Below are 174,302 nucleotides of genomic sequence, written 5' to 3' on the forward strand. Positions count from 1 at the left end.
AAACGCCCGGTTACATTCCGAACCCGGAAGCTAAGCCTTACAGCGCCGATGGTACTGCAGGGGGGACCCTGTGGGAGAGTAGGACACCGCCGAACTCCTTTTAGAGCTCCGGCTCTTGGGCAGACAGCCCAAGAGCCGGAGCTTTTTTGCGTTGGGGTAAGGTCAGGGGGCATCGTTGGCTCATTTCCTACTGGAGGCTCCCGGGTGGAGGTCCAAGAGACCCGTGTCCAGACAAACCGGGTCTTCACCATCCCGAACATCCTGAGCATGGCTCGCCTCGTCGGCGTGCCCCTGTTCCTGTGGCTGATCCTCAGGCCGGAGTTCGGGGGCCCGAAGAGCGATGGCTGGGCTTTTCTGGTGCTGGCGTTGAGCGGAGTCAGCGACTACCTGGACGGCAAGCTGGCACGGCGCTGGAATCAGGTCAGCAGCCTCGGCCGGCTCCTGGACCCGGCCGCTGACCGCCTCTACATTGTCGCCACTCTGACCGGCCTCACATGGCGCGAGATTCTCCCCATCTGGTTGACGGCTGTACTTGTAGCGCGGGAACTTGTCCTGCTGGTGATGGTGCTCATCCTCCGGCGACACGGCTATCCGCCGCCGCAAGTGAACTTCCTCGGGAAGGCCGCGACCTTCAACCTGATGTACGCCTTCCCGTTGCTTCTTCTCAGTGACGGAAGTGGATGGTTGGCGTCACTCGCTGCTATTTTCGGATGGGCGTTCGCAGGATGGGGTACAACGCTCTACTGGTGGGCAGGAGTCCTCTACGTGGTACAGGTCCGCCGTCTCGTTCGTGCGGACGCCATGGCCGGCTGACCTCGCCGATCGGCGGTAGCAGTGGCTCGATGGCCCGCGGCGGAAAAGTGCGGGACAATCTGGACGGGTGAAGTCGGCTAGACCGTCGTCTCTTTAGGAGGACGCTTCCGACATGAAGGCCGTCGTGATGGCAGGAGGCGAAGGCACACGCCTTCGCCCGATGACCTCGAGCATGCCCAAGCCGCTCCTGCCGGTGGTCAACCGGCCGATCATGGAGCACGTTCTGAGGCTGCTCAAAAGGCATGGGCTCAATGAGACCGTCGTTACTGTTCAGTTCCTGGCGTCGCTGGTCAAGAACTACTTCGGTGACGGCGAAGAGCTCGGAATGGAGCTCAGCTATGCCAACGAGGAGAAGCCACTCGGTACCGCCGGAAGCGTCAAGAACGCAGAGGAGGCGTTGAAGGACGACGCCTTCCTCGTCATCTCCGGCGATGCGCTCACCGACTTCGACCTCACCGAGTTGATCAGCTTCCACAAGGAGAAGGGTGCGCTCGTCACCGTCTGTCTGACGCGTGTGCCCAATCCATTGGAGTTCGGCATCACCATCGTCGACGAAGAGGGCAAGGTCGAGCGTTTCCTCGAGAAACCGACCTGGGGCCAGGTCTTCTCGGACACCGTGAACACGGGTATCTACGTCATGGAGCCCGAGGTCTTCGACTATGTCGAGGCCGATGTGCCCGTCGACTGGTCCGGTGACGTCTTCCCGCAACTGATGAAGGAGGGCAAGCCGGTCTACGGCTTCGTCGCCGAGGGGTACTGGGAGGACGTGGGCACGCACGAGAGCTACGTGAAGGCCCAGGCAGACGTGCTGGAAGGCAAGGTCGACGTCGATATCGACGGGTTCGAGATCTCGCCGGGCGTGTGGGTGGCCGAAGGGGCCGAAGTGCATCCCGATGCCGTGCTGCGGGGGCCCCTGTACATCGGGGACTACGCGAAGGTCGAGGCGGGCGCCGAAATCCGTGAGCACACGGTCATCGGATCCAACGTCGTCGTCAAGAGCGGTGCCTTCCTGCACAAGGCCGTGGTGCACGACAACGTGTACATCGGGCAGCACAGCAATCTGCGCGGCTGTGTCGTCGGTAAGAACACGGACATCATGCGAGCGGCCCGGATCGAGGACGGCGCCGTCATCGGTGATGAATGCCTGATCGGTGAAGAATCGATCGTGCAGGGCAATGTGCGGGTCTATCCCTTCAAGACCATCGAAGCCGGCGCGTTCGTCAATACGTCGGTGATCTGGGAGTCCCGAGGACAGGCGCATCTTTTCGGCGCCCGCGGGGTCTCCGGGATCCTGAACGTCGAGATCACGCCCGAGCTGGCCGTGCGTCTCGCGGGCGCCTATGCCACGACGCTGAAGAAGGGTTCCACCGTCACGACGGCCCGGGACCACTCCCGTGGAGCCCGTGCGCTGAAGCGGGCGGTGATCTCCGCGCTCCAGGCCAGTGCCATCGACGTACGGGACCTGGAGAACGTGCCGCTGCCCGTGGCGCGGCAGCAGACCGCGCGGGGGAGTGCCGGCGGGATCATGATCCGGACGTCGCCCGGGGTGCCGGACTCCGTGGACATCATGTTCTTCGACGGACAGGGCTCGGACCTGTCGCAGGGCAGTCAGCGGAAGCTGGACCGGGTGTTCGCGCGGCAGGAGTACCGGCGGGCGTTCCCGGGGGAGATCGGGGACCTGTATTTCCCGGCGAGCGTCTTCGACTCGTACACCGGGTCCTTGCTGCGGAACGTGGACACGACAGGGATCTCCGAGTCCGGGCTGAAGGTCGTGGTGGACGCCTCGAACGGCAGTGCCGGGCTGGTGCTGCCGAGTCTCCTCGGGAAGCTCGGGGTGGACTCGCTGACCATCAATCCCGGCCTGAACGAGGCCCGGCCGACGGAGACGGGCGATCAGCGGCGGTCCGGGCTCGTACGGCTCGGGGAGATCGTGGCTTCGTCGCGGGCCGCGTTCGGCGTGCGGTTCGACCCGGTGGGTGAGCGGCTCTCCCTCGTTGACGAGAAGGGCCGGATCATCGAGGACGACCGGGCGCTGCTCGTGCTGCTCGATCTGGTGGCCGCCGAGCGGCGCAGCGGACGGGTCGCTCTCCCGGTGACCACGACCCGGATCGCCGAGCAGGTCGCGGCGTATCACGGGACGCAGGTCGAGTGGACGACGACCTCGCCCGACGACCTCACCCGGGTCGGGCAGGACGAGACGACGATCTTCGGCGGCGACGGCAAGGGAGGGTTCATCGTCCCGGAGTTCAGCAGTGTCTTCGACGGTACGGCGGCCTTCGTGCGGCTGATCGGGCTGGTGGCTCGGACGCAGCTCACCCTCAGCCAGATCGATGCGCGGATTCCGCGGGCGCACGTCCTGAAGCGGGATCTGGCGACTCCGTGGGCCGTCAAGGGACTCGTGATGCGGCGGGTCGTCGAGGCGGCCGGAGACCGCTTCGTGGACACCACCGACGGTGTACGGGTGGTGGAGACGGACGGTCGTTGGGTGATGGTGCTGCCCGACCCGGCCGAGGCCGTCACCCATCTGTGGGCCGAGGGGCCGGACGACGCGTCCGCGCAGGCCCTGCTCGACGAATGGTCGGCGGTCGTGGACAGCGCCGGGCGCTGAGCCACGCGCACGCTCACGCGCGCGTGCCGGACAAGTGTCCCCAAGGGGGCCTGTCCGGCACGCCGGTGGGGCCATTCGGAGGTATGCGGCGCGACGTGCGACGATGTGCGGCATGCCGCAGCAGCCCCCCGTTCGGAGCACACCCGCGCGCGTGTCGCGCCCGGACGCCTCCATGTCGCTGCTCACCAACGTCATGGACCACAGCCTCGACGACGGCTATGCAGAGGCCGCCGCCCGTAAGCGGGCCGATGGCTCCGGTGGTCTGCCCAAGACGGTGCGGGCAAAGCTCGGTCTCGCGGCGGGGTTGGTGCTCGCGGCCCTCGTGGTCACCGTCGGGGCGGCTCAGGCGCGGGTCGCGGCTCCGGTCGTCGCCAAGGAGCGCGAGGAGCTGATCGACCGCATCGACCGTGAGACGGATGCTGCCGACAAGCTCGAGAGCACTGTCGACAAGCTCCGCGACGATGTGAGCGCGCGGCAGCAGGAGGCGCTCAAGCAGAGCGGCGGCAGTGACGGGTCGGACCTGGTGGGTGTTCTGTCGGGCGCCGTCGAGGTGCACGGGCCGGGAGTCAAGCTGGTCGTGGACGATGCCGAGGAAGCCACCACGGGCGGTGACGGCGATCCGCGCGAGACCTCCGGTTTCTCCGACACCGGACGGGTGCGCGACCGTGACATGCAGCGCGTGGTCAACGGGTTGTGGGCGTCGGGTGCCGAGGCCGTCTCCATCAACGGACAGCGGCTGACGGCGCTGTCGGCGATCAGGGCCGCGGGTGACGCGATACTGGTCGACAACAAGCCGCTGGTGCCGCCGTACACGGTGCTCGCGGTGGGGGACGGGAAAAACCTGAGCACCAGGTTCCAGAACAGCGCGGACGGGCTGTATCTGAACGCCCTGCAGGAGAACTACGGCATCCGGACGGCCATTTCCGTGGCGGACGACGTCCGGCTGCCCGCCGCACCGAGTGTGATCGTTCGTACAGCTCAGCCGAGAAGTGAGAAGGGCACATCGTGATCGCCGTACTGGGCCTCGTCGTGGGAGTCGTGGCCGGCCTGTTGGTTCAGCCTGAGGTGCCGGCAGCAGTCGTGCCTTATCTGCCGATCGCCGTGGTGGCGGCGCTCGACGCCGTGTTCGGCGGGCTGCGGGCCATGCTGGACGGCATCTTCGACGACAAGGTGTTCGTGGTCTCGTTCCTGTCGAACGTGGTCGTCGCCGCGTTGATCGTGTTCCTGGGAGACGAGTTGGGCGTGGGGTCGCAGTTGTCCACCGGCGTCGTGGTCGTCCTCGGCATCCGGATCTTCTCCAACGCCGCGGCGATCCGTCGGCACGTCTTCAGGGCGTGAGCCGGATGAGCAACCAGGACGAGGCGCCCGAGAACAGGCTGCGCAAGGAGTTGCCCGCCGAGGTCCCGGTGACGTCGTCCGTCGGCGAAGAGGCCGAGCAGCCGGCCGATCCCGTGCTCACCGGCCGGCAGCGGCTGGTGCAGGGGCTCTGGCCGCCGCGGGTCTCCCGGGCGCAACTCATCGTCGCCCTGCTGCTGTTCGGCCTCGGCTTCGGCCTGGCCGTCCAGGTCGCGTCCAACAGCGACAGCGGAAACGCCCTGCGCGGGGCGCGTCAGGAAGATCTTGTGCGCATCCTTGATGAACTCGACGACCGCAGTCAGCGTCTTGAGGACGAGAAGCAGGGCCTCGAGAAGCAGCAGCAGGAGCTGGAGAACAGCTCCGACCAGGCCGAGGAGGCCCGCAAGCAGACGGTCGAGAAGGAGAAGCAACTCGGCATTCTGGCGGGCACGGTGGCTGCTCAGGGGCCCGGCATCACGATGACCATCGAGGACACGAAGGGGACGGTCGAGGCGGACATGTTGCTCGACGCGATCCAGGAACTGCGCGCGGCCGGGGCCGAAGCGATCCAGGTGAACGGTGTACGGGTCGTCGCCGGCACCTTCCTGACGGATTCCGGCGACAGCGTGAGCGTCGACGGGAACAAGATCAACACACCGTTTCGTTTCAAGGTCATCGGCAATCCGCAGGACCTCGAGCCGGCGCTGAACATCCCTGGAGGCGTGGTGCAGACTCTTGAGAAGGAGCAGGCCACCGTGACCGTCGAGCGGTCGGACAAGATCGTTGTGGACGCCTTGCGAGCGGCGAAGCAGCCTGACTACGCTCGGTCGTCGGCCCAGTGAACCGGGGGTGCATGCGGGGCGTCCGGCAGGGGCATGAGGTTGCGGGGGGTCGACGCACCGATCGGGTGGTGCGTGGTGGAAACTGTCAGGTGGACACGGACGTTGTGAAGGTGTCCGGGTCGGCCGGTGTATTCAGTCAGGGTTCGTCCTGCCCCACGGGCGGGTCTGTTTCGGTCAAGGGGAATCGCCCGTGAAGTTGTTTGCGAAGTTGTTCGGCAAGAGCGCGCGAGAGGGCAGCGACAACGCGACCGCTCGTCATCGCGCACAGCCCGACGCGGAGGGTCAGCGGCCGCTGTTCAGGGACCAGGTGGGTGGTCCGGGCGGTGACATTTCCGGAGGTCAGGGTGCGGCGTCGGTTGACCCTGCGCAGTCCGGCGGCATAGGTTTCGGCCAACCGTCAACCTCAAGTACGGGTGGAGGGTTTTCCCCTATGTCGGCCCTTGTGTGTACGAGGTGCGGTAACCGCAATGCGGAGAACAGCCGCTTCTGCTCCAACTGCGGAGCTCCGCTGCGTCCCGGGCTGACGCCCGAGCGTCCGTCGGAGACGACCTCCACCATCTCCATCTCCGGTCTCGAGGCCTACGACGCCGAGGTCACCGGCCAGACGCAGTTGCCCGCGCTCTCTCCCGAGGCGCAGGCCGCGGTCGACGCGCTGCCGTTGGGCTCCGCGCTGCTGGTCGTGCGCCGCGGTCCGAACTCGGGCAGCCGCTTCCTGCTGGACGGCGATCTGACGACGGCCGGCCGTCACCCGCAGAGCGACATCTTCCTCGACGACGTAACGGTCTCGCGCCGTCACGTGGAGTTCCGGCGCAACCCGGACGGCACGTTCAGGGTGGCGGACGTCGGCAGTCTGAACGGCACGTACGTCAACCGGGAGCGGATCGACGAGGTCGCTCTGTCGAACGGTGACGAGGTGCAGATCGGCAAGTACCGGCTGGTCTTCTACGCGAGCCAGCGGGGCTACTGACCCTCCCCCGGAGTCCATCCGGGGGGAACCCAGGGAAGGTCCATGCTTCAAACACCGAGGGGCGGTGCCGGACCGGGCACCGCCGCCGCGGACGGCGGTCCGATGAGCATCGGCACCGTGTTGAACGCGCTGCGCGACGAGTTTCCCGAAGTCACCATCTCCAAGATCCGTTTCCTGGAGTCGGAGGGGCTCATCGATCCGCAGCGGACCCCTTCGGGGTACCGCAAGTTCAGCGCGCAGGACGTCGAGCGCCTCGGTCACGTACTGAGGATGCAGCGGGACCACTATCTGCCGCTCAAGGTCATCCGTGAGCACCTGGACGCCATGGAGCGGGGCGAGGCCGCGCCGCTGCCGACCGTGGGTCGCCAGCGCGACGGCGAGGCCTTTCTGGAGCCGTCGGACGCGCCCACGGTCGCCCGGATCGGGCGGGCCGAGCTGCTGGCGGCCGCGGGGATCGGTGAGCCGGAGCTCGAGGAGTGGGAGGCGTACGGGCTCGTCGTGCCCTTGGAGGACGGCGTCTACGACGCCGAGGCCGCCACGGTGGCCGCGCTCGTGGCCGAGCTGGGGCGGTTCGGGATCGAGCCCCGGCATCTGCGGGTGATGAAGGCCGCGGCCGACCGTGAGGCCGGGCTCGTGGACCAGGTGGTGGCACCGCTCAAGCGTCATCGCAATCCGCAGACGAGGGTGCTCGCGGAGGCCCGTACGAAGGAGCTGGCGGGGCTCACGGTGCGGCTGCATGCGGCGCTCGTGCAGACCGCGCTCGGGGTGCGGCTGCCCTGAGCGGGCGGTTTCGCCGTGGGCGGATCGGTCACCCGTTCCCGGCCCGACTACCCAAACGTCCCGGGCACGGCCTAGGGTTGCTGTGTGAACGAGCTCGATGTCGTAGGTGTCCGGGTCGAGATGCCCTCCAACCAACCGATCGTGCTGCTGCGTGAAGTGGGAGGCGACCGTTACCTTCCCATCTGGATCGGACCGGGGGAGGCGACGGCGATCGCCTTCGCCCAGCAGGGCATGGCTCCCGCGCGACCGCTGACCCACGACCTGTTCAAGGACGTGCTCGAAGCCGTCGGCCAGGAGCTCACCGAAGTGCGCATCACGGATCTGCGGGAGGGCGTCTTCTACGCGGAGCTGGTCTTCGCCAGCGGGGTCGAGGTGAGCGCGCGCCCGTCCGACGCCATAGCGCTGGCGCTGCGCACCGGAACGCCGATCTACGGCAGCGACACGGTGCTCGACGACGCGGGGATCGCCATCCCGGACGAGCAGGAGGACGAGGTGGAGAAGTTCCGCGAGTTCCTCGACCAGATCTCGCCCGAGGACTTCGGCACCAGCAACCAGTAGCCGGCACATACGCGACATGTGGGCGTCCTGCACGGGGACGCCCGTCTCGTTTCCGGCAAATGCCAGCGGCGACTGAGAGCGTCCTACGGCTACTTCTCAGCGCATTCGGCTAGCCTTTCCCCGCGGTGGGGTGCGGGAAACCACTCCTAGGGTGATTATCACTCGGCGTGCCGAGTGTGGCGATCGTTGACGCACCCCTGGTGACTGCCTACCGTCGAGAAGGCAGGTCAAGGACGGAGGTCGGCGTGAGAAGCAGCGGCGACGGTACGGCTGGGGGTGCCCCCGGACTCGGTGTCGGGGGAAGCGGTCCGTACCCTCCCCCGAGCTCTCAGCTGAGTTCGAGCAGGGGGTACCCCCAGCAGAGCGGCGTTGCCGACCAGGCTCCGCAACGGCCGGCGGCCGTGCCGAGCAGCGGAGGGGCGACGTCCATGGCGTCCGAGCAGATCGGCTATCGCGGTCCGACGGCCTGTGCGGCCGCGGGCATCACCTATCGGCAACTGGACTACTGGGCGCGCACCGGGCTTGTCGAGCCGAGTGTGCGGCCCGCGCACGGGTCCGGCACACAACGTCTGTACAGCTTCCGGGACGTCGTCGTTCTGAAGATCGTCAAGCGGTTCCTCGACACCGGGGTGTCGCTGCAGAACATCCGCTCCGCCGTGCAGCATCTGCGGGAGCGCGGGTTCAGCGACCTGGAGCGCATGACGTTGATGAGCGACGGCGCGACGGTCTACGAGTGCACCTCGCCCGACGAGGTCCACGCGCTGCTCCAGGGCGGTCAGGGCGTTTTCGGGATCGCTGTGGGCGTGGTGTGGCGGGACGTCGAGAACGCGCTTTCCCAGTTGCACGGGGAGCGCGTCGACACCGGTGAGACGCTCGTCGGGCACAACCCGGCGGACGAGCTGGCGCGTCGGCGCAACCGGGCGGTCTGAGGCTCCTTGCGGAGCTCGGGGCGGCGGTACGACGCCGTTGTCAGTGGTGTGGTGCAGCATCGGACATGTGAGAAACGCGCCCACCATCCTGCATCTCGACATGGATGCCTTCTTCGCGCAGGCGGAGCAGGCGTCCAAGCCGAGTCTGCGCGGGAAAGCCGTGGTCGTGGGCGGTCTGGGGCCCCGTGGAGTGGTCGCGACCGCTTCCTACGAGGCGCGCGTCTTCGGGGTGCACTCGGCGATGCCCATGGCCCAGGCGCGCCGACTGGCTCCGAACGCCGCCTATCTCGTTCCGCGCTTCGCGTTCTACCGGTCGATCAGCGAGCAGGTCATGGCGCTGCTGGGAGCGCTTTCGCCGTTGGTGGAGCCGCTGAGCCTGGACGAGGCCTTCGTGGACCTGGAGGCCGGGGAAGCGGCCTGGGACAGTGAGTCGGCCGAGCTGGCCGGCGTTCGACTGCGTGCTGACATACGGGCTGTCACGGGTCTCACCGGCTCGGTGGGGCTGGCCTCCTGCAAGATGCTCGCGAAGATCGCCTCGGAGCAGGCGAAGCCCGACGGCCTGGTGCTGATCGAGCCGGGCACCGAGCGGGCGCTCCTCGGGCCCATGTCGGCGCGGATCCTGCCGGGGGTCGGCCCGGCGACGGGGGACCATCTGAGGCGGGCCGGGATCACCACGGTCGACGAGATCGCCGAGGCCGGTGAGGACGAGCTGGTTCGGCTGCTGGGCAAGGCTCACGGGCATGCCCTGTACGCGATGGCGCTGGCGCGTGACGACCGGCCCGTGGTGGCCGAGCGGGAGACCAAGTCGGTGTCGGTCGAGGACACGTACGACGTGGACATCCACGACCGGGTCCGGGTCGAGCTGGAGGTGCAGCGGCTCGCGGACCGGTGTGTGCGCAGGCTGCGGGGGGCCGGTCTGTCGGGGCGGACGATCGTGCTGAAGGTGCGGCGGTACGACTTCTCGACGCTCACCCGGTCCGAGACGCTGCGTGGCCCCACCGACGATCCGACGGTGATCCGGGAAGCGGCGGCCCGGTTGCTGGACTCCGTGGACACGACGGGCGGGGTGCGGCTCCTCGGGGTGGGCGTCAGCGGTCTGGCGGACTTCACTCAGGAGGACCTGTTCGCGCAGGCCGCGGAGGAGCGGTCGGAGGGGATCGAGGAGGAACTCGCGGAGGAGCCCGTCCGCGAGGAGCCGTTGGGGACCGAGCATCAGTGGCGTCCTGGACACGATGTGCGGCATGCCGAGCTCGGGCACGGGTGGGTGCAGGGCAGCGGGCTCGGCCGGGTCACCGTGCGGTTCGAGACCCCGCAGTCGGAGCCGGGACGGGTGCGGACGTTCCGTACCGACGACCCGGGGCTGGAGCCGGCGGATCCGCTGCCGCTGGTGCGGCGAAGACCTGAGGTCGGCTCCGGGAACTCTCGGTGAGGTCGATCAGTTACACAGAGTGAAGCGGTTCGAAGTACGGGGTGAGTCGGAGCGATGACGGTGTCCGGAGAGGCGGCGCCGACGGCGGATGGGGAGCTGCATGAAACTGCACGGAGGTCGGTTCGCGGACTCGGCCGGGGTGTCGCCGGAGCGTGAGGCCGAGATGCGGCAGGTGGCGGATCGGGTCACCCGGTGGTGCGCGAACCGGAGCGACGTGGTCGGGTTGCTCCTCGTCGGGTCCTGCGCGCGTGGGACCGCGCGTCCCGACTCGGACGTCGATCTCCTGCTGCTGTCGACGGTGCCGGATCGCTACGCCGCCGACGAGGCGTGGGGACGTGAACTGTCCCTGGGGGAGGTGATCCGGGTCCAGGAATGGGGGCCTGTCACCGAATGGCGGTATGCCACCGCTTCCGGCCTGGAGGTCGAGGTGGGCGTCGGATCTCCCCGCTGGGCGCGGACCGATCCGGTCGACGCCGGTACGCGAAGAGTCGTCACGGATGGCGCCCGGCCGCTGTACGACCCTGCCGGGATACTCGGGGCGCTGATACGGGCCTGTGCCGCCTGAGGGGGTTCAGCTCTCGTCCGTGCCCGCGAGCCGGCCGAAGTCGTGGTCGGGGAGCGGGGGAGGGGCGCCCACGTCGAGGCCGTAGTGGTGGTAGAGCTGGAGTTCCTGCTCCGGGGAGAGGTGGCGGCCCACGCCGAAGTCGGGGGCGTCCTTGATCAGGGCCCGTTCGAAGGGGATGTGCAGGGCGCCCTCGACCAGCTCGCTGGGCTCCAGGGGGACGAAGGCGTCGCGGGAGAACAGGCCGGTTCGTATGGCCGCCCACTCGGGCACGCCGGTCGCGTCGTCGAGGTAGACCTCGTCGACAGTGCCGATCTTGGTGCCGTTGCGGTCGAACGCCTTGCGGCCGATCAGGTGGCGCGGATCGATGTCGGTCTGCACGGGCCCTCCATTTGGTCGCAACCCATCCGTAAGCACTACAAAAGAGCACATCGGGACGGGCGGCCACTCGAAGGGGGTCGCGTTGACCTCGCTGGTAGTCTGACAACGGCTGCTGACCCCGTGCGGGAGAGTCCTCCGGACACCATCGGAGGCGCCGAAGGAGCAACTCCTCCCCGGAATCTCTCAGGCCCACGTACCGCACGGACGAGGTCACTCTGGAAAGCAGGGCGGGTGCCGACGGCGTCGACGGCTTCCGCTCTCACCGACGGTGAAAGCCGGGTGCCCTCGGGCGGCCGGTGAAGCTCTCAGGTCAGATGACAGAGGGGGAGGTCGTCCGGGTACCCGCGCCGTGGTGACCCTCGAAGGTCGTGTCAGACCAGGAGGCCTCCGTAATGACAGCCCATCGCATTCCGCTCTCCGAGCTCGAGCAGGGAATTCCCTTCGAGCAGCGTCACATCGGGCCCGATCACGAGGCACGGGCCAAGATGCTCGCGCAGGTCGGCTACGGCTCGCTCGACGAGCTCACCGCCGCCGCGGTCCCGGCCGTGATCCAGAACGCCGACGCGCTGGACCTGCCGGGCGCGCGCACCGAGGCCGAGGTGCTTGCCGAGCTGCGTTCACTGGCCGACCGCAACCAGGTCCTCGACTCGATGATCGGGCTCGGCTACTACGGGACGTTCACCCCGCCCGTCATCCTGCGCAACGTCATGGAGAACCCGGCCTGGTACACGGCGTACACCCCGTACCAGCCGGAGATCTCCCAGGGCCGGCTCGAGGCGCTGCTGAACTTCCAGACCATGGTCGCCGACCTGACCGGTCTGCCCACCTCGGGTGCGTCGCTGCTCGACGAGGGCACGGCCGCCGCCGAGGCGATGGCGCTGTCCCGGCGCATGGGGAAGAACAAGAAGGGCCTCTTCCTCATCGACGCGGACGTGCTGCCGCAGACCATCGCCGTGATCGAGACCCGGGCCGAGCCGACGGGCGTGGAAGTCGTCGTCGCCGACCTGAGCGAGGGCATTCCGGCGGCGATCGCCGAGCGTGAGATCAACGGCGTGCTCGTGCAGTACCCCGGCGCCTCCGGTGCCGTACGCGATCTCGGGGCGATCGTCGAGCAGGCGCACGGGCTCGGCGCGCTCGTCACCGTCGCCGCGGATCTGCTCGCGCTGACGCTGCTGAAGTCGCCGGGTGAGCTGGGGGCGGACATCGCGGTCGGCACCACGCAGCGGTTCGGCGTGCCGATGGGGTTCGGCGGGCCGCACGCCGGCTATATGGCGGTCCACGAGAAGTTCGCGCGCAGCCTGCCCGGGCGGCTGGTGGGCGTGTCCGTGGACGCGGACGGGAACAAGGCCTACCGGCTGGCGCTGCAGACGCGTGAGCAGCACATCCGGCGGGAGAAGGCGACGAGCAACATCTGCACGGCGCAGGTGCTGCTGGCCGTGATGGCGGGGATGTACGCGGTCTACCACGGGCCCGACGGGCTGCGGGCGATCGCCCGACGTACGCACCGGTACGCGTCGGTCCTGGCCGCCGGGCTCGAGGCCGGCGGGGTCGAGGTCGTGCACGGGTCGTACTTCGACACGCTGACCGTGCGGGTGCCCGCCAAGGCCGCTGAGGTCGTCGCCGCCGCTCGGGAGCGTGGGGTGAACCTGCACCTCGTCGACGCCGACCAGGTGTCGATCTCCTGTGACGAGACCACCGCGCGGGCCCAGGTCGCCGCGGTCTGGGCGGCCTTCGGGGTGGACGGTGACATCGAGTCGCTCGACGCGTCCACCGAGGAGGCGCTGCCCGCCGCTCTGCTGCGCTCCGACGAGATACTGGCGCACCCGGTCTTCCACCAGCACCGCTCCGAGACCGCGATGCTGCGCTACCTGCGCAGGCTCGCCGACCGGGACTACGCCCTCGACCGGGGCATGATCCCGCTGGGCTCCTGCACCATGAAGCTCAACGCGACCACCGAGATGGAGCCGGTCACCTGGCCCGAGTTCGGGCAGCTGCACCCCTTCGCACCGGTCGAGCAGGTGCAGGGCTACCTCACGCTCATCCGTGAGCTGGAGGAGCGGCTCGCCGAGGTCACCGGGTACGACAAGGTGTCCCTGCAGCCGAACGCCGGGTCGCAGGGGGAGCTGGCCGGGCTGCTCGCCGTCCGCGGCTACCACCGGGGCAACGGGGACGAGCAGCGGACCGTGTGCCTCATCCCGTCCTCCGCGCACGGCACCAACGCGGCCAGTGCGGTGATGGCGGGGATGAAGGTCGTCGTCGTGAAGACCGCCGAGGACGGCGAGATCGACGTCGACGACCTGCGGGCGAAGATCGAGCGGCACCGGGACGAGCTGTCGGTGCTGATGATCACGTACCCGTCCACGCACGGGGTGTTCGAGGAGCACGTCGCCGACATCTGCGCCCAGGTGCACGAGGCCGGCGGGCAGGTGTACGTCGACGGCGCCAACCTCAACGCGCTCGTCGGGCTCGCCAAGCCCGGCCACTTCGGCGGGGACGTCTCGCACCTGAACCTGCACAAGACGTTCTGCATCCCGCACGGCGGCGGCGGCCCGGGTGTCGGGCCGGTGGCCGTGCGGTCGCACCTGGCGCCGTATCTGCCGAACCACCCGCTGCAGCCCGCCGCCGGGCCGGAGACCGGTGTGGGGCCGATCTCGGCGGCTCCCTGGGGCTCTGCCGGGATCCTGCCGATCTCCTGGGCCTATGTGCGGCTCATGGGCGGCGAGGGGCTCAAGCGGGCCACGCAGGTGGCCGTGCTGAGCGCCAACTACATCGCCAAGCGGCTGGAGCCGCACTACCCGGTGCTCTACAACGGGCCCGGCGGGCTGGTCGCGCACGAGTGCATCATCGACCTGCGGCCGCTGACGAAGGCGACCGGCGTGAGCGTCGACGACGTCGCCAAGCGGCTCATCGACTACGGGTTCCACGCCCCGACGATGTCGTTCCCGGTGGCCGGGACGCTGATGATCGAGCCGACCGAGTCCGAGGACCTCATCGAGCTGGACCGGTTCTGCGAGGCGATGATCGCCATCCGCGCGGAGATCGAGAAGGTCGGGGAGGGCGCGTGGCCGGCCGAGGACAATCCGCTGCACCACGCCCCGCACACCGCGGCCGTGCTCGGCGGCGAGTGGGAGCACGCGTACACGCGTGACGAGGCCGTCTTCCCGGCCGGAGTGTCCGTCGCCGACAAGTACTGGCCGCCGGTGCGCCGCATCGACCAGGCCTTCGGCGACCGGAACCTGGTCTGCTCGTGCCCGCCGCTGGACGCGTACGAGGACTGAGGACCGAGGACTGAGGACCGAGCAGGAGGACTGAGGTTCGAGGACTCAGGCTCACGGGCTGAAGTTCGAGGGCCGAGGTTCGAGGGCTGAGACCGAGTGAGCGCGTAGGGCCCTGTCCGTCGTGGGCAGGGCCCCTGCGCGTGCTACGCCGTCGCCAGGGACACCTCGGTCGACTTGATCAGGGCGACGACGTCGGAGCCCACGAAGAGGCCTAGGTCGGTGGCCGCCTCCTTGGTGATCGCGGCGGTGAGCTCGCCGCCCGCCACGGTGATCTTGACCGAGGCCATGACCCCGCCGACGGTGAGGCCGGTGATCGTGCCGGGGAGCTGGTTGCGGATCGAGAGGCCGTCGACGGCGCCTGTGGCCAGGGAGACCTCCGTCGACTTCACCAGTGCGCGGACGGCGGCCCCCTCGGCGAGGGCGAGCTCCTGGACGGCCTCCAGGGTGATGGCGGCGGTGAGGTTCTGGCCACCGGCCAGGTGGATCTTGACGGTGGCCATGACCTCGCCGGGATGGACGGCGGTCACGGTGCCGGGGAGTTGGTTGCGGATGCTCAGGGTCATGAGCGTCAACGGTAGGGCTCAGGGCGTCTTATGTCGGGTATGCCGGGTTCTGTGCCGCCCTTGCCGTCCTCCGGACGTGGCGCTCCTCGCCGTTCGGCTGTCTCGGTGTCGGGCCGTCTCGACGTCTCGCTGATCAGACTCGGTCGATGTGTACGTTTGTCGACTTCACTCGGGCCGTGGCCTCCATGCCGACCTCGAGGCCCAGTTCTTCGACGGCTTCCCGGGTCAGCAGGGAGACCAGGCGGTGCGGGCCGGCCTGGATCTCGACCTGTGCGGCCACGTCGCCGAGTTTGACCGCGGTGACGATGCCGGGGAAGGCGTTGCGGACCGAGGTGTACGGGGTGTCGTCCTCCGCGCTGTCCGAGCGGGCGAGTTCCACGGAGAAGGCGGCGAGGTCCTTGCCGTCGATGAGGCGTCGTCCGGCGTCGTCGCGATGGGTCGACACGCGGCCGGCGTCCGCCCAGCGGCGCGCGGTGTCGGGGCTCACGCCGAGCAGCCGTGCCGCCTGGCCGATTGTGTAGCTCTGCATGCGGGTCACGATAGGGCCGGGGCGGGCGGTGGTGGACGCGGGGGCGCGTGTTGGGTATAACGCGATATGACGTCAGTTCGTGCAGGGGTGGACGGGGTGAAGGACATGTCGGCTGAGGTGCGGGCCTCGCATGCGGACCGGGACCGGGTCGTGGACGCGTTGAGCGTGGCCGCGGGGGACGGTCGGCTGACCGCGGCCGAGCTCGACGAGCGGGTGGAGGCGGCCCTGACGGCCCGGACCGTGGGGGAGTTGGCCGTGCTCACGGCCGATCTGCCGGCGGAGGCGGGGACCAGGGCCAAGGACCTCGTCCGGATCGAACAGCAGGGCGGTTCGGCCGAGCGCGGTGACGGATGGGTGGTGCCGCGACACCTGGTGATCGAGTCGGCCTGGGGGAAGGTGACGCTCGACTTCACCCGGGCGGTGATCGGGCACGGCACCCTCCGCATCGACCTGGACATGCAGGGCGGCACGCTGCGCCTGGTGACCCGGCCGGGGATCGTGGTGGACACCGACTCCCTCGCCCTGGACTACGTCAAGATCAAGAGCCGTCCTTCCGGTCCGGCGGACGCTCCGGTGGTGCTGCGGGTGGAGCTTGCCGGGCGCAAGAGCTTCGGGCGGATCGTGGCGGGGCCGCGGCGGCGGGGGCTGTTCGGGGGGAGCCGGGAGCAGGGCTGAGGCGCCGGGCGTCTCTCAGGGCATCCCCGATGCCCTGAGAGACGCCCGGGCGATCGTGTGGTCGATATCTCGTGGCTCGGGCGCTCCCGTACGTCGGCGCCTTCGCTCGGGGTGCCGCGCTCCCAGGAGTGGCGGATGCCCGTCCAGGCCTCGGCGTACTGCCGTACGGCGACCAGTGCGTCGGTGGGCACCAGGGGGCGGAGCGGGCCGCCGACCGCCGGCCGGTCGGGGCCCGCGGTGATCCGCCCGGGGAGGAGCATGGCGAGGACGCCGGCGGAGCGGGTGAGCCACAGCGGGGCGCGGGGAGGGCGAGGGTCCCCGCGTCCGGTCGACCAGAAGATCGCAGCGCAGGAGCCCATCGGGCGGCCCACAGCCGGTCGGGCGTCGGTGCGCCGGTAGGTGGCGGTCGGTCGGCGGCGGGCGGACTGCTGAGGGGGTGCGGGCGGTTCCCTGCGGGGTTCCTGACGCCTCCGGTTTCCTGACGACTCCGGGGTCGTGGTCCCGGAGCGGGTGTCAGCCGGTGTGGACGCGGGGGCGGCGGGTGCGGTCCGGTTCGGCTTCGCGCAGGACCTCCCGGGTGACCGGGGCGACCTCGCCCTGGCCGAAGAGGAAGAAGCGCAGGAAGTTGGCGAAGGGGTTGCCCTCGGTCCACTCGAAGTAGATGTGCGGGATGCAGCCGGTGGAGTCGCGGGTGTGCAGGAGCAGCGCGGCCAGGGCGTTGGAGATGGAGGAGGACTCCAGGGTCAGGACGCGGTAGCGGTTGTGCAGGACCTCGCCGCGCACCGTCAGGCCCGACTCGAACTCGGACGGGTCCACGACGGTGACCTCGACGAAGACGAAGTCCTCGCCGGGGATGTCGTTGTCCTGGCGGATCTGTTCGATCTTGTCGCGGTACTCGGCCTTGTCGCGCTGGTCGGGCTCGTTGGCGATGAACCGTATCTTGCGGCTGGACATGTCACGGATGAAACGTTCCGCCATGTCGTCCATGGTCACGCTGGTCACGCGGAGCTCGAAAGCGCGGGCCAGTCGGGAGAGCAGGGAGACCAGGATGATGCCGGCGATGAAGCAGGCGCCGATCTTCACGCCGTCCGGGCGCTCGAAGACGTTCACGACGGTGACGTAGAGGAACACCGCAGAGATGACGGCGAAGCCGATCGTCCAGTTGCGCTGGCCGGCCTTGCGGGCGGCGATGGTCACGGCGATCGCCGCCGAGGAGATCAGGACCAGCACGCCGGTGGCGTACGCGCCGCCCTGGGCGTCGACGTCGGCGTCGAAGATCCAGGTGACCAGGAAGGCGATCAGGGTGAAGACGATGACCATCGGGCGGACGGCGCGGGCCCAGTGCGGGGCCATGCCGTAGCGGGGGAGGTAGCGGGGCATCAGGTTGAGCAGGCCGGCCATCGCGGAGGCGCCGGCGAACCACAGGATGGCGATCGTCGAGACGTCGTAGACCGTGCCGAAGGCGTTGCCCAGGTACTCGTGGGCCAGGAACGCCAGCGCGCGGCCGTTGGCCTGGCCGCCGGACTCGAACTCCTTCTCCGGGATCAGCACGGTGGTGATGAAGCTGGTGGCGATCAGGAAGACGCTCATGATGAGGGCGGCGGTCGTCAGCAGCTTCTTCGTGTCCCGGATGCGGCCCTTGGGGTTCTCCTCGGTGTCGTCCGGGTCGCCCTGGACATGCGGCATGACCGCGACGCCGGTCTCGAAGCCGGACAGGCCCAGCGCCAGCTTGGGGAAGACCAGCAGGGAGACGCCGATCATCGCGAACACGTTGCCGTGCTCGGCGGTCAGGGCGTTCGACCAGTCGGTGACCACATGGCCCTCGGTGAGCACGTGCCACAGGCCGACGGTCACCACGACCACGTTCAGGCCGAGGTAGGCGACCACCAGGGCGACCGCGACGCCGATGGCCTCCAGGAAGCCCTTGAGGAACACCGCGCCGAGCAGGGCGACGAGCACCAGGGTGATGATCATCTGCTTGTCGTGCAGGGCGTCGGCCAGGTGCGGGTTCTCCACCAGGTGGGTCGAGGCGTCCGCCGCGGACAGGGTGATGGTGATCAGGAAGTCGGTGGCGGCGAAGCCCAGCAGGGTCAGGACGAACAGCTTGCCCTTCCAGAACGACAGCAGCCGCTCCAGCATCGCGATCGAGCCCTCGCCGTGCGGGCTCTCCTCGGCCACCCGCCGGTAGACCGGCAGGGCGCCGGCCAGGGTGACGATCACCAGCACGATGGTCGCGATCGGCGACAGGAGACCGGCCGCGAGGGCGGCGATGCCCGGTTGGTAGCCGAGGGTGGAGAAGTAGTCGACGCCGGTCAGGCACATGACCCGGTACCAGCGCTGCCCCTTGTGCTCGGGGTGCTCGGGCTCCGGTTCGGCGGCGGCGGGCGTCTGTCGGCCATGACCCTTGCCCATGTCGGACAGGCCCTCCAGCATCCAGGCGCGCAGGCGACTGGGGGGAGGGTGCTCGGTGGTGGCCATCGGAGCGCTCCTGATGTGCGGCATCTCTGCATGTGCGGCTTGTACGGCGTGTGTGGCATGTGCTGCGGCTGTGGCGCATGCCTTGTGCCGTGTGCGGCACAGCGTGCGGATTCGGCCATCCGGTGGACGGCCGACGGCGGAATCAGCGTAAGCGGAGAGTGACGCCTGGGCCCACGGATGACGGGCTGGAAGGCGTCAAGTTTGCGTTAAGACTGACCACGGGCCGGACACTCAGCGTCACGTAGCCAGGGGACTGTTCCGGCCATCGGCTCTTGGCCGCCGCCCGCTCCGTAATGTTCGCCTTCGGATTCGAATGTTTCGATGTCATCCGAGGTCTCGGCGGGGCCCCTTTCTTGAACTGCCCCCTGGATTCCCTGTGTTCAAGGGGTTGCCACCCGTCGGAGGGTGTCTCTAGGGTGCGGCAGCAGCGAAGCTTTCTGGAATTGGACCGAAACTTTCGATCTACCAAGGAGCGCATGATGGGCGACCCGGCACTCTCCCGCCGCGGCTTCCTCGCGGCCTCCGCCGCGGCCGGTCTGAGCATGACGGCACTGAGCGCGTGCGGCGGCGACTCGGACGGAGGGTCGTCGGGGACGACCACCATCGAGTGGTGGAACATCTCCACCACCCAGCCGACCAAAGACGTCTGGGCCGGACTGGCCAAACAGTTCGAGGCCCAGAACCCCAAGGTGAAAATCAAGATCGTCCAGCTGGAGAACGACGCCTACAAGTCGAAGATGACGGCGCTGACCGCCTCCGGGAAGCTCCCCGACATCTTCCACACCTGGGGCGGCGGCGTCCTGAAGCAGCAGGTCGACGCGGGTCTCGTCGAGGACCTCACGGAGAAGACGAAGGAGTGGGGGGACGGGCTGCTGTCGGTCGCCCGGGAGCCCTATCTGCTCGACGAGAAGGTGTACGGCGTCCCGTTCGACATCGGCATGATCGGGTTCTGGTACAACAAGGCTCTCTTCGAGCGGGCCGGGATCAGCGCTCCGCCCACCACGTGGAGCGGCTTCCTCGACGCCGTGCGCAAGCTGAAGGCCGCCGGTGTCACCCCGCTGGCCCTGGCCGGCAAGGAGAAGTGGCCCGGCATGTACTACTGGGCGTATCTCGCGATGCGCACCGCCGGGATCGACGCGCTGGGGAAGGCGGGGGACGACAAGGACTTCACCGGGGACGGGTTCGTCCAGGCCGGTCAGCACCTTCAGGACCTGGTCGACCTGCAGCCGTTCCAGAAGGGCTTCCTCGGCGCCGCCTACTCCAGCCCGACCGGCCAGGCCGCCGCCGTCGGCAACGGCAAGGCGGCGATGGAGCTCATGGGCCAGTGGGCGCCGGTGGTGGAGGCCGACGCGGGCAAGGGGCTCGGCGCGGACCTCGGCTTCTTCCCGTTCCCGGCGGTCGAGGGCGGCAAGGGCGTGATCACCGAGGTGTTCGGCGGGGGCGGCGGACACGCCCTGCGCAAGGGCGCCCCACAGGCGGCCGCCGACTTCCTGAAGTTCTTCGCCTCGGCCGCCACGGACACCGAACTGGTCAAGAAGACCGGGGTGCTGCCGGTCGTGCCGGCCGCCGAGAGCGCGATCACCGACCCCAACATCAAGGCCGTGCAGGCCCAGCTGAAGGCCGCCACCGGGTTCCAGCTCTACCTCGACCAGGCGTACGCGCCCGCCCTCGGCCAGGAGGTCAACGACAGCGTCGCCGCCCTCATCGCCGGTTCCAAGTCGCCCCAGCAGGTCACCGAGTCGATCACCAAGGTCGCGAAGGAAGAGCAGTAGCCGGCGATGACCTCCACCTTTCTCCCGGACAAGCGCAGCGGTCCGGACGTCGACCTGCCGCCCCCGGCCGTGGACCGGGGCCGGGGGCGGGCGCGGCGCCGGGCGCTGCACTGGCTCACCGCCGTCGGCTTCCAGGCGCCCGCGCTGGTGCTGTTCGGCACGCTCGTGCTGTTGCCGATGCTGTTCGCGCTGTACGCCTCGTTCTTCCGCTGGGGCGGCTTCGGCATGCCCGAGGACTACATCGGCGGCGACAACTTCACCCGGCTCTTCCAAGACCCGGTGTTCCTCGGCGACCTGTGGCGCTGCCTGGTCCTGGTCGGGCTCTCGCTGGTCCTGCAACTGCCGTTCGCGCTCGCCCTCGCGGTCGCGCTCAACCAGCGCATCCGCGGCCGGGCGGTCTACCGGATGCTGTTCTTCGCGCCGTACATCCTCTCCGAGGCGATCACCGGCGTGTTGTTCAGCATGATCTTCGCCCCGGACGACGGCCTCGCCGACCAGGTCCTGGGCGCGGTCGGTCTGGGCGGGGTGGGCGGGGAGTGGTTCGCGGATCCCTCCACCGTCATGGCCACCCTGTTCCTGGTCATGACGTGGAAGTACTTCGGCTTCCACATGATGCTCTACCTGGCCGGACTCCAGTCCATACCGGCCGAGTTGACCGAGGCGGCGCTGATCGACGGCGCCGGACCCTGGCAGCGGTTCCGCAACATCACCCTGCCGCTGCTCGCGCCGACCCTGCGGATCAGCGTGTTCCTGTCGGTCATCGGCTCGATCCAGCTCTTCGACCTGGTGTGGGTCGTCACCGCGGGCGGGCCCGACCACCACTCCGAGACGATGGCCGTGACCATGTTCCAGTACGGCTTCAAGCGCTACCAGGTCGGCTACGCCAGCGCGATCAGCGTGGCCATGTTCGGCATCAGCCTCGTCTTCGCCCTCGCCTACCAGCGGTTCGTGCTCCGCCGCGACCTGCAGGGCGCCACCACGACCATGCGAGGAGGCGGCGCGTGAAAACCCGCGAGACCGACCGGAGCGCCGCCCGCGAGACCGCCCGCAGGACCGGCCGAAAGTCCGGCCGGACCCTGCCGCTGCACCTCGTCCTCGCCGTCGTCGGCGCGGTGATGGCCGTGCCGCTCGGCTACGCCGTGCTGTCCGGCTTCAAGTCCACCGACCAGCTCTCCCGCAATCCCGTCGGGCTGCCCGACCCCTGGGTCACCTCCAACTACACCGACATCCTCGGCTCCGGTTCGTTCTGGCGGCTGGTCGGCAGCAGCACCCTCATCGCCGTCGGGACGACCGTGGTGGTCGTCGCGGTGTCCGCGCTCGCCGCGTTCTCCTTCGCCCGGTTCGCGTTCCGCGGGCGGGAGGTGCTGTTCACCCTGTTCACCATGGGGCTGATGTTCCCCTTCGCGGTGGCGGCGCTGCCCCTGTTCCTGCTGCTGCGTTCCCTGGGCCTGCTGGACAACCCGCTCGGCGTGATCCTGCCGCAGGCCGCGTTCGGGCTGCCGGTGACCATCGTCATCCTGCGCGGTTTCTTCCGGGAGATCCCGGCCGAGCTGGAGGAGGCGGCCACGCTCGACGGGTGCGGTCCCCTCGGCTTCTTCTGGCGGATCCTGCTGCCCATGGCCCGGCCCGCCCTCGGCACGGTCTCCGTGCTCGCCGTGGTCGGCAGCTGGAACAACTTCTTCCTGCCGCTGCTGGTCTTCAACGAGCCCACCTGGTGGACGATCCCGATCGGCGTCCAGCAGTTCCAGGGGCAGTACTCGGCGGAGTACGCGCGCGTGTTCGCCTATCTGGTCCTCGCCATGGTTCCCGCCCTGGCCTTCTACTCCGTCGCCGAGCGCCAGCTCGTCGGCGGTCTCGCCGCCGGCGCCACGAAGGGATGACGCGCGCCCGCGGACCCGTACGACACGGCTCACCCACACCCACCCGCACGTGAGGAGTCGCACCATGCCCATCAGCTCCCGCACCCGGCTCAGACTCGCCGGGGTCCTCGCCGCCGTCCTCGTCGCCGCCGGGGTCGCCGGCGGACCGGCCGCGCAGGCGCACGAGGAACCGTCGCACGGAAAGCCGCGGACGACCCTCGCCGACCTCGCGCAGCGCCACGGCCGCTACTTCGGCAGCGCCACCGACAACCCCGAACTCACCGACACCGCCTACACCAGGATCCTCGGCGACGAGTTCGACATGATCACCCCCGGCAACGGCATGAAGTGGTACGCCACCGAGCCGCAGCAGGGCGTGTTCGACTGGACGGCCGGCGACGAGATCGTGAACCTCGCACGGGCCAACCACCAGAAGGTCCGCGCCCACACCCTCGTCTGGCACAGCCAGCTGCCCGGGTGGCTGACCGGCAGGGAGTGGACGGCGGACGAGCTGCGGGCCGTCCTGAAGAATCACGTCCAGACCGAGGCGCGCCACTACCGGGGCAAGGTCTACGCCTGGGACGTCGTCAACGAGGCGTTCAACGAGGACGGCACCTACCGCGAGACGATCTTCTACAGGACGCTCGGCCCCGGCTACATCGCCGACGCCCTGCGCTGGGCCCACCAGGCCGACCCGAAGGCCAAGCTCTACCTCAACGACTACAACATCGAGGCCGTGGGCCCGAAGAGCGACGCCTACTACGCCCTCGCCAAGGAACTGAGGGCGCAGGGCGTCCCGCTCGACGGCATCGGCCTGCAGGCCCATCTCGCCCTGCAGTACGGCTATCCGACGACCCTGGAGGACAACCTCCGCCGCTTCGCCCGGCTCGGCCTGGACACGGCGCTCACCGAGGTCGACGTACGGATGCTGCTGCCCGCGACCGACGAGAAGCTGGCCCAACAGGCCGACTGGTACCGGGACATGACGAGGGCGTGCCTCGCGGTGCGGCGGTGCGTGGGCATCACCGTCTGGGACTACACCGACAAGTACTCGTGGATCCCGGCGTTCTTCCCCGGCCAGGGCGCCGCGCTGCCCTGGGACGAGCAGCTCGTGCCGAAGCCGGCCTACTACGCGATCCGGGAGGCGCTCAGCTAGCGGCGCGTGGCGGCGCGGTGCTCGACCGCACCACCAACTCCGTGCCCAGTTCGACCCGTGGCGAGTCGGGGCGCTCGCCGCGGGCCAGGCTCAGGACCGTGCGGACGGCGAGTTTGCCCATGTCGGCCAGGGGCTGGCGGACGGTGGTCAGGGGCGGGGCCGACCAGCGGACTTCCGGAAGGTCGTCGAAACCGACCACGCTCATGTCCTCCGGCGTCCGCAGGCCGCGCCGGCGCAGTGCCTCGATCGCGCCGAGCGCCATCTGGTCGCTGGCGGCGAACACCGCGGTCGGGGGTTCGGGCAGGTCGAGGAGGGCGGTGCAGCCGGTGAAGCCCGACTCGGGGTGGAAGTCGCCGGGGACGACGAGGGTCTCGTCGACGCCGAGGCCGGCCGCCTCCAGAGCGGCCCGGTAGCCGTCGAAGCGGGCGCGGGAGCAGAGCAGCCGGGGCGGGCCGGCGATCAGGCCGATCCTGCGGTGGCCCAGCGCCAGCAGATGCTCGGTGGCCGCGAGGCCGCCCGCCCAGTTGGCGGCGCCGATGGTCGGGGTGTCGGCGGCGGGGGAGCCCATCGGGTCGACGACGACCAGCGGGACGCCCAGGATGCGCAACTGCTCGTGCAGGGTGGGTTCCAGGGCCGAGGTGACCAGGATGACGCCGTCGGAGGCGCGGGAGCGCAGGTTGCGCATCCATTCGCGGGCGTCGCCGGAGCGGCCGTGGATCGCCGACACCACCGTGCCCACGCCGGCCGCGTGGGCGACCTCCTCGACACCTCGGATGATCTCGACCGCCCAGGGGCTGTCCAGGTCGTTGAAGACCAGGTCGAGGAGGGAGGCGCGGGCGGGGGAGGCGGCGGGGCGCTTGCGGTAGCCGTGCAGTCGCAGCAGGTCCTCGACCCGGGCCCGGGTCGACGGGGAGACGTCGGAGCGGCCGTTGACCACCCGGGACACGGTCGGCACCGAGACGCCGGCCTGGCGGGCGATCTCCGTGATCGTGACCCTGCCCCGTGACACAGGCGCCGCATCCTCCGCTGTCACTTCCCCACCTCCGTCGCCGCGTTCCGGACGCCGCGCCGAAACTTCCAGGAGTCTTCCGGAAGACACGCTGCCCTGGGAAGGCATTGCCGGCGGGCGCATCGCGCAGAGACCGCGGGACTACGGGGAGTGACCGGCCCCGGACACGCGTCGGGGCCGGTTCGCAGTGGGATGTCTGCGGCCGGCCCCTCATGTCTCCGGACGGCGGTCCCGCGCCGTCCGGGTGGTGCTCAGGCGGCGCTCACGACCCGGTGAGGGGCGATGACCTGGCCGTCCGGCAGGAGCTCACCGGTGTCCTCGAAGAGCAGGACGCCGTTGCACAGCAGGCTCCAGCCCTGCTCCGGGTGGTGCGCCGTGAGGCGGGCGGACTCCCGGTCGGCCGAGGTCGCTGTCGGGCACGGTGGCTGGTGTTGGCACATGGATGGGAACTTCCGCTCTTGCGTGTCGTGTGAGGTGGTCGTGGTGTCTGTCCCGCGGCGTGAAACGTCGTTCATGGCCGCCCCCCGTTGTGATAAGTCGTTCGGAACCAGTGTTGCCCCACGGAGGTCGATCCGCAGCCATTTCGCGGCACCGCCTCTCACAGGTTCATGACGCGTCACCCGGGCGGGCGGTTCATCTCAACCGCACTGTCACTTCGGGTGGTTCCTGGTGGTCGGATAGGGCTAGTCCGGGCCGGACGCGGGCGGAAGTCGCGGCGGCGGACAGCGCCGTACCCCGTCGCCGGGGCCGCGGTGACGGGGTACGGGGTCGGGTGGATCAGGCGGGCGAGCCGAGCAGCGGAGGCGGCGCGGGTGTCGTCCGGAGGGTGAGCACCGGGAGCAACTCGGCCACCCGGTGCGCGCGATGGGCGGCGATCCCGGGCGGCGCCGGGGCCAGCGGCACCAGCAGGTCGGTCGGGGCGGGATGGCCCGCGGTGCCGTCCGAGGCGCTGTCGCCGTGCAGCCAGAGCGTGAGCATGTAGAGACCGGGCACCGACAGCAGGCGCGCCTGGTACGGCTGGGTGGCCGACTCGGCCTGGCGCAGGGCGCGTTCGGTGGAGGCGATGTAGGGGCCCTCGAAGAAGTGCGAGAACGCCCAGCCGTCCGGGGTGAGCCGGGTCTCGGCCGCGGCCACGGCGCGGTCGCCGCAGCGGATCAGGAAGCGCCAGCCGGCCAGCCGGGTCTCGGCCGCGCCTTCCGGGGTGATTCCGTCCAGGACGTGCAGGGGCAGCGGGAGTTCGGGGGTGGCGTCTCCCTGGGCGGTGCGCAGAGACGGAGTACGAGCCTCGCGGACGGCCGTGGGGGAACCGAGTGCCGTGAGGACGGAGCGAAGTGCGGGCGCGGGAGCCGGGGGGACCAGCAAAGGCATGGTGGGTCGCCTCTCATTCGACAGGCACGGTGGCGCGAGGGCGTGGGCGGACGGCGCTGTCAGCCAACTCTCGGGGGTCGGAGAGGTAGCGGCCGGTCTGGGGATGCCCGGGTGCGCGAGCGGCCTGCCGTCATCTCGACGACAGGCTCCTTCGACTGTGGGCGCCAACCTTCTCTGCCTTGTTCGCGGAGTTTATACGACACGTGTTCAGACTGTGTTTCGTCTAGTCGATCGCGGGACACTCGGCAAGGGTTCATTCGGTCGGCGATACGTGTGAATCATCCCGATTCAGCGTGGGCCGCGCGGCGGTGACCTCGGGTTATGCGCGCGTAGCGGTCGGCCCATTCTCGTCGGAGTTTTTCACGAGTTGCCGAGTTCCGGAAAAGGCGCCCGGCCGCATGCCCGGTGAATGTGCCAACGGACACCTCCGACGGCTTTCGGTCAGCGTAGCGGGCGCCGTGCCCGACGGGGGACGTTATCGATCGGCCGGGTTGGGCATCATTCCCCCTGACCCGGACCTGACCCGGACGTCCGGCGGCCGAGATCGCCGGTCCGCCCATGCGAGGAGGGACGCTTCGATGGGGGAGAAGGTCGTGGCAGGCGCGTTCGACCTGTCCGATCGTCAGCACTACCGGGAAAAGCTCCGGCGGTGTCTGACGGGGCTCGAGCGACTCCTGGCCCAGAAGCGCTTCGACCGCCCCAAGAACCTCATGGGGCTCGAGATCGAGCTGAATCTCGCGGGCGCCGACGGTCTGCCGAAAATGCTGAACGGTCAAGTTCTGGAAAGAATCGCGAGTCGCGATTTCCAAACAGAACTCGCCATGTTCAACCTGGAAGTCAACATAGCCCCACACCGATTGGGCGGTCGGGTTTTCGATCGGCTCGCGGAGGAACTCCGTACGTCACTGGCATATGCCCATCGAAAGGCGGGCGAGGTCGATGCCGGAATCGTGATGATCGGTATTCTGCCGACTCTCGACCGGGACGACCTGGTGACGTCCAACCTTTCCGACGTCGACCGCTACACCCTGCTCAACGATCAGATCGTGGCCGCCCGGGGAGAGGACTTCGTCCTCGAGATCGAAGGGGTGGAGCGACTGTCGTGCACCTCGAAGTCGATCGTGCCCGAGGCGGCCTGCACCTCCGTGCAGCTGCATCTGCAGGTCACGCCCGACCGGTTCGCCGGGGTGTGGAACGCGGCGCAGGCCGTCACCGCCGCGCAGATCGCCGTCGGCGCCAACTCGCCCTTCCTGTTCGGCCATGAGCTGTGGCGGGAGTCGCGGCCCCCGCTGTTCCAGCAGGCCACCGACACCCGGCCGCCGGAGCTCCAGGCGCAGGGCGTGCGGCCGCGGACCTGGTTCGGGGAGCGCTGGATCAGCTCGGCGTTCGAGCTGTTCGAGGAGAACCTGCGCTTCTTCCCGCCGCTGCTGCCGATCTGCGATGCGGAGGAGCCGCTGGAGGTGCTGGACGCGGGCGGGGTGCCCTCGCTCGCCGAGCTGGTCCTGCACAACGGTACGGTCTACCGCTGGAACCGGCCCGTCTACGGCATCGCCGACGGCGTTCCGCACCTGCGCGTGGAGAACCGCGTCCTGCCCGCCGGGCCGACCGTGACCGATGTGATCGCCAACGCGGCCTTCTACTACGGCGTCGTCCGCTCCCTGGCCGCGGAGCCCCGGCCGGTGTGGTCCCGGCTGCCGTTCGAGGCGGCCGCCGCCAACTTCGACGCGGCGTGCCGGTACGGCATCGACGCGCGGCTGCAGTGGCCGCGCCGGGGGCGGCTCGGGGGCGTGGTCGAGGTGGACGCGGTGAGTCTCGTCCGGGACGAGCTGCTGCCGCTGGCCGAGGCCGGGCTCGACGGGTGGGGGGTGGAGCCCGCCGACCGCGATCTGTATCTCGGGGTCATCGAGGAGCGCTGCCGACGACGGGCCAACGGGGCGACCTGGCAGGTCGAGACGTTCCACCGGGCCGTGGACGCCGGGCTGTCCCGGGACGCCGCGCTGGCGGCCACCACGCGGCGCTACGCGGAGCTGATGCATCTGGGGGAGCCGGTGCACACCTGGCCGGTGGGGCTGCCCGAGCCGGTGCCCATGGGGTGAGGGCGTCGGGTTCACGAGCCCTGTGTCGCCGCCGCCACGATGGCTTTGAGGATCACCGTGTGGATCTGGGAGGGGTCGGTGACCGACTGGCCCGAGCCGCCTGTCGCCTTGGCTATCTGGTCGGCCTCGGCACGGTCCGCGCCCGGGCCGACCGCGATCATGATGAGGGGGACGGGACGCCGGGGGCTCGCGAGTTTCTGGAGTTCGGCGAGAAGGGTGGTCCGCGAGATGCTGCCCGGGTCCTGGTTGACGCCGTCGGTGAGGATGACCAGCGCGTTGAACTTGCCCTGGACGTAGGAGGCGGTGGCCTCCCGGTACGCGGCGAGAGCGGTGTCGTACAGGCCGGTCGCGCCGTTCGGGACCGGTGCGAGACCGCCGAAGGCGGACGACAGCCGGTCGCGCTGTGTGCTGCCGCCGCTCGCGGCCGCGCCGAGCGGCTCGGTGGGCACCAGGACGCGGTAGTCCTTGTCCCCGTCCAGCTTGGTGGAGAACTCCCACAGCCCGATCTCGTCCTGCGGCGTGAAGGTGGCAAGGGCCTGGAGCAGCGAGGCCTTGGTGACGTCCATCCGTGAGCGTCCCGTGCCGGGGACCGGCTCCGACATGGACGAGGAGGCGTCGACGACCGTGGTGAGGCGGGCGCTCTGCACCGTGATCGTCCACGCCCCCAGGGTCTCCTCGACCGCCGTGTCCGTGGCGGGCCGGGCGGCCGGCTCGGAGAACGGCTGCGGGCTGCTGCCGCCGGCCGCGGTCACGACCGTCTGCGGGACGTCGTAGTCGGACGTCCGGAAGCCGTGTCGCTGGAGGATCTTCTGCTGCTCGGGGCGGCGCAGATAGGTCATGAACCGGATCGCCGCCCGGCTCTCGTCGGTGCTCAGCCGGGTCTTGTCGACCAGCGTGTACGGGTAGTCGAGGCGGGGCGAGCCGTCCTTCGGGTAGAACAGGTCGAGGCCGGTGCCCGCGTCCGCCGAGGCGTTGTACGTGAACGAGGCCTGCTCGGTGACCACGACCGCCTGGTTGCGCTTCGGGTTGCCCCGCTCGGCGCCCGAGGTGTCGCGCGGCAGCGTGTCGAGGACCTGGGCGTCGGTGTCCGAGGTGCGCTGGGACAGCGTCTTCATCAGGGCCGCGGTCTGCGTGGCGCCGTCCTGGGAGCCGGCCGTGGCGGCGCCGACCTGGGTCAGTGCGAGCAGACCGGTCGCGCTGCGCGCCGGGTCGGCCGCGCCCAGCCGCAGGGGGCTGCCCTCGAGGGTGGCGGCGGCCAGCTCCGGCCACGAGTACGTCTTCTTCGGCCAGCCCAGCGACTTCGCCGCCGTCGGGACCATCGCCACCGTGACGGGGGTGGAGGCCACGTTGCCCACCGGGGTCACCTGGGTCGCCTTGCGGTCGGCGGTGATCCGCTGCACCCACAGGTCGGAGTCCGCCACCCACACCTGTGCCGCCGCGTCCTTGCCCGCCGCCAGTGTGTCGGCGACCTTGGCCGACTCGCGTGCCGTGACGGTGATCGCGAGGCACAGTCCGTCGGACGTGAGGCCGCTGTCCTCGGCCTGCTTCGCCGCGACCGTGAGCGCCGGGGCCAGATCGGGGGACGCGGCCACGGTCAGCCGCACCGGGTGGTCCCGGCAGGACGAGCCGAAGGAGAGCAGACCGCTGCGCACGGCCGCCGTGGCGCCCCCGGCGACCGTGAGGACCAGGGCGGTCGCGAGGGCCACCGTGCGACGGCGTATGCGAGGACGGGGGTCGCTGCCGCCCGCCCCGCGTTCATCGGGCAAGCTGTGACGTCCCATGACGGTGGTGCCCCTCCCGGTCGACTCCCGTGGCGGATTTCCGCCGTGCGGCATGCGAAGGGGAGGTACGCCCCGTACGGCGCCCGTCCCCCCGACGGTCTGTCACGCACGATCTTCGTAACTTCTTTCGAGACCCTAGCGAGACCGGGGTGGGTATGCGGCGGTTTTATGCAACTGGAGGCAAGTGTGCAGGTGGAGGCGGGGTCGGTGGCTGATTCGTTTCCGCAGGATCGGCCCCCGCGGCGGATCCTCCGGGACGAGACGCTGCTCGTTCTGGGGCTTTCGCTCGGTGCGAGCGGTGTGTCCGCCCTGATCAGTTTTGTCGGATCGGTGACCAAACCAGGAGGCTTGAAGGACCAGGCGGCGACCCTCAACGCCTCGGCCGCGCCGGGCCGTCCATGGCTCGATCTCGCCTGGCAGCTCTTCGGCATCGCCACGGCGCTCGTCCCCGTCGCCCTCGTCGCGCACTTCCTGATGCGTGAGGGGAAGGGGCTGCGGACCCTCGGCTTCGACCGCACCCGCCCGTGGCCGGACCTCGGCCGCGGGGCGGCGATCGCGGCGGTGATCGGCAGCAGCGGCATCGCCTTCTACCTGGCGGCACGCGGCCTCGGCTTCAACCTCACGGTGGTGCCCGAGGCGCTGCCGGACGTGTGGTGGAAGTACCCGGTGCTGATCATGTCCGCGATGCAGAACGCGATCCTCGAAGAGGTCATCGTCGTCGGCTATCTGCTGCGCAGGCTGGGCCAGTTGGGCTGGTCGCCGGGCAGCGCGCTCGTCGCCAGTTCCGTGCTGCGCGGCTCGTACCATCTGTACCAGGGCATCGGCGGCTTCATCGGCAACATGGTGATGGGCGTGGTGTTCGTCTACCTCTACCGGCGCTGGGGCCGGGTGGGCCCGCTGGTGGTGGCGCACTCCCTGCTCGACATCGGGGCCTTCGTCGGGTACGCGCTGCTGGCGGGGAAGGTGGGGTGGCTGCCCACGCCGTGACCACCCCGGTTCCGCTCCTTCCCGTTCTTCCCGTCCTTCCTGTGCTGCCTCTGTTTCCCGTCTTTCCTAGACGAGCAGTTCGCCCTCGATGACGGTGACCGCGCGGCCGCTCAGCAGGGTGCGGTCGCCGCGGAACTCGGTGCGGACGCGGCCGCCGCGGGGTGAGGCCTGCAGGCCGGTCAGGGCGGTGCGGCCGAGCCGCTCGGACCAGTAGGGGGCCAGGGCGGTGTGGGCGCTGCCCGTCACCGGGTCCTCGTCGATGCCGATGTTCGGGAAGAAGCAGCGGGAGACGAAGTCATGGCCCAGGTCCGGGTTCTCGGCGCGGGCGGTGGCGATGACACCGCGGCTGGAGCAGGCGGCCAGGGCCTTGTGGTCCGGCCGCAGGGCGTGGACGGCCTTCTCGTCGGCGAGCTCCACCAGCAGGTCCCCGACCTGGGGGCCGGTGTCGAGGCAGGCGAGCGGCTCGGCGCCCAGCGCCTCGGCGACGCCGGCCGGGATCTCGACCTTCGTCAGCGGGGCGGTCGGGAAGTCCAGGGTGATCGAGCCGTCCGCGGCGGGCGTGGCGACCAGGACACCGCTGCGGGTGGCGAAGCGCACCGGGCCCGTGTGGGCGCCGGTCGTGTGCAGGACGTGGGCCGTGGCGAGCGTGGCGTGGCCGCACATGTCGACCTCGGCGACCGGCGTGAACCAGCGCAGGGCCCAGTCCGCCTCGCCGCCCGGCGGGAGCGGGTGGGCGAACGCCGTCTCGGCGTGGTTGACCTCCAGGGCCACGCTCTGGAGCCGGTCGTCGTCCGGGAAGGCGTCCAGGAGCAGGACCCCGGCCGGGTTGCCGGCGAAGGGGCGGTCGGTGAAGGCGTCGACGATACGAATCTGCATGCCGGTGACGCTAGGCGGCCGGTGGCACCGTCGGCCAAGGCCAATCCGGGAGTCCTGGCCTGCTTTCCGTGGCAGGCCGTTGCGGGCTCGCAGCGCGCCCGGAGCGGATCACTGGGATCCTGGAAGGGTGTGCTGCGCATGATCTGACGACCAGGGCGGTGAGCGCCATGGCTGGTCTCGGAGACCCTCAGGGGGATCCGTTTCTGCGTACGCGGTTCGTCGTGCCGGCCCGGCCGGTGACGTTCCTGCGGCGTGAGCGCCTGGTGAGACACCTCGACCAGGCGCTGGGGACTCCGTTGACCATGGTCAACGGAGCCGCGGGCGCCGGCAAGACACTGCTCGTCGCCGACTGGGCCGCGGCGCGCGAGCGGCCCGTCGCCTGGCTCACCACCGACGCGGCGGGCCAGGGGCCGGGCATGCTCTGGGCGTATCTGCTCCAGGCCCTGCGCTCCGCCGGCGTGTCCCTGTCCGACGGGATCGGCTGCCCGGCGGACGCGTCCCGGGTACCGCCCACGCTGCCCGCGCGGCTCGCCGCCGAGCTGAGCGCCCGGGACCGGCCGGTGATCGTGGTGCTGGACGAGTACGACCGGGTGACCGACCCCGAGATCGCGGAGCAGTTGGAGTTCGTCGTGCACCACGCGGGCGACGGCCTGCGCCTGGTCCTCGTCACCCGCACCGAGCCGCTGCTGCCGTTGCACCGGTACCGGGCGGCCGGCGGACTGACGGAGATCCGGGGCGCGGAGCTCGCCTTCACCCCCGAGGAGGCGACCGAGCTGCTGGAGCTGCACGGGCTGCGGCTGCCGGCGCACGCGACGCAGGGGCTGGTGGAACGCACCCGGGGCTGGGCCGCCGGCCTGCGGCTGTGTGCCCTCGCCGCGCGGGAGAGCCCGGACCCGGAGCGGTATCTCAAGGAGTTCGAGGCCGACCGCAGCACGGTCGCCGACTTTCTGCTGGCCGAGGTGCTCAGACGGCAGCCCCCCGAGACACAGGACCTGCTGCTGCGGGTCAGCGTCCTCGACCGGTTCTGTCCCGAGCTGGTGAACGCGCTGACGGGGCGCGCCGACGCCGAGCCCATCCTCGTCGGACTGTGTCGCGAGAACGCGTTCGTCGAGCACCTCGGGCAGGACCGGTACCGTCTCCACCCGCTGTTCGGGGAGATCCTCCGGGCCCATCTGCGGGTGCGGTCGCCGGGCCTGGAGCCCGCGCTGCACCAGCGGGCGGCGCACTGGCTGCGGGGCTCGGGGTCCCTCGCCGAGACGCTGGGCCATGGCGCGGCCGCGGGCGACTGGGAGTTCACCGCGGGCGCCCTGGTCGACGACCTCGCCATCGGCCGGCTCTTCACCGGCCTGCGCTCCGACGAACTCGCCGAACTGTTCTCCCGGATGGGACCGGAGGCCACAGGTCCGGCCACGGATCTGGTCCGTGCGGCCCGTGAGCTGTCCCGGCGCGACCTCGACCACGGTCTGGTCCATCTGCGGCACGCGGAACAGGGTCTGACGGCCGAACCGGGTCTGACGGCGGGACGGACCCGGGCGGCCGAGTGGAGCCCGGAGGGCGAGGAGTCCGGCCTGGTCGCCGCCCGGTTGAGCTGCGCCCTGCTCGAGGCGCTGGCCGCCCGGCTCACCGGTGCGCCGGGCCGGGCGGAGACGGCCGCGGCGACGGCCGAGTCGCTGCGCGACCAGGTCCCCGCCCACCTGCTGGACAGGCATCCCGAACTCATCGCCCTCCTGCTGGCCCATCTGGGCTCGGCGCGGCTGTGGGCCGGACGGTTCGAGGACGCGTGCGCCGCCCTGACGAAGGTGACCGGCGCCCCGGAAGGGGCCTCGACGGCGCTCGCCCGCGAGGACTCGCTGGGCCGGCTGGCGCTGATCGACTACCTGAACGGCTGGCCCGGCAGGGCGGAACGCAAGGCGCGGGCCGCGCTGACCGGGACGGAGCGGTACGGCCTGACCCAGCCGTCCGCCTCCGGCATGGGACGGCTGGTCCTGGCCGCCGTCGCCGTCGACCGCAACGACCTGGGGCGGGCTCAGACCCTCCTCGACGAGGCCGACGAGGCCGTGGAGTCGCACCCCGCCTGGCGGGACCCGGTCCTGGACGCGGGCCGGGCCATCGCCACCGCCCGGCTGCGGCTGGCCCGCGGCGACACCAGGGCCGCGCTCGCGGTAGCGGAACAGGCCGTTCCGGCCGCCGTGGTCTCTCCCTGGGCGGAGGAACAGACGGCGCTCGTCGTGTCCGCCGCGCATCTGGCCGAAGGACGACCGGAGACGGCCGTCGAGGTGCTGCGGGCGCTGTCCGACGAGCAGCCCGCCTGGGTGGTGGGCGCCGCGCGCGCCGAACTCGCCGCGGGCCGGCCCCGGGCGGCGGTCGACCTGCTCGACGGTGTGCGCGCCGAGGGCCGCTACGGCCCCGCCGTGACCGTCCGGGCCACGCTGCTGAGGGCACAGGCGGCGCACGAGGCGGGGGACGCGGCCGCCGCGTGCAGGCTCGTCGCCCGGGCGCTGCGCGAGGCACAGCGCGACGGGCTGCGCCGTCCCTTCATCGAGGCCGGACCGTGGATCCGCCCCTTCCTCGGCGCCGCCGCACCGCGGGGACCGGCCGCGGACCGGCCGACCCCCGGCGCACCGCCGCCCGACGGCCCGCCGGCGCCCGTCGTGGAGGAGCTGAGCGGACGCGAACGCGACGTGCTGCGCAGGCTGGCCCTGATGATGTCGACGGAGGAGATCGCCGCCGATCTCTATGTCTCCGTCAACACCGTCAAGACCCATCTCAAGAGCGCCTACCGCAAGCTCGCGGTCAACCGTCGGGGCGACGCCGTGCGCCGGGCCCGAGAGCTGAAGCTGCTGTGACCGAGCGGGTCCGGCTCCCGCGGCTCGCCCGTGGTGGGTGAGGCGGCGACCGGACATCTCCGCTGCCATGGAGGTGTGGACACCGTGACCCGCTGGCGGGCTCTGATGGTCCTGGGCACCGCCCAGTTCCTGATGGTGCTGGACACCTCCGTCATGAACGTCTCGATCAGCCAACTGGTCGAGGACTTCGACACCGAGGTGACCGCCATCCAGGCGGTCATCACGCTGTACGCCCTGGTCATGGCCGCCTTCATGATCATCGGCGGCCGGTTCGGGGACATCTTCGGACGCCGCCGGCTCTTCCTGCTCGGCCTCGTCGTCTACGCCACGGGATCGGCCCTCACCGCCGCCGCTCCCACCCTCTGGGTCCTCGCGCTCGGCTGGTCGGTCATCGAGGGACTGGGCGCCGCGATGGTCCTGCCGGCCATGGCGGCGCTGGTCGCCGAGTCCTACCGGGGGCGGGACCGGGCCGTCGCCTACGGGGTCATCGGAGGCCTGGCCGGCGCGGGCATCGCGGTCGGCCCGCTGCTGGGCGGCTGGGTCACGACGTATCTGACCTGGCGGCTCGTCTTCGCCGGCGAGGTCGTGGTGGTCCTGGTGATGCTGTGCTTCCGCCGGGTGATCCCGGAGTCCCCCCGAACCGGGGCGCGACACCACCTCGACGGCGTGGGCGCCGCGCTCTCGGCGGCCGGTCTGGCGCTCGGCGTGCTCGGGGTGCTGCAGAGCGGGACCTGGGGCTGGGTCCAGCCCCGCAACCCGCCCTTCACCGTCTTCGGGTTCTCGCCCACGCTGTTCGTCATCGGCGCCGGAGTGGCCGTGCTGGCCGTCTTCGTGCACTGGGAGCGGCGCCGCGAGGCCCGGCGCGCCGAGCCCCTGGTGCATCTGGCGCTGCTGCACCGGCCCGCGCTGCGATCCGGCCTGATGTGCCTGCTCAGCCAGAACCTCATCCTGTTGGGGCTGTTCTTCACCATCCCGCTGTACCTCCAGGTCGTGCAGGGCTTCGACGCCTTCGAGACGGGCCTGCGACTGCTCCCGGTGTCGATCACCATGCTGGCCGCCTCCATGGGCGCCTCCAGGCTGGGCCGGGTGGCCGGGCCGCGCCGGATCGTGCGGCTCGCCCTGGTGACCCTGGTCGGGGCCGTCGTGTGGTTGCTGGCCACGATCGACCCCGAGATCGACGACGCGCAGTTCGCCGGAGCGATGGCCCTGCTCGGGGTGGGCATGGGCCTGCTCGCCTCGCAGCTGGGCAACGTCGTCCAGTCCAGCGTGGGGGAGGACGAGCGCAGCGAGGTCGGCGGGCTGCAGTTCACGGCCCAGAACCTGGGCTCCGCGCTGGGCACCGCGCTCATCGGATCGCTGCTCGTGGGCGCGCTGGCCCAGGCCTTCACCACACAGGTGGCGGACGACCCCCGGCTGTCGGAGGAGACCCGTCAGCAGACCGGCGTGGCTCTCGAGGCGGGGATCAGCTTCGTCCCGACCGAAGAGGTGCGCGCGGCGGCCGAGGACGCCGGTCTGCCGCCCTCCGAGGTCGACGCCCTCGTGGACTCGTACGCCTCGGCGCAGCTCGACGGTCTGAAGGCGGCGATCCTCGCCGCCGGCGGGATCACTCTGGCCAGTTTCCTGGTCACCTCGCATCTGCCGGCCCGCAAGGCCGAACGCCCGGGGCGGCCCGACACCGGCGCGCCGGCCGACGCGACGGGATCGCGCCGCTGAGCCGTCCGGCTCTTCCGGTGCTTTCGTTGCTTTTGTTGCTTTCGGTTTCTCCGGCTCTTGAGGCTCGTCCGGCTCGTCCGACTCGTCGAGGGAGGTCACGATGGCGGGGACGGGACACGGCTCGGCGGTCCGGGCGGACATCGCCGAGCGCCGGGCCGAGACCGACTACACCGGCGGCGTCTACGGATCCATGCTGGCCGCCTCGGTGGTCGTCGGCGCCGGCTCCCTGGACTCGTTCCCGCGCCTTGAGCTCATGCTGCTGCTGTTGCTCACCGGCGTCGTGTTCTGGGTCGCGCATGTGCACGCCCAGCTGTTCGGGGCGCGGCTGGCCCAGCAGGGCCTGGGTCGTCGGGTCGTGCTGCGGGTGTGCCGGGAGGAGTGGCCGATCGTCAACGCCGCGGTGCCGCCGGCCGTCGCCGTGGCCGTCAGTCCGCTGCTCGGCCTCGACCTGGAGGGCACTCTCTGGCTCGCCCTCACGGTCGCCGTCGCGGGCCAGGTGGGCTGGTCCGCGGCGGCGGCACGGCGCGCCGGAGCCTCGTGGCACCTGGTGTCCCTGACCGCCGCGGTGAACCTCGTGCTCGGCCTGCTGATCATCGCGTTCAAGCTCTTCGTGACGCACTAGAGGCACGTACCGGACGTGCGACGTGGGCGGACATCACCTGCATGGGGTGAGGCCGGACGGGCGACAGGGGCGGACGATCGTGGGAACAGAGCGCGGTCCGCCGTCCCAGGCCATCCCGGGGGAGCAGCACATGCGCTATGAGTTCCGCGTCGACGGACATCTGTCGGAGGCGCTGACCAGGGCCTTCCCGGAGCTGGAGTATGTGGTCATGTCCGGGCAGACCGTGCTGTTCGGACACGTCGTCGACGAGGCGCACCTGTACGGGCTGCTGGCCCGCTGCCAGTCCCTGGGCCTGCGGGTCCTGGAGATGCGCCAACTGCCGGAGTGACGCCGACCGCCGGCGTGACGTGGAGTCGTGCGCGAGGAGGAGCCATGAGCGTGTCGTCCGGTCCCGCACCGCACACCGGGCCCGTCGGCGTCGATCCCGCCGAGGGCCTGGCCGCGCTCGGGCGCTCCTGGCTGTGGATCCTCGGCTCGGCTCTCGCCATGCTCGTGCCGGGCATCCTGATCCTGGTCTGGCCGGACGAGACCCTGCACGTCCTCGCGGTCCTCATCGGCCTGTACCTGCTGGTCACCGGGGTGTTCCGGTTCGTCGCGTCCTTCGCCGGGGAGGACCACGGCGAGCGGGTCACCGGGCTCCTGCTGGCCGTGCTGTACGTGGTGGCCGGGGTGCTGTCGCTGCGGCACCCGCTGCAGACCATCGCCGCGCTGTCGCTGATCGTCGGCGTCCTGTGGCTGGTGTCCGGCATTCTCACGCTCTTCACGGCGCTCGCCGCCAAGGACCTGCCGCACCGGGGAGTCGTCCTCGGCGCCGCGGTGCTCGCCGTCGTCGCGGGGATCGTGGTGCTCGCCCTGCCGACCGAGTCGGCCCTGGCGCTGACCCGGCTGCTGGGCCTGTGGCTCGTCCTCCTCGGCCTGGTGGAGGCGGCGGTCGCCCTCGCCTGGCGCGCCGCGCTCCGCCGGAGGGCGCGGCCGAGCCGGCCGAGCGCCCCCGTCGGGACCGGCTGAGCGGCCTCACCCGTCTGGGGTGAGGCCGCCGGGCTCCCGCCCTGTGCAGGGTGGGAACGGCACGCACTTCGGGTTTTCGGGCGCAGGCCCGGGACGGAGGAGACAGATGAATGGGGACACGTACCTCGCGTACGACTATCCGCTGCTGAGCGCCTTCTGGACCATGCTGGTGTTCTTCCTGTGGATCATGTGGTTCGTCCTGCTGTTCCGCTGCATCGTCGACATCTTCCGCGACGACGAACTCAGCGGCTGGGCCAAGGCCGGCTGGCTGGTGTTCTGCATCGTCCTGCCCTTCCTGGGCGTGTTCGTCTACGTGATCGCGCGGGGCAAGGGCATGGGGCGCCGGGAGGTCAAGCAGGCGCGTGATCAACAGCAGGCCTTCGACAGCTACGTCCGTGAGACCGCCAAGGGCACCGGCGGCAGCTCCAGCAGCGTCGACGAACTCGCCCGACTCTCCGAGATCCGCGCCCGTGGCGACATCACGGACGAGGAGTTCACCAAGGCCAAGCAGCTCGTCCTGAGCGGCTCCGGCCGCTGAGTTCCGCAAGTCCGTGCACTCGTCGAACGACGACACCGAATCGAGGCAACGGGATGACCGCGTCACACACCACGCCGTCGGCCGGGCGGCACACGGCCAAGCAACAGTGGGCCCAGGGCCTGATGATCTTCGCAGCCGTCACGCTCATGCTCTCCGGAGTGCTCGACATCTTCCGCGGCGTGATGGGGATCGCCGAGGACGACGTCTTCGTGACGACCCGCAACTACGTCTTCGCGTTCGATCTCACCGGCTGGGGCTGGATCCACCTCGCCCTGGGCGTGGTCGCCGTGATCGTCAGCCTGGGTCTGTTCCAGGGGGCGATGTGGGCGCGGGTCGGGGGCGTGGCCGTCGCCGGGCTGATCATCATCGCCAACTTCCTCTCCCTGCCGTACTACCCGGTCTGGTCCGTCGTGCTGATCGCGTTCTCCGCGTTCGTCATCTGGGCGCTGTGCGTGGTGAAGCCGAACAGGTCCGCGGCATGACCGGCCCGGCCCGCCCGGACCGCCCGGTGTCTCCAGGAAGGCGTTAGACGATGTGCCGATGGCTTGCCTACTCGGGTACCCCGGTCCTGCTCGAAACGATTCTCTACCGACCGGCCCACTCGCTGATCGACCAGAGCCTGCACTCCCGGATGGGCGTCGAGACGACGAACGGCGACGGCTTCGGCGTCGGCTGGTACGCAGCCGACGCGGACGACGGGAGCCCCGCGGTCGTCCGGGAGATCGGCCCCGCCTGGAGCAACCGCAATCTGCGGGAGATCGCCGGTCATGTCCGCTCACCGCTGTTCTTCGCCCACATCCGGGCCTCGACCGGCACGGCGGTGCAGCAGACCAACTCCCACCCGTTCCGGCACGGCCGCTGGATGTGGATGCACAACGGTGCGATCACCGACTTCCACCTGATCCACCGGGACCTCGCCCTCGCCGTCGACCCCGCGCTCTTCCCCGACATCGAGGGGTCGACGGACTCCGAGATGATGTTCTTCCTGGCGCTCACCCTGGGCCTGGAGGAGGACCCGCCGGGCGCCGTCGCGCGGATGGCGGGCCTGGTGGAACGCGTCGGCCATGAGCACGGCGTGGAGTTCCCGCTCCAGATGACCATCGCGGTGACCGACGGACAACGGCTGTGGGCGTTCCGCTACTCCAGCCAGGGAGCCTCCCGCTCGCTGTTCTACAGCACCCGCGTGGAGACGCTCCGGGCGCTCCACCCCGACCTGGAGTTCCTGCGCGAGGTCTCCGACGAGACCCGCCTCATCGTCTCCGAGCCCCTGGGCGATCTGCCCGGCGCCTGGAACGAGGTCCCCGAGGGCACCTACGGTGTGGTCCAGTCCGACGGTGCGGACGACATCGTCCAGTTCGTCCCGCAGGCGGCGTAGAGCGCGGCGACCTGGCCACCGCCCGTTCGGCGGGCTCGGCTCAGTGGACGGAGAACCCGCCGTCGACGAAGAGCGCCTGGCCGGTGACGTAGCCGGAGGCGCGGCTCGCCAGGAACACCGCCGCTCCGGCGAAGTCCTCGGCCAGGCCGTTGCGCCCGACCATCGTGCGCGCGGCCAGCGCCGCCACCTTCTCGGGGTCGGACGACAACCGCGCGTTGAGCGGGGTCATCACGAAGCCGGGCACCAGCGTGTTGCAGGTGACCCCGTACGGCGACCACGCCTCCGCCTGCGAACGGGCCAGCGACTCAAGCGCCCCCTTGGAGACCCCGTACGCGCCGCTCCGCACGAACGCCCGGTGCGCCTGCTGCGAGGTGATGTGGATGATCCGCCCGAAGCCCCGCTCGGCCATGCCGGGCCCGAAGCGTCGGCCCAGCAGGTAGGGCGCATCCAGGTTCAGCGCCATCGTGGCGTCCCAGACGTCCTCGTCGAGCTCGTCCATCGGGGGCCGCAGGTTGATCCCGGCGCAGTTGACGAGGATGTCGGGCTCGCCGAACACCTCGACCGCCTGCTCCGCCGCCGCGCGCACCCCGTCCCGGGTGCTGAGGTCGGCGCTGACCCAGCCCGCCCGGCAGCCGTCCGCCGCCAGCTCCTCGACCGTGGCGGCCAGTTCGGCCTCCTTGCGGGCCACGATCACCGTGCTCGCGCCGGCGCGCGCCAGCGCCCCGGCGATGGCCCGGCCGATGCCGGAACTGCCGCCGGTCACGACGGCGACCCGGCCCTCCAGCGAGAACAGCTCGGCGAGGTAGGCGTCCGAGGTGCGGCCCGAGGTGCGGTGCGAGGCGTGGTGGGAGGCGTGGTGCGAGGCGTGGTGGGAGGTGGCGTCCGAAGCGTCGTCCGAAGCGGTGCGCGATGTCATGTCCGCACCCTAAAACGCGAGGGCCTTGCCAAGCGAACTGTTCACGATATATCGTTGACGCATCGCGACAGATCAACGATGGAATGAAGGAGTGGTTTGCGATGCGTACCCACGGATTCGAGCGTGGACATGGACAGGACGGCCCCCGGCGCGGCGGCCGCGGCGGCTTCGACGGACGGCGTGCGGCCTTCGGGCCCTTCGGCCCGGGCGGTCCCGGTGGTCCGGGCTTCGGCCCCGGCTTCGGGGGCCCCGGCTTCGGACCCGGCCCCTGGGGCGGGCGAGGGCGCGGCGGACCCAGGGGGAGGGCGCGGCGAGGTGACGTACGGGCCTCGATCCTGGCCCTGCTCAAGGACCGGCCGATGCACGGCTACGAGATGATCCAGGAGATCGCCGAACGCAGCGGCGGGGCATGGAAGCCCAGCCCGGGCTCGGTGTACCCGACCCTCCAGCTCCTGGAGGACGAGGGCCTGATCAGCAGTGAGAGCGACGGCGGCAAGAAGCTGTTCTCGCTCACCGACGAGGGCCGCACGGCGGCCGAAGAGGGGCCCGAGGCCCCCTGGGAAGAGGCCACGCGCGGGGTCGACTGGGAGGCTCTCACCGAGATCCGCCAGGCCGGCTTCGGTCTGATGGAGGCCTTCGGGCAGGTCTGGAAGACCGGCAGCAAGGAGCAGCGCGAGAAGGCGCTCGCGGTCATCAACGACGCCCGCAAGAAGCTGTACCTGATCCTCGCCGACGAGGACTGAGGCGGTAGCCGCCGTACGGCCGTGCAGTAGCACACGGCTGCACTGCTGCACTGCTGCACGACGAGGAAGGCGCCCCGTGGAATCGTCCACGGGGCGCCTTCACGCGCGCGTGCCTCTGTCTTGCCTCAGACCACCAGTGCGCCCAGCTTGCGCAGCGACTCGTTCAGGGCCGCCGTCCCCGAGTCCTTGAGCTTGCCCGCCATCAGCGACACGGCCGCGCCCGTGAACTCGCCGTCGATGCGGACCGTCGTGGCGTCGCCGTCGGGGGTCAGGGTGTAGCGGGTGGCCACGGCCACCGCCATCGGGCCCTTCCCGCGGATGGCGAGCACCCGGGCCGGCTCCAGTTCCGCCACGGTCCACTCGACCTCCGCCGGGAAGCCCATGAGCTTCATGTTCTCCTGGAAGGTCGCGCCCAGTTCGAGGGTCTTGGGGCCGCCCTTGGGGAAGTTGGTGTGGGTGGCGTTCCACTCCCCGTATTTCGGCCAGTCGGTGAGCTGGGCCCACACCTGCTCGGCCGGTGCCTGGATGCGTGCCTCGGCGCTGATCTCGGCCATGCGACCACCTCTTCGTGTCGGGCTCTTCATGTCGGGCGACTCGGCTGCGTCGTCGCGGAAAGTAGCCCCAAGGCCGCCAACATTCAATACTGATGAACCGTCAGTCGAGCCGTGGGCGCGGTCGTCAGTCGAACCGGCGGTCGGGCGATCCGCCCACCCGGCGGATCACCGCCGCGTCGAACACGTCCCACGCGCGCGGGAAGGGCCCCTCGTCGTGGCAGTGCCACGCCTGCCAGAAGAGGTCGGCGGGCAGCGCTTCTGCGGGGGCGTACACCCGGTAGACGTACTGTCGGCCGTCGATCGCCGGCAGGGTCACCAGCCAGCACGCGCTCTCCATGTCCGTGGGGGACGTGCGGGCGGGGCTCGACGGTTGCACGAGGGGCGCAGCGCAAGGCGGCGCGCGCCTCTGCGCGGGAAATGGTCTGATCTCATCCGTGAGGAGGAGATTGCGGCACCCCTGGTCCGCTCTGCGTGGGACGCCAAGATGCTTCCCGCCGGGGATGACCGGACCCGGTCGGGACTGATGGGGTAGGGGATGTGCAACCCCGTATTCCCCGGCAGTCGCCGCTCGACCAGGCGGCGCACGGCATGTACGACGATCCCAGGCTCGGTGCCGAGCCCGCGGCGGCGCTCGCCGCCGCCCGCCGCCGGGCGGTCAGAGACGGGGACCGCCAGATCGACACCGCCCACCTGCTGCACTCGCTCCTGGAGCACGACTCCCAGGTCCGCGCCGCCTTCGACGGCGGACCCCAGCTCGCCCGGCTGCTCGGCTATCTCGTCCAGCGCAGCATCGGCTACGGCCTGCGCTGGCAGAGCGGTGTCGAGGACTCCGGGGCCCTGCCCGTCGTGACCGTCGTCGAGGGGTTCTCGCCGCTGGCCGCGCTCGCGCTCGAGCACGCGTGCGTGCGGGCCGTCCTGCGCGACGGCGCGCCGGCCCGTGGCGTCGATCTGCTCGTGGCGATCGTCGAGGACCCGCAGGCGCGGGCCGTCGAGGTGCTCACCCGGGCCGGCGTCGACGTGTACGAACTGCGCGCCCGCATCGAGGACGGTCTGATCGAGGGCGGTCTGATCGAGGACGGTGGCCTCGACCGCTGACCGACCGCGCTGTGCCGGTCCGGCACCGTCCAGTCGATGAGACAGGTGTCAACGGGGATGACGCTCATGTCGTCGCCTGTCATCATGTGCCGGTGCATACGTCTGTGAGCAGTCAGGGCAACCGTGGAAAGGGCATCGGGCTCGGTCTGGCGGTCGGGTCGGCCATCGCCTTCGGCGGATCCGGGGTCGCGGCCAAGCCGTTGATCGAGGCGGGCCTGGACCCGCTGCACGTGGTGTGGCTGCGGGTGACCGGCGCGGCCCTGGTGATGCTGCCGCTCGCCTGGCGACATCGCGCGCTGCTGCGCACCCGCCCCGCGCTGCTCGCCGGGTTCGGTCTGCTCGGCGTGGCCGGCGTGCAGGCGTTCTACTTCGCCTCCATATCCCGCATCCCCGTCGGCGTCGCGCTGCTCGTGGAGTACCTTGCGCCCGCGCTCGTGCTGGGCTGGGTGCGGTTCGTGCAGCGCAGGCCCGTGGCGCGTGCCGCCGCGCTCGGTGTGGTCCTCGCGGTGGGCGGACTGGCCTGTGTCGTGGAGATCTGGTCGGGGCTGAGCTTCGACGCCTTCGGACTGCTGCTCGCGCTCGCGGCGGCCTGCTGCCAGGTCGGCTACTTCGTCCTGTCCGACCAGGGCAGTGGTTTGGGCGACGACGCCCCCGACCCGCTGGGCGTGATCGCCTACGGTCTCCTCGTGGGCGCCCTGGTGCTGACCGTCGTCGCCCGTCCGTGGGGCATGGACTGGTCCGTGCTCGCGCACACCGCCGGCATGAACGGCGCCGAGGTGCCCGCCTGGCTGCTGCTCGCCTGGATCGTACTGATCGCGACGGTCGTCGCCTACGTCACCGGCGTGGTCTCGGTGCGCCGGCTCTCCCCGCAGGTCGCCGGAGTGGTGGCGTGTCTGGAGGCGGTCATCGCGACCGTCCTGGCGTGGGTGCTGCTCGGCGAGCACCTCTCGGCGCCGCAGATCGTCGGCGGGGCGGTGGTGCTGCTGGGCGCGTTCATCGCACAGTCGTCCGCGCCCGCGAAGGGCTCCCCGGAGCCGGTGGCCGCCGGCCGCCCCGAAAGGGAGCCGACCGTCCGCGAAACGGCCGTCTGACCCGACGCTTGCGCCGCCGCCCCGGCAGCCTGAGGCGAGCCCTCAGATGCTGCCCGAGTGGCCGCGCGCTGCGGGGCGGTACGGCGCGCCCGTCCCACGAAGGGCGTGCCGCCCCCGCTCGCCCGGGCCACCGCGGGGGCGTCCGCGGGCGTCCGAGTGCCTGCCGCCGTTCGCCTTGGCGGCGAGCTTGCTGCCGGACGGCGTGCAGCCAATCCGGGGTCGGCGCGGCCGCGGCCGGCAGTCCCGCTGGGAGGGAGCCGGATCATCGGAAGCCCCGGCGACGAGCGGCAGCTGGGCGGCACGCCCCGGGGCGAAGAGCCCCACGCCGCCGAAGTCAGACGCCCAGGGCGAGTGTCCCCGCCCCCTGGCCAGGCGTCTCCTCCCAGCCGCGGATCCTGTCCGCGAGCCGCTTCAGGCGTGCGTCGGACGGGGGCACGTCGATCTGGAAGTGGGACTCGTTCGGGTGGCGGAAGTCTCCGCCCCAGGCCACCACGTCCTGGCATTCCTCGAGAATGTCGCGGACCGTCGCCAGTTGGTGGGGGAAGAGACCGTCCTTGGCGCCGTCCGGGTACCAGGTCGGGCGGATAGCGACCGCCGTCCCCGAGGCGTGGTTGGTCGCGTAGCCCTTCAGCGTCCGGTCCGCCGGGCGGAAGCCGATCACCTCGCCGTGAGCGAGAGTGTCGATCTCGTAGTGGTAGCGGCGGACGACATGGACGAGCACGGTGGCCGCCGCACCGATCCGCAGCGCCACGGAGACCGAGCTGCCCGGCACCTGGCGGGTCCAGATGGCTCCCGACCCGTCGGTCTTCGGTTCCATCGGCCAGCCGTTGGCACTGGTGGGCGGCGTCCGCGGGCCGTCTGCGGCGGCCCGCGCGGATGCGGATGCGGACGCGGACGCCGGGGAGGGGAGCGCGAGCGTCGCGAGACCCGCCGCCGTGGTCAGGCCGACGCCGGTGCGCAGTACGGAACGGCGCGGCGGATGTGGGGATGAGACGGATCCCGTCCTCAACCTGGCTGCCGCGTACCGCACGGCCACCTTCGTCGTGCAGAACGAGAACGGCATCCCGGCCCGTCTCCGCCCCTACACCGCCGAGGTCCGTAGACATCTGATGCGCTACGCACCCCAGAAGAAGGCCTGCCTTCCGTACCGCACGACGGAGAGCTCCTACCCGGCGCCGTGTCCCTGAGCCGCCGGCGCGGGACGCGTCGCGCGGGCAGCTGAGCGTCACAACGCCGAGAGGTAGTCGGGGAGTGCGGTGCCGGGGGTGAGGTCGGCCTCCGGGAGAGGGGCGCCGTACCCCTTGCGCAGCGGGAGGACGCCGGCCCAGTGGGGGAGGGCGAGGTCCTCCGGCTCGTCGTTCACCCCGCCCGTGCGGGTCTTGGCCGAGACCTCGTTCAGATCGAGACGGATCACCGCGGTCGCCGCCAGTTCCTTCTTGTTGGCGGGACGTGAGTCGGCGGACCGGCCCGGGACGACGTGGTCGACGAGGGCGTCGAGCGCGGTGCGCTTCTCCTGCGGGTCGGTCACGTCGTACGCGACGCCGTGCACCACGGCCGAGCGGTAGTTCATCGAGTGGTGGAAGGCGGAGCGGGCCAGGACCAGGCCGTCGACATGCGTCACCGTCAGGCACACCGGGAGCCCCGGGTCCGCCTGTCCGGTCATCCGCAGCGGACGCGAGCCCGTCGAGCCGTGCACATAGAGCGTCTCGCCGACCCGGGCGTACAGCGTCGGCAGCACGACGGGCGCGCCGTCGCGGACGAAGCCGAGGTGACAGACGTAGCCCTCGTCGAGTATCGCGTGCACCAGATCCTTGTCGTAGGACGCCCGCTGCGCGGCACGGGTGGGGATCGTGCGGTCGGTCGGGGTGTAGGCGGCGGCCCGTGTCGTCGGCTCCTGGGTCCCCTGCATGGCGTTCTCCATTGCTCTAGTGCATAATGGCCTTTGTGCTAGGAGAGTATCCGATCGAAGGTCGGCGCGCAGCAGACATTTCCGCGAGCGTGGAGGCGGCGGTGAGCGCCGGCGAGCTGCGGCCCGGGCAACTGCTGCCGCCCATGCGGGAGTTGGCCCAGACGCTGGGGGTGAACCCGAACACCGTCGCGGCCGCCTATCGCACCCTGCGCGAACGGGGGGTGATCGAGACCGACGGCCGCCGGGGCAGCCGGGTGCGGTCGAAGCCCGCCACGACCGGGCGCGAGTTCATCCGCGTCGAGGTGCCGGCGGGGGTGCGGGACGCAGCGGCCGGCAACCCGGACACGGCCCTGCTGCCACCGTTGGGGCCGGCGTTCGCGTGGGCCGCCGCGCAGGGCGACCGGGAGCCGGTCCTGTACGGACACGCTCCGGTCGAACCCGAGCTGGCGCGCCTGGCCCGGGCCGACCTGGACGCGGACGGCGTGCCGGCCGGGCCCGTGGCCGTCGCCTCCGGCTCGCTGGACGCGATCGAACGCGTCCTCGCCGCACATCTGCGGCCGGGTGACACCGTCGCCGTCGAGGATCCCGGCTGGGGCTCCCTGCTCGACCTCGTGCCGGCCCTCGGACTGCGCCCGGTTCCGGTCGGCCTCGACGACGACGGACCGCTGCCCGAGGACGTCCGCCGCGCCCTGGCGGCCGGGGCGAGCGCCCTGATCGTCACCGACCGGGCGCAGAACCCGACCGGCGCGGCGGTGACCGCCCCACGCGCGCGTGCTCTGCGCGCCGTCCTGCGGGAACACCCGCAGACGCTGCTCGTCGAGGACGACCACGGTCATCGGATCGTCGACCTCCCCCTGCATCCCCTCGCCGGCGTCACCCGGCACTGGGCCTTCGTGCGCTCGGCCGCCAAGGCGTACGGGCCCGACCTGCGGTTCGCCGTGCTCACCGGGGACGACGTCACCCTCGACCGGGTCCGCGGACGGCAGCGGCTCGGGCCCGGCTGGGTCAGCCGGATCACCCAGCGGGCGGTCCTGCGGCTGTGGGCCGACGGGGCGGTGGACGCGCGGGCGGTGGCGGCGGCGTACGGCAGTCGGCGGGACGCGTTGATCGCAGCGCTCGCCCGACGAGGGGTGGAGGCGTACGGGCGCAGCGGGATGAACGTGTGGGTCCCCGTGTCGGACGAGACGGGGGCGGTCGCCGGCCTCTTGCACGCGGGATGGGCGGTCGCGCCGGGGGCGCGGTTCCGGGTCCAGGCTCCACCCGGGATCCGGATCACGGTGTCGACGTTGACGGAAGGGGAGATCGCGGTGCTGGCGGACGCGGTCGCCGCTGCGGTGCGGTCAGTGCCCGGGCGCGGGTACGTGTAGCGCAGGCGATAATTCCCGACGCGGATCTCGTAGCATCGCTTATATGTTGAACCTGGAGCGCCTGCGCACCCTCGACGCCCTCGCCCGGCACGGATCGGTCAGCGCCGCCGCGACGGGGCTGCACATCACCACCTCGGCCGTCTCGCAGCAGCTGGCCAAGCTGGAGCGGGAGGTCGGGCAGCAGTTGCTCGCCAAGCAGGGGCGGGGCGTGCGGCTGACGGACGCCGGACGGCTGCTCGCCGACCACGCCTCCCGGATCCTGTCCCAGGTCGAGCTCGCCCAGTCCGATCTGGAGGCCCAACGCGGGCAGGTGGCGGGGGAGTTGAGACTGTCCGCGTTCCCGACCGCGGCGCGGGGGCTGTTTCCCTTCGCCTTCGCGGCGCTGCGCAAGGCGCACCCCGCGCTGCGGCTGCGCTCGTGCGAGATGGAGCCGGAGCGCGGCATCACCTGCGTTGTGCGGGGCGACCTCGATCTCGCCGTCGTCCTGGACTGGTACAACAAGCCGATGCCGGTGCCGGACGGCCTGGTCAAGGCGTCCATTCTCGAAGATCCCGCCGATGTCGCCATGCCGGCCGGGCATCCCCTCGCGGGCCGGGACGAGGTGGACCTCGGGGAGTTCGCCGAGGACGAGTGGATCACCTGGGGCGAGGGCGAGTTCTGCCACGAGTGGCTGATGTTCACGCTGCGCTCGCGCGGCATCGAGCCGATCGTCGGCCACCGGGCGGCCGAGACGCACACCCAACTCGGTCTGGTGGCCTCCGGGTTGGGTGTCTGCATCGCGCCCCTGCTCGGACGTCACCCGGTGCCCGAGGGAGTCGTGATGGTCCCGTTGCGCCAGCGTGTGCGCCGGAATGTGTACGTGGTCTGGCGGGCGGACGCCGACCGCCGCCCGTCGATCCGGGCGGCGGTCGGGGCGCTCAAGGAGGCGGGTCGGTCGGTGAGCTGAGCCGACCGGCCGGACCGGGCCTACGCGCCGCCCAGTTTGCGGAAGTCCCAGGACACGATCTTGGCCGGGTTCAGCCGCACCCACGCGTGCCGGCCGTCGTGCGGCATCGCGTCCAGGCCGAAGTTCTTGCGGGCGAACAGCGTCTCCACGGCGTCGAGTTCGGCGCACAGCTCGCCGGTGCGCGGGGCCTCGCCCACGAAGTCCACGGCGCCGGACAGCTCGACCCCGCGCAGCGCGTCGTACTCCTCACCCGTGTCGATCACGATCGCGACCCGTGGATCGCGGCGCAGGTCCGCCCAGCGCTTGCTGCGCACGACCGAGTACAGCCAGAGCGCGGTGCCGTCCCAGAGGAACCACAGGGCGCTGACGTGCGGGGCGCCGTCGGTGGACACGGTCGCGACCCGGCAGGTGCGCTGGTCGGCGAGGAACGCGTCCAGCTCGCCCGACGTCATCATGATCTTCCGGCCCCGGCGCTGAGTGACGGTCATCCGGCCCCCTCATTCTTCTTCTCTTGTCGCTGTTTCCCGTGTACTGCTTCCCTCGTACTGCTTACCAGTACGACTTTTCTGACACTGTGTCAGAAAAGCAAGTGTCCTGACATCAGGGGGAGTCGTGCCGTCGTCCGAAGAGCTCCGGGACCTCCTCGACCCCGACTCCACCGTGCTGCTCACGGTGGAGTGCCAGCAGGGCGTCGTTGGCCCCGGTGCCGCACTGCCTCAACTCGCCGCCGCCGCACGCGAGTCGGGTGCCCTTGCCAACGTGGGCCGACTGGTCGACGCCGCGCACGAACGCGGTGTCCAGGTCGTGCACGCCATCGCCGAGCGCCGTCCCGACGGCCGGGGCGCGAGCCGCAACGCCCGTCTGTTCCGTGCTGCCGAACGCTTCCCCGTCCAGCAGCTCAGCGGTACCGCCGCGACCCGTCTCGCGCCCCCGATCGAGGTCGCCGAACAGGACCTCGTCGTACGGCGGCTGCACGGACTGTCGCCCGTCCAGGGCACCGATGTCGACGCCCTGCTGCGCAACCTGGGCTGCCGCACCCTGGTGGTGAGCGGCGTCTCGGCCAACGTCGCGATCCCGAACACCGTCTTCGACGCCGTCAATCGGGGTTACACGGTCGTCGTGCCGTCGGACGCCATCGCGGGGGTGCCTGCCGACTACACCCCCGCGATGATCCGTCACACCCTCGCATTGGTCGCCACGGTCGCGACCACGGACGAGGTGCTGGACTGCCTCCGGCGGACGGCCGTCAGGCCAGAGTGATCGAGTCGCCGCTGACGGTGATCGCCACCTCCGGCAGCGCCTTCTGCGCGGGACCGCTCTTCACACTGCCGTCCGTGATCGAGAAGTTGCTGTTGTGGCACGGGCAGTTGATCACGCCGTCGGCGATGCTCTTCACCGCACAGCCCTGGTGCGTGCACACCGCGGAGAACGCCTTGTACGTGCCCGCCGTCGGCTGGGTGACGACCACCTTCTCGGAGTCGAAGACCTTGCCGCCGCCCTCGGGTATGTCGGCGGTCGTGGTGAGCGCGGCACCGGCCGCGGCGTTGTCCCCGCCGCCCGTGCCGCCGGTGCTCGCGGCCTCGGTGCTGCCGGTGGAACCGGTGGAACCCGACGTGCCGGCCGACGAGGACGAGCTCGACGAGTCGTCGTCGGAGCCGCCGCACGCGGTCAGCGCGACGGAGAGCCCCGCGGCTCCGGCGGCTGCCACGACGGTACGGCGGGCGGGCCCCGACGCGGACTTGATCGATGCGCTGGTCATGCTGGGGGGTTCCCTTCCAAAGGGGGTGCGTGGATCTGTCAAGAGGTACGAGCCGTGGACGTCGCTTGTTCAGCGCCCCCGCCAAGTCCGGACAGTGTCGAGATCTTGACCCGTTCGACATGAGCACGGCGTAAGCCAGAGCTGTCGCGGAGCTGTCGGCCGTGCATCGCTCCAGGCCCAGTAACCTGGGGCGATGCTCAAGGAAGTCACCGCGACCCGCTATGTCACCCCCTTGCGTGAGGGCGGCTCCCTGCCGGGACTCGTCGAGGCCGACGACTTCGGTGTATACGTCATGAAGTTCACCGGCGCCGGACAGGGCCGCAAGACGCTGGTCGCGGAGGTCGTCTGCGGCGAGCTGGCCCGCAGGCTGGGCCTGCGGGTGCCCCGTCTGGTGACCGTGGAGCTCGACGTCCTGCTGGGGCTCGGCGAACCCGACCAGCAGGTGCAGGAGTTGCTGAAGGCCAGCGGCGGGACCAACCTCGGCATGGACTTCCTCTCCGGAGCTCTCGGCTTCGACCCGCTCGCCTTCCCGGTGAGCCCCGAGGAGGCCGGCCGGATCGTCTGGTTCGACGCGCTGGTGAACAACGTCGACCGCTCCTGGCGCAACCCCAACCTTCTGGTGCACCGCGGCGACCTGTGGCTCATCGACCACGGCGCCACCATGATCTGGCAGCACAACTGGCCCACCGCCGAGACCTCCGCGGCCCGCCCCTACGACGCCGGCGACCACGCCCTCGCCCCCTTCGCGCCGGACGTCGCGGCCGCGACGGCCGAGCTGGCGCCGCTGGTCACCGCCGAGCTGCTCGCCGAGGTCACCGCCGAGATCCCCGACGTCTGGCTGGCGGACGAGCCCGGCTTCGACACCCCGGACGCGCTCCGGCGTGCCTACGCGGCGCCTCTCCTCGCGCGCGCAGCCGTCATCCACGACCGCATCAAGGGGACCAAGTGAACGACCGCCACATCATCCGGCCGGGTCAGGGCGGCGACCGGGACGTCTTCGAGTACGCCCTGCTGCGCGTCGTACCGCGCGTCGAACGCGGCGAATGCATCAACGCGGGCGTACTGGTGTACTGCCGCGGCCAGGACTACGTCGGCGCCCGCACCCACCTCGACGAGACGAAGCTCCTCGCGCTGGACCCCGCGGCGGACGTCGCCGGGGTGCGGGCCGCCCTGCGGGCGGTGGAGGGCGTGTGCGCGGGCGGCGCGGCGGCCGGGCAGGCGGCGCACGACGACGCCGGGCGGCGCTTCCGCTGGCTCATCGCGCCCCGCTCGACGGTCGTCCAGCCGGGCCCCGTGCACACCGGGCTCACCACCGATCCCGCGGCCGAGACCGAGCGGTTGCTTCAGCTGCTGGTGAGGTAATGGATCACACCGGCGTCGTGTGGCGTTGACACCGGGTGCCAGGGCTTCTAGCGTCACGTCTGCCGAAGGTACTAAGCGGTCGCTCACCACCCGGGCGCGGCAGACTTTCCCAGGTCGGGCTTTCGTCAGGTCAGGCATTCTCAGGTCAGGCATTCTCAAGGGCGAGGAGAACCAGCAATGTCCACCAATGAGCAGCGGGTCGCCGTGGTCACGGGCGCGGCGCGCGGCATCGGAGCCGCCACCGCCGTACGACTGGCCGCCGAGGGCCGCGCGGTCGCGGTCGTCGACCTCGACGAGGCCGCCTGCAAGGACACCGTCGAGAAGATCACCGCGGCGGGCGGCAAGGCCATCGCCGTCGGCGCCGACGTCTCCGACGAGGCCCAGGTCGAGGCCGCGATCGCCCGTGTCGTCGCGGAGCTCGGCGCGCCGACGATCCTCGTCAACAACGCGGGCGTGCTCCGCGACAACCTGCTGTTCAAGATGAGCACCGGCGACTGGGACACCGTCCTCAACGTGCACCTGCGCGGCTCGTTCCTGATGACCAAGGCCGTCCAGAAGCACATGGTCGACGCCGGCTTCGGCCGGGTCGTCAACCTGTCCTCCTCCTCGGCGCTCGGCAACCGCGGCCAGGCCAACTACTCCGCCGCCAAGGCCGGTCTGCAGGGCTTCACCAAGACCCTCGCCATCGAGCTCGGCAAGTTCGGCATCACCGCCAACGCCGTCGCCCCCGGCTTCATCGCCACCGACATGACCGCCGCGACCGCCGCCCGCGTCGGCATGGGCTTCGAGGAGTTCAAGGCCGCGGCCGCCACCCAGATCCCGGTCGCGCGCGTCGGCGAGCCCGACGACATCGCCAACGCGATCGCCTTCTTCACGAACGAGGCCGCCGGCTTCGTATCCGGCCAGGTGCTGTACGTCGCCGGCGGACCGCTCGACTAACGGCCACAAGGGACGACTGAGGATCACCGACATGACTGAACTGCCCGCACTCTCCGGCAAGGTCGCTCTCGTCACCGGCGCCAGCCGGGGCATCGGCTACGGCGTCGCCGAGGCGCTCGTCGCCCGCGGCGACCGGGTCTGCATCACCGGCCGCAACGAGGACGCCCTCAAGGAGGCCGTCGAACAGCTCGGCGCCGACCGGGTCATCGGCGTCGCCGGCAAGGCGCACGACCTCGCACACCAGGCCGCCGCCGTCGAGCGCACGATGGAGGCCTTCGGCCGCGTCGACTTCCTGGTCAACAACGCCGGTACGAACCCGGTGTTCGGGCCGATCGCCGACCTCGACCTGGACGTGGCCCGCAAGGTCTTCGAGACCAACGTGGTCTCCGCGCTCGGCTTCGCGCAGAAGACCTGGCACGCCTGGCAGAAGGACAACGGCGGCGCGATCGTCAACATCTCCTCCGTCGCGGGCCTGTCGGCCTCGCCGTTCATCGGCGCGTACGGCATCAGCAAGGCCGCGATGATCAACCTGACCCAGCAGCTGGCGCACGAGTTCGCGCCGCGCGTGCGGGTCAACGCGATCGCCCCGGCCGTGGTGAAGACCAAGTTCGCCGCCGCCCTGTACGAGGGCCGCGAGGCGGAGGCGGCCGCCGCCTACCCGCTGGCCCGGCTCGGCGTGCCCTCCGACATCGGCGGCACCGCCGCGTTCCTGACCTCGGAGCAGTCGGACTGGATCACCGGCCAGACGCTCGTCGTCGACGGCGGAATCTTCCTCAACGCCGGCGTGGCCTGAGCCCCGACGCGCACGACCGGGCGCCGTTTCCTTGACGGAAACGGCGCCCGTGTCGTCACCCTTGTGTCGCACACGGTGATGACAACGTAGTCAAACCAAAAGTGATCAATACCGCTGCACAGCCGCCGGTTCAGGCCGCGCGGGGCTGCGGTATGGTCTGCCAACCCTTGGCATGGCAGATCGAGGAGCGTGCACGTGTTCAACCGGAACCGATCCTTGCAGCAGGTGGCTGCGATCGTGTCCATATCCCTGGTGGCCGGGTGCAGCCTCTTGGGGGAGGAGAGCTCCGACGACGCCGGACCGATCGTCGTGGGCACCACCAGTGCTCCCAGCACGCTGGACCCCGCGGCCTCGTGGGACAGCTCCTGGGAGCTGTTCCGCAACGTCTATCAGACGCTCCTGAACTACAGTCCCGGTGGAACCACCCCCGAACCCGACGCCGCCGAGAGCTGCGAGTTCACGGACACGACGAGCACCGTGTACAGCTGCAAGCTGCGCGAGGGCCTGAAGTTCTCCAACGGGCACACGCTGGACGCCGAGGCCGTCAAGTACTCGTTCGACCGGATCAAGAAGATCAACGTCAACGGCGGCCCCACAGGTCTGCTGGGAACGCTCTCCCGGGTTCAGGCGAAGGGCGACCGAGAGGTCATCTTCCACCTCAGCCAACCCGACGCCACCTTCCCCCTGGTGCTCACCACGCCCGCCATGTCGATCGTGGACCCCGAGGACTACCCCGAGAACGCGCTCCGCGAGGACGGGAAGATCAGCGGCTCGGGACCCTACAACCTCGACTCCTACGAAGAGGGCGAGAAGGCCACGCTCGTCCGCAACGGCAGCTACAAGGGCATCGCGGACCTCAAGAACGACGCCGTCACCATCCGCTACTTCCCGCAGTCGAGCGAGCTGGTCAAGGCACTCAAGAACAAGGAGATCTCGGTCGTCTACCGCGGTCTCGGCGCCTCCGACACCGTGGACATCGAGACCAACCAGCAGAAGGAGGGGCTCCAGCTGGTGGAGAACCCCACCACCGAGATCAGCTACCTGGTGTTCAACCCCAGCGACCCGTGGGCCGCGAAGCCCGCGGTCCGCAAGGCCATCGCCCAGATCGTCGACCGCTCGGCACTCGTGCACAAGGTCTACAAGGACACCGTCGAGCCGCTGTACTCGATGGTCCCTGCCGGACTCACCGGTCACACCACGGGCTTCTTCGACGACTTCGGCGACCCCAGTGTGGCCAAGGCCAAGAAGCTCCTCAGGGAAGAGGGGATCACCGAACGTGTCCCGCTGACCCTCTGGTACACCAGCGACCGTTACGGCTCGACGACCAAGCCCGCCTTCGAGGAGCTGAAGCAGCAGCTGGAGGCCTCCGGTCTCTTCACGATCACCCTCAAGAGCCGTCCGTGGAAGACCTACGTCAAGGGCTACCAGAACGGCGAGTACCCGGTGTTCGGGCGCGGTTGGTTCCCCGACTTCAACGACGCCGACAACTTCATCGCGCCCTTCGTGGGCGAGCAGAACGCGCTCGGGACCCCGTACGAATCCCCCGAGATCACCGGCAAGCTGCTGCCGGAGTCGCGCGCGGAGGGCGATCGCGCGGCCGTGGCGAAGCAGATCGAGGCCGCTCAGCAGATCTTCGTGGACGACGCACGGCTGCTGCCGCTGTGGCAGGGCAAGCAGTACGTGGCCGCGGACGAGGAGATCGCCGGTCTCGAGAAGGTCATCGACCCGGCGACCATGATGACGATGTGGGAGCTGTACCGGAAGACCAGCTGGTAGCGGCGAACTGTCAGTGGTCGCCTGTAAGTTCTGTGGTCTGGAAGCGACCGCACAACAGAGGACGTCGACGTGACCGACAACGCCATGCTGCCCGAGTCCTGGCACGGGGTTCTGGGCGACGAGCTGCAGCAGCCCTACTTCAAGGAGCTGACGGAGTTCGTCGAGGAGGAGCGGGCAAAGGGGCCCGTCTACCCTCCGCGCGAGGAGGTGTTCGCCGCACTCGACGCGACGCCGTACGACCGGGTGAAGGTGCTCGTCCTCGGCCAGGACCCGTACCACGGCGAGGGTCAGGGGCACGGCCTGTGCTTCTCGGTGCGGCCCGGGGTGAAGATCCCGCCGTCGCTCCGCAACATCTACAAGGAGATGCACGAGGAGCTGGGCACCCCGATCCCGGACAGCGGCTATCTGATGCCGTGGGCCCAGCAGGGCGTCCTGCTGCTCAACGCGGTCCTCACGGTCCGCTCCGGCGAGGCGAACTCGCACAAGGGCAAGGGCTGGGAGAAGTTCACGGACGCGGTGATCCGCGCCGTGGCCGACCGGCCCGACCCGGCCGTCTTCGTGCTGTGGGGCAACTACGCGCAGAAGAAGCTGCCGCTCATCGACGAGAGCCGGCACATCGTGGTCAAGGGCGCGCACCCCTCGCCGCTGTCGGCGAAGAAGTTCTTCGGCTCCCGTCCGTTCACGCAGATCGACGCGGCGGTGGCGCAGCAGGGCCACGAGCCGATCGACTGGACGATCCCGAACCTGACCTGACCTGACCCGTCCCGACCCGTCCTGCCCTGTACGGTCCTGACCGGACTTCCCCGGCCCCGGTGCCGCCTGCCCCCGATCGCCGGTGCGTGCGGCTAGCGTCGACGCATCGGCGCAAGGGAGGCCTGGGTGGCGGAGAGACAGGGGCGGACGGCGTCGGAGACGCTGCTCACGCGGATCGGTCAGGTCGTGATGCTGCACCACGGGGGAGACCGCGAGGAGGCCCGGCACCGGCTCCTCGACCTGTGGACGGAGGTCGGGGAGGACGGCGACCCGCTGCACCGCTGCACCCTCGCCCACTACCTGGCCGACACCCACGACGACCCGTCGGACGAACTGGCCTGGGACCTGCGGGCGCTGACGGCGGCGCAGGAGCACGAGGGCTCGGTGGAGGCGCGGGCGCTCTATCCGTCCCTGCACCTCAACCTGGCGGCGGACTATGTGAAGCTCGACCACGCCGAGGCCGCCCGGACCCATGTGCGCAGGGCGCGCAGGGCGGCCGCGGCGCTGGGGGACGACAGCTACGGGGACGGCGTACGGGCGGCGATCAGCAGGATGGAGCTGAGACTGGGGGAGGGGGAGTGGCGTCGGGAGGGGTGATCCGGGAGGCGTGAAACGGGGCGGGCGAACGGGGACGGGCGGACCGGGACCGGTGAACCGGGACCGGTGAACCGGGACCGGCGAACCGGGACGGGTGTACCGGGGGGCGTGAATACTCATCGTCCGTAGGCCTGTTCGCAGATCACCGCTTCCGGGCTGTCCCGCTGCCATGCGCCGTACTTTCTGCCGAGCGCGCACACATCGGTGTTCCTGCGCACCTCCGCCTCCACGTCCGGGATCTCCACACGCGGCAGTGCGTGCCGTCGCGGTTCCGGGTGGGGAGGCCGGGCGTGCGGACGCGAACGGGGCGCGGGCGGCTGCTCGGTCGGCGCCGCCGCCGACCGCCGCCGGTCCGGGGTGGCCGGCGTCGTCGGTTCCGGTTTCCGGGACGGCGCGATCATCTCCAGCGCCTCACGGGCCGGCGCCTGCACGATCTGCGTCTCGGCCTGCCCGTCCGGCCGCGGCACGGACGGCCGGGACGGGGCCGGGGCCGGACCCGGTGCGGGCGGACGCTGGACGGTCATGCACCCGGAGAGGGCCGAGAAGGCCACGGTGACCAGGAGCGTGGCGGTGGTAGTCGTTCGATGCACCCGCGCAACTCTGGTGGTTGCGGCCGTCCGAGCAACAGCGGACCACCCGAGGTTGCCCCGCACGGGTGATCTCGTACCCCGTAGGGAGGGAGCGGACCCGGACACGCTGACGGCCGCCGCCGATTTGCTGCGTCCTGCTCGGCCGGACGGCGCCAAGCGGGTCGGGCGAAGTCGGCTGCAGTTCGGCAGCGCCCTGAAGGGGCGCGGGGCGCTGACATCTGCGGCTCCGCCGCGATGGGGGTCCCCCCGCTCGAGCGCAGCCGAGAGTGGGGGAGCGACCAGCCACGATGGCACCGCAGCGGAACGACGGCACATCGCGGCCCCGCGGCGGAGCCGCATATCGACACGGTCAGCGGAGCGCTCAGTCTCCGGTCGCGCCGTCGATGCGCTCGCGGAGCAGGTCGGCGTGGCCGTTGTGCCGGGCGTATTCCTCGATCATGTGGGTGTAGATCCAGCGCAGGCTGAACGGTTCGTCGGTGAACCTGCTCTTGCCGCGCGAGAGTTCCTCCAGGGCGAAGCCGGCCGCGTACCGCCGGGCGACCTCGATCTCGGCCTGCCAGGTGGCGTGGGCCTGCGCCCAGGTGTCCTGCTCGGTGAGGTGGAACTCGCCGTCCCGGTCCTCGTCGCTGTAGTAGATCGGCTCCGCGCCGTCGTCCACGAGCACCCTGCGGAACCAGCTGCGCTCCACCTCCGCCATGTGCCGCACCAGGCCCATCAGGGACAGTTCGGACGGCGGCACCGAGGCGGTGCGGAGCTGCTCGTCGGTGAGGCCGGCGCATTTCATGGCCAGGGTCTGCCGGTGGTAGTCCAGCCAGCCTTCCAGCATGGTGCGTTCGTCGGCGTTCTGGGCGGGTTCGGTGCGCTGCGTCGTCGTCATCTCCGCATGGTTACCCCGAGGCGCCCGCGCCCACCACGGGTTTTCCGGTGGGCCGTATGCTGCCGTGGAGACAGGCGAGCAGTGAGGGAGCACCCCGTGAAGGTCGGCTGTATCGGACTCGGCGACATCGCGCAGAAGGCGTATCTGCCGGTGCTCGGCGCGTTGCCCGGGGTCGAACTCCATCTGCAGACGCGTACCCCGGCCACCCTCGACCGGGTCGCCGACACCCTTCGGCTGCCCCGTGAGCAGCGGCACCGCGACCTCGACGCGCTGCTCGCCGTCGGCCTGGACGCGGCGTTCGTGCACGCGCCCACCGCCGCGCACCCCGAGATCGTCGCCCGGCTGCTGGAAGCGGGCGTCCCGACGTACGTCGACAAGCCCCTCGCCTACGAACTCGCCGACTCCGAACGGCTCGTGGCGCTCGCGCAGACGCGCGACACGTCCCTGGCCGTCGGTTTCAACCGGCGTTTCGCGCCCGGGTACGCGCAGTGCGCCGACCATCCGCGCGAGCTGATCATCATGCAGAAGAACCGGATCGGACTGCCCGAGGAACCGCGCAGGATGGTCCTCGACGACTTCATCCACGTCGTCGACACCCTGCGCTTCCTGGCGCCGGGCCCGGTCGACGACGTGAGGGTGCGGGCCCGCGTCGAGGAGGGGCTGCTGCACCACATAGTCCTCCAGCTCAGCGGAGACGGCTTCACCGCGCTCGGTGTGATGAACCGGCTCAGCGGCTCGAACGAGGAGATCCTGGAGGTGTCCGGGCAGGACACCAAGCGGCAGGTCGTCAACCTCGCCGAGGTCATCGACCACAAGGGGCAGCCGACCGTGCGGCGGCGCGGCGACTGGGTCCCGGTGGCCCGGCAGCGCGGCATCGAGCAGGCGGTGCTCGCCTTCCTGGACGCCGTGCGCGCGGGAAAGGTGCTCAGCGCCCGGGACGCGCTGGCGACTCATGAGCTGTGCGAGCAGGTGGTCCGAGCGGTGCGGGACGGGTCCGCCGCAGCCTGACCGCCCGGCTCCCCTCGGTGAGGCCGAGGGCCACGAGCGTCAGCAGGGCCAGGTGGACCGGCCAGTCGCCGTACCGGACGTACGGGGTGACGCCGTCGGCGAGCGGGACGTCGTAGACGGCCGTCGTGCTCGCCTCCGTGCCCAGCCATGAGCCGATGCGCCGACCGCTCGCGTCGTACACCGCGGAGACGCCGGTGAGGGTGGAGTGGACGAACGGCCGCCCGGTCTCCGCGGCGCGCAGCGCGCCCAGCGAGGCGTGCTCCGCGGGCGCCCAGCTGTGCTGGAAGGTGGAGGTCGACGACTGGGCGACCAGCACGTCGCTGCCGTCCTCGGCGAGATGCCGGCTCATGTCGGGGAAGGCCGTCTCGAAGCACACCATCGGCCCGATGCGCAGGCCCGGCGCGACGTCCATCACGACCTGCCCGGCGCCGCGCCGCCGGTCCTCGCCGGCCGCCTTGCCGACGGAGGTGGCCCAGCCGAGCAGCGAACGGGCCGGTATGTACTCGCCGAACGGCACCAGCCGCATCTTGTCGTACCGGTCGCCGGTCGGGCCGTCGGGGCCGACGAGGATCGAGCTCTTGTAGATGCCGGGCCGGTCGGAGCGGCGGGCGTCGACGTTGACGAGGATGTCGGCGCCGGTCGCGCGGGACAACCGCGCGAGGCGATCGGCCAGATCGGGCCGCTCGGCGAGGTCGTACCCGACACTGCTCTCGCCCCAGACGATCAGATCGACGTCCTGCCCGACCAGCCGTCGGGTCAACTGCTCCTCGCGGTCGAAGCGTCGGTCGGGCCCGTCGATCACACCCGGCTGGACGACGGCGATCCGGGCCTGTCCGTCGACGTCGGGGCGCGGCGCCCACACCCAGGCCGCCGAGGCCGTGGCGGCCGTGGCGACCAGCCCGGCGAGCGCCGGCAGCCGGGACGCGGGGAGCGCGATGAGGACGGCGGCGGCCACGTTGACCGCCACCACCAGCAGACTCAGCAGCCACACCCCGCCGACGGAGGCGAGCCGCAACGCCGGCTGCACCTGCCACTGACTGGCCCCGAGCATGCCCCACGGCCCGCCGAGCCCCTGCCAGGAGCGGACGAGTTCGACGGCCAGCCAGGCCGAGGGCAGGACGAGCAGCGCGGCCGCCACCCGCCCGCGGGACGGCATCGCGTCCGCGGCGAGGAACCGGCGCACCAGCCACCCCCACGGAGCCCACAGGGCGCCCAGCAGCGCGGCGATGACAAGCGTGAACACATGCAGGGACGGCAGCAGCCAGTGATGCATCGCCAGCATGAAGCCGAAGCCGCCGCTCCAGCCGTCGTACGCCGCCCGCCGCCCCGTCGGCGCGGAGCGGGCGAGCAGGATCCAGGGGACGAGCGCGAGGTAGGCCCACCACCACAGGGCCGGCGCCGGGAACGCGAGCACGGGCAGCGCGCCCGCGAGAGCCGCGACGGCCGAACGCCGCCAGGGGGAGGTGAGCCAATGTCCGAACCCCTGCGTGAACCCCTGCATCCCTCCAGTGTGCGCGCCGCGGACGATCTCCGACAGAGTGCTTTTCGGCTCGGCAGGAGCGCGTTTCGGCTCAGCCGGGCAGCCGTCGCCATTTCTCCCGTACGACCACCTCGCGCATCCGCCAGCCGTCGTGCGTCCGCAGCAGACCGAAGGTGTACCGGCCGCCGTAGACGAAGTCGGGTGCGCCGGCCGGGGAGCCGTCGGGGGCGTCGGCGGTCAACCGCATCGGGTTGACGTAGTCGGCCTGCACCCGGGCGGTGTCGCCGGTGTCCTGCTCCAGGATCCCGAAGTGCACCCGGCGGTTGACGATGAGGTGCTGCCGCATCGCGAACACCCGCATGCTCTCCGCGAGCCAGGCGGCGACGTTCCCGGCCTCCCCCTCGATACCGCCGGCGGAACGGTAGTCCGCCCGCCCGTCCGATGTGAACAGTTCCCGGTATGCCGTCCAGTCACCGTCGTCCACCGCCACGGCGTAGTCGGTGATCAACCCGTCGACGGCCAGTCGGTCCATCACGGTGGCGAGCTCCACACGCTGCGTCATGGCCCGAGTCTTCGGCATGGGAGCGGATCAGCCAAGGTCTGTGCGGGTGTCGATCCCACGTACGGCTTCCGCGCCCCCCGATCCTCGGCCTTCCATGATCGGTCGTTGCCGTTTCGTGATCGTCCGGGCCTGGTCCGGTCACATGCCGAGCCCAGCGTGAGTGACCACGGCATCGAGCCGTGACCGTGTACTCGATCAGTTGGGGAGCAGACATGCGACGACTCGGAACCGCGTTGGCGGTCTTAGCGCTGGCGGGAGCCGGCCTCGCGGGAACGGCGGTGACGGCCCAGGCCGACACCGGCGCGTCGGCGGTGTGCGAGACCGGGTGGGGGAGCCTGGAGAAGCGGGTGACTCCGGCGGAGGACTACCTGCCTCCGCTGACGAACGTGAGGACCGGTCAGCACGAGTGCTTCGACCGCATGGTCGTCGACTACAAGGGCGGCTCGGGGACCGGCGACATCGGCTACCGCGTCAAGTACGTCGACAAGCTGATCTCGGTCGGCACGGGGGAGATCCCCATCTCCGGCGGAGCGATCCTGCAGATCGCCGTGTCGCCCAACCACGACCCGGAGACCGGCACGAACTCCTACCCGGGCACGCACGGGCAGCCGCTGCCCGGAGTGGACATCACGGGCTACCAGACCTTCAAGGACACGCGATACGTCGACGGCCTCGAGGACGATGTGGTCATCGGGGTCGGCGTACGGGCGCGGCTGCCGTTCCGCGTGACGCAGTCGGGCGACCACCTGATCATCGACGTCGCACACTCCTGGAACGCCACCTCCTGAGCCACGCACGGCCCCAGGGAGGGTCCCGCACGGCCTCGAGGCAGCCGCCTCGGGGCCGTGCGGTGCGTGGACGCCGGTTCGCGCCCCGGGGTGATCCGCCCGAGTCGCGGCCGTCCACGGCCCGTGCGAGCCTGAGACTGCGGACTGGTGGCCGCCGGGTGGGGACTCTCGATCGGAGGCGCCCCATGAATCCTGTCACCGCGTCGCCCGTGCGGATCGAGGCATTCCTCGACCCCCGGCTGTCGAGATGGCTGTGGCTGGTGAAGTGGCTGCTGGCCGTCCCGCACTACATCGTGCTGTTCTTCCTCTGGATCGCGTTCGTCCTCGTGACGATCGTCGCGTTCTTCGCCATCCTCTTCACCGGCCGGTACCCGCAGTCCCTCTTCACCTTCAATGTCGGCGTCCTGCGCTGGAACTGGCGGGTCGGCTACTACGCCCACGCCGCGCTCGGCACCGACCGGTACCCGCCGTTCACCCTCGCGGACGTCCCCGACTACCCGGCGCATCTGGACGTGGCCTACCCCGAGCGGCTCTCGCGCGGACTGGTCCTGGTCAAGTGGTGGCTGCTGGTGATTCCGCAGTACATCGTCGTCGGGGTCTTCACCGGCGGGGGCTGGGGGTGGGGAGGAGACGGCGGCTGGCGCGGCGTCGGCCTGATCCCCTTCCTCTCCCTCGTCGCCGTGGTCGTCCTGGCGTTCACCGCCCGCTACCCGGTCCACCTCTTCGATCTGCTGCTCGGCCTGGTCCGCTGGTCCGCGCGGGTGATCGCGTACGCCGCGCTGATGACCGACGCGTACCCGCCGTTCCGGCTCGACATGGGCGGACAGTCCGAACCGCCGACGACGACATCGGCGACGTCGCCGGGCGGCTCCGGACGCTGACGCGGCGGCGGCCTACGGCCTACTGAGGGATCGAGGCGATCGGTGCCGTCGTAGCCGTCGGAGCCATGACGTGCCGTCCGACGAGTTCGTACGACCGCAGGCGGTCGGCCAACGAGTACACGGGCGTGACCAGCATGAGTTCGTCCGCGCGGGTCGCCGCCACCAGGTCCGTCAGGCGCTTCGCCACGGTCTCGGGCGAGCCGACCGCCTGCTGTGCACGGAAGCCCGCCAGCGCCTGTGTCTCCTCCGCGGTGAACGCGTGCGCGGCCGCCTCCGCGGGCGTGGGGAAGGGGAAGTCCCCTCGCCCCTTGAGGAGGCCGGCCTTGACGACGTCCATCGGGCCGGCGAGTCGGGCCGCCTCCTCCTGCGTCTCGGCGCACACGGTTTCCACGCAGACCAGCACGCGCGGGCGCGCGCACCAGCGGGACGGCGCGAAATGTGCGCGGTAGTGCGCGAGCGCGGCGAGGGTGTTGTCGGGACGAATGTGATGGGCGAAGGCGATCGGCAGACCGAGTTCCGCGGCGAGCGCCGCGCCCGCCGTGCTCGAGGACAGCAGCCAGGGCTCCGGGAGCGGGTCGAGGGCGACCTCGTCCACCAGGAGCCGCAGGGTCGCCGCCACATCGTCGCGGTACTCGTCGTCGGTCGTGGGTCCCGCTCCTCGCCGCAGCGCCCGCGCCGTCGACTCGTCGAAGGTGCCCGGGCCGCGGCCGATGCCGAGGTCGATCCGGTCCGGGTGCAGCGCGGCCAGCGTGCCGAACTGCTCCGCCAGCATGAGCGGAGCGTGGTTCGGAGCGAGCACGCCGCCGGATCCGAGGCGCACGGACGACGTGGACGCCGCCGCGTGAGCGATCAGGACGACGGGCGGGAACGCGCCTATCGCCGGGGAATGGTGATGCTCGGCGTACCAGAGCCGCAGGTAACCGAGGTCCTCGATGCGGCGGGCGAACTCGGCGGTGTCTCGTAACGTGTCCGCGGCCGAGGAGCCCGACTGGACCATGGCCACTTCCAACGCGCTGAACGGCAGGGTGATCATGCGGTCAGTGTAGGGAGGGCCCTGCGCCGCCCGAGCGGCTCTGCGCCAGGCTGATCGGACCGGCCGGGCCGCATGGCGGCGGCCCTGTGCGCGGGGTCGGGGCTCAGGCCGCCGTGACCACGTCACCGCGGATCGCCGCGGCCCACTCGACCACCAGCAGTTCGTACTCGGCCCGCTCCTGGGTCGACAGCGACCCGCCGGCGCGCAGCCAGAGGGCCCGGATCCGCTCGTTTAACTCGGCAGCGGACCGCACGGAACCAGGGACGACAGAATCGGGGGACATGCGGCAAAGCCTAGGCGCATCCACTGACACTGCGCTACGGGACGGCTACGGACACCGATATGGGCTTGGTCACGGTTGATCGATCATCGGCGACGGCCGCTCCCCGGTGGGTTCCGCACAGCGGAGAGCGGACCTGGCTCGGTCGGGTCAGCCGGCGGACTCCGCCGCGTGCGGACTCAGGACACCCATGCTGACCAGCACGATCAGCACGATGCCCAGGACGACGCGGTAGTAGACGAACGGCATGAAGGACTTCGTGCTGATGAACTTCATGAACCAGGCGATCACCGCGTACCCGGTGACGAAGGCGATCACCGTCGCGAACATCGTCGGCCCCCACGCCACATGGCCGCCCTCCAGCGCGTCCTTCGTCTCGAAGACGCCGGAGGCGAGGACCGCCGGAATGGCCAGCAGGAAGGAGTAGCGGGCCGCGGCCTCGCGCTTGTAGCCCATGAACAGGCCGCCGCTGATGGTGGCGCCGGAGCGCGAGACGCCGGGGATGAGGGCGCAGGCCTGGCAGAGGCCGAAGATCAGGCCGTCCTTGACGCCCAGGTTCTCCAGGCTCTTGCGCTGCTTGGGCGCGCGGTGCTTCGCGCCCGCCTCGTCCCGGGCCGCGAGCCGGTCGGCGATGCCGATCACGATGCCGACGACGACGAGCATGGTCGCGGTGATCCGCAGATCGCGGAACGGTCCCTCGATCTGGTCCTTGAGGGTGACGCCCAGCAGCCCGATCGGGATCGAGCCGACGATCACCAGCCAGCCCATCTGGGCGTCGTGGTCCTTGCGCATCGTCTTGTCGAAGAGCGACCGGCTCCAGGCCGCGATGATCCGGCCGATGTCCTTGCGGAAGTAGATCAGCACCGCTGCTTCCGTGCCGATCTGGGTGATCGCCGTGAAGGCGGCACCGGGGTCCTCCCAGCCGGAGAACGCCGCGGTCAGCCGCAGGTGCGCGCTGGAGGAGACGGGGAGGAACTCGGTCAGCCCCTGGACGAGTCCGAGGATGAGAGATTCGAACCAAGACATGAGGTGAGGAAGTCCAAGCGCCGATCGGAAGGGGCGACCGCGACAGCAGGCCGCCGCGTCCGGTGAGGTCCGGTGAGGTCCGGTGATCAAGAGTGTGCAAAGGAAGCGTAGCGGTCCCGTGTGACAGGTTCGCCACAGGGGTTTCGCGGGCGCCGTGAGCTGCGCCGTTCGACCACCCGTGAACTGCGGCATTCGTCCGTCGAAGGCTCGGACTCCCGGATGGTTGACCGGCCGCCCGACCGCCGCATACGTTGCCTCCGAGGGGAAAGCGCTTGCTGTGCGTGTGTGCCGCACGCTTCCTGCTCGGTTGCTGGATCGCCGGCCGTTCGGCCGTTCGTCGGAGGAGTGCTGATCACGTCCATGTCCCCATCCACTCCGCTGCCTGTTCCCCTCGACGGCCGCCGTATCCGGGCCGCCGTCATCGGCACCGGCGCCATCGGACGCGGCTCCCATCTGCCCGCGCTCAAGCAGCTCGCCGCCGAGGGCGAGACCGAGGTCGTGGCGGCCGTTGACATCGATGCCACCGCCGTCGAGGCGTTCTGCGCGCAGAGCGGCGTCCCGCACGCCTACACCGACCTCGAACTGATGCTCGCGGAGCAGCGCCCGGACCTGGTGACCATCTGCACCCCGCCGACCCTGCATCGCGAGCAGAGCGTGGCCGCGCTGCGAGCCGGCGCCTGGGTGTGGTGCGAGAAGCCGCCCGTGCCGACCCTCGCCGACTACGACGCCGTCGAGGCGGAGGAGGGGGAGACGGCGGGCCCGTACTCCTCGATCGTGTTCCAGCACCGCTTCGGGTCCGGGGCGCGGCACGTGCGGCGGCTGCTCGACGAGCAGGCCCTCGGGCGGCCGCTCGTCGCACACTGCCAGACCACCTGGTACCGCGACACCGCCTACTACGCCGTGCCCTGGCGCGGCCGCTGGCAGACCGAGGGCGGCGGCCCGGCGATGGGCCACGGCATCCACCAGATGGACCTGCTGCTCGACCTCCTCGGCCCGTGGAGCGAGGTGCGGGCCATGGCCGGCCGACTCGTGCACGACGTGGAGACGGAGGACGTGTCCACCGCCCTCGTCCGCTTCGAGAGCGGGGCCATGGCCACCGTCGTCAACAGCGTCCTGAGCCCCGACGAGGTCAGCCGCATCCGGATCGACTGCGAGCGCGCCACCGTCGAGCTCACCCACCTCTACGGCCACTCCAACGCCGACTGGAGCGTCACCCCCGCCCCGGACGTGCCGGGCGACGAGGCGGCGGCCTGGCAGGACTTCGGCGCGGACGTCCCGAGTTCGCACCTCGCGCAGCTGCGCGAGCTGGTCGCGAGCATGCGCGCGGGCCGGCGGCCGCGCAGCAGCGGCGCGGACGGGCGCACCAGCCTGGAGCTGATCTCCGCGCTGTACAAGTCGGCGTTCACGGACACGACGGTGCGGCGGGGCGAGATCGGGCCCGGCGACCCGTACTACACGGCCCTGCACGGGGGCGCTCCGGGCTGGGCGCCGGGCACGGCCGCGGTGGGCGCGGAGGTGCCGGCATGAGCGGGGAGCTGCGTCTCGTCCACGCCCACGGCGACCGCATCACGGTGACCGACCCGGCCACCGGCGTCGAACTGCTCGCCTACGTCTACCGGCCCGAGGCGGCCTGGGAGGCGCCGCGGCCCTACATCCACCCGCTGCGGACCCTCGCCGGCGACATCGTCACCGACTACCGGCCCAACGACCACCGCTGGCACAAGGGGCTGTCGCTGACCGCCTCGCACCTCTCGGGCGCCAACCTGTGGGGCGGGAACTCGTACGTCCACGGCGAGGGGTATCTCGAACTCCCCGAGCGGGTCGGCTCGATGGCGCACGTCGGCTTCGACGAGGTCGCGGCCGACGCGGGCCGTGTCGTCATCGCCGAGCGGCTGACCTGGCATCCGCACGGCGGCGAGCTGTGGGCCGACGAGACGCGCCGGATCGAGGTGCACGACGTCGACCCGGACGCCGGCTCCTGGGCGCTGACCTGGACCAGCGCCGTCACCAACCGCCGCGACGAGCCGCTGCGTTTCGGCAGCCCGACGACCGCCGGGCGGGAGCTGGCCGGCTACACGGGTCTGTTCTGGCGCGGTCCGCGGGCCTTCCGGGACGGCCGGATCATCGGACCGGAAGGCGAGGGCCCCGGGCTGATGGCCTCGCAGAGCCCCTGGCTGGCCCTGTCCGGCGAGCACGACGGCGCCGACGGGCACGCCACGGTCGTCTTCGCGCACGCCCCCGAGAACGACCACTCCGGCGCGGAGGGGACCCACCCCGCCCACTGGTTCGTCCGCAACGAGCCCTTCGCGGGCATCGCCCCGTCCTGGGCGTTCTTCGACGAACTGGAGCTCGCCCCCGGCGACACGCTCACCCGCCGCTACCGGGTGATCGTGGCCGACGGCGCCTGGGAGCGGGACGCGATCGAGGGGTACCTGAAGGCGCACCCGTGGTGAGCGCGTACGCGGGACTGCCCGGCGGGGTCGCCGTCTCGCACCTGTGCGTGTACGACTGGCCCGCCGCGGACGGCCTGCACGGCGGAACTCCGCACCTGCACCTGACCTGTTCGGAGGGGTACGTCGTCATCGGCGGGCGCGGCTCGGTGCAGACCCTGACGGCGTCCGGGTACGAGGTCACGCCCCTCGCGCCCGGCACGGTCGCCTGGTTCACGCCGGGCACCGTCCACCGGCTGGTCAACGACGACGACCTGCGCATCGCCGTCCTGATGCAGAACAGCGGGCTGCCGGAGGCGGGCGACGCGGTGCTCACCCTGCCCCCGGAGTACCTCGCCGACCCCGAGACGTACGCGGCCGCGACCGTGATCCCCGCCGACGCCCCGGAGGAGGAGCAGGCCCGGATCGCCCGTGCCCGGCGCGATCTCGCGCTGGAGGGCTACCGGGCGCTGCGCGAGGCCCCGGACGTTCCGGCGGCCCTGGCCGACTTCCACCGGGCCGCCGCCGCGCTCGTCCGGCCCCGGCTCGCCGAGTGGCGCGAGCGCTGGCTGCGCGGGGCGCGGGCGGCCGCGGAGGCCACGGGGGAGCAGCTCGACCGGCTCGCGGCCGGGGACGTCTCCCACCTCGCCGAGGCCGTCGTACGGGCCGAAGAGCCGTCCACGTACGGGAAGTTCGGGATGTGCGGGCGGCTGGACGTGTACCGGGGGCCCGAGTAGTTTCCCCGAATTGTCCCCGGCTCCCCCGAAGGGGTGATCCAATCGACGGATGTTCAGGACGGCGTCGAGAACGGGGAGTCGACGAATGCGGATCAGGGTCAGGACGACGGCGGCGGTCCTCTGCGCGGCGGCACTGGTCGCCGGCTGCGGGGGCGGCGGCGGTTCCGATGCGAAGCCCTCCGCGGCTGCCTCCGGGACGGCTGCCGGGGACGTGGAGGGGACGACGGCGAGCGCGTCGGCGTCCGGAGCGCGCGCCGAGACGCTGGGCGAGGCACAGCTGAAGTCCGCCGCGCTGACCGGCGGCGACGTGGACGGCTACCAGGTCACCGACTTCCCCGCGAAGCCCGACGGCGACTCCACCGCCCGCCCGGCGGCCTGTCAGCCGCTGGAGAACATGCGCACCGCCACCCCGGATCCGGGCCCTAAGGCGTTCGTCGGCCTCCTGGCCTTTGCCGGGGCCGGCCCGGCGGCGGGTTCCGCCACCACCGTCGGCCTGATGGCGTACGACCAGCCCGCGGCCGAGGGCGTCCTGGAGGGTCTGCGCACCGCCCTGAAGGAGTGCACCGCCTACGAGGGCGGTGTGCCCGCGCGGACCACCGTCACGACCGTCGTCGCCCCCGACGCGGGCGACGAGGCCGTCGCCTTCGGTCTGCGGACCGCGAGGGACAGCGCGGACGCCTTCGTGGTCGTCCGCACCGGCGCCACGGTCGTCCTGTTCTACACCGCGAGCGGTACCGGCGCTGCGGCCGAGGTGCCGGACGAGCTGATCTCCGCGCAGGTCCGGAAGCTGGAGGCCTAGGACCGGCCTGCCTACCGACGGCCCAGGGCCTGTCCCGGGGTCAGGGCTTGCGCAGGTGGTGGCGTTTGCGCCAGGCCATCACCGCGCCCGCCACCGTCGGCAGCGCGATGGCGGCCAGCGCGATCAGGAAGGCCGGCGAGGTCGGCGCCGAGGCACGGGCGCCGGCGACGACGTAGGCGGCCGTGTTGGGGATCGAGCCCAGCGCGGTCGCCACCAGGTAGGGCGTCCAGCCCATCCGGGAGACGGCCGCGCAGTAGTTCACGCCCCAGAACGGCAGCCCGGGGAACAGCCGCGCCGCCAGCATCGAGCGCATCCCGTGCCGGCTCAGCAGGCCGTCCGCCGCCGTCAGCAGCCGACCGCGCAGCAGCGGCCGCAGGGCGTCCTGGCCCAGCACGCGGCCGAGGCCGAAGGCGAGCCCGGCGCCCAGCACGGTGCCCGCCAGCGAGGTGCCCAGACCCACCGCAGAGCCGAACAGCGCGCCCGCGGCCAGGTTCAGCAGCGGTCTCGGCACGAACGCCACGGTGCACAGCCCGTACGCCACCGCGAACACCGCGGCCGCCGTGGGGCCGCCCAACTGCGGTGGCCAGCCGTCCGCGAGGAGCTTCTGCGGCTCGAAGGCCAGCACGCTCGCACCGGCCGCCGCCAGCAGCGCGACCAGCAGCGCGAACCGGGACCAGGGCGACAGCAGCACTCTGCCGCAGCGCGCGAGACGACCTGCGGGCGCTGCGGGGGTGACGACACGCACCGGAACGACGAGTTCCGTGGCGGTGGCCCGGGGAGAGACCGTGGCGGTGTCACCAGAGCGGGTGGTGGCATCGAGCATGCCCGCGACACTAACGGACGGACATGTGTGATCGCCGTATGGTTCGTCTCATGGCCGTGACAGGTGCGGAAACGATCGGCGTGCCGGACAGCGTCCTCGCCGACACCGTGCTGGAGCGGCTGACGGCCGCGTACGGCGGCGCGGCCGACCCGGAGCGGGCGGCGGCCATGCGCGCCTACATGAAGGACGTCGCCCCCTTCCTCGGCCTGCCCACCGCCGGCCGCCGCGCCCTGTCCCGCACCGTCCTGGCGGGCACGCCCCGCCCCGACGAGGCCGACTGCACGGCGATCGCCCTGCGCTGCTGGGCGCTGCCGCACCGCGAGTACCACTACTTCGCCGTCGACTACCTGCGCCGGCACGCGGGACGCCTGTCGTCGGCGTTCCTGCCCGTCGCCCGCCGGCTCGTCGCCACGACGTCCTGGTGGGACACGGTCGACCCGCTCGCCGCACACGTGGTCGGCGCCCTGGTCGAGGCCGACCCCCGCCTCGCCGCCGACATGGACGTATGGATCGTCGACGAGGACCTGTGGGTCGCCCGCACCGCCCTGCTCCACCAACTCCGCTACAAGGACCGCACGGACGCCGACCGGCTGTTCGCCTACTGCCTGCGCCAGTCCGCCCACCCGGACTTCTTCATCCGCAAGGCCATCGGCTGGTCGCTGCGCGAGTACGCCAAGACCGACCCGGAGGCCGTCCGCACCTTCGTCGCCCACGAGCGGAGCCGCCTCGCACCGCTGTCGGTACGCGAGGCCCTGAAGAACATCGGGGACGGCTAGCGCCGGCACGGCGCCGGCGCGGCGTTCGGTCGTCCGCTCAATGCGCCTCAATGCGCCGAAAACCATTCGACGTCGTACGAACCATCCGCGATGATCGGGTCCATGTTCCGGTTCGCCTTCGTTCTCGCAGCATCCGCCGTCGCGGATGCTCCGAAGGCTGCCGTTCCGCCTCTCGCGGCCGCTGTCGGCGGCGCCCGAAGCTGACCCTCTCCGGATTGTCCGGCGGACCCCGCAGGGGGAGGGTCGGCGAGTACCTCGGGGTCCCCACTTCCTACGGACACGCTTCGAGGTACAGCCATGCCCAAGACCGCTTACGTGCGGACCAAGCCGCACCTGAACATCGGCACCATGGGTCACGTCGACCACGGCAAGACCACCCTGACCGCCGCCATCACCAAGGTCCTCGCCGACCGCGGGTCCGGCGCCTTCGTGCCCTTCGACCGGATCGACCGCGCCCCGGAGGAGGCCGCGCGCGGCATCACGATCAACATCGCGCACGTCGAGTACGAGACCGACACCCGGCACTACGCGCATGTCGACATGCCGGGCCACGCCGACTACGTCAAGAACATGGTCACCGGCGCCGCGCAGCTCGACGGGGCGATCCTCGTGGTCTCCGCGCTCGACGGGATCATGCCGCAGACGGCAGAACACGTCCTGCTCGCCCGGCAGGTGGGGGTGGACCACGTCGTCGTCGCGCTGAACAAGGCCGACTCCGGGGACGAGGAGCTCATGGACCTCGTCGAGCTGGAGGTCCGCGACCTGCTCACCGAGCACGGCTACGGCGGCGACGCCGCGCCCGTGGTACGGGTGTCGGGGCTGCGGGCCCTGGCGGGCGACCCCCGCTGGACGGCTTCGATCGACGCGCTGCTCGACGCCGTGGACACCTATGTGCCCATGCCCGAGCGGTACCTCGACGCGCCGTTCCTGCTGCCCGTGGAGAACGTGCTCACCATCACCGGCCGGGGAACCGTGGTCACCGGCGCCGTGGAGCGGGGCCGGGTCCGGGTGGGCGACCGGATCGAAGTGCTCGGCGCGGGGCTGGAGACCGTCGTCACCGGCCTCGAGACCTTCGGGAAGCCGATGGACGAGGCCCAGGCCGGGGACAACGTGGCGCTGCTGCTGCGCGGGGTGCCACGGGACGCCGTCCGGCGGGGGCACGTGGTCACGGCGCCGGGGAGCGTCAGCCCGAGCTGTCGGTTCACCGCCCAGGTGTATGTGCTGTCGGCGCGGGAGGGGGGTCGTACGACGCCGGTCTCCACCGGGTACCGGCCGCAGTTCTACATCCGCACGGCGGACGTCGTGGGGGATGTGGACCTGGGGGAGGCGGCTGTGGCGCGGCCCGGCGAGCGGGTGGCCATGACCGTCGAGCTGGGGCGGGAGGTGCCGCTGGAGCCGGGACTGGGCTTCGCGATCCGGGAGGGCGGTCGCACCGTGGGGGCGGGGACCGTGACGGCCGTGCTGTGACGGCTGTGCGGTGAGGGCCTGACACCGTCCCGCGACCCTGAGGGCGTCGTCCCACGGGCACAATGAGGACGTGAACGACGAGCCCATACCCGTTACCCGAGCCGTCGACCACGGCACCGCCAAGCTGATGCCCGACATCGACCGGGAGCGGGCCTGGCTGCTGACGGTCGACGGGGCGCCGCAGTCGTACGTCGACCTCGACGAGCCCACGCACCTGGAGTTCGAGTACACACGGCGTCTGGGGTACGTCCTGGACACCGTCGCCGAGCCGGGCCGGCCCCTGGACGCGGCTCATCTCGGCGGCGGTGCGCTCACCCTGCCCCGGTACCTGGCCGCGACCCGGCCGGGTACCCGGCAGGACGTCGTCGAGTTCGACCGCGGACTGCTGGAGCTGGTCGCGGAGCACCTTCCGGTCCCGGCCCGGTCCGGCATCACACTGCACGCCGCCGACGCGCGGGCCTGGCTGGAGGCGGCTCCGGACGGCTCGGCCGATGTGCTCGTCGCCGATGTCTTCGGCGGCTCACGCGTCCCCGCCCATCTGACGTCCCTGGCCTACGCCCAGGAGGCCGGACGGGTCCTGCGTGCCGACGGCGTCTATCTCGCGAACCTCGCGGACTCGGCGCCCTTCGGCTTTCTGCGGTCCCAACTGGCCAACCTCGCGGCGGTGTTCGAGGAGCTGGCACTCATCGCCGAGCCGGGCGTGCTGCGCGGCCGCCGGTTCGGCAACGCGGTGCTCGTCGCCGCGCACCACCCGCTCGACGTGCCCGCCCTGGCCCGCCGCACCGCCTCCGACGCGTTCCCGGCCCGGGTGGAGCACGGGCCCGGCCTGCGCCGATTCATCGGCGACGCGCGACCCGTACGGGACGAGGACGCCGTACCGTCGCCCGAGCCGCCCGAGGGCGCGTTCGGCATCGGCTGAATCCGGCTGGTCGGCTGCATCGGCTGAAGGGGCTGAAGGGGCTGAAGGGGTCGGGCGTCGGCCGGCTCGGTGGCGGTCCGAGCCGGCCGGCTGCGCTCTAGCGTCCCGTCGGCGTTCCGTTCAGGCGCACGGTGCTGAGGATCTGCATGATCGTGGCCTTCGGGAGCTCGTCCTTCACGCCCTTGGCCGCGTACAGGTTCCACGACACGTAGTCGCCGTCGGAGTTCTTGAAGCCGAACGTGATCGCCTTGCCGTCGCTGTCGCACTTGCCCTTCTGGGGCGTGTTCGTCGACTGCGCCCAGGCGTAACTGCCCACGATGCCGGAGGCGGTCGTGAAGGCGGTGGCCTTCTCGTCGAAGGTGAGGCTCTTCTTGTCCGGCTCGGTGTAGCCGCCGAACACCCACCACGCGGGCGTGTTGATCGCGATCTCGTCGGTGGTCTTGGCCCCTTCGGCGCCCTTGCTGCCGACCATGGCCAGCGGGGTGTCGTCGGTCTTGCCGTCCTTGTCGGCGTCCGTGGAGCACCACTTCGACTTGAACTCGGCCGTGCCGCCCATCAGGATCCGGTCGTAGCCGTCGGTCTTCGTCTTGTCCTCCCACTCGAAGCCCTGGCTGAGCCCCGGCTTCTGGACCTCCCAGTCGGCCGGCACGTCGAAGGCGATGCCCCACTTGGGGTTCACGACGACCTTCCAGCCGGCGACGGTCGCCTTCTCGGTCTCGCTGCTGCGCGGGTTGTCGTCCGTGCCGGACGAGCCGGAAGCCGAGGCGGACGTGGACGTCGTAGGGCTCGCACTGCCCTTGGCCACGTCGGCCGGGTCGTCGTCATCGCCGCCCAGCACCAGGAACCCGGTGACTCCGGCGGCCACGACGACGGCCGAGGCGGCGATGACGGCGATCAGCTTGGTCCGGTTGCCGCCGCTGCCTCCACCGTTGCCGCCGGGCCCGACGGGCGGCGGCGTCGGTGCGCCCGGGGGCGTCTGGGCGCCCCATTGCGGTTGCTGCGCATAGGGGTTCGGCTGCTGCTGGTAACCGGGTTGCTGATACGGATTCGGCTGCTGGTATCCCGGCTGCTGGTACGGATTGTTCTGCGCCTGCGGGTTCTGCTCTCCCCCGGGCGGCTGCTGTCCTGGCCACATGGCCAGAAACCCTAGTGCCGTCCGGGACACGGTTCGGTCACCGCCCCTTGTCAGGGACGTACCGAATCCGACGATCGATCATTGCGACCGGTCTGGCCAGCCGAAGCTACTCGTAGGTAACATCGCTGTCATGAGCGCAGACCAGATGTCCATCGGCGAGATGCTCGCCGCCACCGTGCCCATGGCCCGGACCCTCAACCTCGAGTTCCTGGAGGCCGGTCCGGACAAGGCCGTGGTCGCCCTGCCGGACCAGGGCGAGTTCCACAACCATGTGGGCGGACCGCACGCGGGCGCGATGTTCACGCTCGGCGAGTCCGCCAGCGGCGCGATCGTCCTCGCCGCGTTCGGGGACCAGCTCTCCCGCGCCGTGCCGCTCGCCGTCCGCGCCGAGATCGGCTACCGGAAGCTGGCGATGGGCGCGGTCACCGCGACCGCCACGCTGGGCCGCCCGGCCGCCGAGGTCGTCGCGCAGCTCGACGCGGGGGAGCGCCCCGAGTTCCCGGTCGCGATCGAGATCCGGCGCGCCGACGGGGCCGTCACCGGCGAGATGACGGTGATCTGGACCCTGCGCCCCAACGGCTGAGCGGCGTTCGCGGCAGACGCGAGAGCTGACGGGACCCCGTGACGGGACCCCGGTCGCGGCGTGCGCCGCCGCCGGGGCCCTCGGGCCGGCACCGATGCGGCCGTGCGGTCAGGCCGCCAGCCGCCCCTGCTTCGTGCGGCCGTCCTCCAGGCCCGCCACGAACTCCTTGAGCCAGGCCACGAACTCCGGTCCCAGGTCGGGCCGGTCGCAGGCCAGGCGGACGACCGTGCGCAGGTAGTCGGCCTTGTCCCCGGTGTCGTACCGGCGGCCCGAGAAGATCACGCCGTGGACCGTGCCGCCCGCCGCGAGCTCCTGCAGCGCGTCGGTCAGCTGGATCTCGCCGCCGCGGCCGGGCTCGGTGCGCTCCAGGACGTCGAAGACGGCCGGATCCAGGACGTAGCGCCCGATGACCGCGTACCGGCTCGGCGCGTCCTCGCGCGCGGGCTTCTCCACCAGACCGGTGACGCGCACGACCCCGTCCTCGCCGGACGGCTCCACGGCCGCGCAGCCGTAGAGGTGGACCTGCTCCGGCGGCACCTCCATCAGCGCGACCACGCTGCCCTCGTAGCGCTCGCGGACGTCCAGCATCCGGCTGAGCAGGGTCTCGCGCGGGTCGATGAGGTCGTCGCCGAGAAGCACGGCGAACGGCTGGTCGCCGACGTGGTTGCGGGCGCACAGCACCGCGTGGCCGAGGCCGAGCGGGTCGCCCTGCCGGATGTGGTGGATGTCGGCGAGCCGGGCCGGGTCGCGCACCGCGTCCAGCCGCACGGTGTCGCCCTTGGCGGCGAGCGCCTGCTCCAGTTCGAAGGCGTGGTCGAAGTGGTCCTCGATGGCCCGCTTGTGCCGGCCGGTGACCATCAGGACGTCGTCCAGGCCGGCGGCGGCCGCCTCCTCGACCACGTACTGGATGGCCGGCTTGTCGACGACCGGCAGCATCTCCTTCGGGGTCGCCTTGGTGGCGGGGAGGAAACGGGTGCCGAGACCGGCGGCCGGGACGACTGCCTTGCGAACACTGGGTGCGGAGTGGGGGGCGCTCATGCGGATCATGGTGCTGCACGGGGATGGGAGTACGCAGAGAGTCCTCTCTGAGGTTCCTGTGTGCCGCCTTGCCCACCTCGTCCCGTCGCCGGGCCGGAAGTTGGAGATTCCGTGTGCCGTCCGGCTTTTCTCGTACACAAGTTGAGTCACCCAGTCCGGGCGATTTCGAATGCGGGTGCGGATACCGGCGGTAACTTATCTGAAATTTCCGCGCTTTGAACTTGCGTCACTCGAACTCCTTGTTTCCTGTGAGGCGTGTGTGCGAAGGTGAGCCTCCCCTTACGGATGGGTCGGATCAGGTCAACGTGCCTGGTCAGGCCAAAGGTACGCACCAATCAGGCACCTGCTTTCCGACGACGTGTTCCTCCGTGCCGTGCGTCGGCTTGGAAGGAAATGGTTTCGTGCAATCCCCGAACCCCCCACGCCCGCCCCACCCGCCCCGCCCCGGCCGGCCCCCCGGGGATTCCGACCCCGAACTCGTCGCCCGGCTGGCCGGCGACGACGGACGGGCCCGCGCGATCGCCCTGCTCTTCGCCCGGCACTGGCGAGCGACCCACGACTACGCGACCGTCTGTCTGGCCGGCACCGAGGACACGGCGCGGCTCGTGGCCGCCGCCGCGTTCCACGAGGTGCTCGGCCGGCTGACGGAGCGGCGCACCGGGGGCGCGCTGCGTCCCCAACTCCTCGTCGCCGTACGGGAGACGGTCCGCGAATGGGCCGGCACAGAGCGGGTTTCGGCCGTTCTCCCGGAGCTCCGGAAAACCGTCGGCGGCCGTGGACTGCGCGCCGCACGATCGGTGACCGCCGAAAGGCGGCAACTCGCCGAGCGCGCTTTCCAGTTGCTCCCGACCGCCTCCCAATGTCTGTTGTGGCACACGGAGGTGGAGGCGGAACCCATATCCGTACCGGCCGGTCTGTCCGGCGTGGACGGCAACACCGCGGCGGCCGTCCTGGAACAGGCGCGGGAACAATTCCGGGCGGGCTGTGTACGCGCCCACCGCGAACTCGCGCCGACGAGCGAATGCCGCTTCTACAACCGTCTCCTCGACATTCCCCTGCGGCGCGGCGGCACCCTGCTGCCCGATGTCCGGCAGCATCTCGCGCACTGCCGCTTCTGCCGGCACGCCGCCGAACAGCTCAGCCATTTCGACGGCGCGCTGGACGTGCTGCTCGCCGAGACCGTGCTCGGCTGGGGCGCCCGCCGCTACCTCGACTCACGCCCCGGACGCGCGGCCGCCGCCGGCGCACCGGCCCGGCCCGCGGGGGTGCGTCCGCCTGCCGGAGCGCGTCCGCCCGTCGGGGGCGGCCGTCATCGCACCACCTCGGCCGGTCTGCTCGATCTCCAGGTCAGACGGCCGAAGGCCGTGCTGGTCGGCGTGGGGCTGACCTCCCTCGCGCTGGTCGCGACCGTCTTCGTGGCCAAGGGCTGGTCCGACGACAACGCCGTCCCGGTTCCCGGGGCCACCTGGGGCGCGCCCGTCGGCGGGCCCAACGCCCCGATCGTCGGCCGGCCGGGCGTCCCCGGCGGCTCCGACGACCCGTCGCCCGCCGGATCCCCGTCGGCGGCCTCGGCCTCCCGGGAGGCCGAGGCCGCGCACGGCAGGCTGCGCAGCCCGGACACGGGTCTCTGCCTCGACGTCCCCGGCGGACGGGCCGAAGCCGGTGCGGCGATCGTCCTGGCGCCGTGCTCGCAGGTGGCGTCCCAGCAGTGGTCCTACCAGGAGGACGGTCTGCTGCGCAGCGCCGCCGCCCCCACGCTCTGTCTGGCCGCCGACCCCGACCGCCGGACGACCGCCCTGGGGTGGTGCCTCGTGCACTCCGGCGAGACGTTCTTCGACCTGACCGTCCGCGGCGAACTGCTGCTGCGCCGGGACGCAAGCCTGGTCGTCGCCCGCGGTGCGGGTGGGCCGGGGAAGGCCGTCGTCGTCGCCGAGCGGGACGGCTCCGCCGGTCAGCGGTGGGTGTTCGACGCGGCCGTCGCGTCGGCGGGCGAAACCGGCCCGGACGTACGTGAGCCGACGGAGCCGCCAGGTCCGGGCACCGCCCCTGACATCCCGGGCGCCCCGGACGGACAGGTGCCGCCGATACCGGGACCGATACCGCGCAGCGCCCCGCCCCTCGCGCCCGACACCGCTCCGGGTCCCGCCGAGACCGCCCCGTCCGCACCGGAGTTCGGGACGAGGATCGCCCAGGTGGGCTGCTGCGACACGTCGCCCGACCCGGCCGGGACACCGGATGCGCCCCATGTGTCCGCTGTGCTGAGTGAAGTCGTCGGGGACGTCATCGAGTCCCTCGGCCACCGGGCCGCGAGACCGCAGTGAGACCGCAGTGAGACCACGGTGACACCGCGGTGAGACCGAAGGAGGGGCCGCCCGAGGGGAGCGGCCCCTCCTTCTCCTCGCCGGCCGAGCTCCTTACCGGCCGAGCTCCTTGCCGGCCGAGTGCTACGACGTGCAGACGTCCCTCAGCTCGGCCGCCGCCTTGTCGATGTCGCCGGAGTCCGGTCGCTCGCCGTTGAGGATGTCCTGGTTGTAGTCCTCGATCGCCTGGTTGAGCTTGTCGACCGCCTTGTCGACCTTGCTGTCGTCCGACTTGTCGTTGATCTTGTCCAGGTTCTTCTCGATGGTGTCGATGGAGTCCTCGGTCTTCGTCGGATCCTCGATCGCGTCCGCTCCGGCCTTGTTGATCGCCGTGATGCTGTCCGTGATGTCGTCGGCGTTCGAGAGACAGTCGATCGAGTCGTCGAACTCGCAGCCGGTGAGGAGGCCGGCGGTCAGCGCGAGGGCTGCCGCGGCGGTGGCGATGACGGCAGTACGGCGTCCGCGTCGGCGGTTCACGGCCATGGAGGAGTCCTTTCGGGACGGTGCGCAGAGGGTGGCTTCTTCGTCCTCCACGATCACGTGGCCGAGCCGCCGCCACGAGGGACCGCACCCCCGGATCCGTGGTGTAGCGCGCTACACCACGGGACGGACCGGGCCGGGCCGACCCGGTAGGCTTCCCGGGAACGCAAGGCTGCCCAAGGACGTCAAACGGGAGGAACCCGCGGTGCACGTGCAGGAATGGCTCGACACGGTGCCCGCGGCCGCCGTCTATGCCGTGGTCGGCCTGGTCATCGGATTCGAGAGCCTCGGCATCCCGCTGCCGGGAGAGATCATCCTGGTCTCGGCCGCGCTGCTGTCCTCGCAGCACGGCGGGATCGACCCCGTCATCCTCGGCGCGTGCGCCACCGCGGGCGCGGTGATCGGCGACTCCATCGGCTACGCCATCGGCCGCAAGGGCGGACGCCCGCTGCTGGCCTGGCTCGGCAAGAAGTTCCCCAGGCACTTCAGCGAGGGGCACATCGCCACCGCCGAGCGGTCCTTCGAGAAGTGGGGCATGTGGGCCGTCTTCTTCGGCCGGTTCGTCGCCCTGCTCCGCATCTTCGCCGGGCCGCTCGCGGGCGTCCTGCACATGCCGTACTGGAAGTTCCTCATCGCCAACGTGCTCGGCGGCATCGCCTGGGCGGGCGGCACGACGGCGGTCATCTACTACGTGGGCGTCGTGGCCGAGTCCTGGCTGAAGAGGTTCTCGTGGCTGGGGCTGGTCCTGGCGGTGCTGATCGGTGTGGCCTCGTTCCTGATCGTCAAGCGCAAGGCCAAGAAGGCACAGGCGCAGGGCGCCTCACGCGAGACGGAGCCCGTCGCGGCCGCCGAGTAGCCCGCGCCGCTCCCGCGACCCGTGGTGACTACTCGTGGATCTTCCCGTGGGCCTTGGCCAGGTCCGCGTACAGGGTGCCGTTCAGCGTGACCCCCTGACGCTCCTCCTCCGTCAACTCCCGCTTGACCTTGGCCGGCACTCCCGCCACCAGTGACCCCGGCGGGACCTCCATCCCCTGGGGTACGAGCGCCTGCGCGGCGACCAGCGAACCCGCCCCGATCACCGCCCCGTTGAGCACGGTCGCCCCCATGCCGACCAGACAGTCGTCCCCGACCGTCGCCCCGTGCACCACGGCGTTGTGGCCGACGGAGACCCGCTCGCCGATGGTCACCGGAAAACCGGGGTCGGCGTGCAGCGTCACGTTGTCCTGGATGTTGGCGTCTCGGCGGACGGTGATCCGCTCCACGTCACCCCGCACGACGGCCCCGTACCAGACGCTCGCCCCCGCCTCCAGCGTCACGTCCCCGATCACCGAGGCGGTCGGCGCGACGAACGCCTCCGCGTCGACCTCGGGTTCCCTGCCGCCGATGCCCACGATCAGCGCCTTGTGCGTCATCACCGTCTCCTCACGTCACCTCGTGTCGGTGGTCTCCCGGCACCGTACGCCACCTCGTAGGGCGAAGATCACAGGGCTCCCGCTCCTTGGCGGCACCGCGTGCTGAGTACGGTGAGCGGGTGCCGAAGCGCAGGAACACGTTCTCATCATGGCCGCGCCGACTGGGGCAGCGGGCCGTCCACGCAGGCTGGGCCTGGGTGCAGCGCACGGGCTCCGTCACCGCCGAGCACCCCGGACGCTTCCGCTTCGGATCGATGGGCGAGGGCACCCGGCTCGCCTTCCCCCTCGGCACGGTGTTCGGGGAGCCGTGGATCCACCTCGGCGCCCACTGCATCGTCGGCGAGCAGGTCACCCTGACCGCGGGGCTGATGCCCGACCTCGACCTCGGTCCCGACCCGATCCTGCGCCTCGGCGACGGCGTGGTCCTCGGCCGGGGCAGTCATGTCATCGCCGACACGACGGTCACCATCGGCAGCGACTGCTACTTCGGTCCGTATGTGTACGTGACGTCCACGAACCACTCCTACGACGACCCGCACGAGCCCATCGGCAAACAGTGGCCCCGGATGGAGCCCGTGGAGATCGGCCCGGGGTGCTGGATCGGCACGGGGGCGGTGATCCTGCCGGGTGCGCGGATCGGCCGGAACGTCGTCGTCGCGGCCGGGGCGGTGGTGCGCGGCACGGTCCCCGACCACTCCGTGGTCGCGGGCGCGCCCGCGAAGGTCGTCCGACGCTGGACGCCCGCCGAGGGCTGGCAGCCCCCGCTGCGCACCCCGCCCCCGGTCCCGATACCGGACGGCGTCACCTCGGACCAGCTGGTCGCCCTCTCGGAGCTGGACGAGGAGACGGCGGCGCGACTGTCGGAACTCGACGACACGACCGCGGCCCACCTCGCCCAACTGAAACCGGAGAGCTGAACGGGCCCGGCGGGGCTGGACGACTCACCCGGTCCCGGGGCGGGACCAGGCGGCTGGCCCGGTTGGGCAGGGTCGGCCCGGTTGGGCAGGGTTCGGGAGTCGGTCCTTTTCGGTGGGCGGGGGCCGAGGGATCAGCCTGTCGCCAGGAGGAGCGTGCCCACCAGGGCCAGTCCCGCGCCCGCCGCCTGGATCGCGCGGATGCGCTCCCGCAGGAAACCGCGGGCCGCGACGGCCGTCACCACCGGGTAGAGCGAGGCGAGCACGGCGGCCACGGTGACCGGTCCGTGCTGGGCGGCGACGGCGTACGTGCCGTTCGCGGCGACGTCGGCCAGCCCGACGAAAACGAACGCCGGGAGCGAGGCCCACGCGAGACCGCCCTCGGGCAGCGCGGGCGCCCCGCGCCGGACGGCGACGTACAGCACCGCACCGCCCGTGGCCACACTGAGGACGCGCTGCACGAACAGCGCGAGGAACAGGCCGGTGACGGTCGTCGACGCCTCGGTGATCAGGACGAACACCGTGCCGAAGCCGAGCGCCGAGAGCAGCGTGAGCAGCACGGCCTGCCGCTGCACCGGCGCGCCCCGCAACTGCGGCCCGCCCGCCAGGACGACCCCCACGACGGCGACCGCGATGCCCGCGAACTGGACGAGCCCCGGGCGCTCGCCGAGGACCAGCCCGACGGAGACCGGCACGGCCACGCTCAGCGTGGCCAGCGGGGAGACGACCCCCATCGGCCCCAGCGCCAGCGCCTTGTAGAAGGAGAACAGGGCGACCGGACCCACCAGCCCCGCCGCGACGGCGAACCACAGGCGTGGACCGGCCTCGCTCCAGCCGCCGGTGGCGACCACGATCACACCGAGGACGGCCGCCGCGATCGACTGCGACACGACGACCACGGTGAGCGCCGGGGTCCGGCGCGTCAGCAGCCCGCCGCCGAAGTCGGCCAGGCCCCACAGGAGGCTGGTGGCCAGGGCGAAGAGTGCTGTCACGGGTTCCTCGCAGTACAGTTCGGTGCACGATCGGGTGCACCACACCATAGTTCAGGGAAGTGAACCCTGTCATCCAGAATAATGGACTCCGGTACGGGGTGGTGCTGGATGGTGCTGGGTGGTGCTGGATGGAATTGGACGGACCTTGTCAGATCTCGACCTGCTGACCCAGTCCCTGGCGCGCAACGTCAAGCACTGGCGCGCAGTACGGGGCTTCACCCTCGATGTGCTCGCCGCCCGCGCGGGCGTCAGCCGCGGCATGCTGATCCAGATCGAGCAGGCCCGCACCAACCCGAGCATCGGGACCGTCGTCAAGATCGGCGACGCGCTCGGCATCAGCATCACCACCCTGCTCGACTACGACCAGGGCCCCAAGGTCCGGATCGTCCCGGCGGAGCAGGCCGTGCGGCTGTGGCACACCGACGGCGGCAGCTACAACCGGCTGCTGGCCGGCACCGAGGCGCCGGGCCCGCTGGAGATGTGGGACTGGCGGTTGATGCCCGGCGAGAGCAGCCCGTCCGATCCGCACCCTCTCGGCACGGTCGAGCTCCTGCACGTCACGGTGGGTGAGCTGACCCTCACCGTGGACGGCGTCGAGTACCGCGTCCCGACCGGTTCGAGCGTCTCCTTCGAGGCGAACGCCCCGCACACCTACGGCAATCAGGGCGAGGTGCCGATGGAGATGGTGATGGCCGTCTCGGTCCCGCCCGTGCCCTGAGGCACCCGTACGGCGGCCGGGGCGAGGCTGTTAACGTGCGGCCATGCGCGCACCCATCGGTCACTTCGACACCGCCCTCCCCGCCCCCGACTGCCTCGACGAGCTGCCGACCCCGGTCGCCGAGGCCGTACGCGACTGGAGCGGCTCCGTGCCCGCCGATCAGCTCGTCTACGTCGACACCGATCCGCAGTGGGCCGACACGGCCGTCTTCGTGGAGCACTACGGTCGCGAGCTGCTGGAGCAGTCCGCGAACTGTGTGGTGGTGGCCGGCAAGCGGGGCGGCGAGACGACCCTCGCCGCGTGCCTCGTCCTGTCCACCACCCGGGTCGACGTCAACGGCGTCGTCCGCCGCCAACTCGGCGCGCGCAAGGCTTCGTTCGCCGCGATGGACACGGCGGTGGGGGAGACCGGCATGGAGTACGGCGGCATCACCCCGATCGGACTCCCCGCCGCCTGGCCGGTGTTGGTCGACTCCGCCGTCGTCGACCTGCCGTACGTCCTGGTGGGCAGCGGGCGCCGGCGCGGGAAGCTGCTGGTGCCGGGCAAGGCGTTCGCCGAACTGCCCGGCGCGGTGGTCCTGGAGGGGCTCGGCGTCGCCTGACCCCAGAGCCTGTGTCTCAGGCCGCCATGTGGTGGGCGAGGGTGTGGTGCGGATCCGCCTCGCCCGGCGCCGGCGTCGGATCCGCGTGCACCAGGGCGGCCGTGAGCCGCGGCACGGCGTGCAGCAGGGCGTGTTCGGCGTCCACGGCGATCGCGTGTGCCTGACGTACCGTCACCTCGCCGTCCACGACGACCGCCACCTCCGCGCGCAGCCGGTGCCCGATCCAGCGCAGCCTCAACTCGCCCACCGCGCGCACTCCTTCGACCTCCCGCAGGGCCTGCTCTGCCCGGTCCACCAGGGCCGGATCCACGGCGTCGAGCACCCGGCGGAACACCTCGCGTGCCGCGTCCCGCAGGACCAGTGCGATCGCCGCCGTGATCGCCAACCCCACGATCGGGTCGGCGAGTTGCCAGCCGAGGGCCGAGCCGCCCGCGCCCAACAGCACGGCCAGTGAGGTGAATCCGTCCGTGCGGGCGTGCAGGCCGTCCGCGACCAGTGCCGCCGAACCGATGTCCCTGCCCACCCGGATCCGGTAGCGGGCCACCCACTCATTGCCCGCGAAGCCGACGAGCGCGGCCATCGCGACCGCCGGGAGGTGCGTGACGGGACGCGGATCCAGCAGCCGGTCGATCGCCGTCCACCCCGCGAAGGCCGCGCTCGCGGCGATCGTCAGCACGATCGCGATGCCCGCCAGGTCCTCCGCCCGCCCGTAACCGTAGGTGAAGCGGCGGGTCGCCGCCCGTCGGCCCAGCACGAAGGCGATGCCCAGCGGCACGGCCGTCAGCGCGTCCGCCGCGTTGTGCACCGTGTCGCCGAGCAGGGCCACCGACCCGGACAGCACGACCACCACGGCCTGTGCGACGGCCGTCACGCCCAGCACGGCGAGCGAGACCCAGAGCGCGCGCATGCCCCGGGCCGAGGACTCCAGCGCCGGGTCCAGCTTGTCGGCGCTCTCGTGGGAGTGGGGGGTGAGGAGGTGCGCGAGGCGGTGACCGGGCGAGGAGCGGTGATGCGGGTGCTCGTGTGCGTGGGCGTGGGCCTGGTCGGGGTGGTGCGTGTGTCCGTGCTCGCGGGCGTGCCCATGTTCGCGCCCGTGTCCGTGCCCGTGTTCGTGGTCGTGCGGCTGGCTCACGTCGATCCCCTTCCGGTTCCGGCGGCTCCGGTCGTACGCCGAGGTGGACGCGCGTGTGCCCACGACGCCATTATGTGCGTATGAGCGCACGCATGCACCTGTCACCTGCACACCATGCGCATCCGCGCACCCCCGGCGAGGAGCAGTTCGCCCTGGCCGCCGAGCTTCTCGCCCTGCTCGGCGACCGCACCCGCCTCACCCTGCTGCACGCGCTGACCTCGGGCGAGGCCGACGTGACGACGTTGACGGAAGGTTGCGGGGCGGCCCGGCCGGCCGTCAGCCAGCATCTGGCGCGGCTGCGGCTGGCCGGGCTGGTGAACACCCGCAAGGAGGGGCGACGGGTGATCTACACGCTCTCCGACGGCCATCTGCGCCGGCTGCTGGACGAGGCGCTGAACGTGGCCGACCACCGGCTCGGCGACAAGCCGGTGCACGACTGACCGGGCGCGGGACTCAGTAGCGCTCGGCCGTCCCGAGGTACTGCTCCGCGAAGGCGGCAGCGGCGGCGGGCGACGTGAACAGACGGCGCAGCCGGGCGAACGTGGTGCCCGCGCGGAACGAGTCGCCGGCCGCGGTCCCGTGGTAGACCTCGGACAGCCACTGGGAGAACTCCTGGTAGTCCCACACCCGACGCAGACACGCCTGCGAGTAGCCGTCCAGCCCGCCGCCGTCGCCGCCGTCCAGGTACGCGACCAGCGCGTCGCCCAGCAGGAACGCGTCGTGCAGCGCGAGGTTCATGCCCTTGGCGGCGATGGGCGCGACGAGGTGGGCCGAGTCCCCGGCCAGGAAGAGCCGCCCGTACGCCATCGGCTCGACCACGTAGTCGTGCATGTCCAGGACGCGCTTCTCGATCAGCGGCCCCTCGGTGAGCGGCGGGGCGTCGCCGCCTCCGAGGCGCTGGTGCAGTTCGGACCAGACACGGTCGTGGGACCAGTTCTCCGGGTCGTCGCCGGGCGGACACTGGAGGTAGTACCGGGTCACCTCGGGGCTGCGGGCCATGTGTCCGGCGAACCCGTTGTGGTGGACGCCGAAGAGCACGCAGTCGGAGGACGGCGGCGCTTCGGCGAGCAGCGCCAGCCAGCCGATGCCGTAGTCGTGCCGTGCGACCCGCGCGTGCTGCGCCGGCAGCGCGGCCCGGCTCACCCCGCGCGCACCGTCCGCGCCGACGACGAAGTCGCAGCTCAGCAGCCGTCGTTCAGCCGTGTCCGGGCAGGTGTAAGACACCGAGGGCCGGGCCGTGTCGAGATCGTGCAGCTCGACGTCGCCCACCGAGAAGCGGGCGTCGCCGCCGCGCACGTCGACGTAACCGTGGACGAGGTCCGTCACCAGCAACGGCTGTGGATACACCCAGTGGTGATGTCCCGTCAGTTCGGTGTAGGAGAGGCGGTACCGCTCGCCGCCGAAGCGGAACTCGCACGCCGAGTGCCGCTGGGCGCGCTCCAACAGGTTGCCGGCCAGGCCCCGTTGCTGCAGTCCGCGGACGGCCCACTCCTCGATGACGCCGGCGCGCGGCCGTTGCTCGATGAACGCACGGCTCTCCGTCTCCAGTACGACACAGTCGACGGACGCGGCCCGCAGGATGTTGCCGACGGTGAGACCCGCGGGCCCCGCGCCCACGATGACGACCGGAGTGTGGTGGGGGGAAGGGGAGTTGGTGGTCACCCGCACATTATGGGCGCGGGGGTGGCCCGGGCGGCCGGTCGGTGCCTCAGCCCAGCCGGGGGATCTCGATCGCCGGGCAGCGGTCCATGACCATCTCCAGTCCCGCGGCCCGCGTCCGCTCGTAGGCCGCCTCGTCGACGACGCCGAGCTGGAACCACACCGCCTTCGCTCCCTTGGCCACCGCCTCGTCGGCGACGGCGCCCGCGAGGTCGCCGTTGACGAAGACGTCGACGACGTCCACCTCGAAGGGGATGTCCGCGAGAGAGGCGTACCCCTGCTCCCCGTGCACCGTCTCCGCCTTCGGGTGGACGGGCACGACCCGCTTGCCGAAGCGCCGGAGCACCTCGGCGACGCCGTAGGCCGCGCGCTCACGGTTCGTCGACAGGCCCACCACGGCCCAGGTGTCGCCGAGTCCGGTCAGAATCCTGCGGATCGTTGCCTCGTCGCCGTACACGGCGGCCTCCTTGCGTTCGGGCAGGAACGGTTCCCTCCGTCCGAACAGTCTGCGACGGCTCCCGATTCCGGCTTCTGCCACCGGCTTCTGGTACCGGCTTCTGCCTGCGAACCTGCGCCCGCTCCCCGGCTCTGACCAGGCACCGTCGCTCTTCTGCGACTTGATCGGCCCGACAGGCCCTAGGCTCGCCCTGTGCTGCGCATCATCGACGCCCGAACCGGCGAAGCCGTCGTCGCCACCCCCGTTCGGCGGGGCCTGACCCGTGTGGAGGCGCATGCCTCGGGGTACGGGGCCGGGTCGCTCCGGATCCTGCTCGTCGCCGACCTGCTCGTCCGCGCGCTGGAACTCGGCGGTACACCCGTCTGGTCCCTGCTGACCGGAGAGCGGGACCAGGCGGAGCTCCGGGCCGGGGCCACCGCCCTCGGCATGCACCCCTTCGAGGGCGGCCGCGACCTCGGCGCCGGAGCGGGCGTGGGCGAGGCGCAGGTGCTGCATGTGGTGGGCGAGGACGGAGGGGCCCCGGACGAGGTGCGGGTCGCGGTCGCCCCGGTGGAGGGGGCCGTGCCCTCGGGACCGGTGACGGGCGCCGGATCGGACGCCGACCCCGCCGCCCTGCGTCTCGCCCTCCTCTCCAGGCCCCGCACGGAGCCCCTCCGGCTCGACGCCGTCGCCCTGGGCGAGGCCCGCGACACCCTCGTACGCTGGAGGAGAGCCGTCGCCGACTGGGCGCGACGGCCGTCGCGGCCGGTTCCCGACCACCTGCGCGGGCGGCTGCGCACCGCCTGGGAGGACGACCTGGACGTGCCCGAGGTACTGCGCGTACTGCGCTGGGTGGAGGACGCCGGACCCGAGCTGCCGGACGGCGCCCGCTTCGAGACGTACGCCTACGCCGACCGGCTGCTCGGCCTCGAACTCACCCGCGACCTGGGAGCCCCGGCGTGAGGGGGCCCGGCGGCGGGACCCCGCTGCGTCGGCTGGTGGTGCTGCGGCACGCCAAGTCGGCCTGGCCGGACGGCGTCCCCGACCATGAGCGGCCGCTCGCCCCGCGCGGTCGCCGGGACGCGCCCGCCGCGGGCCGCGCGCTCGCCGAGACCGGCTGCGTCCCGGACCTCGCCCTGTGCTCCACCGCCGTCCGCGCCCGCCGGACCTGGGAGCTGGCCGCCGCAGAGTGGGACACCCCGCCCCCGGTGCGCTTCGACCCGCGGCTCTACGGGGCCGACGTGCCCGAGATCCTGGACGTCGTCCACGAGACGCCGGCCGACGTCGAGACGCTGCTGCTGGTCGGGCACAACCCCGGCCTGGAGGAACTGGTCCTCGACCTGGCCGGGGACGGCCTGGACGACGCCCTGGACGAGGTACGGCTGAAGTTCCCGACCTCGGCCGTCGCCGTCCTGGCCTGGTACGGGCCCGACTGGCGCGCCCTGACCCCCGGCACGGCCCTGCTGACGTCGATGACCGTGCCGCGAGGCGAGAAGCCGCACCCGCGCAAGAGCTGACCGACGGCGAACGGGCGTACCGGCGATCACCGCATAGGCTGGCCGGATGCAGGACGAGTACCGCACAGTCGCCCACGCGGGCGTGCACGAGACCGAGGTCAACCGCTCGCGCTTCCTGTGCGCCCTCGCCCCGGCGGCCACCGAGCAGGAGGCCCAGGACTTCGTCGCGTCCGTCCGCAAGGAGCACGCCGACGCCACCCACAACTGCTGGGCGTACGTCATCGGCGCCGACGCCTCCGTGCAGAAGGCCAGCGACGACGGGGAGCCGGGCGGCACCGCGGGCGTCCCGATGCTCCAGATGCTGCTGCGCCGCGACATGCGGTACGTCGTCGCCGTCGTCACCCGCTACTACGGCGGCGTCAAGCTCGGCGCGGGCGGGCTCATCCGGGCCTACGGCGGCGCGGTCGGCGAGGCCATCGACACCCTCGGCACCCTCACCCGCCGCCGCTTCCGGCTGGCCACGGTGACCGTCGACCACCAGCGCGCCGGCAAGGTCCACAACGACCTGCACTCGACCGGCCGCGAGGTACGGGACGTCCGCTACGGCGAGGCGGTCACCATCGAGATCGGCCTCCCGGACGCCGACGTGGACGCCTTCCGCGCCTGGCTCGCGGACGCTACGGCGGGCACTGCGGTGTTCGAGCTGGGCGGAGAGGCGTACGGCGACGCGTGACGCGCGCGGGTACGGCAGACCCATTGGCGGAAACTCATCGGCGCCGTCGCCGCGGCCATGGATTGTTCACCTCGAGTTCTCTTGTAATTCGGCATGTGCTTTCCTTTGTCGCCGGATGTAATGGCCCAGTGTGGTCATTGTGACCGGCGTCACATAGATTATTCATAGGGCTTGTCCGTCAAATCCCGGGATTTGCCTATCGATTGATCTGGACGGCCTGTTTCCCTCCCTTTAGCTTCGACTGGCGAAAGCTTGATCGTTTTATCGATTGAAAGTCCGGGGGAGGACTGGGGGATGACGGTTCCCAGACGGGGCCGCGCCGCTGCATGCGCAGTGAGCGCCGTTGCAGGTCTTACGTTGTTGGGCGGGATGGTGCCGGCCTTCACGGGGACGGCGGCCGCCGCTCCCCGGGCGCAGCAGGAGGTGACCGAGGGGGCCGCGCCGGCGAAGGGCACGGAGAACGCCGCTTTCGGTCAGGCCGCGCGCTCGGGAAAAAAGGTGGAAATCACTTCGCTGCGCGCTGAGACCAGCGAGACCTACGCCTTGCCGAACGGCAATTTCGAGGCCGTGGAACATCTGCGTCCGGTGCGGGCGCGGGTGAATGGCGGGTGGAAGGCGATCGACACCGCGCTGGAGAAGCGCGCCGACGGCAGCGTCGGGCCCAAGGCCGCGACGGTGGGCATCACGTTCTCCGGCGGCGGGAAGAAGCAACCGCTGATCACGCTGGAGCGGGCGGGCCGGACCCTGTCCCTGTCCTGGCCGACGGCGCTGCCGGAGCCGGTGATCGACGGTGACACGGCCACCTATCCGTCGGTGCTCGAGGACGTGGACCTGCAGGTGAAGGCGAGCGTCGACGGCGCCTCGGAGGTGCTGGTCGTCAAGACGCCCGAAGCGGCCGCGAACCCGAAGCTGGCCGAGCTGCGGCTGGCGATGAACGCCGACGGCATGGACGTACGCACCACGCCGGACGGCGGCCTCGCGGCGGTCGACACGGCTGCCGGCGGGCCGGTCTTCGAGGCCCCGCGGCCGATGATGTGGGACTCCGCCAAGGGCGCGTCGACCGCGGCGGCCCGCACGGCGGCCGGGAAGGCGGCCGAGGCCGCCGATCCGTCGCACGGGCCCGGCGAGTCCGCGAAGGTCGCGCCCATCGGCGTGAGCGTCGCCCCGGGCGACGACGCACTGGTGCTGAAGCCGGACCGGAAACTGCTGAAGACCGCCACGTTCCCGGTCTACATCGACCCGCAGTGGTACACGCCGAAGGCGAGCAGCTGGACCTTCGCCTCCCGCTACTGGGCCTCGTCCCCGCAGTGGAAGTTCAACGGCAACTCCGACTCGGGCATGGGCTACTGCGCGGGCGACGCGCGCTGCGCGCCCGAGGACGTCAAGCGGATCTTCTACACGATCCCGACCTCGCGGTTCGCGGGCAAGTCGATCCTGTCGGCGGAGTTCGTGGTCAACGAGACGCACTCCTACAGCTGCACCAAGACCGATGTGCAGCTGTGGCGCACCAAGGGGATCAACTCCTCGACCACATGGAACACGCAGAACGCCGACGGCTTCTGGGTCGACCTGCAGAAGACGCTGAGCGAGGCGAAGGGCTGGAGCAGCGACTGCCCGGGCGGCAGCGTGGAGTTCTGGGCGCTGCGTGCGGTGCAGCAGGCGGCGGCCAACGGCTGGTCGACCACGACGTTCGGTCTGAAGGCCCGGGACGAGAACGACGTGCTGTCGTGGAAGCGGTTCTCCGACGACGCATGGCTGCGGGTGCAGTACAACCGCCCGCCGACGCAGATCCGTATGTCGCAGCTGACGCAGGACCCCGGCGGCGCCTGCTCCTCGACCGCCAAGCGGGTCCGCATCCTGCCCAAGATCCGGGCGAACGACGTGACGGACCCGGACGGCGACAACATCTCCGTGCAGTTCCAGGCGTCCTGGGACACCGGTGACGGCAAGGGCTACACCGCACGCTGGACCTCGGCCCGGACGACCTACAAGAAGTCGGGCTCCGACTTCGCGATCTCGCTGCCGACGACCATCCCCAAGAACAAGACCATCGGCTGGCATGTGCGCTCCTACGACAGCGCGCAATGGTCGCCCTGGAGCTATACGGGCTCCGCGACCGACTGCAACATGGTCTACGACACGAGCGTGCCCGCCGGTCCCTCCATCGCCTCCACCCAGTACCCGGCCTCGGACCCCGAGGACCCGAACGACCCCTGGCTGGACGGTGTGGGCCGGTACGGCACCTTCACCATCGACTCGACGTCCGCGGACGTGTCCAAGTACTGGTTCGGCATCAACGGCGACCCGACCAGCGCACACACGCTGACCACCTCCGCCGGCGCCGCGCAGACGACGAAGTTCATGCCGACCAAGTCCGGCGTCAACTTCATCACGGCGCAGGCCTTCGACACCGCGGGCAACGGCAGCGAGATCCGCACCTATCAGTTCCGGGTCAACGCCGGCCAGCCCGACCGGCTGAACATGAAGCTCAACGAGGCGGCCGGCTCGTCCACGGTCAGCGGTGTGGGCGGGGAGTGGCCCGCCCAGCTGAACGGCGCGACCCCGGGTGGGGAGGGCGTCTCGGGCCACGGCCTGCACTTCGACGGCACCGACGACTACGCCGCCACCACCTCCCCGGTGCTCAACACGGCCAAGAGCTTCTCCGTGTCCACCTGGGCCAAGCTGCCCGCCACCCAGCCCGCCACCTCGGTCGTGGCTCTCTCGCAGGCCGGCGCCAACACCAGCGGCTTCGAGATCTACTACTCCCCGGCGCTGGGCGGCTGGCAGTTCCTGCGGCACAGCGTCGACGCCTCGCCGCCGGCCATCTCACGCGCCGCACAGCCCGCCTGCCCGACCGGCGACACCGCCTGCGCCGCCGCACGGCTGGGCACCTGGACCCACCTGGTCGGCGTCTTCGACAACCCCAACGGGGAGATGCGGCTGTACGTCAACGGCGCACTGGTCGGCAGCGCGGCGTTCACCACCCCGTGGGACTCCCGCGGCCGCACCCTCCTGGGCGTCGCCCAGCACTACGGCACCCTGGGCAACTACTTCACCGGTGATCTGGACGAGGCCCAGCTCTTCGACTACCAGCTCACCGCCGCCCAGATCAGCCGCCTCTACGCCAAGCAGCCGGTGAACACCAACCGTCCGGCGAAGGTGGTCTGGCCGCTGGACGAGGACGCCTCGGCGACCGCGGCCGTCGGCCGGTCGCAGCAGGTCACGGCGACCGTCAACGGCGGGGCCCGGCTGGGCTCGGCGGGCGTCGACGGCACGGCGGCGACCTTCGACGGCGTCGACGACGGGGTGATCACCGCGCAGCCGGTGCTGGACACGTATCAGAGCTTCGCGGTCTCCGCCTGGGCCAGACTGCCCAAGGACAAGGAGAGCCGGGCGATGATGGCGGTGACCCAGGGCAGCACCAGTGTCCCGGGCTTCGAACTGGTCCACTCCTCGGCACTGGGCGGCTGGGTCTTCCTGCGGGCCGGTTCCGACGCGACCGGCGCCACCTTGGCGCGGGCCCGGCAGAACGCCTGTGACGCGAACGTGAACTGCGCAGCCGCCCGACTCGGGGAGTGGACCCATGTCGTGGGCGTCTACGACTACGACGCCGGTCAGATCCGGCTCTACGTCGACGGAGTGCTGAAGGACACGCAGCCCTTCACCACCCCCTGGCTCGCCACCGGCCCGGTCACCCTGGGCTACAAGGCGACGGGCGGGGCCCAGGCCTTCATGAAGGGCGACCTGGACGATGTCCGGCTGTTCGACCGAGCCCTGTCCGGCGACGAGGTCAAGGAACTGAACAAGGCCCGACCGGTCGTGCAGGGCCGCTGGAAGCTGGACTCCGGCTCCGGCACTCCGCTGACCTCCGCCGACGACTCCTCGGGCAACCGGGCGCTGACGCTGGCCGGCAACGCCTCGATCGACGTCTCCGGCAGCTCCAACTACGTGGGCACCGGTGGGCTGCTGCTGGACGGCAGCGGCGACTACGCCTCCACGGCCACCTCGCCCGTCTCCACCGGGACCAGCTTCACCGCCGCCGCCTGGGTGAGCACCGCGGCCCGACCGGATCATCCGGTGACCGTGTTCTCGCAGGCGGGCTCGGTCAACAGCGGCTTCGCGGTGCGGTACGTGCCCAGTGCGACCGACCCGGCGAACGCCGGCCGATGGCAGCTGGCGATGCCGGGCTCCGACGTCAAGGGCGCGACCGTGGCGACGGCCGAGCATCCCAACTTCATGAACAACACGAGTTGGAACCATCTGGCGGTGGTCTACGACGCCTTCGCCGATCAGATGCGGCTGTACGTCGACGGCAACCTGGAACAGGTCGTCTGCGCCGACAGCGACGAGGACGGCAGCCCCGATGTCGCAGGCTGCACCGACTCGGTGTCCTGGAACTCCAACGTCCTGCCGTTCAACGCCACCGCCGGCCTTCAGCTCGGCCGGGGCAGGACCGACGGCGCCTGGGGCGAGTACTGGCCCGGCGTGATCGACGACGTGTGGACCTTCCAGGGCGTGGCCTCGGACGACCAGATCGCCCGGCTGGCCAACGGTACGGACCTGGCCACGGTCCCCGGCCCGTAACAGCCGGCACGGACCCGTGCGGGGGCGGACCCGAAGGCCCGCCCCCGCACCCATGGATGTCTTGCCTTCCGCCGCGTCGTCTTGCCGTCGTGGCGTCGAAAAAACCAGCGGGTGAAGGGGGAAACGCATGAACTTGGCTGAAGGGGTACGGGCGAGAGCACGGCGGAGAATCGCCGTGACCGTGTCCGCGGTACTGGTCGGAACCCTGCTGCAGGGGGCGTTCACGCCGTCGGCGGCACAGGCGGACGACATGCCGAAGGTCCCGGCCTCGGAGAAGGCGCTGTCCGGGCACACGGTGAAGTCGCTGCCGCGCGGGACGGACGGGCAGCGCAAGGTGCCGTCCGCGGCCCCACGGCACGCGTTGCCGAAGGCCGGATCGGCGACGGTGACCCTGCGGCCGGGCGAGAAGGCGGTCACCCGACGGGCGGGAACGCTGCCGGTGTCGCTGACGGCGCCCGCGGCGAAGAAGACGCCGACAGCGCTGTCGGGCGACGCGACCGTACGCGTGCTGGACGCGACGGCCGCCCGCAAGGCCGGCGTCGAGGGCCTGCTGTTCTCCGTGCGGCGCGGGACCGGCGCCCAGGGTGCCAAGGTCGGCGTCAGCGTCGACTACGCCGACTTCGCGCAGGCCTACGGCGGCGCCTACGCCGCCCGCCTGAAGCTGGTACGGCTGCCCGCCTGCGCCGCGACGACCCCGCAGCGCGCGGAGTGCCGCACGCAAACGCCGGTCGACGCCCGCAACGACGGGACCACACTGTCCGGCGACGTCAGCATCGCGGGCGCCGAGCCGATGATGCTGGCGGCGACCACGGCCGCCGCCGACGGCGCCTCCAGCGCCGGCGGCGACTACACCGCCAGCCAGTTGTCCCCCTCCGCGACCTGGTCGACGAGCCTGAATTCGGGCAGCTTCTCCTGGTCGTACGACATGCCCGTGCCGGGCGTGCCGGGCAAGTTCGCGCCCAGCGTGGGCCTGTCCTACTCCTCCGGCGGCATCGACGGCCGTACGTCCTCCACCAACAACCAGTCCTCCTGGGCGGGCGACGGCTTCAACCTGTGGCCCGGCTCCATCGAGCGCAGCTACAAGGGCTGCGCCGACGACGACGTGAAGAACGCCGACGGCAACAAGCCCGGCGACATGTGCTGGGCGTACGACAACGCCACGATCTCGTTCAACGGGCGCGCCGGCGAGCTGATCCCGGCCGGCACCGACACCTTCAAGATCAAGGGTGACGACGGCACCAAGGTCCAGCGCGTCTACGGCACCACCTCCGACGTCCGCTCCAACGGCGCCCGCAACGACGAGTACTGGAAGGTCACCACGACCGACGGCACCCAGTACTTCTTCGGCTACAACCGCCTGCCCGGCTGGGCGTCGGGCAAGGACACCACCGACTCCACCTGGACGACCCCCGTCTACGGCGACGACGAGGGCGAGCCCTGCCACGCCGCCGCCTTCGCCGACTCCTGGTGCCGACAGGCCTACCGCTGGAACCTCGACTACGCCGTCGACGTCCACGGCAACGCGATCTCCTACTACTACAAGAAGGAGTCCAACTACTACGCCCGCAACCTCACGGCCGCGGACGAGACGTCCTACGACCGCGGTGGCTACCTGGACCGGATCGAGTACGGGCTGCGCAAGGACACCGTCTACTCGGCCAAGGCCCTGGCCAAGGTCAGCTTCGTCTCGTCCGAGCGCTGCCTGCCGCAGACCGGTGTGACCTGCGACGCCTCGACCATCGAGGACAAGAAGTTCTACTGGTACGACACGCCGTGGGACCTGAACTGCAAGTCCGGGGAGGACTGCACCAAGTCCGCCTCCCCGAGCTTCTGGACCCGTAAGCGGCTGACGTCGGTCACCACCCAGGTGCTCAAGTCGGACGGCACGTACGCCCCGATCGACACCTGGACGCTGGGCCACCGCTGGGGCATGGCGGACATCGACTACCAGCTGCTGCTCGACTCGATCCAGCACACCGGCAAGTCGGCGACGCCCGAGATCACCCTGCCCAAGGTCACCTTCGGATACCACCAGGACGCCAACCGCCTCGACATCGCGGGCGACGACACCGCGCCCTTCATCAAGGAGCGCCTGTCCACCGTCGTCGACGAGTCCGGCGGCCAGATCGACGTCAACTACTCCGCGGCGGCCTGCGACGCGGGCAACCTGCCGACCCCGCAGACCAACACCACCCGCTGCTACCCGGTCTGGTTCACCAAGTCCGGCGACGCCGACCCGACCCTGCAGTGGTTCAACAAGTACGTGGTGGAGTCGGTCACCGAGACCGACCGCACCAACTCCTCGCCGGACATGGTCACCCGCTACGACTACCTCGACGGCGCGGCCTGGCACTACGCCGACGACGACGGCCTGACCAAGGAGAAGTACAAGACCTGGTCGCAGTGGCGCGGCTACGGCCATGTACGAGAACGCACCGGCGGCCAGGACCCGGTCGGCATGAAGTCGCAGACCGACCACTACTTCCTGCGCGGCATGGACGGCGACCGCAAGGGCCCGTCCACCGGCGACGGCACCAGGTCCGTGACCGTCTCCGACGACAACGGCGGCACCATCACCGACCACGACTCCGCGGCCGGCTTCGAGTACAAGACCGAGGACTACAGCGGCCCCGGCGGCCGGGTGCTCGAGAAGACCGTCAGCACGCCCTGGCACCACCAGACGGCCAGCCGGGTCCGGGTGTGGGGCATCACCACCGCGAACCTGACCGGCACCGCCTCCGTGCGGACCTGGACCTCCCTCGACGACGGCGCGGGCGCCAAGTGGCGGCAGACGTACCAGACCAACACCGCCGAGAACACCGCCGGCCGGGTCACCCAGCTCGAGGACTTCGGTGACACCTCCACCGCGGCCGACGACCAGTGCACCCGCACCACCTACGTCGACAACACCACCGCCTGGATCCTCACCAAGCCCTCGCGCGTGGAGACCGTGGCTGTCAAGTGCGACGCCACCCCGGACCGCTCCAAGGACGTGCTGTCCGACATTCGCACCGCCTACGACGGCCAGGCGTACAACGCCGCCCCCACCAAGGGCGACCCCACGCGCGTCGCGAGCCTGAAGTCGCACAACGGCACCACCGCGACCTACCTGGAATCCGGCGTCACCTACGACACCACCTACGGCCGCCAGCTCACCAGCACCGACATCACCGGCACGGTCACCGCGACCCTGACCGGCGCCCCGGTGCGCACCGACCGCACCGACGGCCGGACGACGACCACGGCGTACAGCCCGACCACCGGCTTCCCCGTCACGGTCACCACCACCAGCCCGCCGGCCACCGCGGGCACCGCCTCCACCGCCCAGACCAGCACCACCACGTACGACACCCTGCGCGGACTCCCCGAGACCGTGCTGGACACCAACAACAAGCGCACCGACCGGACCTACGACGCGCTCGGCCGCGGCCTCAAGATCTGGCTGCCCGACCGCTCCAAGGCCAACAACCAGACCCCGAACTACGAGTTCGAATACACCATCACCGACGGCAAGCCGGTGGCGGTCGCCACGAAGACGCTGAAGAACGACGGCGGGCAGCGCACCTCGTACACGCTGTACGACGGCTTTCTGCGGACCCGCCAGACCCAGGGCCCCGGCCCGTCCGGCGGCAGGCTGGTCAACGACGTCTTCTACGACGAACGCGGCCTGACGGCCAAGGCCTTCGCGCCGTACTACAACACCGCCGCGCCCTCCACCGAGCTGCTGAAGCTCGACGACGCCCTGGCGGTGGAGACCCAGACCTGGAACACCTACGACGGCCTCGGCCGCGTCGTCAAGTCGCAGCAGGTGGCCGGCAACGGCGACGGCGGCACGGTCCTCGCCGTCACCACCACCAGCTACGGCGGCGACCGCACCACGGTCACCCCGCCGGCCGGCGGCACGCCGAGCACCACGGTCACCGACAGCCGCGGCCGCACCACCGACCTGCTGCAGTACGACGCCGCCACGCCGACCGGCACCCCGTCCACGACCCACTACGACTACGACCCCGCCGGACGGCCGGCCGCGGTCACCGACCCCGTCGGCAACCAGTGGACGTACCGCTACGACCAGCGCGGCAACAAGATCGGGACGAAGGACCCCGACAAGGGCGAGTCCACCTACACCTACGACGACCGCAACCTGCTGCTCACCAGCACCGACGACCGCCAGCCGAAGCAGACCATCACCCACGTCTACGACGGCCTCGGCCGTGAGCTGGAGACCCACGACGGCACCGCCACCGGCCCGCTGCTGACCAAGCACGTCTGGGACCCGGCCGGCAACGAGGGCCAGCCGGCCTCCGCCACCCGCTACGTCGGCGGCGCGAGCGGCAGCGCGTACACCACCACGTACAACATCTACGACACGCTCTACCGCCCCAACCGGGTGACCACCACGATCCCGGCCTCCGAGGGCGCCCTCCAGGGGGCCTACCAGTCGAACACCAAGTACAACCCCGACGGCACCGTCCAGTCGAGCAGCTACCCGGCGGCCGGCGGCCTCGCCTCCGACGTCCTCACCCCGACCTACGACGACGTCCTGCGTCCGGTCACGCTCTCCGGCACGGGCGGTGTCACCTACATCACCGCCACCGCCTACAGCTACACCGGCAAGCCGCTGCAGTTCACGTACCAGAGCGGCGGCAAGAAGACCCAGGTCACCAACACCTACCAGTGGGGCACCCAGCTCCTGGACAACACGCGGGTCGACCGCGAGGGCGTGCCCGGCGTCGACAAGTCGTCCACCTTCGGCTACGACAAGGCCGGCAACATCACGTCGATCAGTGACGTGTCCCGCGACGGCACCGACAACCAGTGCTTCGGCTACGACCACCTCGGCCGCCTCACCGAGGCCTGGGCCCAGGGCGCCACCGGCTGCTCCGCCACGGCCGGATCCCTGCTCGGCGGCCCCGCGCCCTACTGGCAGTCGTACACCTACGACGCCACGGGCAACCGGCGCACCGAGACGCTCCACGACACGACCGGCGACGCCGCCAAGGACGTCAAGCGCACCTACGAGTACCCCGCGCCCAAGTCGCCGCGGCCGCACGGCCTGACCCAGGTCACCACCGCCGCAGCCAACGGCTCGTCCATCGACACCTACACGTACGACACGGTCGGCAACACCCGCACCCGCACCATCGGTGGTACCCAGCAGACTCTCGACTGGGACGCCGAGGGACACCTCGCCAAGGTCACCGAGGGCGCCAAGACCACCTCCTACGTCTACGGCGCCGACGGCAACCGGCTGATCCGCCGCACCGACTCCGACACCACGCTCTACCTCGGCTCCACCGAGATCACCCTCGCCAAGGGCGCCACCGCTGCCAAGGCCACCCGCTACTACGACCTCGGCGGCGGCAACCAGGCGATCCGCACCGACGACGGCAAGCTGTCGTTCCTCCTCGGCGACCACCACGGCACCTCCGAACTCGCCGTCAACGCGACCGACCTGTCCATGCAGCAGCGCCGCTCCACCCCCTTCGGCGGAGCTCGCGGGCAGGCGCCGACCTCATGGCCCGGCCAGAAGGGCTTCATCGGCGGCACCGAGGACAGCACGACGGGGCTGACCCACCTCGGCGCCCGCGAGTACGACCTGGCGACCGGCCGTTTCCTCAGCGTCGACCCGGTCATGGACTCGGGCGACCCGCAGCAGATGAACGGCTACAGCTACACGGAGAACAACCCGGTCACCTACAGCGACCCGACCGGCCGCACGAAGTGCGACGCCAACCCCGAGCTGTGCGGCAAGAAGGACAACAGCTGCGACTCGGCGTGCGTCAAGAAGAACATCGAGAAGGTCAACAAAGCCAACAAGGCGACCGAGGAATACTTCAGGAAGAAGCGCCAGAAAGAGGCGCAGAAACTCTACAACTACTTCTTCAAGCCGTCGAAGTGCTTCGGTAATCCGGTCCTTCCGCTCCCCAAGTACGACACCTGCTACACCCAGGCGGAAATCGACTCCGACAAGCAGCTCGTGAAGACCGTCATGTCCGCCTTCGGCGACATGACGATGCTCGAACCCTGGTACCAGTGCGCCTTCAACCACAACCAGGACAAGTGCGACACCCTCGGCCTGGCCATGTCCACGGGCGACGCCGGCGCCGTCGCCAGGGGCGGGGTCAGGTTCGTCAACGCGCTGAGCAAGGCCGGGCGGGTGCTGTGCAGCTTCACCTCCTCGACCCGCGTGCTCATGAAGGACGGGCGCACCAAGGAGATCGGGAAGATCAAGCCCGGTGACAAGGTGGCGGCGGCCGATCCCAGAACGGGCAAGCGCCAAGGGGCGCGCACGGTCACCGCTCAGGGCGGCCACCGCGACACGGACCTGGTCTACCTGAGCATCCGTGACGAACAGGGCCGTATCGTCACCGTCGACACCACCTACGAACACCCCTTCTGGGACGCCACGGCTCGCGCGTGGATCCAGGCCGGCGAACTCGCCGTGGGCCACGACCTCAGCACCGCCGAGGACGGCCGCGTCCGACTGGTCGGCGTCCGGCACGAGGTCGGCGCGGCCGACATGTACAACCTCACGGTCGAGGAACTGCACACGTACTACGTGCTCGCCGGTTCCACGCCGGTGCTGGTGCACAACTGCGATGTGGCACTGGGCAGGGCGGCAGAGGGAACGTACAAGTGGGCGGAGGGCAAGAACTACAAGCACTTCGGGGGCGACGAGTTCGCGGGCGTCAACTGGATGGGGCCGGTGGAGAGCGCGATCCGGGATCCCAAGGTCACGCTGCACGTGAACATGGACGACCTGGGCACGTTCGAGGCCGCCGCCAAGGAGGGACTCGCCCCGGGGGCCAGATCGACAGAGATCGAGATGGGATGGATCGCCCGAGCGGTGGCCAATGGAGAACGCGATTGGACGACGATCCACTGGTATCGCACGGACGTCACAGCGAAGAAGAAAGTGGAATTCTTTCCCGATGAGCCCGACTGGTCGAGCTTCGGTAGATTGCGACCGTTCATCAACGACACGGGACCTTCGTGCAAGTGCTAGGACCACGATCTCAAGGAGCGCCCTCCACTGTGGAGACGAACGACACCTCCCCCCGTCCGGACCTGTCCCTGTTCCTGGACTCCGCTCTGTACCCGGACCTGATCGAGAGGGGCGGTCTCGTCTCCGCTCTGGAGAGCCTGGCCCGTGAGAGCGGCTTGGATGTGGGAACCCCCTACAGCGAGTACGCCTCGGGGCCGGGGCGCTACAAGAGTGCCGTCATCGCGACGGACCGCGGCACGATGTCCATGCTGCTCGGCAAGCACGAGCGGATGATCTCCCTCGACATCCGCGGGCGCGGATTCACGTGGGCGGACGGAATGACGGACGATCTGCGGGAGCTCGTCAGGGCAGTGGCGGCCTGGCGCAGCGGACTGCCCGTGGACGAGTTCGCCGGGGCCTTCCCGTTCATGCGGCTCGGCCGGCTCGCCCGCGGGTACGAGAGCGGCGATCCGATCTCGGCTCAGTGGGAATGGCTGCGGACCGCGGAGGTCTACGACGACGAACGGCCCCTGGTGGAGGCGGCCCATGCCAACGGCCGCCTCCGCGGGCTCTTTCCCTATCTCAGCCACGGGGTCCTGCGGCTCTCCACGGAGCTGGGGAGGCAGGGGGCACGCGAAATCCAGATCTCTCCGGTCACCGGAGGCTCCTACCGGGTGGAGGACACCGGGCCGGGAGACGGGGTGAGGAACGCGGTCGCTCTCGAGGAAGCGATCGACGCCGCCGTCGATCTCCTCCTCACCTCCGGCTGACCGGGTCCTCTCGGTCGAGCGCAAACGAAGGCCCCACCGGACGTCCGCGTGACTCCGGTGGGGCCTTCGCGGGTGGCTGGAGGAGCTAGCGTGGTGGGTGTTGACGACGAGCCGTACGGGTTCGTGCCGGATCCAGAGACGCAGTAGGGGCGAAAAGTGCAGTTCAGGGGGATTTCATGAGAATACTGCACACCTCCGACTGGCATCTGGGCCGGGCGTTCCATCGGGTGAGCATGCTCGGGGCCCAGGCCGAGTTCATCGCCCACCTCGTCACGACCGCGCGCGAGCGCGAGGTGGACGCGGTGGTCGTCTCGGGAGACGTGTACGACCGCGCGGTGCCCCCGCTCGCCGCGGTCGAGCTGTTCGACGACGCCCTGCACCGCCTCGCCGACCTCGGCGTGCCCACGGTGATGATCTCCGGCAACCACGACTCGGCCCGCCGGCTCGGCGTCGGCGCCGGGCTCATCGACCGCGCGGGCATCCACCTGCGCACGGACCCGACCGCGGCCGGCACCCCCGTGGTCCTCGCCGACGCGCACGGCGACATCGCCTTCTACGGCCTGCCCTATCTCGAACCCGCCCTGGTGAAGGACGAGTTCGGCGTGGAGAAGGCCGGCCACGAGGCCGTGCTCGCCGCCGCCATGGAGCGCGTCCGAGCCGACCTCGCCGCACGCGCGCCCGGCACGCGCTCGGTCGTCCTCGCCCATGCCTTCGTCACCGGCGGCGAGCCCAGCGACAGCGAGCGCGACATCACCGTAGGCGGGGTCGCCTCCGTGCCCGCCGGGGTCTTCGAGGGCGTCGACTACACGGCGCTCGGGCATCTGCACGGCTGCCAGACCATCACCGAGCGGGTGCGCTACTCCGGCTCCCCGCTGCCGTACTCCTTCTCGGAGAGCGCCCACCGCAAGACCATGTGGCTGGTCGACCTCGGGGCCGCCGGGGAGCTCACCGCCGAGCGCATCGACTGCCCGGTCCCACGCGCGCTGGCCCGCGTCCGGGGGCCCCTGGAGGAACTGCTCGCCGACCCCGCGCTCGCGCGCCACGAGGAGGCGTGGGTCGAGGCGACGCTCACCGACGCCGTCCGCCCGGCCGACCCCATGGCCCGCCTCACCGAGCGCTTCCCGCACACGCTCAGCCTCGTCTTCGCCCCCGAGCGCGCCCCCCACGACCCGGACGTCTCCTACGCCCGCCGCCTCGCCGACCGCAGCGACCAGGAGATCGCCGAGGACTTCGTGGCCCATGTGCGCGGCGCCGGCCCCGACGCCCGCGAGCAGGGCGTGCTGCGGGACGCCTTCGACGCCGTACGCGTGGACGACGCGGTACGGGAGGTGGCGCGGTGAGGCTGCACCGGCTCGACCTGACGGCCTTCGGCCCCTTCGGCGGCTCCCAGAGCGTCGACTTCGACGAACTCTCCGCCGCCGGACTCTTCCTGCTGCACGGGCCGACGGGCGCCGGCAAGACCTCGGTCCTGGACGCCGTGTGCTACGCGCTGTACGGCTCCGTGCCCGGCGCCCGGCAGAGCGCCGGCCAGGGCATCAACCTGCGCAGCGACCACGCCGCGTCCGCCGCGCGCACCGAGGTCGTCCTCGAACTCACCGTCGCGGGGCGCCGGTTGGAGGTCACCCGGCAGCCGCCGTACGAGCGGCCCAAGAAGGGCGGCCGCACCGGAACGGTGGTCGAGAAGGCCGCGAGCGGGCTGCGTGAGTACGACTCGGTCGCCGGCGCCTGGAAGGACCTCAGCCGCTCGCACCAGGAGATCGGCGAGGAGATCACCCAGCTGCTCGGCATGAGCCGTGAGCAGTTCTGCCAGGTCGTGCTCTTGCCGCAGGGCGACTTCGCGCGTTTCCTGCGCGCCGACGCCGAGGCGCGCGGCCGGCTGCTGGGCCGGCTGTTCGACACCCAGCGGTTCGCCGACGTCGAGAAGCGGCTCGCCGAACGCCGCCGCACCACCGAGGCACGCGTGCGTGAGGGCGACTCCGCGCTGCTCGCCGACGCGCACCGGATGCAGCAGGTGGCCGGGGACGCCATGGAGCTGCCCGAACTCGCCCCGGGCGAACCGGGCCTGGCCGAGGCGGTGCTGGCCGCGGCCGCCGTCGCCCGCAGCACCTCCCGCGAGCTGCTGACGCACGCCCACTGCGGCCGCCTCGCCGCCGAGTCCGGGCAGGCCGCGGCGGAGCGCACGCTGACCGACGTCCGCGAACTCGACCGGTTGCAGGGGCGGTTCGGGCAGGCGCAGGCGCGGGCCCGGCTGCTTCAGGAGCGGGCCGGCGCGCATCAGGAGGCGCAGGCGCGGATGGAGCGCGGGCGCAAGGCGGAGGCGGTGGCGCCGGCGCTGGAACTGCGCGAGGCCGCCGACACCGAGCACACCAGGGCGTCCGCCCGTGCGGCACACGCGCGTGCCCTGCTCCCGGAGCGGTTCGCGGACTCCTCGGCCGCCGGGCTCGCCGCCGCCGCCCGCCGGGCCGCCGAGGAACTGGGCGGGCTGGAGTCGGCCCGCCGGGGCGAGCGCCGGCTGGCCGAGCTCGCCGCCGAGCGGACCGAGCTCGACCGACAGGAGCGGGACGACGAGGAGGTTCTGGCGGAGAGCGCGGGCTGGCTCGCCGGCTGGGACGCGACCCGCGCCGCGCTGCAGGCCCGTATCGAGTCCGCCCAGGAGGCCGCCACCCACGCCGAACAGCTCGACGGCCGGCGCGAGCCCGCCCGGAAGCGGCTCACGGCCGCCCGGCGGCGCGACGAACTGACTCGGGACCTGGAGGCGTCCCGGCGGCAGGCCCTCACCTCCGGCGAGCAGGCGCAGACGGCCCGCGCACACTGGCTCGACCTCAAGGAACAGCGGCTGAACGGCATCGCCGCCGAGCTGGCCGCGACGCTGAAGGACGGCGAGGCCTGTGCGGTCTGCGGAGCCGTCGAGCATCCGGCCCCGGCCCGCAAGGACGCCGGGCACATCGACCGCGAGGCCGAGGAACAGGCCCTCGCCGCGTCCCGGCGCGCCGAGGAGCGTCATGCGCAGGACGAACGCGCCCTCGGCGCCGTGCGGGAAGAGCTGGCGGCCGCCACCGCCGAGGCGGGCGACACCCCGACGGACCGGCTCGCCGCCGAGGCCCAGGAGGTCGAGCAGACCTATGCGCAGGCCCGCCGGGACGCCTCCGCGCTGCACCCCGCGCGCGAGGAGCTGCGCCAGGCCGAGCAGGAGCACGAACGCCGCACGGCGGCGCAGCGCGAAGCCGAGGTGAGGGCCGCGTCCCGGGTCGGGCACCGGGAGCGACTGGAGGCCGAACGGTCCACGCTGGAGGAGGAGTTGACGCAGGCCCGGGGAGCGGCGGAGAGCGTCGCCGCGCGGGCGGCCCAGCTGGAGCAGCGGGCGGCACGGCTCACCGACGCGGCCGACACCGCCCGCGTCGCCGACGAGAGCGCCGAGCGCCTCAAGGCCGCCGACGGACGCCTCGACGAGGCCGCGTTCCGGGCCGGCTTCGACACCCCGCAGGCCGCAGCCGGCGCCCTCCTCGACGACACCGCCCACCGCGAGCTGCAACGGCGGCTGGACGCCTGGCAGTCCGAGGAGGCCGCCGTACGGGCCGTCCTCGCCGAACCGGGCACCGTGGCCGCGGCCCAACAGCCGCCTGCCGACGTCGAAGGCGCCGACCGGGCGGCCGGTCGGGCCGCGGAGCGGCTGCGCCGGGCCGCCTCCGCGCAGGACGCCGCCGCGCGCCGCTGCACCGAACTCGACCAGCTCTCCGCGCGCGCGGAGAGCGGTGTCCGCCGACTCGCGCCCCTGCGCGACGAGTACGACCGCGTGGCACGTCTGGCCGGACTGACCGCCGGCACCTCCGCCGACAACGAGCGCAAGATGCGGCTGGAGGCGTATGTCCTGGCGGCCCGTCTCGAACAGGTGGCCGCCGCCGCGACCGTACGGCTCCAGCGCATGTCCTCCGGGCGTTACACCCTCGTCCACTCCGACGACCGGGCCGGCCGTGGACGCAGTGGGCTCGGGCTGCATGTCGTCGACGCCTGGACCGGGCGCGAGCGGGACACGGCCACGCTGTCGGGCGGCGAGACGTTCTTCGCCTCGCTCGCCCTGGCCCTCGGCCTCGCCGACGTCGTCACCGACGAGGCGGGCGGGGTCCGCCTCGACACCCTCTTCATCGACGAGGGGTTCGGCAGCCTCGACGACCAGACGCTCGACGAGGTCCTCGACGTCCTCGACTCCCTGCGCGAACGCGATCGCAGCGTCGGCATCGTCAGCCATGTCGCCGACCTGCGGCGGCGGATCCACGCGCAGCTGGAGGTCGTCAAGGGGAGATCGGGGTCGTCGGTGCGCCAGCGCGGCTATCTGCCGAGCGGGCGGCGGGGGAGCGGTGAGGAGTAGACGACGCTGGTCGTGACCGATCCCAGCGCGCCGATCTTCCCCGACACCTCCTCCAGGTGCCGCATCGAACGCGCGGTGACCTTGATCACGAAGCAGTCGTCGCCCGTCACATGGTGCGCCTCCAGGATCTCGGGCGTGACGGCCACCAGGTCGTGGAACGGTTTGTAGTTGCCGTTGGGGTAGCGCAGTCGGACGAAGGCCAGGATCGGCAGCCCCAGCCGCTCGGGGTCCACGACGGCGGCGTACCCCTGGATGACGCCCGCCTCCTCCAGCCGCCGCACCCGCTCGGTGACGGCGCTCGGCGACATCGCCACGGCACGCGCCAGATCGGCGAAGCTGGCCCGGCCCTCGCGCTGGAGGACCTCGAGGATGCGCCAGTCCGTGGCGTCCGGGGAATACGCGGTCATGGACGAGAGATAGCAGGGGAATCCCCGGCGGAGCAAGGTCCACGCCGTGGATCGCCCCTTCAGGGAGATGAGCACCGGCCGTAGATTTCTGGTCATCGGCAACCAGCCGGAGCAACCAGTCGGAACCGCCACGGAGAGGCCCTGCGATGACCGTCACCACGACCACCGTCAACCCCGTTCTGCGCGTCGCCCCCGCCGCCCCGGCCGAGGCCGCCGCCTACTTCCGGGCGAGCCTCGTCTTCCACGCCGACGTCTCCGACGTGGCCGCGGCCCTCGCCGCCGACGGCGACCCCGGCTTCGTCGTCCTGGACTCCCGCTCCACCGAGTCCTGGGACCAGGGCCACATCCCGGGCGCCGTCCACCTGCCCACCGCGCTCATCGCCGAGCAGGCCGAGCAGCTCCTCGACAAGGACGTGCCGGTGGTGACGTACTGCTGGGGCCCCGGCTGCAACGGCGCCACCCGCGCCGCCCTCGCGCTCGCCGAACTCGGCTACCGGGTCAAGGAGATGCTCGGCGGCTTCGAGTACTGGGCGCGCGAGGGCTTCGCGTTCGAGACCTGGGAGGGCGGCGAGCGGCGCGCCGCCGACCCGCTGACCGCGCCCGTGGACGCGGCCGACTGCGGCTGCTGACGCGCCGCCCGCGGGATCAGAGCTGTGCCAGCTCGTCCACCAGGTCGTCCAGCCCCAGCGACCCCTGCGAAAGGGCCGCCATGTGCCAGGCCTTGAGGTCGAAGGCGTCGCCGTGGCGCTCGCGGGCCTTCTCCCGGCCCAGCAGCCAGGCCCGTTCGCCGAGCTTGTAGCCGATCGCCTGACCGGGGATGCTCAGGTAGCGGGTCAGCTCGCTCTCGACGAAGTCCGCCGGGCGGCTGCTGTGCCCGCCGAAGAACTCCTGCGCCAGCTCCGGGGTCCAGCGCTCACCCGGGTGGAACGGAGAGTCCGCCGGGATCTCCAGCTCCAGGTGCATGCCGATGTCGACGATGACCCGCACCGCCCGCATCATCTGCGCGTCCAGATAGCCGAGCCGCTGCTCCGCGTCGGTGAGGAAGCCGAGCTCGTCCATCAGCCGCTCCGCGTACAGCGCCCAGCCCTCGGCGTTGGCGCTGACCATGCCGACGGAGGCCTGGTAGCGGGAGAGGTCCCCGGCGATGTGCGCCCACTGGGCGAGCTGGAGGTGGTGGCCGGGGACGCCCTCGTGGTACCAGGTCGAGACGAGGTCGTAGACCGGGAAGCGGGTCTGTCCCATGGTCGGCAGCCAGGTGCGGCCCGGCCGGGAGAAGTCCTCCGACGGAGGCGTGTAGTAGGGGGCGGCCGCGCTGCCGGGCGGCGCGATCCGCGACTCCACCTTCCGTACCCGCTCGGCGAGTTCGAAGTGGGTGCCGTCCAGCGCGTCGATCGCCTGGTCCATCAGACCCTGCAGCCAGTCGCGGACCTCGTCGACGCCCTCGATGTGCTTGCCGTGCTCGTCGAGGTGGGCCAGTGCCACCCAGGGCGTGGCCGCGCCCGGCAGGATCTTCTCGGCCTCCTTCTTCATCTCGCCGAGCAGCCGGTGGTACTCCGCCCAGCCGTACGCGTACGCCTCGTCGAGGTCGAGGTCGGTGCCGTTGTAGTAGCGGGACCAGCGGGCGTACCGCTCCCGGCCGACGGTGTTCGGCGCGCCCTCGGCCGTCGGCGTGTACACCTCGCGCACCCAGTCCCGCAGCTCCACGACCGCCGCGGTCGCGGCCCGGGCCGCCTCGTCCAGCTCGGCGCGCAGCGCCTCGGGCAGCGCCTCGGAGCCGGTGGCCACGAAGTCCTCGAACCAGCCGCGGCCCGCGCCGTCCGTGTCCGACCACTCCGTGAGCTGTTCGACGAACGTGGCGGTCGGCCGCGGAGCCGCGTACAGCTTGCGTTCCAGGCCGAGCGCCAGGGACTCCCGGTAGCCGGCGAGGGCCGTCGGCACCGCGCGCAGCCGTTCGGCGATCGCGGTCCAGTCGTCCTCGGTCCGGTTGGGCGTCACGGTGAACACCTCGCGCACATGGTGCGCCGGCGTGGACATGTTGCCGACGGCGCGCAGGCCTTCGTCGGCGTCGTGCACCGCGAGTTCCGCGGTCAGGCGCTCCCGCAGCAGGCGTGCGCACCGGCGCTCGATGTCACTGTCCGCGCCCGGCCTCCGCTCCGCCTCGTCGAGTCTCGCCAGGGTGTCCCGCGCGAGCTGTGCGAGTGCCTCCTGGCCCGTGGGCGAGTAGTCGGGCAGACGGCTCGAACTCTCCTGCACACCGAGGTACGTGCCGGTCACCGGGTCGAGGGCGATGAGGTCGTCGACGTAGGCGTCGGCGACCTCGCGGGGCAGCGGGCTGCTGGTGGTCTGTGACATGGGCCCCATCCTGGTACGCGGCGGCGCCTCACGTCACGGCGTTTGTCCCGATGTCGCCGGTGGCAGCAGAGGTCCGCACTCCCACTGCTGGAAGATCAGCCGGGTCTCGACGCGGGCGACCTCCCGCCGGGCGGTGAACTCGTCGAGAACGAGCCGCTGCAGATCCGCCATGTCCGCGACGGCGACATGGACGAGATAGTCGTCGGGCCCCGTGAGATGGAAGACGGTCAAGGCCTCGGGCAGCGCCCGGATCCGCTCCACGAACGGCCCCACCAACTCCCGCCGATGCGGCCTGACCTGCACGGACAGCAGCGCCTGCAGCCCGCGCCCGAGCTTGGCCGGATCCAGCCGCAGCTGATGCCCGAGGATCACGCCCGAGCGGCGCAGCCGCGTCACCCGGTCCAGGCACGTCGACGGCGCGACGCCGACCTGCGCGGCGAGGTCACGGTAGGTCATCCGGGCGTCGTTCTGCAGCAGCCGCAGCAGCTGCAGATCGACCGGGTCCAGTACGACGGATTCGGCCATCGATCGAACGTAGCACGGACATCTGTTCCCTCCGCCCGTCCGATGTTCACTCTGCCATGCATGGACTCAACCGCTGCGAGCACGCACGCGTACGACGGCGTACGCACGTCTGGAGCGCCCCGCGCACTGGCCACCGAGGCCGTGCACGCCGGGCGGGACGACCTGGCCCGGCAGGGCCTGCACGCCCCGCCCATCGACCTGTCCACCACCTACCCGTCCTACGACAGCCGCGCCGAGGCCGCCCGCATCGACGCGTTCGCCGCGACGGGCGCGGAACCGGACGGCCCGCCCGTCTACGGCAGACTCGGCAACCCGACGGTCGCCCGCTTCGAGACGGCCCTGGCCCGGCTGGAGGGCACGGAGAGCGCCGTCGCCTTCGCGAGCGGGATGGCCGCGCTGAGCGCGGTCCTGCTCGCGCGCGCCTCCCTGGGCCTGCGGCACGTCGTCGCCGTACGCCCCCTCTACGGCTGCAGCGACCATCTGCTGACGGCCGGGCTGCTCGGCTCGGAGGTCACCTGGACCGACCCCGCCGGCATCGCGGACGCGCTGCGCCCCGACACCGGGCTGGTCATGGTCGAGTCACCGGCCAACCCGACGCTCACCGAGGTCGACCTGCGGGCCGTCGCCCACGCCTGCGGCTCGGTCCCGCTGCTCGCCGACAACACCTTCGCCACGCCCGTGCTCCAGCGCCCCGTCGAGCAGGGCGCACGGCTGGTCCTGCACAGCGCCACCAAGTACCTGGGCGGCCACGGGGACGTGCTGGCGGGCGTGGTCGCCTGTGACGAGGAGTTCGCCGGGCGGCTGCGGCAGATACGGTTCGCCACCGGCGGCGTGCTGCATCCGCTGGCCGGCTATCTGCTGCTCCGCGGCCTCTCGACGCTTCCGGTGCGGGTGCGGGCAGCCTCCGCGACCGCCGCCGAACTGGCCCGGCGGCTGGCCGCGGACCCGCGGGTCGCCCGCGTCCGCTATCCGCGCATCGGCGGCGCGATGATCGCCTTCGAGGTCCACGGCGACCCGCACGAGGTGATCGCGGACGTCCGGCTCATCACCCCGGCCGTGAGCCTCGGCAGCGTGGACACGCTCATCCAGCACCCGGCCTCCATCAGCCACCGCATCGTCGGCGAGGAGGAGCGCCGGGACGCGGGCGTGAGCGACCGGCTGCTGAGGCTGTCGGTCGGGCTGGAGGACGTCGAGGATCTGTGGGGGGATCTGGCCGGGGCTCTGGGGGCGACGAGGGCGTCCGCCACCGTGTGAAGAAGGCCCGGCGGTGCACCGCCGGGCCCCTCTCGCGTGCTGCGTTCCGCATCAGTCGCGACTGACGCACTCCCCGTGCCGCGGGGACGTCTCGCGCGCCGCGCTCTTCTCCAGGCGCGCGGTGATCACGAGCGTCCCCTCCTCGATCTGGTAGTCGAGGGGCAGGCCGAGGCCGCGCATGGCGGCGACCATGCCCGTGTTGGAGGACTGCGTCACGGCGTACACGCTCTCGCAGCGCGCCTCCACGGCCATCTCCACCAGCCGGCCGAGCAGTTCGGCGCCGATGCCGCGGCGCTGCCACTGGTCCTCGACGAGCAGCGCGACCTCCGTCTCGTCGCCGTCCCACAGCAGATGGCCGAGGCCGACGATGCGGCCCGACGTCGTCTGAACGGCGAGGGTACGGCCGAACCGCGGGCTGAGCAGGTGGTTGAGGTAGCGGTCCGCGTCGCCGACCGGCCCGTGGTAGCGCATCGAGAGGGTGCGCGCCGAGCACCGCTCGTGCATCGCCTTCGCCGCCTCCAGATCGCCGGTGTCGGCCCGGCGCACGGTGATGTCGTTGCCCTCGGGCAGCGTCAGCACGTCGTGGCCGCCCGGGACCCGCGGGCCCAGCCGCGCGTCCAGCTCCACCAGGGCACGCGCGCGTGCGAACTCGGTCGGGGTGAACGGCAGGTACGGCCGCTCCACGGTGATCACTCCGCCTTCCGGCGCCCGCAGGCGCATCACGGTGTCCTCCAGGACGCCTTCCACGGGCACGGCCTGCGCCCCCCGGCCGCTCTTCCCCGAAGCGGCGGGCAGCGAGCGGATCGTGCACCGGCCCAGCAACTGCCGCAGCGCCAGCGGCAGTTCTGCGGCGTCGAGGGCGGTACGGGTGGCCAGTCCCAGGACCCGGGTCGGCGCGTCCACCAGGTCATGGGCGTCGGCGCGCTCGATCCAGGTGCTGCTGCCGCCCGCCAGCGCCACCGCCCGGGTGATCTCGGCCGCCGCGAGGGCGCCCGGGGCGCGCAGCAGGAACTCGTCCACGGTTTCCTCGCCGAGCGGATGCGTCTGCAGGCTCAGGATGTCCACCCGGTGGCCGGCCAGCGCCGCGCAGAGCGCGGCCAGCGACCCCGGGGCGTCCTTCACGGTCGTCCGCATCCGCCACAAGGCGCTCTCCTCGGCGACCCCGGAGGAGAGCTCTGCCGGCCCGGCCTGCGGCTCCGCGGAGCCCGGTCGGGCGCCGGTATCACCCGTCGGGGGCGCGTGACCGTGGCGGCGTGCCCACCATGTGTGGAACCCGGCCGTGGCGACGAGCAGGGCCGCGGAGACCGACAGCAGCGCCGGACCGTCGGGTCCGTGCCCCACCAGGTTCGCCACGCCGTCGGCCACCGCGACGGCCGTGAAGAGCGCGGCGAGTTCCACCACGTCCCGCCGCCAGTGGTGCACCGGGCGTCCGCGCTTCGTGCGCGTCACATCAGACATGTCTCGAGTCATGCAGTCACTGTGGACGAACGGTGTTGCGTGATCACGAACGCCTTGTGACTGACGGGTTAAGGCTGCTAATGCCCGTTTTGTTAAGTCTTCCACTTCTTCTACGATCACTATCCACGCCAGGAGTCACGACAGCACCGCGCACCGGGGGATGACGCCGGTGCGCGGCACATGCTTTCGAGGGTACCGGGACGCCGGACTACTGCCCGACCCGTCCCGGCTGCAGCACCTTCGTGAACAGCACGGTCCCGTCCTGCTCGCGCAGACGTACCGTCAACTCGCCGCTGTCGCCGTCGATGTCGACCTCGCCGAAGAACTGGTAGCCGCCGGCGGGCGACACGTTCGACGCGGTCGGCGCCTTCACGAACACCCGCTCCGGACCGAAGGTGCCGTCCAGCGCACTGGCCGGGAAGGCGCCCGCGTTGAGCGGACCGGAGACGAACTCCCAGAACGGCTCGAAGTCGGTGAACGCGGCCCGCGACGGCTGGTAGTGCTGCGCCGAGGTGTGGTGCACATCGGCCGTCAGCCACACCGTGCCCGTGATCCGCCGGTGCTTGATGTACCGCAGCAGCTCGGCGAACTGCAGCTCACGGCCCAGCGGCGCACCCGGGTCGCCCTGCGCGACGGCCTCGATGTTCGCCCTGCCCTCGGTGGCGTCCGGCACGACCAGCCCGAGGGGCATGTCGGCGGCGATCACCTTCCACACCGCACGCGACCGCGACAGCTCCCGCTTGAGCCACTCCAGCTGCTCGGCGCCGAGGATGCCCTGCGGGTCCACGGTCTGGTCGTCGGGCGAGTTGGCGTTGCGGTAGGTCCGCATGTCCAGCACGAACACGTCGAGCAGCGGCCCGTGGCGCACGGCCCGGTGGACGCGGCCCTCCTTGGCGCCCGGACGCAGCGTCGAGATCGGGTAGTACTCGCTGAACGCCTGCCGGGCACGCGCCGCGAGCACGTCGACGCTCTTCTCGGTGTACCGGGGGTCGGAGTCGGTGATCACCTCGCCCGGGTACCAGTTGTTGCGGACCTCGTGGTCGTCCCACTGGATGATCGACGGCACCTGGGCGTTGAACCGGCGCAGGTTGTCGTCGAGCAGGTTGTAGCGGAAGTTGCCGCGGAACTCCGCGAGCGTCTCGGCGACCTTGGACTTCTCCTCGGTGGTGACGTTCCGCCAGAGGGTGCCGTCGGGCAGCGCCTGGGTCGCCGAGATCGGGCCGTCGGCGTAGATGTTGTCCCCGCTGCACAGGAAGAAGTCGGGGTCGAGCTCGGCCATCGCATCGTAGATGCGGTAGCCGCCGAGCTCCGGGTTGATGCCCCAGCCCTGGCCCGCGAGGTCCCCGGACCACAGGAAGCGCACCCCGCGCCGACGCCCGACGGGCACCGTGCGGAACGTGCCGGTCACCGGCTCGCCGGTGCGCCGAGGGTCGTCCGGGTCGGCGAGCAGCACGCGGTAGTGGATCTGCTCGCCGGCCGGCAGCCCGTGCAGCCGGGTCGTGCCGGTGAAGTCGCTGCCGGCGCCCAGCAGCGGACCGTGCCAGCGGCGGGCGCCGCGGAACGACTCGGTGGCCGCCGTCTCCACCACCATCCGCGCCGGACGGTCGGACCGCACCCACACCAGCCCGGAGTCGGACGTCACGTCCCCGGTCTGCACACCCCAGCCCGCCTTGGGCCGCCCGGACAGCGCGAACGCGGGCGCCGCGCCGACGGCGGCGGGCAGGGTCAGGGCCGCGGACGCGGCGAGCGAACCACGCAGGACGCTGCGGCGCCCGGGGAACGGACGGTGTGACATGGAAGGGCCTCCTGGGACGGGAACCAGCCGGTGTGCACAGCCACAACTACTGGTGCGCCGCAGCGCCCACGGAAACCACAAGTGAACAACTGGCCGTCCGAACCGGCTCCTTCGGCCCCGCCCAGGCCGCCGACAGCGCCCTCGGCGGGGTCGGCGCCGCCCCGGGGCCGGGGCCTCGTGGCGTGCGCCCAGGGCCTCAGCGGCTGCCGTCGAGGATCAGGCGAGCGACGAGCGCCGGGTCGTCGTTCATCGGGCAGTGACCGCAGCCGGGCAGCCGCACCAGGCGCGCGGCCGGGATGATCTGCTTCACGCGGACGCCCTGACGGCGCACGAGCAGCCAGTCCCGGGTGCCCCAGCCGACGGTGACCGGGACGCCGGGAAGGTCGTCGGTGAACCGGACGGTGGCGCCGGCCCGCAAGGTCTGGTCGAACCCGGTCGCCTGGGCCAGGGCCAGCGTCTCGGCGACCACGGCCTCGGGGGAGCGGCGGCTCGGACGGGCGTAGATGGTGCTGGTGAGGGCGGTCCGGCCGGCCGCCGTGCTCGCCAGCCGCTCGACGAGGGGCAGCGGCATCCGGCGGGAGATCTGCCGCATCGTGAGCAGGACGCCGAACGCGTAGCGCCGCTCGGCCTCCGACCAGAACCCGGCCGGGGACAGCGCGGTGACGGTCCGTACGAGCTTCTCGCGGCCGAGCTCCAGCGCGAGCAGACCGCCGAGCGAGTTGCCCGCCACATGGGGGCGGTCCAGCTCCAGCGCCTCGCAGAAGGCGCCGAACACGCCGGCCGTCGTGGGCAGGTCGTAGGCGAGGCCGTCCGGCAGGGCGGGGGAGACACCGAAGCCGGGCAGGTCCACGGCGATCACGTCCCGCTCGGTGGCCAGGATGTCCACCACCGGGTCCCAGGCCTGCCGGTGGTGGCCGATGCCGTGCAGCAGGAGCAGCGGCTCGCCCTTGCCCACGCGCGCGTAGGAGACCGTGACGGACTGCGGCCCACTGGGGGTGGGGACCGGGAAGGAGACGGTGGCGGACATGGGGAGCTCCTCGTCTGGGAGGTCTGGTGGCGACGCCTGCGGCGACGTCTGCGGCGACGTCTGGCGGCGGACGACGTAGACAGCTTGTCAGCAATTACTACTGGCGGGTAGCCCCCGAAGGGTGAACCCGACCGGCTCAACGCGCTCTGCGCAGCTCCAGGTTGAAGTCCGCGTGGCCGAAGCCGCGCATCAGGTCCAGCCACAGTGGCAGCCACATCTCCACACTCCGCGCCGCCCGGATGCCGCCCAGGTCGAGCACCCGGTCCGCCGGCCAGCCGAACTCCCCGAGCAGCGCCGTGACCTGCTCCTTCGCCTCCGCGTCCGCCCCGCACACGAAGACCTGGTGCTCGCCCGGCACGCGCGCGGGATCCACCATCACCTGGCAGTTGACCGTGTTCAGGGACTTCACCACGCGCGCGTGCGGGAACGCCCGCTGGATCTGCTCGCCCACGCTGTCCGACTCCACGGGGGACAGCCGCATCTCGCCGTCCTCGAAGGCCAGCGGGTTGGAGACGTCCAGCACGATCTTCCCGTCGAGGTTGGCCGCCCCGGCCGCCTCCAGCGCGGCCAGTGACGCCCGCCCGGCCACCGCGTTCACCACCGTCTCGCCGGCGGCGGCCGCCTCCGCGAACGTACCGGCGCTCGCCCGCTCGCCCGCTTCCCGCGCCCATTCCAGGGCCGCCGGATTGTCCTTCGAGCGTGAACCCAGGACCACCGTGTGCCCCAGCTCCACGAGCTTTCGGCCCAGAGTGCGACCGACGTCGCCCGTACCCAGCACCGCGTACCGCACAGCGACCTCCCGTTTCCTCGGACCGGACCCTCGTCACGGTAATTCCCCCCGGCGTCGCAGCCCGCCTTTCGCGAACGGGGATTTGCCGGAGTGTCACGAGAACGCGCCTGTACGAACGTCCCGTGAACGTTCTCGGGTCTGAGGCCGTCGCCCTGCAGAGGGATCGAGGATTGGTCTTGACCAAGGGTGGGGGCCGCCCTATGGTCGCAGAGAAGTACAACAACCTTTAATAAACAAGGGCGCGAAAAAACGCCGCCGGACCACGGCGATTGCGGAGGACAGGGTGGGGACCACGCAACTGGAATCGGTACCGGAACCGAAGTACTGGCATCTCAAGACCGTGCTGAGCGAGGCACTCGACTCCGAATTCACCGTGGGCGAGATCCTGCCCAACGAGCGCGACCTGGCGGCCCGCTTCGGCGTCGCCCGCGCGACGCTCCGGCAGGCGCTCGAACAGCTCGAACTGGAAGGCCGGCTGCAGCGCCGCAGGGGCGTCGGCACCACCGTGGCGCCGCCGCGGATGGGCGTCGCCGTCGGCACCGAGCAGCAGGGCTGGCCGGGCACGGGCGACGACGGCTGGCAGGCCGTCGACTGCACCCTCGCGGCTCCGCCCGCGGCCGTCGCCACGGCCCTGGAGACCGCCCGCGACCAGGCCGTCCACGTCGTGCGCCGCTCCCGGGTCTCCCACGGTCAGCCCGTCGCCGCGGAACTGCTCTACGTCCCCCGGACGTCGGTGCCCGACCTGACCGCGATCGACGCCCCGGCCGAGGCGGCACGCGCGCGTGCGGTGCTGCGCGAGCTGCAGCGCCTGGAACTGCAGGGCCAGGACCGGGCCGTGGAGCTGGGCTCGGCCCGCGCGGACGACGCCAAGGAGCTCGACCGGCTCCCCGGCGCGCCCGTCCTCGTCGTCACCACGCGTTTCTTCGCCGAGGGCCGCACCGCGGCGCTCTCCGTCGCGACGTATCGCGCGGACACCTGCCGACTGACGTTCGGCGCGTCCGGCGGCGTGGAGATACACCACGGTCCGGAGCAGCAGGCCTCCTGAACGCCCCGTCCGCCTCGGGTCGCAGGCGGCAGGCTCCCTGAACAGCCTGCACCGGCCGCCGGAGCGGACCCGCCCACCGCGCCCCGGAACTCCTCCGGGGCGCGGCGCGTTCGTCCGATACGGCGGTTCCGGCTGCGGCCGTTCCGGCAGTTCCGGCGGCGCGCGGTGCGGGTCACCGCCGCGCCGTCACCGTTCCCTCCACCGCGAACAACTGCTCCTCCACATGATCGAGGGCGAGCCGCAGCGCCCCCGTGGCCACCGCCGCCTCACCGAGCAGCGACTGGACCACCTTCGGCGGCCGCAGACAGTAGCGCTCCAGCTCCTGTCGCAAGGGCTCCAGCACGCCGTCGAGACCGGCCGCCCAGCCGCCGACCACGACCAGCTCCGGGTCGAGGGCCAGGACCAGCGCGGCCACATCGTGGACGAGCCGCTGCAGGAACCGGTCCACCGCCGCCCGGGCCCGCTGGTCACCCTCCCGGGCCTGCGCGAACACCTTCGCGACCGCGTGCTCGTCCAGCGGGTGCAGCGGCTCGTCCGTCGTGGACAGCAGCGTCTCCGGGGTCACCTCCCGGCCCAGCAGATGCAGCGCGCCGATCTCCCCGGCCGCCCCGCCGTACCCCCGGTGCAGCCGCCCCCCGATCAGCGAGCCGGCGCCCGGACTCAGCCCGGCCATCACGAACACGACATCGTCGGACTCGGTCGCGGAGCCCTTCCAGTGCTCGGCCACGGCCGCCGCATTGGCGTCGTTCTCCACCAGCACCGGGCACTTGAAGGACCGGCTCAACCGCTCGCCCAGCCGCAGCCCCGTCCACTCGGGCAGGGCGGTGCCCAGCCGTATCGTGCCGTCCGCCTCGACGATCCCCGGTGTGCCGACCCCCACGGCCCGCAGCGAGCTGCGCGGGACACCGGCCCGGCGCAGCAGCTCGGCGACCGCGGTGCGCAGCCGCTCCAGCCGCTCGTCCGCCGAGGCCGTCTCGTCGACGTCCTTGGCCTGTGCGCCCAGCACCCGCCCGTCCAGGTCGGCCAGCAGCGCGGCCACCCGGTGCGAGCCGATCTCCAGACCCAGCAGATGCCCGGCCTCCGCCCGGAACCGGAACCGCCGCGCGGGCCGCCCCTGCCGCCGGGCGACACTGTCGTCGGCCGCCTGTTCGACGACGAGCCCCGCCTGGATCAGATCCTCGACGACCCCCTCGACGGTCGGCCGGGACAGCCCCGTCAGGCGGGTGATCTCCGTGAGCGTCGCGCAGTCCGCGGCACGCAGCGCGTGCAGCACCACCGCGGAGTTGATCCTTCGCAGCAGCGATGGATCCCCGCCGGTCAGCCGACCCAACGTCCGTCCTCCCAGCTCGTGCGCGTGTTTGGGCGGATCGTACTCGGCGGGACGGACCCGGGCGAGCACGGATCCGTACCGGAATCCACACCGGGGCCCGGCGTCCGCCGGCTCAGCCGGGCGCGACGAACCCCGACTCGTAGGCCGTGATCACCGCCTGGGTCCGATCGCGCGCCCCCAGTTTCATCAACACCGCGCTGACATGCGACTTGACCGTCTCGGTCCCGACGACGAGCCGTGCGGCGATCTCCGCGTTCGACAGCCCGCGCGTCATCAGCCGCAGCACCTCGGCCTCCCGCTCGGTCAGCCGCGCCCGGTCCAGGACGTCCCGCGCCGCCCGATTGCCGCCCCCGTCGCCGTACTCGGCGGCCAGCCGCCGCACCGACGCCGGGAACAGCAGCGACTCGCCCTCGGCGACCAGCCGCACCGCGTGCACGATCTCGGCGGGCCGGGCCCGCTTCAGCAGGAACCCGTCCGCGCCCGCGCGCAGCGCCTCGTACACGTACTCGTCGTTCTCGAACGTCGTCACGACCAGGATCTTCGGCGGCCCGTCCACCGTCCGCAGCACCGCGCGCGTGGCCTCGATGCCGTCCATCAGCGGCATGCGTACGTCCATGGCGACCACGTCCGGTCGCAGCTGCCGCACCAACGGGATCACCGCGGCCCCGTCGGCCGCCTCCCCGACGACCTCGATGTCGTCCTGAGCCTCCAACACGGCCCGCAGTCCGGCCCGGACCAGTGGTTCATCGTCGACGAGAAGCACGGTCACCGGCATCCGGTCAGCCTAGATCAACGCAGCGGCAGCTCCGCGCGTACCTGCCAGCCGTCCGCGTCCGGTCCGGTCGACGCCCGCCCGCCCAGCAGCGCCGCCCGCTCCCGTATGCCGCGCAGCCCGCTGCCCTGCCCGGGGCCGGGAACAGGTGCGGTGGGCGTCAGCGGGTTGCTGACCTCCAGGCGCAGGACGTCGTCGGCGACTCCGACACGGACCCGCACCGAAACGGCTCCCGCGTGCCGCAACACGTTGGTCAGCGCTTCCTGGAGGATGCGGTAGCCCTCGCGGGAGACCGGTCCCGGCACCGACTCCAGGGGCCCGGTCAGCTCGGCGTCGACCTTCGCCCCGGACACGCGTGCCGACTCCAGCAGACGATCGGCCTCGGCCAGCGTCGGTCTGCTGTCCGCCGGCCGCCCGGACTCACGCAGCACGCCCAGCACCCGCTCCAGATCCGTGAGGGCCGAGCGGCCGGTCTCCTCGATGGCGGCCAACGCCCGGTCGGTGAACCCCGGATCGCCCGCCGCCCGCGCCGCCCCCGCCTGGAGCACCGCCACCGTCAGCGCATGCCCGATGGAGTCGTGCAGCTCCCGGGCCAGACGGTTGCGCTCCAGGAGTTGCTCGGTGCGTTCCTCCAGGGCGGCCAGCCGCTCGGCCGCGGACGGACCGAGCAGCCCGCGCGCGCAGACCGTGACCAACTCGCCCAGGCCCACGACGACGCCGTAGAGCGTGAGGAGGGGAAGGGGGACGAGCAGGGCGAACCACCAGTGCGGTGTCACCGACGGCAGGACGGACATGCCGTGCGGCACCCGACCGCCGGCGCCCGCGGCCAGGTCGTGGACCAGGACGGGCAGCCACACGCATCCGAACATCGACACCGCGCCCAGTGCCATCCGCACCTCGAGCCACAGCACGGTCCGCAGCCGGTCCCGCCAGGTCGCCGAGGCCGCCACGGAGAACCCGGGATCGGGGTCGCCGGGCAGCAGGAGCAGTCGCGCCTGCACCCCCTCGCCCGTCCGCACCGCCGGGATCAGCCCGACCGGGACGAGCAGCAGCGCGGGCACCCACGGCCGCGACGGGTCGATGAACATCCAGACGCTCACGACCAGCATCGGCACCCACAGGTGCAGCAGTCGTGTGTACGTCGTCCCCCGCAGCAGCGGGCGCAGTAAGCGGCCCATGCGGACATCGTGGCAGGCCCCACTGACAACGGGCCTCCCCCGAGCGAGGGAGCGGCTCTCCCCGGTCGGGGGAGGCCCGACGCCCCCGCCGGTGACGAGAGTGGTGGCCATGAACAGCATCGACGTCCGCGACCTCACCAAGGAGTACGGCCCCCGGCGGGCCGTGGACCGGCTCACGTGCTCCGTGCTGCCCGGCCGGGTCACCGGCTTCCTCGGCCCCAACGGCGCAGGCAAGTCCACCACCCTGCGCCTCGTCCTGGGCCTGGACCGGCCGACCTCGGGCACCGCCACCGTCGGCGGCCGGGCCTACTCCACCCTCCGCGAACCCCTGCGCCACGTCGGCGCCTTGCTCGACGCGCAGGCCGCGCACGGCGCCCGGACGGGACGCGATCACCTGCTCGCCCTCGCGGTCGGCAACCGCATCCCCGCCCGCCGGGTCGACGAGGTGTTGGAGGAGACCGGGCTCGCCCCCGCCTCGCGGCACCGGGTGAAGACGTACTCCCTGGGGATGCGCCAGCGGCTCGGCATCGCCGCCGCCCTGCTCGGCGACCCCGAAGTCGTGCTGCTCGACGAGCCGTCCAACGGACTCGACCCCGAAGGAATCGTCTGGATCCGTGAGTTGTTGCGCCGGCTGGCCGGGGAGGGCCGCACCGTGCTCGTCTCCAGTCACCTCATGAACGAGACCGCGTCCTTCGCCGACCACCTCGTCGTGCTCGGCCGGGGCCGACTGCTGGCCGACACCCCGATGCAGGACTTCATCGACGCGCGCGTGCAGCCCCGGGTCCGCATCCGGACGTCCGACCCGCTCGCCCTGAAGAGCGCCCTCGCCCGGCACGGCCACGACGCCGTGGAACAGGCCGAGGGGCACTGGATCGTGCACCACGCGCGCGTGGACGACATCGGCCGCCTTGTGTCGGACGCGGGCGTCCCCCTCCTCGAACTGACCTCGGAGGTGGGCACGCTGGAGCAGGCCTACCTCGACCTGACCGCTGCCGACGCCGAGTTCGCGGCCCCGCCCCGGAAGGCCTGACCATGGGATTCGCCCCTGCCCTCCACTCCGAGTGGATCAAGATCCGTACCCTGCGATCGCTGGTCGGCGGCCTGTGCGCGGTCCTGCTCGCCACCGTCGCGTTCTCCGCGCTGGCCGGAGTCGCCACAGCCACCGACGCCGACGACTTCGACCCGCTGTTCGCCGCGTTCTTCGGCGTGAACTTCGGGCAGATCGCGGCCGTCGCGTTCGGCACGACGGCGGTCTCGGCCGAGTTCCAGGCAGGCGCGTTGCGGGTGTCGCTGGCCGCGGTGCCGCAGCGGGGCCGGTGGTTCGCCGCCAAACTGACGGCGATCGCCCTGCCCGTCCTGGCCGTCGGTCTGACCACGGGCCTGGTGACCCTGGCCGTGGGCAGCGCGGTGCTGGGGGAGAAGGCCGCCGGGCTGAGCATGTCCGAGAGCCTGCGCGGTGTCGTCGGCTGCGCCGTCTACCTCACGCTGATGGCGCTCCTCGCCGCCGGTCTGACGGCCCTGCTGCGCAGCGGAGCAGCGGTGCTGAGCATCCTCGTCCCCTTCCTGCTGATCGTGTCCTTCGTCATCGGCGACCTGTCCGGCGACGTCGCGGACTTCCTGCCCGATCGCGCCGGTCAAGTGGCCCTCCGCACCCGGTGGGACGGCGTCCTGGGACCGTGGACGGGGCTCGCGGTGACCGCGGTGTGGGCGCTGGCGGCGGTCGCGGCGGGGGCGTGGCGGGTGCGGCGGCGGGACGCCTGAGCGCGGAGGTCTCAGCAGAGGCCTGAGCAGAGGCCTGAACCGAGCCTGAGCCGAGCCTGGGCAAGGGAGCCGACTGACCCACCGCCAATTGTCAGTGGCGGCGGGTTTACTGGATCACATGGACATCGCGCGCTGCCTCGCCACCGTCGACCTGCTGTGCACCCGGGAGTTCCCCGAGGAGCAGGGCAGGACGGACCTGGGCCCGGGAGGCCCGGGATATCTCGTCGCCGAGTTACAGACCAGCGGCGACTTCTGGGAGGACGACGGCACGGAGTGGGAGGAGGCGGAGGCACAGTACGAGGCCGACCGGGACGGTCTGGCGGAGCGGCTGACCGACCGCTGGGGCCCACCGCACGTCATCAGCCTGGCGAGCACCCTGGCCCGCTCGACGGAGGGCGAGGACATACCCGAGCCCTGGGCCTGGCTCAGCGGTCATGTGCCGGACGTCCAGCTGTGGCAACTGCCGGGCACGGCGCGCTGGGTGGCCCTGGGCGTCTCCCAGTGGGACAAGGAACTGCCCTTCGAACTCCTCGCGATTGTGACGGAGACGGATCCGCCCTGAGAACTGAGGAGCAAGGACTGAGGAGCGAGGCCTGATGCTCGGAGGCCTGGAGGCCTGGAGGCCTGGAGGCCTGGAGGCCAGAAGGCATGGCGGCCTGATTCCTGGAGGCCTGAGGACCGGGCGCCGAGCGCTCAGCCCTCCGCCGCCACCCGCAGCCGCCCGTACTCCTCCGCCATCGTCGCCGCCGTCCAATGCGCGTTCAGCCCGCTCGGGTTCGGCAGCACCCACACGCGTGTGTCCCCGATGAGTCGCTCCTGCGGACCCATCTTTGCCTTGCGGTCGTCGAAGGCCGCCCGGTAGGCCGTCACGCCCACCACCGCCAGCCAGCGGGGCTTCAGTCGCGTGACCTTCTCCGCCAGCAGTCGCCCGCCGTCCCGGTACTCCTCAGCCGTGAGTTCATCGGCCCGGGCGCTCGCCCGAGCCACCACGTTCGTGATGCCGAGCCCGTAGGACAGCAGTTCCTGCTGCTCCGCCGGCTTCATCAGCCTCGGCGTGAAGCCGGAGAGGTGCAGCACCGGCCAGAAGCGGTTGCCGGGGCGGGCGAAGTGGTGGCCGGTCGCCGCCGTCATCAGCCCCGGGTTGATGCCGCAGAAGAGCACGCGAAGACCGCCCGCGACGACGTCCGGTACGAGTCGGTCGCGAGCGGCCTCCAGCTCCGCCTGGGTGAAGCGCGTCAGAGGATCGCTCCGGGGGTGTAGCCGGCGGCCGCCGGCCGCTGCTTCACGATCTCCTCGACCCGGCCGACGACGATGGCCACCTGGGAGGCCGCGGCGCCCGTGAACGACAGCTTGTCGGCCATCAGCGCGTCCAACTGGGCACGGTCGAGCGGCAGTCGCTCGTCGGCGGCCAGCTTGTCCAGCAGCTCGTTGCGCTCGGCGCCCTGCTCGCGCATCGCCAGCGCCGAGGCCACCGCGTTCTCCTTGATCGCCTCGTGGGCCACCTCGCGGCCGACACCGGCCCGCACCGCGCCCATCAGCACCTTGGTGGTGGCGAGGAACGGCAGGTAGCGGTCCAGCTCCCGCGCGACGACGGCCGGGAAGGCGCCGAACTCGTCGAGCACCGTCAGGAACGTCTCCAGCAGACCGTCGAGCGCGAAGAACGCGTCCGGCAGCGCGACCCGGCGCACCACCGAGCAGGACACGTCGCCCTCGTTCCACTGGTCGCCCGCCAGCTCGCCGGTCATCGAGGCGTACCCGCGCAGGATGACCATCAGGCCGTTGACGCGCTCGCAGGAGCGGGTGTTCATCTTGTGCGGCATCGCCGAGGAGCCGACCTGGCCCGGCTTGAAGCCCTCGGTCACCAGCTCGTGCCCGGCCATCAGCCGGATCGTCTTCGCCAGCGAGGAGGGGGCCCCCGCGAGCTGCACCAGCGCGGTCACGACCTCGTAGTCCAGCGAGCGCGGGTAGACCTGCCCCACGGACGTGAACGCCTGCGAGAAGCCCAGGTGACCGGCGATCCGGTCCTCCAGCTCGGCCAGCTTCGCGGCGTCGCCGCCCAGCAGGTCCAGCATGTCCTGCGCCGTGCCGACCGGGCCCTTGATGCCGCGCAGCGGGTAGCGGCCGAGCAGCTCCTCGACCCGGCCGTACGCCACGAGCAGCTCGTCGGCCGCCGTCGCGAACCGCTTGCCCAGGGTGGTGGCCTGCGCGGCCACGTTGTGGGAGCGGCCGGCCATGACCAGCTCGCCGTACTCGCCGGCCAGCTTGCCCAGGCGCGCCAGCACGGCCACCGTGCGGTCGCGGACGAGCTCCAGCGACAGCCGGATCTGCAGCTGCTCGACGTTCTCCGTCAGGTCGCGGGACGTCATGCCCTTGTGGACCTGCTCATGACCGGCGAGGTCGTTGAACTCCTCGATCCGGGCCTTCACGTCGTGCCGCGTGACCTTCTCGCGCTCGGCGATCGAGGCCAGGTCGACGGTGTCGAGGACACGCTCGTAGTCGGCGATCGCCGCGTCCGGCACCTCGATCCCGAGGTCCTTCTGGGCCCGCAGCACGGCGAGCCAGAGCTGACGCTCCAGCTTCACCTTCTGCTCGGGCGACCAGAGCGTGGCGAGCTCGGCGGAGGCGTAGCGTCCGGCGAGGACGTTGGGGATGCGGGGCTTGGCGGGAGCGGCAGTCACGTGTACGGAGCATACCCGCTGTATATGGCGTTCTCCGCCCGTCTCTACCGTCCACGTAATCCGTGGTCAGTCGCTGTCCGTCCCTCTCGTGACGCGTCGTTTGTGAGATGCGTGTGAGACGGAGCGGCCCCAGCTCGGTGACTCCACCGCCGGCCGGGGCCTGAGTCCGAACACCTGACAAGACCAGGAGCCAGACCGTGACGAACCGTACCGTCACCCTGCCCACCCTCGACCACGGCCCGGTGAGACATCAGGAGTCGGCCTCGCGATCCGCCGACTCCGCGTGGTCACTACCCGTGCCCGAGCCCCCATCGCAGAAGCCATAGTCGAGGAGGACGAGCGCGTCGTGGTCGGGGGTGCCGGGCTCGGCGTAGTACGTGACCAGGCGATGACCGGGGGTGCCCTCCAGGCGCATTCCCTGGTAGCCCAGGGTGAAGGTGCCTACGCCGGGGTGGTGGTAGGTCTTGCGTCCGTGCGCGTGCCCCTTCACGTCGTAGCGCTCCCACAGGCGGGCGAAGTCCGGGCTCTTGAGCAGGAGTTCACCGACGAGATGGGCGAGGTCGGGTGCGTCGGGGTCGGTGCCGGCCAGTGCGCGCAGCCGGGCGACGCAGCCGCGCAGCGTGTGCTCCCAGTCGTCGAAGAGGTCCCGAGCGGCAGGGTGGAGGAAGGCATAGCGCGCGAGGTTGCGCTGCTTGACCGGCCAGCCCTCGATGCCTGCGAAAAGCCGTAGCCCGGCGGGGTTCCAGGCCAGCAGGTCGTTGGTGCGGCTGGCGATGTAGGCGGGACCCGGCCGAAGACTCTCCAGCAACAGCGTGAGCCCTGGTCGCACTGCCCTGCTGGGCGCGATGGGCGGTTCGGGCGCCGTCCGGGCGGCGCGAGCCGCGAGGTCGCGCAGGTGCTCGTGCTCGTCCTCCTTCAGCAGGAGGGCACGGGCCAGCGCGTCGACGACCGACGGACTGGGGCGGGTCTCCCTGCCGCGCTCCAGGCGGGCGTAGTAGTCGATGCTCACCCCTGCCAGAGTGGCCAGCTCCTCGCGGCGCAGCCCCGGGGTGCGGCGCAACCTGGAAGCGGCCGTCAAGCCCACCTCCTCGGGAGTCACCTGAGCCCGGCGGGCCAGCAGGTAGCGCCCCAGCTCGGTGCCACCACGGGCGGGCTGCTGCTCACGTGTCATACCCACCAGGATGTCGGGGCTGTGACCTGCGCGGCGGGCGCGTGGGGTGCCCTGTCACAGCACGGAACGCCACTGCCCGGCACAAGGCGGCCTGCCACACGGCGCGCCGAGCGCGCACGCTTGGCCATGTCGCGGATCTCCCCCACAGAGGGGGCCGGGCCCACACGGTGAGGGACCTGAATCGGAGGGTCCCGGCCGCGAAGCCCCGTGGATCACGGTCGGCGCCGGCCGTCCCCCCGTACGCGAGCACCGACGCGAATCTCAGCAGGTGTCCGCGAGGCACGCGAGCACCCCGGAAGCGAAGGAATCGGTAACCGTGAAGCACATCAAACTGCGCGATCTCGATGTTTCCCGGATCGGTCTGGGCGCGATGGGGATGAGCGGCGTGTACACCGGCCACGGCACGGACGACGCCGAGTCCGTCCGCACCATCCACCGCGCACTCGATCTGGGCGTCACCCTCATCGACACCGCCGAGATCTACGGGCCCTTCGTCAACGAGGAGCTCGTCGGCCGGGCCGTGAGGGGCCGCCGGGATCAGGCGGTGCTGGCCACGAAGTTCGGCCTGGTCTCCCACGCGGGCGGCGGTCCCGGCGTGCCCGGCCCCGACAGCAGTCCGGCGAACGTGCGCGCGGCGGTCGAGGGCTCCCTCAGACGGCTCGGCACCGACCACATCGACCTGGGCTACCAGCACCGGGTCGACCCGGACACACCAATCGAGGACACCGTCGGCGCTCTCGCCGAGCTGGTCGCCGAGGGAAAGGTCCGCCACATCGGTCTGTCCGAGGCCGGTCCTGACACGATCCGTCGCGCCCACGCCGTGTACCCAGTCAGCGCGCTGCAGACGGAGTACTCCCTGTGGACGCGGGACGTGGAGGCGGAGATCCTGCCCTTGCTGCGGGATCTGAACATCGGCCTCGTGCCCTGGGCGCCGATCGGCCGCGGCTTCCTGACCGGCAGGATCCGCTCCACCGACCAGTTCGACGCCACGGACCGGCGCCTGACCAACCCGCGCTTCACCGCGGAGAACCTCCAGCACAACCTGGCCCTCGTCGACGAGGTCGAGGCGGTGGCCACGGACGTGGGCGCCACTCCGGCGCAGGTGGCCCTGGCGTGGCTGCTGGCGCAGGGCGACGACATCGCGCCCATCCCCGGCACCAAGCGCGTCACCCGCGTCGAGGAGAACACCGCCGCCGACCAGGTGGCGCTGACCGCCGAGCAACTCGACCAGCTCAACCACCTCACCCCGGCCGCGGGCGACCGTCTCGAAGCGGAGATGAGCCGGTTGGTCAACCTCTGAGCCGGTCACCTGTCTGAGCACCGGCGACACCCGTGACGAGAGTGAGGCACATGATGCGAGGAGCCCACGCATGCCAGACGAGCCGAACCCCGCCCAGAAGATACTCGGCGACTTCGCACCGATGCTGTTCGAGCCGACCGACGAGGTGCTGTTCGGGGGCGTCTGGGAGCGTCCGGGCCTGTCCGCGCGCTCTTGCAGTCTGATCACCGTCACTGCTCTGGCTGTCGCGTACCGCACGGAGCAGCTCGGCAACCGTCTGCGCCGGGCGCTGGCGAACGGGCTCAGCGAGGACGAACTGGTCGAGGCCATCACCCACCTGGCGTTCCACGCCGAGTGGCCGAGCGCGGTCACGCAGCTCAAGGACTTCGTCGCGAGCCAGGACAACGGTCAGCGGGAGGCCGAGCAGCAGCCATGCGTACCACCACTCCGGGCCCGGGCCGTCGGGCGGCTCGGCAGCCGCCACATGGACCTCTATCAGCCGCATCGGGTGGACCCCGGCGTGCCGATCGAGAAGACATGGGAAGCACGGGCGGAGACGGCGGCAGCGGGCAAGTGCCGTCACATCGGCCTGTCCCCCTCGCCCCACCGCGAGCCCTCGTCAGCAAGGTGCGGAGATCGTCAAGCGGCTGATCCCCCATCGACTACCGCTCAATTCAAGGAAGATCGGAAAGTTTCATGCGAGCAACAGTGATGTACGGCGCCGGCGATGTCCGTGTGGAGGACGTCCCCGACCCGAAGATCCAGAACCCCACGGACGCCGTCGTCCGGGTGGTGCTGTCCTGCGTCTGCGGCAGCGACCTGTGGCCGTACAAGTCGATGCCGGTCTCGGACCAGGGGCGGCACATGGGACACGAGTTCCTCGGCATCGTCGAGGAGGCCGGCTCCGAGGTGTCCGGGGTGAAGGCCGGTGACCTGGTGGTGGCACCCTTCCTCTGGGCGGACAACACGTGCGTCTTCTGCAAGGAGGGTCTGCACGTGGTCTGTCCGCACGGCGGCCAGTGGGGCGTGAACGGGGTCGACGGCGGTCAGGGCGAGGCTGTGCGGGTGCCGCAGGCCCAGGGCACGCTGGTCAAGCTTCCGGTGGCGGAGGACTCCGCTCTCCTGCCCTCGCTGCTCAGCCTCTCCGACGTGCTCTGCACCGGCCACCACAGCGCAGTCAAGGCCGGCGTCGACCCGCGTACGACCGTGACGGTGATCGGCGACGGCGCGGTCGGCCTGTCCGCCGTGCTGGCCGCCAAGCGGCTCGGGGCCGAGCGGATCATCCTGATGGGCCGGCACAGGGACCGCACCGACCTGGGCGTCGAGTTCGGGGCCACCGAGGTCGTTTCCGAGCGCGGCGAGGAAGGTATCGCCCGCGTGAAGGAGCTGACCGGGGGCGTGGGCACCCACGCCGTGTTGGAGTGCGTCGGCGCGCTGTCGGCGCTTCAGATGGGCCTCGGCGTGGTCCGCCCCGGCGGCGCGATCAGCAGAGTCGGCGTGCCCCAGTACAGCGAGATCCCCTTCGGCTTCATGGACTTCGCGAAGAACGTCACCATCACCGGCGGTGTCGCCCCGGCTCGCGCGTACATGGACGAGCTGCTGCCCGACATCCTGGAGGGGAAGATCGAGCCGGGCCGCGTCTTCGACCGGAGCGTCGGCCTGGAGGACACCCCGGGCGCCTACCGTGCCATGGCTGACCGTGAGGCGCTGAAGGTCCTCGTCCGGCCCTGACCGTGCCGCAGGAGCCGGCCGCCGTCAGCTCCGCTCCTCCTCCACGGGTTTCGAGATCTCTTCGGTGACCGCCCTGTCGAGGAGGAGCATCTTGTCGTGGTCGGGAGTGCCGGCTTGCGCGTAGAACACCACGAGGCGGTGACCGGGGGTGGCGTCCAGCTGCATGGACTGGTAGCCGAGGGTGAGGTCGCCGACCTCCGGGTGGTGGAAGGTTTTGTCCCCGCGCGGGTGCGGCTGTACGTCGTAGTCCCTCCAGCGGCGCACGAACTCCGGGCTTTCGAGCCTGAGTTCGTCGATGAGTTGGGCCAGGCCGGGGGCGTCCGGTTCGGTTCCGGCCAGGGCGCGTATACGGCCGACACACGTGCGGACCTGCTCGTCCCAGTCCGCGAACAGCTTCGGCGCATGGGGGTCGAGAAAGAGATAGCGCAAGGCGTTGAGTCTGTCGGCCGGCCAGTGCTCCGACCCTGCGAACAGGCGGACCGAGCCCGGGTTGCCGGCGAGGATGTCCATCGTGCGGCTGATCACGTACGCGGGGTTGGGGCGCAGGCTCTCCAGCATCAGCTCGATGCCGGGCCCGACAGTCCGCTCGGGCACAGCCGACTGTTTGGGCGCGGTCCGGGCGGCACGCTCGGCGAGCTCGCAGAGGTGCTCGTGCTCGTGTTCGTCCAGCCGGAGGGCGCGGGCGAGGGCGTCGAGGACGGACGGGCTGGGGTTGGTCTCCTGCCCGCGCTCCAAGCGCGCGTAGTAGTCGATGCTGATCCCCGCCAGCGTGGCCAGCTCCTCGCGGCGCAGCCCTGGTGTACGCCGCAGCCCTGCGCCCGCGGCCAGGCCGACGCCCTCGGGCGCCACCTGGGCCCGGCGGGTCCGCAGGAAGATCCCCAGTCCGCTGCCGTCGGCGATCTGCTGCTCACGTGCCATGCGGTCCAGTATGCAACCTGGTGGGGCGGACCTGTGAACCGCGTGTGGGTACGTCCCAGGGGGCAAGCCACCGACCGGCTGCCTGGTCGATCGGTTCGGCAGCGGCGGAGGTGAAGACCGTCCCCCGTTCTTTCCGAACCCGAGAACCGGCAGCCAGTTATTGATCCTGCTCTGGCAAAGGACCGTTTGCGAGAACAGTCAGGTGTTTCCGGGCTTCGGTGCACTGTTCATCGGTTCTGCTGGTCGGTGGGAGCGGGGCTGCCCAGTAGGCGAGGCGTTCTCGGTGGCGGCTCAAGCAGCGAGGAGTTGCAGGGCGTCATGGTCGGGGGCGCCTGGAGCGGTGCTGTAGGCGGTGAGGGTGAGACCGGGCTGGGCGGGCAGCTCCATGGCGTCGAAGTCGAGGGTGATCACGCCGACGGCGGGGTGGCGGAAGGCTTTGCGGCCGGTGTAGTGCAGGCGCACGTTGTGCTTGGCCAAGGCGGTGCGGAATTCCTCGCTGCGGGTGACGAGTTCGCCGATCAGCTGGGTCAGGTCGCTGTCGTGCGGGGCGCGCCCGGCCTCGGTGCGCAGCAGGGACACGGTGGTGTTCAGGGCCTGCTCCCAGTCGGGGAAGAAGTCGCGGCCGAGCGGGTCGAGGAACTGAAAGCGGGCGATGTTGGCCGTCTGGGTAGTGGGGTCGGGGAACAGGGGTGAGTACAGGGCGCGGCCGAGAGGGTTGGTGGCGAGGATGTCGAGGCGGCCGTTGCGGACAAAGGCCGGGGAGTCGGTCATGGAGTGCAGCACGCGCAGGACGCTGTCGGGGAGCGGGCCGCGGGCGCGCTTGCGGCGGGCGGGGCGTTTGGCGGCGGCGCGGGCCAGGTCGTAGAGGTGGGCGCGTTCGGCCTCGTCAAGCTGGAGGGCGTTCGCGACGGCGTCGAGGACTTCTTCCGAGGCGCCGGCGATGTGACCGCGCTCCAGGCGGACGTAGTAGTCGACGCTGACGCCGGTGAGCATGGCGACTTCCTCGCGGCGCAGGCCCTTCACCCGGCGGTTGCTGCCGTAGGCGGGCAGCCCGGCCCGCTGTGGGGTGATCTTGGCCCGACGGGAGGCCAGGAACTCGCGGATGTCGCTCTCGGTGCTCATGCCTTCCACGCCAAGCCGGACAGCGCAGATCTGGGCCCCGACGCGCAGATCCGCGCCCAGATCGAGACGAACCTGTTCGGCCCGATGAACGTCACCCGCGCCGCGCTGCCCGTCATGCGTGCCCAGCGCGCCGGGCACGTCCTCACCCTCTCCTCCCTTGCCGGGGCGGTCGGCGTCGACTTCTGCGTCGCCTACTCAGCCGCCAAGTTCGGCAGCCGGGCTTCTTCCGCACCGAACTCCTCGTGGACGCCTCCACCACCTACGCCGAGGGCTCCATTGACGACTACGCCGAGCGCACCGCCGAGACCAAGACGGTCTGGGCCTCCATGAACGGCATGCAGAGCGGCGACCCCGCCAAGCTCGCCGACGCCCTGCTCAAGGTCGCCGACCTGCAAGCGCCCCCACTGCGGTTCGTCGCCGGCGACGACTGCCTCCAGGCCGTCGAGGCCAAGGCCAGGGAACTCCTCGCGCAGGTCGACGCCTCCCGCGCACTGGGCTCCGGCCTGACCCACGACGACGCCTGACCACCCGCCCACGACCACAGAGGAACACCCATGGAACACGTCACCGACACCCCTACGATGAAGGCCCCGGCCGAGCGCTTCACCGGCGATGTCTACCTCAACCTCATCGAGGCCCCCGCCGAGCCCGCACGCCTGGCCGTCGGCCTGGTGCGCTTCACCCCCGGAGCCCGCACCAACTGGCACTCGCACGCCAACGGCCAGACCCTCTACGTCACCGACGGCGTCGGCATGGTCGGCACCCGCGACGGCCAGGTGGCCCGCATCACCGCCGGTGAGACCCTCAAGTGCCTGGCGGGCGAAGAGCACTGGCACGGCGCCACCGACACGAACCTCATGGCCCACCTCGCCATCGTCGTCGGCGACGGAAACGGCGACGGCACCGCCTGGCTGGAGCCGGTCACCGATGAGCAGTACGCCAAGGCCCTGGCCGCCCACGCCTGAACCCCACCGCTCCGCAGCGCCGCCGACGCTACCGGGCGGAGACCATGCCCGTAGTGGCCGGGACGCCTGAGCGTCCCGGTCACCACGTCTTCGGCCAGGCCCCAGCCCGGATGCCACGCCGGGGCCGCCGCTACCTCCTTTTGCGGAGCGCGAGGACGGGGCACCGCCGGCGCCCGCACGGAGCGTGGATACGTGGACCAGGGCGGACTGAAGAGGTGGAGGGCGATCATGGACACCTCCTGGGACTCCTTGTCCTGCCCGGCCAGGTCGCCATCCTTGCCGTAGAAGAGGTCCTTGTTCGCGCTGTCTCGTCTCCCCTGGATGCCATGGGCCGCCGCGACCCCTGGGGGCCGTCAGGCGAAGGAGGCAAGCAGTTCGCGGTACTGCTTGGCGGCGATGGCCAGGTCCTCGTCGGAGACCCCGAAGACGGTGCTGTGCAGCTTGAAGTAGGGCTGCTGCGTGTCGAACTGGCACAGACGCAGGGTGTTGTCCCAGTTGTTGAGCAGCTCCTCGATGGTGCGACCGTTGGAGCCCTCGGGAGAGTAGTTGCCTTCGCTGCCGCCGACGGTGACCGCCACGACGGCCTTCTTGCCGGCGGTCTGCGATGCGGTGCCGTCGGTGGTGAAGGCCCAGCCGTGGGTGAGGACGAGGTCCTGCCACAGCCTCAGGAGCGGGGTGGTGTTGTACCAGTAGACCGGGTGCTGGAAGACGATGACGTCGTGCTCGGCGAGGAGCGCGCGCTCGGCGTCGCCGTCGAGGGCGAAGTCGGGGTAGGCCGCGTACAGGTCGTGCACGGTCACATGGTCGAGGTCCCTGACGGCCTCGACGAGTGCGGCGTTGTGCTTCGACTCGGCGAGGTTCGGGTGGCCTACGAGAACGAGAACCTTGGACATGGGGGTGCCTCTCGAACGGGCGATCGTTGAAATGGGAACAATCCGAGAGTAAGCGAGGAAGGTTGAGAGCTCAAGTGAGAGCTCAAGTGTGCTCGGCTACTCTGTGCCCATGGACGACGTGCGATGGCTGGACAGCTATGAGCAGGAGACCTGGCGGGCCTATCACGTGGCCTCTCAACTGCTGGTCGAGTCCCTGGACCGGCGACTCCAGCGCGACGCACAGATGCCGCACGCCTACTACCTGATCCTCGCCATGCTCTCCGAGGCGCCCAGCCGCACCATGACGATGACCCGGCTGGCACAGCAGGTCCACGCCCCCGCGAGCCGCCTCTCCCACGCCGCCACGAAGCTTGAATCACACGGCTGGATCCGCCGCCACCGCGACCCCGACTGCGGCAGGACCACGCTCGCCACCCTCACCGACGAGGGCTTCTCCGTGCTGACCGAAACGGCCCCCGGCTACGTCCGCCAGGTACGCTCCGCATTCTTCGACCGGCTCACCCCGGAGCAGGTACGGCAGCTCCATTCCATCTTCACCAGCCTGCTGACCGAGTTCGAGCAGGAGGGACAACACTGACGGCGGCGGGACCTGGAGCCCCCGGGCTCCGCCTCAGCCCTCATGACCCGCACGGCGCTCCGCGGTGATCGAAGGACGGCGTTCGCATCTCCCGCTATCACACCAACCTGCGCGATCTCCCCGACGTAGGCGCTCGGCGACGGTTCCGCTGTACCACTGCGGCCCGGCCCGCGAGCGACCGCCGTCGTGTTTCCCGTGACCAAACCTCAGTCCGCTTGGCCGGCATCCTGCCCATGTGCCTGCTGAAGACGGTGGAGGACAGAAACCTATGCGCGAGCGAAGCCCGTCCGATAGGCGATGACGACGAGTTGCGCGCGGTCGCGTGCGTGCAGCTTGGTCATGATGCGGTTGACGTGGGTCTTGGCGGTGTGCGGCGACAGGTGGAGGCGCTGCGCGATGTCGTCGTTGGACAGGCCTGCCGCGACCAGGCCCAGGACCTCGCGTTCTCGTTCGGTGAGACGTTCCATTCCCGGCGGGGTGGTGCGCGGTGAGGGCCCGGGCTGGATCAGGTAGCGGGCGATGAGCGCCTTGGTGGCCTTCGGCGACAGCAGTGCCTCGCCCTGGGCCACGGTGCGGATGCCATCGAGGAGGGTGACCGGCTGGACGCCCTTGCCGAGAAACCCGCTGGCGCCGCCGCTCAGGGCCTCGAAGACGTACTCGTCGGCCTCGAAGGTGGTCAGGATCAGCACCTTCAGGGCGGCCAGGTCCTTGTCCGCGCCGATCGTGCGGGTGGCTTCGAGGCCGTCCATCTCGGGCATGCGGATGTCCATGAGGATGACATCGGGTCGGGCGTCACGGGCCAGGGTGACGGCCTCGCGGCCGTTACCGGCCTCGCCGACCACTTCCAGGTCGGGCTCCGCATCGATGAGCATGCGGAATCCGGCGCGGATCACCGGCTGGTCGTCGGCGACCAGGACGCGGATGGTCATGGTGGGTTCCCTTTCGGCGGCGGGGGCGGACGCGGTACCGGCTCCTGCCGGATCTTCTAGTGGTCGGGCAGCAGGAGCCGTGCGTGGAGGCGGAAGGTGCCGTCGGGATCCGGCCCGGCGGACAGGGTGCCGCCCGTCGCCTGGGCGCGTTCGCGCATGCCGGTGAGGCCGTGCCCGGTGCCGACGGCTACGGCCGGGGCAACGCGGAGCGGGTTGCAGATGGTGATGTCCAGCGCGTCCGGCCAGTAGTCCAGGAGGAGCAGGGCACCGGGCTCGCGCCCGTGCTTGTGGGCGTTCGTCAGCCCCTCCTGGATGATCCGGTAGGCGGCGAGGTCGGTGGCGGTCGGCAACGGCCGGGGTTCTCCGACGACCTGATGGCGGATGCCCAGACCGGCCGCCGTGAACGATTCGAGGAGCTGCCCCAGCCGGGACAGCCCGGGAAGGGGTTCGGTCGGCATCGTCTCGTCGTCGGCCTGGCGCAGTACGTAAAGCAGTTGGCCGAGTTCGTCGAGCACCGCGCTGCCCGCCTCGTGGATGTGACCGAGGGCAATCTCGATCTTGTCGGGCTGGGTGCGCGCGAGGTGGCTGGCGACACCGGCCTGGACGTTGATCAACGCGATGTGGTGGGCGATCACGTCGTGGAGTTCCCGGGCGATGCGCAGCCGCTCCTCGGCGACCCGGCGGCGGGCCTCCTCCTCCAGGGTCGCTTCGGCGCGCTCGGCCCGTTCCTCGGCCGCCGCGACGTAGTTGCGCCAGGTGCGCACGCTGAAGCCGATGGCCGCTGCCATCCCGACGAAGGCGACCACCCCGAAGATCTCCCCGTTGATGACCGAGCCCGCGTCATAGGCGTTGGCGGCATACAGGGCAGCGGCCGTGGTGACGGTCGCGATGATCGCGGGCCACCGCGGAGCCCGGACGGTGACCGTGTAGAGCGCGATCATCGCCGTGGTCTCCAGCAGATGCGCGGTCGTGGGCGCGGCCACGATCGAGACCACGGCGCCGAGCAGGGTGAACACCAGCACGGTCAGGGGCGCCCGGCGGCAGGCGAACAGCAGGACGAAGGTCAGGCCGGCGGCGAGGACATCGAGGGCCGACGGGCTCCGCCCGGACTCGCCCAGCGTGTCCAGCACCGTGGCCACACCCGCGATCGCCGCCGCGAGGACGGCGTCGAACAGGCCTGGGCGAGATTGGATCACCCGCCGCAGGGACGCCGTGCTCATGACGGTCTCAGAGTGGGGCGCGGCCGTGCCGCCCAAGCGCCTCACGGCACCGGGCGGCACGGCCTCGTCGTCCGGGTCACGCATCGCGCCGCTTGAGCAGGGCCGCAGCGCCCGTCAAAAGGGCCACGAGGTAGCAGACGAAGACCAGGAGCCCGGCCCACGGCGACAGGGCGTCGCTGCCGAGGTTCTGCTCCGTGATGAACGACTGCGCGGCGTTCATCGGCGCGTACGGAGAGATGGCGTCGCTGACGCTCCCGGGCAGCAGCCGCAGCACGCTCGGTGCCAGGAACAGTGCGCCGACCACCGCTGTGATCGCACCGGCGGTGTTGCGCAGCATGCTGCCCACCGCCAGCCCGATCAACCCGGCGCCGGTCAGGTAGACAGCCGCGCCGACGACCGCCCGGAAGGCGCCGGGGTCGGACAGCGAGGCGCCGTCGAGACCGCGTGCCGACAGGATCGCCTGGCCGGCCAGGAACGACGTCAAGGCGGCGGCGAACGTGAACAGGAAGCTGCCCGCGGTGAAGACCGCCACCTTGGCCCACAGCACCGGCAGGCGGGCCGGTACCGCCGACAGCGTGGAGCGGATGGTGCCGGTGGCGTACTCGCTGGTGGCCATGAGCACTCCGACCACCGCAGTGGCCAGCGCGGCCATCGTGACCCCGTAGAGGCTGTTCCACGTCGGGTCGTCCAAAGCCGGGCCGTTCCCGCCGTCGCCCTCCACGACCATGGAGGACACTAGGCCGAGGCCCACCGTGACCAGCGCCGCGATGGCGAGGGTGTAGAAGGTGGACCGCAGCGACCAGAATTTGATCCACTCCATGCGCGCGACGCGCGGCAGGGTGACCCGGGAACCCGCTGTCCGGGTGAACGTGGCGTTGCCTGCGGTACTCATCGGGTTGTCCTTCCTTGCGTGGCGAGCGGAGCGTCGACCGAGCCGGCGTGGTACTCGACGGAGTCCTGCGTGATCTCCATGAACGCCTCCTCCAGCGAGGCCTCCTTGGGCGCTAGGTAGTGCAGGGTCAGCCCGGCGTCGGCCGCCCGATCTCCGATCTCGGGCGCGTCCAGCCCTTCGACGTCGAGCACGCCGGCCTCGGAACTGCTGACCGTGACCCCGTCACCGGCCAGCAGTTCGCGCAGGCGCGCCGCCTGGGGCGAATGCACCCGCACGCTGCGATGCGACGACCGGGCGATGAATTCGGCGATCGGACCGGCCGACAGCAGGCGGCCTCGCCCGATCACGATCAGGTCCTCGGCCGTGACCGCCATCTCGCTCATCAGATGCGAGGAGACCAGGACGGTACGCCCCTGCTCCGCCAGCCCCTTGAGCAGGTTGCGGATCCACAGCACGCCCTCCGGGTCCAGGCCGTTGACCGGCTCGTCCAGGATGATCGTCTTCGGGTCGCCGAGGAGGGCCGTGGCGATGCCCAGCCGCTGCCCCATGCCGAGCGAGAACGCACCGGCCCGCTTGTGGGCCACGTCCTTCAGGCCGACCAGGTCGATGACCTCCAGCACCCGCTTCGTCCCGATGCCGTTGCTCGCCGCCAGGGCCCGCAGGTGGTGGAACGCCGAACGCCCCGGGTGCACTGCCTTCGCCTCCAGCAGCGCACCGATCTCGTGCAGCGGCGCCGCGTGCCGCGCGTGTGGCCGCCCGTTGACCGTGACCGTGCCGGACGTCGGCCGGTCAAGGCCCATGATCATCCGCATGGTCGTCGACTTCCCTGCCCCGTTGGGGCCGAGGAAGCCGGTCACGATGCCCGGTCGCACGGAGAAGCTCAGGGAGTCGACCGCGAGTTTCTCGCCGTACCTCTTGGTGAGGTTGTTGACCTCGATCATGTTCCTACCTCCGATGGCGAAAGTGCTTAGGGCTCAACCCTCGCCTTTCGGCAGCTCAGGGGCGTCGCCCCACCGCGGACACCTGTCGTACCGCGATGGTGGTACGGCAGATGTCCTGCCGAACGGCGTCAGATGGGTTGGCCCGCTGCTTTGTGCGCCGCCAGCCGCTCCAACAAGGAGGCGAGCGCTGTCATCGGCCTGCCGTGGCGCCGGCCCTCGTCGAGACACGCGCGCAGTCCCTCGACGTCCTGTGCGTGCACCTTGCCGCCGTGGTGAAAGCGGTTGAAGGCCTGGTAGTCCAGCGGCAGCATGTCCCGCTCCATCTTGAGGTGCACCTTCGCGGTGGTGCGCGGCCCCATGAAGCGGGCCATCAGCCTGCCCCGCAGGCCGTTCTTCGGGAGCGCCATGATCTCGGCCTGGGCGCGACAGGCCAGCCGCCAGAGCTCTTTGTCCGCCACGAGGCCGGCGAATCCGGGCCAGCCCGCGATCGCCCCTGCCATGTACACGGGGGAGCCCGCGTCGGAGAAGATGTCGTCGAGGCCTCTGCTGATGAGAGCGCAGCGTGAGAGGCCGGACCGGTTGTAGAGGGCGGCGAATTCCTTGGCGGCGGTGGCATTGCCGCTGTCGATGCGGAAGCCGACGTTGTTCGCAGGGTGCTTGTAGGCGACGTTCGCCCTGGCGACCTTTGCCGGGTCCGTCGGTGCGTGCACGGGCAGGCCTGCCCTCGCCTGATGGGCGAGCATGCCGAGGAACCCGTGGGTCAAGCGGTCCGCGGCGATGCCGAGGACGTCCAGGTAGTGGTCACGGATGCCCATGCCGAAGGCGCTCATGACGACGTGCGCGTCGGACATGCGGATCGCGTCGCCGAGGGCGCGTAGCGTCGCGGTGCCTTCTTCGGTGCGGCTGGCGTGTCCGTCGAGCGTGACGAGCACGAACTGGAAGCTCTTCTCGGCCAGTTCGGCGGTGTTCTCCACGACGCTGTAGTCAGCGAAGACTTTCAATGAGGCGTCGTCGTAGCAGTAGAGCTGCTGCGGGGAGTCGAGCGCGGATTTCCGTCCGGCACGGACGAGGAAGGTGACGTCCGTGCCGGCCCGGGCCAGGTGGTAGCCGACGGGAAGTCCCGTGGCACCGGCGCCGACAATCAGTATGGACGATCTGTTCATGGAGTATCTCCGAGGTGACGTGTCTGCCCTGGAACGGTCTGTCGGCGTTCAGGCCCGGCCAGGGGCTGTACCTACGGCCGCGTCGGCCAGTTCCCTGACCCGGTCGGCGGGGACCGCGACTCCCGGGGTCTCCAGGTACCAGCGGTACGCCTCCTCCTGGCTCATCTCCTGGGTGGGCTGTGCCGGGAAGTACGGCTGCACGTAGACGGGGGTGCCCGGTTCGCTGCGCCAGCTGTCGGCGAGGGCGCCGATGTCCACCGCGTCGTAGCCGAGGACGTCCAGCAGGGCCGATGCCTCCGCCTTGGCCTCTATGTCGTCACCCGCGAGGGGCAGCGCGCTGCGGTCCGGGGCTCCGGCCGGCCGGGCCAGGGCGGAGAGGCGCACGGAGTCGACGTTGTTGAAGGCCTTGACGACGCGGGAGCCGGTCAGGTGCCGCTGGACCAGCTCGCTGGAGGTCAGCTCGCCCTCGGCCAGCTCGGCGATGGGGCCGAAGTACTCCGGGAGGTGGTTCATGGTGTCGATGACCGTCTTGCCTGACAGGGCGGCGGAAGGAAGCCGGCCATAGGCGCTCAGCGGGATGGTCGCCACCACCAGCTCGCCGGCGTCGGCGGCCTCGGCGGGCGTGGCCGCTCGTGCCTGCGGGCCGAGTGCGGCGACCAGGTCGGCCAGGCTCTCCGGACCGCGGGAGTTGCTCAGGACGACGTTCAGGCCGGCGGCGACGGCCAAGCGGGCGAGTGCGCTTCCGATGTTGCCGGCACCGATGAGTCCGAGGGTCTTGGTCATGGGGATGTCTCCGTTTCAAAAGGGACGTTTTGATGGGAATCGATCGCAGGAGCAGATTTGTTGGAGGCCGCTCGGAGCTGCGGTCTCACCCGCGCAGGCTCATGCCTCCGTCGATCGACCAGGCCTGGCCGCTGATCCAGGCCGCGTCGTCGGAGAAGAGGAACGCGACGGCACCGGCCAGATCGGCGGGTTCGCCCAGGCGCGGACTGCGGGCGTACTGCAACGCCAGCGCCTGCATCTGCTGGTCGTCCTGCCTCTGCTGGGTCTCACCGATGACCAGACCCGGCGCGACAACGTTGCAGCGGACGCCCTCCTTGCCCCAGCGCGAGGCGATATGGCGGGTCAGCGCGTTGATCCCGGCCTTGGAGGCGGCGTACGCCGGGCGGGTGGGCTCGCCGCCCCAGGCAGCACCGGAGGAGGTGTTCACGATCACGCCGCCGCCCTGGCCGAGCAGGTGCGGGAGGACCGCACGGCAGGTGAGGGCGTAGCCGAGCAGATTCACGTCGTGGGTGCGCCGCCAGACCGCCGGGTCCATCTCCAGCAGGTCGGTGTCGCGGCCCATCGTGTTCTCGGAGAGATCGGCACCGACGTTGTACAGCCCGTCGACTCCGCCGAGTTCAGCGGCGGCCCGGTCGACCAGGTTCTGGATCGAGGCTTCGTCCGCGAGGTCGAACTCCACGGCGATCGCCGTCCCGCCCGCCTCGGTGATGCGCTGGGCGGTGACCTCCGCCCCCACGGGATCGATGTCCCCCACGACGACCGAGGCGCCCTCGTCGGCCAGCCGCTCCGCTGTGGCGGCACCGATGCCGGTGGCTCCGCCGGCGATGACGATCCGCTTGCCCTTCAGCCCTCTCATGTCACTCCCTCATTGCTGGTTCCCGGCTCCTGCCGGCGCACGGGATGGCTACAGCCGCAGAAATCTGAATCGAAGCACCACATATGAATCACTCGATGGTTTCTGAAACTCGGTGTCACACTAGAGACTGTAGTTCATCCCTGCGAGTCAGGTTCGAGAGAGAGGTAGGATCACGAGGTGACTGAAGGAGCGCGAACAAGCACGCGAGACATCGCACGAGCCGCCGTACGGGCCGAGTTGTCCCAGGTGGCCTTCGAGTTGTTCCGCCGCGACGGATTCGACAAGGTCACCGTCAACGACCTGGCCGCAGCGGCCGGGGTGTCACGCAGTACCTTCCTGCGGTACTTCGGCAGCAAGGAGGACGCCGTCCTCGGCGCCGTCGAAGCACAGGGCGAACAGGTCGCCGACGCCTTGCGCGCCCGGCCCGCCGACGAGGACGACTGGACGGCGCTACGGCGTGCGCTGGACGCCGTCATCGAGCCCTACCACCACGACCCGGCCGCAGCGCTCGCTACGACCCGCCTGGTCATGGGCACACCCGCCTTGTGCACGCGGCAGCGGGAGAAGCAGAACAGCTGGCGCCCCGCCCTGGCCGGGGCACTCGCCGAGCGCACCGATCCGCCACGGACGCTGTCCCTGGCCGTGGAGGTCAAAGCCATGGCGGCGCTGGACTGTCTCAATCTCGCCCTCGACCACTGGACCACCTCCGACGGTCGACTCGACCTCGTCGACCTCCTGGACGAAGCGTTCGCCGCGCTGACCGGACGATAGGAAGGGCGCAGCCGCAGCGTCCTCACTCACGCGGCGTGACCAGTGTGCCGTCGCTCCCGGCTTCGTGGGGTGCCGTGTCACGGCACTGAACACGGTTCCCTGGCACAGCACGGTCTGCCACCCGGCGAATCCAGCGGCCAGACTCGGCGATCGAGGCGTCCGCCGTACCTACGACGATCCGGTTCGTACCGCGCTGAGCGCCCGTGTCCATCCCGGAGAAATTCCTTGCTCGGTCTCGAACTCGTCGTGGTCCTGTGCGTGACCGTGCTCGTGTGCCAGGTCGCGGGAGAACGGCTGCGCGTCGCCCCGCCCATCCTGCTGCTGGTCGCGGGGGCGCTGATCGGTTTCGTCCCGGCGCTGCGCGAGGTGCACCTGCCGCCGGAGGCGATGCTGCTGCTCTTCCTCCCGGCGCTGCTGTACTGGGAGAGCCTGACCACCTCCCTGCGCGGCATCCGGCAGGACCTGCGCGGCATCGTGCTGATGAGCACCGCGCTGGTCGTCCTCACGGCCTGGGCCGTGGCGGCCGTCGCGCACGCCCTGGGCCTGCCGTGGGGACCGGCATGGGTGCTCGGCGCCGCCGTCGCGCCGACCGATGCCACGACGGTCGGGGTCCTCGCCCGTATGCTGCCGCGCCGCGCAGTCACCCTGCTGCGTGCCGAGAGCCTCATCAACGACGGCACGGCCCTGGTCGTCTACGGCCTCGCCGTCGGCATCACGGTCGGCGAGGAGCATCTGAGCGGGCCGCGCGTCGGGTGGCTGTTCCTGCTGGCCTACATCGGCGGGGCGGCGGCCGGGGCGGTGACGGCGTGGCTCGGCATCCAGGTGCGCCGCCACCTGGACGATCCCCTCCTGGGGAACGTGGCCATGATCCTCACCCCGTTCACCGCGTTCCTCCTCGCCGAGCTGATCGAGGCCTCAGGCGTCCTGGCCGTCGTGGCGGCGGGACTGATCATGAGTCAGGCGGGTCCGCGCGTGGTGGGAGCGGCGACGCGGTATCAGGCGCAGACGTTCTGGTCGCTGGCCACCTTCCTGCTCAACGGCGTCCTGTTCGTCCTCGTCGGGGTGGAGGCGCAGTCGGCCGTCCGGGACCTGACCAGCGATGATCTCACCCACGCCGTGATCACGGTCATGGCCGTGTCCGGGGTGCTCGTCGCCGTGCGCTTCGCGTTCCAGTTCGCCGCCGCGTACCTGATCCGTCTGCTGGACCGCCGTCCGCAACAGCGCCTGCGCCGAGTCGGCCAGCGGGCCCGGGTGCTCGGCGCAGTGGCCGGGTTCCGGGGCGCGGTGTCGCTGGCTGTGGCCCTGTCGGTGCCCGAGACCCTCGACTCGGGTGCGCCGTTCCCCGACCGTGACGTGATCGTCTTCGTGACCTCCGGAGTCATCATGGTGACGCTCGTGGTGCAGGGCCTGATGCTCCCGCGCGTGGCCCGCTGGGCCCGGCTGCCCCACGACACGTCCGTCGAGGAAGAACGCCGGCTCGCGGAGACCACGGCCGTCGAAGCGGCACTCGAGGCGCTGCCGGAAGTGGCCGCCGACCTCGGTACCGACCCGGACGTCGTCGACTGGACGCGCCGCGAGTACGAGACCTATGCGCGTGTCGTCCGCGCGGGCGACACCGACGACGATGACGACCCCGCCGTGGTGCTGCGCCACATGGAGGACTACACCGCTCTACGCCTCGCCCTCCTGGCCCGGAAACGCGCCGCCGTCGTCAGCCTTCGCGACAAGAGCCGCATCGACGACACCGTGCTGCGCCAGGTGCAGGCACTGCTCGACATCGAGGAGGTCCGCCTGTCCGGGGCGGAGCTGCACGAATGACGCGGCACGATCCACCTCGCCGGTCCGTCTTTCGACCTCTTGACGCGGCGTCCTGAACTCACTGAACAGAAACCATCAAGTCTCCGACGTCACACGTCTGGCGTCCTACAGAGAGGACGGCTCTGCCGTGGTCATCATCTCCATAGTCGTCGGGCTCGCCGTGCTGGCGGCGTTCGGCGCACTCCACTGGTACGCGTGGCGCCGCCTCGTGCGCGACACGACGCGGCAGGGCTCCGTCCTGCGCCGATCGGGAAGCGTCGTCTTCGTGGCCGGGTCGTTGATCGCGGTGGGCGCCCTGATGATCAGCCGCGCCGAAGTGCCGTTCCGCCTGGTACAGATCCTGGCCTGGCCCGGATACCTGTGGCTGGCGTTCTCGCTGTATCTGCTGCTCGCCCTGCTCGTAGGAGAGGCGGTCCGACCTCTGCTGCTGCGGTGGTTCGCACGACGGGACACGACGGCGGAGGTGGGCGCCCTGTCCCAGCAGACGCCTCAGCTCGCGGCCGTCGCGCCGGGACCTCCCGCCGTGACGGAGCACCCGCTAGCTCCGGAGTCCGGACCGCCCCCGGCTTCCGCCCCCGCCTCCCCCTCCCGCCGTCTGTTCGTCTCCCGCGTCGTGGGCGGCGTCGCCGCGGCTGCCGCCGTCGGCACGGTCGGCCAGGGCGCGTACGGCGTGCTGCGCGGCCCGAAGGTGAAGCGGGTCACCGTCCCCCTGGCCAAACTGCCCCGCAGTGCGCACGGATACCGGATCGCCGTAGTCAGCGACATCCACCTGGGTCCCGTCCTGGGCCGCGGTTTCGCCCAGCGGGTCGTCGACACCATCAACGCGACCCAGCCCGACCTGATCGCGGTGGTGGGCGACCTGGTCGACGGCAGTGTCGAGGACCTGGGCCCGGCGGCTGCCCCGCTGGCGCAGATGCGCGCACGGCACGGCGCGTTCTTCGTCACAGGCAACCACGAGTACCTCTCCGGCGCCGAGCAATGGGTCGAGAAGGTAAGGGAGTTGGGGCTTCGTCCCCTGGAGAACGCGCGCACGGAGCTGCCTGCCTTCGACCTGGCGGGTGTCGATGACGTCCGAGGCGAGCGGGAAGGGAAGGGCCCGGACTTCGCCAAGGCCCTCGGCGACCGCGACCGCTCCCGCGCCGCCGTCCTTCTCGCCCATCAGCCCGTGGTCATCCACGACGCGGTCCGCCACGGCGTGGATCTCCAGCTCTCGGGCCACACCCACGGCGGCCAGCTCTGGCCCGGCAACTACCTTGCCGAACTGGCCAATCCCACGGTCGCGGGCCTGGAGCGCTACGGCGACACCCAGCTCTACGTCAGCCGCGGTGCCGGAGCCTGGGGACCACCGGTGCGGGTGGGCGCCCCGTCCGACATCACCGTCGTCGAACTCGCCTCGCGACAGGCCTAGCTCCAGCTGTCGATCGTGATCTTGCCGCTCAGTGTGGCTGGCAGGCCGGATGGCCGGGTCGGGCAGTGGAAAGACGTGGCCGACATCGTGGCCTTCCTCGCGCAAGAACAGGATCGCCCACTGGTCGGTGATCGTGTGGATTCGCCAGTTCACGGTTGATCAGCCCGTCCGCGCATTATCATGCGTTCGGAGGCGCCCGAGCGCCTGCCCCGGACGAGATGTGCGCCGTACCCGGCCCGCCAAGACGACGCTCTCAGGAGATGTCATGGGCGAAGTCACACGGCAAGTCAATTTCGTGTCCGATGTTCCCGAACCTCGCGTGCTGGACGTCGAGTGGATCCATGGATCGCCGTCGGCGAAGCACAACACCGATCCGGACATCCAGGTGCACGCCTACGATGAGCACACGTTCATCCTGCGCCAGAACATGGCGATCGACTATGAGGCACCGTTCCTGTTCCTGATGTTCGGCAATGACCGAGTCGTACTGATCGATACAGGGGCCACTGCGTCCGCCGAGTTCTTCCCTCTGCGCCGGGTTGTCGACGACCTGATCGGGCGTTGGCTGGGCGGGCATCCCCGGGACGGCTACTCGCTGCTCGTCCTGCACACCCACGCTCACGGTGACCACATCGCGGGCGACGCCCAGTTCACCGACCGCCCCGACACCGAGGTCGTGGGGGCGGATCTGAGCAGTGCCTGGGCGTACTTCGGGTTCGACGGCGATCCGAGCACGGTGGCCCGGGTCGACCTCGGGGGCCGAGTGCTGGAGTGTCTGGCCACCCCCGGCCACCATGAAGCAGCCGTCACGTACTACGACCCGCACACCGGATTCCTGCTCACCGGCGACACGGTGTATCCCGGGCGGCTGTATGTGGAGGACTGGGCAGCCTTCGGCAGGACCGTCGACCGTCTGATCGGGTTCGCCGGCACCCGACCGGTCACCCATGTTCTCGGCTGCCACATTGAGATGACCAACGAGCCGGGTGTGGACTACCCGGTCCTCACCACCTACCAGCCGGACGAACCGCCGCTGCAGATGTCCGTGGGGCAATTGCGCGATATCCGCCAGGCGATCGACGAGATCGGCGACCAGCCCGGACGACACGCCTTCCCCGACTTCGTCATCTGCCGCAAGGACCCGTGAGCAAGCTCAGGCCGCAGGTGCCCCACGTCGGTCGACAACCGGCTCCGGTCGGACGTGGACTTGCGTGCTGCGATCCCGAAGGACGGCTGTGCCCGTGCCGCCGTCTTCCCTGCTCGCCAGTCGATGTCTCCGGCTGGGTCGGCCCTGGCCTGGATCTGCCGGTCCTCCACGCGCGGACGCCGGTGACCGCTCGCGGTATCAGCGCAGCGAGTGACTCCCACTCCTGATCAGTGAGTGCCCGAGTTACCCGGGCCCGGCGTTCGGAGGGTGGTGACGGCCGCCCCTCGCGGTCCGCCGGTCAGGTGAAGAGTTCGCCGTCGAATGCCTCGGAGGCCTCGACACGCCCGTCCGATCCGACTCGGACACAGGTGAAGCGGTAGGCGGTGGCCAACTGGTGGGGTGGGGTGAAGAACAGGGCGGTCGCGACGGCGTCGGCGACGGCCGCGTCGTCGGCGATCACCCAGGTGGCGACAACGTCGGTTGTCGGCAGCCCGGTGCGTCCGTCGAGGACATGATGCAGTCCGGTGCCCCAGACACGCCGATTGGTGGCGGAGGCGCACAGGGCCTGCTCGTGCACTCGGGCGACGCCGATCACCCGGTGCGGGTCGCGAGGGTGTTCCAGTCCGACACGCGGCGTGTCCGCGCCGCTGTGGCGCAGGTCGCCGCCGGCGTCGACGACGAAGCGACCCGTGCCTGCAGCGCGCAGCAGCGCGGCCACGAGATCGACCAGGTAGCCCTTGCCGGCAGCCCCGACATCGATCACGAGGGGGCGTCGAGTGAGGAGCGTGGTGCCGTCCCGGACGACGTCGGTGCTCCACGACGGCCGGGCGCGGGCGTGCTGCTCACGGACCGAGCCGGGCGCGGGGGTGAGGCTGTATGTGCTGTCGTAGCCGAGGAGTTCGAGGTCGCGGCCGACGAGTGGGTCGACGGCCCCGTCGGTGAGTTCGGCGAGCCGGTCGTAGAGGTCGAACAGGGCGCGGCTGTCCTCGGGGAAGGTGAACCGGCCCCCGGCGGGGGTGGTGGCGATACGGGAGACGAGGGAGCTGGGGCGGAAGCGGGAGTAGACGGAGTCGAAGTCCTCGATGCGCTCGTGCAGCCGTTTTCGCAGGTCCGCGTCGAGGGGGGTGTCCGTTTCGATACTCCAGCGCGTGCCGATGGCGTCGAAGGTGAGCGTCGGGCGGTCACCGCGTCCGGATGCGGTCGAGTCCCCCTCACGGTCTGGGTGGATCAATGAATTCACCTTCGTCCTTCGTCGGACGCGCTGGAAACGCGGGGGACAGGGGTGCGGGCCCCGGAGAAGTGCGCTTCCGCTGGTCGCGGCAACGCAGCGGGCCCCTTGCCAGGGTCCTCGCTCCTCTACCGATACAGCGTCGCCGCCCGGCCCACCACGCGACAGGGCGTGCTGTGCCGGGGAGAACCGTTCAGTGGTGTGGCAGGGCGTCCCACGTCCGACCGGCAGCTCGGCGAAGTGGACCGTCCGTCTGCTGACCGGGATCGGAAAGCACCCCACCTGCCACAATGGCGGTATGACGTCTCAGCGGCGGAGCAGCAGCGAACTCGGATCTTTCCTGCGCGCCCTCCGAGCCCGGGTGACACCGGCGAAGGTCGGCCTCACGGTCGGCGCAGGTCTGCGCCGCACGCCGGGCCTGCGCCGGGAGGAGGTGGCCACCCTGGCCGGGGTCAGCATCGACTACTACGCCCGCCTCGAGCGCGGCACCGAGTGCCACCCGAGTCCGTCAGTCATCGACGCCCTGGCCCACGCCCTCCAGCTGAACGCGGACGAGCACGGGCACCTGCGGGAGCTCGTCGCGTGCGCCGCCCGGGCCACACCCGGACCTGCCCCGGAGGAGGGATCTGCAGCCGTCTCCACCCGGACCGTGGGGCCCGAGATCACGCTGCTGCTGGAGAACCTGCGGCCCCACCCCGCGTACGTGATCAACAGCACCTTGGACGTGATCGCCTCCAACCCGGCCGGGCTGCGCCTGTTCTCCGGGCTGGAGGAGTGGCCGGCCGAGCGGCGAAACATCGCACGCTACGTCTTTCTCCACCCCGCAGCTCGCGACCTGCTCGCCGACTGGAGCGCGGAGATCCATGCCTGCGCCGGCTGTCTGCGCGCCCTGGCCGTGACCAGCCCGGACACTCCCGGCCTCGCCCCCCTCGTCGACGAGCTCCTCGTGACGAGCACAGACTTCGCCCGTCTCTGGGAGGACTACGACGTGCGGGCGTACTCCCACGGGAACAAGACGTTCCAGCATCCGGACAGCGGTGCGCTCACCCTCGTCTTCCAGTCCTCGCAGTTGGAAGGCACGCCCGGCGACCGTCTGATCACCTATTTCGCCCCACCCGACAGCCCTGAGCACGACGCGGTGACCATCCTCGACAAGGACACGCGGGACGAGCGCGCCGGGGTGCGGCGTTCCGTGCTGTGACAGGGCACCCCAACGGGCCTGCCCCGCAGATCACGGCGTTGCCAGACTGGACGACATGACGAGTGAGCAGCAGAGCGGCGGCGGCACTGAGCTGGGGCGCTTCCTCCGGGCCCGGCGCGCCCAGGTGACCCCAAAGGACGTCGGCCTGCCCCCTGGTACAGGCCTGCGCCGCACGCCGGGCCTGCGCCGGGAGGAGCTGGCCACCCTGGCCGGAGTCAGCATCGACTACTACGCCCGCCTGGAGCGCGGCAAGGAGACCCGGCCCAGCCCGTCCGTGGTCGATGCCCTGGCCCGCGCCCTGCTCCTGGAGGACGACGAGCGAGAGCACCTGCACAGCCTGGTCGCTCGCGCCGCCCGGACCGCGCCCGGAACCCCACCAGAGGGGAGAGCCCAGGCCGGACCCAGCCGGACGGTGTCTCCTGGGGCCCTCATGCTGCTGGAGAGCATGCGGCCCAACCCCGCGGCCGTGGTCAGCCGAGCCCATGACCTGCTCGCCTGGAACCCGGCCGGGCTGCGCCTGTTCCCCGGGATCGAAGACTGGCCCAAGGAGCAGCGCAACTATGCCCGCTACCTCTTCCTGCACCCTGCCGCACGTCACCTCTTCGACGACTGGGACACCCAGATCCGCGGCTGCATCGCCCACCTGCACGCCACGGCCGGCGCGGATCCCGACGCCCCCGACCTGGCCCGGCTCGTCGGCGAACTTCTGCTTCGGAGCCCGGAGTTCGCCCGTCACTGGGAGCGCTACGACGTGAAGGGGCCCTCCAGTCGGCGTAAGAACTTCCATCACCCGGAGGTCGGCGACCTCAGCCTCGGGTTCCAGGCCCTGCAGTTGGAGGGTGCCCCCGGCCACCGTGTGTTCCTGTTCTTCGCCGAGCCCGGCACTCCGGAACACGATGCGCTCGTCCTCCTCGACCTCTTGGGGCAGGAGCACACCGCGAACACGGCGGCGAACGACGACGGGCCGTCGACGGTCCCGCCGGAGGAGGCGGAGTCACCTTCGTCGTGATGCTGCCCGGTCGCCCGTCCGGGCGGACGGGCGACCGGGCAGTCCGACGCTAGTGCGCGGCCCCGGAGCGTACCCCGACCAGCGGGCCGGGTCGGTGGTCGACGAAGTTGGCGCCGCCCGGCAGGTTCAGGGCCTCCGCGCTGCTCTGGAGCGCCGCGGTGGTCGCTGTCGCTCCCCAGCGGCCCGTCGAAACCCGCTCGTCGACCGTATTGACGCCCGCCACGATCTCGGCGGGGGTGAAGTTGCAGTGCCCCGCCCGGTCGACGTACGCCTGCCGCAGCAGCGCGCCGTCTCCCGCCGCGCTGACGCGGGCGCGGAACACGGTCTCGTGCTCGGCGGGCACCACCTCGTCGACGGTGTTGTGGATGTCGAGCAGGGGGACGGCGAGGTTCTGGCCGTTGGTCGAGGTCCTCTTCAGGTGGGCCGCCGCGGCCGGGTCCGCCTTGATGTCCGCGCCTCGGGTGAGAGTGGTCAGATCCTTACGGAGGTCGAGCCCCGCGGCCCGGTAGGCCTTGCGCACCTCGTCGGCGTGGTCCGACTGACGGAGCAGCGCGGCGTAGTCGACCCCGGCGTTCCAGGACGGGTTGCCGCCGGCCGACCGCTCGATCTGGTAGCGGGCGTTCTCCAGGAACGGAACCATCTCGGGAAGGTAGTCGGCCGGCGCGGTGGTGGCCGCCGGGTCCTTGTCCTCGGCCCAGCCGGGAAGGTTGAGGTAGGCGGCGGCGAGGGCGAGCCGGGCGCGGCCCTGCGGCGTCTGCTGGGCCGCGGCGACCGCGTCGCCGAGCCGGCGGGCGACCTCGGCCTGCTCCTGGGAACTGTCGAAGCCGACCAGGTCGTAGTCGCCGTCGGGGTCCAGCAGGGTGGCGATGGTGTACTGCCCGTCGAGCTGGTAGTTGGCCAGGTCGACTCCTCCACCGACGAGACCGCAGACGTTGAGAGCGCCGTCGATCCGTCCGGCGCCGTCCCGGGCTATTTGGGAGTTGATCAGACCGCCCATGGACTGGCCGACGGAGATGACTCGGTCGGACTGACCGACCGTGCGGTGGAACGCCTTAAGCGTGGCGAACTGATCGCGCTCGGCGTCGTTGAGCGCCCACAGCGGGCCGTTCGGGTTGTATGAGGAGCCGACGAGCGCGTAGCCCGCGTCGAGGAGGGCCTGGTTGGAGCCGTTGGGCGCGTTGCGGGGTTCGAGGTGGCCGAAGCCGTGGCTGTAGAGAAGAACGGTGCCGTTCCACTTCGCCGGGACGTCGGCGATCCAGGTGGCTCCGTCTGCGAGGGTTCCGGTGTAGTGGCCGCTGGGGGTGGGGGAAGGGGCGGCCTGGGCGGTGGCGGCGGGGAGAACTGTGGCTGCCACGAGGGCCGCGGCGGCGAGAACCAGACTTCTGGTGGGCTTCTTCGTGAGGTGCATGGTGTTGCTCCGTTGTCCGAGGTGGTTCATGAGGGGTGGGTGGTCTGGGGCAGGCGCCGTCGTGGCGAGCGGGCCCGGTGGTGGATCGGGCCGGTGCCCTGTGACAGGGGCAGCCCGGTGCCGGCGTTGGTGTGGGCGATGATCTCGGCGGTGATGGAGACGGCTGTCTCCTCGGGGGTGCGGGCGCCGAGATCCAGGCCGATCGGGGAGTGCAGGCGTGCGAGGCGGTCCGCGGACACCCCGGCCTCGCGCAGCGCGCCCATGCGCTGCTCGTGGGTGCGGCGGGAACCCATGGCGCCGACGTAGCCGACGCGCAGGCCGAGTGCGTGGCGCAGCAGCGGAACGTCGAACTTGAGGTCGTGGGTGAGGACGCAGACGGCTGTGCGCCGGTCGGTCTCGGTGCGCTCCAGGTAGCGGTGGGGCCACTCGACGACGACTTCGTCCGCTTCGGGGAAACGGCCGCGCTGAGCGAAGACTCGGCGGGCGTCGCACACGGTGACCCGGTAGCCGAGGAAGCGTCCGGCCCGGCTGAGGGCGGCGGCGAAGTCGACGGCGCCGAAGATCAGCATGCGGGGACGCGGTGCGCCGGTGTGGACGAGCAGGGTCAGCCGCTGCGGGCAGGTGTCGGCGTCCCCGCCGACCTCGGCCAGGCCGGTGCGACCCACCCGAAGGAGCGCGCGGGCCTGCGCCGCCACCACCCGGTCCTCGCGCGAGCCGCCCAGGGTCCCGTCGTACGCACTGCCGCCGCCGAAGACACTCAGGGTGCGGCCGATGACCTCCTTCGGCCCGTCCACCACCTGCACCACGGCTGCGGGCCGGCCTTGCCGCACCTCTTCGAGGGCGGTGACGAGGTGCGGCAGGCCGGAGGGGTCCACGCGCTGCACCAGGACGTCGATCTCGCCGCCGCAGGTCAGGCCGACGGCGAAGGCGTCGTCGTCGGAGTAGCCGAACCGGGCCCTGACGGGGGCACCGCCGTCGGCCAGCAGCTGCGTGCACAGCTCGTAGACGGCACCTTCCACACAGCCGCCGGAGACGCTGCCGACCACGTCGCCGCCCGCGTTCACGGCGAGTGCGGTGCCGGGTGGCAGGGGCGCGCTGCCGCTGACGTGAACCACTGTGGCCAGGGCGAAGGGGCGGGCTTCGAGGCACCAGTCGTAGAGCGTGTCCGCGATGTTCAGCATGGCTGGGTCTCCGTGGGGGGGGCGAAGGTACGCAGGCGATGGGGGGTGGTGATGGTGGGCGGGCCGCCGCCGCGCCGCCGGGGGAACACGGGGGCGGCGGCCCTGAGGTCCAGCGGTGGATCGCAGGAGCCACCGCCGGACGGTCCGGGGTGCTGTTCAGAGCAGGGCGTCGGCGGTGATGGGCAGGTCGCGGATGCGACGGCCGGTGGCGTGGAAGACCGCGTTGGCGATGGCGGGCGCCACCCCGACCAGCACGACCTCGCCCAAACCCTTGACGCCGAGCGGGTCGGCCTCCATGTCCTCGCCCTCCAGGTAGATCGCCCGCAGGTCGGGGACGTCGGCGTTGACGGGAACGAGGTAGTCGGCGAGGTTCGCGTTGACGATCCGCCCGTCGCGGTGGTCGGTGACCGTGTGCTCCAGCAGTGCCTGGCCGATGCCGCCCACCATGCCGCCGAGCGCCTGGCTGTCGGCGAGCTTCGGGCTGATGATCCGGCCCGCGTCGTACACACCGAGCATCCGCCGTACCCGGACCAGACCCAGTCGTGCGTCCACGGCGACCTCGGCGAACACCGCGGCGAAGGCGTCGATGGAGAACCGTGACTGCGCCGGGGCGAAGGCGCCGAGAACCTCCAGGCTGTCGCGGTCGTTGCGGGCCAGCAGCTGTTGATAGGTCTCCCCGCGCGACGGGGTGTCCTGCACGTGCAGCCGGCCGCCTCGTACGACGACGGTGTCTGCGGCGACCCCGTACAGCGGCGACTGTTCGTCCTCGACAGCGAGTCGGATCGCCTGCTGCCGGAGTTGGTTGCCGCCGTTGAGGACGGCGGAGCCGACGCTGGCCATGGTCAGGGAGCCGCCGTGCAGCGGGGCGTTCGGCATGGTGGAGTCGCCGAGCCGGAAGGTCACCCGGCGCATGGGCAGGCCCAGGGCGTCGGCGGCGACCTGGGTCATGGAGGTGTAGGTGCCGGGTCCCATGTCGATGGTCGCGGACTCGACCAGGGCCGTGCCGTCGGCGTCGAGGCGGACGTGAGCCTGGGCTCCGGCGCGCAGGGTGTGGTACATGCCGGTTGCCATACCGGTGCCAATCAGCCAGTCGCCGTCGCGGGTGGAGCGGGGCGTCGGGTCGCGGCGGTCCCAGCCGAACTCGCGGGCGCCGACCGTGTAGCACTCGCGCAGTCGGCGGGTGGAGAACGACTGCCCGTTCGACGGGTCCGTCTCCGGTTCGTTGCGCAGCCGCAGCTCGATCGGGTCGATGCCCAGCTCGTAGGAGAGCTCGTCCATCGCCGACTCGATGGCGTAGGAGGCCGTGGCGAAACCCGGGCCGCGCATGGCCACCGGGGTGTTCACGTCCAGCCGCACCGTCCGGTACGTCTGGCTGACGTGGGGCGTGTTGTACAGGACCTGGCCCACCGGGAGGATCCCGCGCTCGCCGAACGGCTCGTAGGTCGAGGTCTCGGACCTGATGTCGTGGGTCATGGCGGTCACGCGCCCGTTGCGGTCGCTGCCCAGGCGCAGCCGGTATTCGTACGCGGGCCGGTAGCCCACCCCGAAGTACTGCTGCCTGCGGGTGAGGACGACCTTGACCGGCAGGCCCGTCTCACGTGCGGCGAGGGCCGCGACGGTCACATGCGGCCAGGTGCGCAGACCGCTGCCGAAGCCGCCGCCGACGTACGGCGAGATGACCCGCACCGATGCCAGGGGAAGGCCGAACACGGCGGCGAGTTCCGTCTGTGTGCCGCCGATGACCCACTGGGTCTTGTCCCAGACGGTGAGCCGGTCGCCGTCCCAGCGGGCGATCGTGGCGTGCGGCTCCATGGGGTTGTGGTGGTTGCGGGCGGGCCGGTACGTCATCTCCAGGCGTACGTCCGCGGAGTTCAGGGCCGTCTGCGCGTCGCCGCGCGCGTAGTTCGTGGGGGTGTTCGTCGGGGCGTCGTCGTTGCGCAGGTCGGTCGACGGCGTCTGGGCGTCGTAGGCGACCTCGACCAGACTCGCCGCGTGCTGTGCGGCCTCCAGCGTGGTGGCCACGGCGACCGCGACCGGCTGCCCGTGGAAGAGCACCTGGTCGTCCTGGAAGACCCGCAGCCGCCGCCCGCCGGCCGGGTTGTTCGAGCCCGCGTTGTCGCGGTACGGCAGCGTGGGCGCGTTGCGGTGGGTGATGACCCGGAGGACTCCCGGCTGCGCCTCGGCGGCGCTGGTGTCGATGCCGGTGACCCGCCCGCGGCCGATGCTCGCATCGACGATGACACCATGAACCACGCCGTCGATGGCATGGTCGGCGGCGTAGTCGGCCTGCCCGGTGACTTTGAGGCGCCCGTCGACCCGGGAGAGCGGTGCTCCGACGGCTGCCTGTGGCTGGGGGCTCACTTGGCACCTCCTACGATGCGCAGCTGGCGTTCGACGGTGCGGGTGAGCAGGTCGACCTTGAAGCGGTTGTGCTCCAGCGGGCGGGCGCCCTCTGCCGCTCGCTCGGCAGCCGCGGCCCACAGGGCGTCGGAGGGGCGCTCGCCGACGAGGTGGCGTTCTACGGCGGGCAGTTTCCACGGCACGGTGCCCACGCCGCCTGCGGCCACCTTCGCCTCGCGGATCACCCCGCCCCGGACGTGCAGGGCGACCGCCGCGGAGGTGAGCGCGAATTCGTACGACTGCCGGTCGCGCACTTTGAGGTACCCCGACCTGAGCGGGCGGGGGTGCGCCGGAATCTCCACGGCCGTGATCAACTCCCCGGCTCGGAGGGCCTGTTCACGGCTCGGGGTGCTGCCCGGGCGGAGCAGGAAGTCCGCGAAGTCGACGGTCCGCTCGCGTCGGTCCGGGCCCAGCAGATGCACCTTCGCCTCCAGTGCGGCGAAGGCCACCGCGACATCGGACGGGTGGGTGGCCACGCAGGCGTCGGAGGTGCCGAGGATCGCGTGGGTGCGGTTGACGCCCTCCAGGGCGGCGCAACCCGAACCGGGTGCGCGCTTGTTGCAGGCGGCCGTCACGTCCCGGAAGTAGGTGCAGCGGGTGCGCTGCATGATGTTCCCGCCGATGGTCGCCATGTTGCGCAGTTGGGCCGAGGCACTCAGCTCCAGCGCCTGGGAGATCACCGGGTAGGTGGTGTGCACCCTGGAGTTGGCGGCTGCCTCGGCCATTCGGACCAGGGCTCCGATGCGCAGCCCGCCGCGTTCGGTGACCGTGATCCCGCGCAGAGGCAGGTCGCTGATGTCGACGAGAGCGGCGGGGCGTTCCACGGTCTCGCGCATCAGGTCGACCAGGGTGGTGCCGCCGGCGATGTAACGCCCGCCGTTGCGGCCCGCGTTGAGCGCTTCACGGGTGCTGGAGACTTTGGTGAAGGCGAAGGGGTGCATGTCGGTGGGCCCTCATTTCCCGTGTGCGGCTTGGTCGACCGCCTTGACGATCTTCACGTAGCAGCCGCATCGGCAGATGTTGCCGCTCATCCACTCCCGGATCTCCTCGGCCGAGCCGGTGTGGCCCTCCTGGATGCAGCCGACGCCGGAAATGATCTGGCCGGGGGTGCAGAAGCCGCACTGGAAGGCGTCCTCGTCGATGAACGCCTGCTGCAACGGGTGCAGTTTGTCGCCGTCAGCTAGGCCCTCGATGGTGGTGACCCTGGCCCCGTCGAGGCGGACCGCAAGCGTCAGACACGAATTGACCCGGCGGCCGTCCACCAGGACCGTGCAGGCTCCGCAGGCACCGGCGTTGCAGCCCTTCTTGGTGCCGGTCAGCCCGAAATGCTCGCGCAACAGGTCAAGGAGCGAGGTCCGGTTGTCGAGCGTGACCGTGTAACGCTGGTCGTTGATGATCAGCGAGACATGACCACCGGATACCCGGGCGGCGTCCGTCTGCTCATCTCCGAGCGCGTCCGGTCCAACGAACACACCGCCCGCTACGACGGCACCGCCGACGACGGTGGACGTCGCGATGAAGGTTCTGCGCGAAGGCGTGGACGCGGGCTCAGCGGGGGGAGGAACCATTGCGTCGGAAAGTTCGGTAGACATGCCCACTCTCTCGATCTCGCAAATCGCGGGGGGGGGGAAAAAAGATTGGGGTCGTGCTCCTGGGTGTGCAGCGCCTCAGCCGGAGGCCTGGTCCTTGATCTGCCGGAGCGCGGCGTTGAACCCGTCGGGTGTGCCGCTCGAACCCGCGACGCGGTCCAGAGTCACCTCGTCGATGTCCTTGCCGACGACCAGTTCCGGGACCGCGTCGGCGAAGCGTTCCTGATACCCGAGCGAGGTCGGATCCGTCGCGCGGGGGGTGACCTCGACTGCGGTGATCTCATCGCCGTCGAGGGTGAGGGACACCGTGATGCTCGACGGGCCGTTCCCGTACTGCCCAGTCGCGCGGTACGTACCGTCCTTGTACTCGTACGAGGAAGTCGCCTGCGTCTCGTCGCCTCCCTCGTCCGTTGCCGAGCGGCCGGCTACGGCGGCGGACACGGAGATCCCCAGCATGGTCACGGCCGCAATCTTCATGTTCACAGCTGCCATGTCGCGTCTCGCCTTCCACTGGATTCGGGTGGCCTTCACAGAGGGGGAGACCACTCGAACTCGCTCTCGCACTCGGGCTCGTCGGGGATCTTCAGCTTGAGCCCAGCCTGCTCGTTTCGTGTGCTGCGTGGCACGCCGCGTTGTGCCAGGGAGTGGTGTTCCGTGGTGTGACAGGGCACCCCACGCGGCCGCCCCCGGAGCCGGACCGCTGTGAGACTGGGCGACTGCGTACGCGAACGACGGACACGTGGCGGCTCCGTCGTTCCGCGGCGCTTGCCCAACAGAGCGGTGACACCCGACCCCATGGGCCGCACAACCAGCAACCGAGACGACCCGGAAAGGAGGGCAATCGCGTGGAGCGAGCCACACCGAGGCCGGCGCCCCTTACTTCCCGAACCTTCTCCCCATGAAGTCCACCGGGATCGTCCGCGTCCGGCTCTACACCCGCTGACAGACATGTTCATGGTGTGGGCTGAGCCAGCGGTCCACCGAAATCGGCGGGACCTGGACGTTCACGTCTACTGACGACCTGCCCACCGCCTGCCGCGAGAGCGCGGCCAACTACGACGTGCAGTCCTTGCCATGAGCGAAGCCTTTGGCGGCCGGCAACCAGAACGTCGTGGACCGCGAGAGGTCCGCGTGCAATCCCGAGCCGAGCCTGCTGTCGCTCTATGTCGCCCGTGATGGTGCCACTCCTGAAAGAGAGAGACGAGAATTGAGCAGCAGGAACATGCCTTGGGACGGTTCCGGACTCCGGCCTGTGGGTCGCCTGCCGATGCACGCGTTGCGTCGTGCAGCCGAGATCGACCTCGACGGCGCGTGGGATTTCCAGCTCCTGCAGTCGCCCGAGACCCCGCTTGGCGAGGACTGGAAGACCGTCCAGGTGCCGAGCCTGTGGACGATGTCCGAGGACACCGACCGGCCGCACTACACGAACATCGTGATGCCGTTCGACGAGGTGCCGCCGACGATCCCGGCGCACAACCCGACCGGCGTCTACCGACGCGTCACCGACCTGTCCCCGGTCGCCGGGCGGCGAACGATTCTGCACGTGGGAGCGGCTGAGGGGCTGCTACGGGTCTTCGTGAACGGCGAGCCGATCGGACTCAGCACCGATTCGCACCTCGCAGCCGAGTTCGATGTCACCGACGCCCTCGTCGTCGGCGCGAACACCTTCGAACTCGTGGTCGCCAAGTGGTCCGCTGCCAGTTATCTGGAGGATCAGGACCACTGGTGGCAGTCGGGGCTCAGCCGCTCGGTCTACCTCTACACCGTGCCGCAGATCCGGCTCGCCGATGTATCCACGATCGCCGACTTCGATCCGGCCACCGGGCACGGAACCCTCGAGGTAAGCGTGTCGACCGCGGGCCTGGGCCATCTCACCGAGGTCGACTGGTCGGTGCGGATCGAGATCCTCGGCCGAGCGGAGACACTGCCCGTCGCTCCCCGTTCCCCGGCCCCCACCCTCACGAACGGCGGGACCGACCGGTCGAGGAGACCGGAGCCTCAGTTCCCGAGCGACTCCATGGATATCGTCAGCGTCTACGCCGCAGGGGGCTCTGTCCCGCCGGAGTTCCGAGACCTCCCTGCCCACTTCACACAGAACATGATTCGCAAGCCGGACGCAGGAACCGCGGAATTCACCCTCGACGACCTGGATGTCTCCCCCTGGTCGGCCGAGACCCCCCACCTCGAAGACCTCGTCGTACAGCTCGTGTCACCCGATGGCAGCGTCACCGACGAGACGCGGATACGGATCGGGTTCCGCCGGGTGCGGATCGAAGGACGCGACCTCTTGGTGAACGGCAGGCGCATCCTTGTCCAAGGCGTCAATCGCCACGACTCCGACCCGCGCACCGGCCGCGTCATGTCCGAGGCGCTGTTCCTGGAAGAGCTGTCTCTGCTCAAGCGGTTCAACGTCAACGCGATCCGCACCTCGCACTACCCGAACGACCCGCGATTCCTCGACCTGTGCGACGAACTCGGTTTCTACGTCATCGACGAGGCGGACATCGAAGCCCACGCCTTCGCCTCCACCATGCCCGACGATGTCCGCTACCTACCCGAGTTCCTCGAACGGGTGTCCAGGATGGTGCTCCGCGATCGGAACCATCCGGCGGTCATCGCCTGGTCGCTGGGAAACGAGACCGGGTACGGCGCCAACCACGATGCCGCGGCCGCCTGGGTACGGCGGTCCGATCCGACCCGACCGGTCCACTACGAGGGTGCGATCTCGGCCGACTGGCACGCCGGTCATGGCGCCAGCGATCTCGTCTGCCCGATGTATCCCTCCTTCGAAGCGCTCAAGGGCTACTCGGCCGACCCGCGCGGCGACCGGCCGGTCATCCTCTGTGAGTACGCCTACTCCCAGGGCAACTCCACCGGTGGTCTGGCGGAGTACTGGGAATTGTTCGAGACGCTCCCCGGTCTTCAGGGCGGCTTCATCTGGGAGTTCAAGGACCACGCCCTCGACCCGGACGGGGACGGCAAGTACCGCTACGGCGGCGACTTCGGCGACGCACCCCACGACGGGATCATCTGCCTGAACGGTGTGGTGTTCCCTGATCTCACGCCGAAGCCGGCGTTGTACGAGGCCCGTGGTGTCTTCAGCCCGGTTCGTGTCGTCTCCGGTGCCGACGAGGTCCGGAAGGGGACCCTGCAACTGCGCAACCGCCAGACGTTCGCCGACCTGAGCGCCTACGCCCTCGAACTGCGTGTCGAGACTGTGGCGGGCCCGGGCGAAGCCGTGACGCTCCCCATCACGGAGACGCATGCCGGGCAGGAGAGCACGATCGACCTGCCGCCCGCGGTGCGCGAGCTCATCGCCGCCGACACGGCGATCGCCCTCACACTGACCGTCCGCACACGTGAGGACGCCCGCTGGGCGCCGGCGGGAACGGAGGTCGCCGTCGAACAGGTGGTACTCCCTCGCGAACCCGCAGCGCTTCCCCGGACCGGCACCGGGACGAGGACCCCGGCGGTCAGTGCCGACGGCGCCCTGCGGCACCCGTTGCTGCGGGAGCCCCCGCGGCTCACCCTGTGGCGTGCTCTCACCGACAACGACGCGGCCTTCAACCTCGACCAGCGCTTCGTCCGATCAGGATTCTTCCAGCTCGAGCATGAGGGATCCGAGGTCCACCAGTCGCCGGACGAGACCGTCGTGACGACGAACTACCACGCTGCTTTCGGCGACAAGGTCGTGCACCGTCGCACGATCGTGACGCTCGCTGAGGGTGACTTCCTGCTGTCCGAGCAGGTGACGCTACCCGAGGACTCCCGCGACGGTCTGCGGATCGGCATGCGGTTCGAGCTCGTCGACGGCTTCGAGCATGCGAGCTGGGTCGGGCTCGGGCCGTGGGAGAACTACCCCGACCGGCGGTCGGCGGCCTTGCTCGGCGCCTGGGAGAGCACGATCGACGGCCTTGCTGTGCCTTACATCTTTCCGCAGGAGAACGGCACTCGGGGCGAGGTCACCGAGATGCGGCTGACCGGCCCGCGCGGCAAGGTCCGCACCACGCACACGACGCCGCTGCACATGAACGTCAGCCGCTACTCGCTCGGTGAACTGGAAGACGCCGCCCACTGGTGGGAGCTGCCTACGAGCAGCAGGACCGTCGTCCACTTGGACGTCGCGCACCGCGGCATCGGCACCGGCCTCCTCGGCCCGGACACCCGTCCGCAGTACCGAATCTCAGGCAGCCGATACGACTGGGAGTGGCGCCTCACTCTGAGCGAGGAGCACTGACCACCGAGAACAACATCCACTCCCGGATCTCCGAATCGGATCCGGTGTGGCCCTGGAGTCGCGGGTTCGAGCGCCATTCCCGACGGAAACGGCAACATCTCCGCGTGCCACGGAGCGGTGTTCCGTGCTGTGACACGGCACCCCACACAGCCGCCCCCGAGGACGAACCGCTGTGAGACTGGATTACTGGACCCGTGAATGACCGACAGGCATGTCCAACACCGTTTCGCGGTGTCTGTCCGTACGGTGGCGCCCCCAGATCCGCGGGCCGCGCCAAGAACAATCGAGAAGACCCGGAAAGCAGGGGATTCACATGGATCGAGTCACTTTTCCCAACCGAGACAACACGGTGGTCGGCAACCTGTTCACGCCGTCCAGGCTCGACGCGGGCAAGAAGTACCCCGCGATCGTCGTGACCCACCCCTTCGGTGCCGTCAAGGAGCAGGTCTCCACGCTCTACGCCGAGAAACTCACCGAGCAGGGCTTCATCACCCTGGTCTTCGACGCCTCCTACCAGGGGGAGAGCGGAGGCGAGCCGCACTTCAGCGAGCTCCCGGCCGTCCGCGTCGAGGACATCCGCTGCGCGGTCGACTTCCTCGCAAGCCGGCCACAGGTGGACGAGGACCGCATCGGCGCCCTGGGCATATGCGCCGGTGGCGGCTACACGATCAACGCCGCGCAGACGGAGCTGCGCATCAAGGCGGTCGCCGGAGTCAGCGTCTTCGACATCGGGTCCGCACGCCGTGAGGGCGTTGGTGGAGGAATTCCCTTCGAAGCGCGCATGAAGACCCTGGAAGAGGTCGGCAGGCAGCGGACCAGGGAGGCGCAGGGCGAACCGCTCCGGTACGTCTCCCTAGTCCCCGACGACCCCCAGCAGGCCCTCAACAACCCCTCCGACCTGTACCGCGAGGGCTACATCTACTACACGCAGGCGGCCCCGCACCCCAATGCGATGGAGAAGTTCGTCTTCACGACACTGGGTCCGCAGATGGCGTTCTTCCCCTTCGAGCAGATCGAGACGATCTCACCGCGCCCCCTGCTGATCATCGCGGGCTCCGAGGCCGACACGCGCTACTTCAGCGAGAACGCCTATGCCAAGGCGAAGGAGCCGAAGGAACTCCACCTCGTCCCCGGCGCGACGCACATCGACTTGTACTACAAGCCGGAATTCGTGCCGCAGGTCGCCGAGAAACTGACGCAGTTCTTCGGCACTCATCTTTGACGGTCGTCCACCCCGCCGACGTCGGCACCGCCATGGTCGTATACAAAACCGGTCGGCCGGAGGGTGCCCATGCCCCCTCCGGCCGACCGTCAGCAGGTCTGTCAGGCCCGTGTGTCAGCGGCGGAAGGCGGACAGGTCGAACTCGGGGTCACCGATGGTGGTGAACCACGTGCGGATCTGCTTCTCTTTCCCGCTGAAGGCCAGGCCCAGCTGCAACAGGACGCGCGCCTTCTGCGGGGCCAGATCGGCGGCCCCGATCACACCGGGCGTTCCGGTGTCGTAGGTGCCCTCGCCGCCGGTTCGGGTCGCCGAGACGAAGACGACGCCCTTCGCGATCGCCCGTGTCTCGGCCGCGCGCTGCGCGGCCGAGATGCCACCGGGGCCGTGGCCCGAGGTCACGACGCCCTTGGCGCCGGCCGCCACCAGGGCGTCGATCGGCACCGGGGAGGACTCGATGTACCCGCTCACGACGTCCACCGGCGGCAGGTCGGTCGCCTTCTTCTTCGACAGGTTGAACGGCGTCTTCCAGGAGGTCTTGCCGCACTGCATCACCCGCGCGGGCGCGCGCATCGTGCGGATGTTGTCCTCGTTGACGACGCCCAGGGCGCCGTAGTTGCCGCCGCTGAAGGTGTCCATCCGGTAGCCGTCGGTCTTGGTGACCTCGCGGGCCGCGAAGAACTGGTCGTTCATCAGCATGACGGTGCCGTAACAGGTGGTCTTGCCGCTGGCCGCCAGGCGGATCGAGCTGAACATGTTGGTCGCGCCGTCGGTCGTGAAGGTCCGCGACTGGTGCATCGACCCGCTGATCACGACCGGTTTGTTGGACTGCACGGTCAGATCGAGGTAGTAGGCGTCCTCCTCCAGCACGTTGGTGCCGCTGTTGACGACGACACCGTCGATCCCGGGCAGGGCGAGCGACGCGTCCACCGCGCGTGAGAGGTCGTACATGTTCTTCGTGGTCGTCTGCGACGAGGACCCGGTGACGTCCGTCCGGACGACCGAGACGTTGGCCACCTTCCCGAGTTCGGGGTACAGCGGATCGAGGACGTCCTTGATGCCGCCGGCAAGCGCGGGCCCGTAGTGCAGGTAGCTGATGCGGTCGGCGGCGGTGGAGGTGATCGTGCCGCCGGCGTCGACCACCACCACGTCGGGCAGTTTCGGGTTCCGCTTGGCCAGCGGAACCGGCTTCACCGTGACCTTCGGTATGCCGGCGGACTTGGAGCCGGTGGCCCTGGCGGACTGGGGCGCCGTGGCGCCGGCGCTCGACGCCGACACCAGGGACAGGGCGACACCGGCGGCTACGACGGCGGTCGCGGGGGCCAGATAAGGCTTCTTGAGGCCGAGACGCATCTCGCTCCTTGCTCATTGTTAGAGGGCTCTTACATTGGGGCGCGGCAAATACAAGCAATCGCGATGATGCGGGTGAGAGTCGAGTGAGTTAACGGGCTGTAAACGCTCTCGGGGCGGTCTGTCGCGTGATCGGCCGAGCGCGCGCAGGCCTATGCAGGCCCAGGGCAGCGCCCGCCCGGGCCTACGACGACGCCAGAACCACCTCTCATGGTCGAATAGGGCTGTACCCGCAGGAGGGAAAGCGGGTGAGGCACCGAGGAGCGCCGTGAGTCAACGTGGGGCTTACCACCACGGCGACCTGCGCGCCGCACTGGTCGCCGCGGCGCTGGACATCGTGTCCGAGAGGGGTGTCGCCGGTCTGTCCGTGGCCGAGGCGGCCCGCCGGACCGGCGTGAGCACCGCCGCCCCATACCGCCATTTCCCCAGCAGGACAGCCCTGCTGTCAGCCGCCGCCACCCAATCGGGACGTCAGTTGCTCGAAGAGATGCGAGCGGCATGCGACGAGGTGCGCAAGCGACTCGGCACCGCGGACCATGCCGACCCCCACTTCGCAGTCGAGGCTCTGGCGGCGACCGCCCGGGTCTACGTCATCTTCGCCGTCGCCCATGGCGCCGCCTTCGAGTTGATCCTCGCCGACGAACTGCAGGACCATCCCGACGCTGAACGCCGAGAGGTGAGCCGCCAGATCATGGACCTGCTGTTGTGGCCGGCCGTCACGCTCACGGGCGAGCCCGCCGCGGCGACCCAGTTCCTCTGGCGGTTCACCGCTGTCGTGCACGGGTACGCGTATCTGCCGGGCAGCGGTTTCATCCGGGGCCACGCGGTGGGCGCCGACTTCATGGCGAGCCAGGCGGCTGACGTCATCCGCACGCTCGCCCGCGCAGCCATCGAGGGCTCTTCGGCCAACCACGGCTCCGAACCCGCAACACCTGCGACCGAGTGACCCGTAACGCTGTCGAAGGACGGCGAAGACAGCCTCGGACGGCCGATGAAGGCCGACGGCTCGGCGGCAAGGTACGGGACTGGGGCCTCACGCCCCTCGTCCAGCACCCGAACTCGGCGCCACCGCCGAAAGGCTGCTGCTCACGTCTCATGCTGTGCAGTCTGACGGCCGCGTGACCCGCGTGGGGTGCCCTGTCACAACACTGAACACCACGGCATGGCACAACACGGCCTGCCAGACGGCGCAGGACGACGGGTCGGCAAGCCGACCCTCGACTTCGACGATGAGTGATATCCGAACTCGTTGACCAGCAACGTCTGTTCCCGCCAGACCAGGCCAACCCCATGGCTGAGGGAGTGGGGCGGCGGCCCGACTCCTTCAGCCGGCACTGGAACCAGCCGTCCCCGTCAGCGAGTCCAGATGCCGCTCCCGGTTCTCCGGGCCACCGTCCGGGCGTGGGTGTCGACCGGCCCCTTCCGGTCATAGGCTGCAGCAGTCCCGCTCTTCCGATGCTGTGCTGCCGTGTTCTCCCAGCGACAGCACAGCATCGCGGGGTGCAAGACGTAGAGCCGATGGAGGATGGGGTGGGCTACCTGCCGTACTCCTCGTCGGTGACGAGGTCCCCCCACTCGGTCGCTGAGCCTCCGTCACCAAAGGTTTCCACCATCGCGAGGTGGATCATGAAGTGCTCACGGACGGCACCATGCCAGTGCCACTCTTGAGCGTGCTCATCGTCGACGACACCGGCTTCCTGAAGAAGGGCACCCGCTCGGCAGGAGTGCAGCGCCAGTATTCCGGCACCGCGGGCCGCACGGAGAACTCCCAGATCGGCGTCTTCCTCGCCTGCGCCGCCGGCCGCGGACGCACCCTGATCGGCCGACGGCTCTATCTGCCCACGTCGTGGACGGACGACCGGGAACGCTGCCGCCGGGCCGGCATCGGCGACGAGGTCGCCTTCGAGACGAAGGCGGCCATGGCCAAAGCAATGGTCCGCAAGGCGATCGCCGACAGGATTCCCTTCACCTGGGTGACCGCGGACGCCGCCTACGGCTTCAGCAAGGGCTGGCGGTTCGAACTCGAGCAGGCCGACGTCTTCCACGTCATGGCCACGACCCGGCACGACACCGTCGTCACCCGCTGGTCCATCGATCACCCCGTCCACGATCTGTTCCCCGGCCTCCCACGCCAGAAGTGCAAACGCCGCTCCTGCGGCGATGGGGCACACGGCCGGCGGATCTACGACTGGGCCCGCGTCGAGGTGAGGCCCTGGCACCGGCCCGACCGCCGGCACTGGGTGATCGCCCGCCGCAGCATCAGCCGACCCGAGGAGATCTCCTACTACATCGCCTGCTGTCCGGCCGACACCACGCTGGATGAGCTCGTACGCATCGCGGGCAGCCGCTGGACTGTCGAGGAATGTTTCCAGACCGCGAAGCAGGAGTGCGGCCCGGACGACTACCAGGTCCGCCGCTATCCCGGCTGGCACCGCCACATGACCCTGGCCATGGCCGCCCACGCCTGCCTCACCGTCCTGCACGCCCGCGAACTCGACGCCGACAAAGCAGAAACGGATCCTCCCAGCTCATCCACCTCAGCTTCGCCGAGATCCGGCGCCTGATCACCCGCCTCACCCACAGACGCCCCACCCCGATCGACCACATCCTGCACTGGTCACACTGGCGCCGACGACGCCAATACCAAGCCCGCATCAGCCACTACAAACGACGCGGACACAGTCCCTGAGACCTGCCCAGCACTCAGAACAAACACCGTTGCAGTACTAAGCATCGGCTGATGATCGAGGGTGTCTCGGGCCGAGGGGACGGAATCGGCTGGTCTGTTGGTGGTCACGGTCATCGCGGAAGGCCTCCGAACAGCACGTCCAGGTCAGCGGCGTGGTAGCCGACGGCGACCGGCGGCGGGGGTTGCTGGGCACGGAGTTCGCGTGCGGCCAGGTGCTCGGACCCGGTGCTGTGGCTCGGCCAGGCGGACAAGCCGTGGAACTCTCCTCGGCGCGCGTCGGACCACATGGTGGGCAGGGTCAACCCGATCACTCGCAAGAGGAACCTTTGCGACGGCTACGAACCCCGGACCGTCCGTCACAACAGCGCCATCATCCGCAGCTTCTACGAGCGTGTTCGGTGAGCAGCCCCGGGTGCCGAGGAAGCGCAGGAACCCGGCAACGACCTCGACCGGCACACCGTCTTCGTCGACCAGTTCGACCAAGGTCGAGCCGTCCTCTTTGCCGCTGCTGCTGTACACGCACGGACACCCCTGGAGCCATCGCACCTGACGGCACGGACTGCCGCCCCCGACCCTTGACGAGAGGCAAGGTGTCCAGGTAACCAAATGCCCGCCCCTGTCGTCGCCGACGTCCTCGGCTACCACCAAGTCACCACAGCCAAGCCGGCCGCCCAGGCCGGAGGAACCTGGAGCCGGTACGCCGCCGGGGACCATCTACGGTCACCATCCGGCTGGACGCCGGGGAGAACTGACGACAGTTGAATAGGCGAGCTCACCGGTAAACCGCAGCCGGGGCGGCTCAGCCGCGCCCCAGCTCCCGGAACCCCTCTGCGAACCGCGCGAACAGTCGTGCGAACTCGGCGCGTTCACCCTCCGACCAGTCCGCCGTCACCTGCTCCACCATCGCTCGGCGGAAGCCGTGCGCCTGCGCCAGGGCCGCCCGGCCCGCGGGGGTGACGGCCAGCGGCGCGCGGCGCCCGTCCGCCGGGTCACCTCCCCGCCGCACCCACCCGGCCGCAACGGCCGACGCCACCAGGCGGCTCGCCCTCGGCTGGTCGACCAGCAGTGCGTCGGCGACGCCCCGCACACCGACCGGCTCCCCCGCCTCCTCTGCCGCCTCCACCACGTCCAGGACGTCGAACTCCGCGCCGCCGGCCTGGGGCGCGTCGGCCCTGGCGAAGCGGGACAGGGTGCGCCGCATGATGCTGCGTCGCATGGCGACCATGGCCCGTTCGATCACCGCCACGTCCGCGCCGGCCTTGCCCATGCCCGACCTCCCGATACATACTCAATGACAACTACTTGTCATTCTACATCTTCTACGGGAGGCGGCCATGACCCGCCCGTCGCAGCTCAAACCCATCGGCTTCTACCTCAAACACCTCGACACCTTGATCAACCGCGAGTTCGAGCAATCTCTGGCCGACCGCAGCCTGACCCGTCGCCACTGGCAGGTCCTGCACGACCTCGCCGCCACGGGCCCGCACGACGCAGCCACACTCACCGAGAGGCTGCGCCCCTTCTGGGGTGAGGGCGCCATCACGCTCGACGAGATCACCTCTGGCCTGCGCGCCCGCGGCTGGATCACCCACGACGTGAACGCCGGGACGTACACGGCCACGCCCGAGGGCGGCGAGGCCCACACCGAGATCGAGGAACTCGTCAAGGCGACCCGCACCCGTCTGACGACCGGCGTCACGGGCGAGGAGTACGTCGGCACCGTCACCGTCCTGGCGCGCATGTGCCGCAACCTGGAGCGCGGCGACTGAGTCGCGCGGGCAGGTGCGCGCGGATCAGCTCTCGCGTGAACCCCCGGACTCGCCGACTAAACCGGGACCAGCCCCGCCACTCAGGCGACTCCCGAAAGACCCCTGCATGACACACAGTCACTGCCCTACGCCTCGGCGTAGAGAACTGGCGACAGTTGAATTCGAGAACTCACCAGTACCGACGTCGGACTCTGGCAGGTGGTCGGAGAGGAGTCGGTTGAAGTCAGCTACGGTCGTCGAAGTGGTGAGCACCGCAGACATCTTGGGGGCGACAAAGGCCCCGCCCCGTTGCGGGGTCGGACCTCTGGCCGTCTGCGCGCGCGCCGTGCGGGCCGTTGCCGAGAGGTTAACCTCGAACTTTCGTGATGGTCTGCCGACGGAGTCGGTGGACCATCAGGCGTTCCTCGGCTGAGTTTGGACAGACCAGCGGCCCGAGTGTCGTCTCGGGTGGGCGCCGGGTTCCACTGCTCCAGGCCGGTCGTGCTGTCGTCGGGACGGGGTATCTGCTGGTCAGCCGGGATCGGGCAGTTGGGCGATCCGGTGGAGGGCGGCGGTGATGTGGTGGGTCCAGGGCCAGTGCCGGGCCAGGCGGAGGATCCGTCGCCGGCCGGTGGTGACTGTCGGTGTGACGAACTGTCCCGCCGTGGTGAACAGGCGAAGCCGCATACGTCGGGGCTCCCAGAGCCTGGCCTTGCCGGTCAGCGCGAGCATCGGCATCCAGGCCAGCAGGTCCAGCGCGATCTGCACGATCTCCAGCCAGATGCGGTTCTGGGAGGTGTGCTTCAGCGGCAGATTCCGCAGGCCGGTGGACCGGGCGGCCCGGATCCGGACCTCCGCGCGGGCCCGCAGCCGATGACGGAGCTCGAGTTCGGCTGTCGGCTGACCGGTGGTGTTGGTGGCGAAGTAGGTGAGTCGCAGACCGTCCGCGTCGGTCAGTCTCAACTGAGCTCCCGGATGCGGCCGTTCCTTGCGGACGATCAGCCGCATCCCCTTCGGCCAGCCGTCCAGGACGTCACCGGTGAGTTCGGCGACCCAGGCCCCTCGCGGATCTCGCCGTCTGCCTCGACGGCCGGGGTCCACGCCGATGCGGGGATCTTCAGCGCGTGCTGGTGGATCGCCTCGTTGATCACCATGCCGACGGAGTAGGAGAGCCAGCGTCCACGCTGGGCGAGCCAGGCGACGAAGTCGTGGGTGCCGCCCGGGGAGTCGGTGCGGATGAGGGTCTGCCGCCCGCGCCGGTACTTCTTCGATAGCTGGGCCAGAGCCATGCGGGTGGCGGTGATGTGGTCGGCGGCGGTATTCGAGCCCGCGTTGCCCGGTCTGAGCAGGGCCGCGACGGGTTCCCCGGTGCCGCCCGGGCCGTGGTCGACGAATCCCATCAACGGATGGTGGCCATAGGTCCGCTTCCATGTCGGGGCAGCGTCCTCCTTGTCCGAGTGCGCGATCACCAGAACCCCGTCCAGGTCGACTGTCACCCTTTCGTCCGCGTCCGGTGCCTCCCGGCCGGCCAAGCGCCAGACTCTTTCACGGACTTCGGCCCGTGCGACGCGAGACGGTTGGCAGGTGGTCTCGCAGGCCGGTGCGGTCCTGCTGCTGGAGACGGTCCGCAAGACGGGCCTTGACCAGGCGGTATCCGCGGCACTGGCGCCCTGGCGGAAGCCGCGGGCCGTCCACGGTCCCGGGAAGATCCTCCTGGACCTGGCGCTGGCAGTCGCGATGGGCGGGGACTGCCTGGCCGATGTCGGCATACTTCGGGCCGAGCCGGCCGTGTTCGGGCCGGTCACCTCCGACCCGACGGCTTCCCGCCTGGTCGACACCCTCGCCGCCTCCGGCGACACCGCCCTTCGGACGATCCGGCAACGATAGGACTTGCTGAGGGTCCTGTTGGTTGCAAGGAAAAGAGCACTTTCCAGGTGAGAGAGCGTATCTCGTCGTACCCGCGTGTCCGTGTCCAGGGAAGGTCAAGGGCGCTTTCCGTGTTTCTGATCTAGCCTGCCTCAGTTGTGCCACTCCGTGAGGCTTAGAAGGTGCCCCGGCCGCGCCACCTGGGGCGGGCCGGGGCACCGATGTGGATGCGGATCAGTACTGGCCCCGCTGAACGTTCTGGACGTAGCGGAAGTAGGGGCTGTTGAGGTCTTTAGGCGTGCCCCTCCGGCCCGCGAACCAGTCGCTCACGATCTGCGCCTGTTGTTCGAGGTTGAAGTCCCCATAGGCAGGTCCCGCGTCGCCGTATGTGTACGGGTTACCGCCGCCCGCCTCGCAGATCTTGCTGGCCAACGCATCGGCAAGTAGGGCCAGGTCCATGGGCGTGTGTTCGATCTGCCAGGCGTGGCAGAGCTCGTGGACGAACACCTCGCCGTACTTGCGGCGGCCGCTCGCGACCTCATAGTCGCGTGGATTGCCGAACGCCTCGGGGCCCATGTTCACCGTGATCTTTCCGTCGAAGCGCGGAAACGTGAAAGCTCGGTTCTGCGCGCCGATGGTGTCTGTCAGGACGATCCGGTCGCGGGGCGGGAGGCTGCCGGAGAACACCTCGCCGTTGGCCCAGTTGTACTCTTCGTCCGTAAGCTCACGCGTCCGGCTGCCCGCAGAAGCGATGCCCTCAGCCGCAAGAGCCAGCAACATGTTCGACGGACCTGCCAGCCAAAGCACGCCCTCGACGACCCTGGCCCCAGGTACCAGGGAGCCGGTGGAGATGAGTGAGCCGACTTCGACTCCGATGAAGACTACGAGCCCGACCGCTGCGCCCAGCGGGGTAGACCCAACCAGGAACCGGGTAATGACGCTGATGGCGCTCTCCAGGGCCGAGCCAATGTCGCTGGAGTAGTCCGTGGTCATGTGGAAGTCGCCGTGTGCGAAGTCCGTGAAATGCTGGGCGACGAGAGGTTGTCCTGGGTAGGTGACGTCCCAGTCGTTGTCGCGCGACCCCGGAGTGAACGTTCCCCCCACGTGCCCTTTATGGGCGAAGGCGATCACTCGGCCGTTGCTGCTGACGGTGGCGCTGACACCGAAGTCGTAGCCGTCTGCCCCGCTGTCATGCGCGTGGCCCTTCCATTCGGTCACTCCATCTCCGCGAACGGTCACCTCGGCCCATCCCCCCAGAGCCGCCAGGCCTCCGCTAGTGATCTTGCCGCTGAACCGGGTAACTCGGTCGTACCACAGGCCACGCCAGTTGTCGGCAATTCCGGACCACTCTCCTCCGGCATACCACCAGGACGTGTAGACCTGCTTGTCGTTGCCCGCGATGAACAGATCGATGCTGGTTGGTGACTTGGCGATTGCGGTCACCGGTGTGCCAGCCGGGAAGAACCCGCCGATGGAACGCCAGTTGTCATTGATTCCCGACCACTCGTTGCCCGCGTACCACCACGATGTGTATACGCGTCCGTCGTTCCCGGAAACGAACAGGTCGATACTGTCGGGAGTTTTCGCGACGGCGTTCACGGGGGCTCCGGCCGGGAAGAACCCGCCGATGGAACGCCAGTTGTCATTGATTCCCGACCACTCGTTGCCCGCGTACCACCACGATGTGTAGACGCGTCCGTCGTTGCCCGTGACAAAGACGTCGAGGTTTCCCGGGTTGCGTGAGGTGACGCTCAGCGGCGCGCCCGCCGGGAAGAACCCTCCGACGGAACGCCAGTTGTCGTTAATCCCCGACCAGTCAGCGCCGGCATACCACCAGGAGGTATACACTCGCCCGTCGTTGCCGGTGATGAACAGGTCGATACTGTCGGGTGACTTGGCGATGGCCTTCACGGGGGCTCCGGCCGGGAAGAACCCGCCGATGGAACGCCAGTTGTCATTGATTCCCGACCACTCGTTGCCCGCGTACCACCACGATGTGTAGACGCGTCCGTCGTTGCCCGTGACAAAGACGTCGAGGTTTCCCGGGTTGCGTGAGGTGACGCTCAGCGGCGCGCCCGGCGGGAAGAATCCTCCGATAGAACGCCAGTTGTTGTTGATCCCCGACCAGTCGGAGCCCTCATACCACCACGACGTGTAGACGCGGCCGTCATTCCCTGTGACGAAGACGTCGATGCTGTCCGGTGACTTAGCGACGGCCGCCAGAGGTGCGTTGGGGGGAAAGAAGCCGCCGATGGGGCGCCAGTCGTTGGTGACCGCACCCCATTCATTGCCTTCGTACCACCAAGTGGTGTAGACGACGCCGTCCGAGCCGACGGCGAACAGGTCGAGATTTCCCGGAGACCTGCTGGCCACCGCGATATTGCGTGCTGTTTCCATGATGATCCGCCTCGAACGCAGACAGATAGAGAGACCTGCAAGGCAGGCAAGGACCGCGGCTCTCTGAAGCACCCGGAGAATGGAACTACTTATCCGGGACAGGCTGTCAATTGCCGCTGGGTCAACCGGATGTGGACCCTTTCCATTCGAGCCGACAACCGTATGCCCCGCAACCGGAGAATCCCATGAGCGCCCAGTGCTAGCGGTTCGGGTATATCGGCGGGGCCAGTCCGTACAGGATGCTTGGCGGACGTCTTGCCGTCGGGTGTCGGCGTCCGCTCAGTGATTGGTGGCGGCTGCGTCTGCGATGTGCGCGCGGAGTGCTTCGCCGGCGGCTCGTATCCGCTCGGTCGTCCAACCGGACCCCTGACAGCGTTAGCCGGGCCTGCTCGTTCCACGCGCCTTCCACGGCTGTGATCCTCACCCTCATGGGTCGTACGTCCACTACGAAGCGGATGCTGCCGACGGGCTGCGGTGTCATCTCCGGGGATTGTGTCGACCGGACCGGCACGCGCTCCTCGTCGGAGCCCTTGGGCCCGGGGCAGGCGTGGGAGATCGCGTTCAGCAGCTCGATGCCGTGCGTGCATGCCCCCGAGCAGTGCAGGAGTGCAACACGGCAGCGGACCACCCTGAACGCGTGCCGGGTGAATGAGGAGCCGGCGCGGGTAGTGATGACGCAGCCCAGGGCGCGGACGCGTGTCGTGCGCTCCAGCCAGAAGCCCTCACCGTGCTCGTCGAAATACGCGCGGCCGAGGTCCCATCCGCGCACTAGAACGGCGTCCTCCCACGTCCACGGCTGCCCGTTGCGGTAGTCCCGGTCTTCCGGACCGGTCGTGACCCACAGGCGGTAACCAGCGGGGCCGGTGAACATGGTGCCCGGGGCGACGACCAGCTCGACGCGCACCAGGACCCGAGGGGCGTTCACCGGTACGACGGTGCATTGCCCGCGCCACGCCTCCATCACCGGGCAGTCGTCGCACTGGCCGCGGCGGATACAGAGACCGTGTCCGCCCCAACGGGCTCGGCGGGTGTCCTGGGCCTCCATCAGTGCGGCCCAGCGCCGGGGACGCAGGGCACATTGGCTGCCAGTGCCGCCGTGGGCGTTCAGGCTTAGAGAGCCCGGCGGTAGGCGTCACTTGAGTCTTCTGGTGGTGGGTAGGTGTCCCAGCGGTAGCGCGTCGGACGCGCGTGCGGAGCGTGACGAGTACGCATGGCCGCGCCCGGCTGATCCCTAGCTCCTCGAACGTCGGCTGAAGCCTGGCCGGGCGGGCGGCTGCCGAAGGGTCAGGCGGCGGGAACCGCCTGCGGATAGAGCACGCTCGGGTCGGCGGACAGGGCCGCCTTGAGCTGGACGCAGTTGTTGTCGGCGAGGATCTCCATCTTCCCGGCCTCGATACCGTCGAGGGCGGCGCGCACGACATCGGCGGGGTCGTTCTTCTCCACGTCCCACCCGGCCATCATGTCGGTGTCGGTGCTGGCCAGGTGCAGGCCCGTCACCGCGGTTCCCTGGCCCGCGAGTTCGAGGCGGATGCCGTTGGTGAGGCTCCACGCCGCCGCCTTCGCCGCGCTGTAGGCGTTGGCCCCGTCGTAGGCGAGCCAGGACATCGCCGACAGGACGTTGAGGATGGCCCCGCCGCCGCCTGCGGCCAGGACGGGAGTGAACGCCCGGACCACGTTGAGGGTGCCGAAGTAGTTGGTGTCCATCTCCAGCCGGATCTTCTCGGGGTCCCCGGTGACGAGATTCTGCTGGGTGAAGACGCCGGCATTGTTGATCAAGAGGGTGACGTCCGAGGCCGCGCCCGCCGCGGCGGCGACCGAAGCCGGATCGGTGATGTCGAGCCGCAGTACCTCCACACCGGGGAGGTCGACAAGGCGGGGGGTGCGCGCGGTCGCGTAGACCTTGGTGGCGCCCCGGTGCAGGAGCTGTTGGGCGAAGTGCCTGCCGATGCCGCGGTTGGCGCCGGTGACGAGGGCGACGGAACCGGTGATCTTCATGGGGAGTCTCCTGGCAGTGGTGAGGTGATTCCTGTCCGGGCTGTCCGGGCTGTTCGCGGGCTACGCTAGAACCTGACGTTGACGTCAGAGGCAAGGAATGTGATTCAGGTCATGGAGGGGGCGTTGATGCGCATCGGTGAGCTGGCCTCAAGGGTGGGCGTGAGTGTGCGGGCACTGCGCTACTACGAAGAGCAGGACCTGTTGGCCTCGGCGCGCAGCCCCAGCGGCCAGCGGCAGTACCCGGACAGCGCGGTCGACCGCGTCCAGCTGATTCAGCAGTTGTACTCCGCAGGGCTGCCGAGCAGGGCGATCGTGGAACTGCTGCCGTGTGTCGAGACCGGTGACGTGACCCCCGCGCTGCTCGACCGGCTGTCGGCCGAGCGGGACCGCATCGATGCGCAGGTCAGCACCCTGGTGAAAACCCGGGACCGGCTCGACGCCATCATCACCACAGCCTCCACAGCCAGGAGCGCGGGCCGGCCCTGCCCTCGTTGAGCAGCGCGCCTTCCCCAGGCGTGCGGCAGTGCTTGTCCGCCCGACGCAGACGGACGCCCGTCAGCAGGCGTCACTTGAGTCTCTTGGTGGTGGGCCGTCCGTCCCAGCGGTAGAGCAGGGTCGCGCGGCGGATGAGCATGCGGAGCGTGACGATTGCGGCGGACAGGTAGAGGTAGAAGTCCACAGCGCACTGGCGCTTCTCGGTGCAGCGGCGGAGCTTGCCGAAGCCGTTCATCCATGCGTGGCTCCGCTCCACGACCCACCTCCTGCCGGCCTGGATCGGTGCGGGCACGCCCTTGCGGGCGATCTCGCCGGTGAATCCCAGTTCCTCGAGCGCGGCTCGGGTCTTGTCACTGTCGTAGCCCCGGTCCAAGTTGATGTTGACCTGCTCGGGAAACACACCGATCTGCTTCTTCGCGGCCTCCAGGGTGGGCACGAGCAGCGGGGAGTCATGACGGTTGGCCCCGGCCGAGACGAGACCGATCGGGACGCCGCGGGCTTCGGTGGCCACTGAGCGCTTCAGGCCCTGCTTGCCCCTCGACCGGGGAGCGTCCGGCTCTCTCGCCGCCGCAGGGAGCCTTGGTGATGCACCCGTCGACGGACAGCTCATGGAGTTGGAGGCCGATCATGCGGTCGTACGCCTGCACGGCCAGCCCGTGGACCTGCTCGGCCATGCCCAGCTGTGACCAGTACTTGACGCGGCGTCGGATGGTGCGGTCGGAGCACTGGCGGTCGGCGATCCGCTCGTATCCGGAGCCGTGCACCAGGGCGGCGATGACGCGCTCGAAGACAATCCGGTCCGGGATGCGCGGGTTGTGGCAGCCGAGCGGATGGGTATCGACATGCTCGGGCAGCAGCGCTGTGAACTGGTCCCACAAGGGTTCGAGCAGGCATGATGGCGCGGTGGAGGTGAAGCGGCCACAGGGTGGGGGCCGACGGCGGGCGGGTGATCGGGAGACGCTCGCCGCGATCATTTTCGTGGCCACCTCGGGTTGCACCTGGCGGCAGTTGCCGCCGGTGTTCGGGCCGGCCTGGCCCACGGTCTATCGGCGCTTTGCCCAATGGAGTCGGGACCGGGTCTGGGTCAGGCTGCACCGCGTCGTCCTGGACGAACTCGACAGTCGGGGTGAGCTGGACTGGTCGCGGTGCGCGATCGACTCCGTCAGTGTCCGGGCCTCAAAAGGGGGCCACTGACCGGACCGAATCCGACCGACCGTGGCAAGTTGGGGTCGAAGATTCACCTCGTCACGGACCGGAGCGGACTGCCGCTGTCGCTGGGAATGTCCGGCGCCAACATGCACGACAGCCTCGGTCTGCAGCCGCTCGTGCGCGGGATCCCGCCCGTCCGCTCCCGTCGTGGGCCCCGCCGTCGTCGTCCTGCCAAGCTCCACGCCGACAAAGGCTACGACTACGACCACCTGAGGAAGTGGCTTCGTGAACGAGGTATCCGCCACCGCATTGCGCGCAAGGGCAATGAGTCGTCCACGCGGCTCGGCCGTTACCGTTGGGTGGTCGACCGGACCGTGTCCTGGCTGGCAGGCTGCAGACGCCTGCACCGCCGCTACGAACAGAAGCCGGAACACTTCCTCGCCTTCGTCGGACTGGCAGCGTTTCTGATCGGATATCGCCGCCTGACCAGGACCGTCAGGGCCTGAGCCGATTCTGCTGAGGATCGAAGCAGACCAGCCCCATTGAATCCGCGAGGGCCGCTGCCCAGGCAGAGACCTCCTCAGCCCTGCTCCAACTCATCGGGAAGTAGACGAGCGGACCGCCAGCCCCGCCGATCAACGGTCCTGCGGCCCAGGGTGAGGCATCCTCCAGATCGTCAGTCACGTCACCCCACCGCTCCACAAGCGCGGCGACGTAAGCCGCGATCCGCTCGGTCGGAGGATGGCCCACCTCTGAGTCCAGGTAGCGGTCGAAGAAGTCTGTGAAGGCTCGGCCGGCGGTTTTGTCATCCGCTGGCTGCTCTCCCTCCCATACGGCCAAGTCGTAACTCATGCCCGGAGGCTCCCACACTGCAGTGACAAGACAACGCTGACGGCTGACAAGCACCAAAGGAAACGGTGTCTTAGAGGTCGTTTTCACCTGATCTATTGCGGTGTATCCATGTTTCTACCGTCCGGCGATCTGGTGCTGGTGGGGCTGTCGGGATGGTGGTGCATGCC

Annotated in this window: 156 protein-coding genes, 1 rRNA gene, 7 pseudogenes and 2 riboswitches; of the genes and pseudogenes, 94 read left to right on the forward strand and 70 right to left on the reverse strand. The window is 70.7% G+C overall.

All coding sequences use genetic code 11. The features are described from left to right. The 12 genes from rrf to ABZ725_RS44495 form a co-directional block, all read left to right on the forward strand. Window positions 1–95, forward strand: a 5S ribosomal RNA gene (gene rrf / locus ABZ725_RS44440); the annotation flags it as partial. Window positions 96–204: 109 nt separating this feature from the next. After that, complete coding sequence (locus tag ABZ725_RS44445) at window positions 205–813, forward strand: CDP-alcohol phosphatidyltransferase family protein (RefSeq protein ID WP_351916179.1); 609 nt, start codon at window positions 205–207, stop codon at window positions 811–813. A 112-nt stretch (window positions 814–925) separates the two neighbouring features. After that, complete coding sequence (locus tag ABZ725_RS44450; RefSeq protein WP_358808061.1) at window positions 926–3,421, forward strand: mannose-1-phosphate guanyltransferase; 2,496 nt, start codon at window positions 926–928, stop codon at window positions 3,419–3,421. Between the two features lie 103 nt (window positions 3,422–3,524). Continuing rightward, entirely contained in the window at window positions 3,525–4,430 is a 906-nt protein-coding gene (locus ABZ725_RS44455; RefSeq protein WP_351916183.1) for a DUF881 domain-containing protein, read from the forward strand. Continuing rightward, window positions 4,427–4,759, forward strand: coding sequence for a small basic family protein (locus tag ABZ725_RS44460; RefSeq protein ID WP_020133151.1), 333 nt, complete (start codon window positions 4,427–4,429; stop codon window positions 4,757–4,759). The genes ABZ725_RS44455 and ABZ725_RS44460 overlap by 4 nt, the downstream gene beginning before the upstream one ends. A gap of 5 nt (window positions 4,760–4,764) precedes the next feature. Then, on the forward strand, window positions 4,765–5,598 hold the full coding sequence (locus ABZ725_RS44465) for a DUF881 domain-containing protein (RefSeq protein ID WP_358808062.1): 834 nt from the start codon (window positions 4,765–4,767) through the stop codon (window positions 5,596–5,598). Between the two features lie 82 nt (window positions 5,599–5,680). Next, window positions 5,681–6,565 (forward strand): FHA domain-containing protein, encoded by an 885-nt coding sequence (locus ABZ725_RS44470; RefSeq protein WP_358808199.1) that lies wholly within the window; start codon window positions 5,681–5,683, stop codon window positions 6,563–6,565. A gap of 42 nt (window positions 6,566–6,607) precedes the next feature. Further along, window positions 6,608–7,345 (forward strand): MerR family transcriptional regulator, encoded by a 738-nt coding sequence (locus ABZ725_RS44475; RefSeq protein ID WP_358808063.1) that lies wholly within the window; start codon window positions 6,608–6,610, stop codon window positions 7,343–7,345. Window positions 7,346–7,429: 84 nt separating this feature from the next. After that, entirely contained in the window at window positions 7,430–7,903 is a 474-nt protein-coding gene (locus ABZ725_RS44480) for a bifunctional nuclease family protein (protein ID WP_004934251.1), read from the forward strand. A 245-nt stretch (window positions 7,904–8,148) separates the two neighbouring features. Then, window positions 8,149–8,832 carry a MerR family transcriptional regulator gene (locus ABZ725_RS44485; RefSeq protein ID WP_358808064.1) on the forward strand — a complete coding sequence of 228 codons (684 nt, stop codon included), beginning with the start codon at window positions 8,149–8,151 and terminating at the stop codon, window positions 8,830–8,832. Between the two features lie 67 nt (window positions 8,833–8,899). Next, on the forward strand, window positions 8,900–10,261 hold the full coding sequence (locus ABZ725_RS44490; protein ID WP_358808065.1) for a DNA polymerase IV: 1,362 nt from the start codon (window positions 8,900–8,902) through the stop codon (window positions 10,259–10,261). Between the two features lie 100 nt (window positions 10,262–10,361). Beyond that, window positions 10,362–10,826: a nucleotidyltransferase domain-containing protein gene (locus tag ABZ725_RS44495; protein ID WP_358808066.1), complete on the forward strand. Its 465-nt coding sequence runs from the start codon at window positions 10,362–10,364 to the stop codon at window positions 10,824–10,826. Between the two features lie 6 nt (window positions 10,827–10,832). Here the strand turns inward: ABZ725_RS44495 and ABZ725_RS44500 are convergent, their stop codons facing one another. Beyond that, the gene (locus ABZ725_RS44500; RefSeq protein WP_358808067.1) at window positions 10,833–11,204 is read right to left on the reverse strand and encodes a PRC-barrel domain-containing protein; all 372 of its coding nucleotides are present in this window, start codon (window positions 11,202–11,204) and stop codon (window positions 10,833–10,835) included. 113 nt (window positions 11,205–11,317) lie between these two features. Further along, window positions 11,318–11,413, forward strand: a riboswitch (glycine riboswitch). 183 nt (window positions 11,414–11,596) lie between these two features. Here ABZ725_RS44500 and gcvP point away from each other — a divergent pair. Continuing rightward, on the forward strand, window positions 11,597–14,482 hold the full coding sequence (gene gcvP, locus ABZ725_RS44505) for an aminomethyl-transferring glycine dehydrogenase (protein WP_358808068.1): 2,886 nt from the start codon (window positions 11,597–11,599) through the stop codon (window positions 14,480–14,482). A gap of 143 nt (window positions 14,483–14,625) precedes the next feature. Here the strand turns inward: gcvP and ABZ725_RS44510 are convergent, their stop codons facing one another. Both ABZ725_RS44510 and ABZ725_RS44515 read right to left on the reverse strand, forming a co-directional pair. Further along, entirely contained in the window at window positions 14,626–15,045 is a 420-nt protein-coding gene (locus tag ABZ725_RS44510; RefSeq protein ID WP_358808069.1) for a TOBE domain-containing protein, read from the reverse strand. A 133-nt stretch (window positions 15,046–15,178) separates the two neighbouring features. Continuing rightward, window positions 15,179–15,574, reverse strand: coding sequence for a helix-turn-helix transcriptional regulator (locus tag ABZ725_RS44515; RefSeq protein ID WP_358808070.1), 396 nt, complete (start codon window positions 15,572–15,574; stop codon window positions 15,179–15,181). Window positions 15,575–15,679: 105 nt separating this feature from the next. On the opposite strand from ABZ725_RS44515, the gene ABZ725_RS44520 reads away from it, so the two are divergent. Next, complete coding sequence (locus tag ABZ725_RS44520; protein ID WP_358808071.1) at window positions 15,680–16,249, forward strand: DUF1707 domain-containing protein; 570 nt, start codon at window positions 15,680–15,682, stop codon at window positions 16,247–16,249. Between the two features lie 513 nt (window positions 16,250–16,762). Here ABZ725_RS44520 and ABZ725_RS44525 read toward each other — a convergent pair. Further along, window positions 16,763–18,727 carry an amino acid transporter gene (locus tag ABZ725_RS44525; protein ID WP_358808072.1) on the reverse strand — a complete coding sequence of 655 codons (1,965 nt, stop codon included), beginning with the start codon at window positions 18,725–18,727 and terminating at the stop codon, window positions 16,763–16,765. Window positions 18,728–19,206: 479 nt separating this feature from the next. Here ABZ725_RS44525 and ABZ725_RS44530 point away from each other — a divergent pair, with 479 nt between their 5' ends. The 4 genes from ABZ725_RS44530 (at window position 19,207) to ABZ725_RS44545 (ending at window position 23,514) form a co-directional block, all read left to right on the forward strand. Then, entirely contained in the window at window positions 19,207–20,499 is a 1,293-nt protein-coding gene (locus ABZ725_RS44530; RefSeq protein ID WP_358808073.1) for an extracellular solute-binding protein, read from the forward strand. 6 nt (window positions 20,500–20,505) lie between these two features. Continuing rightward, the gene (locus tag ABZ725_RS44535) at window positions 20,506–21,504 is read left to right on the forward strand and encodes a sugar ABC transporter permease (RefSeq protein WP_358808074.1); all 999 of its coding nucleotides are present in this window, start codon (window positions 20,506–20,508) and stop codon (window positions 21,502–21,504) included. A gap of 110 nt (window positions 21,505–21,614) precedes the next feature. Then, a complete protein-coding gene (locus ABZ725_RS44540; protein ID WP_358808200.1) occupies window positions 21,615–22,379 on the forward strand; it encodes a carbohydrate ABC transporter permease in 765 nt (254 codons plus the stop codon). A 64-nt stretch (window positions 22,380–22,443) separates the two neighbouring features. After that, a complete protein-coding gene (locus ABZ725_RS44545; RefSeq protein ID WP_358808075.1) occupies window positions 22,444–23,514 on the forward strand; it encodes an endo-1,4-beta-xylanase in 1,071 nt (356 codons plus the stop codon). Here ABZ725_RS44545 and ABZ725_RS44550 read toward each other — a convergent pair. The 3 genes from ABZ725_RS44550 to ABZ725_RS44560 form a co-directional block, all read right to left on the reverse strand. Then, window positions 23,507–24,547, reverse strand: a complete 1,041-nt coding sequence (locus ABZ725_RS44550) for a LacI family DNA-binding transcriptional regulator (protein ID WP_358808076.1) — start codon at window positions 24,545–24,547, stop codon at window positions 23,507–23,509. The genes ABZ725_RS44545 and ABZ725_RS44550 overlap by 8 nt on opposite strands. Window positions 24,548–24,774: 227 nt before the next feature. Then, window positions 24,775–24,963: a DUF5999 family protein gene (locus ABZ725_RS44555; protein ID WP_351916224.1), complete on the reverse strand. Its 189-nt coding sequence runs from the start codon at window positions 24,961–24,963 to the stop codon at window positions 24,775–24,777. Window positions 24,964–25,300: 337 nt separating this feature from the next. Then, window positions 25,301–25,891 (reverse strand): hypothetical protein, encoded by a 591-nt coding sequence (locus ABZ725_RS44560; protein ID WP_358808077.1) that lies wholly within the window; start codon window positions 25,889–25,891, stop codon window positions 25,301–25,303. Window positions 25,892–26,469: 578 nt separating this feature from the next. On the opposite strand from ABZ725_RS44560, the gene ABZ725_RS44565 reads away from it, so the two are divergent. After that, window positions 26,470–27,987, forward strand: a complete 1,518-nt coding sequence (locus ABZ725_RS44565) for a glutamate--cysteine ligase (protein ID WP_358808078.1) — start codon at window positions 26,470–26,472, stop codon at window positions 27,985–27,987. Between the two features lie 11 nt (window positions 27,988–27,998). Here ABZ725_RS44565 and ABZ725_RS44570 read toward each other — a convergent pair whose 3' ends face one another. Beyond that, window positions 27,999–29,768, reverse strand: coding sequence for a substrate-binding and VWA domain-containing protein (locus tag ABZ725_RS44570; RefSeq protein ID WP_358808079.1), 1,770 nt, complete (start codon window positions 29,766–29,768; stop codon window positions 27,999–28,001). 186 nt (window positions 29,769–29,954) lie between these two features. Here ABZ725_RS44570 and ABZ725_RS44575 point away from each other — a divergent pair, with 186 nt between their 5' ends. Then, a complete protein-coding gene (locus tag ABZ725_RS44575) occupies window positions 29,955–30,755 on the forward strand; it encodes a CPBP family intramembrane glutamic endopeptidase (RefSeq protein ID WP_351916296.1) in 801 nt (266 codons plus the stop codon). 66 nt (window positions 30,756–30,821) lie between these two features. Here the strand turns inward: ABZ725_RS44575 and ABZ725_RS44580 are convergent, their stop codons facing one another. Further along, window positions 30,822–31,631, reverse strand: coding sequence for a PhzF family phenazine biosynthesis protein (locus ABZ725_RS44580; RefSeq protein WP_358808080.1), 810 nt, complete (start codon window positions 31,629–31,631; stop codon window positions 30,822–30,824). Window positions 31,632–31,798: 167 nt separating this feature from the next. Between ABZ725_RS44580 and ABZ725_RS44585 the strand changes: the two genes are divergently transcribed. The 8 genes from ABZ725_RS44585 (at window position 31,799) to ABZ725_RS44620 (ending at window position 39,733) form a co-directional block, all read left to right on the forward strand. After that, a complete protein-coding gene (locus tag ABZ725_RS44585) occupies window positions 31,799–34,477 on the forward strand; it encodes a LuxR C-terminal-related transcriptional regulator (protein WP_358808081.1) in 2,679 nt (892 codons plus the stop codon). An 84-nt stretch (window positions 34,478–34,561) separates the two neighbouring features. Further along, the gene (locus tag ABZ725_RS44590; protein ID WP_358808201.1) at window positions 34,562–36,190 is read left to right on the forward strand and encodes an MFS transporter; all 1,629 of its coding nucleotides are present in this window, start codon (window positions 34,562–34,564) and stop codon (window positions 36,188–36,190) included. 100 nt (window positions 36,191–36,290) lie between these two features. Beyond that, window positions 36,291–36,812, forward strand: coding sequence for a hypothetical protein (locus ABZ725_RS44595; protein WP_358808082.1), 522 nt, complete (start codon window positions 36,291–36,293; stop codon window positions 36,810–36,812). A 130-nt stretch (window positions 36,813–36,942) separates the two neighbouring features. Continuing rightward, window positions 36,943–37,140, forward strand: coding sequence for a hypothetical protein (locus ABZ725_RS44600; protein WP_358808083.1), 198 nt, complete (start codon window positions 36,943–36,945; stop codon window positions 37,138–37,140). A gap of 44 nt (window positions 37,141–37,184) precedes the next feature. Next, entirely contained in the window at window positions 37,185–37,820 is a 636-nt protein-coding gene (locus tag ABZ725_RS44605) for a DUF308 domain-containing protein (RefSeq protein WP_358808084.1), read from the forward strand. 106 nt (window positions 37,821–37,926) lie between these two features. Further along, entirely contained in the window at window positions 37,927–38,358 is a 432-nt protein-coding gene (locus ABZ725_RS44610) for an SHOCT domain-containing protein (protein ID WP_358808085.1), read from the forward strand. Window positions 38,359–38,411: 53 nt separating this feature from the next. Beyond that, the gene (locus ABZ725_RS44615) at window positions 38,412–38,840 is read left to right on the forward strand and encodes a hypothetical protein (RefSeq protein ID WP_358808086.1); all 429 of its coding nucleotides are present in this window, start codon (window positions 38,412–38,414) and stop codon (window positions 38,838–38,840) included. A 50-nt stretch (window positions 38,841–38,890) separates the two neighbouring features. Further along, a complete protein-coding gene (locus tag ABZ725_RS44620; protein WP_358808087.1) occupies window positions 38,891–39,733 on the forward strand; it encodes a class II glutamine amidotransferase in 843 nt (280 codons plus the stop codon). Window positions 39,734–39,773: 40 nt separating this feature from the next. Here the strand turns inward: ABZ725_RS44620 and ABZ725_RS44625 are convergent, their stop codons facing one another. Continuing rightward, window positions 39,774–40,649, reverse strand: coding sequence for an SDR family oxidoreductase (locus ABZ725_RS44625; protein ID WP_358808088.1), 876 nt, complete (start codon window positions 40,647–40,649; stop codon window positions 39,774–39,776). A gap of 101 nt (window positions 40,650–40,750) precedes the next feature. Here ABZ725_RS44625 and ABZ725_RS44630 point away from each other — a divergent pair, with 101 nt between their 5' ends. Further along, the gene (locus tag ABZ725_RS44630) at window positions 40,751–41,392 is read left to right on the forward strand and encodes a PadR family transcriptional regulator (protein ID WP_358808089.1); all 642 of its coding nucleotides are present in this window, start codon (window positions 40,751–40,753) and stop codon (window positions 41,390–41,392) included. A 125-nt stretch (window positions 41,393–41,517) separates the two neighbouring features. Here the strand turns inward: ABZ725_RS44630 and ABZ725_RS44635 are convergent, their stop codons facing one another. Beyond that, window positions 41,518–41,946: an SRPBCC family protein gene (locus ABZ725_RS44635; protein ID WP_358808090.1), complete on the reverse strand. Its 429-nt coding sequence runs from the start codon at window positions 41,944–41,946 to the stop codon at window positions 41,518–41,520. 124 nt (window positions 41,947–42,070) lie between these two features. Then, on the reverse strand, window positions 42,071–42,283 hold the full coding sequence (locus ABZ725_RS44640) for a hypothetical protein (RefSeq protein ID WP_358808091.1): 213 nt from the start codon (window positions 42,281–42,283) through the stop codon (window positions 42,071–42,073). 200 nt (window positions 42,284–42,483) lie between these two features. Here ABZ725_RS44640 and ABZ725_RS44645 point away from each other — a divergent pair, with 200 nt between their 5' ends. Beyond that, window positions 42,484–43,041 carry a Clp protease N-terminal domain-containing protein gene (locus ABZ725_RS44645; RefSeq protein ID WP_358808092.1) on the forward strand — a complete coding sequence of 186 codons (558 nt, stop codon included), beginning with the start codon at window positions 42,484–42,486 and terminating at the stop codon, window positions 43,039–43,041. An 86-nt stretch (window positions 43,042–43,127) separates the two neighbouring features. Then, window positions 43,128–44,132 carry an EamA family transporter gene (locus ABZ725_RS44650; protein WP_358808093.1) on the forward strand — a complete coding sequence of 335 codons (1,005 nt, stop codon included), beginning with the start codon at window positions 43,128–43,130 and terminating at the stop codon, window positions 44,130–44,132. Between the two features lie 334 nt (window positions 44,133–44,466). Here ABZ725_RS44650 and ABZ725_RS44655 read toward each other — a convergent pair whose 3' ends face one another. After that, window positions 44,467–44,883, reverse strand: a complete 417-nt coding sequence (locus tag ABZ725_RS44655; RefSeq protein WP_358808094.1) for a hypothetical protein — start codon at window positions 44,881–44,883, stop codon at window positions 44,467–44,469. On the opposite strand from ABZ725_RS44655, the gene ABZ725_RS44660 reads away from it, so the two are divergent. Next, a complete protein-coding gene (locus ABZ725_RS44660; RefSeq protein ID WP_358808095.1) occupies window positions 44,855–45,319 on the forward strand; it encodes a hypothetical protein in 465 nt (154 codons plus the stop codon). The genes ABZ725_RS44655 and ABZ725_RS44660 overlap by 29 nt on opposite strands. A gap of 38 nt (window positions 45,320–45,357) precedes the next feature. Here the strand turns inward: ABZ725_RS44660 and ABZ725_RS44665 are convergent, their stop codons facing one another. After that, a complete protein-coding gene (locus ABZ725_RS44665) occupies window positions 45,358–46,041 on the reverse strand; it encodes a pyridoxamine 5'-phosphate oxidase family protein (protein ID WP_358808096.1) in 684 nt (227 codons plus the stop codon). 35 nt (window positions 46,042–46,076) lie between these two features. Between ABZ725_RS44665 and ABZ725_RS44670 the strand changes: the two genes are divergently transcribed. Both ABZ725_RS44670 and ABZ725_RS44675 read left to right on the forward strand, forming a co-directional pair. Next, window positions 46,077–47,408, forward strand: coding sequence for an aminotransferase class I/II-fold pyridoxal phosphate-dependent enzyme (locus tag ABZ725_RS44670; protein WP_358808097.1), 1,332 nt, complete (start codon window positions 46,077–46,079; stop codon window positions 47,406–47,408). Between the two features lie 43 nt (window positions 47,409–47,451). Then, on the forward strand, window positions 47,452–48,354 hold the full coding sequence (locus ABZ725_RS44675; RefSeq protein WP_358808098.1) for a LysR family transcriptional regulator: 903 nt from the start codon (window positions 47,452–47,454) through the stop codon (window positions 48,352–48,354). A gap of 20 nt (window positions 48,355–48,374) precedes the next feature. On the opposite strand, the gene ABZ725_RS44680 is transcribed toward ABZ725_RS44675, so the two are convergent. Next, a complete protein-coding gene (locus ABZ725_RS44680; protein WP_358808099.1) occupies window positions 48,375–48,842 on the reverse strand; it encodes a pyridoxamine 5'-phosphate oxidase family protein in 468 nt (155 codons plus the stop codon). 124 nt (window positions 48,843–48,966) lie between these two features. Between ABZ725_RS44680 and ABZ725_RS44685 the strand changes: the two genes are divergently transcribed. After that, window positions 48,967–49,614, forward strand: a complete 648-nt coding sequence (locus ABZ725_RS44685; RefSeq protein ID WP_358808100.1) for a cysteine hydrolase — start codon at window positions 48,967–48,969, stop codon at window positions 49,612–49,614. On the opposite strand, the gene ABZ725_RS44690 is transcribed toward ABZ725_RS44685, so the two are convergent. Next, the gene (locus tag ABZ725_RS44690; protein ID WP_358808101.1) at window positions 49,601–50,113 is read right to left on the reverse strand and encodes a Rieske (2Fe-2S) protein; all 513 of its coding nucleotides are present in this window, start codon (window positions 50,111–50,113) and stop codon (window positions 49,601–49,603) included. The two genes, ABZ725_RS44685 and ABZ725_RS44690, sit on opposite strands and share 14 nt — an antisense overlap. Before the next feature lie 193 nt (window positions 50,114–50,306). Here ABZ725_RS44690 and ABZ725_RS44695 point away from each other — a divergent pair, with 193 nt between their 5' ends. From ABZ725_RS44695 to ABZ725_RS44725, 7 genes are all read left to right on the forward strand, one after another. Next, a complete protein-coding gene (locus tag ABZ725_RS44695; protein WP_358808102.1) occupies window positions 50,307–51,062 on the forward strand; it encodes a HipA family kinase in 756 nt (251 codons plus the stop codon). Beyond that, a complete protein-coding gene (locus ABZ725_RS44700) occupies window positions 51,059–51,475 on the forward strand; it encodes a DUF3037 domain-containing protein (RefSeq protein ID WP_358808103.1) in 417 nt (138 codons plus the stop codon). The genes ABZ725_RS44695 and ABZ725_RS44700 overlap by 4 nt, the downstream gene beginning before the upstream one ends. Window positions 51,476–51,652: 177 nt before the next feature. Then, window positions 51,653–52,414 (forward strand): 3-oxoacyl-ACP reductase FabG, encoded by a 762-nt coding sequence (gene fabG, locus ABZ725_RS44705; RefSeq protein WP_358808104.1) that lies wholly within the window; start codon window positions 51,653–51,655, stop codon window positions 52,412–52,414. A gap of 31 nt (window positions 52,415–52,445) precedes the next feature. Continuing rightward, a complete protein-coding gene (locus tag ABZ725_RS44710) occupies window positions 52,446–53,207 on the forward strand; it encodes an SDR family oxidoreductase (RefSeq protein WP_351916285.1) in 762 nt (253 codons plus the stop codon). A gap of 195 nt (window positions 53,208–53,402) precedes the next feature. Then, window positions 53,403–54,983: an ABC transporter substrate-binding protein gene (locus ABZ725_RS44715; protein WP_358808105.1), complete on the forward strand. Its 1,581-nt coding sequence runs from the start codon at window positions 53,403–53,405 to the stop codon at window positions 54,981–54,983. A 69-nt stretch (window positions 54,984–55,052) separates the two neighbouring features. Then, entirely contained in the window at window positions 55,053–55,736 is a 684-nt protein-coding gene (gene ung, locus ABZ725_RS44720; RefSeq protein WP_358808106.1) for a uracil-DNA glycosylase, read from the forward strand. A 126-nt stretch (window positions 55,737–55,862) separates the two neighbouring features. Further along, complete coding sequence (locus ABZ725_RS44725) at window positions 55,863–56,333, forward strand: hypothetical protein (protein ID WP_358808107.1); 471 nt, start codon at window positions 55,863–55,865, stop codon at window positions 56,331–56,333. 116 nt (window positions 56,334–56,449) lie between these two features. On the opposite strand, the gene ABZ725_RS44730 is transcribed toward ABZ725_RS44725, so the two are convergent. Together ABZ725_RS44730 and ABZ725_RS44735 are read right to left on the reverse strand one after the other, a co-directional pair. After that, window positions 56,450–56,923 (reverse strand): hypothetical protein, encoded by a 474-nt coding sequence (locus tag ABZ725_RS44730; protein WP_358808108.1) that lies wholly within the window; start codon window positions 56,921–56,923, stop codon window positions 56,450–56,452. 361 nt (window positions 56,924–57,284) lie between these two features. Further along, on the reverse strand, window positions 57,285–57,800 hold the full coding sequence (locus tag ABZ725_RS44735) for a DinB family protein (RefSeq protein ID WP_358808109.1): 516 nt from the start codon (window positions 57,798–57,800) through the stop codon (window positions 57,285–57,287). Between the two features lie 96 nt (window positions 57,801–57,896). Here ABZ725_RS44735 and ABZ725_RS44740 point away from each other — a divergent pair, with 96 nt between their 5' ends. After that, on the forward strand, window positions 57,897–58,808 hold the full coding sequence (locus ABZ725_RS44740) for a Gfo/Idh/MocA family oxidoreductase (protein WP_358808110.1): 912 nt from the start codon (window positions 57,897–57,899) through the stop codon (window positions 58,806–58,808). On the opposite strand, the gene lnt is transcribed toward ABZ725_RS44740, so the two are convergent. After that, window positions 58,726–60,309, reverse strand: coding sequence for an apolipoprotein N-acyltransferase (gene lnt / locus ABZ725_RS44745; protein WP_358808111.1), 1,584 nt, complete (start codon window positions 60,307–60,309; stop codon window positions 58,726–58,728). The two genes, ABZ725_RS44740 and lnt, sit on opposite strands and share 83 nt — an antisense overlap. 70 nt (window positions 60,310–60,379) lie before the next feature. Continuing rightward, window positions 60,380–60,850 (reverse strand): nuclear transport factor 2 family protein, encoded by a 471-nt coding sequence (locus ABZ725_RS44750; protein WP_358808112.1) that lies wholly within the window; start codon window positions 60,848–60,850, stop codon window positions 60,380–60,382. Window positions 60,851–61,062: 212 nt separating this feature from the next. On the opposite strand from ABZ725_RS44750, the gene ABZ725_RS44755 reads away from it, so the two are divergent. Beyond that, window positions 61,063–61,638 carry a hypothetical protein gene (locus ABZ725_RS44755; protein WP_358808113.1) on the forward strand — a complete coding sequence of 192 codons (576 nt, stop codon included), beginning with the start codon at window positions 61,063–61,065 and terminating at the stop codon, window positions 61,636–61,638. A gap of 185 nt (window positions 61,639–61,823) precedes the next feature. After that, complete coding sequence (locus ABZ725_RS44760; protein ID WP_358808114.1) at window positions 61,824–62,519, forward strand: DUF4389 domain-containing protein; 696 nt, start codon at window positions 61,824–61,826, stop codon at window positions 62,517–62,519. A gap of 19 nt (window positions 62,520–62,538) precedes the next feature. Here ABZ725_RS44760 and ABZ725_RS44765 read toward each other — a convergent pair whose 3' ends face one another. The 3 genes from ABZ725_RS44765 to ABZ725_RS44775 form a co-directional block, all read right to left on the reverse strand. Next, the gene (locus ABZ725_RS44765) at window positions 62,539–63,552 is read right to left on the reverse strand and encodes an LLM class flavin-dependent oxidoreductase (protein WP_358808115.1); all 1,014 of its coding nucleotides are present in this window, start codon (window positions 63,550–63,552) and stop codon (window positions 62,539–62,541) included. A gap of 103 nt (window positions 63,553–63,655) precedes the next feature. Further along, complete coding sequence (locus ABZ725_RS44770; protein WP_358808116.1) at window positions 63,656–63,835, reverse strand: hypothetical protein; 180 nt, start codon at window positions 63,833–63,835, stop codon at window positions 63,656–63,658. A gap of 147 nt (window positions 63,836–63,982) precedes the next feature. Further along, window positions 63,983–64,858, reverse strand: a complete 876-nt coding sequence (locus ABZ725_RS44775; RefSeq protein ID WP_358808117.1) for an undecaprenyl-diphosphate phosphatase — start codon at window positions 64,856–64,858, stop codon at window positions 63,983–63,985. A 360-nt stretch (window positions 64,859–65,218) separates the two neighbouring features. Here ABZ725_RS44775 and ABZ725_RS44780 point away from each other — a divergent pair, with 360 nt between their 5' ends. The 4 genes from ABZ725_RS44780 (at window position 65,219) to ABZ725_RS44795 (ending at window position 68,823) form a co-directional block, all read left to right on the forward strand. Then, window positions 65,219–66,385, forward strand: a complete 1,167-nt coding sequence (locus ABZ725_RS44780) for a Gfo/Idh/MocA family oxidoreductase (protein ID WP_358808118.1) — start codon at window positions 65,219–65,221, stop codon at window positions 66,383–66,385. Next, window positions 66,382–67,311, forward strand: coding sequence for a PmoA family protein (locus tag ABZ725_RS44785; protein WP_358808119.1), 930 nt, complete (start codon window positions 66,382–66,384; stop codon window positions 67,309–67,311). Before ABZ725_RS44780 ends, ABZ725_RS44785 begins: the two co-directional genes overlap by 4 nt. Beyond that, the gene (locus ABZ725_RS44790; protein WP_358808120.1) at window positions 67,305–68,024 is read left to right on the forward strand and encodes a cupin; all 720 of its coding nucleotides are present in this window, start codon (window positions 67,305–67,307) and stop codon (window positions 68,022–68,024) included. The genes ABZ725_RS44785 and ABZ725_RS44790 overlap by 7 nt, the downstream gene beginning before the upstream one ends. 85 nt (window positions 68,025–68,109) lie before the next feature. Further along, window positions 68,110–68,823: a hypothetical protein gene (locus ABZ725_RS44795; protein ID WP_358808121.1), complete on the forward strand. Its 714-nt coding sequence runs from the start codon at window positions 68,110–68,112 to the stop codon at window positions 68,821–68,823. A gap of 40 nt (window positions 68,824–68,863) precedes the next feature. Here ABZ725_RS44795 and ABZ725_RS44800 read toward each other — a convergent pair whose 3' ends face one another. Next, window positions 68,864–69,646, reverse strand: coding sequence for a VTT domain-containing protein (locus tag ABZ725_RS44800; protein WP_358808122.1), 783 nt, complete (start codon window positions 69,644–69,646; stop codon window positions 68,864–68,866). A 50-nt stretch (window positions 69,647–69,696) separates the two neighbouring features. Here ABZ725_RS44800 and ABZ725_RS44805 point away from each other — a divergent pair, with 50 nt between their 5' ends. The 3 genes from ABZ725_RS44805 (at window position 69,697) to ABZ725_RS44815 (ending at window position 72,808) form a co-directional block, all read left to right on the forward strand. Further along, the gene (locus tag ABZ725_RS44805) at window positions 69,697–70,422 is read left to right on the forward strand and encodes a DNA alkylation repair protein (protein WP_358808123.1); all 726 of its coding nucleotides are present in this window, start codon (window positions 69,697–69,699) and stop codon (window positions 70,420–70,422) included. Window positions 70,423–70,719: 297 nt separating this feature from the next. Next, window positions 70,720–71,889 carry an elongation factor Tu gene (tuf, locus tag ABZ725_RS44810; RefSeq protein WP_358808124.1) on the forward strand — a complete coding sequence of 390 codons (1,170 nt, stop codon included), beginning with the start codon at window positions 70,720–70,722 and terminating at the stop codon, window positions 71,887–71,889. Between the two features lie 127 nt (window positions 71,890–72,016). Then, a complete protein-coding gene (locus ABZ725_RS44815) occupies window positions 72,017–72,808 on the forward strand; it encodes a fused MFS/spermidine synthase (protein ID WP_358808202.1) in 792 nt (263 codons plus the stop codon). A 97-nt stretch (window positions 72,809–72,905) separates the two neighbouring features. Here ABZ725_RS44815 and ABZ725_RS44820 read toward each other — a convergent pair whose 3' ends face one another. Beyond that, entirely contained in the window at window positions 72,906–73,943 is a 1,038-nt protein-coding gene (locus ABZ725_RS44820) for a hypothetical protein (protein ID WP_358808125.1), read from the reverse strand. Between the two features lie 145 nt (window positions 73,944–74,088). Here ABZ725_RS44820 and ABZ725_RS44825 point away from each other — a divergent pair, with 145 nt between their 5' ends. Beyond that, entirely contained in the window at window positions 74,089–74,526 is a 438-nt protein-coding gene (locus ABZ725_RS44825; protein ID WP_358808203.1) for a DUF4442 domain-containing protein, read from the forward strand. Between the two features lie 108 nt (window positions 74,527–74,634). Here ABZ725_RS44825 and galU read toward each other — a convergent pair whose 3' ends face one another. Further along, entirely contained in the window at window positions 74,635–75,573 is a 939-nt protein-coding gene (galU, locus tag ABZ725_RS44830) for a UTP--glucose-1-phosphate uridylyltransferase GalU (RefSeq protein WP_358808126.1), read from the reverse strand. A gap of 392 nt (window positions 75,574–75,965) precedes the next feature. Between galU and ABZ725_RS44835 the strand changes: the two genes are divergently transcribed. Next, window positions 75,966–77,885, forward strand: coding sequence for a ricin-type beta-trefoil lectin domain protein (locus ABZ725_RS44835; RefSeq protein WP_358808127.1), 1,920 nt, complete (start codon window positions 75,966–75,968; stop codon window positions 77,883–77,885). Window positions 77,886–78,008: 123 nt separating this feature from the next. Here the strand turns inward: ABZ725_RS44835 and ABZ725_RS44840 are convergent, their stop codons facing one another. Next, a complete protein-coding gene (locus tag ABZ725_RS44840) occupies window positions 78,009–78,407 on the reverse strand; it encodes a hypothetical protein (protein ID WP_358808128.1) in 399 nt (132 codons plus the stop codon). Window positions 78,408–78,609: 202 nt separating this feature from the next. Between ABZ725_RS44840 and ABZ725_RS44845 the strand changes: the two genes are divergently transcribed. Continuing rightward, a complete protein-coding gene (locus ABZ725_RS44845) occupies window positions 78,610–79,260 on the forward strand; it encodes a DedA family protein (RefSeq protein WP_358808129.1) in 651 nt (216 codons plus the stop codon). A gap of 28 nt (window positions 79,261–79,288) precedes the next feature. Here the strand turns inward: ABZ725_RS44845 and ABZ725_RS44850 are convergent, their stop codons facing one another. Then, on the reverse strand, window positions 79,289–79,816 hold the full coding sequence (locus tag ABZ725_RS44850) for a gamma carbonic anhydrase family protein (RefSeq protein WP_358808130.1): 528 nt from the start codon (window positions 79,814–79,816) through the stop codon (window positions 79,289–79,291). 119 nt (window positions 79,817–79,935) lie between these two features. Between ABZ725_RS44850 and ABZ725_RS44855 the strand changes: the two genes are divergently transcribed. Beyond that, window positions 79,936–80,733: an acyltransferase gene (locus tag ABZ725_RS44855; RefSeq protein WP_358808131.1), complete on the forward strand. Its 798-nt coding sequence runs from the start codon at window positions 79,936–79,938 to the stop codon at window positions 80,731–80,733. 131 nt (window positions 80,734–80,864) lie between these two features. Here ABZ725_RS44855 and ABZ725_RS44860 read toward each other — a convergent pair whose 3' ends face one another. Beyond that, a complete protein-coding gene (locus tag ABZ725_RS44860) occupies window positions 80,865–81,722 on the reverse strand; it encodes a DMT family transporter (protein WP_358808132.1) in 858 nt (285 codons plus the stop codon). Window positions 81,723–81,867: 145 nt separating this feature from the next. Between ABZ725_RS44860 and ABZ725_RS44865 the strand changes: the two genes are divergently transcribed. Then, window positions 81,868–82,440 (forward strand): XRE family transcriptional regulator, encoded by a 573-nt coding sequence (locus ABZ725_RS44865; RefSeq protein ID WP_358808133.1) that lies wholly within the window; start codon window positions 81,868–81,870, stop codon window positions 82,438–82,440. Between the two features lie 43 nt (window positions 82,441–82,483). Continuing rightward, window positions 82,484–83,041, forward strand: a complete 558-nt coding sequence (locus ABZ725_RS44870) for a YbaK/EbsC family protein (protein ID WP_358808134.1) — start codon at window positions 82,484–82,486, stop codon at window positions 83,039–83,041. A gap of 16 nt (window positions 83,042–83,057) precedes the next feature. Here the strand turns inward: ABZ725_RS44870 and ABZ725_RS44875 are convergent, their stop codons facing one another. Beyond that, window positions 83,058–84,173: a cation diffusion facilitator family transporter gene (locus ABZ725_RS44875; protein WP_358808135.1), complete on the reverse strand. Its 1,116-nt coding sequence runs from the start codon at window positions 84,171–84,173 to the stop codon at window positions 83,058–83,060. An 80-nt stretch (window positions 84,174–84,253) separates the two neighbouring features. Between ABZ725_RS44875 and ABZ725_RS44880 the strand changes: the two genes are divergently transcribed. Then, window positions 84,254–84,613, forward strand: coding sequence for a metalloregulator ArsR/SmtB family transcription factor (locus ABZ725_RS44880; protein WP_351910658.1), 360 nt, complete (start codon window positions 84,254–84,256; stop codon window positions 84,611–84,613). Between the two features lie 13 nt (window positions 84,614–84,626). On the opposite strand, the gene ABZ725_RS44885 is transcribed toward ABZ725_RS44880, so the two are convergent. Beyond that, a complete protein-coding gene (locus tag ABZ725_RS44885; protein ID WP_358808136.1) occupies window positions 84,627–85,835 on the reverse strand; it encodes a 4-hydroxybenzoate 3-monooxygenase in 1,209 nt (402 codons plus the stop codon). 46 nt (window positions 85,836–85,881) lie between these two features. Then, a complete protein-coding gene (locus ABZ725_RS44890; protein WP_358808204.1) occupies window positions 85,882–86,289 on the reverse strand; it encodes a CoA-binding protein in 408 nt (135 codons plus the stop codon). Window positions 86,290–86,481: 192 nt separating this feature from the next. Here ABZ725_RS44890 and ABZ725_RS44895 point away from each other — a divergent pair, with 192 nt between their 5' ends. From ABZ725_RS44895 to ABZ725_RS44930, 8 genes are all read left to right on the forward strand, one after another. Further along, window positions 86,482–87,231, forward strand: coding sequence for a hypothetical protein (locus ABZ725_RS44895; protein ID WP_358808137.1), 750 nt, complete (start codon window positions 86,482–86,484; stop codon window positions 87,229–87,231). Next, complete coding sequence (locus ABZ725_RS44900) at window positions 87,228–87,785, forward strand: histidine phosphatase family protein (protein ID WP_358808138.1); 558 nt, start codon at window positions 87,228–87,230, stop codon at window positions 87,783–87,785. The genes ABZ725_RS44895 and ABZ725_RS44900 overlap by 4 nt, the downstream gene beginning before the upstream one ends. Before the next feature lie 46 nt (window positions 87,786–87,831). Next, entirely contained in the window at window positions 87,832–88,458 is a 627-nt protein-coding gene (locus ABZ725_RS44905) for a YigZ family protein (RefSeq protein WP_358808139.1), read from the forward strand. Between the two features lie 369 nt (window positions 88,459–88,827). After that, entirely contained in the window at window positions 88,828–93,042 is a 4,215-nt protein-coding gene (locus ABZ725_RS44910) for a LamG-like jellyroll fold domain-containing protein (RefSeq protein ID WP_358808140.1), read from the forward strand. A 175-nt stretch (window positions 93,043–93,217) separates the two neighbouring features. Next, complete coding sequence (locus tag ABZ725_RS44915; RefSeq protein WP_358808141.1) at window positions 93,218–100,051, forward strand: polymorphic toxin-type HINT domain-containing protein; 6,834 nt, start codon at window positions 93,218–93,220, stop codon at window positions 100,049–100,051. 29 nt (window positions 100,052–100,080) lie between these two features. Next, a complete protein-coding gene (locus ABZ725_RS44920; protein WP_358808142.1) occupies window positions 100,081–100,800 on the forward strand; it encodes a DUF6193 family natural product biosynthesis protein in 720 nt (239 codons plus the stop codon). A 176-nt stretch (window positions 100,801–100,976) separates the two neighbouring features. After that, window positions 100,977–102,140 (forward strand): exonuclease SbcCD subunit D, encoded by a 1,164-nt coding sequence (locus ABZ725_RS44925; RefSeq protein WP_358808143.1) that lies wholly within the window; start codon window positions 100,977–100,979, stop codon window positions 102,138–102,140. Further along, the gene (locus ABZ725_RS44930) at window positions 102,137–105,166 is read left to right on the forward strand and encodes an SMC family ATPase (RefSeq protein WP_358808144.1); all 3,030 of its coding nucleotides are present in this window, start codon (window positions 102,137–102,139) and stop codon (window positions 105,164–105,166) included. The genes ABZ725_RS44925 and ABZ725_RS44930 overlap by 4 nt, the downstream gene beginning before the upstream one ends. On the opposite strand, the gene ABZ725_RS44935 is transcribed toward ABZ725_RS44930, so the two are convergent. Continuing rightward, window positions 105,127–105,573 (reverse strand): Lrp/AsnC family transcriptional regulator, encoded by a 447-nt coding sequence (locus tag ABZ725_RS44935; protein WP_328483234.1) that lies wholly within the window; start codon window positions 105,571–105,573, stop codon window positions 105,127–105,129. The two genes, ABZ725_RS44930 and ABZ725_RS44935, sit on opposite strands and share 40 nt — an antisense overlap. Window positions 105,574–105,719: 146 nt before the next feature. On the opposite strand from ABZ725_RS44935, the gene ABZ725_RS44940 reads away from it, so the two are divergent. Beyond that, complete coding sequence (locus ABZ725_RS44940; RefSeq protein WP_358808145.1) at window positions 105,720–106,202, forward strand: rhodanese-like domain-containing protein; 483 nt, start codon at window positions 105,720–105,722, stop codon at window positions 106,200–106,202. 16 nt (window positions 106,203–106,218) lie between these two features. Here ABZ725_RS44940 and ABZ725_RS44945 read toward each other — a convergent pair whose 3' ends face one another. Together ABZ725_RS44945 and ABZ725_RS44950 are read right to left on the reverse strand one after the other, a co-directional pair. Further along, on the reverse strand, window positions 106,219–107,925 hold the full coding sequence (locus tag ABZ725_RS44945) for a DUF885 domain-containing protein (RefSeq protein ID WP_358808146.1): 1,707 nt from the start codon (window positions 107,923–107,925) through the stop codon (window positions 106,219–106,221). 33 nt (window positions 107,926–107,958) lie between these two features. Continuing rightward, the gene (locus ABZ725_RS44950; protein ID WP_358808147.1) at window positions 107,959–108,450 is read right to left on the reverse strand and encodes an Lrp/AsnC family transcriptional regulator; all 492 of its coding nucleotides are present in this window, start codon (window positions 108,448–108,450) and stop codon (window positions 107,959–107,961) included. Between the two features lie 60 nt (window positions 108,451–108,510). Here ABZ725_RS44950 and ABZ725_RS44955 point away from each other — a divergent pair, with 60 nt between their 5' ends. Continuing rightward, the gene (locus tag ABZ725_RS44955; RefSeq protein WP_358808148.1) at window positions 108,511–109,704 is read left to right on the forward strand and encodes a PLP-dependent transferase; all 1,194 of its coding nucleotides are present in this window, start codon (window positions 108,511–108,513) and stop codon (window positions 109,702–109,704) included. A gap of 51 nt (window positions 109,705–109,755) precedes the next feature. On the opposite strand, the gene ABZ725_RS44960 is transcribed toward ABZ725_RS44955, so the two are convergent. From ABZ725_RS44960 to ABZ725_RS44975, 4 genes are all read right to left on the reverse strand, one after another. Further along, entirely contained in the window at window positions 109,756–111,126 is a 1,371-nt protein-coding gene (locus tag ABZ725_RS44960) for a GNAT family N-acetyltransferase (protein ID WP_358808205.1), read from the reverse strand. Between the two features lie 244 nt (window positions 111,127–111,370). Further along, on the reverse strand, window positions 111,371–112,957 hold the full coding sequence (locus ABZ725_RS44965) for an alkaline phosphatase D family protein (RefSeq protein WP_358808149.1): 1,587 nt from the start codon (window positions 112,955–112,957) through the stop codon (window positions 111,371–111,373). A 196-nt stretch (window positions 112,958–113,153) separates the two neighbouring features. Further along, window positions 113,154–113,984: an alpha/beta fold hydrolase gene (locus tag ABZ725_RS44970; RefSeq protein WP_358808150.1), complete on the reverse strand. Its 831-nt coding sequence runs from the start codon at window positions 113,982–113,984 to the stop codon at window positions 113,154–113,156. A gap of 136 nt (window positions 113,985–114,120) precedes the next feature. Then, complete coding sequence (locus tag ABZ725_RS44975; protein ID WP_358808151.1) at window positions 114,121–114,774, reverse strand: NAD(P)-binding domain-containing protein; 654 nt, start codon at window positions 114,772–114,774, stop codon at window positions 114,121–114,123. A gap of 283 nt (window positions 114,775–115,057) precedes the next feature. Here ABZ725_RS44975 and ABZ725_RS44980 point away from each other — a divergent pair, with 283 nt between their 5' ends. Continuing rightward, on the forward strand, window positions 115,058–115,819 hold the full coding sequence (locus tag ABZ725_RS44980) for a GntR family transcriptional regulator (protein ID WP_358808152.1): 762 nt from the start codon (window positions 115,058–115,060) through the stop codon (window positions 115,817–115,819). A 172-nt stretch (window positions 115,820–115,991) separates the two neighbouring features. Here ABZ725_RS44980 and ABZ725_RS44985 read toward each other — a convergent pair whose 3' ends face one another. From ABZ725_RS44985 to ABZ725_RS44995, 3 genes are all read right to left on the reverse strand, one after another. Then, entirely contained in the window at window positions 115,992–117,149 is a 1,158-nt protein-coding gene (locus ABZ725_RS44985) for an ROK family transcriptional regulator (RefSeq protein ID WP_351910621.1), read from the reverse strand. Between the two features lie 112 nt (window positions 117,150–117,261). Further along, a complete protein-coding gene (locus ABZ725_RS44990) occupies window positions 117,262–117,924 on the reverse strand; it encodes a response regulator transcription factor (protein WP_358808153.1) in 663 nt (220 codons plus the stop codon). Between the two features lie 14 nt (window positions 117,925–117,938). Further along, window positions 117,939–119,099 carry a histidine kinase gene (locus tag ABZ725_RS44995; protein ID WP_358808154.1) on the reverse strand — a complete coding sequence of 387 codons (1,161 nt, stop codon included), beginning with the start codon at window positions 119,097–119,099 and terminating at the stop codon, window positions 117,939–117,941. A gap of 109 nt (window positions 119,100–119,208) precedes the next feature. Between ABZ725_RS44995 and ABZ725_RS45000 the strand changes: the two genes are divergently transcribed. The 3 genes from ABZ725_RS45000 to ABZ725_RS45010 all read left to right on the forward strand — a co-directional run bounded on the left by ABZ725_RS45000 (window position 119,209) and on the right by ABZ725_RS45010 (window position 121,422). Next, window positions 119,209–120,129 carry an ATP-binding cassette domain-containing protein gene (locus ABZ725_RS45000; protein WP_358808155.1) on the forward strand — a complete coding sequence of 307 codons (921 nt, stop codon included), beginning with the start codon at window positions 119,209–119,211 and terminating at the stop codon, window positions 120,127–120,129. A gap of 2 nt (window positions 120,130–120,131) precedes the next feature. Then, complete coding sequence (locus ABZ725_RS45005) at window positions 120,132–120,860, forward strand: ABC transporter permease (protein ID WP_358808156.1); 729 nt, start codon at window positions 120,132–120,134, stop codon at window positions 120,858–120,860. A gap of 118 nt (window positions 120,861–120,978) precedes the next feature. Beyond that, window positions 120,979–121,422, forward strand: coding sequence for a hypothetical protein (locus ABZ725_RS45010; protein ID WP_358808157.1), 444 nt, complete (start codon window positions 120,979–120,981; stop codon window positions 121,420–121,422). A 131-nt stretch (window positions 121,423–121,553) separates the two neighbouring features. Here the strand turns inward: ABZ725_RS45010 and mug are convergent, their stop codons facing one another. The 3 genes from mug to ABZ725_RS45025 form a co-directional block, all read right to left on the reverse strand. Further along, window positions 121,554–122,099 (reverse strand): G/U mismatch-specific DNA glycosylase, encoded by a 546-nt coding sequence (gene mug / locus ABZ725_RS45015; protein WP_358808206.1) that lies wholly within the window; start codon window positions 122,097–122,099, stop codon window positions 121,554–121,556. Then, a complete protein-coding gene (gene purB, locus ABZ725_RS45020) occupies window positions 122,096–123,538 on the reverse strand; it encodes an adenylosuccinate lyase (protein WP_358808158.1) in 1,443 nt (480 codons plus the stop codon). The genes mug and purB overlap by 4 nt, the downstream gene beginning before the upstream one ends. Window positions 123,539–123,788: 250 nt before the next feature. After that, window positions 123,789–124,709, reverse strand: a complete 921-nt coding sequence (locus ABZ725_RS45025) for a helix-turn-helix transcriptional regulator (RefSeq protein ID WP_358808159.1) — start codon at window positions 124,707–124,709, stop codon at window positions 123,789–123,791. 316 nt (window positions 124,710–125,025) lie between these two features. On the opposite strand from ABZ725_RS45025, the gene ABZ725_RS45030 reads away from it, so the two are divergent. From ABZ725_RS45030 to ABZ725_RS45045, 4 genes and pseudogenes are all read left to right on the forward strand, one after another. Next, the gene (locus ABZ725_RS45030; RefSeq protein WP_358808160.1) at window positions 125,026–126,009 is read left to right on the forward strand and encodes an aldo/keto reductase; all 984 of its coding nucleotides are present in this window, start codon (window positions 125,026–125,028) and stop codon (window positions 126,007–126,009) included. A gap of 70 nt (window positions 126,010–126,079) precedes the next feature. Beyond that, window positions 126,080–126,370 (forward strand): annotated as a pseudogene (locus ABZ725_RS45035) (carboxymuconolactone decarboxylase family protein); the annotation flags it as partial. 84 nt (window positions 126,371–126,454) lie between these two features. Then, a pseudogene (locus ABZ725_RS45040) lies at window positions 126,455–126,700 on the forward strand (aldo/keto reductase); the annotation flags it as partial. Next, the gene (locus tag ABZ725_RS45045; protein ID WP_358808161.1) at window positions 126,685–127,719 is read left to right on the forward strand and encodes an alcohol dehydrogenase catalytic domain-containing protein; all 1,035 of its coding nucleotides are present in this window, start codon (window positions 126,685–126,687) and stop codon (window positions 127,717–127,719) included. The pseudogene ABZ725_RS45040 and the gene ABZ725_RS45045, both read left to right, overlap by 16 nt. A gap of 24 nt (window positions 127,720–127,743) precedes the next feature. Here the strand turns inward: ABZ725_RS45045 and ABZ725_RS45050 are convergent, their stop codons facing one another. Further along, window positions 127,744–128,637 (reverse strand): helix-turn-helix transcriptional regulator, encoded by an 894-nt coding sequence (locus ABZ725_RS45050; protein WP_358808162.1) that lies wholly within the window; start codon window positions 128,635–128,637, stop codon window positions 127,744–127,746. A 291-nt stretch (window positions 128,638–128,928) separates the two neighbouring features. Beyond that, the gene (locus ABZ725_RS45055) at window positions 128,929–129,759 is read right to left on the reverse strand and encodes a helix-turn-helix transcriptional regulator (RefSeq protein ID WP_358808163.1); all 831 of its coding nucleotides are present in this window, start codon (window positions 129,757–129,759) and stop codon (window positions 128,929–128,931) included. Between the two features lie 39 nt (window positions 129,760–129,798). Between ABZ725_RS45055 and ABZ725_RS45060 the strand changes: the two are divergent. Beyond that, window positions 129,799–130,283: pseudogene (locus ABZ725_RS45060) on the forward strand (SDR family NAD(P)-dependent oxidoreductase); the annotation flags it as partial. Window positions 130,284–130,313: 30 nt separating this feature from the next. Beyond that, window positions 130,314–130,724 (forward strand): cupin domain-containing protein, encoded by a 411-nt coding sequence (locus tag ABZ725_RS45065; RefSeq protein WP_358808164.1) that lies wholly within the window; start codon window positions 130,314–130,316, stop codon window positions 130,722–130,724. A 353-nt stretch (window positions 130,725–131,077) separates the two neighbouring features. Here the strand turns inward: ABZ725_RS45065 and ABZ725_RS45070 are convergent, their stop codons facing one another. Further along, window positions 131,078–131,617 (reverse strand): NAD(P)H-dependent oxidoreductase, encoded by a 540-nt coding sequence (locus tag ABZ725_RS45070; protein ID WP_358808165.1) that lies wholly within the window; start codon window positions 131,615–131,617, stop codon window positions 131,078–131,080. 109 nt (window positions 131,618–131,726) lie between these two features. Here ABZ725_RS45070 and ABZ725_RS45075 point away from each other — a divergent pair, with 109 nt between their 5' ends. Then, a complete protein-coding gene (locus ABZ725_RS45075) occupies window positions 131,727–132,194 on the forward strand; it encodes a MarR family transcriptional regulator (protein WP_358808166.1) in 468 nt (155 codons plus the stop codon). 266 nt (window positions 132,195–132,460) lie between these two features. Here the strand turns inward: ABZ725_RS45075 and ABZ725_RS45080 are convergent, their stop codons facing one another. The 7 genes from ABZ725_RS45080 to ABZ725_RS45110 form a co-directional block, all read right to left on the reverse strand. Then, window positions 132,461–133,123 carry a response regulator transcription factor gene (locus ABZ725_RS45080; protein ID WP_358808167.1) on the reverse strand — a complete coding sequence of 221 codons (663 nt, stop codon included), beginning with the start codon at window positions 133,121–133,123 and terminating at the stop codon, window positions 132,461–132,463. A 56-nt stretch (window positions 133,124–133,179) separates the two neighbouring features. Further along, window positions 133,180–134,343, reverse strand: coding sequence for a histidine kinase (locus tag ABZ725_RS45085; RefSeq protein WP_358808168.1), 1,164 nt, complete (start codon window positions 134,341–134,343; stop codon window positions 133,180–133,182). Between the two features lie 76 nt (window positions 134,344–134,419). Next, window positions 134,420–135,235, reverse strand: coding sequence for an ABC transporter permease (locus ABZ725_RS45090; protein WP_358808169.1), 816 nt, complete (start codon window positions 135,233–135,235; stop codon window positions 134,420–134,422). Further along, a complete protein-coding gene (locus ABZ725_RS45095) occupies window positions 135,232–136,176 on the reverse strand; it encodes an ATP-binding cassette domain-containing protein (protein WP_358808170.1) in 945 nt (314 codons plus the stop codon). Before ABZ725_RS45095 ends, ABZ725_RS45090 begins: the two co-directional genes overlap by 4 nt. A gap of 128 nt (window positions 136,177–136,304) precedes the next feature. Further along, entirely contained in the window at window positions 136,305–137,339 is a 1,035-nt protein-coding gene (locus ABZ725_RS45100; protein WP_358808171.1) for a 2-dehydropantoate 2-reductase N-terminal domain-containing protein, read from the reverse strand. Window positions 137,340–137,387: 48 nt separating this feature from the next. Further along, entirely contained in the window at window positions 137,388–138,122 is a 735-nt protein-coding gene (locus ABZ725_RS45105) for an NAD(P)-binding domain-containing protein (protein WP_358808172.1), read from the reverse strand. A gap of 85 nt (window positions 138,123–138,207) precedes the next feature. Beyond that, window positions 138,208–138,978 carry an SDR family oxidoreductase gene (locus tag ABZ725_RS45110; protein WP_358808173.1) on the reverse strand — a complete coding sequence of 257 codons (771 nt, stop codon included), beginning with the start codon at window positions 138,976–138,978 and terminating at the stop codon, window positions 138,208–138,210. A 177-nt stretch (window positions 138,979–139,155) separates the two neighbouring features. Between ABZ725_RS45110 and ABZ725_RS45115 the strand changes: the two genes are divergently transcribed. From ABZ725_RS45115 to ABZ725_RS45130, 4 genes are all read left to right on the forward strand, one after another. Further along, window positions 139,156–139,749 (forward strand): TetR family transcriptional regulator, encoded by a 594-nt coding sequence (locus tag ABZ725_RS45115; protein ID WP_358808174.1) that lies wholly within the window; start codon window positions 139,156–139,158, stop codon window positions 139,747–139,749. A gap of 225 nt (window positions 139,750–139,974) precedes the next feature. Next, complete coding sequence (locus ABZ725_RS45120) at window positions 139,975–141,567, forward strand: Na+/H+ antiporter (RefSeq protein WP_358808175.1); 1,593 nt, start codon at window positions 139,975–139,977, stop codon at window positions 141,565–141,567. Between the two features lie 127 nt (window positions 141,568–141,694). Beyond that, on the forward strand, window positions 141,695–142,975 hold the full coding sequence (locus tag ABZ725_RS45125; protein WP_358808176.1) for a metallophosphoesterase: 1,281 nt from the start codon (window positions 141,695–141,697) through the stop codon (window positions 142,973–142,975). A 186-nt stretch (window positions 142,976–143,161) separates the two neighbouring features. Next, a riboswitch (guanidine-III (ykkC-III) riboswitch) is annotated at window positions 143,162–143,229 on the forward strand. Between the two features lie 11 nt (window positions 143,230–143,240). Next, complete coding sequence (locus ABZ725_RS45130) at window positions 143,241–144,122, forward strand: MBL fold metallo-hydrolase (protein WP_358808177.1); 882 nt, start codon at window positions 143,241–143,243, stop codon at window positions 144,120–144,122. 298 nt (window positions 144,123–144,420) lie between these two features. On the opposite strand, the gene ABZ725_RS45135 is transcribed toward ABZ725_RS45130, so the two are convergent. Then, window positions 144,421–145,353, reverse strand: a complete 933-nt coding sequence (locus ABZ725_RS45135) for an FAD:protein FMN transferase (RefSeq protein WP_358808178.1) — start codon at window positions 145,351–145,353, stop codon at window positions 144,421–144,423. A gap of 295 nt (window positions 145,354–145,648) precedes the next feature. On the opposite strand from ABZ725_RS45135, the gene ABZ725_RS45140 reads away from it, so the two are divergent. Both ABZ725_RS45140 and ABZ725_RS45145 read left to right on the forward strand, forming a co-directional pair. After that, the gene (locus tag ABZ725_RS45140; protein ID WP_358808179.1) at window positions 145,649–146,551 is read left to right on the forward strand and encodes a helix-turn-helix transcriptional regulator; all 903 of its coding nucleotides are present in this window, start codon (window positions 145,649–145,651) and stop codon (window positions 146,549–146,551) included. Window positions 146,552–146,606: 55 nt separating this feature from the next. After that, on the forward strand, window positions 146,607–147,560 hold the full coding sequence (locus tag ABZ725_RS45145; protein WP_358808180.1) for a helix-turn-helix transcriptional regulator: 954 nt from the start codon (window positions 146,607–146,609) through the stop codon (window positions 147,558–147,560). Between the two features lie 49 nt (window positions 147,561–147,609). Here ABZ725_RS45145 and ABZ725_RS45150 read toward each other — a convergent pair whose 3' ends face one another. The 6 genes from ABZ725_RS45150 to ABZ725_RS45175 all read right to left on the reverse strand — a co-directional run bounded on the left by ABZ725_RS45150 (window position 147,610) and on the right by ABZ725_RS45175 (window position 154,630). Continuing rightward, window positions 147,610–148,968, reverse strand: coding sequence for an alpha/beta hydrolase (locus ABZ725_RS45150; protein ID WP_358808181.1), 1,359 nt, complete (start codon window positions 148,966–148,968; stop codon window positions 147,610–147,612). 26 nt (window positions 148,969–148,994) lie between these two features. Beyond that, window positions 148,995–150,149 carry an XdhC/CoxI family protein gene (locus tag ABZ725_RS45155; RefSeq protein ID WP_358808182.1) on the reverse strand — a complete coding sequence of 385 codons (1,155 nt, stop codon included), beginning with the start codon at window positions 150,147–150,149 and terminating at the stop codon, window positions 148,995–148,997. A 156-nt stretch (window positions 150,150–150,305) separates the two neighbouring features. Further along, window positions 150,306–152,510, reverse strand: coding sequence for a xanthine dehydrogenase family protein molybdopterin-binding subunit (locus tag ABZ725_RS45160; protein ID WP_358808183.1), 2,205 nt, complete (start codon window positions 152,508–152,510; stop codon window positions 150,306–150,308). After that, complete coding sequence (locus tag ABZ725_RS45165) at window positions 152,507–153,490, reverse strand: xanthine dehydrogenase family protein subunit M (RefSeq protein ID WP_358808184.1); 984 nt, start codon at window positions 153,488–153,490, stop codon at window positions 152,507–152,509. Before ABZ725_RS45165 ends, ABZ725_RS45160 begins: the two co-directional genes overlap by 4 nt. A 12-nt stretch (window positions 153,491–153,502) precedes the next feature. Further along, a complete protein-coding gene (locus ABZ725_RS45170; RefSeq protein WP_358808185.1) occupies window positions 153,503–154,141 on the reverse strand; it encodes a (2Fe-2S)-binding protein in 639 nt (212 codons plus the stop codon). A 75-nt stretch (window positions 154,142–154,216) separates the two neighbouring features. Further along, complete coding sequence (locus ABZ725_RS45175) at window positions 154,217–154,630, reverse strand: hypothetical protein (protein ID WP_358808186.1); 414 nt, start codon at window positions 154,628–154,630, stop codon at window positions 154,217–154,219. A 784-nt stretch (window positions 154,631–155,414) separates the two neighbouring features. On the opposite strand from ABZ725_RS45175, the gene ABZ725_RS45180 reads away from it, so the two are divergent. Next, entirely contained in the window at window positions 155,415–158,375 is a 2,961-nt protein-coding gene (locus tag ABZ725_RS45180; protein ID WP_358808187.1) for a glycoside hydrolase family 2 TIM barrel-domain containing protein, read from the forward strand. 313 nt (window positions 158,376–158,688) lie between these two features. Beyond that, window positions 158,689–159,597 (forward strand): alpha/beta hydrolase, encoded by a 909-nt coding sequence (locus ABZ725_RS45185; RefSeq protein ID WP_358808188.1) that lies wholly within the window; start codon window positions 158,689–158,691, stop codon window positions 159,595–159,597. 114 nt (window positions 159,598–159,711) lie between these two features. Here the strand turns inward: ABZ725_RS45185 and ABZ725_RS45190 are convergent, their stop codons facing one another. Continuing rightward, the gene (locus ABZ725_RS45190; protein ID WP_358808189.1) at window positions 159,712–160,947 is read right to left on the reverse strand and encodes an asparaginase; all 1,236 of its coding nucleotides are present in this window, start codon (window positions 160,945–160,947) and stop codon (window positions 159,712–159,714) included. 265 nt (window positions 160,948–161,212) lie between these two features. Here ABZ725_RS45190 and ABZ725_RS45195 point away from each other — a divergent pair, with 265 nt between their 5' ends. Together ABZ725_RS45195 and ABZ725_RS45200 are read left to right on the forward strand one after the other, a co-directional pair. Then, complete coding sequence (locus tag ABZ725_RS45195; protein ID WP_358808190.1) at window positions 161,213–161,890, forward strand: TetR/AcrR family transcriptional regulator; 678 nt, start codon at window positions 161,213–161,215, stop codon at window positions 161,888–161,890. A 721-nt stretch (window positions 161,891–162,611) separates the two neighbouring features. Further along, window positions 162,612–163,508: pseudogene (locus ABZ725_RS45200) on the forward strand (IS701 family transposase); the annotation flags it as partial. Window positions 163,509–163,743: 235 nt separating this feature from the next. Here the strand turns inward: ABZ725_RS45200 and ABZ725_RS45205 are convergent. Together ABZ725_RS45205 and ABZ725_RS45210 are read right to left on the reverse strand one after the other, a co-directional pair. Further along, the gene (locus ABZ725_RS45205; RefSeq protein WP_358808191.1) at window positions 163,744–163,944 is read right to left on the reverse strand and encodes a hypothetical protein; all 201 of its coding nucleotides are present in this window, start codon (window positions 163,942–163,944) and stop codon (window positions 163,744–163,746) included. Between the two features lie 488 nt (window positions 163,945–164,432). Further along, complete coding sequence (locus ABZ725_RS45210) at window positions 164,433–164,900, reverse strand: MarR family winged helix-turn-helix transcriptional regulator (RefSeq protein ID WP_358808192.1); 468 nt, start codon at window positions 164,898–164,900, stop codon at window positions 164,433–164,435. A 67-nt stretch (window positions 164,901–164,967) separates the two neighbouring features. On the opposite strand from ABZ725_RS45210, the gene ABZ725_RS45215 reads away from it, so the two are divergent. After that, a complete protein-coding gene (locus ABZ725_RS45215; protein ID WP_358808193.1) occupies window positions 164,968–165,402 on the forward strand; it encodes a MarR family winged helix-turn-helix transcriptional regulator in 435 nt (144 codons plus the stop codon). Between the two features lie 510 nt (window positions 165,403–165,912). Here ABZ725_RS45215 and ABZ725_RS45220 read toward each other — a convergent pair. Beyond that, window positions 165,913–166,952: pseudogene (locus ABZ725_RS45220) on the reverse strand (IS1380 family transposase); the annotation flags it as partial. A 13-nt stretch (window positions 166,953–166,965) separates the two neighbouring features. Here ABZ725_RS45220 and ABZ725_RS45225 point away from each other — a divergent pair. Continuing rightward, window positions 166,966–167,247: pseudogene (locus ABZ725_RS45225) on the forward strand (transposase); the annotation flags it as partial. 234 nt (window positions 167,248–167,481) lie between these two features. Here the strand turns inward: ABZ725_RS45225 and ABZ725_RS45230 are convergent. Both ABZ725_RS45230 and ABZ725_RS45235 read right to left on the reverse strand, forming a co-directional pair. Beyond that, the gene (locus tag ABZ725_RS45230; RefSeq protein WP_358808194.1) at window positions 167,482–169,644 is read right to left on the reverse strand and encodes a hypothetical protein; all 2,163 of its coding nucleotides are present in this window, start codon (window positions 169,642–169,644) and stop codon (window positions 167,482–167,484) included. Window positions 169,645–170,928: 1,284 nt separating this feature from the next. Continuing rightward, on the reverse strand, window positions 170,929–171,639 hold the full coding sequence (locus ABZ725_RS45235) for an SDR family oxidoreductase (protein ID WP_358808195.1): 711 nt from the start codon (window positions 171,637–171,639) through the stop codon (window positions 170,929–170,931). Window positions 171,640–171,765: 126 nt separating this feature from the next. On the opposite strand from ABZ725_RS45235, the gene ABZ725_RS45240 reads away from it, so the two are divergent. Further along, a complete protein-coding gene (locus tag ABZ725_RS45240) occupies window positions 171,766–172,134 on the forward strand; it encodes a MerR family transcriptional regulator (RefSeq protein ID WP_358808196.1) in 369 nt (122 codons plus the stop codon). 70 nt (window positions 172,135–172,204) lie between these two features. Here the strand turns inward: ABZ725_RS45240 and ABZ725_RS45245 are convergent. After that, window positions 172,205–173,024: pseudogene (locus tag ABZ725_RS45245) on the reverse strand (IS5 family transposase). Here ABZ725_RS45245 and ABZ725_RS45250 point away from each other — a divergent pair. Continuing rightward, window positions 172,996–173,789 (forward strand): IS5 family transposase gene (locus ABZ725_RS45250; protein ID WP_358808197.1). Its coding sequence is split into 2 segments (ribosomal slippage): window positions 172,996–173,302 and window positions 173,302–173,789, totalling 795 coding nucleotides; the frame shifts between segments, so codons are not numbered across the junction. The pseudogene ABZ725_RS45245 and the gene ABZ725_RS45250 overlap by 29 nt on opposite strands. Here the strand turns inward: ABZ725_RS45250 and ABZ725_RS45255 are convergent. Further along, the gene (locus tag ABZ725_RS45255; RefSeq protein ID WP_358808198.1) at window positions 173,779–174,135 is read right to left on the reverse strand and encodes a hypothetical protein; all 357 of its coding nucleotides are present in this window, start codon (window positions 174,133–174,135) and stop codon (window positions 173,779–173,781) included. The two genes, ABZ725_RS45250 and ABZ725_RS45255, sit on opposite strands and share 11 nt — an antisense overlap. Window positions 174,136–174,302 lie beyond the last annotated feature (167 nt).

Source organism: Streptomyces sp. NPDC006872, from assembly GCF_040635845.1.
Lineage (GTDB): Bacteria > Actinomycetota > Actinomycetes > Streptomycetales > Streptomycetaceae > Streptomyces.

Coding starts and splice junctions, on each gene's coding strand:
- ABZ725_RS44530 (WP_358808073.1), top strand. CDS start 19,207: ATGGGCGACCCGGCACTCTCCCGCCGCGGCTTCCTCGCGGCCTCCGCC.
- ABZ725_RS45050 (WP_358808162.1), bottom strand. CDS start 128,637: ATGGCACGTGAGCAGCAGATCGCCGACGGCAGCGGACTGGGGATCTTC.
- ABZ725_RS45165 (WP_358808184.1), bottom strand. CDS start 153,490: ATGCACCCCTTCGCCTTCACCAAAGTCTCCAGCACCCGTGAAGCGCTC.
- ABZ725_RS44630 (WP_358808089.1), top strand. CDS start 40,751: ATGCGTACCCACGGATTCGAGCGTGGACATGGACAGGACGGCCCCCGG.
- ABZ725_RS44760 (WP_358808114.1), top strand. CDS start 61,824: ATGAATCCTGTCACCGCGTCGCCCGTGCGGATCGAGGCATTCCTCGAC.
- ABZ725_RS44690 (WP_358808101.1), bottom strand. CDS start 50,113: ATGACCAGCGCATCGATCAAGTCCGCGTCGGGGCCCGCCCGCCGTACC.
- ABZ725_RS44600 (WP_358808083.1), top strand. CDS start 36,943: ATGCGCTATGAGTTCCGCGTCGACGGACATCTGTCGGAGGCGCTGACC.
- ABZ725_RS44615 (WP_358808086.1), top strand. CDS start 38,412: ATGACCGCGTCACACACCACGCCGTCGGCCGGGCGGCACACGGCCAAG.
- ABZ725_RS45010 (WP_358808157.1), top strand. CDS start 120,979: ATGGACATCGCGCGCTGCCTCGCCACCGTCGACCTGCTGTGCACCCGG.
- ABZ725_RS45005 (WP_358808156.1), top strand. CDS start 120,132: ATGGGATTCGCCCCTGCCCTCCACTCCGAGTGGATCAAGATCCGTACC.
- ABZ725_RS44870 (WP_358808134.1), top strand. CDS start 82,484: ATGCGCGCACCCATCGGTCACTTCGACACCGCCCTCCCCGCCCCCGAC.
- ABZ725_RS44780 (WP_358808118.1), top strand. CDS start 65,219: ATGTCCCCATCCACTCCGCTGCCTGTTCCCCTCGACGGCCGCCGTATC.
- ABZ725_RS44805 (WP_358808123.1), top strand. CDS start 69,697: ATGGCCGTGACAGGTGCGGAAACGATCGGCGTGCCGGACAGCGTCCTC.
- ABZ725_RS44935 (WP_328483234.1), bottom strand. CDS start 105,573: ATGACCGCGTATTCCCCGGACGCCACGGACTGGCGCATCCTCGAGGTC.
- ABZ725_RS44525 (WP_358808072.1), bottom strand. CDS start 18,727: ATGGCCACCACCGAGCACCCTCCCCCCAGTCGCCTGCGCGCCTGGATG.
- ABZ725_RS44570 (WP_358808079.1), bottom strand. CDS start 29,768: ATGGGACGTCACAGCTTGCCCGATGAACGCGGGGCGGGCGGCAGCGAC.
- ABZ725_RS44970 (WP_358808150.1), bottom strand. CDS start 113,984: ATGTCCGCCACCGTCTCCTTCCCGGTCCCCACCCCCAGTGGGCCGCAG.
- lnt (WP_358808111.1), bottom strand. CDS start 60,309: ATGCAGGGGTTCACGCAGGGGTTCGGACATTGGCTCACCTCCCCCTGG.
- ABZ725_RS44515 (WP_358808070.1), bottom strand. CDS start 15,574: ATGCAGAGCTACACAATCGGCCAGGCGGCACGGCTGCTCGGCGTGAGC.
- ABZ725_RS44905 (WP_358808139.1), top strand. CDS start 87,832: ATGCAGGACGAGTACCGCACAGTCGCCCACGCGGGCGTGCACGAGACC.
- ABZ725_RS44635 (WP_358808090.1), bottom strand. CDS start 41,946: ATGGCCGAGATCAGCGCCGAGGCACGCATCCAGGCACCGGCCGAGCAG.
- ABZ725_RS45175 (WP_358808186.1), bottom strand. CDS start 154,630: ATGGCAGCTGTGAACATGAAGATTGCGGCCGTGACCATGCTGGGGATC.
- ABZ725_RS44945 (WP_358808146.1), bottom strand. CDS start 107,925: ATGTCACAGACCACCAGCAGCCCGCTGCCCCGCGAGGTCGCCGACGCC.
- ABZ725_RS44665 (WP_358808096.1), bottom strand. CDS start 46,041: ATGCAGGGGACCCAGGAGCCGACGACACGGGCCGCCGCCTACACCCCG.
- ABZ725_RS44795 (WP_358808121.1), top strand. CDS start 68,110: ATGCGGATCAGGGTCAGGACGACGGCGGCGGTCCTCTGCGCGGCGGCA.
- ABZ725_RS45070 (WP_358808165.1), bottom strand. CDS start 131,617: ATGTCCAAGGTTCTCGTTCTCGTAGGCCACCCGAACCTCGCCGAGTCG.
- ABZ725_RS44785 (WP_358808119.1), top strand. CDS start 66,382: ATGAGCGGGGAGCTGCGTCTCGTCCACGCCCACGGCGACCGCATCACG.
- ABZ725_RS45255 (WP_358808198.1), bottom strand. CDS start 174,135: ATGAGTTACGACTTGGCCGTATGGGAGGGAGAGCAGCCAGCGGATGAC.
- ABZ725_RS45055 (WP_358808163.1), bottom strand. CDS start 129,759: ATGAGCACCGAGAGCGACATCCGCGAGTTCCTGGCCTCCCGTCGGGCC.
- fabG (WP_358808104.1), top strand. CDS start 51,653: ATGTCCACCAATGAGCAGCGGGTCGCCGTGGTCACGGGCGCGGCGCGC.
- ABZ725_RS44450 (WP_358808061.1), top strand. CDS start 926: ATGAAGGCCGTCGTGATGGCAGGAGGCGAAGGCACACGCCTTCGCCCG.
- ABZ725_RS44610 (WP_358808085.1), top strand. CDS start 37,927: ATGAATGGGGACACGTACCTCGCGTACGACTATCCGCTGCTGAGCGCC.
- ABZ725_RS44950 (WP_358808147.1), bottom strand. CDS start 108,450: ATGGCCGAATCCGTCGTACTGGACCCGGTCGATCTGCAGCTGCTGCGG.
- ABZ725_RS45145 (WP_358808180.1), top strand. CDS start 146,607: ATGACGAGTGAGCAGCAGAGCGGCGGCGGCACTGAGCTGGGGCGCTTC.
- ABZ725_RS44495 (WP_358808066.1), top strand. CDS start 10,362: ATGAAACTGCACGGAGGTCGGTTCGCGGACTCGGCCGGGGTGTCGCCG.
- ABZ725_RS44510 (WP_358808069.1), bottom strand. CDS start 15,045: ATGACCCTGAGCATCCGCAACCAACTCCCCGGCACCGTGACCGCCGTC.
- ABZ725_RS44595 (WP_358808082.1), top strand. CDS start 36,291: ATGGCGGGGACGGGACACGGCTCGGCGGTCCGGGCGGACATCGCCGAG.
- ABZ725_RS44750 (WP_358808112.1), bottom strand. CDS start 60,850: ATGACGCAGCGTGTGGAGCTCGCCACCGTGATGGACCGACTGGCCGTC.
- ABZ725_RS44520 (WP_358808071.1), top strand. CDS start 15,680: ATGTCGGCTGAGGTGCGGGCCTCGCATGCGGACCGGGACCGGGTCGTG.
- ABZ725_RS44605 (WP_358808084.1), top strand. CDS start 37,185: ATGAGCGTGTCGTCCGGTCCCGCACCGCACACCGGGCCCGTCGGCGTC.
- ABZ725_RS44995 (WP_358808154.1), bottom strand. CDS start 119,099: ATGGGCCGCTTACTGCGCCCGCTGCTGCGGGGGACGACGTACACACGA.
- ABZ725_RS44815 (WP_358808202.1), top strand. CDS start 72,017: ATGCCCGACATCGACCGGGAGCGGGCCTGGCTGCTGACGGTCGACGGG.
- ABZ725_RS44765 (WP_358808115.1), bottom strand. CDS start 63,552: ATGATCACCCTGCCGTTCAGCGCGTTGGAAGTGGCCATGGTCCAGTCG.
- ABZ725_RS45155 (WP_358808182.1), bottom strand. CDS start 150,149: ATGCTGAACATCGCGGACACGCTCTACGACTGGTGCCTCGAAGCCCGC.
- ABZ725_RS45235 (WP_358808195.1), bottom strand. CDS start 171,639: ATGAAGATCACCGGTTCCGTCGCCCTCGTCACCGGCGCCAACCGCGGC.
- ABZ725_RS44940 (WP_358808145.1), top strand. CDS start 105,720: ATGACCGTCACCACGACCACCGTCAACCCCGTTCTGCGCGTCGCCCCC.
- tuf (WP_358808124.1), top strand. CDS start 70,720: ATGCCCAAGACCGCTTACGTGCGGACCAAGCCGCACCTGAACATCGGC.
- ABZ725_RS45090 (WP_358808169.1), bottom strand. CDS start 135,235: ATGAGTACCGCAGGCAACGCCACGTTCACCCGGACAGCGGGTTCCCGG.
- ABZ725_RS45110 (WP_358808173.1), bottom strand. CDS start 138,978: ATGAGAGGGCTGAAGGGCAAGCGGATCGTCATCGCCGGCGGAGCCACC.
- ABZ725_RS45140 (WP_358808179.1), top strand. CDS start 145,649: ATGACGTCTCAGCGGCGGAGCAGCAGCGAACTCGGATCTTTCCTGCGC.
- ABZ725_RS44955 (WP_358808148.1), top strand. CDS start 108,511: ATGGACTCAACCGCTGCGAGCACGCACGCGTACGACGGCGTACGCACG.
- ABZ725_RS44925 (WP_358808143.1), top strand. CDS start 100,977: ATGAGAATACTGCACACCTCCGACTGGCATCTGGGCCGGGCGTTCCAT.
- ABZ725_RS45130 (WP_358808177.1), top strand. CDS start 143,241: ATGGGCGAAGTCACACGGCAAGTCAATTTCGTGTCCGATGTTCCCGAA.
- ABZ725_RS44545 (WP_358808075.1), top strand. CDS start 22,444: ATGCCCATCAGCTCCCGCACCCGGCTCAGACTCGCCGGGGTCCTCGCC.
- ABZ725_RS45215 (WP_358808193.1), top strand. CDS start 164,968: ATGACCCGCCCGTCGCAGCTCAAACCCATCGGCTTCTACCTCAAACAC.
- ABZ725_RS44965 (WP_358808149.1), bottom strand. CDS start 112,957: ATGTCACACCGTCCGTTCCCCGGGCGCCGCAGCGTCCTGCGTGGTTCG.
- ABZ725_RS44735 (WP_358808109.1), bottom strand. CDS start 57,800: ATGACGACGACGCAGCGCACCGAACCCGCCCAGAACGCCGACGAACGC.
- ABZ725_RS44465 (WP_358808062.1), top strand. CDS start 4,765: ATGAGCAACCAGGACGAGGCGCCCGAGAACAGGCTGCGCAAGGAGTTG.
- ABZ725_RS44620 (WP_358808087.1), top strand. CDS start 38,891: ATGTGCCGATGGCTTGCCTACTCGGGTACCCCGGTCCTGCTCGAAACG.
- ABZ725_RS45210 (WP_358808192.1), bottom strand. CDS start 164,900: ATGGGCAAGGCCGGCGCGGACGTGGCGGTGATCGAACGGGCCATGGTC.
- ABZ725_RS44775 (WP_358808117.1), bottom strand. CDS start 64,858: ATGTCTTGGTTCGAATCTCTCATCCTCGGACTCGTCCAGGGGCTGACC.
- ABZ725_RS44680 (WP_358808099.1), bottom strand. CDS start 48,842: ATGACCGTCACTCAGCGCCGGGGCCGGAAGATCATGATGACGTCGGGC.
- ABZ725_RS44565 (WP_358808078.1), top strand. CDS start 26,470: ATGGGGGAGAAGGTCGTGGCAGGCGCGTTCGACCTGTCCGATCGTCAG.
- ABZ725_RS44710 (WP_351916285.1), top strand. CDS start 52,446: ATGACTGAACTGCCCGCACTCTCCGGCAAGGTCGCTCTCGTCACCGGC.
- ABZ725_RS44755 (WP_358808113.1), top strand. CDS start 61,063: ATGCGACGACTCGGAACCGCGTTGGCGGTCTTAGCGCTGGCGGGAGCC.
- ABZ725_RS45080 (WP_358808167.1), bottom strand. CDS start 133,123: ATGACCATCCGCGTCCTGGTCGCCGACGACCAGCCGGTGATCCGCGCC.
- ABZ725_RS44695 (WP_358808102.1), top strand. CDS start 50,307: ATGCTCAAGGAAGTCACCGCGACCCGCTATGTCACCCCCTTGCGTGAG.
- ABZ725_RS44475 (WP_358808063.1), top strand. CDS start 6,608: ATGCTTCAAACACCGAGGGGCGGTGCCGGACCGGGCACCGCCGCCGCG.
- ABZ725_RS45045 (WP_358808161.1), top strand. CDS start 126,685: ATGCGAGCAACAGTGATGTACGGCGCCGGCGATGTCCGTGTGGAGGAC.
- gcvP (WP_358808068.1), top strand. CDS start 11,597: ATGACAGCCCATCGCATTCCGCTCTCCGAGCTCGAGCAGGGAATTCCC.
- ABZ725_RS45065 (WP_358808164.1), top strand. CDS start 130,314: ATGGAACACGTCACCGACACCCCTACGATGAAGGCCCCGGCCGAGCGC.
- ABZ725_RS44675 (WP_358808098.1), top strand. CDS start 47,452: ATGTTGAACCTGGAGCGCCTGCGCACCCTCGACGCCCTCGCCCGGCAC.
- ABZ725_RS44555 (WP_351916224.1), bottom strand. CDS start 24,963: ATGTGCCAACACCAGCCACCGTGCCCGACAGCGACCTCGGCCGACCGG.
- galU (WP_358808126.1), bottom strand. CDS start 75,573: ATGATCCGCATGAGCGCCCCCCACTCCGCACCCAGTGTTCGCAAGGCA.
- ABZ725_RS44560 (WP_358808077.1), bottom strand. CDS start 25,891: ATGCCTTTGCTGGTCCCCCCGGCTCCCGCGCCCGCACTTCGCTCCGTC.
- ABZ725_RS45240 (WP_358808196.1), top strand. CDS start 171,766: ATGCGCATCGGTGAGCTGGCCTCAAGGGTGGGCGTGAGTGTGCGGGCA.
- ABZ725_RS45230 (WP_358808194.1), bottom strand. CDS start 169,644: ATGGAAACAGCACGCAATATCGCGGTGGCCAGCAGGTCTCCGGGAAAT.
- ABZ725_RS45170 (WP_358808185.1), bottom strand. CDS start 154,141: ATGTCTACCGAACTTTCCGACGCAATGGTTCCTCCCCCCGCTGAGCCC.
- ABZ725_RS45185 (WP_358808188.1), top strand. CDS start 158,689: ATGGATCGAGTCACTTTTCCCAACCGAGACAACACGGTGGTCGGCAAC.
- ABZ725_RS45150 (WP_358808181.1), bottom strand. CDS start 148,968: ATGCACCTCACGAAGAAGCCCACCAGAAGTCTGGTTCTCGCCGCCGCG.
- ABZ725_RS45075 (WP_358808166.1), top strand. CDS start 131,727: ATGGACGACGTGCGATGGCTGGACAGCTATGAGCAGGAGACCTGGCGG.
- ABZ725_RS44840 (WP_358808128.1), bottom strand. CDS start 78,407: ATGGCCGTGAACCGCCGACGCGGACGCCGTACTGCCGTCATCGCCACC.
- ABZ725_RS45105 (WP_358808172.1), bottom strand. CDS start 138,122: ATGACCAAGACCCTCGGACTCATCGGTGCCGGCAACATCGGAAGCGCA.
- ABZ725_RS44800 (WP_358808122.1), bottom strand. CDS start 69,646: ATGCTCGATGCCACCACCCGCTCTGGTGACACCGCCACGGTCTCTCCC.
- ABZ725_RS45025 (WP_358808159.1), bottom strand. CDS start 124,709: ATGACACGTGAGCAGCAGCCCGCCCGTGGTGGCACCGAGCTGGGGCGC.
- ABZ725_RS44770 (WP_358808116.1), bottom strand. CDS start 63,835: ATGTCCCCCGATTCTGTCGTCCCTGGTTCCGTGCGGTCCGCTGCCGAG.
- ABZ725_RS44585 (WP_358808081.1), top strand. CDS start 31,799: ATGGCTGGTCTCGGAGACCCTCAGGGGGATCCGTTTCTGCGTACGCGG.
- ABZ725_RS44820 (WP_358808125.1), bottom strand. CDS start 73,943: ATGTGGCCAGGACAGCAGCCGCCCGGGGGAGAGCAGAACCCGCAGGCG.
- ABZ725_RS45100 (WP_358808171.1), bottom strand. CDS start 137,339: ATGAACAGATCGTCCATACTGATTGTCGGCGCCGGTGCCACGGGACTT.
- ABZ725_RS44640 (WP_358808091.1), bottom strand. CDS start 42,283: ATGGAGAGCGCGTGCTGGCTGGTGACCCTGCCGGCGATCGACGGCCGA.
- ABZ725_RS44535 (WP_358808074.1), top strand. CDS start 20,506: ATGACCTCCACCTTTCTCCCGGACAAGCGCAGCGGTCCGGACGTCGAC.
- ABZ725_RS45190 (WP_358808189.1), bottom strand. CDS start 160,947: ATGCGTCTCGGCCTCAAGAAGCCTTATCTGGCCCCCGCGACCGCCGTC.
- ABZ725_RS45000 (WP_358808155.1), top strand. CDS start 119,209: ATGAACAGCATCGACGTCCGCGACCTCACCAAGGAGTACGGCCCCCGG.
- ABZ725_RS44850 (WP_358808130.1), bottom strand. CDS start 79,816: ATGACGCACAAGGCGCTGATCGTGGGCATCGGCGGCAGGGAACCCGAG.
- ABZ725_RS44825 (WP_358808203.1), top strand. CDS start 74,089: ATGTCCATCGGCGAGATGCTCGCCGCCACCGTGCCCATGGCCCGGACC.
- ABZ725_RS44910 (WP_358808140.1), top strand. CDS start 88,828: ATGGTGCCGGCCTTCACGGGGACGGCGGCCGCCGCTCCCCGGGCGCAG.
- ABZ725_RS44990 (WP_358808153.1), bottom strand. CDS start 117,924: ATGCCGGTGACCGTGCTTCTCGTCGACGATGAACCACTGGTCCGGGCC.
- ABZ725_RS45085 (WP_358808168.1), bottom strand. CDS start 134,343: ATGAGCACGGCGTCCCTGCGGCGGGTGATCCAATCTCGCCCAGGCCTG.
- ABZ725_RS44455 (WP_351916183.1), top strand. CDS start 3,525: ATGTGCGGCATGCCGCAGCAGCCCCCCGTTCGGAGCACACCCGCGCGC.
- ABZ725_RS45095 (WP_358808170.1), bottom strand. CDS start 136,176: ATGATCGAGGTCAACAACCTCACCAAGAGGTACGGCGAGAAACTCGCG.
- ABZ725_RS44625 (WP_358808088.1), bottom strand. CDS start 40,649: ATGACATCGCGCACCGCTTCGGACGACGCTTCGGACGCCACCTCCCAC.
- ABZ725_RS44580 (WP_358808080.1), bottom strand. CDS start 31,631: ATGCAGATTCGTATCGTCGACGCCTTCACCGACCGCCCCTTCGCCGGC.
- ABZ725_RS44540 (WP_358808200.1), top strand. CDS start 21,615: ATGGCCGTGCCGCTCGGCTACGCCGTGCTGTCCGGCTTCAAGTCCACC.
- ABZ725_RS44880 (WP_351910658.1), top strand. CDS start 84,254: ATGAGCGCACGCATGCACCTGTCACCTGCACACCATGCGCATCCGCGC.